Origin of the sequence: Brevibacterium sp. CS2, from assembly GCF_005280295.1 — a bacterium.
In the GTDB taxonomy this organism is placed as follows: Bacteria; Actinomycetota; Actinomycetes; order Actinomycetales; family Brevibacteriaceae; genus Brevibacterium; species Brevibacterium pityocampae.
This window is the reverse complement of sequence record NZ_CP040020.1, coordinates 2,912,548-3,143,233: the sequence shown is the minus strand read 5'-3', so window position 1 is coordinate 3,143,233 and position 230,686 is coordinate 2,912,548. Positions and strand designations below refer to the sequence as shown.

The following is a 230,686-nucleotide window of genomic DNA, read 5'->3' as shown; positions in this document are numbered from 1 at the left end:
CGAATCCCCCAGCCGTGTCCCGCCGACGGCATCGGGCACGTGGTCGAGCATCCGGTCCAGGGCGGCCCCGGCATCCGCCTCGCCGAGCTCAGCGGTGACATGCGTGAGCCGGGTGCCGACGGTGAACACCCGGGCATCCGCCTCGATCCGCCAGCGTCGGGCGAAGCGGATGATCGCGTCGAGCCAGGGGCGCATCGAGGCCGAGACGTCGAGGACGAGGACGACCCGGCGCGGCCGGGGGAGCGGGCGTCGACGCGGCAGCCGGGGGAGGTCGTCGGCGCGCGCCAGAGCGCGCAGCGTGCGCTCGAGATCGACCGGCCCGTGCACCGCGCGGCGGGTGCGCGCACCGATGCGCACGGGCCGCTGCACCGTGAGGCCGTCGATGAGTCGGGCCGCCGCCTCCCGGTCGGCGCCGTCGCCGAGGTCGGTGCGGCGCAGCAGCTCCGTGCGGCTCGCGGCGGCCTCGGGCACCCCGGTCTCCGTGCCCGGGGCCTCGCCGGCACCGGAGCTGTCCGGGGTCCGCACCGGGACGGGGGCAGGGGGCTCGACGCGCGACGGACGCAGCCCGAAATAGCGGGCGAACACCGCATCGTGGACGGCGATCTGCGATTCCTCCCGGCAGCAGATGGCCCGTGAGGCCGCGCGCACCTGCCGGGGGTCGAGCGGGTCGAGCCGCGCCGCGGCCGCGACGAGCAGGTGCATCTCCGGCGGGGTCACGGGGAGCCCGGCCCGCCGCAGGGCGCCGCCCAGACCGAGCAGCACCCCGCTGAGGTCCTGCGTCGTCCCGGCGGCCGGTGTGCGCGGCGTCATGATCCGGGCTCCCGGTCGGCGCCCTCTGTGAGCACTGCGCCGTCGCCGAGTGCTGTGTCGTCGCCGAGCACCGCGGCCGGGTCGAACCCGCGGACGTCCGCGGCGTCCTTGAGCACCGTCGACAGCGTCGCCCGCACCGTCGGCTCGGTGAGCTCGACAACGCCGAGCCGGTCGAGGGCACGCAGCCAGTCGAGGGTCTCCGCGGTGCCGGGCGGCCGCACGAGCGGCAGCTCGCGCAGCCGTGCGGCGGCCGCGACGACGGCGGCGCGGAGATCTGCGGACGCTTCGGGTGCGCGCGCCGCCAGGATGCGCCCCTCGAGGGCCCGGCTCGGCTGCTCGAACCAGTGGTAGAGGCAGCGGCGGCGCAGCGCATCGTGGATCTCGCGCGTGCGGTTCGAGGTGAGGACGACGATCGGGGGCCTGGATGTGCCGATCGTCGATTCGGTGCGCCCGAGCTCGGGCACCGACACCGTCCACTCGGAGAGCACCTCGAGGAGCACCGCCTCGAACTCGTCGTCCGTGCGGTCGAGCTCATCGATGAGGAGCACGGCGGGGGTGTCCGCGCTCGACGCCTCGAGCGCGCGGAGGACCGGCCGGGTGAGCAGGAACCGGCGGGAGTGGAGCGCGTCCTCGACCGAATCCGAGGCGAGCACGGTGCCCGTGGTGCGGGCCTCGGCCTCGAGGGAGCGCAGATGGAGGATCTGACCGGCGAAGTCCCAGTCGTACAGGGCGTGGGCGGCCGTGATCCCCTCGTGGCACTGGAGCCGGAACAGGGGACCGCCGTACACCTCGGCGAGGGCCGCCGCGAGACTCGTCTTGCCCACGCCCGGCACGCCCTCGCACAGGAGCGGGCGCCCGAGCTCGCCTGCGAGCCAGGCCGCGGTCGCGAGGTCGTCCGAGGCGAGATAGCCGGTGCGCGCCAGGGCTGCGGCGAGGGCGGCCGGGGTGCCCGGCGGATCAGGCGGGAGCCGGAGCCCGGCCGCCGCGCAGTCCTCCGGGGTGTCGACGTCGGCTCCGCGATGCGGATCACCGCCGTCGACGAGGGTGAGCGCCCCGCTCGCGGCCGCGTGCTCCAGGAGGTCCCGGGCGCCCGTGTCCCCGGTGGCCGCGGCGCGTGCCGCCGGAACGTGCGCGGCGCCGATGAGCACGGGGTGACCGGGCGCCCCGTCCCACTGCACACGGGCGAGGACGTCGGGACGGGCGTGCTCGAGGAGGCGGGCGCACACCTCGGTCGGGAGCTCGGCGAGATCGACGAGGGAGACGAGCACCGCGGTGAGCCCCGGAGCGTCCGCGGCATCGAGCCCGGCCCGCAGGGAGGCGCCCATGCCGGAGCGCCAGTCGTCGGCGACCACCGCCTCGGCACCGGGCGGAACGAGGTGGCGCGCCCGGTCGGCGGCGCATCCGAGCACGACGATCACCCGGTCGCATCCGGCCGCGCGGAGCCGGTCGACCTGGAGGGCGAGCAGCGGTGCGCCGTCGGAGGTGCGCAGGAGGGCCTTGGGCCCGCCCAGGCGGGTGCCGGCCCCTGCGGCCAGGAGCACGCCGGTGACCTGCACGTCCACTGTTCTCCTCCTCCTCGGAGCCGGCCGGGTCGCTCGTTCCCGCGCGGTCCGGGGGAGCGCGGGGGCGAATCCCGAGTCTACGCGGGACCGGCAGAGGTGACGACGGTGCCCACAGCGCCCTCGGCCGCGGCCCCGAGGGAGGATAGCGCGGTGATCACGCCGCGCCGCCCGCCGCCCTCGACGAAGCGCAGGACCGCTTCGATCTTCGGACCCATGGACCCGGAGCCGAACTCGCCGGACCGGTGCATCTCGCGCAGCTCGGCGACGGACACCGCGCCGATGTCGCATGCCTCCGGGGTGCCGTACCCGGATACCGCATGGGGCACGTCGGTGGCGATGAGGAGGCAGTCGGCACCGACGCTCGCCGCCAGCCGAGCGGCCGTGAGGTCCTTGTCGATCACCGCGGAGACCCCGTTGTGGCCGTGCCCGTCGGGGACCACGGGGATGCCGCCGCCGCCGGCGGCGACGACGATCCAGCCGGCGTCGACGAGGTGGACGATCGTCCGGGTCTCGAGCACCTCGACGGGGTCGGGGCTCGCGACCACCCGGCGCCAGCCCTTCTCCCCGAAATCGCGCCAGACCTGCCCGTGGCGCTCCATCCGAGCGGCGTGCGCGCGCGGGTGGTAGGCCCCGATAGGCTTGACCGGGTGGGTGAAGGCGGGGTCGTCGGGGTCGACCGCCGTGCGCGTGACGAGCGCGACGACCGGCCGGGCGAGGCCCCTGTCGCCGAGCTCCTTCTCGATCCGGTCGACGATCGTGAAGCCGAGGGTGCCCTGGGTCTGCGCCCCGCACCAGTCGAGCGAGACGGGAGGCAGCTCGCCGGCCGCGATCTCGTTCTTCCGCAGGATGTTGCCCACCTGGGGGCCGTTGCCGTGGGTGACGATGACCTCGTGGCCGGCGGCGACGAGGTCGGCCAGATGGACGGCCGCCCCGGCGATCGCTCGGCGCTGATCGTCCGGTGCGGCCGAGCCGTCCGGTGCGGTCATCGCGTTGCCGCCGAGGGCGACGAGGATCCTCACAGCCAGTCCACCTGCGCGGCCCGGGTGCCGTCCCCGGCGAGCCGGGCGTATCCCGGTCCGCGATCGAAGAACGGCTCGTCCCCGTCGCGCGCGGAGCGCAGCCGCTCCCGCTCGGCGTCGGAGGCCGCGGAGTCCACCGCGAGCTCGTCGCCGGATCCGGTGACGACGATCCCGTAGTCCGCGCGGGCGCCCTCGATGCTGACCTTGCCCCAGGAGACGTCGCGGAGGACCTCCTCGGCGGGCCGGTCGAGGGGATCGCCCCAGCCGCCGCCGCCGGTGGTGCGGATGCGCACCACCTCGCCGGCGGCGATCGGCTCGGCATCGGCGAGCGCGTCGATCTCGCGCTCGTTCGGACCGCCCGGATCGATCGTGACCTGGAACGGACGTCCCGCCTTCCCGCCGCGCACGCCCCAGCAGGCGAGGATCGAGCGGTCGGCGATCGACATGAAGTGGCCTTCGCGCAGCATCCTGATGTGCTTCTCGTAGCCGAGCCCGCCGCGGTAGCGGCCGGCCCCACCGGAGTCGACGGCGAGCCCGAGCCGCTCGACCCGGAAGGGGAACCGGGACTCGGTGAACTCCGTGGGGAGGTTGCGGGAGTCGGGGACGACGTGGATCGTGTCCTCGCCGTCGGCGTAGTAGCGCCCGCCCGAGCCGCCGCCGAGCACCTCGCGCATGAGGTAGTCGTTGCCGTCGGTGTCCTTGCCGTAGACGCCGGTGTAGCGGATCGTCTCCTGGTCGGCCGGCATCTGTCCGTCGACCGCCTTCGCGACGACCCCGGCGAGCACTCCGAGCAGACGCAGGATGACGAAGGTGCGGGCGTTCGTCGGGCCGGGGAAGATCGGGGTGAGCAGGGTGCCCTTCTCCGGGAAGCGCATCTCGATGAGCGGGACGATGCCCTCGTTGACGTCGAGCTCGGCCATCCGCTCGGGCCCGTCGGCGAGGTTGCGGAGGATCGGGGCGAGCCACTTCTTGAGGAAGTTGCCGCCGACGTAGTCCCCGCAGTGGTTGATCGGCCCGGCCGCCTGGGCGGCGGTGCCGGTGAAGTCGATGATGAGGCGCGGTCCGCCGTCGCCCGGGCCCGGGCCGCCGGTCGAGGTCTTCGTCAGCGTGATCCGCTGCGTGTGGAGCTGCGGCTCGGCGACCCCGTCGTGCTCGGCGTAGTCCTCCCACACGTACTGCCCGTCGGGGATCTTCGCGAGGATCTCACGGCGGTAGATGTCGGTGGTGTTGTCGAGGATCGTGTCTAAGGCGCCCTCGACGGTCTCGACCCCGTAGCGGGTGAAGAGCTCGGCGAGCCGCCGGGCTCCCATGAGGCAGCCCGAGCACTCGGCGTCGAGGTCGGCGGCGAGCGAGTCGGGCATGCGGGAGTTCCGGGTCATGATGCGCAGCGCGGCTCGGTTCGGCACACCGGCGTCCCACAGCTTGATCGGCGGGATCATGAGGCCCTCCTCGAAGACGCTCGTCGCTCCCGAGGGCATGGAGCCCGGGCAGGCCCCGCCGATGTCGTCGTGGTGGCCGAAGGCCTGGACGAAGCACACGACCTCGCCGTCGGCGAACACCGGGACGGTGACGCACATGTCCGGCAGGTGTCCGATCCCGCCTTCGGAGGCGTAGACGTCGTTGTGGAAGAACACGTCCCCCTCGCGCATCTCCTCGATGGGGAAGTCGCGGACGACCGGGTGGACGAGTGCGGAGTACGAGCGTCCGGTGAGCTTGCGGAGCTGCCGGTCGTGGATGCCGGCCCGGAAGTCGTGGGCGTCGCGGATCATCGGCGAGCGCGAGGTGCGGGCGATCGCCGTCTCGACCTCCATCTCCACGCTCGCCAGCGTCCCCTCGACGATCTCGACGATGATGGGGTCGACGGCGGTGCCGTCCGGGGTGAGCCGGCCTCCGTGGGAGTACGCGGTCGGGAGCCCGGCCGGGTTGATCGGGGAGGCGGCGATGTAGTCCGCGAGCTCCTGTCCGGTGAGCGGCGCGAGGCCGAGCATCGAACCGGAGTCCTGAGGGGGCGTCTGCCGGGTGGGTGTGGAGTCGGTGGTGGTCACTGCGCTGCCTCCGTGGTGGTGCGGGTGATGACGAGGTTGCCGGCGGAATCGACGTCGGCGCGGAATCCGGGATGGACGGGGACGGTGGAGCCGAACTCCTCGATGATCGCCGGACCGGTGATCCGGTCGCCGGAGAGCAGCTCGGGCCGCCAGTAGACACCGGCCTCGACGAACCCGGCGTCGGCGTCGAAGCACACCTCGCGGACGGAGGTGCGGGCGCGCTCGTCGATGTCGGGGGCGCCGGCTGCGGCGGCGATCTGCGGGATCTCCGGACGGGTGATGGGGCCGATGCCCGACACCCGGAGGTTGACCCACTCGACCTGCTGCTCGGCGTCGCCGGCGAAGTCGTAGCCGTAGAGGCTGCGGTGCTCGGCATGGAAGGCGGCGGTGACGGAGTCGGCCCATTCCCGGGTCACCGGACCGGCCGGGGCGGGCACCCGGACCTCGAAGGCCTGACCGAAGTAGCGGAGGTCGACCGAGCGCTGGAACTCGTGGTCGGCGGCCGCGAAGCCCTCGTCCGTGAGTGCGGACGCGGCCTGCGCGGTGAGCGCGTCGAAGATCGAGGTGATCGCCTCGAGATCGAGACCGATGTCCTTCGCGACGTTGGTCTGCACGTAGTCGTTGCGGACGTCGACGGTGAGGAGTCCGAAGGCGGAGACGTTGCCGGGGTTGAGCGGGACGAGCACCCCGGCGAGGTCGAGGATGTCGACGAGCCGGCAGGCGAGCAGCGAGCCCGAGCCGCCGAAGGTCGCGAGCATGAAGTCGCGCACGTCGAGCCCGCGCTTGACCGAGATCTGCCGCAGCGCGTTCGCCTGGTTCCAGGCGCTGATCTCGAGGATGCCGGCCGCGGCGTGCTCCGGGCTCAGACCCAGGCGCTCGGCGAGCGCGGCGATCCCGGTGCGCGCCGCCTCGACGTCGAGGGGGATCTCCCCGCCGAGGAGGTGGGCCGGGATGCGCCCGAGGAACACGTGCGCATCGGTGATCGTGGGTTCGGTGCCGCCCTTCGCGTAGCACAGCGGACCCGGATCCGCTCCTGCCGACTGGGGGCCGACCTTGAGCTGGCCCTCGGGGGTGGTCCACGCGATCGAGCCGCCGCCGGCGCCGACGGTGACGACGTCGATCATCGGGATCTTCGACGGGTAGGCGCCGACGGTTCCCTCGGTGGTGAGCGCCGGCTCTCCGTCGAGGACGACGGTGACATCGGTCGAGGTCCCGCCGCCGTCGCAGGTGAGGACCTTCTCGAAGCCGGCCTCCCGGGCGATGAGTCCGGCCCCCAGGGCGCCGGCGGCGGGGCCGGAGAGGACCGTGGTGATGGGCTGGTGGACGACCTCGTCGGCGGACAGCACTCCGCCGTTGGACTTCATGATGTAGAACGGGATCGAGCCGCGGTCGCCGTGCTCTGCACCGGTGTAGGCGTCGAGGCGCTCGTGGATGTTCGTCACATAGCGCGACACCTTGGGCTTGACGGCCGCGTCGACGAGCGTCGTCATCGACCGCTCGTACTCGCGGTACTCCCGGAGCACCTCGGAGCTCAGGGACACGACGGCGTCCGGGTGCTCCTCGGCGAGGATCGCGCGCATGCGCTGCTCGTGGTCGGGGTTCGCATAGGCGTGGAGGAAGTTGACCCCGAGGGTGTTGACGTCGTGCTCCCGGAACCACCGGGCGGCGGCGCGGGCCCCCTCCTCGTCGAAGGGGCGGACCTCGTTGCCCTCGAAGTCCATCCGGCCGGCGACCGTCTTGACGAGGTCGGCGGGCACGATGCGCCCGGGCTTGACCCAGAAGTAGGAGTTGCCGTAGCCGTCGGGGACGGCCTGGCGGGCGATCTCGAGGATGAACTCGTAGCCCTCCGTGGTGATGAATCCGAGGCGGTCGAGCTTGCCCTCGAGGAGCTGGTTCGTCGCCACCGTCGTGCCGTGGCTCACCGCGGCGATGTCCGCGCCGGTGGCCGAGAGCTCCGCGAGCACCTTGTCGATCCCGGTGATGAACCCGTCGGCGGGGTTCGCCGGGGTCGACGGGGTCTTCGTCGTCGTCAGAGTTCCCGAGTCCTCGTCGAAGGCGACGATGTCGGTGAAGGTTCCGCCGGTGTCGATGCCGATGCGGATGCGCCGCTGCGCTGTCGTCATGGGAGTCCTTCCGGATGCGTTCGCTCGAGTGCTGAGCGGCCGGACCGCCCATGGCACGGAAGGGGTCCGTGCCTGCTCGCGCTCTCATTCTCCCGGGTGATGCACGCCACACCTTCGGCAACTTCTGCCGAATCAGCACCGCTTTCTTGGGAACCGGGGCGGCTGCTCGCCGGCCTCCCGGATCAGTCCCCGGCCTCCCGCCTCAGGCCAGGGAGTCGCGCCAGGCGCGGTGGAGGGCGGCGAACCGCCCGGTGCCCGCGATGAGCGCGGCGGGCTCGCCGTCCTCGATGATCCGGCCCGCCTCCATGACGAGCACCCGGTCGGCGATCTCCACCGTGGACAGGCGGTGGGCGATGATGATCGCGGTGCGGCCGGCGAGCACGGTCTCGAGCGCGGACTGCACGAGCCGTTCGGAGGGGATGTCGAGGTGCGCCGTCGCCTCGTCGAGCACGATGACGTCGGGATCGGCGAGGAACGCCCGGGCGAAGGACACGAGCTGGCGCTGCCCGGAGCTCAGCCGGCCCCCGCGGGAGCGGACGTCGGTGGCGTAGCCGGCGGGCAGGCGGGCGACGTCGGCATCGAGGCCCACGGCCCGACCCGCCGCCTCGACCTCGGCGTCGGTGGCCTCCGGGCGGCCGATCCGGATGTTGTCCGCGATCGTGCCGCTGAGCAGGAACGACTCCTGGGTCACCATGACGATTGACCGGCGCAGCGCGGCGTCGGCGAGATCGCGCAGATCGACGCCGTCGACGGCCACGGTGCCGGCGGACGGATCGTAGAAGCGGGTGACGAGCTTGACGAGCGTGGACTTCCCGGCGCCGGTCGCCCCGACGAGCGCGACGGTCTGGCCGGCCGGGATCCTCAGGTCGAAGGTCGGGAGGATGTCCGGGCCCTCGCCGTAGGAGAACCGGACGGCGGAGAAAGCGAGCTCCCGCCCGGCCGCGTCCGCGCTCCGGCGCGCGGGCAGGGCGACGGGGTGGTCCGGCTCCTCGACCGTGGGCTCGGTGTCGAGGACCGCCGCGATCTTCTCCAGGGCGGCCGATGCCGACTGGTAGAGGTTGAAGGTCTGCACGAGCTCGTCGAGCGGGCCGTAGAACCGGCGCAGGTAGAGGACGAACGCGGCGAGCACACCGATCTGCGTCCAGTCCTCGATGACGAACCACGCGCCGACGGCCATCACCGCGGCCTGCGTGACGTTGCCGATGAGCCGGGTCGAGCCGGCGAACCACGCGACCCCGCGCAGCGCCCGGACGTTGGCGTCGCGGTACTGCTCGTCCTCGCTCTCGAGCCGCTGCCGGCCGTGCGGCTGGCGGCGGAAGGCCTGCACCGCGCGGATCCCGCCCATCGTCTCGACGAAGTGGACGATGACCTTCGCGATCGAGGTGCGGGTCCGGCGGAAGGCCGCCCGCTGGGTGCGCTGGGCGGCGCGGGTGGTGAACACGAGCGGGATGAACCCGGCGAACACGACGAGCGCGAGCCGCCAGTCGAGGGCGACGAGGATGACGGCGATGCACGTCATCTGCCCGAGCGCGGACAGCGCATCCATGAGGGAGTAGCCGAGGAACTGCTGCACCGACTCCATGTCCGAGGTCTGCCGGGACACGAGCCGGCCCGAGGTTGACTTCTCGTGGTAGCCGAGGTCGAGGCGCTGGGTGTGGACGAACAGGCGGGTGCGCAGGTCGAACATGATCTTCTGCGCGAGCACGCCGACGAGCCGGTTCGCCAGCCACATCCCGAGACCGCCGAGCAGGGTGACGCCGACGAATCCGCCGATCGCCCAGCCGAGCGCGGTGACGTCGCCGTCCGCGGCGCGGGGGAGACCCTCGTCGAGCGCGAGCGCGACGAACACCGGATCGAGGACCGAGGCGAGGATCGTCAGGGCGACGACGACCGCGAAGGCGATGATCCCGCCGCGGTAGGGGCGGGCGAGCGAGCCGAGGAGGCGCCGGGCGCGGCGCGCGATGTCCGGCGGCAGCTCCTCGGCCTCGGTGTCCTCGTCGGCGCGGATCGCGGGGGTCACCGGCGCACCTCCTCGGGGGCGGAGGCGCCCATGAGGTCGCGGTAGGTGCGGCTCGTGCGGAGCAGCTCCTCGTGCGTGCCGGTGGCGACGATCCGGCCGTCGTCGAGCACCGCGACCCGGTCGGCGAGCGCGGTCGTCGAGGGCCGGTGGGCGATGATCAGGGTCGTCGAGGCGTGGAGGACCTCGCGCAGGGCGCGCTGCACCCGCTCCTCGGTGTCGACGTCGACGGCGGACAGCGGATCGTCGAGGACGAGGAGCCGGGGCCTGCCGATCACCGCACGGGCGAGCGCGAGGCGCTGGCGCTGCCCGCCGGACAGCGACAGCCCCTGCTCGCCGACCTCGGTGTCGAGGCCCGCGGGCAGGGCGCGCACGAAATCGGCGGCCCGCGCGATCTCCAGGGCCTCCCACACCTCGGCCTCGCCTGCGCCCGGCGAGCCCATGCAGACGTTGTCGGCCACGGTGGCGGAGAACAGGATCGGCTCCTCGAAGCTCACCGAGACGAGGCGGCGGAGCTCGTTGAGGGGGAGCTCGCGGATGTCGGTGCCGTCGATCCGGATCGCTCCCGAGCTCACGTCGTAGAGGCGCGGGACGAGCGAGGCGAGCGCCGTCTTGCCGCTGCCGGTGGCACCGACGAGCGCCAGCGTCTCACCGGGGGCGATCCGCAGGCTCACCCCGCGCAGGGTGAGGAGGTCCGTGTCGGGGAAGCCGAAGGCGACGTCGTCGAACTCGAGGACGCCGGTGAATGCGCGGGACGGGGGAGCGTCATCGATGCCGCCGTCGGCGTCGGTGATGTCGAAGGCGGTGTCCATGACCTCCCAGTAGCGGGCGGCGGCGGTGACGGACATGATCGCGTCGGACAGCAGGAAGCCGAGCATCTCCACCGGGATGCGGAGCACCATGACCAGGGTGACGCCGGCGACGACGGTGCCCACCGTGGTCCAGCCGGCGAGCACGCCCCAGGAGCCCACCGCGATGACCGCGGCCATCGCGAGGCGCGGCAGGGTCATCGTGCCCGCCCACATCCACGAGTCGAGGTAGGCCTTCCGCACCTCGATGGCGCGGAGGTGGGCGGAGATCGCCTCGAACCGCTCGGTCACCCAGGGTGCACGGCCGAACGCCTTGATCACCCGGATGCCCTGGACGGACTCCTCGACCTGGGTGGAGATCACGCCCATGGTGTCCTGGGAGGCGCGGGACTCCCGCTGGTAGCGGGCGTTGAAGACGATGACGCCGGCGAGCATGGGGATCGCCATGAGCACCGCGATGAGCCCGAACGCCGGCTCCATCACCGTGAGGACGATGATGCCGGTGACGATGACGAACGGGGTGGAGACGATGAACGGGGCGCCGAACGCGAAGAACCGGCGCAGCTGGGTCATGTCGTTGATCGCGCGCGACAGCAGCTGCCCGGACTCCCAGGAGCCGTGCACGCCGATCGACAGGTACTGGAGGCGGTCGTAGATCCGGGCCCGCCAGGTGATCTCCCACTGCGAGACGACCTTCGCCGCGATCATCCGCCGTCCCCACAGGGCCACCGCCTCGACGACGCCGATGCCGAGCACCGCCGCGATCGGCAGCCACAGGGCGGACAGGTCCTGCTCCGCGATCGGCCCGTCGACGATCCGCCCCATGAGCGCGGGCACGAGCAGCGAGATCGCGTTCGCCCCGAAGGTCAGCGCGATGATCGTGAGGTAGACATGGAGCTTGCGCCGGATGTCGGGCCAGAAGCGGAGGAGGGAGCGCACGGCAGTCAAGCCTACTCCGCGGGCTCGCCGCTGTCGCCGGGCGGCGGCCGGGTGCGCGGCCTGCGGCGGCGGTGACCGGAGCGGCGGCGAGCGCGGACACGGAATCCACGATGCGAGACGGAGTGGCCGCCATTTGACATGCACCACCGGGGCGCGGGTAAGCTCAGTCACATGCAGAACCTTGTCGTCGTCATTACGCAGCGCGCGGTGAACCCGTAGAGCTGTCGCTTCGACGACGTCCCGCGCGCCCCTCCCGGAAACCGGACAGGGGCGTTTCTCATGCGGGGACCAGTTCAGTACACGATGAAGGAGTCAAGTTGGCAGCCTCAGCATCGTCCGGCGGACCGGGAGGGCCCGTGAAGCCGGGCCCCGCCCCGGCGTCCCGCCGGACAGCCAAGCCGACCGGTCCCGCCTCCGCGGGCGCCCCCGTCCCCACCGCCGCGCCCCCGGCGCACCGCCAGGACCGCTCGACCGCGGAGGTCCTCAGCGGCGCGCAGGCCGTCATCCGCAGCCTCGAGCTGCTCGGCATCGACACCGTCTTCGGGCTCCCCGGCGGCACCATCCTGCCGACCTACGACCCGCTCCTCGACTCCGAGAAGATCACGCACATCCTCGTCCGCCACGAGCAGGGCGCCGGCCACGCCGCTGAGGGCTATGCCGCGGCGACCGGGAAGCTCGGCGTGTGCTTGGCGACCTCCGGCCCGGGCGCGACGAACCTCGTCACCGCGATCGCCGACGCCCACATGGATTCGGTGCCGCTGCTCGCGATCACCGGTCAGCAGTCCTCGAAGCTGCTCGGAACGGATGCCTTCCAGGAGGCCGACATCGTCGGCATGACGATGCCGATCACCAAGCACAGCTTCCTCGTCACCCGCGCCGAGGACATCCCGCAGGCGCTGATGAGCGCCCACCGGATCGCCACCACCGGACGGCCCGGCCCGGTGCTCGTCGACATCACCAAGGACGCGCAGCAGGCCGAGGCGCCCTTCGTCTGGCCCGAGGAGCCCTACCTGCCCGGCTACCGCCCGGTGCTCAAACCGCATGCCAAGCAGATCCGCGAGGCCGCCGCGCTCATCGCGCAGGCCCGCCGACCCGTGCTCTACATCGGCGGCGGCGTCATCCGCTCCGGCGCGGAGGAGGAGCTGCTCGCGCTCGCCGAGGCGACGCACATCCCGGTCGCCACCACCCTCATGGCCCGCGGCGCGTTCCCCGACTCGCACCCGCAGCACCTCGGGATGCCCGGCATGCACGGCACCGTGCCGGCGGTCGCGTCCTTCCAGAAGGCCGACCTCCTCATCGCGGTGGGGGCCCGGTTCGACGACCGCGTGACCGGCGACCTCGACTCCTTCGCCCCGCGGGCGAAGGTCATCCACGCCGACATCGACCCGGCGGAGATCGGGAAGAACCGGACCGCGGACGTGCCGATCGTCGGGGACGCCGCCGAGGTCATGGCCGAGCTCCTCACCGAGCTCCGGACGCGGTACGAGGCCGTGCTCGCCGACGAGCGCACCGCCTGGTGGCGGATGCTCGACGAGTGGAAGGAGACCTTCCCGCTCGGCTACGAGGAGAACGAGGACGGGCTGTGCGACCCGCAGTACGTCATCTCCCGGATCTCCGCCCTGACCGGGCCGGAGGGCGTGTACGCCGCCGGTGTGGGGCAGCACCAGATGTGGGCCGCGCAGTTCGTGAAGTACGAGCGCCCGCGGTCCTGGCTCAACTCCGGCGGGCTCGGCACCATGGGCTACTCGGTGCCGGCGGCGATGGGCGCGAAGGTCGGCGAACCCGACCGCGTCGTGTGGGCCATCGACGGTGACGGCTGCTTCCAGATGACCAATCAGGAGCTCGCCACCTGCGTGATCAACCGGATCCCGATCAAGGTCGCCATCATCAACAACTCCTCCCTGGGCATGGTGCGCCAGTGGCAGACGCTGTTCTACGACGGCCGCTACTCGCACTCCGATCTCAACACCGGGCACAACTCGGTGCGGGTGCCCGACTTCGTCAAGCTCGCCGAGGCCTACGGCTGCGAGGGCATCCGCGTCGAGCGCAACGAGGACGTCGATGCCGCCGTGCAGCGCGCCCTCGAGATCGACGACCGACCCGTCGTCATCGACTTCACCGTGCCGGCCGACGCCATGGTGTGGCCGATGGTCGCCGCCGGTGTGAGCAACGACGAGATCCAGTACGCACGCGACATCCGCCCGGACTTCGGCGGAGAGGAATTGGAGGAGGGCGTCTGATGAGCCGTCACACACTGTCCGTCCTGGTCGAGAACAAGCCCGGCGTGCTCGCCCGCCTCACCGGACTCATCGCGCGCCGCGGCTTCAACATCCACTCGCTCGCGGTGGGCACCACGGAGATCGAGGCGTTCTCGCGGATCACCGTGGTCGTCGACGTCGCCGACGTGCCGCTCGAGCAGGTGACCAAGCAGCTCAACAAGCTCGTCAACGTCATCAAGATCGTCGAGCTCGAACCCGAGGTGTCCGTGCGGCGCGCGCACATGATCTTCAAGGTGCGCGCCGACGCCGCGACCCGGGCGCAGATCGCGGCCGCGGTGGAGATGTTCCGCGGCCACATCATCGACGTCGCCCCCGATGCGGTGTCGATCGAGGCGACCGGCGAGCAGTCGAAGCTCGACGCGCTGCGCCTCGTGCTCGAGCCGTTCGGGATCAAGGAGATCGTGCAGTCGGGCACGGTCGCGATCGCCCGCGGTCCGAAGTCCATCACCGACAAGGCGCCCCGCGCCGGCTGAGCCGCTCCCGGAGCAGGACACGATGCGGACACCGCTGTCGGCGTCCCGCATTCCCTATCTAGTATCGAGACAACCCCAATGAAGGAGAACCCCATGGCAGAGCGCTACTACGACGATGCCGCCGACCTGTCGATCATCCAGGGCAAGAAGGTCGCCGTCATCGGCTTCGGCAGCCAGGGCCACGCCCACGCCCTGAGCCTGCGCGATTCCGGAGTCGACGTCCGGATCGGCCTGGCCGAGGGCTCGAAGAGCCGCGACAAGGCCGAGGCCCAGGGCCTGCAGGTCGGCACCCCCGCAGAGGTCGCCGAGTGGGCCGACCTCATCGTCATCCTCGCCCCCGACCAGGTGCAGGCGGAGATCTACAACGAGCAGATCAAGCAGCACCTCGGCGAGGGCGACACCCTGCTGTTCGCCCACGGCTTCAACATCCGCTTCGACTACATCCAGGCTCCCGAGGGCGTCGACGTCATCATGGTCGCCCCCAAGGGCCCCGGCCACGTCGTGCGCCGCGAGTACGTCGACGGCCGCGGCGTGCCGGTGCTCGTCGCCGTGGAGAAGGACGCCTCGGGCAAGGCCTGGGACACCGTGCTGTCCTACGCGAAGGCGATCGGCGGCCTGCGTGCCGGCGGGATCAGGACGACCTTCACCGAGGAGACGGAGACCGACCTGTTCGGCGAGCAGACCGTGCTCTGCGGCGGCGTGTCCCACCTCGTGCAGTACGGCTTCGAGACGCTGACCGAGGCCGGCTACCAGCCGGAGATCGCGTACTTCGAGGTGCTCCACGAGCTCAAGCTCATCGTCGACCTCATGGTCGAGGGCGGCATCGCCAAGCAGCGCTGGTCGATCTCCGACACCGCGGAGTACGGCGACTACGTCTCCGGCCCGCGCGTCATCGGCCCGGAGGTCAAGGAGCACATGAAGGAGGTGCTCGCCGACATCCAGAACGGGAAGTTCGCGCAGCGCTTCATGGACGACCAGAAGGCCGGCGGCACCGAGTTCAAGGAGCTCCGCGCCAAGGAGGAGACGCACCCCATCGAGGCCACCGGCCGCGAGCTGCGTCAGATGTTCTCCTGGCTCAAGGACACCGACGACGACTACACCGAGGGCACTGCCGCACGGTGACCCCGTGCGCTTGAGCTGAGCCATCGCCTCCGCGGACGCGGGCAAACCGCCGAGGGGCGGGCACCGGGATCCCGGTGCCCGCCCCTCGGCGCGTGCGAGGACACGTGTGACAACACCGGCACAGCGACTGCGTCATGGGCACAGCGACTGCGTGATCGGCACAGGGGCGGGCGCCGAGGAGCCCGCATCGCGATCTACGATCGTGGACATGGCCCATCCTCCGCACCCGCACCCGCAGCGCCTCCTACGCCCGCTCGATGCGACGCCCGACGGTGCACGCTTCGCCGTCCCCGCCCGGATCTTCCCGTGGACGGGCTTCGGCTTCGGTCTCCTCGCGGTCGGTGCTGTGCCGGCGCTCGTCTTCTTGGCCTGGGCGCTCATGCTCGCCGGCGCCGGCAGTCGTGCGGAGGCGGAGTCGACGGCCTGGGCGGCCACCGGGCTGAGCGGGATCCTGCTCCTCTGGCTCGGTGTGCACCTCGGGCGCCTCGGCGCGCTGCGGCACCGGTTGGGGACACTCGATCAGGGGGTCGCCGTGCCCCCGCCCCAGGTCGTCGCGGAGTGCATCCGCCGCGACCGGGAGCTCCACGCCCGGGACGACCGGCTCCCGCCCATCCGCTTCCTCAGCCGGATCCAGATGATCGGCACTGTCATCGGCTCATGGATCCTCGACATCTGGGCCGCACTCACGCCCCCGTTCTCCGGCGGCGGGACAGGGGTGTCGCGCGAGGACATCGATGCTGGCCCTCGGCGCGCCTTCACCACCACGATGCAGCTCGCGAGCTTCTGGTCCGTGATCGGGATCGGACTGATGATCATCGCGGCTGCGGCGGAGAGCGGCCTGGCCGCGGTGCCTGGCGCCCAGTGGTGCGCGCTCGCCGGCTGGATCCTGCTGTTCGCCGCGCTGTGGGTCAAGGCCGGTCTCATGCGCGGACTCGACCGGGGCCTGGCCAACCGCCTCGGGCGGATCAGCCGGCTCGGCGCGCGGCCCGAGGATGCCGAGCGCTGGATGCACGGGCCCGGCGGCGGGCAGCAGGTGCATTACCGCCGCGTGTGAACCGCATCACCCCTGACCTGCTATCGGATAGTGTGGACCCCGTGACTGAGTATCGATTCGAGACATTCTCCCCAGCCCTGACCGACGGCGCCCCCGACCGGCGGACCGATCACTACATGCAGGCGGTGATCGCCGGATTCCACGGGAAGCGCCCCACGGACGAGCGTCTCGTCCACCGGGTCGAGAACGCGATCACCGACGGGCGGAAGCTCACCGCCGTCTACGCCGACCGGGCACCGTCCCACGCGCTGAGCGCGGAGATCCCGGTCGCGACCTTCGCCCACTTCGAGAAGCGGATGAACGTCGGCGGCGGTCGTCTCGTGCCTGCGCACCTCATCACGTGGATCACCGTGCGCCCCACCCACCGGCGGCGCGGCCTGCTCCGCTCGCTCATGACCTCCGACCTCACGCAGGCGAAGGCCGACGGCTACCCGTTCGCCGCCCTCACCGCGACCGAGGGCGGAATCTACACCCGGTTCGGGTTCGGCACCGCGACCTGGTTCACCGAGGTCGAGGTCGACACCTCGCCCGGCTTCGCACTCGCCTCCGAGGCCGACCGCCGGGTGGAGATGTGCCCGGCGTCCGCGCTTGAGGAGCTCGCCCCGGCGATCTACGCCCGTTTCCTCCAGGCCTCGCCCGGCGCGATGGAGCGCCAGCAGCTCTACACCGACGTCGCGGCCGGTTCCGTGGACCCCCGCACCGACGACGAGGACCGCTCCGTGCGCGCTGCGCTCCACTACGACGAGTCCGGCGAGCCCGACGGCTACGTGAGCTACCGGTTCCACGGCGAGACGTACTACACCGGCACCGTCGAGCTGCTCGACTTCGTCGCGGTCTCCGACGCCGCCTACTCCGCGCTGTGGGCGTTCCTCGGCGCTGTCGACCTCGTGAACACCGTGAAGTTCGGATACGCCGCCCAGAACTCCCCGCTGCCGTGGCTGCTGACCGACCCGCGCCGGGCCAAGACCGTCGGCCAGCACGACGGCGTGTGGCTGCGCATGCTCGACGTCGTCGCCGCGCTCGAGGCCCGCCCGTGGGAGGTCCCCGGCGAGCTCGTCATCAAGGTGATCGACCCCATGCACCTGGCCGAGGGCACCTACCGGGTCACCGCCGACGGCACCGATGCCGAGGTCGAGCGCGTGAGCGCCTCGGTCCCCGTCGACCTCGAGCTCGGGGTGTCCGAGCTCGGCTCGATCTACCTCGGCGGCGCGGACCCGGTGATCCTCGCCCGCGCGGGGCGGATCGTCCAGCACACCGAGGGTGCGGCCCTGCGCGCGCGTTCGATGTTCGCCCTCGAGCGCGCCCCGTACTCGCCCAACGACTTCTGAGGAGCGGGGTGCACAGGTCCATGGACGACGGCGGGAGACGCGAACTGCGGCGGCCTCTCCTCGCCATGGCGGTCATCCAATCCGTCAGCTCGATCGGAGCGTTGATCGTCGTCCTGCTCTTCTTCCCGGCTGAACCGGGTTGGCCCGGGGTCGTGCGCTGGGCCTTCGTGGTGGCCTTCGTCATGTTCCTGCTCCACGCCCTGATCTTCCTGCTGCCGAAGGCGCTGCGCGAGCGGCCGCGGGAACCGCGTCCGGGAGACCGGTCCGGGTGACCGGCCCGGTCCCGGCCGCTGCGTCGACGGCGGGCCCGCTGTTCACGATGTGACCCCCTTGTGAAAGGCTTCACAAGGGGTCGATACGATGGTGTCGATCCCGTCATCGGGCGGATGCCCAGCAGCCGCCGCCCCGTGCCGTGTGCCCGTGCCACGGCCCGACATCCACCGTCGCCGCACCCGTGCGCGCATCCGTAGGAGGAACCCGTGAGCAAGCCCGCGGTGCTCATCGCCGAGAACCTGTCGCCCGCCACCATCGAGGCGCTCGGCCCCGACTTCGAGATCCGGAGGTGCAACGGCGCAGACCGTGCCGAGCTGCTCTCCGCGATCGCCGACGTCGACGCGATCCTCATCCGCTCGGCCACGCAGGTCGACGCGGAGGCCATCGCCGCGGCGCCGAACCTCAAGGTCGTCGCCCGCGCCGGCGTCGGCCTCGACAACGTCGACGTGCCGGCGGCGACGAAGGCCGGCGTCATGGTCGTCAACGCGCCGACCTCGAACATCATCTCCGCCGCCGAGCTCACGATGACCCACCTGCTCGCCGCCGCGCGGTACTTCGGCGCCGGCAACTCCTCGCTCAAGGCCGGGGAGTGGAACCGCTCGAAGCTCACCGGTGTCGAGCTCTACGAGAAGACGCTCGGCATCGTCGGCCTCGGTCGGATCGGCGGGCTCGTCGCCGAGCGCGCCAAGTCCTTCGGGATGAAGATCGTCGGCTACGACCCCTACATCTCCCAGTCGCGCGCCGCGCAGATGGGCGTCGAGGTCATGAGCCTCGACGAGCTCCTCGCGGCATCCGACTTCATCACCGTCCACATGCCCAAGACCCCGGAGACCGTCGGGATGATCGGCCGCGAGGCGTTCGCCAAGGTCAAGCCGGGCGTGCGGATCGTCAACGTCGCCCGCGGCGGGATCATCGACGAGGAGGCGCTCGCCGCCGCCGTCGACGCCGGCCAGGTCGGCGGCGCCGGGATCGACGTGTGGAGCCAGGAGCCGCCGGAGCACTCGCGGCTCATGGAGCAGGACGCCGTCAACGTCACCCCGCACCTCGGCGCGTCGACCGACGAGGCCCAGGAGAAGGCCGGCGTCGCCGTCGCGAGGTCCGTGCGCCTGGCGCTGTCCGGGGAGCTCGTGCCCGATGCCGTCAACGTCACCGGCGGTGCGATCCACGCCGACGTGCGCCCGGGCATCCCGCTGGCGGAGAAGCTCGGCCGCGTCGTCGCCGCCCTCGCCGAAGAGCCGATCAGCCACTTCCGGTTCGACGTGCGCGGCGAGATCGCCGACAAGGACGTCTCCGTGCTCCAGCTGTCCGCGCTCAAGGGCCTGTTCCGCGACTACGTGTCCCGGCCGGTGTCCTACGTCAACGCCCCGCTGCTCGCGGAGGAGCGCGGGATGACGCTCGAGCTCACCACCGACCCCTACGTCGAGTCCTTCCGCAACGTCACGACGATCGTCGCGACGACCGCCTCGGGGCGTCAGGTGTCGGTCTCCGGCACCGTCACGGGCCCGAAGCTCGTGCAGAAGCTCACCGGGGTCGACGGCTACGAGCTCGAGATCGCGCTCACCGACCACCTGCTGATCTTCAAGTACGAGGACCGCCCCGGTGTCATCGGGCAGCTCGGGCAGGCGCTCGGCCGGAACGAGGTCAACATCGCCGGCATGCAGGTGTCCCCGGCCGGGGACGGCGGCGAGGCGCTGTCCGTCATGTCCGTCGACTCCGCCGTGACCCCCGAGGTCGTGTCCGCCCTCGCCGGTGCCGTCGGCGCCTCGCAGTTCACCGCGGTGACGCTGACGGAGGACTGAGACCCGTCACCCGGGCAGCCGTCCCGGCCTCGACGGCCGGGGCGCGCCTCAGGCGTTCCAGAGGCCGTAGGAGTCGGCGAGGCGGGCGATCTTCTTCGCACGCGCCAGACGCGGCAGATACGAGCCGTCGGTGATCTTCTCGCCGCCCGCGGCCCTGTCGAGCATCTCCCGCGCCCATCGGCGGTCGTCCTCGCTGGGGGAGAGCTCGGTGTTGAGGATGCCGATCTGCTCGAGGTCGAGCACAAGCTTGCCGGCCATGCCCATCTTCATGGTCCAGCCGCAGTCCTCGACCACCCGGTCGGCAGGTGCACCGGCCGCCGAGGGGCCGTCGATGGCACCCGGCAGCCCGCCCACCCGGGTGGCGACGACGAGCCGCGAGCGGGCGTAGGCCAGCGCCACCGGGTCGTCGGCGACGCCGGTGTCCTTGCGGAAGTCGTTGGTGCCCAGCGCCAGGCGGAAGGTGCCGGGCGCCTCGGCGATGCGGGTGGCGTTCTCGATCCCGCGCGCGGTCTCGATGAGCGCGAGCACCGGCACCCCGGCGCCGGCCCGCATCGAGGTGTAGGTCACCTGCTCCGGGTGCTCGGTGTTCGGCAGCATGATCCCGCGCAGCCCGGGCAGCGACTTGATCGCGTCGAGGTCCGGCTCCCAGTGGTCGGTGGTCGTGCCGTTGACGCGGACCCACGCCGACATCCCGCACTCGAGGGCGTGCACCACGTGCTCGCGCGCCGCGTCCTTGCCGTCCTCGGGCACCGGGGCCTCGAGGTCGAAGATCACCGAGTCCGCGTCGGAGGCCTGCGCGGCCTCGAAGGTCTCCGGCATCGCGGCGTTGACGAGCAGCCACGAGCGGGAGAGCTTCGCCGGCAGGGCGGCGGCGCGGGCGTTGCGCACCGAGTGGGTCTGCGCCTCGGCCGTGCGGGTCGCCCGCTCGGTGGTCTGCTCCGCGGTGCCGTCCGCGGCGGCAGACGGGTCGGCAGGGCGGGAGGAATCGGCAGGGCGTGCGGGGTGTTCGGCGTTCGTCGGCTGCATGGAGATCAGTCTACGGTCGCTCGGCGCCTCGGCGCGGTGCTCTCACGAGCCGGGCACGCACCGCGCAGGGATGCGGGCGGCTGGGAACCACTTCACAGGGCATTCCAGGATCCAAGACGATCCCCCGAATGGTGAGACGACTCGTAGACTGAGCCCATGACCACTTTTAGAATCGCCGTGATGCCCGGCGACGGCATCGGCACCGAAGTCATCCCCGAGGGCCTCAAGGTCCTGCAGCGCGCGATCGACGCGAGCGGGGAGCCCGTCGAGCTCGTCACCACGACCTTCGAGGCCTCTGCGAAGCGCTGGCACGAGACCGGTGAGACGCTCACCGACGCCGAGCTCGCCGACCTCCGCACCCACGATGCGATCTACTTCGGAGCCTGCGGCGACCCGAGCGTGCCCTCGGGCGTGCTCGAGCGCGGCATCATCCTCAAGATGCGATTCGGTCTCGAGCACGCGGTGAACATGCGCCCCTCGAAGTTCTTCACCGGCGCCACCTCGCCGCTGGCGGACCCGGGGGAGATCGACTTCGTCGTCGTCCGCGAGGGCACCGAGGGCTCCTACACGGGCCAGGGCGGCAGCCTGCGCACCGACACCCCGCACGAGGTCGCCACCGAGGTCTCCGTCAACACCTGGTACGGCATCGAGCGCACCGTGCGCTTCGCGTTCGAGAAGGCGCAGGCGCGGCGCCAGAAGCTCACCTACGTCCACAAGCACAACGTCATGGTCCACGCCGGGCACCTGTGGCGCCGCGTCGTCGAGCACGTCGCCCCGGAGTTCCCCGACGTCGCGGTGAACTACGAGCACACGGACGCCTGCACGATCTACATGGTGACCGACCCCGGCCGCTACGACGTCATCGTCACCGACAACCTGTTCGGCGACATCCTCACCGACCTCGCCGCCGCGGTGACCGGCGGGATCGGGCTCGCCGCCTCGGCGAACCTCAACGTCGACGGCACCGCCCCGAGCCTGTTCGAGCCGATCCACGGCTCCGCCCCGGACATCGCCGGGCAGGGGATCGCCGACCCGACCGCGACCATCCTCTCCGCCGCGCTCATGGCCGAATCGCTCGGGCTCGACGTCGTCGCGAAGACCATCCAGACCGCGGTCGAGGCGGATCTCGCCGAGCGCGGGGACGCCGAGCGCTCGACCGCCGAGGTCGGTGACGCGATCGCCGCCCGGATCGGCTGAGCGCCGCCCGGATCGGCTGAGCACCGCCCGGCGGCCGGGTCCGCGGCACCCATTCCGGGGCGCGGTGACGGGGCCCCATACCCCGCCGATGTGACCTCCGCGCGATCTGTCCGTATCGTGGGCAGTGGACCAGCGTGTGGCGCGTGACACATTCCGTGCGTGCACGTGCCGCGCGGCCCCATCCACCTGAACACCTGACTCGTAGAAGAGACCTTTCCCATGACCGAATTCCAGCTCCTCAAGAACGCGCAGCCGACCACGGAGAACGTGCGGGAGGCGATCAAGGCCGACCCCGGCTTCGGCAACCACTTCACCGATCACATGGCGCACGTGCGCTTCACCCGTGAGCAGGGATGGCACGCGCACACCGTCAAACCCTACGGTCCGCTCGTCCTCGACCCGGCCGCGGCGGTCTTCCACTACGGGCAGGAGATCTTCGAGGGTCTCAAGGCCTACCGGCATGCCGACGGCTCGATCTGGACCTTCCGCCCGGAGAAGAACGCCGCCCGGATCAACATCTCCGCCGAGCGCCTCGCCCTGCCGCAGATCGATGAGGACGACTTCGTGGGCTCGCTCAAGGCCCTCGTCGAGCAGGATGCCGCCTGGGTCCCCACGCCGCAGAACGACCTCGACGAGTGCAGCCTCTACCTGCGCCCGTTCATGATCGCCTCGGAGACCTTCCTCGGGGTGCGCTCGAGCCACGAGGTCGACTACTACGTCATCGCCAGCCCTGCCGGCGCCTACTTCCCGGGCGGCGTGAAGCCGGTCTCGATCTGGCTGTCCCCGAACCTCAAGCGCGCCAGCCACGGCGGCACCGGCTTCGCCAAGTGCGGCGGCAACTACGCCGCCTCGCTCGCCGCCGGCGACCAGGCCGCGGCGAACGGCTGTGCGCAGGTGCTCTTCACCGACGCCGCGGAGTCGAAGTACCTCGAGGAGCTCGGCGGCATGAATCTCATGCTCGTGACGAAGGACGGCAGGCTCCTCACCCCGAACCTCGGCGACTCGATCCTCGACGGCGTCACCCGCCGTTCGCTCATCGAGCTCGCCCCGCAGGTCGGCCTCACCCCCGAGGAGCGGCCGATCACCCTCGAGGAGTGGCGCGAGGGTGCGGCGTCCGGCGACATCCTCGAGGCCTTCGCCTGCGGCACCGCCGCCGTCATCACCCCGATCGGGCAGCTCAAGGGCGAGGACTTCACCATCGAGCAGAGCACGGAGCCCGGTGAGAAGTCGATGCAGCTGCGCGAGACGCTCCTCGGCATCCAGTACGGCCGCGTCGAGGACACGAACGGCTGGATGGTCCGCCTCGCCTGATCTGCAGGCACTCCGGACCGCTCCCGATCCGCCTCGCCGATCCCTCGGATCCCGTTCCCGCGGGCCGGGGGATCGGTGCGTCGGGAGGTCGCCGCCAACGGCGCGAGGGCCGCGTCCGCGCCGTCCCGCGCCCACCCATCGGATTATTGCGCGAATCTGCTAAAAAGAAGGTACGCTACCCCCATGCCTCAGACATCTGCCCCCGCGCGCCCGGCCGCGCTGCGCGCCGACGAAGTCGTCGCCGTCCTGCCCTGGAGATGGAACACCCAGGGTGCGATCTTCCTCATCGGCGGCCTCGGCTTCATGTTCGACGCCTGGGACGTCGCCCTCAACGGCTTCCTCATCCCGCTGCTGAGCGACCACTGGGACCTCACGCTCGGCCAGGCCGCCTGGATCGCCACCGCCAATCTCATCGGCATGGCCACCGGCGCCGTGGTGTGGGGCGGGATGTCGGACCGAATCGGCCGCAAGACCGCCTTCACGCTGACCCTCCTCGTGTTCTCCCTGTTCACCGTGCTCGGCGCCTTCGCGCCGAACATCCTGCTCTTCTGCATCTTCCGGTTCTTCGCCGGCTTCGGCCTCGGCGGCTGCATCCCCGTCGACTACGCCCTCGTCGGCGAGTTCACCCCGGCCAAGCACCGCGGCCGCGTGCTCACCGCGATGGACGGCTGGTGGCCGATCGGCGTCACCCTGTGCGCCTTCGTCTCCGCCTGGCTGCTCGACTTCGGCGACTGGCGCCTCATCATGCTCATCATGGTCCTGCCCGCCCTGCTCATCGTGCTCGTGCGGATCTTCATCCCCGAATCGCCGATGTACCTGATCTCCGCCGGGCAGTACGACAAGGCCGACGCGATCCTCCGCCGCCTCGTCGCACGCACCGGCTCCGACATCACCGAATGGCACTACGAGGGGCTCGGCCCCGCGGCTGCCGCCACGGCGAGCAGCACCTCGGCCACGGCCGGGCCGGCCCCGACGACCGACCCGACCCCCGAGGCGGGCATCGGGGTGCAGCGGCGCGGGGTCCTCGGGCGCGTGGCCGCGCTGACCGGGCAGATCGCCGAGCTGTGGCGGTACTCCGCGCGCGTGACCTTCACCGCGTGGCTCCTCTTCGTCGCGGTGCTCGTCCTCTACTACGCCGCGCTCACCTGGCTGCCGAAGATCCTCCGCGAGCAGGGGCTCGGCGACCAGGCGGCATTCATCGTCACCGGGCAGATGACGGCGATCGGGATCGCCGGCGTGGTGCTGTGCGCGCTGCTCGTCGAGCTCACCGGCCGCAAGTGGATGCTCGGCACCACCTCGGTCGTCGCGGCCGTCGCCCTTGTCGGCTTCGCGATCGCCCTCGACTCCTCCGGGGCCGAGCTCAACGGCGCGGCGAAGTTCTCCATCCTCGCCTTCGGGTTCTTCATCCAGATGGCGATCCCGGCGCTCTACACCTATGTCTCCGAGCTCTACCCCACCCGCCTGCGCGGTTCCGGGTTCGGCTGGGCCTCGGCCGCCTCGCGCGTGGCCACCGGAGTCGCCCCGGTGGTGTTCGGCAGCCTCATGTGGCCGGTCCTCGGGCTCACGTGGACCTTCGTCATCACCGGCGCGTTCGTGGTCCTCGCCGCTCTCGTCATGGCGTTCGCGACGCCCGAGACCACCGGCCAGGAACTCGAGTGACGCACCGCACACCCACGACGGCGCGGCGCCGGGTAGCGTGAGGCCATGACAGTCGAGAACCTCCACGCAGAGCACAAGGTCACCGGCGGCAAGCTCGTCGTCGCCGATGTCGAGACCGACGGCACCGCGATCACCGGCGCCACGATCTCCGGGGACTTCTTCCTCGAACCCGAGGAGGCGTTCTTCGACATCGCGCCCGCGCTCGTCGGCGCCTCCGTCCGGGCCGACTCCGCCGAACTCGTCCGCCGCCTCGACGCCGCGCTCGCCGCCCACGGCTCCGGGCTGCAGATGCACGGCTTCACCACCGCCGACATCGCCACCGTGGTGCGCCGGGCGGTGACGAAGGCGGCGAACTTCTCCGACTTCGACTGGGAGGTCATCCACGGCCCGGTGCTGCCGAGCCGCATCAACGTCGCCCTCGACGAGGTGCTGCTGACCGAGGTCGACGCCGGTCGCCGCCGCCCGACCCTGCGGTTCTGGGAGTGGGAGGACCGGGCGACGGTCATCGGCGCGTTCCAGTCCTACGTCAACGAGCTGCGGCCCGAGGGTGTGGAGAAGTACGGCGTCGACGTCATCCGCCGGATCTCCGGGGGCGGGGCGATGTTCATGGAGGGCGGCAACTGCGTCACCTACTCGATGTACGTGCCGGACTCGATCATCGCCGGTCTCGACTACGCGGAGTCCTACGCCTTCCTCGACCGCTGGGTCATCGCCGCGCTCGGCGACCTCGGCGTCAACGCCTGGTACGTGCCGATCAACGACATCACCTCGAGCGACGGCAAGATCGGCGGTGCCGCCCAGCGCCGCCTGACCTCGGGCACGCTGCTCCACCACGCGACCATGAGCTACGACATCGACGCCGACAGGATGGTCGAGGTGCTGCGGATCGGGGAGGCGAAGATCTCCGACAAGGGCGTGCGGAGCGCGAAGAAGCGCGTCGACCCGCTGCGCCGGCAGACCGGGGCGGACCGGCAGGAGATCATCGCGACGATGATCGACACCTTCACCGCCCGCTACGGCGCCGCCCGCGGGGAGGTGAGCGCCGCCGAGCTCGCCCGGGCCGAGGAGCTCGTCGAGTCGAAGTTCGGCACCGAGGCCTGGACCCATCGCGTCCCCTGAGCCCTCAATTCTCGAAGGTTCCTGAGAACGAAACCGCAAGAATTTGCACGGTATCGGCCGGTCCGCCTGGCCCCGCGAACGCCCCTGCCGCGCCTCCTGCGGCCGAGCGGATGACCGACTAGGCTGGGACCGACGGCGTGCACCGCGCGGACCGTCGTAGCGGCGAACCGACCAGCTGTGCGCTCTCCGCCGAGCACCCCACCGAGAAAGAGGACCCTGTGCGCCACGTAGAACCGACCGTCGAACTCCTGGCCCGGCCGTCGATCGACTGGGACGCGATGAAGAAGTACCTCGGCGAGGTCGGCGGCCTGTCCTGGGCCGAGCGCGTCGAAACGGCCGACAGCCCCGACGGCGAGGACCTCCTCGAGTTCGCCGGCCGCATGTGCTACCGCTCCTGGGAGCCGGGCCTCAACCCCAACGTGTCGCGCGTCCGCACGGACTCCGCCTCCTACCTGGGCAACGTCGTCGCCTCGCAGCACGGCTCCGTGCTCGAGCACGCGAACTACACCTTCGTCCTCCACAACGTGTCGCGCGTCCTCACCCACGAACTCATCCGCCACCGCGCCGGCTGCGCCTACTCGCAGGAGTCCCTGCGCTACGTGCGGCTCACCGAGATCCCGTTCTGGTTCCCCGACTGGGCGCGCGAGGACGAGGAGCTCATGGAGCGCAGCCTCGCCGTGCTCGACACCCTCGAGGAGCACCAGAAGTGGATGACCGAGCACTTCGGGCTCGACGACGAGGGGACGAACTTCGCGCACAAGAAGCACATGACCTCCTTCATGCGGCGCTTCGCCCCCGAGGGGCTCGGCACCGGCATCGTCTACACGGCGAACCTGCGCTCCCTGCGCCACGTCGTGGAGATGCGCACCGCGCCGGGTGCGGAGGAGGAGATCCGCCTGGTCTTCGGCAAGGTCGCCGAGATCATGAAGGCCGAGGCGCCGGCGATCTTCGCGGACTACTCCGTGGAGGACGGCGCCTGGCTGCCCGGCACCCGCAAGGCCTGACGCCGCCGCTCGACCGGCGCCGCCGTGCGGGTCAGCCCACCCGGCCCGGGGGAGGACGGCGGGCGCAGCCCGATCCGCAATCGAAAGGCATGACATGGCACACCTGTACGACGCAGAGCTCTCGCCCGGCAAGCTCGAGGCGATCGCCGCCTGGCTGCCCGGCCAGGCGTGGTCCGGAGCGGCCACCGGGGCCGAGGTCGAACGCGTGTCGAGCTACCGGTTCGACGATCCCGCCGGCGAGGTCGCGATCGAGGTCCACCTCGTCCGCGTGCCCGGCACCGAGGAGATCCTCCAGATCCCGGTGACCTACCGCGGAGCACCCCTTGAGAACGCCGAGCCCCACCTCATCACCGAGATGAGCCATTCCGTGCTCGGCACCCGGTGGGTGTACGACGGTGCCGCCGACCCGGTGTTCCTCGGAGAGCTCGAGCGCGCGATCCGCACCGGTGGGACGAACGTGCAGGAGTTCATGTCGACCGACGACGGCGAGGTCGAGCGGACGGACATCGCATCCGTACAGGGCGTCAACGACCGGGACGGATCGCATGGCCTCAGCGCCGAGGCCGCCCACCCGCTGGCCGAGACGCTGAGCTTCGACCCGAACCCGAGCCCGACGACTCTCGCCGGGACGACGATGGTGCGGGCCGGTGACGCCGATCTCGAGATCCTCCGGTTCCCGCGGGCAGCGGACTCGGAAGCGTCGTCCGGCACCGTGCTCGGTCGGCTCCTCGGCACCTGGAAGGTTCAGGACGACCCGGTGCTGCTCGCACGCCTCGTCGCTCACTGACCGCCGCCTGCGGCATGACTGAGGCCCGGGGCGGAGAGCCCCGGGCCTCAGTCATGCCGTGTCGGTCAGTGCTCAGCGGCGGGGGTCGAGCCCGCCATCGCTGCGCGGGTCGATGTAATCCGGGTGGTTCGGATCGAGCGGACGGCCCTGCTGGTCGAAGCCCTGCTGTTGGGGATCGACGGGCTGGCCCTGCTGCTCGTATCCCTGCTGGCCATAGCCCTGCTGCTGGTCGTACCCCTGCTGCTCGTACCCGCGCCGGTCATGACCCTGCTGGTCGGAGCCCTGTCCGCGCGGGTCCACCTGCTGGTCGTGATCGCGCCGGTCATGGCCGTGGCGGTTCGGATCATGCTGGTCGCGCCCGTGCTCGTCGCGACCGAGCTGGTCGTGGCCCTAACGGTGCTCATCGGCTCCGGGTCCGCGCCGGCCGTCGACGAAGTCCTGCTGCTGCGGGCCTCCGGCGTCGAGGCGCGGATCGTTCTCACGGGGCCGGTCGCCGTGTCCGGCGATGCCCGCCCCGGCAGCACCGGCACCGGCAGCGCCCGCGGCGTGGGCGCCTCGGTCGTGGTGATCGTCGCGGACACCGTCGCGGTGACCGTCGTGGTCGCGCACGCCGTCGCGGACCCCGTCGTTCACGCCGTCGCGATCGCGGATCCCGTGGTCGTCGCGGTATCCGTCGTGGTCGCGGATGCCGTCGCCGGTGCGGCCGTCGCGGTCGAGGTCGTGCCGACCGTGGTCGTCGTGGTGGCGGTCGTCATGGTGGCGGTCGTCGCGGTGTCCGTCGCCGGAGTGCGCGGCGGCTGCTCCGGCGCCCGCACCTGCGGCTCCGGCGGCGGCAGCGGTTCCGGCGCCCGGGCCGCGTCCGTCGTGGCGCCCGTCATGATGACCGTCGGTGCGAGTGCCGTCGGTGCTGACATCCGGGTCGAGGCGGTCGGCCTCGGCCTGGCGCCGGCGGACCTGTTCGCGCTCGGCCCGGATCTTCTCCTGCTCGCGAGCGATCTCCTGATCCTTGCGCTCGGCGTCGACGCGGGCGCGCTCGGCCTCGATCTTGCGGTTCTCCGCCTCGAGCTCGCGCTGGCGGACATCGAGGTCGGCCTCCTTGCTCTCCTGGCGCAGCTCTGCGGCCCGCTGACGATTCTCCTCGTCGCGGCGCTGCTGCTCGATGCGCTCGCGCTCCTTCCTCTTCTTCGAGGAATTCACGGCGAACACGATGATGCCGATGATCGCGAGGAGCACGACGATGGCCACGACGATCCAGATGATCGCTTGTGCGTTCATGATCTTTCTCCTTGGGTCCAGGAACCGGTGTGTTCCCTCTCACAAGGAACGTTACCGTCAACCGGGGGTGCGGTGAAGGATTGGAGGGGTCGGATCCTGTCGTCGGTCGCGGCGCAGGCGCCGTGATTCGACTGAGCGGTCATCGCGGAACCCGCCGCGGTGGACTCAGGGTCGGATGATCGTCATCCCCGGGTGCGTCCCGGCATCCATCGCCCGCAGCGCCTCCGGGGTCTCTTCGAGGGTGATCGTGCGGGTGACGAGGTCCTGCGGGCGCAGCGCGCCGCTGCGCACGAGGTCGAGGAGGGCCGGGTAGTCCGCGGCGGCCATCCCGTGGCTGCCGAGGAACGACAGCTCGTGGGAGATGACGCGCCCGATCGCGGCTTCGGGCGGGCCGGCGAACAGCCCGATCTGCACGTGGCGGCCGAGAGGGGCGAGGCAGAGCAGGGCGGCGTTCATCGTGTCCGCCCGGCCGAGCGCCTCGAGGGTGACGGCGGGGGCGGAACCGGCGGCGCGGACGACCTCGGCGGCCACCTCGGCCGGGGTCAGGCCGGTCGAGTCGACGAGCACCTCGGCGCCGTGGCGGGAGGCGAGGGCGAGCGCCTCGGCGCTGATGTCGACGGCCACGACGCGCGCGCCGAGCGCGCGGGCGATCATGATGGCCGACAGTCCGACCCCGCCGCAGCCGAACACGGCCAGCGTCTCCCCGGCGGCCAGGCGGGCGCGGTCGTGGAGTCCGCGGAAGGAGGTCGCGAAGCGGCAGCCGAGGCTGCAGGCGGCCTCGGCGGGGATCTCGTCGTCGACGGCGACGAGGTTGAGGTCGGCGTGGCGGATGACGACCTTCTCCGCCCAGGACCCGAAGTGGGTGAAGCCGGGCTGGGTCTGGTCCGGGCACACCTGGGCGTTGCCGCTCGCGCACCATTCGCACGCTCCGCAGCCGCCGACGAACGGCGTGGTCACGCGCTGTCCGAGCGTCCACTCCCGGACGCCCGCGCCGACCTCGACGATGTGCCCGACGAGTTCGTGACCGGGGACGTGGGGGAGGGCGACGGTGTCGTCGTGGCCGGACCAGGCGTGCCAGTCGCTGCGGCACAGGCCGGTGGCCTCGACGGCGATGACGACGCCGTCGGCGGGAGCAACCGGATCCGGGAGCTCGGCGATGGTCGGGGTGGTGCGGAAGGACTCGAAGCAGACGGCGCGCATGAGGTCATCGTAGGTCCGGCGCACCGGCCCGGTCGGGGCGTCTCAGGGTGCGGCGCCTCAGACGGTGATGCCCGCGGCGGCGAGCTCGGCCAGCAGGGTGCGGCGGATGTCCTGGGCGCGATGGCTGAACGCCTCCTGCCGGCGCATGTACTCCGCCTTGCCGGCGGCCGTCTCGATCCGCACCGGCGTGTACCCCCAGGCGCGGAGGTCGTAGGGGGAGGCCTCCATGTCGAGGCGACGGATCGCGCAGGCGAGGTCGAAGGCTTCGAGCACCGTCTCCGAGGCGACGATCGGCTCGAGCTTCATCGCCCACTTGTAGAGGTCCATGCCGGCGTGGAGGCAGCCGGGCTGCTCGTTCGCCCGCATGCCGGCGCGGGTGGGCTGCAAGGTGTTGCGCGGCACGGCGGCCGGCGTGAAGAACCGGAAGGCATCGAAGTGGCTGCACCGGATGCGGTGGGATTCGACGACGGCGTCGGTGTCGGCCTGCGAGAGCCGCAGCGGGACCTGATCGTGGCGGTGCTCGCCGGGGGACTGGCGGTAGACCATCGCCCATTCGTGGAGCCCGAAGCACCCGAGCGTCGCCTCGCGTCCGAGGGTCGAGTGGAGGAGGCCTGCGATGAATCGCGCCCCGTCGCCGCGCTCGGTGCGCCACGCGGGGAGGTCGACGAACGCCACCGCACCGGCACCGGCGGGGGAGGACCGGGTCGAGGCGCCGGCGGGGGCCTCCTCGATCCGGAACCAGCGCCGGTCGAAGGCCGCCCGGTCCTCATCCGTGGCGATCTCGACCGCGCGCCGCGCGCCGGGCTGCCAGCGGGCGAGCTTGCCGGGCTTGAAGGGGTAGTAGGTGAAGAGGAAGTCCTCGACCGGGTGGGTCTCCCCGCGGGAGCGCCGGGCGAGGTGCGCCGCGGTGCGTTCGCCGACGGTCGCCTCGTGCGCGGCGCGCAGCGCATGCCAGCTCGCTGCGGTGAGCACGGGGACCTCGACGGCGGTCTCCGGGCTGCGGGCCGAGGCGGGAGCGGTGGACGCGGTCATGACCCCCATTGTCCAGCGCGCGCCGGGTCCCGGACAAACGCGGGATCGGTGCGTGACCAGGTCTCCCGGCGCCCCTACCTCCCGCTGCGCTTCGTGCCGCGGGCAGGTGGGGCGTTCCACGGATCCTGAGGCCACGGGTGCTTCGCGTAGCGGTTCCGGTTCTCCGCCCGGACGTGGGCGTAGGCACCGTCCCAGAACGAGGCGAGGTCGCTCGTCACCGCGAGCGGCCGGCCCGCCGGCGACAGCAGGTGGAGGACGACGGGCACACCGCACACCTCCGGGCCGGTCGCCCAGCCGAAGCACTCCTGGAGCTTGACCGCGAGCACCGGCGGCACGATCCCGGACGCGTCGACCACGACTCCGTCGCCCGCGTTCCCGTCGTCATGCGCCTCCGGCTCCGGGTAGTCCAGCCGTACGGCGCGCCCGCTCGGCACCGTGACGCGCTCGGGCACGAGCTCATCGAGCCGGGCCGCCTCGGGCCACGGCAGGATCTCCTGCAGCCAGCCCACCGGCGCGCGCTCGCGCAGCCGCCCGGAGAACCGGCCGAGCAGCGCCTCCCACTGCACATCCGGCCACGGTTCCCCGAGGGCGGCATGGAGGAGGCCGAGGCGCCGGCGCAATGCCGCGAACCCTGCGCTCGGAGCGAGCACTCCGGGTCCCTGCTCAGCCACCGCGGCGGCGAGGGCGAGCTCCTCGGATGCGGACGTCGGCTTCACCGGGGTCGAGGACAGCTCGATCGCGCCGAGGCGCTCGACCCGCCGGGCCCGGATGCGCCCCTCGTGGAAGCGGGCGTCCTCCGCCGTGCGCCGCATGCCGGATGCGGCGAACTCGGCGATCTCCCGGGTGATCGGCACCGCGGCCCGGATGAGCGCACGCTCACCGGCGAGTCCGACCTCGGCGACGGCGAGCCACGCGCTGCCGGTGAGCCGCGAGTCGCGGGGGAGCACCGCCCCCGTGCCCGAGGCGAAGAGGTACTCCCCCGGGGCATCGGACCGCTCCCGGGCGATCCGGTCCGGGCGGGCGAGCGCGGCGACGAGGCCGACGGCCGTGTCCGGGGACAGGATCTCGACGAGCCCGGGCGGAATGTCGACCGCGAACCCGCCGCCGGCCCCCGCAGCCGGGTCTGCACCCGTCGCGTCCTCGGCGCCTCCGGGCGGACCGCGCCGCGCCATCCGCTCGAACCGGTCGACCTCGGTGGACCAGGCGCGGTCGCGATCACGGCGCAGCGATCGGAGCAGAGCCGGCAGGTCACCGCCCGGAGCCCGCAGCTCGAGACCGAGGGCGGCGACGACCTCGGCAGCCCGGCGTGCTCCGACGATCTGCGACCCGGCGAGGAGGCCGCGGGCGAGCCGGGGATCGGCCGGGATCCGAGCGAGCCGGCGCCCCGCCGCGGTCGCTCGCCTGGAGTCGTCGAGCGCACCGAGCCCGATGAGGGTCTCCTCGGCCGCCGCCCGCGCCCGGTCCGGCAGCGGGTCGGGCAGTCGCAGCCCGTCCCCGCCCGGTGCGCCCCAGCAGGCGAGGTCGAGCATGGCGGAGGTGAGATCGGCGGTGCGGACCTCCGGCGGGGTGTCCGCCGGCAGGCCGGCCCACTCGGATTCCGCCATGCACCGGATGACCCGGCCCGGGCCCTCGCGGGCGGCGCGGCCGGCGCGCTGGGTGCCCGCGGCCTTCGACTCCCGCACGGTGACGAGCCCGCTCATCCCGCGCACGGTGTCGAGGCGCGGCTGCCGGGACAGCCCGGCGTCGACGACGGTGCGCACCCCTGGCACGGTGAGGGAGGACTCGGCGACTGCGGTCGCGACGATGACGCGCGGGCCGCGCCCGGTCTCCCCAGACCCGGCCCCACCCGGGGCGCGCTCATTCGAACGGCCCGCTGCGGCGGGGGACAGGATGCGGTCCTGCTCGCCCGGCGGGGTGCCGCCGGACAGCGCGAACACCTCGGCGCCGGCGGGGAGCGCGCTCCTGAGCAGCCCGATGACGCGGTCGATCTCGCGCAGGCCCGGGAGGAACACGAGGACGTCCCCGGAATCGGGTTCGGCGGCAGCCGCGGCGGTCTGCCGGGCGACGTGGGCGAGGAAGTCCGGGTGGATCCCGCGCGCATCGAGCGCTCGCCGGGCCGCCGGGGCCCACCGGACCTCGAGCGGGTGGATGTCCGCGCGGGCGGTGAGGACCGGGGCCGGCGCGGCGGACGCCCCGGCGTCGCCGTCCTCACCGAGCAGCTCGGCCCAGCGTCCGGCCTCGAGCGTGGCGGACATGACGACGAGGGAGAGGTCCTCGCGGAGCTCGACGAGCTCGCGGAGCATCCCGAAGGCGAGGTCGGCGTCGAGGTGCCGCTCGTGGATCTCGTCGAGCACGACCGCGGCGGTGTCGGCGAGCTCGGGATCGCCGAGCAGACGGCGCACGAGGACGCCGTAGGTGACGAACTCCACGCGCGTGCGCCGGGAGACCGATCGGTCCCCACGGACCGTGTGGCCCACCTCCTCGCCGAGGCGTGTGCCGGTGAGCGACGCCAGGCGCCGGGCGGCGGAGCGGGCGGCCACCCGCCGCGGCTGGGCGACGACGACCCGACCGGCACCCCCAGCGGAGGCGGCGGGCGCCTCGGGCCCGGTGCCGGCGGCATCTGCGAGCGCGGTGGCGAGGGCCGGCGGCACGAGCGTCGTCTTGCCGGTGCCCGGCGGGGCCTCGATCACCGCGCGCACCGGACCGGCCGCGGCGAGTTCGGCGAGCCGGGGCAGGACGGCGGCCGCCGGGAGGCCGGCGGACAGGGCATCGAGGTCGAAGAGCGGCACGGAACCATCCTCGCACCCACCGCGGACACGGCCGATCCGCCCCGTGTCCGTCCCCCTGCGTAGACTGACCCCATGCGCATCGCACGATTCATCCATGAGGACGCACCCGCCTACGGAGTCGTCGAGGGCGACCTGCCCGAGGTCGACTCCGACGGAACGCTCGACACCTCGGGCCTGCAGATCGCGGTCCTCGACTCGGACCCCTTCTTCAGCCCCGCCCAGTCGACCGGCACCCGGCTGGCCTACGACGACGTCCGGCTGCTCGCCCCGATCATCCCGCGCTCCAAGGTCATCGGCGTGGGCCGCAACTTCGCCGACCACGCCAAGGAGCTCGGCAACGAGGTGCCGGTGTCGCCGCTGACCTTCTTCAAGCCGAACACCGCCGTGGCGGGCCCCGGCGACCCGATCCGGCTGCCGGCGATCAGCGAGCACGTGTCCTACGAGGCCGAGCTCGCCGTGGTGATCTCCCGTGTCGCCAAGCGGGTCCCGGCGGAGAAGGCCTACGACCACGTGCTCGGCTACACCGCCGGCAACGACGTCACCCTGCGTGACATCCAGAAGACGGACAAGCAGTGGTCCAGGGCCAAGGGCTTCGACACCTCCGCGCCGCTCGGTCCGTGGATCGAGACCGACATGGACCCCGAAGGCGTGCGCATCCGCTCCTGGGTCGACGGCGAGCTCAAACAGGACGGGAACACGAACGACTACATCTTCGACATCCCCACCCTCATCGAGCACCTGAGCGAGACGATCACCCTGCTGCCCGGCGACGTCATCCTCACCGGCACACCTGCCGGCGTCGGGGAGATCGTCGCCGGCAACCGCGTCGACATCGCGATCGACGGCCTCGGCCTGCTCTCCAACCCCGTCATGGACGCCTGAACCCGGCGCCCCGCCCGGCACCCGCACCCACCCGGTGCGCGCCGCCCCCACCGCACCTGTCGATCGAAAAGGAACCCCATTGAGCGTCAGAGTCCGCTTCTGCCCATCGCCCACCGGCACCCCGCACGTCGGGATGGTGCGCACCGCCCTGTTCAACTGGGCCTACGCCCGGCACACCGGCGGCACCTTCGTGTTCCGCATCGAGGACACCGACGCCGCCCGCGATTCCGAGGAGAGCTTCGGCCAGGTTCTCGAGGCGATGCGCTGGCTCGGCCTCGACTGGGACGAGGGCATCGACGTCGGCGGGCCGCACGGCCCCTACCGGCAGTCGCAGCGCGGTGACATCTACGCAGACGTCATCGAGAAGCTCACCGCCGGCGGTCACCTCTACGAGTCCTTCTCCACGAACGAGGAGGTCGAGGCGCGCCATCGGGCCGCCGGGCGCGACTCCAAGCTCGGGTACGACGGCTTCGACCGCGACCTCACCGAGGAGCAGAAGGCCGCCTTCCGTGCCGAGGGCCGCGAGCCGGTGCTCCGCGTGCGGATGCCGGACGAGGACATCACCTGGACCGACCTCGTGCGCGGGGAGATCACCTTCAAGGCCGGCACCGTGCCGGACTTCGTCGTCGTGCGCGCCAACGGGCAGCCGCTCTACACCCTCGTCAACCCCGTGGACGACGCCCTCATGGGCATCACCCACGTGCTCCGCGGCGAGGACCTCCTGTCCTCCACCCCGCGCCAGCTCGTCCTGTTCGAGGCGCTCAAGGCGATCGGCATCGCGGAGCAGACGCCTGAGTACGGCCACCTGCCCTACGTCATGGGCCAGGGCAACAAGAAGCTGTCGAAGCGCGACCCGGAGTCGAACCTCTTCCTCCACCGCGACAACGGATTCATCCGCGAGGGGCTCATCAACTACCTCGCGCTGCTCGGCTGGTCGATCGGCCCGGACCGCGACGTGTTCTCCGTCGAGGAGTTCGTCTCCGCCTTCGACATCCACGACGTCAACCCGAACCCCGCGCGCTTCGACGTCAAGAAGGCCACCGCGATCAACGCCGACCACATCCGGCTCCTCGACGAGGCCGACTTCACCGCGCGCCTCATCCCCTACCTGCAGGACGCCGGCGTGCTCTCCGGCGAGCCGGACGCACGCGAACGCGAGATCCTCGCCGCCGCGGCCCCGCTCGTCCAGACCCGCATGAATCTGCTCGGCGAGGCCCCGGACCTGCTGCGGTTCCTCTTCGTGTCCGACGCCGAGCTCGAACTCACCGAGGACGGGCTCAAAACGCTCAAGGACACCGCGCCGCAGGTGCTCGCCGCGTCCCTCGAGGTGCTCGAGCCGCTCGACGACTGGACGACCGCGGCGATCCAGGACGCGCTCACCGCGAAGCTCGTCGACGAGCTCGGGATCAAGCCCCGGCTGGCGTTCGGGCCGCTGCGCGTCGCCGTGTCCGGTCGCCGCGTGTCCCCGCCGCTGTTCGAGTCGATGGAGATCCTCGGCAAGGACTCCTCGCTCACCCGCCTGCGGGCGCTCGCCGCGCACCTCGCGCAGTGACCCAGGCGGCAGGCGGCGGCGCGCCGGACGGGCATCGGATCCGCACCGCGCGGCTGCCGGGCCTCGAGCTCGAGGAGCACACGGTCAGTGTGCCCCTCGACCACGCCGGTTCCACCCCGGGCACGCTCGAGGTTTTCGCCCGGGTTGTCGGCCGGCCCGGCTCCGCCGAGCCCGGGGCGCAGAAGCCCTATCTCCTCTACCTCCAGGGCGGTCCCGGGGCCGAGGCGTTCCGTCCCACCCGCACCGACCCGGCCTGGCTGCCGCGTGCACTCGAGGACTACCGCGTCGTCCTCCTCGACCAGCGCGGCACCGGGCGCTCGACCCCGGTCGGGATCGTCGACGGGCGGGTCACCGGCGTGCCCGCGGAGCTCGCCGCGCCGCCGCAGACCGACCGCGCGGCCGAGGCGCTCGCCGACCACCTCGCCCACTACCGGGCCGATGCGATCGTCGAGGATGCGGAGATCCTGCGCCGTGCGCTCGGAACCCAGCAGTGGAGCGTGCTCGGCCAGTCCTTCGGCGGGTTCTGCACGCTGCACTACCTGTCCGCCCACCCGGACGGCGTCGCCGAGGCGTTCTTCACCGGCGGACTGCCCGCCGTCGGCGCCCCGGGCGCACCGCAGCCCGCACCGGCGGACGTCTATGCCCGGACCTGGGCGACCATGAGCGCGAGATCCCAGGCCTTCACCCAGCGCTACCCGCACGCCGGCGAACGACTCGCGGCACTCGCCGCCCGCGCCGCAGGCGCCGGCATCAGCCTGCCGGACGGCACGCTCGCCGGGCCTGCCCACGTGCGCTCGCTCGGGCACCTGCTCGGCGCCTCGGGCGGGGTCGAGCGGCTTCTCGCGCTCCTCGACCACGACATCGACACCGCAGCCTTCCGCGCCGACCTGCTCGCCGCGCTCCCGTTCGGCGCTCGCAATCCCCTCTACGCCGTGCTCCACGAGAGCTGCTGGGCCAGCGGCCATCGCACCGACTGGGCAGCGGCCCGGACGATGCCCGCATCAGCCGCCGCGGAGCCCACCCTGCTCTCCGGGGAGCACATCCTGCCGGAGCACTTCACCACCGGGCTGCTGCAGGCGTGGGAGTCCACCGCGCACGCACTCGCCGCCCGGGACTGGCCGGAGCTGTGGGACCCGGCCGCACTCGCCCGCACCTCGGTCCCGGCGGCGGCCGCCGTCTACTTCGACGACGCCTACGTGCCGCGCGAGCTCTCGCTCGCCACCGCAGAGCTCGTGCCCGGGCTGCGCACCTGGGTGACGAACGAGTACGAGCACAACGGGCTGCGCGCCTCGGGCCCGGCGGTGCTCGACCGGCTCATCCGGATGGTCCGCGACGAGGTGTGAGACGCCGTGCGCGGTGGGGATGAGATTGTCACGCCGAGCACATGCGCCGTTCAGTCCCGCGTCGTACGGTGGGAGCAGAACCACTGCACGCGGCGGAGGCTCCGCCGCGGACACCGATCGGGGAGCTCCCGGAGTCGGGAGTCTCCCCAATGAAGGGGAGAATGGAATGAGCACCGGATACCGCGTGGAGAATCCCGCCACCGGCGATGTCGTCGAGACCTTCGACACCGCCACCGACGCCCAGCTCGAGGACGTGCTGAGCGCCGCAGACGCCGCACAGCGGGAATGGGCGCAGCGCCCGATCGCCGAGCGCGCTCAGATCGTCAGCAAGGTCGCCGCACTGTTCGACGAGCGCAAGGACGAGCTCGGCCGGATCATCGGCGAGGAGATGGGCAAGCGCCTCACCGAGGGCGTCGAGGAGGCCGAGTACTGCAACGAGATCTTCCAGTACTTCGCCGACAACGGGGAGAAGTTCTCCCAGGAGACCACCCTCGACGTCGACGGCGCCTCCGCGGTGCTCGAGCGGTTGCCCGTGGGCGTGCTGCTCGGCATCATGCCGTGGAACTTCCCGTACTACCAGGTGGCGCGCTTCGCCGCACCGAACCTCATGCTCGGCAACGCCATCCTCCTCAAGCACGCGGAGATCTGCCCGCGGTCGGCGGCTGCGATCCAGCAGATCATGGACGACGCCGGGGTGCCTGCCGGTGTGTACACGAACATCTACGCCAGCCACGACCAGATCGCCGCGCTCATCGGCGACCGGAGGGTGGCCGGAGTGTCGCTCACCGGGTCCGAGCGGGCAGGCGCGGTCGTCGGTGCGCTCGCGGGCCAGCACCTCAAGAAGGCCGTGCTCGAGCTCGGCGGCTCCGACCCGTACATCGTGCTCGACACCGACGACGTCAAGGCCGCCGCGGAGACCGCGTGGGGTCTGCGGATGTACAACACCGGTCAGGCCTGCGACTCCAACAAGCGGCTGATCGTCATGGACGACATCTACGACGAGTTCGTCGCCGAGCTCGAGAAGCTCGCGCAGGCCGCGAGCCCGGGCGATTTCACCGCCGAGGACGCCACGGTCTACCAGCCGCTGTCGTCCCGCGGGGCCGCTGAGCGCCTCGCCGAGCAGCTGTCCCGGGCCAAGGACTCCGGCGCGCAGATCCGCGTGGGCGGCGAGCTGTCGGACTCCGGCGCCTACGTCTCCCCGGCCGTCGTCACCGACATCCCGCGCGGCTCGGACGTGTACTACGAGGAGTTGTTCGGCCCCGTCGCCACGGTCTACAAGGTGACGAGCGACGAGGAGGCGCTCGAGCTCGCGAACGACTCGCAGTTCGGGCTCGGCGGCACCGTGTTCAGCCGTGATCCCGAGCGGGCCAAGAAGGTCGGCGCCGGCCTCGAGGTCGGTATGGCCAAGGTCAACACGACCGCGGCCGAGGGCGCCAACGTGCCCTTCGGCGGGGTCAAGCGCTCCGGGTTCGGCCGTGAGCTCGGGCCCGTGGGCATGGACGAGTTCGTCAACAAGCGCCTCTACTGGGTCGGCGAGGAGTGAGTCGACCGAGCTGAGGAGCTGCGCACGGCGCGGTCGGGGGCGCCCCGGCCGCGCCGTCGGCGTCCACGGGCGCGGTCATCCACCTCCCGTGCCGCTCAGCGGGCCGCGACCGTCACAGGGCTCGGATCATCCCGCCGTCGACGGGGATGACGCTGCCGGTGACATAGGCGGCGGCGGGGGAGAGGAGGAACGCGGCGACCCGGCCGAACTCCTCGGGCGTGCCCAGGCGGCGCAGCGGGATGTGGTCTGTGGGCACCTCGGCGCTGCCCACCCGCGGGGTGCGGATGATGCCGGGGGCCACACCGACCACCCGGATGTCGCGCGGTCCGAGCTCGTCGGACAGCGTCTTGACCATCATGCCCAGGCCCGGGCGCAGGCCGTTGGAGATCGCGATGTCGGGCACCGGGGTCCACACCGATGACGACAGCACCATGCCGATCGCGGACCCGGGCCCGAGGTGCTCCCCGGCATACCGGGCCAGGCGCAGTGTGCCGAGCAGCACCGAATCGAGAGCAGCGCGCCAGTCGTCCTCCGTGGTCTCGAAGAAGCGGCCCTTCTTCGGGCCGCCGACGGAGATCATGAGTCCGCGCACGGGGGAGTCGGGGAAGGCCTCGGCCGCGGTGCGGAACAGGGTCGCGGGTGCCTCGGGCGAGGCGTTGTCGAGTGCGATTCCGTGACTTCCGTCACCGAGTTCGGCGACCGCGGCGTCGACCTTCTCCTGGTTGCGGGAGGACACGAGGACGCGCGCACCCTCGGAAATCAAGGCCTGGGCGGTCGCCAGGCCCAATCCGGAGGTGCCGCCGGTGACGATGTACGCGGAGTTCGCGAGTGAGAGATCCATGCTCTCAGTTTTGCACGGGGGTGCCGAGGTGTGTAGAGTAATCTCTCGTTGCCGATGAGATCGCAAGGCGGTCGAATCGCAGTGGGATATGGTGTAATTGGCAGCACGAGTGATTCTGGTTCACTTAGTCTAGGTTCGAGTCCTGGTATCCCAGCGCTCCGAACTCGGAGTATCAGGCCCCCGTCGTCTAGTGGCCTAGGACGCCGCCCTCTCAAGGCGGAAACGGCAGTTCGAACCTGCTCGGGGGTACACACGGAAGGCCCGGAGGATCATGAGATCCTCCGGGCCTTCGTCATCCCCGAAACATCAGAATGCGAAGGTTCCTGAGAGCCGATGCGCGATTCTTCGCAAGGTCAGCAGAACTCGGTCAGTAGGCCGTGCTGAACATGCGAAATCGTGCGGATCCGCTCTCAGGAACCTTCGGAAATTGCTCTTTCGTCAGGCGCGGTTGAGGGCGTCGGTGAGGGCCTTCGCGGCCTCGAGCACCGCCTGCGCATGTAGCCGGCCGGGCTGGCGGGTGAGGCGATCGACGGGACCGGAGATCGACACCGCGGCGACGACGAGGTTGCTCGGCCCGCGCACGGGTGCGGACACCGAGGCCACGCCCCGCTCGCGCTCGGCAATGCTCTGCGCCCAGCCGCGGCGGCGCACGCCGGACAGGATCGTCGCGGAGAACCGCGCCCCGCGCAGCCCGGTGTGGAGGCGGTCCGGCTCCTCCCATGCGAGGAGCACCTGGGCGGCGGACCCGGCGCGCATGCTCAGCGTCGCCCCGATCGGCACCGAATCGCGCAGACCGACCGGGCGCTCGGCGGCGGCGACGCACAGGCGCAGGTCGCCCTGGCGGCGGAACAGCTGGGCGCTCTCCCCGGTGCGGTCGCGGAGCTGGTTGAGCACCGGTCCGGCGGCGGCGAGCAGGCGGTCCTCGCCGGCGGCCGAGGACAGCTCCGACAGCCGGGGTCCGAGGGTGAACCGGCCCTGCATGTCACGGCCGACGAAGCGATGGAACTCGAGGGCCACCGCGAGGCGGTGGGCGGTCGGCCGGGCGAGCCCGGTGAGGGTGACGAGCTCGGCCAAGGATGCCGGACCCGCCTCGAGCGCGGAGAGGACGAGCGCGGTCTTGTCGATGACACCCACGCCGCTGCCGTTCTGTGTGGTCATGCGCAGTATTCTGCCGTCTCATAGATCGAGATGCAAGTCCGCCATGCAGAACGCGCGTCTAGGATCCATAGGACTCATTCGAAGGAGGCAGTCATGGGCAGGACTCTGGCCGAGAAGGTCTGGGGCGACCACGTGGTCAAGGCCGGCGCGGACGGCGCACCCGATCTCATCTACATCGATCTGCACCTCGTCCACGAGGTCACGAGCCCGCAGGCCTTCGAGGGCCTCCGGCTGGCCGGGCGCCCGGTGCGGCGTCCCGACCTCACGATCGCCACCGAGGACCACAACACCCCGACGGTCGACATCGACAAGCCGATCGCCGACCTCACCTCCCGCACCCAGATCGAGACCCTGCGGAAGAACGCGGAGGAGTTCGGCATCCGGCTCCACTCGCTCGGCGACGCCGAGCAGGGCATCGTCCACGTCGTGGGACCGCAGCTGGGCCTGACCCAGCCGGGCATGACCGTGGTGTGCGGCGACTCCCACACCTCCACCCACGGCGCGTTCGGTGCGATCGCGATGGGCATCGGCACCTCCGAGGTCGAGCACGTGCTCGCCACCCAGACGCTCAGCCTCAAGCCCTTCAGGACGATGTCGATCACCGTGAACGGGGAGCTCCCGCAAGGGTCGACCTCGAAGGACATCATCCTCGCGATCATCGCGAAGATCGGCACCGGCGGCGGCCAGGGCTACGTGCTCGAGTACCGCGGCGAGGCCATCGAGAAGCTCTCGATGGAGGCCCGCATGACGATCTGCAACATGTCGATCGAGGCGGGTGCCCGCGCCGGCCTGATCGCCCCCGACCAGACGACCTTCGACTACCTCCGGGGCCGCCCCCACGCGCCGCAGGGCGCGGACTGGGACGCCGCCGTCGAGTACTGGAAGACGCTGCGCACCGACGACGACGCGCAGTTCGACGCCGAGGTGGTCCTCGAGGCCGCCGACATCGAGCCCTACGTCACCTGGGGCACCAATCCCGGCCAGGGCCTGCCGCTGAGCGGGTCGGTGCCGGACCCGGAGTCGATCGGCGACGAGAACGAGAAGTCGGCGGCGCAGAACGCGCTCGCCTACATGGGGCTCACCCCCGGGACCCCGCTGCGGGACATCGCGGTCGACACCGTGTTCCTCGGCTCGTGCACGAACAGCCGCATCGAAGACCTCCGCGGCGCGGCCGAGGTGATCCGGGGTCGGCAGAAGAACCCGAACATCCGGATGATGGTCGTCCCCGGCTCCGCGCGGGTCCGCCTCCAGGCCGAGGCCGAGGGGCTCGACCAGGTCTTCAAGGACTTCGGCGCCGAGTGGCGGTTCGCCGGCTGCTCGATGTGCCTGGGCATGAACCCCGACCAGCTGTCGGAGGGGGAGCGCTGCGCCTCGACCTCGAACCGCAACTTCGAGGGCCGCCAGGGCAAGGGCGGACGCACGCACCTCGTCAGCCCGCTCGTCGCCGCCGCGACCGCCGTGCGCGGCACCCTGTCCTCGCCCGCCGACCTCGACTGACGCACCCGCACGATCCGAAAGGGGCCACCCATGGAGAAATTCACCTCCCACACCGGCGTCGGCGTGCCGTTGCGCCGCTCGAACGTCGACACCGACCAGATCATCCCCGCCGTCTACCTCAAGCGCGTCACCCGCACCGGCTTCGAGGACGCCCTGTTCGCCCGCTGGCGCAAGCAGGACGACTTCGTCCTCAACCACGAGCCCTACCGCAACGGCTCGGTGCTCGTCGCGGGCGCGGACTTCGGCACCGGCTCCTCGCGCGAGCACGCGGTCTGGGCGCTCAAGGACTACGGCTTCGCCGCGGTCCTGTCCTCCCGCTTCGCCGACATCTTCCGCGGCAACTCCGGCAAGGGCGGACTCGTCGCCGCCCAGCTCGAGCAGGAGGACATCGAGCTCATCTGGAAGATCCTCGAGAACCAGCCCGGCGCCGAGGTGACCGTCGACCTCGAGGCCCGCACGGTCACCTGCGACACCCTCACCGTGCCGTTCCAGATCGACGACTACACCCGCTGGCGGCTCCTCGAGGGGCTCGACGACATCGGTCTGACCCTCCAGCACGAGGCCGACATCACCGCCTTCGAGGCCGAGCGCCCCGCCTTCAAGCCCGCCACGCTCCCGGCCCGCACCTGAGCCGTGCGGCCCCGCGCGTCGGCTAGCATGCGTAGGGTCACCGCAGCACGCGCGAGGAGGAACATGCTCGAGGTCCACGGAGGCACGCCGCTGGCGGGTCGCGTCCGCGTCCGCGGGGCGAAGAACCTCGTCTCCAAGGCGATGGTCGCCTCGCTGCTCGGCGACACTCCCTCGGTGCTCCGCGGCGTCCCGCGGATCCGCGATGTCGAGGTCGTCACCGGGCTGCTGGACGTCCACGGGGTGAGCGTGAGCGCCGGCCCGGACTCCGGCCTCCCCGACGGCGAGCTCACCTTCGACCCGGCCGGGGCATCCCAGGGCTCGATCGTCGACATCGACGCCCACGCCGGCGCCTCGCGCATCCCGATCCTGTTCTGCGGCCCGCTGCTCCACCGCCTCGGACAGGCCTTCATCCCCGACCTCGGCGGCTGCCGGATCGGCGACCGGCCGATCGACTTCCACCTCGACGTGCTCCGGCAGTTCGGCGCCACCGTCGACAAGACCCCGGGCGGCATCCGCCTCACCGCCGCCCAGCGGCTGCGCGGCACCAAGGTCGAGCTGCCGTACCCGTCCGTCGGCGCGACCGAGCAGGTGCTCCTCACCGCGGTGCGCGCCGAGGGCATCACCGAGCTCAAGAACGCCGCGATCGAACCCGAGATCATGGACCTCGTCGCGGTCCTGCAGAAGATGGGCGCGATCATCTCGGTCGACACCGACCGGGTGGTCCGGATCGAGGGCGTCGAGTCGATGACCGGCTATACCCACCGCGCCCTGCCCGACCGCATCGAGGCGGCGTCCTGGGCATCGGCGGCCCTCGCCACCGGCGGCGACATCGTCGTCGAGGGTGCGCACCAGCAGGACATGATCACCTTCCTCAACGTGTTCCGCAAGATCGGCGGCGCCTTCGAGGTGCTCGAGGACGGCATCCGATTCAGCCACCCCGGCGGACCGCTCAACTCGATCGTCCTCGAGACCGACGTCCACCCCGGCTTCATGACCGACTGGCAGCAGCCGCTCGTCGTCGCCCTCACCCAGGCCACCGGGCTCTCGATCATCCACGAGACCGTGTACGAGAACCGGTTCGGATTCACCGATGCGCTCGGCCGGATGGGCGCGACGATCCAGCTCTACCGCGAGTGCCTGGGCGGCACCCCGTGCCGGTTCGGCCGCCGCAACTTCCGCCACTCCGCCGTGATCTCCGGGCCCACCCCGCTGCGCGGCGCGGACATCGAGGTGCCCGACCTGCGCGGCGGGTTCTCCCACCTCATCGCCGCCCTCGCCGCCGAGGGCACCTCACGGGTGCGCGGCATCGAGCTCATCAACCGCGGCTACGAGGACTTCCTCGACAAGCTCGACGGACTGGGGGCCCGGGTGAGCGCCGGATGAGCGCCCCGGAGAGGACCGACCCTGCGACCCCGGAGCCCCGCGTGCCCAAGACCGCCAAGAAGTTCCACGCCCCGAAGTACCACGTCGAGTTCGACGACCCGGCGCTGCGGAGCCAGTACCGGTCCGCTCCCTTCATCGCCGGCCCCGTGGGCCTCCTCTACCCGCTGTTCGGGCGGATCGAGGTCCTCGGCCTCGACCGGATCCCCGAGGGTCCGGCGATCATCGTGCCCTACCACGCGAGCTACCTCGACCCGATCGCGATCGGGCTGACCCTGTGGCGCAACGGCTACCTGCCGCACTACCTCGCGAAGTCCGGGCTGTTCACCGGCATCGTGGGGGCGGTGCTCAAGCGGATCGGACAGATCCCGGTGCTCCGCGGCTCCGCCCGGGCCGGCGACTCCCTCCAGTACGCGCGCGCCGCGCTCGAGGCCGGGGAGAAGGTCGTCATCTACCCGCAGGGCACCCTGACCAAGGACCCCGAGCTGTGGCCGGAGCCCTCGAAGACCGGGGCGGCCCGGCTCGCCCTGCAGACCCGCGCCCCGGTGATCCCGCTCGCGCACTGGGGCCTGCAGAAGCCGATGCCGGTGGGTTCGAAGATCCCGAAGCCGAGCCCCGGCTCGGTGTGCACGGTGCTGTTCGGCGATCCGATCGCCTATGAGGATCTCGCCTACGACCACGACGGCATCCGCGCGCTCACCGACCGCATCACCTCCCACATCGCCGCCGGCGTGGCCCGGCTGCGCGGGGAGGAGCTGCCCGAGCGGTTCCGCGCCGCGCTCACCGAGGACCCGGAGGCCGGCCGATGAGCCGCATCGCCGTGCTCGGCGCCGGATCCTGGGGCACGACCTTCGCCGGCGTGATCGCCGACGCCGGGAACGACGTCACCCTGTGGGCGCGCCGGCCCGAGGTCGCCGAGGAGATCACCGCCCACCACACCAACCGCGCCTACCTGGGCGAGCTCGTGCTCAACGAGCGGATCACCGCGACCGCGGACCCGGCGGCAGCGCTCACCGGCGCCGAGGTCGTCGTGCTCGCGGTGCCCGCCCAGTCCCTGCGGGAGAACCTCGCCGCCTGGACCCCGCTGCTCGCACCCGATGCGATCCTCGTCAGCCTGATGAAGGGCATCGAGGTCGACACCGGGAAGCGGATGAGCGAGGTCATCGCCGATGTCTCCGGGATGCCGGGGGAGCGGATCGCGATCGTGTCCGGTCCCAACCTCGCCAAGGAGATCGCCGCCCGGCAGCCCACCGCCACCGTCGTCGCCTCGCACAGCGCGCAGACCGCGGAGCGGATCGCCGCGCTCACCGCGAACCCCTACTTCCGGCCCTACACGAACACCGACGTCACCGGCGTCGAGCTCGGCGGGGCGATCAAGAACGTCATCGCGCTCGCCGTGGGGATGTGCGACGGGCAGGGGCTCGGCGACAACTCCAAGGCCTCGGTGATCACCCGCGGTCTCGCGGAGACCTCGCGGCTGGCCCTCGACATGGGTGCCGAGCTCCACACCCTGTCCGGCCTCGCCGGGCTCGGCGACCTCGTCGCGACCTGCGCCTCGCCGCTGTCGCGCAACCGCTCGTTCGGCCGGCTGCTCGGGGAGGGTCTCACCCTCGAGGAGGCCGCTGCCCGCACCCGGCAGACCGCCGAGGGCGTGAAGTCCGCCGCCGCAGTGCTCGAGCTCGGCCGCTCCCGCGGCGTCGAGCTGCCGATCACCCAGGCCGTCGTCGCGGTGCTCGGCGGGCGCCTGCGTGTTGACGAACTCGCCGGATTGCTATTGGCTCGGAAGAGGAAGACCGAAGGACCGACGCACTAGCCGACCGATACCCGAGGAGTCGCCATGACCGAATTCCACAACTCGCCGTTCGCCAACCTCAACGAGGTCCCGCGCTTCGAGCTCACCAGCGAGGACATCACCGAAGGCGGCGAGCTCGCCGCGGCGCAGCGCTCCGGGATCATGGGCGTGCCCGGCGGCGAGGACGTCTCCCCGCAGCTGTCCTGGTCCGGGTTCCCTGCGGAGACCAAGGCCTTCGCGGTGACCTGCTACGACCCCGAGGCGCCCACCGGCTCCGGCTTCTGGCACTGGGTCGTCGCCGACCTCCCCGCCGACGTCACCGCGCTCCCGACGAACGCCGGCGACCCCGACGCCGGGCTCCTGCCCGGATCCGCGGTCACCATGCGCAACGACGCCGGGGAGCCCCGCTTCGTCGGCGCCGCCCCGCCGGAGGGCCACGGCCCGCACCGCTACTTCTTCATCGTCCACGCGCTGTCCGAGCCGCTCGGCCTCGACGACTCGGCGTCCCCGGCCTTCGTCGGCTTCAACCTGTTCTTCAAGTCCATCGGGCGCGCCTGGATCGAAACCACTTTCGAGGCGAAGTAATCTGGGGGGATGACTCCCGCAGACACCCGTCCGCTCGTCGCCGTGCTGTTCGGCGGCCGTTCGCCGGAGCACTCCGTCAGCTGCGTCACGGCTGCCGGGGTGCTCGCGGCGATCGACCCCGCGCAGTACCGGGCGCTGGCGATCGGCATCACCCAGGACGGCACGTGGCGGCTCGTCGAGGACTGGCAGGACATGCACTTCGACGCCGCGGCGATGCCGGAGGTCGCCGACGACGGCACTGCGGTGATCCCGCCGATCGCCGCCACCGGGGCCCCGCTGCTCCACCGGGACGCCGGTGGTGCGATCACCGAGCTCGGCGCGGTCGATGTCTACTTCCCCATGCTCCACGGCCCGTTCGGCGAGGACGGCACGATCCAGGGCTTCCTCGAGCTCTCCGGCACCCCCTACGTGGGTTCGGGCGTCTACGCCTCCGCAGCGAGCATGGACAAGCACTTCATGAAGATCGTGCTCCGCGCCGCCGGCCTCGAGGTGTGCCCGTGGGAGCGGGTGACCGACCGTGAATGGCAGGCCGACCCCGCCGCCGTGACGGAGCGCGTCACCGGGCTCGGCTTCCCCGTCTTCGTCAAGCCCGCGCGCGCCGGCTCGAGCGTCGGCGTGTCCAAGGTCGCCGACGCCCCAGGACTCGCCGCGGCGTTCGCCGAGGCCTTCGCCCACGACCACAAGGTCATCGTCGAGCCCATGGTCACCGGCCGCGAGATCGAGTGCGGGGTGCTCGGCTCGATCCACCGCGAGCCCGCCCGGGCGAGCGAGCTCGGGGAGATCACCGTCGTCGGCGATCACGAGTTCTACGACTTCGAGGCGAAGTACCTCGACGGCGATGCCGTCGTCCTCAGCTGTCCCGCGGACCTCGACAGCGAGGTCGCCGACCGGGTGCGAGCCGCCTCGATCCGGGCCTTCGAAGCCTTCGACTGCACCGGCCTGGCCCGCGTCGACACCTTCGTCACCCCCGCCGGCGAGGTCGTCATCAACGAGATCAACACCCTGCCCGGCATGACGCCGAGCTCGATGTTCCCCCGCATGTGGGAGGCGAGCGGCGTCGACTACCCGAGCGTCGTCGCCGAGCTCATCCGCACCGCGCTCGAGGACGTCCCCGCCGCCGCTCCCGGCATCTCCGCCTGAGCGGCAGCCGCCGGTCGGGCGGACAGCGCTCAGCTCTCGGGCGCCTCGGGCACCTGCTCGGCGTCCTGGGCGCCCACGCACTCACCGGTCTGCTCGAGCACGGTGACCGCGGGGGACACCGTGGACAGCACCGTCGCCCCGGACACCCGGGTCGGGTCGAGGATCACCTCGACGGCGGGCGTGCGCCCGTAGGTGACGAACGTCCACGACTCCTCGGACTCCTCGGTGGAGATCCAGTCCACTCCGTCGACGGTGACGCAGCGGTCCGTCGTGGGCGCCGGCGGCTCCATCCCGCAGCGCGCGATCGCGAGCGCCGGATCCCCCCAGGCCTCGGTGCCCTGCGCCGAGGTGTCGCGGTCCGGGGTCCCGTCGATCTCATCGGGCATCCGCAGCATGACCTCCGCACAGGCCGGGTCGTGCGCCTGCGGGGCCGGCTCGAGGACGAGGGCCGGGGTGCAGGCCGCGAGCACGGGTGCGAGGACGAGGAGCGGGAGGAGGCGACGGAGCATGCCTCCCAGGGTAGTCCGCTTGGCATACTGGGGGACTATGACCCCTCCTGCCGACTCCGTGAACTCCGCCGCGAACCCCACCCTCGAAGCGCTCGGGGAGGACGGGGTGCTCGCCCGGATCCTCGCGCGGCTGCCCGCCCCGGACCCCGCCCGGGTGCCGGTGGGGCCCGGCGACGACGCCGCGGTGTCCCGGATCGAGGGTCGTCTGGTCACCACCGCGGACATGCTCGTCGAGGGGGAGGACTTCCTGCCCGCCTGGTGCGATCCGGTGCGCCTGGGCGTCAAGGCCGCCGCCCAGAATCTCGCCGACGTCCACGCGATGGGCGCCGCCCCGCACGGGCTCGTCATCTCCCTCGGTGCTCCCGGCACCACCCCGGTGGACGTGCTCACCGGGATCATGGACGGGTTCGCGGCCGAGGCGCGGCGCGCCGGGGCGAGCGTGCTCGGCGGCGACCTGTCCGGCGGCCCCTGCCTCATCGTGTCCGTCACCGCGCTCGGCACGCTGACCGGGCCCGCGGTGCTCCGCTCCGGAGCCCGGCCCGGCGATGCGGTCGTGCTCGCCGGCACCCTCGGCCGGGCGGCCGCCGGCCTCGACCTCCTCCTCGCCGGGTGCGCCCCCGAGGGCGCCCCGGCGGACCTCGCCGCTCTCATCGAGGTGCAGCGTGCCCCGCGCCCGGACTACGCCGCGGCCGCAACGATCGCCGGGTCCGCGCACGCCCTCATCGACGCCTCCGACGGACTCGCCGGCGATCTCGGCCGGGTCGCCCGCGCCTCGGGGGTGGCCGCCGCGCTCGACCGCGACGCCCTCACCGCGCTCGCCGCGCCCCTGGTCCCGGCGGCCCGCGCGCTCGGGGACCCCGACCCCGCGGCCCGCGCCCTCCACTGGGTGCTCACCGGGGGAGAGGACCACGGGTTCATCGCCACCGTGGATCCGGGGCGCATTCCGGTAGGCTGGACGCGCATCGGCACGTGCCGGGCGGGCGATTCCGGCGTCTCCCTCGACGGGGAGCCGGTCGCCGACACCGCATTCAGGCATTTCACGGGGGACAGGTGAGCACGGAGGAGGACCCGGTCCGACTCAACGGTCGGCTGGCCGCCCGCTGGGCCCGCCGCACCGTGGAGCGGCTGCGCCGCGAGCGCAACGACATCAACGCGCTCAATGTGTTCCCCGTCCCCGACGGCGACACCGGGTCGAACCTCTACCACACCGTGCGCAGCGCCTACCGCGCGGTGGAGAGCCTGTCCGGCTCTGTCACCCTCCCCGAGGTCATCGGCGCGATGGCCACCGGCGCGCTGCGCGGGGCGCGGGGCAACTCCGGCCTCATCCTGTCCGTCGCGCTGCGCGGCGTCGCCGACGCCCTCGAAGGCGTCACCGTGCTCGACGCGCCCGCCTTCGCCTCGGCCCTCGAGCTCGCCGCCCTCCGCGCCCGGGAGGCCGTCGCCGACCCCGTCGACGGCACCATGCTCACCGTGCTCGAGGCGATGGCCGCCGAAGCCCGCACGCGTGCCGAGGCCGGGGACACCCTCATCGCACAGATCGAGGCGGTCCGCGCCCGCTCCCGCGCCGCCCTGCGGGAGACCACCGGTCAGCTCGACGTGCTGTTCGAGGCGAACATCGTCGACGCCGGGTCCACCGGCATCGTCGAGCTGTTCGACCTCCTCTACCTCACCGTCACCGGGCGCGCCCCGACCTCCGAGCGCGGCATCGCCCACGACGCGTCCGCAGGCGTCGCCCTCCCGGTCCTCACCGGCGGCGGCCACGGCGACGGCGAGGACGCCCTCGAGCTCGTGTTCCACCTCGCGGAGGAGAAGGACCGCACCCGCCCGGTCAAGCGGCTGCTCGCCAAGGCGCGCGGCACCTCCGTCGTCGTGTCGTGGCCGATGGTCCACGTCCATGTCCCCGACGAGGAGCACGCGCTCGCGGTGCTCACCGCCTGCGACGCCTACGGGGTGTCCGACCTGCGTGTCGAGGACCTGTCGGTGACCGGGGGGAGCGACACCCGGACCACGGTGATCGCGTTCGCCAGCGGAGTCGGGCTGCTGTTCGCCTGCGGGCTGCAGGACGCGCTGGTCCTCGACTCCGACCACCCCGCCGTCCACGAGCGCCTCACCGAGCTCATCGCCGACGCCTCCTCCCCGGTCGTCGTCGTGCCCGACAGCGCCGCCGCGCTCAAGCGCGTGCAGGCCGCCCACGGCACGGCCGAGGACGTGAGCATCGTGCGCTCCCGCTCGGTCGCCGCAGTGCTCTCCGCGCTCGCCGTCCACGATGCGGCCGAGGACCCGCGCGTCATCCACGCCGACATGTCCGAGGCCGCCGCAGCCACCCGGGTGGGCGCGGTGGTGCAGGCCCGCACCGGTTCCGCCGGCCCCCTGATGTTCGAGACCGGCGATCTCCTCACCGTCATCGACGGCCGGATCCGCGCCGTCGAGACCGACCCCGTCGAGGCCGTCGTCGCGCTCGCCGAACGACTGCTCGGCGCGGGCGGGGAGCTCCTCACCGTCGTCACCGGCGCCCGGCTGCCGGAAACGGTGGGCGCCGCGCTGTCCGCGCACCTCGCGCACGCCCACCCGGAGATCTCCGTCGAGACCGTCCACAGCCTGCACCCGCGCGGCTACGCGGTGCTCGGCGTCGAATAGGACCGGGCGGACGGGAGGCACCCCATGAGCACCGACACCCCGCTGGCGAAGCTGATCTCCCGCAAGCGCGATCTCACCGACCTCGCGACCGTCGGCATCACCACCCTCGAGGACGCGCTGCGCCACTTCCCCCGCACCTACGTGGTGCCCGGGGAGGTCACCCCGCTCGATGCGCTCGTGCCCGACACCGTCGCCGTGGTGAGCGCCCGCGTGGTGCGCGTGACCGCCAAGCAGCTCGCGAACCGGAAGTCGCTCACCACCGTCGTGCTCTCCGACGGCCTGTCCGACGTCGAAGCGCCGTTCTTCAACCAGCCGTGGATCGCGAACACGCTCACCACCGGCCGGCACGTGGCGCTCACCGGCAAGGTCACCCTGTACCGCGGGACCGTGCAGATCGCCTCGCCGCGCTGGCTCAACCCGACCGGCACGGAATCGCTCGACGACGAGGACCTGTCCGTGCCGATCCCCGTCTACCGGGCGACGAGCACGATCGCGACGACCCGCATCCAGCGGCTCATCCGCGTCCTCCTCGACACCGCCCCGCCCGAGGCCTTCGCCGACCCGATCGCCGACGAGATCCGCGCCGTCAACGGCCTGCCCGACTACCGCACCGCGCTCGAATGGATGCACCGGCCCGTCGACGAGCACCAGCCGCAGCGCGCCCGACGGCGCTGGAAGTTCGAGGAGGCCTATGCGCTGCAGGCCGAGCTGCTGTCCCGCAAGGCGCTCGCCGCCGACGACCGGGCCATCGCCCTGCCCGGTGCCGGTGCCGGTGACGGGGACGAGGACGGGGCACCGCGCTCCGCCGGGCTGCTCGGCACCTTCGACGCGGGCCTGCCCTTCGCCCTCACCGGCTCCCAGCACGCGGTCGGCGACGCGATCGCGACCGACCTCGCCGGGGAGGAGCCGATGAACCGCCTGCTCCACGGCGACGTGGGCTCCGGCAAGACGCTCGTCGCCCTGCGCGCCATGCTCCAGGCCGTCGACTCCGGCGCCCAGGCCGCCCTCCTCGCCCCGACCGAGGTGCTCGCCGCCCAGCACCACCGCTCGCTCCTGCGCTACCTCGGCGGCCTCGCCGAACCCGACGGCCTGTTCGACCCGAGCGGAGCGGCGGGGGACCTCACCACGGTGTGGGCCGGGGCCGGCAGTCCGGGCGCGCGCCGGGTGCGCGTCGGGCTGCTCACCGGATCGCTGTCGACCGCCGAGCGCAAGCGGCTCCTCCTCGACCTCGTGTCCGGGCGGATCGACATCCTCGTCGGCACCCATGCCCTGCTGTCGGACACGACGATGTTCTCCCGCCTCGGCCTCGTCGTCGTCGACGAGCAGCACCGGTTCGGTGTGCGGCAGCGGGAGAGCCTGCGGGCCAAGGGCGGCGACCGGATCCCGCACACCCTCGTCATGACCGCGACCCCGATCCCGCGCACCGTCGCGATGACGGTGTTCGGCGACCTCGACGTGTCCGTGCTCTCCGACATGCCCGGCGGGACCCGGGAGATCACCAGCCACGCGGTGTCGCTCGACGCCCACCCCCGCTGGCTCGGCCGGATCCTCGAGATCGTGGGGGAGAGCGGGGCGCGCGGCGAGCAGACCTTCATCGTCGCCTCCCGGATCGAGACCCAGCCGCCGGAGATCGACGCCGAGGGCGAACCCGTGCCCGAGGTGCTCGGCGTCGACGACCTCGTCGCCCGCGTGCAGGAGCACCCGGCCGTCGCCGGCCTGCGGGTCGCGAGCCTCCACGGGCGGATGGACGCGGCCCACAAGGACACGGTGATGCGGCTGTTCGCCGCCGGGGAGATCGACGTCCTCGTCGCGACCACCGTCATCGAGGTCGGCATCGACGTGCCCAACGCCCGCACCATGGTCGTCTACGACGCCGATCGGTTCGGCGTCGCCCAGCTCCACCAGCTGCGCGGGCGGGTGGGCCGCGACGGCTCGGCCGCCACCTGCTTCCTCGTCACCCGCCGCGCCGCCGGATCCGAGGCGATGGAGCGGCTCGAGACGGTCGCTGCGACACTCGACGGCTTCGCGCTCGCCGAGTACGACGTCGAGCAGCGCCGCGAGGGCGACGTGCTCGGCCGCGCCCAGTCCGGCCGCGGCAGCTCCCTGCGCCACCTGTCGGTGATCCGCGACGTCGAGATCATCGAGCAGGCGCGCGAGGCCGCCCGGCAGGTCGTCGCCGCCGACCCGGGCCTGACCGGGCAGCCGGCCCTGCGGGCGGCCATCGACCGGATCCTCGGGGCGGCGGACGAGGACTGGATCGAGGCCGGCTGATGCGGATCATCGCAGGCACCCACCGCGGCCGGCCGCTGAGCGCGCCGCCCGGCGACGGCACCCGGCCGACCTCCGACCGGGTGCGCGAATCACTGTTCTCCTCCCTCGCCGCGCTGGGCGTGCTCGACGGAGCGCGGGTGCTCGACGTGTTCGCCGGCTCCGGGGCGCTCGGCCTCGAGGCGCTGAGCCGGGGGGCTGCGCGCGCGGTGTTCGTCGAGAAGGCGGCTTCGGTGGCCCGGGTCATCACCGGCAACATCCGCTCCCTCGGGTTCGACGACCGGGCCGAGGTGCTCACCCGGCAGGCGACGACGGCGCTGCGGGAGCGCCCGGCCCGCTCGGCCGATCTCGTGTTCGCCGACCCGCCCTATCCGCTGGGCGAGTCGGACGTCGCCGAGGTGCTCGCGCTCCTCGTGCCCGTCCTCGCCGGGGTGGACTCCCTCGTCGTGCTCGAGCGCTCCTCGCGCTCCCCGGCCCCCGCGCTGCCCGCCGATCTCGAGGTGTACCGCGAGAGGACGACGGGGGAGACCCGACTGTGGCTCCTCCAGCTCACCGAGGACGCCGCCCGGGAGGCCGCAGCGGGTGAGCATTAGGATGGCCGCATGAAGGTAGTCCTGCCCGGGTCCTACGATCCCGTCACCGTCGGCCACATCGACATCGCCGCGCGCGCCTCGGCCCTGTTCGACGAGGTCGTCGTCGCCGTCGTGCACAACCCCTCGAAGACGGGCAACTTCCCGCTGGCCCAGCGCATCGCGCTCATCACCGCCGGGCTCGAGGAGGACGCACGCACCGCGGCGGCTGAGAACATCGTCATCGACGACGTGCCCGGCGGCCTGCTCGTCGACTACTGCCGGGACATCGGGGCGCGCGCGGTGATCAAGGGCCTGCGCTCGGGCACCGACTTCGCCTACGAGCTGCCGATGGCGCTGATGAACCGCCACCTCACCGAGCTCGAGACGATCTTCGTCCCCGGCGACCCGCGCTTCGAGCACGTGTCCTCCTCCCTCATCCGGGAGGTCCACGCACTCGGCGGCGACGTCTCCGGCCTCGTGCCCGCCGCTGTCCTGGAGGCGATGGACGCGAAGCGCGGATGACCGCGAGCGCCGAACGCGCGCACTCCGGGCGGCGCGGACCCGGCTGGTTCACCGCGCTCATCGTCTACACCCTCATCGTCCACGCCGCCTACAACGGGCTGCGCGTGCTCATCTCCTACCGCACCCTCGAGCTCGGCGGCGGGGCGGGGGTGCTCGGCCTCGTCACCGCCACCTACTCGCTCGCCCCGCTGCTCGCCGCGATCCCGATCGGTCGCTGGGTGGACCGCGGCTACGCGATGCCGGTGATGTGGATCGGCACCGTGCTCACGATCCTCCCGGCCGCCGGCGCCGCCTGGTCCCCGGGGGTGGCGGTGCTGCTCGCGGCGAACATGGCGCTCGGCATGGGGCAGGTGCTCACCACCGTGTCCGGGCAGGCACTCATCCCGCAGTCCTTCGCGCAGTCCGACCTCAACCGTCGCTTCGGCACGCTCACCGTCGGGGTCTCCGCCGGGCAGGCGGTCGGCGTGCCGGTGGCCGGCCTCATCGCCGGCACCGGCGGGGCCGACGCCCACGTGCAGCCGGCGATGTGGGCGATGGCCGGGATCGCCGCGCTCGCGGTGCCGGCGATGGTCGGCATCACGCGCCGCCCGGCGGTGCGCCACGTACCCAGGGCGGAGGCGCGCTCGAGCGTCCGCTCGCCGCTCGCCATCCTCGGCACCCGGGGGATGAAGCCGGCGATCTTCGCCTCGATGGCCACGCTCGCCGCCGTCGACATCATGACCGCCTACCTGCCGCTCATCGGCCAGCGCTACGGCCTCGGGGTGCAGGCGGTGGCCGCGCTCCTCACCCTGCGCACGCTCGCCTCGATCGTGTCCCGGCTCTCCATCGGACGGCTCACCCGGCTCGTCCCCTTCACCCGCCTGCTCGCGCTCGCCAGCCTGACCGGGGGGATCGCGCTCCTCCTCATCCCGGTGCAGCCGCGGTTCTGGGTGCTCGCGATCCTCATGGTCGCCGCCGGGTTCGCCTTCGGGCTCACGCAGCCGATGACGATGACCTGGGTGTCGACGCTCGCCGACCCCGCGAACCGGGCCGCGGTGCTCTCGATCCGGCTCGCCGGCAACCGGCTGAGCCAGGTCGTCATCCCCACCGCGGCGGCCGGGGTCGCGGCTTTCGGGCCGACCGGGGCGGTGTTCCTGCTGTCCGGTGCGCTCCTCCTCACTGCCGCCGGATCGACCGCGCTGCGCGGGGCTCCGCCGACTGGAAGTTCACCTCGGGAGCGTCTAGACTAGTGTCTCGCGTGTCATCCGCGGGGTCCGATCCCGGCGTGTGCGGCATCGACGATGGAGGTGAGACATGAGGAACCGATCCGAACTCGTGCTCGACCTCCGCAAGCTGGGTCTCATCGACAGGCCCGGGGAGTGGTCGAGGCTGGACACCACGGTACCGGCTCCCGAGGACCTGCGGATCGAGATGATCGGTGTGCCCGAGGGTTCGCCGATCGAGCTCGCACTGCAGCTCGAGAGCGTCGTCGAGGGGATCTACGTCTCCGGCAGCGTCCGCGCTGCGGCTCAGGGGCAGGATGCCCGGACGCTCGAGGATCTGGAGTTGCCGCTCGATGTGGCGATCACAGAGCTCTTCGTCTACGAGCGCGAGCCCGGGGACGAGGAGTCGTACACGGTCGATCGTGACCGGATCGACCTCGAACCGGCCATCCGGGACGCCGTCGTGATGGCCCTGCCGTTCCGCCCCGTCAAGGACGAGGACGAGGACGGCGAGGCCTTCCGGTACACGCTGGGCGAGGATCTGCCCGAGAGCGTGCCGGAGACGGACCCCCGCTGGTCGGCACTGAAGAACTTGTTGGACGAGAAGAAAGAGAGCTAGACGTGGCTGTTCCGAAGCGCAAGATGTCGCGCAGCAACACCCGCCACCGTCGTTCGCAGTGGAAGGCCCAGGTTCCGACCCTGGTCAAGACTGTGGAGAACGGTCGCGTTGTGTACTCGCGCCCCCACCAGGCCAAGGTCGTCGAGGACTCCGCCGGCACCCCGCTGTTCCTTGAGTACAAGGGACGCAAGGTCGCCGACATCTGATCACGCCCACCGGCTGATCAGTACGCGATCCGTGGAGTCCCACCCGGACCTGCACCATCTCAACGAGCGTCTCGGAGTCGATATCGACCCCGGGACGCTTCGTCTTGCCCTCACGCATCGGAGCTTCGCGTTCGAGAACGGGGGCATCCCGACGAACGAGCGGCTCGAGTTCCTCGGCGACGCGGTGCTCCAGCTCGTCGCCACCGAATCGCTCTTCCGCGACAACCCCGACCTGCCGGAGGGCCGCCTGGCGAAGATGCGCTCGGCCGTGGTCAACACCCGCGCCCTCGCCGCGATCGGCCGCGGGCTGGGGATCGGGGAGTTCATCTTCCTCGGCAAGGGGGAGGAGCTCACCGGCGGCCGCGACAAGGACTCGATCCTCGCCGACACCGTCGAATCGCTCATCGGGGCGACGTACATCGGCTGCGGGCCCGAGGACGCCTTCGCGCTCGTCCACCGGCTCGTCGACGACATGCTCTGCGACGCAGTGCAGCTCGGCGCCGGCATGGACTACAAGACGACGCTCCAGGAGGCCGCCGCGGACCTCGCGCTCGGGCCGGTGAGCTACGCGCTCGACTCCCGCGGGCCCGACCACGCGCGCGTCTTCACCGCCACCGTGCTGCTCGGCGACACCGAATGGGGCAGCGGCGAGGGCACCTCGAAGAAGAACGCCGAGGCGCGCGCCGCCGAGGCCGCCGTGCGCACCATCGCGGTGCAGCACCCCGACTACCGCCGCTGATGCGCTCGCCAGCCCCTGCCGCCCGGTCGCCCCGTGCCTGAGCTGCCCGAGGTCGAGAGCGTCGCGAGCGGCCTGCGGACCTGGGCCGCCGGCCGTCGGGTCACCGGGGTGCGGGTCCTCGATCCGCGGATCCTCGGCACCACCTCGAACCGGACCATCGCCGCCGGTGCGGTCGAGGAGTTCACGGAGCTCCTCACCGGGCGGGAGATCGCCGCGGTGGAGCGCCGGGGCAAGTTCCTCTGGCTGCCGTTGGCGCCCGAGCGGGGTCCGTGGCGCCCGGGCCGGGCCGTCGACCCGAGCGGCCCGCCGCTCGCGCTCTCCGTGCACCTCGGGATGAGCGGTCAGTTCCGCGTCCACACGCCGGCCGACCCGCTCCACCGCCACACCCGGGCGGTCCTCGACCTCGCCGGTCCGGGCCCGGCCGAAGCCGACCCCGCAGCTCCTCCCACCGAGCTCCGGTTCCTCGACCAGCGGATCTTCGGGCACCTCGGCGTCGAGCCCCTCGTTCCCGACCCGCACCGGCCCGGTGCGCAGCCGGACGGCAGCGCGGGACTCGTGCCCGGTTCGGCCGCGCACATCGCGCCCGACCCGCTCGAGCCCGGCTTCGACCTCGAGGCCGTCGCCCGCCGGATCCAGCGGAAGCGCACTGCGCTCAAGATCGCGCTCCTCGACCAGACGACGGTGAGCGGGATCGGCAACATCTACGCCGACGAGGCGCTGTTCGCCGCCGGCGTCCACCCGCTCGCCCCGGCGGACTCCACCCGGATCTCGCGCATCCGTGCCGTGCTCGCCGCGGCGGATGCGGTCATGCGGGCCTCGCTCGAGCAGGGCGGTACGAGCTTCGACGCGCTCTACGTCCACGTCAACGGCGAATCCGGCTATTTTGCCCGCAGCCTGAATGCCTACGGTCTTGCTGGCCAGCCTTGCATGCGCTGCGGGACGTCGATCGTGCGGGAGAAGTTCATGAACCGATCGAGTTTCTTCTGCCCTGTCTGCCAGCGGAAACGCTAGTTCGATCGGTCGCCTGCGACGCGATCACAAACAGGGGATCGGGCTACATCGCCATGGCGTCGCCTCGTTTCCCGATACGTCAATGTAGGACGATCACCGTCGCTCCAGAAGCGCTCCGGTCACGGTATTCTCTCGCACCGCGCGTGGGCGTCGATGCGGACACTGCAGTTCCACGGCACGAACCGGCAGTGGTGAGGACAGGGCGATTTGCCCAGTTCGGGGTGGGCACTGACTTGCAGCGGCGGTCCATGAGACCCGTTCAATCGACGAAGCCGTCGAGGCTGACTGACGGTCTTCCTTTCACAACTTTCGACGTCTGACGAGGACCTACAGGTAGCGACACACCTGATCGGCGCTGCAGGTCTCCGGCTCGGGGTGCGCTGCATCGTCCCGGAGGTCCGTGATGGTGTCGCGCAGTGCGGACAGCTGGGAGATCTGCTGCTCGATGTCGTGCAGGCGCGCGTCGAGCAGGTCGCGCACGTGGTCGCACGGGGCACGTCCGGCGTCGCGGATGTCCATGATCTGGCGGATCTGGGCGAGGGTGAGGCCGGCGGCCTGGCCGCGGTGGACGAAGTCGACACGTGCGATCGCGTCCGGCGGGTAGTCACGGTACCCCGACGACGTCCTGCCGGGCGGCGGTAGCAGCCCCTGCTCCTCGTAGAACCTCAGGGTCTTGGCCGTGGTGCCGGCCGCCTGTGCGAGCTCCCCGATCTTCACGCCGTCCTCCGATCGTGTCGCGGCCGTACTTGACCTTCCCCTGTACTGGAAGGTCCAGCATAGTTGATGACGGAACAGAAGACCAAGGACTGACAGGAGCAGGGATGCCTACGAAGTACGACCTCGCCATCATCGGATCGGGCGGCGGAGCGTTCGCCGCCGCGATCCGTGCGAACACGCTCGGCAAGTCGGTGGTGATGATCGAGCGCGGGACGCTCGGCGGAACCTGCGTGAACACCGGCTGCGTGCCGTCGAAGGCGCTCATCGCCGCCGCCGACGCGCGGCACTCCGCGGCCGACGCCGCCGACCGTTTCCCGGGGATCGAAACGTCGGCGGATCCGGTGGACATGCCGGCGCTGATCGGGAGCAAGCAGGACCTGGTCGAGGGCCTGCGAGGCGAGAAGTACGTCGATGTCGCCGAGGCGTACGGATGGCACGTCCGCAAGGGCGACGCCTCGTTCGCCGGCACCCCCGACGCGCCGGTCCTGGAGGTCGTCGGACCCGACGGGGCCGTCGGGACCATCGAGGCTGACCAGTACCTGGTCGCGACCGGATCCCGGCCATGGGCCCCGCCGATCGAGGGCCTGGAAGAGGCCGGGTACCTGACCTCGACCACGGCGATGGAGCTGACGGCGGTGCCGAAGTCGCTGCTGGTGCTCGGCGGCGGCTACGTGGCGCTGGAGCAGGCCCAGCTGTATGCGCGTCTCGGGGCGAAGGTGACCCTGCTGGTCCGTTCCCGGCTGGCGTCGAAGGAGGAGCTGGAGGTGTCCAATGCCCTGGCCGAGGTCTTCTCCGACGAGGGCATCCGAGTGGTCCGCCGAGTGGTCCCGACCCGCGTCGCCCGCGACGCGGACGGACAGGTCGTCGTCACCGCCGACGTGTCCGGCGGATCGCAGGACTTCCGCGCCGACCAGGTTCTGGTCGCGCTCGGCCGACGGCCGGTCACCGAGGGACTCAACCTCGAGGCGGTGGAGGTGAAGACTGGCGACGCCGGGCAGATCGTCGTCTCTGACCAGCTGCAGTCGTCCAACCCCCGGGTCTGGGCCGCGGGGGACGTCACCGGGCACCCCGAGTTCGTCTATGTCGCCGCCCACCACGGCACCCTCGTGGCTGAGAACGCGTTCACAGATGCCCAAAAGCCGGTGGACTACGCGAGGCTGCCCCGGGTGACGTTCACCTCTCCTGCCATCGGCGCGGTCGGGATGACCGAGAAGCAGGTCCTCGAGGCGGGGATCCGCTGCGACTGCCGCGTCCTGCCCCTGCACTACGTGCCCCGCGCGCTGGTCAATCGCGACACCCGCGGCTTCATCAAGATGGTCGCCGACGCGGACACCGGGGAGATCCTGGGGCTGACCGCGGTCGCCAAGGACGCGGGGGAGCTGGCCGCCGCCGGGGTCCACGTGCTCGGCAAGACCATCGCCGAGGTCGCCGACGCCTGGGCACCCTACCTGACCATGGCCGAGGGCATCCGGATCGTCGCCAAGGCCTTCACCGCCGACGTCGCCAAGCTGTCCTGCTGCGCATGACCCGTCCTGAAGACAGCGAATACCCGAACCCAGAACTGGAGGAATCCGCAATGACCGATCTCAGCACACGACTGCCCGAGCGGCTCAGCCGGACCGAGGAGACCGGCCTCGATCCCGGCCTGCTGATCCCGCTGCTTCGGCTTCTCGCCGACGGCGATCCCGTCACGGTCGAGCAGCTCGCCACGGCCGCGGGCCGCACACCCGAGCAGGTCAGGAGCGGGCTGGCAGCGGTGCCCGACACCGAGTACGACGACCTGGGTCGGATCGTCGGCCAGGGCCTCACCCTGCGGCCCACCCCGCACCGGTTCACCGCGTCAGGAGAAGGGCTCTACACCTGGTGCGCGCTGGACACCCTGGTCTTCCCGGCGCTTCTCGGCCGCCCAGCGCGCGTGGAGTCGGTCTCCCCGGCCAGCGGCGAGATGATCCGCGTCGCCGTCGATCCGGTCGCCGGAGCCATAAGCATCGAGCCCGCCACTGCCGTGGTCTCGCTGATGAATCCGGACCAGATCACCTCGATCCGATCGTCGTTCTGCAACCAGGTGCACTACTTCACCTCTGTTGGCGACGCTGCCGAGTGGCTCGCCGAGCATCCCGGGGCCGAGGCGGTGCCGGTGGCCGAGGCGCATCGGATCGGAGCCGAACTCGCCGCGCGCCTGCTCGACCGGTCCCAGGGTGATGTCTCGGCGGCCGACGACTGCCGCCGCTGCTGCTGACCCAAGGCTTCGAGAGATTCGAGATACAGATGACATCAGAACACTATGACCGGCCAGGTGGCGGAGGCCTGCTCTTCGGGGCAGGTGCAGTGCTGCTCATGGCCGTCTGCTGCGCACTGCCATTGCTCATAGCCGGGGGAGTGCTCGCCGGCGTCGGAGGCCTCCTCGGCAGCCCCTGGGTGATCGGTGCGGGCATCGCGCTCGTCGCGCTCGTCCTGCTGGTCGTCGCCCGCCGCCGAGCCCGCCACGGCCGCACCGGACCCGACTGCTGCCTGCCGACCGACCCCACCCACCCCGCCGACCCGAAGGACGACCAGAACCGATGACGATATCCCTCACCCGCCGCACAACCCTTTCGCTCGCAGGCCTCCTGATCGTGGGTTCTCTGGCCTTGAGTGCCTGTGGTAGCGCCGACGAGGACAGGTCCTCCGCAGACGCCGGCTCGCCCGCACCCGTGACCAGTATCGACGGCCAGCAAATCAGCCTGCCAGCCGCTGGGAAGCCCACCGCCGTGTTCTTCTTCTCCGTCGGCTGCGGCGAATGCGTCGGCGGCGTCCGGTCCCTCGGTGAAGCCGCCGCCAGCGCCGAGGACAACGGCACTGATGCACAGTTCCTCGCCGTCGACATGGATCCGCGCGAGCCCAAGGAGACCATTGAGGGCTTCATGGAGTACGTCGAGGCCGAACACGTCCCCGCCGCCATCGACGAGGGCGCGGTCCTGTCGCAGCGCTTCGACGTCGCCGCGCTGTCCACCCTGATCATCGTCGACGCCGACGGCAAGGTGACATTCCGCGCCACCGACCCCGCCGCCGACACGATCGTCGCCGAGCTCGAGAAGGCCGGGGCCTGAGCCATGGGTGGACTTCTCGCGCTCGCTTTCGCCGCCGGGATGATCGCCCCGGTCAATCCCTGCGGCTTTGCCCTGCTCCCGGCGTGGATCACCCACGCGCTGGGCGACGCCGCATCCTCCCCGGCCCCGGTGCGCCTCCTGCGATCGCTGCGGGCAGGCCTCGCCGTGACGATCGGGTTCGCAGGCACGCTGGCGCTGGCGGGTATCGCTGTGAGCGCCGGAGCGCGGAGCCTGATCCAGGCCGCTCCAGCACTGGGGCTCGCCGTCGGCGTCGTGCTCGTCCTGTTCGGCGCGGCGATGCTGGCCGGTCGCTCGTTCTCGCTCCGGCTGCCCGGCATCCCCAGCCGGGTCACGGCGCGTCCGCCGAGCACCGCACGCATGGTCGTCTTCGGGGTCGGCTACGCCGCGGCGTCGCTGTCGTGCACCTTCGGCGTACTCCTGGCCGTCATCGCGCAGGCCCAGGCCACAGCCAGCTTCGCAGGGCTGCTCCTCGTGTTCGGCGTGTACGCCGCGGGCTCTGCCACCGTCTTGCTGATCGTCGCCGTTGCCGCCGCCGCAGCAGGTTCGGCGCTGTCGCGACGCATCGCATCGCTGGCGCGCTATGGGCCCAGGATTACTGCCTTCGTCCTCGTACTCACCGGTGCCTATCTGGCCTGGTACTGGTACCCGGCCGCCACCGGCGACGCTGCCGCCTCCAGTCGCACCAACGCCGTCGCCGGAGTCGCCACTGCGGTGTCGGGCTGGGTCCAAGGACACGTCGGTGTCGTCACCGGAGTGTCCGTCGCCGCCGTGATCGTCGTGCTGCTGATCGGGACCCTCAGCCGTCGCCGCCGCGCCAGCCTCCGGAAGACTGAGGCAGACTGCTGCGCCCCGGAGCCAGCGCGCTCTGCCGACGACCGGCAGAGCGCAGAAACCGAGTGACCACAACCCTGGCCGATGGCCGTGGACGAATGGCTCGACGTCGCCGCCTCGGCAGAGCGCCACGGCTGCAGCAAGAGCAGCTGGCGGCGCGTCTGGCAGGGCAGGCTCCCCGCCCGGACCGAGAAGGTGGACGGACGCGACGGACGCATGGTCATCAAGACGCTGATCCGGGTCTCCGACCTGGACCCGGGCGTTCGGCCTGACCGCGCACGCCGAGCACGTCCGGAAGATCCGCCAGGCCGCGCCGCCGCTGACGCGGGAGCAGACGACGTTCATCGCCAAGGTCTTCACGGACCACCTGCTCGAACAGGACGCCAAGAGAAGAAGAGAAGGGGAGGCCGGGACTGCGTCGTAGCCGACGCAGTGCCCATCTTCGTTGGCGGAGGCATCCTGTGCCCACGGTCACGGATGCCCGATTCTTCCTTCGGCCGGGCCGTTGACATGTTGAAGTCCTGAGGCCGTACTCTGGTGTGTAGGCAGTGCGCGTCCTTCACGCGTCGTCTCACCGTGAAGTATCCTCTGACCAGCGGAAACGCCACCTTCAGAGGCTCCCAGTTTTTCAATGTATCTATCGTGGGAAGTTGGGTTCTGGACAATATACATTGAACGTCTATGGGCGTTCTGGGCTGCCGTGCAAGCGCTGCGCGACCCCCATCGTGCGGAAGAAATTCACGAACCGCTCGAGCCACTTTTGCCCGTCCTGCCAGCGGAAACGCTGATCGGATGCTCCCTCTGAGCATGGCGGCTAGCTGGCTCCTCGGCAACGGGGCATAGTCTCGACTCGTCACACATGAATGCACAGTGGGAAGAAACTCTCTTCTTACGTTCAGCCACGCACATACAGCGAGTCGAATCGAGTTCTGCTGGCGGCACGTGACCCGATCAAGAGTTCCGGGCGGCGGCTCGCGTGGGAGCGGTCGACCTCGGAAGAAGGGCGCGTGCCGGGCCCAGAGGGTCTGATTGGCCCTCGAGAGCGTGGAGCGAATCGCGCCGACCTCGAAACACCTCAGTAGTGACACGGCGCGCGCACATGGCGGGCCATACGAGCGAGTTGAAGCGGTACTGCGTCGGACCCGGGCGATAAGATTGCCGAGCGTGCGGACAGGCTGAGCCACTGCGGATTCGCAGGCGCGACGAGACCGTGGTCGTTCGCGACGGCAGCAACTCTACGGGCAGGACAGGTGAACAACATGGCGAGGCTCAACCTCAAGGTGATCGAGGGACGCGTTTCCCCGCTGGCGGGTCGGGAGTCGTACGACCGTGAGTTCATCTTCAACCTCCTGCTCGCCTATGGGAAGCCGCAGAGCAGCATCACGCGCCTGCGCAACGGCGACCTCAACGTCGCTGCCGATCCGGTGAGTGAGATCGCGCAGAAGAAGGTCGTCTACTTCAAGGAGACCGACGGCGACGCCCTCGAGATCCTCGAAAGCCTGAAGAAGTCTCCGGACGTGGTGCGGTTCAGCACGCGATTCGTCATCGTCACGGACTACGTTGAGCTGGTCGCGTACGACACCAAGACCGATGAGACCATCGGGTTCCCCATCCGCGAGATCGACCAGCACTTCACGTTTTTCCTCCCGTGGGCCGGGATGGAGAAGGCGCAGTACGTCGCCGAGGCGCACGCCGATGTGAAGGCCGCTGAGCGCATGGGTAAGCTCTTCGACGAGCTCCTGAACGCGAACCCCGACCTCCTCGAACAGCCGCATGGACGCCACGCCCTGAACCTGTTCTTCACGCGCCTGTTGTTCTGCTACTTCGCCGAGGACACCGGCATCTTCGCCGAGAATCAGTTCACGAACGCGGTCGGGTCCCACACTCTCGACGACGGATCGGACACGGCAGAGTTCCTCACCGACCTGTTCACAGCGCTCGACACGGCCCAGGCGACGGACAAACCCAGCCACCTCGCGGCGTTTCCCTACGTCAACGGCCGGCTCTTCACGATGTCGCCGGGCCACGTCGTCCCGAGGTTCACGAAGAAGGCCCGGCAAGAGCTCATCAACGCCGGCAAGCTCATCTGGCGCGAGATCAACCCCGACATCTTCGGCTCGATGTTCCAGGCCATCGTCACGCCCGGCACCCGCAGTGACCTCGGTCAGCACTACACGTCCGTCCCCAACATCCTCAAGACAATCGAGCCACTCTTCCTCGACGCGCTGAAGGACCAGTTCAACGCAGCGCGCGATTCGGTCAAAAAGCTCGAGGCACTCCTCGAACGCATCAGCGCGATCAAGGTCTTCGACCCGGCCTGTGGATCCGGGAACTTCCTCGTCATCGCGTACAAGGAGCTGCGCAAGCTCGAGCACGCCATCCTCGAACGCCTTGCCGAGCTGGATGACAAGCACCGCGTCCTGTTCGCCGAGTCGAAGATCAACATCGAGAACTTCTACGGCATTGAGATCGACGATTTCGCCGTTGAGGTCGCGATCCTGTCGCTGTGGATCGCGAAGCACCAGATGAACGCAGAGTTCAAGGACAAATTCGGAGTCTCGATCCCGCTCATTCCGCTGAAGGAAGCGGGACAGATCAAGCAGGGCAACGCTGCTCGAGTCGACTGGAACAAGATCTGCCCGAACGACGGTTCCGAGATTTACCTAATCGGAAACCCTCCATACAAGGGGGGCAAGTCTCAGGGTAAGGAGATGAAGGCAGACTACCCTTTCGTCTTCGGAAATCGCCCATATTCCAAGGATCTGGATTACATCGCTCTATGGTTTATCAAGGGAGCCGATTACATCGAGGATACGCGCGCGGAATTGGCATTTGTCACGACGAACTCGGTGGCACAAGGAGAGCATGTTGGACTCATGTTTCCGATGATCTTCGCAAAGGGTATTGAGATTGGATATGCCTACACTTCCTTCAAGTGGGAGAACAATGCCAAGCGCAATGCAGGAGTCACGGTCGCGGTCATTAATCTTCGCGCAGAACGGCCCGGACCGAAGTTCATTTTCACAGATGGCCTGCAGATTCAAGCACAGAATATCAATGGATACCTTGCGGACGCACCTAACGTGTGGACCCGACGTCAGATGAAGCCTCGATCACACGAACTACCCACAATGGTGCTTGGTTCCGTACCGAAGGATGACGGTGCACTTATATTTGAGCCGCACGAGTATCAAGAGCTAATCAATAAAGCACCACAAACACGGCGCTTCTTGAAGCGATACGTAGGCTCATCCGAGTTCATCAATGATCGTGAGCGCTATTGTCTTTGGATTGAGGACAAAGATCAGTCCGAAGCGTCAAATGTTCCGGAAATCGCGCGCCGTATGGAGCATGTTCGAAAGTTCAGGGCTGCGAGCACGTCATCGAACACAAGCGCATTGGCAAACGTGCCGCACAGGTTTTGGCATGTCGCCTATAAGAAGACCGAAGCTGTGATCTTGCCGATTGTTTCCTCCTCGAGACGCGAGTACATTCCCCTTGGTTATATGGGGGATGACTCTGTGGTTTCCAGTCTCGCCTATGTAATCTACGACGCTGAGCCGTGGGTTTTTGCCTTACTGACTTCCGCGATGCATATGACCTGGACACGAGCAATTGCCGGGCAGATGAAGACCGACTACCGGTACTCGAACACGATTGTCTACAACAACTTCCCAGTACCGCCCTTGTCTGACGCCATGAAGGAGAAGCTCACTGAAGCTGCGCTCCGTGTGCTAGATGTGCGGGAGTACCACTGCGAGAAGACCCTCGCTGAGCTCTATGACCCGGACAAGATGCCCGATGACCTGCGTGAGGCTCACGCGACTGTGGACGCGCTGGTCGACTCGATCTACTCCAAGAAGCCGTACCAAACCGACGAGCAGCGTCTCTCTGACCTGTTCGCGATGTACGAGCGGATGACCGCCGAGGAAGCTGCGAAGGCTCCGGCAAAGAAGTCTCGAAAGGCAGCCAAGTGAACGCGCATAAGAAGCCCGTCAACATCGTCGACGTCACCTATGCCCAGACGAAGGCGTCGGTAAACACGGACGCACTGGGCATGCGCGAGATGCAGCAGCGAGTGTTCGCCAAGCGCGACGCCCAGCATCTGCTGGTCAAGGCACCGCCGGCGTCCGGTAAGTCGCGTGCGCTCATGTTCGTGGGCCTGGACAAGCTCTACAACCAGGGTCGCGAGAAGGTCATCGTCGCCGTACCGGAGCGCTCGATCGGAGCATCGTTCGCCTCGACGAACCTCACGAAGTTCGGCTTCTTCGCGGACTGGGAGATCAAACCGGAGCACAACCTCTGCGACGCTGGCTCCTCGGCGGGCAAGGTCGATGCGTTCATCAAGTTCCTCGAAGGGCCTGACGCGACACTTGTGTGCACCCACGCCACGCTGCGCTTCGCGTTCGAGAAACTCGCCCCCGACGCCTTCGACGGCACCGTCCTCGCGATCGACGAATTCCACCACGTCTCCGCCGACACGGAGTCCAGCCGCCTCGGGGCACTCCTGCGCGACGTGATGAGTGGATCCGATGTGCACATCGTCGCCATGACGGGCTCGTACTTCCGTGGCGACTCGGTCCCTGTGCTCACTGCCGAGGACGAGGCGAAGTTCACGCCGGTCACCTTCAACTACTACGACCAGCTCAACGGCTACGAGCACCTGCGCTCACTGGGAATCGGGCACCACTTCTACCAAGGGCGGTACACCGATGCGATCGGTGAGGTCCTCGACCTCGACAAGAAGACCATCGTGCACATCCCGAGCGTGAACTCCGGCGAGTCGACGAAGGACAAGCTCGAGGAGGTCGGGCGCATCATCGACGTCATCGGCCACGTCGAATCGACGGACCCGGACACCGGCATCATCAGCGTGCGCCGCCAGGACACCGGGACCATCATGCGCGTGGCGGACCTCGTCGACGACACGGATCAGAAGAAGCGTGGAGACACCCTACATTTCCTGTCCCACACGGCTTCGAAGGACCGCGACGCCGTCGACATCATCATCGCTCTGGGCATGGCCAAGGAAGGCTTCGACTGGCCCTTCGCCGAGCACGCACTGACCGTCGGCTACCGGGCCTCGCTCACCGAGGTCATCCAGATCATCGGACGCGTGACCCGCGACAGCCCCGGGAAGTCCCACGCCCAGTTCACGAACCTCATCGCCGAGCCCGACGCGACCCAGGGCGAGGTGAAGGTTTCCGTGAACAACATGCTCAAGGCGATTACCGCCTCCCTGCTCATGGAGCAGGTCCTCGCGCAGAACTTCACGTTCAAGACGAAGAAGTTCGAGGCGGACGACTCGAAGACTCCCGGCGAGCTCAAGATCAAGGGGTTCAAGGAGCCGTCGACCGATCGCGTGAAGCAGATTGTCGAGACCGACCTGAACGATCTGAAGGCGACGATCCTGCAGGACGACACGTTCGCCAGAGCTGCTGCTGGCTCCGTGGACGCCGAGACAACGAACCAGGTGCTGATTCCGAAGATCATCCGCGAGAAGTACCCGGACCTCTCCGAGGCCCAGGTCGAGGAGGTTCGCCAGCAGGTCGTCGTGGACTCGGTGATCAAGAACGGCGAGGTGCGCGAGGTCGGCGACAAGAGGTTCATCAAGATGGCCGAGAAGTTCGTCAACATCGACGAGCTCCACATCAACCTCATCGACTCGGTGAACCCGTTCCAGCGCGCATTCGAGGTCATGTCCAAGTCGGTCACGCCGTCGGTGCTCCGGATCATCCAGGACTCGATCGCTGCGACACGCATCGAGTTCAGCGAGGAGGAAGCCGTTGCGCTCTGGCCAAAGATTCAGAACTGGGTCAAGGTGAACGGTGGCCGTCGTCCCGATCCGCGTGCTGAAGACCCGACCGAGAAGCGCTACGCCTATGCACTGCTGTTCTTGCAGCGCCTCAAACAGCAACGCATCGCACAGATGAAGGCCGCCGAGGCAGGGGAGAACTGATGGCTGCTAAAGACGACTCATCGCCGCTGTCCTCGGGCAAGTCTGTTGTGGAGGATGCGTTTCTTCGACTGCTTGATTCCGATGTGGATGGGTTGCTTGATGCGCCGCAGAAGCCGAAGAAAGTCACCTCGTCTGACCGGCTGGAGCGAGCCTTCCTGGAAATCGTCGAGTTCCGGCGAGAGCACGAGCGGGTGCCGAGCTCGACGACCCGTGAAATCGCCGAACGTAAGCTCGGCGCACGTCTCGAAGGAATCCTTGCGAACGAAGAGAAGATCGAGGCATTGAAGCACCTTGACGAGTTCGGTCTGCTCGACGCACCAGAGCCTCCGGGATCGTTGGATGATCTGCTCGAGAGCGACGCCATCGACGACCTACTCGGAGATGACGGCGGCATCTTGGACGTCTCCGATCTGCCGGTCATGCGCAAGCCCGAGTCCCCTGATTCGGTCGCGAAGCGTGTTAAGGCCGACGACTTCGAACAGTTCGAGCACCTGTTCAAGGCCAAGCACGCTGAGCTCGCCGAGGGCACGCTCCAGCTCGCCACGTTCACCGGGCTCCACATGATCCGCGAAGGTGCGTTCTTTGTCCTCGGTGGCGTGCTGTGCTTCGTCGCTGAGGTCGGTGAGGACGTCGATCTCGTCGTTGGCGGAAAGCCGAAGCAGAAGCAGCGCCTGCGCGTCGTCTTCGAGAACGGCACCGAGTCGAGGATGTACAAGCAGAGTCTGATGACGCGGCTTTACGAGCAGCACGGACAGGTGCTTGCGCGGACTGGCGTTGACGCGAGCGAGGTGCTCGACGCGGATGTCGAGAGCGGGCACATCTACGTGCTTCAGTCGCTGAGCGACGACCCCGCGATTTCAGGCCTTCCTGACCTGCACAAGATCGGCTTCTCAACGACGACCGTCGAGCAGCGCATCAAGAACGCCGAGTCGTCGCCGACGTACCTGATGGCACCCGTGCGCGTCGTCGCGGACTACCGCCTCTTCAACGTGAAGCCGTCAGCACTCGAGCACCTGCTGCATCGTGTCTTCGCGGCCGTGCGTCTCGACCTGACCCAGATCGACCGTAAGGGTCGGGACTACGACCCCTCGGAGTGGTTCGTCGTGCCTCGTGACGCGATCAATCGGGCAGTCGCCATGATCGTCTCCGGAGAGATCGTGGACTACTTCTACGACCCCGTGAGCCAGCAGCTGGTTCCGCGCTCATGACGGCTCGTGACAACCACCCGAGGGAATGTACTGACTAGCCCAGTCAGTATTCGGTCTTCCAGGAAGTAGCGGCGCGCCGTGTCGCATCCGCGAGGACGTCTCTGATCTCGCGCTGGAGGAGGAGTGGAGCGCCGAGACCGTCAAGGTTCTCGGCTGATAGCCATTCCAGCGCCTCACTTCGTGACCCAGGAAGGGGCGGCTCACACGTATACGCGAGATCGCGCCACTTCGGGGGAGTGCTAGCTAGTTGACCGTCGCGAGGAGCTCCGCGGGGGAGACATCGAGCCCGTGGGCGAGCTTGACGATGATGTCGAGCGTTGGGTTGCGGCGGCCACGCTCCAAGCCGCTTATGTAGGTGCGGTCGAGACTGACGTGGTGGGCGAAGGCCTCTTGAGACGCCCAGCCTCGCTCCTGACGGAGTTCGCGGAGATGCTCGCCGAATGCGATGCGGTGCGCGGACTCCCTCATATCTCAACGGTTTCGCTACGATGACAATGAGTCCACGGACTATGAGTCACATCCGATGGTCCGGGGATGATCGCGTTCGAGTCAGGCTCCGGGCAATGCGAAGGAGCGAGTAGGGCATGGGGTCAGAAGACGAGTGGATCGACATCGCCGCGGCGGCAGAGCGCGAGTCGTGCAGCCCGCAGGCCATTCGCCGGCGGATCAAGGCTGGGGTTCTGACGGCGCGCATAGAAGGGTCGACGGCTCGCGATGGCCGGCACACGGTTAGGGCTTGGGTCCGGGTCTCGGAGCTCGACGAGGTATTCGGTCACGCGGCTCGGGAGGAGCATGTTCGAAGGATCCGAGCCACCGCGCAGCCGCTGACACGCGACCAGAAGATCGCTCTGCGTAAGGTGCTTCTCGATCATCTTGCAGAGAAGGAGGCGAAGCGGACGAGACGTCAGGTCGGCGGGGAGGCCGAGGGGTGCCTACAGGGGGATCTTCGTGAAGTCTCGCCAGGCGGGCTGAGCAGCCGGCACTGCTAGAATCAAAGGCGTACGCCCCGGTGACTATTCGGACCTCCTGGCCCGGACTCCCGGGGCATCAGTCTTGTAGGGGGACGCATATGCCGACCGAGCCGCTGCATCTGGTCGATTCCCACGAGTGGTCTGGGCTGTGGTGGTTGCCCGATGCGCCGGATTACCGTGTCCCGGGCGTTCTGCGATACGTCCGCGACGGCGGTGCGGAGCTGACGTTGATCGGCACCTTCGAGGACCGGGTCATGACGTCTCCCCGACCCGGCGTTACGCATGTGCATGAAGGCACACGGTCGTGGGACGTGATACAGGGCGTCGCTGAGAAGAGGGAGATCACCCTCCTTGGGTGCATCCCGACGAGCACGCACCGAAGCTTCGGCGCGCGGGTGAAGAGCCCCGACAAGCAGGTGGTTTCGGCTCAATCCGCGCTGATCGGCGTCCACGCGGCGAACGCGGAAGCTGCACTATTCGAAGGACTTCAGATCTCCGTCGAGGATCTCGGCCGCTGGGCGGCAGACGGGGTCTTCTCGTCGTCGATCGGCGGCCCAGGCGGGACGCCGTTCGATGGCAGTGGCTCGATCTGCGCGAAGCCGCTGGAGTCGACGTCGGTCCTGGTCGACGGCACCGAGTACTCACTTGAGCATCTTCGCAATCCTCCGTACGTCGACGAGCTTCGCGGGAGGACGACAGCGCGGATCCGTGACACGGTCTTCCTGCAGGTCGCTCCGCCGGACGCGTGCTCCTTCGAGGAAGCGCTCGCGTCCGCGAAGTCTCTGCAGGACCTGATCTCGCTCGCGACCCATCGTGCTGCCGGGGTGATCTGGCTGCGGCTGAAACTGACGGGAGACGGGCCGGGGGCCGAACGGCATCCGATGGAGCGTTATGTCGAGGTGCTCTACTCGCCCGCCGCAGTGGGGGAGCGGGATGCAAAGGCCATCGAGCACCACAGAGTGTTCTTCACCTGCAGTGACATCCCCTTCCAGGAGATCGTCCCGCGATGGTGTGCGGTGCGTGATCGCCTCCGGGCCTCGACGGACCTGATCTTGGCGCTGCGGTACGCGCCAGCGCAGTACGTCCAGAGTCGTCTTCTCATGGCGGTCGGCGCTGCCGAAGCCCTCCATCGGGCGCTGGGAATCGAAGAGCGCCCGATGCCGAATGCTGAGTACAAGAAGATGCGCGAGGCGATGCTTGAGGTCGCTCCGGAGGATCAGCGGGAGTGGCTCAAGTCCGCGATCCGCAACGACATGACTCTCCGCGACCGGCTGGAGGCTCTTGTCAATCGGCCTGACCAGGAGGCGGTGTCGGTGCTCGTTCCTGATGTTGAACGATGGGCCAGCAGGACGGTAAAGGCCCGCAACGACCTGGCTCACGAGGGACGTACCCCCAGGCACGAGTTCGAGGAGCTCGTCGCCGTCGTCGAGGTCACGGCGGGCGTGGTGATCCTGAATGTCCTGCACGAGATCGGGCTGCCCGCGGATCGTCAGCGAGCGATCGTGAGGGAGCATCCGCAACTCCGGATGATTGCGCGTTGGGCGAGGGCAGAGCTCGTGACGCCCGAAGCGTAAGCTTGTCGAAGGCGTGGACCAGTGCCCTCGATCGCTTCACTGACGGTGTGGCCAGCCCACGTTAGGGAGTCGAGTCCCCATCGAATCACCACTGGAATGACGACTCGACTGGCCATTGGTGAGCGTCATAAACGAGTCGAATGGGGGTACTTCGCCCGCAGCCTCCAGGTCTACGGCCGCACCGGTCAGCCCTGCCCGCGCTGCGGCACCCCGATCGCCCGGCTCACCGTCGGCGGGTGCTCCTCCCACGTCTGCCCCGCATGCCAGCGGCCCCCGCGTCGCCGGACACGCTGAACCCGCCGCTCGGGTGTGGCGCACTGACGCGTCCGGTGAGTCGGCCACCAGCAGGGTCGTCCACGCGGTGTCCAGCAGGTGGCGCGCGCAGGGTGCGCCCCTCCTCAGTGACTCGTGCAGTGTCGTCCACCGCTGCCGGCGGCGGCGCGGACATCACGGCCCGCGACTGAAATGACGATGATTCTCGTCATAGCTTCATGGTGTGCGTGCTATTGTCGTCATAGATGGGAGGTGGCCCATGCCCGGATATCGGATCGATCGTGAGCTCGCGGAGTTCGGTGAGCACGTGCGCGGTTGGCGCATGGTGCTGGGGCTCACCGCTCAGCAAGTGGCGGAGCGCGCCGGCATCACCCGCGATACCCTGCGCAGGGTCGAGTCCGGGGACGCAGGCGTGGGCTTCGGCAACGTCGCGCAGGTGCTGCGCGCCCTCGGGGTGCTCGAGAAGGCCGTCGATGCGGTCGACCCGCTCGAGAGCGACATCGGCAGGCTTCGCGCCGGCAGGCTCGCGCAGAAGCGAGCGCGATGACCACCGTCGAGATCTTCGTCGATCGGGCGGGGGAGCCCGTCCTGGTGGGCCAGGCGCACTTCAGCAGACGGCGCGGCCGGATCTCCACCACGTTCCTCTACGACCCGGGCTATCTGGCGGGGGGCGGCAGCAGCATCGACCCGGCCCTGCCGGTGACGGCGGGCGCGCAGCACCAGTCCGGGCTGGTGCGAGCCTTCGCGGACAGTGCTCCCGACCGCTGGGGGCGGAACCTCATCGAGAAGGCGGAGCGCGTCCGGGCCCGTGAGGCACACCGAGCGCCGCGCCGACTCGATGACCTCGACTTCCTCCTGGGTGTCAGCGACGACACGCGCCAGGGAGCCCTGCGGTATCGGCTCGCAGGCGGCACGGAGTTCCTCGGCGAGCCGTCTCACGTGCCGCAGCTGGTCTCGCTCCCGGAGCTGCTGCGCGCCTCCGACGAGCTCACCTCGGACGAGGACCCCGCTGCCGCAGTGAAGCAGCTGCTCGACACGGGGACGACCGGGCTGGGCGGGGCCCGCCCCAAGGCCTCGGTGCGCCTCGAGGACGGCGCGCTGGCGATCGCTAAGTTCCCGCACGGCAGCGACCAGTGGGACGTCATGGCCTGGGAGGCGACGGCCTTGGACCTGCTGGAAGCCGCGGGGATCAGGACACCCGATCGACGGCTCACCCGAGTAGGAGAGCGCAGCGTGCTCCTCCTGAGACGGTTCGACCGCACGTCCCGTGGGCACCGCGTCGGCTACATCAGTGCGATGTCGGCGCTCGGTGCATCCGACGGCGACCACCGCGACTATGGCGAGATCGCGGGAGCCATGAGGGATCTCTCGCGTTCCCTCTCGACAGACCATCACGAGCTCTTCGATCGCGCAGTCGCCGGCGTCGCCCTGGGAAACACCGACGATCACCTGCGCAATCACGGGTTCCTCGCCGACCGAGGATTCTGGACGCTCAGCCCCGCGTTCGACGTCAACCCGAGCCCTGACCCATGGCGAACGCGCGCCACCTCGATCATGGGTGCCGAGGCGCTTCCCGATGAAGCCGAGGCCCTGCTCGCACTGGCGCAGGAGTGCAGCCTGACGGTCGATCAGGCGCGTGAGCGGATCCGTGCCGTCTCCGCGGCACTGGCGGTCTGGAGAGAGGCTGCGCGTTCGAACGGGATCCGGGAACGCGAGATCACCGTGATGGCTGAATCGATCGAGACCCGCTTGGGTGCTGTCGCTGCCGCCGCAGGCACGACATGATGTCAGGAGAGCCGCCGCTGTGCCTGCTGACCGGTGGGAGCGTCCGACCGTCGGCGGCCGGTCGAGCCACATCTGCCCCGCACACCCGCGGCCCCCGCGCCGGGCCCGGATAGGCTGAGGCCACCATGTACCTCAAGTCCCTGTCCCTGCGCGGCTTCAAGTCCTTCGCGTCCGCCACGCGCATCGACCTCGAGCCCGGGATCACCTGCGTCGTCGGCCCGAACGGCTCGGGCAAGTCGAACGTCGTCGACGCGCTCGCCTGGGTGATGGGGGAGCAGGGGGCGAAGAACCTGCGCGGCGGCAAGATGGACGACGTGATCTTCGCCGGGACCTCGCAGCGCCAGGCGCTCGGCCGCGCCGAGGTCAGCCTGACGATCGACAACACCGACGGGGCGATCCCGATCGAGTACACCGAGGTGACGATCTCCCGCACGCTGTTCCGCACCGGCGGCAGCGAGTACGCCGTCAACGGCGCCCCGGCCCGCCTGCTCGACATCCAGGAGCTCCTCAACGACTCCGGGCTCGGCAAGGAGATGCACGTCATCGTCGGGCAGGGGCGCCTCGACCAGATCCTCCACGCCGACCCGCTCGAGCGGCGCGGCTTCATCGAGGAGGCCGCCGGCGTCCTCAAGCACCGCCGCCGCAAGGACAAAGCCCTGCGCAAGCTCACCGGCCTGCAGACCAACCTCGACCGTCTCTCCGACCTCCGCGCCGAGCTCGCCCGCCAGCTTGGACCGCTCGGACGGCAGGCGAAGGCCGCCAAGCGCGCCGCCGTCGTCCAGGCGACCCTGCGCGACACCGCCGCCCGCCTGCTCGCCGACGACATCGTCCAGGCCCAGGCGCGGCTCGCCTCCGCGGCCGGCCCCGAGAGCGCCCCGGAGCGCACCGCCGCCCTCGAGGCCGAGCTCGCCGGGCTGGATGCCCGGATCGCGGAGCTCGAATCGGAGATCACCGGGCACGAATCCGGCACCGAGGAGATCCGTCGTCGGCTCCGCACCGCCGGCACCCTGGCCGCCCGCGCCGCCGCCCTCGCCGAACGGGCCGGCGACCGCGTCCACTACCTCCAGCAGGCCCCGCCGGAGCGCACCGGTGAGACCCCGGCCGCGCTGCGCGAACGCGCCGAGCGCTACGCCGCCGAACTCGACGAGGTGCGCGGCGAGGTCGAGGACCGCACCGGAACGCTGACCACCCTCACCGAGCGCCGCGAGGAGACCCAGGCCCGGCTCACCGAGGCCGAAACCGCCCTCACCGCGCAGCGCGCCCGGATCTCCGCCCAGCTGCGCTCCCGGGCCGACCTGCAGAGCTCCCGCGAGGTCGCCCACAAGACGCTCACCGACGCGCAGACCGGGCTGACCGCCCTCGACACCGCGGAGACCGACCTCACCGAGCGGCTCACCGCCGCCCGCACCCGGCTCACCGCAGCGCAGGCCGCGGCGGAGGCCTCCGAATCCGGGGAGAGCGAGCTCGACGCCGCCCATGAATCCGCGCTCGCCGAACAGACGGCGCTCGAGGAGCGCACCGCGGCCGTGCGCGCCGAGCTCCGTGAGGTCGACACCGAGCTCGGCCAGGCCGAGGCCCGCGCCGAGGCGCTGCGGATCGGCACCCGGCTCGCCGCCGCGACCGCGGACATCCTCGCCGCCGGCATCCCCGGCGTGCGCGCGGCCGTCGGCGAGCTCCTCACCATCGAGGCCGGGTACGAGACCGCGGTCACCGCCGTCCTCGACCACGCGGCCGAGGCGATCCTCGCCGACGACCCGCAGGCCGCCCTCGCCGTGCTCGAACACGTCGGCCCCGACACCCTCGTCGACGTCGTCATCGCCGACCCCTGCCCCGGCCCGCTCCGCGCCCGATGCCTCCGCGCCCGCGGCCTCCCCGGCCGCCGCCTCGGCCGCGGGGTCACGCCCGCTGCGCGGACTCGTCACCACCCCGGACCCCGGCCTCGCCGCCCTCCTCGACACCGCACTCGCCGGTGTCACGACCGCCCCGGACCTCACCGCCGCGGTCGCCGCCCTGGGCGTGGACCCGCAGACCGTGTCCGTCACCCCGGCCGGTGAGGTCGTCAGCGCCTGCGGCATCCGCCGGGCCGGTTCCGCGGAGGCCGCCCGGATCGCCACCCGCGCCGCGCTCGCGGAGACCGAGGAGCTCATGGCCGGGCTGCGGTCCCGCCGGGAGGAGCTCGCCGCCGCGCTCGCCGCCCTCGCCCCGGAGCAGGAGCGGGCCCGGGTCGCCGTCGAGGCCGCGCTCGGCGCCCTCCACGAATCCGATGCCCGCATCGTCACCGCCGGCGAGGAGCTGTCTCGTGCCGCCGCCGCCCTCGACGCGCTCGACACCCGGCTGAGCGAGCTCGCGGCCTCCCGCGAGCGCCTCGGTGCGGAGGCCGAAGCCGCCCGCACCGCGCTCGAGGCCGCCGACGCAGCGCTCGCGGAGAACTCCGAGACCGTCGACGCCGAACCCGACACCGAGGAGCGCGACGCCCTCGCCGCGACCGCCCGCCGGCTCGGCGAGGAGGTCATGGAGGCGCGGATCGCGCTGCGCTCGATCGAGGACCGGGCCGGCTTCCTCACCGACCGGGTCGCCGCGCTGCGCCGCCAGGCCGAGACCGAGGAAGCCGCCCGGGAGCAGGCCGCGCGCGCCGCTGCCCGCCGCCGCGCCCAGGCCGACAGCGCCGGCGAGCTCGCCCGCGTCGCCGCGGCCCTCGCCACCCACCTCAGCGCGCTCGAATCCGGGGCCGAGGAGGAGCTCGCCGCCTCCCGCGCCCACCGCGGCGGGCTCGAATCCGCGCTCGCCGAGGCGCGCACCCGCCGCACGGAGCGGGCCGACGACCTCGCCGCGCTCACCCGGGCCGAGCACGAGGCCCAGCTCACCCGGGAGCGTCACGTCATCCACCTCGACGAGCTCACCCGCCGCGCCCAGGCGGAGATCGGCCTGTCCGCCGACCACCTCGTCGAGCAGTTCGGCCCCCACCTGCCGGTGCCCGGACCGGCGGAGGAGGACGCGCCGGAGCCGTTCGTCCGCGCCGCGGTGGAGAAGGCCCACGCCGCGGCGGAGCGGACGCTCAAGTCGATCGGCGCGGTCAATCCGCTCGCGCTCGAGGAGTACGCCGCGCTCACCGAGCGCCACGACTTCCTCGAGAAGCAGATCAACGACATCGAGACGAGCCGCCGCGACCTCATGGGACTCGTGCGCGAGGTCGACGACCACGTCAAAGAGGTGTTCGCCGCCGCCTTCGCGGACACCCAGCGGGAGTTCGCCGACATCTTCACCCGCCTGTTCCCCGGGGGCGAGGGCTCGCTCACCCTCACCGATCCCGAGGACATGCTCGCCACCGGCGTCGAGGTCCACGCCCGCCCGGCCGGCAAGAAGGTCAAGCGGCTCTCCCTGCTGTCGGGCGGGGAGCGCTCGCTCGTCGCGGTCGCGATGCTCGTCGCGATCTTCAAGGCCCGGCCCAGCCCGTTCTACGTCATGGACGAGGTCGAGGCCGCCCTCGACGACGTCAACCTGTCCCGCCTCCTCACCGTGTTCCGCGAGCTGCGCGAGTCCTCGCAGCTCATCGTCATCACCCACCAGAAGCGGACGATGGAGATCGCCGACGCCCTCTACGGCGTGACGATGTCCGGCGACGGCATCTCCCGTGTGATCTCCCAGCGAATTCACCAGGCGAGCTGACGCGCGCCCGTCCGGCGGCACCGGCACGGGCGGATACACTGGTCGGAGTCCTCGTGGGAGACCGCCCACGACCCGACCCAGCGAAGGAGCGACCGGCCGATGTCCTCACCTACCGCCACGCGGGGCACCCGATGGATGTAGGCGCCGGGATCGTCATCCTCATCGGGCTCGGTGTCTCGTTCGGCATCGGGCTCGTCATCGTCCTCCTCGTCGCCCTGCCCGGCCTGCGCGCCGAGGGTCGGATCAAGCCCTCGGGCCGTCAGCGCTTCCGCCTGCCCTCGGAATGGACCGGCTTCGACGACGACGTCCACGGCTTCTTCGGCCACGACGGCGACACCTCCCACCTCGCGACCCGCGAGCAGGCGGCCGTCACCGCGATGCAGGAGCACTCCTACGCCCTGCGCCCGCAGCCCCGCCGTCACGCCTCGCCGCCCTGGCTGACGTTCCGACCCCGGACCCGGCACTGGAAGGTGCCGGAGACCGGCACCGGCTTCCGCACCGCCATCGTCCTCCTCTTCGGCTGACCCGCCGGCCGGCTGCCGCAGCCCGCCGGCCCGGACCCGTCACCCCACAGCAACCCACTTAGGAGCTGATCGTGGATCCCATCAGTCTCATCGCCCTCCTCGGCGCCCTCGTCCTCGTGTTCGTCGTCTCCGGCATCGCCCTCTACGGTCCGCCGAAGACCCGCCGCCGTCGCGACCTGCCGCCGACGGCTCCGGACCTCACCACCGACCCGCACCGCGGTCCGGGCACCGACACGCTCGAGGCGCCGCTGGCCACCGCCCCCGAGGTCGAGGGCGAGGTCGTCGTCGAGACCGTGCCCGAGGTCCCCGCCCGGGAGCTCGAGACCCCCACCGAGCCGCGCACCCGGCTGGCGAAGCTCCGCGCGCGGCTGGCGAAGTCGAACTCCTCCCTCGGCCGCGGCCTGCTCTCCCTGCTCTCCCGCGACACCCTCGACGAGTCGACCTGGGAGGAGATCGAGGACACGCTCATCATGGCCGACCTCGGCGTCGACCCGGCCAGCGAGCTCGTCGACCGGCTGCGCGAGCGGGTGCGCGTGCTCGGCACGCGCGACCCGCAGACCGTCCGCGACCTCCTGCGCGAGGAGCTCATCGCCGTCGTCGACCCGACGATGGACCGCAGCCTGCAGGTCGAGCGCGCCGACAGCGACCCCGCCGTCGTCCTCGTCGTCGGCGTCAACGGCGCCGGCAAGACGACGACCGTCGGCAAGATCGCCCGCGTGCTCGTCGCCGAGGACCGCTCGGTGCTGCTCGGTGCCGCCGACACCTTCCGCGCCGCCGCCGCCGAACAGCTCGCCACCTGGGGTGAGCGCGTGGGCGTCGAGACCGTGCGCGGTCTCGAGGGCGCCGACCCGGCCTCCGTGGCCTACACCGCGGTCGAGCGCGGGATGCAGGAGGGCACCGACGTCGTCCTCATCGACACCGCCGGGCGCCTGCAGAACAAGAAGGGGCTCATGGACGAGCTCGGCAAGGTCAAGCGCGTTGCCGCCCGTCCCCTGTCGCCGGAGCACGATTCCCTCGACGAGGTGCTCCTCGTCCTCGACGCGACCACCGGGCAGAACGGCATGCAGCAGGCGAAGGTGTTCTCCGAGGCCGTGAACATCACCGGCATCGTGCTCACCAAGCTCGACGGCACCGCGAAGGGCGGCATCGTCGTCGCCGTGCAGCGTGCGCTCGGCGTGCCGGTCAAGCTCATCGGGCTCGGCGAGGGTGCCGACGACCTCGCGCCCTTCGACGCCGCCGGCTTCGTCGACGCCCTGCTCGCCGAGCAGTGACCTGAAACCGGTCGCGATCAGGCGGCCGGCCCCTGCCGCCGGGTCGTGGATGTGACCCGAAACACGGTCGTAACGCCGCCGCCGCACCCGTAACGCAGCCGAAACCTGGGACGTTCCGTCTCGAAACACCGGGATTCGAGAATGTTCACCAGCGGAGCCACAGATCTCCGCGGAACGGGCAGCCCGACCTCGAGGTCGGCCACCCGTCCTGAACATCTCACGGCTGGAACGAAACCATGGAAATCACTGCAGTGGACGTATGGGTGATGGTGAGCGCCGCACTCGTGCTGCTCATGACGCCCGGCGTCGCTTTCCTGTACGGCGGCATGACCCGCGCCAAGTCCGTCCTCAACATGCTCATGATGAGCTTCGCATCGATGGCCGTCGTCGGCGTGGTGTGGGTCCTCTGGGGCTTCTCGATGAGCGGATCGACCGGAGTCGCGCAGCTGTTCGGCAACCCGTTCGAGGCCTTCGGCCTCAGCGGTCTCGTCGGCACCACCGACCTCATCGGCGCCGGCTTCGGCGCGACCTTCGCGATCATCACCGTCGCCCTGATCTCCGGCGGCATCGCCGACCGGACGAAATTCTCCGCCTGGATGGTCTTCGTGCCCGTCTGGGTCACGCTCGTCTACTGCCCGATGGCCTTCATGGTGTGGGGCGGCGGCCTGCTGTCCGCCGACGGCCTCATCGGCAGCACCTTCGGAGAGGCGATCGACTACGCCGGCGGCACCGTCGTCCACATCAACGCCGGCATCGCCGCCCTCGTCCTCGCCCTCATCATCGGCAAGCGCAAGGGCTTCGGCACCGATCCCTCCCATCGCCCGCACAACATCCCGTTCGTCATGCTCGGCGCCACCCTCCTGTGGTTCGGCTGGTTCGGCTTCAACGGCGGCGCGGCGACCGATCCCGCCGAGGCCGGCCTGATCTGGGTCAACACCATGGCCGCCCCGGCCGCGGCGTTCATCGCCTGGATCCTCGTCGAGTGGATGCGCGACGGCAAGCCCACCAGCCTCGGCGGCGCCTCGGGCATCGTCGCCGGCCTCGTGGCGATCACCCCGGCCTGTGCGAACGTGTCCCCGCTCGGCGCGATCGCGATCGGCATCATCGCCGGCATCTGCTCCGCGCTGGCCGTCGGACTCAAGTACCGCCTCGGCTACGACGACTCGCTCGACGTCGTCGGCGTCCACCTCGTGTCCGGTCTCGTCGGCACCCTGGCCCTGGGCCTCTTCGCGCTGCCGGTCGAGGGCGAGGGCGGCGGCCTGTTCTACGGCGGCGGCCTCGGTCAGCTCGTCGCGCAGACGGTGGCGGCGGTCTTCGCGATCCTCTTCACCGCGATCGTCACCTTCATCATCGGTATGGTGATCCACAAGACCATCGGCATGCGGGCCGCCGAGGAGGACGAGGTCACCGGCATCGACCTCACCGAGCACGCGGAGACGGCCTACGAGTACGGCGGTCTGGGCACCGGCGGCGCCTTCCGACCGCACCCCTCGTCGCCGGCCGCGCACCGCAGGACGACCACCCTCGACGAAAGTGTGAACGCATGAAGCTCATCACCGCCATCGCCCGACCCGACAAGCTCGCGGACATCCGCGACGGCCTGGAGGAGTTCGGAGTCCAGGGTCTGACCGTCTCCGAGGCCAGCGGCTACGGACGGCAGAAGGGCCACAAGCAGTTCTACCGAGGTGCCGCGTACACGCAGGACCTCGTCCCCAAGCTGCGGATCGAGGTGCTCGCCTCGGCGGAGGACGCGCCGCGGATCTGCGATGTGCTCCTCGCCCGGGCCACGACCGGACAGCCCGGCGACGGCAAGATCTGGATCACCGCGGTCGACCAGATCATCCGGGTCTCCGACCGGAGCGAGGGAGAGGCTGCCCTGTAGTCCCAGCCGGCTGCATGGCAGAGAAGTCCCGGGGCGGGTGCCGATCACGGCTCCCGCCCCGGGATCATTCATGCACCGGGACTTGGTACCCTGGGAGGTCGAACTGCTCGGCCTCCCTCGACGAAAGCTGCGAAACCTCGTGTTCAACTCCCTCTCCGATCGGCTGACGACGACCTTCAAGAACCTGCGCGGCAAGGGCAGGCTCTCCGAAGCCGACGTCGACGCCACGATCCGGGAAATCCGGCGTGCGCTGCTCGACGCCGACGTCGCGCTGCCGGTGGTGCGCACGTTCACCGGGAAGGTCCGCGAGCGGGCGCTGTCCTCGGAGGTGTCGCAGGCGCTCAACCCCGGCCAGCAGGTCGTCAAGATCGTCAACGACGAGCTCGTCGGGATCCTCGGCGGGCAGACCCGTCGCCTGCAGTTCGCCAAGCGCCCGCCGACCGTGATCATGCTCGCCGGACTCCAGGGCGCGGGCAAGACGACGCTCGCCGGCAAGCTCGCCCACTGGCTCAAGTCCGAGGGCCACCGGCCGATGCTCGTCGCCGCCGACCTCCAGCGGCCCAATGCCGTCAACCAGCTCCAGGTCGTCGGCGAGCGCGCCGGCGCCTTCACCTACGCACCCGAGCCCGGCAACGGCGTCGGCGATCCGGTCAAGGTCGCGACGGACGCGATGGACGTCGCCCGCTCGAAGCTCTACGACGTCGTCATCGTCGACACCGCCGGCCGCCTCGGCATCGACGAGGTGCTCATGCAGCAGGCCGCGGACATTCGCGCCGCCGTGAACCCCGACGAGGTGCTCTTCGTCATCGACGCGATGATCGGCCAGGACGCGGTCACCACCGCCGAGGCCTTCCTCGCCGGCGTCGACTTCACCGGCGTCGTGCTCTCCAAGCTCGACGGCGACTCCCGCGGCGGCGCCGCGCTGTCCGTCGCCCAGGTCACCGGCCGGCCGATCATGTTCGCCTCCACCGGTGAAGGGCTGCGGGACTTCGAGCAGTTCCACCCGGACCGGATGGCCGACCGCATCCTCGACATGGGCGACATCCTCACGCTCATCGAGCAGGCGGAGAAGACCTTCGACCAGAAGGAGACGGAGAAGCTCGCCAAGAAGGTCGAGTCCGGCGAGGACTTCGACCTCGACGACTTCCTCACCCAGATGGCCGCCATCAAGAAGATGGGGTCGCTGAAGAAGATGCTCGGCATGATGCCGGGCATGTCCCAGTACAAGGAGCAGCTCGAGGCGTTCGACGAGCGCGAGATCGACCGCGTCGAGGCGATCGTGCGCTCGATGACCCCGTACGAGCGGGCGAACCCGCGGATCCTCAACGGCTCGCGCCGCCAGCGCATCGCCAAGGGCTCCGGCACCACCGTGACCCAGGTCAATCAGCTCATGGAGCGGTTCGTGCAGGCGCAGAAGATGATGCGCCAGATGCGCAAGGGCGGCGGCGGCCGCGGCGGCCAGATGCCGGGCATGCCCCAGATGCCGGGGATGCCGCAGATGCCCGGCGGTGGTGGACCCGGCGGCGGCTCGCGGAACAAGAAGAAGGGCAAGAAGAAGCCCGCCGGCAAGTCGGGCAACCCGGCCAAGCGCGCCGAGCAGGCGCGTCTCGCCGAGCAGCGGAAGCAGGGTCAGGCGCCCGATCCCGCGGGCTCCGCGTTCGGCGGCATCGACCTCGGCGGCGACGAGGAGCTCGACCTCAGCAAGCTGCCCAAGGGCTTCGGCGGTATGTTCGGCTCAGGTGGCAGCAAGTAGCACTTTCTGGCACAATGGTCCCTTGTACTCGACCGGCCGGGGACCCTCTCAACCTCGGGCCGGTTCAGTCCACGCGATCATGCCCGCACCGTCCTGCCCCACGGACCCGCGAGCGGACCGCGACACCTATCTTCCAAAGGAGACACCACTACAGTGGCAGTCAAGATTCGCCTCACCCGCCTGGGCAAGGTCCATGCACCCTTCTACCGCGTCGTCGTCGCCGACTCGCGGACCCGCCGCGATGGCAAGACCATCGAGGACATCGGCAAGTACCACCCGCTCGAGGAGCCCTCGCTCGTCGAGATCGACTCCGAGCGCGCGCTCTACTGGCTGTCCGTCGGCGCCCAGCCGACCGACCAGGTCCGCGCCCTGCTCAAGCTCACCGGCGACTGGCAGAAGTTCACCGGTGAGGGCGAGGCCGTCAGCACCGTGAAGCCGCAGCAGGAGAAGGCGGCCTTCGAGGCCCCGGCCACCGGCTCGGTCATCAAGGAGGCGACGACGCCCAAGGGCGGCGACAAGGCCGAGGAGCCCGCAGCCGAGGCCCCCGCCGAGGAGCCCGCGGCCGCTGAGTCGACCGACGAGGAGAAGGCGGAAGCCTGATCATGCTCGCCAACGCTCTCGAACACCTGGTCCGCGGCATCGTCGACAACCCCGAGGACGTCTCGGTGCGCAGTCGCAGCGGACACCGCGGCACCTCGCTCGAGGTGCGCGTGCACCCCGACGACCTCGGTCGGGTGATCGGCCGGTCCGGTCGCACCGCGAAGGCGCTGCGGACCGTGATCGGAGCACTCGCCGGGCGCGAGAGCGTCCGCGTCGACCTCGTCGAGGCCTGACGCCCGCCGCGCACCCGGCCCCCCGCGACATTGCGATTTCCCAAGGTTTCTGTGAACAGAACCTTGGGATTTCGCATTCTCGGCACAGTTCCGCCGGATCCCGCGCGCCCGCCCCGGCGGGATCCGGTACCCGCGCACCGCCGCGCGGACCTGCGAGCAGTCCCTCGAACAGCCCCTCGAACCAGGAGTGAAGCGTGAGCACAGTCGTCGCCCGTCTGGGCAAGCCGCACGGCATCCGCGGTGAGTTCACCGTGGAGGTCCGCACCGATGCCCCCGAGGAGCGCTTCGTCCCCGGTGCGGTGTTCTCCACCGAGCCCGATATCGGCGCGCTCACGCTGTCCCGCGCGCGCTGGCACCGCGACCGGCTCCTGCTGACCTTCGAGGAGATCGCCGACCGCACCCGTGCCGAAGAGGTCCGCAACACCCTGATCTCCGTCGCGGAGACCCTCGAGGACGACGACGCCTGGTACATCGACGACCTCGTGGGCGCTCAGGCGTTCGTCGGGGACGTCCGGATCGGCACCGTCTCCGCAGTCACCCCGGGCGCGGCCCAGGACCTCCTCCACATCACGCTGGCCTCCGGCGCCGAGGTGCTCGTCCCCTTCGTCGAACAGATCGTGCCCGAGGTCGACCTCGAGGCCGGTCGCATCGTCCTCGACCCGCCGCCCGGACTCATCGAGGACGCCTGATGCGCCTCGACGTCGTCTCGATCTTCCCCGAGTACCTCGCGCCGCTGCGGCTCTCGCTCATCGGCCGGGCGGTGGAGAAGGGGCTCATCGACCTCGGTGTCCACGACCTGCGCGACTGGACCCACGATCGGCACCGCACCGTCGACGACACCCCGTACGGCGGGGGAGCGGGCATGGTGATGAAGCCCGAGCCCTGGGCCGAGGCGCTCACCGCGCTCCTCGCCGAACCGGCCGCAGCCGGTACCGATGCGACCGGTGCGGAACCGGCCGCACCTGCCGAGCGCCCGGTGCTCATCGTCCCGAGCCCCGCCGGCACCCCCTTCACCCAGGCCGCGGCCGCCGAGCTCGCCGGCCGGGAGCACCTCGTGTTCGCGTGCGGCCGCTACGAGGGCATCGACCAGCGCGTCGTCGACTGGGCCCGTGACCGCGCCGAGGTCCGCCTGTACTCGATCGGCGATTACGTGCTCAACGGCGGCGAGGTCGCAGCTCTCGTCATGACCGAGGCGATCGCCCGCCTCATCCCCGGCATCATCGGGAACCCGGAGTCGCTCACGGAGGAGTCCCACGAGGACGGCCTCCTCGAGTACCCCGTCTACACGAAGCCCGCCGACTGGCGCGGGCACCCGGTGCCGGAGATCCTGCTCAGCGGCAACCACGCCGCGATCGCACGCTGGCGGCGGGACGAGCGCCTGCGCCGCACCGCCGCCGTCCGCCCCGACCTCCTTGCCGGGCTCGACCCGGACACCCTCGACGCCCTCGACTGGGCGGTGCTCGCCGAGGCCACCGATCCCGCGGCACCCGCGCACGACCCCGGGTGACCGCCTCGATCCCCGGATTGGCGCCTCGGCCCCGGTCCGACTAGACTACACTCTTGCGTTTGCTGGCACCGTCCTGCCTCGGGGGGAGCGATGCCGCCAGGAGCGTCCGCGCCGCCGTGACACGGCAGCCGCGCTCCGGCAGACGACCTCATCTCATCTGGCCACCAGCCGGTCCGAGCAATGTCGTGCCGACCCGGGGCGCGCACACAGGAGAATGACGAATCATGCAGAAGCTTGATGCACTCAACGCCCAGTCGTTGAAGCCCGACGTCCCGGAGTTCCGCGCCGGCGACACCCTCAACGTCCACGTCCGCGTGGTCGAGGGCAACCGCACCCGTACCCAGGTCTTCAAGGGCATCGTCATCCGTCGCCACGGCGGCGGCATCGGCGAGACCTTCACCGTCCGCAAGATCAGCTTCGGCGTCGGCGTGGAGCGCACCTTCCCGGTGCACTCCCCGATCATCGAGAAGATCGAGGTCCTCACCCGCGGCGACGTCCGCCGGGCGAAGCTCTACTACCTCCGCAAGCTCCGCGGCAAGGCCGCTCGCATCCGCGAGAAGCGCTGAGCGCAGCCACGTTCCGGACGCCCGCAGGGCACCGGGCCGCCGAGGTGATCGGCGTGCGGCGATGACCGAACAGTCGAGGACAGGCGCGGCCCCGGCAGGGCCGCGCCTTCTTCGTGCCCGCAGGGCGCTGCGCGCCCTCGGCATCGTCCTCGTGTGCGCGCTGCTCGCCGCCGGACTCATCCGCGCCGTCGGCGTCCAGAGCTTCGGCATCCCCTCGGCGTCGATGGAGCCCACCCTGCCCGTCGGCGGGACCGTGACCGTGTGGCGCCCGGACGCGCTGGCCGACTCCGTCGACCGCGGCGACGTCGTCGTGTTCGACGGTCGCGGGTCCTTCATCGCGAGCGCCCCGCCGAGCGGCGCCGAGCAGCTCGGCTCCTGGTTCGGGGTCGGCCCGCGGGACGTCTACTACGTCAAGCGGATCCTCGCCGTCGGCGGCGACACCCTCGAGTGCTGCGACGCCGAAGGCCGCCTGCTCCTCAACGGGGAGCCGCTCGAGGAGCCGTACGTGCCTCACGGGATGCGCGCCTCGGACACCGACTTCGCCATCGAGGTGCCGGCCGGGCGGGTGTGGATGATGGGAGACAACCGCGCGGACTCGACCGACTCCCGCGCGCTGCTCGGCGGCCCCGGCGGCGGGATGATCCCCGTCGACCGGATCCTCGGCACGGTGATCGGCCACGGTTCCGCGGTCGATTCCGTGATCGGCTGAGGATCGTGTCCGGCCCGGTGCCGCCGTCGGCTCGGAGCCCCGAACGGGTTCAGTCGGCGGCTGGGAATCACGGCCGGGGCCGGGGGATAGACTGCCAGGCGTGACCCAGAACAGTGCACCGCCCCGCCGACCGAGTCGGATCCCGGCCCTCCTCAAGGAGGCCGCGATCATCATCATCGTGGCGCTCGTCATCTCCACCGTCGTGCGGACCTGGGTCATGCGCTCCTTCTACATCCCCTCGGCCTCGATGGAGGACACCCTTCAGGTCGACGACCGGATCCTCGTCAACCAGCTGCCCTGGCCCGGCGTCGACCGCGGCACGATCATCGTCTTCGACGATCCCGGCGGCTGGCTCGACACCTCGGTGACCCAGCAGTACACGCCCAACCCCGTCCTCGAGTTCCTCGGCCTCGTACCGGCCGACGCCGGCACCCAGCTCATCAAGCGGGTCATCGGGGTCGGCGGCGACACCGTGGAGTGCTGCGACGACCAGGGCCGGCTCATGGTCAACGGCGAACCGATCGACGAACCGTACCTCGCCGAGGGCGCCACACCCTCCGACATCCCGTTCGAGGTCACCGTGCCGGACGGCCACTACTGGGTGATGGGCGACAACCGCTCGAACTCACTCGATTCCCGCTTCAACACCGATTCCGCCGGTGGACCGTTCGTGCCCGAGGACGCCGTGGTCGGCACGGTGTTCTTCATCAACTGGCCGGCCGACCGGATCCGCCCGATGGGCACCCCGGACGAGGTGTTCGCCGGGGTCCCCGCCCCGTGACCGCCGGCACCGGGCGCGCCACGGCACCGGCCCGCCGGGCGGCGCGGAAGCCGTTCGCCGGGCTCACCGACCTCAGCCTCGAGCGCGAGCTGCTCGCCTCCGGGATGCGCACGCTCATCGGGATGGACGAGGTGGGGCGCGGCTGCCTCGCCGGTCCGGTCGGAGTGGGCGCCGTGCACTTCGACCTCGCCGCCCTCACCGCTGCCGAGGTGCCCGCCGGCATCCACGACTCCAAGCAGCTCTCCATCCCGGCCCGTGCTCGGATCGCCGAGGTGGTCGCCGCCTGGCAGCCGCACCGCGCCGTGGCGTACGCGAGCCCGGCGGAGATCGACGCGCTGGGTCTGAGCTCGGCGCTGTGCCTTGCCGGCCGGCGGGCGCTCGCCGGGCTGCCGGGTGCCGACCTCGTGCTCCTCGACGGGTCCTTCGACTGGCTCTCCCTGCCGCTGACCTTCGACGCGCTCGAGCACTACGGGGATGCGGCCGAGGTCGTCGTGCCGCCGGTGCGCACGGTGGTCAAGGGGGACGGGACGCACGTGACGATCGCGGCGGCGAGCGTGCTCGCGAAGGTCGGCCGCGACGGGCTCATGGCCGAGCTCGCCGAACAGTTCCCCGCCTACGGCTGGGAGCGCAACGCCGGCTACCCCGCTCCGGTGCACAGGGCCGCGATCGCCGAGCACGGAGCGACGGTGCACCACCGCCGGTCCTTCCGCCTGGGGTGAGGGCGGTCTGTTCTAGGATGGGCGCATGAGTGCCGAGGACCTGGAAGACTACGAAGCCGAACTGGAACTCCAGCTCTACCGGGAGTACCGGGACGTGGTGGGACTGTTCACCTACGTGGTGGAGACCGAGCGGCGCTTCTATCTGGCGAACTCCGTCGATCTCAAGGCGCACCACGATTCCGGGGATGTGTACTTCGAGCTCACCCTCCGCGACGCCTGGGTGTGGGACACCTACCGCACCGCCCGCTTCGTCAAGCAGGTGCACGTGCTGTCCTTCAAGGACGTCAACATCGAGGAGATCGCCAAGTCCGATCTCGAACCGCCGTCCTCCCTGCCGCGCTGAGCGGAGACGTGTGACCGCTGACCCGTGATCGCCTGCTCGTGACCACTGGCCGGAGGCCCGTGACCGCCGGACGATGATCGCGCGCCCCTGAGTGCAAGCCCCAGATCGCGGGGGCGCGCACTTCGGGTCACAGGCCCACCCCACCTCTGGTCCACAGATGCATCCGCGGACGCCCACGCATGCGGTCGCCGGCTGTGGAGACGTGCGCCGCCGTCCACAGGGGGAACCGAGCCGCTGACCCCGCCGCCCCAGCCTGGTTCGGTGGGCGCATGGACACGATGACATTGGGCCGCCGCGGCGAAGCGTGCGCGAAGGAATACCTCATCGAGCACGGCTGGGAGATCCTCGCGCTCAACTGGCGCTGCCGGCACGGGGAGATCGACATCGTCGCCCGGGAGGCGGACACCGTCGTCTTCGTCGAGGTCAAGACCCGCGCGAACGCCCGCGCCGGGCACCCGCTCGAGGCGATCACCTATCGCAAGCTCTCCACGCTGCGCGGGCTCGCCCTGCGCTGGCTCGCGGCGCAGGAGGAGTGGATCCCCGCGTTCCGCCTCGACGTCATCGGCATCCTGTGGAACAACGGGCTGCCGGACATCACCCACGTCAGGGCCGCACAATGAGCGCCCCGCCCCCGCCCGTCGATCTCGACACCGCACGATCCCGGAAGCGCGGCCGCAGTACCGCATCCGCGTCCCGGAGCTTCGGGCGCACCACGGCCGTCGCACTGCTCGGCATCTCCGGGACCCCGGTGTCGATCGAGGCGAGCGTCAACGACGGCCTTCCGGGGATCGACATCGTCGGACTGCCGGACACCTCGGTGACCGAATCGCGCAAGCGGATCCGCGCCGCGATCTCCAACCTCGGCATCACCCTGACCTCCCGCCGGGTCACGGTCAACCTCTCGCCCGGCGGGGTGAAGAAGGTCGGCACCGCATTCGACCTCGGCATCGCCGTGGCGATCCTCGAGGCGGAGGGCAAGATCCCCGCCGACCGCGCCCGCGGCATCGTCCACATCGGCGAGCTCGGCCTCGACGGCCGGATCCACCCCGTACGTGGGGTGCTCCCGAGTGTGCTCGCCGGGCTGCGCGCCGGGGCCACCCGGTTCGTCGTCCCGGCGGCGAACGCGGAGGAGGCCGGCCTTGTCGACGGCGCCGAGGTCCGAGGGGCGGCGAACCTCGCCGACGCGGTGACCATGCTCGGCGGGGAGATCGACGACCCCGGTCTCCCGGCGATCGAACTGCCGGAGGCCGCCGCGCTGCCGCCGCCGGACGTCCACGACCTCGCGGAGGTGCAGGGCCAGGACGATGCCCGCTTCGCGCTCGAGGTCGCCGCCGCCGGCGGACACCATCTGCTCATGACCGGGACTCCCGGTGCCGGCAAGACCCTCCTCGCCGGTTGCCTGCCGGGTCTCCTGCCGCCGCTCGACGTCGACGAGGCGTGCGAGGTCGTGGCGCTGCGCTCGCTCGACGGCACCCTCGACCCGGCCGCGGGCCTCGACCGGACACCGCCCTTTGAAGCACCCCACCACCGGACGAGTGCCTCAGCGATGGTGGGCGGTTCCCGGCCCGGCAGCATCGGTGTGTTCTCCCGCGCCCACCGGGGAGTCCTCTTCATGGACGAGGCACCGGAGTTCCGCCGCGACGTGCTCGAAGCGCTGCGGCAGCCGCTCGAGAACGGGCGCTGCGACATCCACCGCGCCTGGGGCTCGGTGGTGCTGCCCTCGCGGTTCCAACTCGTGCTGGCCTCGAACCCCTGCCCGTGCGGGGCCGGGGTCGGCGGCTCCACCCGCTGCCGGTGCACCCCGCTCGACCGGCGCCGCTACCGGGGCCGGCTGTCCGGACCGCTGCTCGACCGGATCGACATCCAGCTCGAGATGCTCCCGCTCGTCGCCGCCGACCTCCACGCCACGTCCCCGCGCGAGGACACCGCGACAGTCGCCGCACGGGTGGCCCGCGCCCGTGAGATCCAGGCGCACCGCTACGCCGGACTGCCGTGGTCGCTCAACGCCCAGGCACCGGGCGCGTGGCTGCGGGAGACTTTCGACTTCCGGCGCACGGAGACCGCGCCGCTCGACACCGCGCTCGAACGCGGCGGGATCACCATGCGCGGCTACGACCGGGTGGTGCGCATCGCGACGACACTGGCCGACCTCGCCGGGCGCACCCGTCCGCAGGGCGACGACCTGCTCTCCGCTCTCGTCCTGCGCATCCGGGAGACCTCGTGAGCATCGAGCCGGCCCCCGTGGAGCACACGGACATCGCGGACCCCGTCGCAGCGGCCGACATCCTGCGGATCTCCGAACCGGGGGACCGTCTGCTCCGCGCGGCCGTGCTCCATACCGGGGCGGAAGCGCTGCGCGGCCTCCTCGACGGCCCCCGGACGGAGCTCCACCGCACGCTGCGCGAGGCCGCGGCCAAGGCCGGGCTCACGGCGCGGGACGACGACATCGGGAAAGCCATCGACCGGTGGATGCTCCGGGTGCCCCACCTCGACGGCGCCCGCGATCTGCGGATCATGCGCACGCTCGACGCCCGCCTCGTCCAGGCCGGCGACCCCGAGTGGCCGTCCGGGCTCCGGGAGCTCGGGCTCGACGAACCGGTGGGCCTGTGGGTGCGCGGGAGCGGTGACCTGGCCGCGCTGTGCGCCGGATCGATCGCACTCGTCGGATCGCGCGCCGCGGATTCCTACGGCCTCCACCTCGCCCGGTCCCTCGCCTACGACCTCGTCGCGGCCGGGCACAGCGTGATCTCCGGCGGCGCCTACGGCATCGACGCCGCCGCGCACGACGGCGCACTCCGCGCGATCGACGGCCCCGGTGCCGCCACCGTCGCATTCATGGCCGGGGGAGTGGATCGCTACTATCCCCGCGGCAACGCCGAACTCCTGGGAGCGGTCGCACGGGCGGGCGCCGTGGTCTCCGAGGCCGCGCCCGGCAGCACCGCGATGCGCCACCGCTTCCTCATGCGCAATCGCCTCATCGCCGCGACCGCGGCTGCCACCGTCGTCGTGCAGGCGGGCTGGCGCTCCGGTGCGCTCAACACCGCGAATCGGGCGGCCGAACTCCTGCGACCTGTGGGGGCGGTGCCGGGTCCGGTCACCGCCCACGACTCCGCCGGCTGCCACCGATTGATCCGAGAGGGAGCCGCAGTGCTCGTCACCTCCTCAGAGGAGGTGCGCGAACTCGTCGAGCCGCTGAGCAGCGCTGCGAATCCGGCCGTTGCTGCGGCAGGGGACGATCGGGGCGGGCGAGGCGAGACCTCCCCGGAGCAGGGACGGCTGCAGATCACCGATGCGCTCAGCGAGGAGCAGGCTCGGGTCTACAGTGCGCTGCCCCAGCGCAGGGGCGCGGAGGCCGCGGCGCTCGCCGCCCGCACCGGCCTCGACACGGCATCGGCGATGGCCGCGCTCGCCGCGCTCGAGCTCGCCGGCCTCGCCGAGCGCCGCGACCACGGGTGGGTGAAGCTGCGGCACCCGTGATCCGCCCCGCCACACTCGTGACCCGGACTTCAACTCGCAGACCCCGGGCGCTCACCCGGACATCAGCGCATCGGACCCGGACCCCGGGGAGTCGTACGGCGACCCCGGGGAGACGCACGGAGCTCCGGAGTGACACGGAGCTTCGGAGTCACATGGCGCTCCGGAGTCGGGTGCTCGGCTCCCGGGAGCTGTGCTCGTGGTGATCTACAGTGAAAGCATGTCGGCTTCCCACCCGCACGCCCCTCCGTTGACAGCGGACCAGCTGTCGCCGGAGTACGCGGATGCGCTCGAGGCGTTCGTCGAGGACCTCCGCATCCAGCGCAACGCCTCCGTGCACACGGTGCGCAACTACTCCGCCGACGTGCGCTCCCTCATGACCTTCCTCACCGAGGCCGACGGTCACGCACTCGCACTCACCGACATCGAGCTCGGGAACCTGCGACAGTGGCTCATGGACCAGTCGCGTCGCGGCGCGGAACCGGGGACCATCGCCCGGCGGATCGCCGCCATCCGCTCGTTCTGCGCCTTCTGCACCCGCACCGGGCGCATGGAGCGCAACCCGGCGGCCCGCCTGGCCAGCCCCCGCAAGGGATCCCGGCTGCCGGCCGTGCTCCAGCAGTCGCAGACCGCCGCCGTCATGGATCGCGCGGCCCGAGCTAGGCGCCGACACCGATCCCACCCGCCCCGATCCCGACCCAGCCGACGCCACCGCCCCGCCCTCACTTCGGGACCGCGCGATCGCTCTCCGCGACGCGACGATCCTCGAGGTCCTCTACGCCACCGGGGTGCGGGTGTCCGAGCTCGCCGCGATGGACGTCTCCGACCTCGACCCGGAGCGCCGCCTCATCACCGTGCTCGGCAAGGGGGGCAAGGAGCGCCGCGTGCCCTACGGCCTGCCGGCGGCGCAGGCTCTCGAGGCCTGGATCGCCAGCGGGCGGCCCGAACTCTCTGCCCCCGCCCCCGCCTCCGCCTCCAAAGGCTCGGCTGATCGCCGCAGCCAGGCCCTTTTCCTCGGGGTCCGTGGCGGGCGGATCAACGTGCGCCAAGTGCGCGAGATCGTCCACCGGGCGACCGCCGCCGTCGACGGGGTCGCCGAGCTCTCCCCGCACGGCCTGCGCCATTCCGCCGCGACGCACATGGTGGAGAACGGTGCCGACCTCCGCCAGGTGCAGGAGTACCTCGGTCACTCGACCCTGAGCTCGACCCAGATCTACACCCACGTCTCCCTCGGCCGGCTCTCCGAGAGCTACTACCGGGCACACCCCCGCGCCTGAGGCGCCCGCTCACCCGGACCGGAACTCCCAGTGCCAGGCCTCGGGCAGCGAACCGCCGCTGCGCGCCCACGCCGGGTGGATCCACCCGAACCGGGGACCGTTCGACCGCATCCACTCGTGCTGCACCGTGCCGAAGGAGTTGATGCCGCCGCCGAGGTCCACGGCGAGCCCCCAGCCGTGGTTCGACCTCCCGGGGGTCGCGGCCATCCGGCCCTTGCGGCGCTTGAGGACGACCTGCGTCTCGTAGTCCCGGTAGGAATCCGTCACCGAGATCCCGCGACCGAACTCCTCACGGTAGGCCGCATCGAGCGCATCGAAGGCCTTCGCCGCATCGCAGCGCAGCCGGTGACCGGGTGCGGAGGCGAGCGGACACATCGCGACCGCCGGGATCCGGCCGTTCTCGTGACCGCCCCACTGGCCGGCCCCGCTCGCCCCGTCGTCACCGGCCGGCACCGCGGGGAGCTCGGAGGGGGCTTCGGCCTCGGGCAGGAGGACCGTCGAATCCGCGGCGAAGAACGACGCCGGATTGAGGTAGTCCTTCTCCGCATCCGCCCGCCACACGCCCACGTGGACGCATCCGGTCTCGCAGTGCGCAGGCTCCGCCACCGTGCCCACCGGCTGACCGGCGAACACCTCGTCCCCGGCCGAGAGCTCCGAGCCCACGGGCTCGAAGGACACGACGTAGCCCGCGACCTCGAGGCTGAGCACCGGCCGGCCCGCGACCGTCCCGGCGAACCGCACGGTCCCGGCATCCGGCGCTCGGATCGCCTCGCCGGGCAGCGCACCGACATCGATCCCGCGGTGCCCGGACTCCCAGTTCTGCGCCGGCTTGTCGAACGGCCGGGTGACGGTGTAGCCGGGCACCGGGGTGAACCAGTCCGAGGGGTGATCCGCCGCCCGGGCGTCGAGGGGGAGCGCGGTGACGAGCAGCAGCGCGACGAGCGCCGCGCCCAGCGAGCGGAGGGCACGGTTCCGGTGGAGCATGCGAGCCGGGCGCACGATGCCGGCCGGGCGGAGAATGCGAGCGGGGTCGAGGGGAGGGGAGACGAGCGGATCGGCCATGGCCCCACCCTCGGCGCCCACTGCGGCTCCCGCCAGAGCGCCGCCACACCTGTGGACGAGACGGCGTCCGTCCCCAGCGGGCACCCGCACCCGATGGCGCACCGTCCACAGCCGCTTCCCGCAGCACCCGCCCCAGACCCTCCACCCGCGGGTTTGGCGCCTTTCGCCGCCCGACGTAGAATGGCGCCAGCGGGAGTGTGACCACTTCCGACTACGCGTATCCGATGAACCGACGAGTGCCACCGGTGCGAATCCACAGCCGCGAGCAGCGCAGAAGCGCTCGCGCGGTGCCGTGCGATTCGTGGGCACTCGGCCGCGGATACCAGGAATCAACCGAATCGTCGCAGCCGGCAGTGCCGCGCGCTGGGAACAGCGTCGGACACCGCCGGGGGACCGCGACCTGAAGCGTGCCGGCCCGATGGCCTGCACCATGAAAGGAGGGCGTCGGCATGGCCGTCGTCACCATTCGCCAGCTGCTCGACAGCGGCGTCCACTTCGGACACCAGACCCGCCGTTGGAACCCGAAGATGAAGCGCTTCATCTTCACCGAGCGCAACGGCATCTACATCATCGACCTCCAGCAGACCCTGGGCTACATCGACTCGGCCTTCGAGTTCGTCAAGGAGACCGTGGCCCACGGCGGCTCGATCCTCTTCGTCGGCACCAAGAAGCAGGCGCAGGAGGCCATCCAGGAGCAGTCCAAGCGCGTCGGACAGCCCTTCGTCAACCAGCGCTGGCTGGGCGGCATGCTCACGAACTTCCAGACGATCTCCGGGCGGCTGCGTCGCCTCAAGGAGCTCGAGGAGATCGACTTCGACGATGTCGCCGGCTCCGGCCACACGAAGAAGGAGCTCCTCATCCTCCGTCGTGAGAAGGACAAGCTCGAGCGCACCCTCGGCGGTATCCGCGACATGTCGCGCACCCCGTCCGCCGTGTGGATCGTCGACACCAAGAAGGAGCACCTCGCCGTCGACGAGGCGAAGAAGCTCGGGATCCCGATCATCGGCATCCTCGACACCAACTGCGACCCCGACGAGGTCGACTTCCCGATCCCGGGCAACGACGACTCGATCCGCTCGGTCGGACTCCTCACCCGCGTCATCGCCGATGCCGTGGCCGAGGGCCTGATCAAGCGCCACTCGTCCGGTGACGAGGGCGGCGAGAAGAACGTCTCCGCCGTCGAGGTCGAGCCGATGCCGGAGTGGGAGCGCGAGCTCCTCGAGGGCAAGGGCACCGACGAGGCCGCAGCCGAGGCACCCGCCGCCTCGACCACCGAGGCCTGATCCGTACCCCTCCCGGCCCCCCCCCCCGTGCGGGCCGGGGACACCACACGTCGCGTGACGTAAAGGAGATCCCATGGCAAACTACACCGCTGCTGACATCAAGGCGCTGCGTGAGAAGACCGGCGCCGGCATGATGGACGTCAAGAAGGCTCTCGAGGAGGCACAGGGCGACCAGGCCAAGGCCATCGAGATCCTGCGCGTCAAGGGCCTCAAGGGCGCCACCAAGCGCGAGGGCCGCTCGACCTCCGACGGACTCGTCGCCACCCGCGTCGAGGACGGCGTCGGCACCATGATCGAGTTCAACTCGGAGACCGACTTCGTCGCCAAGTCCGACAAGTTCGTCCAGCTCGCCGACGAGGTCCTCGACCTCGCGGTGAAGAACGGCGCCGAGTCCGCCGAGGCGCTGCTCGCCGCCGAGGTCGACGGCAAGTCCGTCGAGCAGTTCATCACCGAGGGCGGAGCCGCGCTCGGCGAGAAGGTGGCCCTGCGCCGCGTCGGCCGCATCACCGGCGCGCACGTCGAGTCCTACCTCCACCGCACGAACAAGGACCTGCCCCCGCAGGTCGGCGTGCTCCTCGCCTACGAGGGCGACAACGCCGAGGTCGCGCACGACGTCGCCGTGCACATCGCCGCGATGTCGCCGAAGTACTTCTCCCGCGAGGACGTCCCGGCGGAGCTCGTGGAGAAGGAGCGCGAGATCGCGCTCGAGACCGCGAAGAACGAGGGCAAGCCCGAGCAGGCGCTGCCGAAGATCGTCGAGGGTCGCGTGGGCGGCTTCTTCAAGGAGAACTGCCTCCTCGACCAGGGCTTCGCCAAGGAGCCCAAGAAGTCGGTGGCCTCGGTGCTCGAGGAGGCCGGCGTCGCGGCGACCGGTTTCCTGCGCTTCCGCGTGGGCAGCTGACACACCGCACCACCGAAACACCGCACCACCGCGGACCGTCGCAGCACACGCTGAGCGCCGATCCGCCGCCGCAGGGCGGGGCCTCGTGCCCCGCCCTGCGCGCGTCTGCGGGTGCCCCGGTTGCCGCCCGTTGCGAACCGGTGGGTAGCGCTAGACTGGTCCACGGCTCCCATGCCCACCCGCGCGCCGGCACCCCGGCGGGCGGCAGACGTTCCGCTCAGCAGGAAGGCAGCCATGTCGGACTCCCACGTGCACACCTCGTCCCGCCAGGACAACCCCACCCGGACCCACCGCCGGCGGGTGCTCCTCAAGCTCTCCGGCGAGGTGTTCGGCGGCGGTGAGGTGGGCGTCAACCCCGACGTGGTGTCGGCCGTGGCGCGGGAGATCGCCGGAGCCGTGCCCGAGGTCGAGGTGAGCATCGTCGTCGGCGGCGGCAACTTCTTCCGCGGCGCGGAGCTCTCGCAGCGCGGCATGGACCGCACCCGCGCCGACTACATGGGCATGCTCGGCACCATGATGAACTGCCTGGCGCTCCAGGACTTCCTCGAGCAGGCCGGGGTCGACACGCGCGTGCAGTCGGCGATCCCGATGACCCAGGTCGCGGAGACCTACATCCCGCGCCGCGCGATGCGCCACATGGAGAAGGACCGGGTCGTGATCTTCGGTGCCGGTGCCGGGCTGCCGTTCTTCTCCACCGACACGGTCGCCGCCCAGCGTGCGCTCGAGATCCGCGCCGACGCGGTGCTCATCGCCAAGAACGGCGTCGACGGCGTCTACACCGCCGACCCCAAGGTCGACCCGACGGCGGAGAAGATCGATCGCATCACCTACCAGGACGCGCTCACCCGCGGGCTCAAGGTCGTCGACGCGACCGCGTTCTCCCTGTGCATGGACAACAGGCTCCCGATGGTGGTGTTCGGCATGGAGGGCGACCACAACCTGCGCCGCGCGATCGCCGGTGAGCGGATCGGCACGATCGTCACCGGCGACTGAGCGTCCCCGGCCCCTCGCCGCCCGCACGCGCACCCGACCCGGCCCGCACCTCGGCCCGGCGCTGTGCGCCGTGTCCGTGCGGCGCGCCTAGAATGGCACTACGAGACCAGCACCATCCCCCGACCCACCGAAAGGGCACGCAGTGATCAAGGAAACCCTGACCGAAGCCCGGCAGAAGATGGACAAGGCCATCGAGGTCACCAAGGACGACTTCGGCAATGTGCGCACCGGCCGGGCGAACCCCGCGCTGTTCGCGAGCATCCTCGTCGACTACTACGGTTCCCCGACGCCTCTCCAGCAGCTCGCCTCCTTCCAGGTGCCCGAGGCGCGCACCCTGCTCATCACCCCTTACGACCGCGGGGCGCTCGGTGATATCGAGACCGCGCTGCGCAAGTCGGACATCGGCGCGAACCCGGCCAACGACGGCAACATCATCCGCGTCGTCCTCCCGGAGCTCACCGAGGAGCGCCGGCGCGAGTACGTCAAGGTCGTCAAGGGCGATGCGGAGGACGGCAAGGTGTCCATCCGCAACATCCGCCGCAAGGCGAAGGAGACCCTGGAGAAGATCCAGAAGGACGGCGAGGCGGGCGAGGACGAGGTGCGCAGCGCCATCCAGGAGCTCGAGGACCTGACGAAGAAGAAGGTCGAGGAGATCGACTCGCTCCTCGCCGCCAAGGAGGCCGAGCTCCTCGAGGTCTGATCGTCCGGTGAGACGCACGACCAGGGCGGAGCGCCCGTCATGACCGAGGACCAGCAGGGCACCGCGGGCCAGCAGGGCCGAGCACCGGCAGGGGAGGCATCCCCTGCCGGTTCCGGCACGCCCGCCGCGGGTGCCGCTCCCGCCGCGAGCCCGGACCCGGCGCCGGTCCCCCGGCGCCGCGACCTGCGCCTCGGCCGCGCGGCGCCCCCCGCACCGACCGGGCCCACGCCGACCGCCGAGGAGGCGCCCGGAAGCACCGCCCACCCCGTTCCGGGGGTGCAGACCGTTCCCGAGGCGCCCGCCGCCGGGGCCTCGGCTCGCACCGACTCGCCGCGTCGGCAGGCCGCGGAGCGCCGCCGGGTGGAGGCCGAGGCCGAGCGCGTGTCCGGCCCGATCCCGATCGTCACCCCCGCGATGGTCGGGGCAGGCGCCGCCGCGCGCGGGGAGACCGCCTCGGGAGCGGCCGGGGTGCCTGCCGTCCGCACCGGGTCCACGGCCCACCCGCCCGGCGCCGATTCATCGGATGCAGCGTCCACCGGCCCCGGGTCCACCGATCCGGATCCTGGCGCACCGGCCGCCGACCTCCCCGAATCCGCCTACGGGCACGGCTTCGTCACCCCCATCGCCGCGCCCGAGGCACCGCCGGCCGGCAAGGACTACGGCCGGGCCGGGCGCAACCTGCCGGCCGCGATCGGCGTCGGCGTGCTGCTCGGCGGCGGTGTGTTCGCCTCCCTGCTGTTCTACCCGCCCTCCTTCCTCATCATCGCCCTCGCCGGCATCCTCGCCGCGATGTGGGAGCTCGCCAACGCGCTCTCCCGCTCGGGCTCCGTGGTGGCACGGGTGCCCACGATCACCGCTGCCAGCTGCATGCTGCTCGCGACCTACCTCGGAGGCCGGGAGGCGCTCTGGGTGACCTTCACCGTGGGCGCCGGCGCGATCCTCCTCTTCACCCTGTTCGAACGTCGCCCCAACCCGGTCAAGGACGTGTGCCTCAGCCTCTTCGCGCTGACCTACGTCGGGCTCATGGCGGCGTTCGTCGTCCACATGCTCACCTTCGAGCAGGGCAATCTCCTCGTCATCTGCTTCCTCTCCCTCGTCGTCGCCTCCGACGTCGGGGGGTATGCCTTCGGCGTGCTCTGGGGCAAGCACCCGATCGCCCCGCGGATCTCGCCCAAGAAGTCGTGGGAGGGCTATGCGGGCTCGGCGATCATCGCGACAGCCGTCGGCATGTGCATGGCCGGGTTCGTGTTCGATGCCCCGCTGTGGACCGGCGCGGTGCTCGGCTTCGTCATCCCCGCCTTCGCCACCCTCGGCGACTTCTCCGAGTCGATGATCAAGCGCGACCTCGACCTCAAGGACATGGGCACCCTGCTGCCCGGCCACGGCGGCGTCATGGACCGGCTCGACTCGATCCTGCCCACCGCGCCCATCGCGCTCATCCTGTTCAGCTTCCTGCCCGGCTACATCACCTGAAAAGAGCACCGTTCGTGTCCCTCATCGATTCGCTGTCCCGCGCCGTCCCGGACGACATCATCATCACCGACCCCGATGTCATGGACCGGTACCTCCACGACGACGCCGAATGGGCGCCCTACGAGCAGGCGGTCGCCGTGATCCGCCCGCGGGACACCGCACAGGTCGCCGCAGCGGTGAACTGGTGCATCGAGAACCGGGTGGCCGTGGTGCCGCGCGGCTCGGGCACCGGCCTGTCCGGGGGAGCGAACGCGCTCGCCGGCTGCCTGGTGATCTCGCTCGACGCGATGGACCGCGTGCTCGCGGTCGACCCGGTCGAGCGCACCGCGCGGGTGCAGCCCGGCGTCATCAACAACGACCTGCGCGCCCGGGTCGCGGAGGACGGCCTGTGGTATCCGCCGGACCCGGCCTCGGCCCCGTGGTCGTCGATCGGCGGCAACGTCGCGACGAACGCCGGCGGCCTGTGCTGTGTGAAGTACGGGGTGACGAGCGAGTACGTGCTCAGCCTCGAGGTCGTCACCGGCACCGGGAAGATCGTGCGGGTGGGCAAGCGGACCGCCAAGGACGTCGCAGGCTACGACCTGCGCGCGCTCCTCGCCGGCTCCGAGGGCACGCTCGGCATCATCACCGAGGTCACCGTCAGGCTCCTCCCGCTGCCGCCGGCGGCCACTGCGATCGTCGGCTACTTCGACAGCCTCGTCGAAGCCGGGCAGGGCGTCGCCAACGTCACTGCCGCCGGCGTCATCCCGTCGGCCCTCGAACTCGTCGACTCCTACTGCCTCAAGGCCGTCGACGACTGGAAGAACATGGGCCTGTCCGCCGAGGCCGAGGTCATCCTCCTCGCATCGACCGATGTGCCGGGGGCGGCCGGGGAGGCCGAGGCCGCCGCGATCGTCGCCGCCTTCGAATCCGCCGGGGCGACCTTCGCCGCGGTGAGCGAGAACGCTGAGGAGGCCGAGGCGTTCTTCGCCGCCCGCCGTCTGGCCTACCCGGCGCTCGAACGGCTGGGCCCGGTGCTCACCGAGGACATCTGCGTGGCCCGCTCGAAGGTGCCCGAGGTGCTCCGCCGGATCCAGGAGATCGGGGAGGCCCACGACACCGTGCTCGCGCAGATCGCCCACGCCGGCGACGGCAACCTCCACCCGCTCCTCGTCACCCCGGTCGGGGACGAGGACGCCAAGCGGCGCGCGCAGGCGGCGTTCGAGGACATCATCGCGGTCGCCCTCGAGGCCGGCGGCACGGTGAGCGGCGAGCACGGGATCGGGCTGCTCAAGGCCGACGGGCTCGCCTCCCAGCTCTCCGCCGAGGTCATCGACATGCACGTCGCCGTCAAGCGCGCCCTCGACCCGCACGGCATCATGAACCCCGGGAAGGTGTTCGCCGTCCCGGGTGAGGAGTGAGGCTCGTGCGATACTGGAGGGCACATGACTGAGAACCCGCCCCGCAGACAGGTCCGCCCCGTCGTCGAGAACCCCGACGGGACGACCTCGCGCACGCCCACCCGCGACGGCCGGCCGCTGCTGAACTTCCGGTCCCCGCGCGTCACCCAGCCCCCGCAGCACCTCGCGGACATGACGATGGACGAGCGGATCACCGTGGTCAAGGAGATGGGACTGCCCGGCTTCCGCGCCAAGCAGCTCTCCACCCACTACTTCGTCCACCACACCACGGACCCCGAGGCGATGACCGACCTGCCCAAGGACCGCCGGGCCGAGCTCGTCGAGCGCTTCTTCCCGCCGCTGCTCACCGAGGTCCACCGGCTGCGGACGAAGAACGGCGACACGATCAAGTTCCTGTGGCGGCTGTTCGACGGCGCGCTCGTCGAGTCCGTGCTCATGCGCTACCGCAACCGGATCACCCTGTGCGTGTCCTCGCAGTGCGGCTGCGGCATGAACTGCCCGTTCTGCGCCACCGGCCAGCAGGGGCTGACCCGTAACATGTCGAGCGCGGAGATCGTCGAACAGGTCATCCGCGCCAACCAGGTCATCGCCGCCGGCGAGCTCGCCGACACCTCCGGCGAGGACTCCGACATGCTCGGCAACCCGGCCGCCGCCGTCGGCTCCGAGGCCGACGAGGAGCAGGGTCGGGAGCCGACGTGCGCCTCGGGCGCGGAGAACGGGCCCGGCAGGGCGGAGCGGGTGACGAACATCGTCTTCATGGGGATGGGCGAGCCGCTCGCCAACTACAAGCGCGTCATGGGTGCGGTGCGCCGGTTCGTCGAGCCCGCCCCGGCCGGCCTGGGGATGGGTGCCAGGCGCATCACGATCTCCACGGTGGGACTCGTGCCGGGCATCAACAAACTCGCCGCGGAGGAGATCCCGGTGACCTTCGCGCTCAGCCTCCACGCTCCGGACGACGGACTGCGCGACGAGATGATCCCGGTGAACACCCGGTGGAAGGCCGACGAGGCGATCGACGCGGCCTACAACTACTACCGCACCACCGGGCGTCGGGTGAGCATCGAGTACGCGCTCATCAAGGACATGAACGACCACGCCTGGCGGGCCGAGCTGCTGGCGAAGAAGCTCAACGCGCGCGGACGGGGCTGGGTGCACGTCAACCCGATCCCGCTCAACCCGACCCCCGGCTCGGTGTGGACGGCCTCGGAGCCGGCCGTCGCCGCCGAGTTCGTACGACGCCTGCAGGACGCCGGCGTGCCGACGACCATCCGGGACACGCGCGGCAAGGACATCGACGGGGCGTGCGGGCAGCTGGCCGCAGCGCAGTGAGCATGGACTGAGGAGAGGACCACGGTGGACACGAACTTCCCCAGGATGTCGGGGTGGAAGAACGGCTACGACCCGGTGCAGGTCGACAGCTTCTTCAAGCGCGCCCGCGAATCCTTCGAACGCGAATCGCCGCAGCCCGGCGATCTCGATGCGCGTGCGGTGCGCACCGTGGGATTCGACCTCACCCGCAAGGGCTACCACGTGGGCGTCGTCGACGCCGCCCTCGATCGGCTCGAGGACGCCTTCGCCAAGCGGGCGCGCGACCGGCTGGTCGAGCGCTCCGGCCAGGACTCCTGGGTGCAGGAGCTCACCCGCGCCGCCGCCTCCCTGCGCGGCCGCCTCACCCGCCCGGCAGGGGAGCGCTTCAATCACCCGGAGAAGGGCATCATCGGCTACGACATCGCCGAGGTCGACGAGCTCTGCGACCGCATCAACGGCTACTTCACGCAGGGGCAGGCGATGAGCGTGGACGAGGTGCGGCGCGTGCTGTTCCGGGTGCGCAAGGGCGAGCGGGCCTACGACGAGGACCAGGTCGACGCGTTCATCGACCGTGTCGTCGAGGTCATGTCCAGTGTCGACTGAGATCCACTGGTTCCGCCGGCCCGGCGCGATCGCGCCCGATCACCCGGGCACCCTCAACCCGGTCTACGAACTGCTCGACCACCCCATCGTGCTCGGCCGCGCCGACGACCCCTTCCTCGCCCCCGAGCACGACGCGGAGGGGTTCTTCACCCATGAGGTGGCCCTCGACCGGGTCGCCAAGCTCGCCGGGATCCTGCGCCTGCTCGGCGTCGGACCGGATGCGCCCGTGCGGATCGCCGCCGAGGTGCCCGAGCCGGCCGCCGTGCTCGCCCGCCTCGCCGTGATCCGGGTGGGTGGGCGACTCACCGAGGACGCCTCCGCACCGGTCGACGTCGAGCTCCGCGCCGGCCGGAGCGCACCGGTGCGCGACGTCCACCGGGCCTTCGACAAGCCGGTCCGCCGGCTGCCGAGCGGCTTCGAGGGAGTCGCCGTCGCCGCTCGCGGTGAGGACGGCGCGCTCGCCGCGCCCGTCGACCTCGACCCGGTGATGCGCGATGCCCGGATCGAACCGGCGGCGGCCGCCGAACTCCCGGCCGACCTCGTCGTCATCGCCCGTGAGGACGGGGCTCAGGTGCCGGCGCTTGCCGTCGCGGAGTCCCCGGCCTCTGTGCTCACTGTGCCGATCGCGAACTGATATTCCGGCGCCGTGCCGTTGACGGTGTGGTCCCCGACGAGGCGGGCCTTGTAGACCCACGGGTTGTGGGAGCCGACCGTGCGCGCATTGCGCCAGTGGCGGTCGAGCCCAGCCGCCTCCCGCACCGCGGAGGACCCGAGCGCGTCGAACACCCTGCCGGCCGCCTCCGGCACCAGCCGGGTGAGGGCGACCTGGGCCTGGGAGACGGCGAGTGTCGCCGCGTGGTTCGCCGCGGTGTCCGCGTCGGAGCTCTGCTCGGTGTCGGTTTCCGAGGCTGTCTCGGGGACTCCGGAGAGGGCGGTGTCGTGTGCGCGCTGGACGGCTTCGGCCGCGCTCGCGACCACCGCGCGGGCGGTGAAGGCTGCGGCCTCGGCCTCGCCGATGATCTGGAGGATCTGCGGGTCGTCGCGCACCCGGTCAGCATTCCCGTGGCTGTAGGAGCGCTCGCGCGCGGCGACGGCGCAGGCGGCATCTCGGGCGACCGCCGTCGCGATCCCGGACTGGGTGGCGAGGAGCACGAGCTGGTAGAGCGCGGACTGGTAGCGGAAGCGGTCGGAGAAGGGGATGACATCGCGCGGATCGAGGCGGGCTGCAGTGAAGCGGGTGGTGCCGGTGCCGGTGAGACGCTGGCCGAACCCGTCCCAGTCGTCGCTCACCTCGACCCCGGGCTGGTCGAGCGGGATGAGCGCGACGTGGCGCACACCGGCGTCATCGGCGACGGTGGTGTCCGCGTAGTCGGCGTAGATCGAGCCAGTGGAGTAGAACTTCTCCCCGGTGACCTCGGCGACCTCATCGCGGGTGCGGATGCGGGTGCGCAGGGTGCCGCGCTCGACGTCCCCGATCTCCGTCCACGCGTTGCCGATCACCGCACCCGCAGTGATCCGGGGGAGCCAGCGGTCGCGGAACCCGGTGTGCGGGGTGACGAGCAGGTCCTCGACGAAGGCGATGTGCCCGCGCCAGATCTGGGCGCAGTTCGAATCCGCGGTGGCGAGGTCGACGAGCAGCGCGGCGAGCTGCGGGATCGAGGCGCCGAAGCCGCCGACATCGTGCGGCAGCCGGAGCCGGCCGAACCCCGCCTCGGCGAGCGCGCGGATCTCCGCGCGCGGCAGCGTGCGCGTCCGCTCGCGCTCGAGCGCACCGGCGGCGATCTGCTCGAACACCGGGGCGAAGCGTGCGCGCAGCTCTGTGGTCGTCGCTGTGGGAGGAACGGCCTGGGGACCGTCGCTCACCGGGGAACGGTCAGCAGTCGGGGAGCCGGTGGTAGGGATACCAGGGGCATGCGGGGCAGTGGAGCGTGATTCGGGGGAGCGGACTGTGGTGGTCGAGGCGGTCATGATGACGGGATCCTTTCGCAGCGGTTGCCGCCACGTTAGGATCCCGTGCGCCCGGACCGCCGGCCCGCCGTCATCCGCCGACCCGGGCCGACGCGCCCATTCACATCACGTCATCCGCTGACACGCGTCATCGGGGCCAGATGATCCCTTATTCGAAGAAGTCCTCGTCGACCTCGACCACGTGGTAGGTCTGAGTGGTCTGCACTCCCACCCGATACGCGACCATGAGCGAGACCAGCCGTGTCCCATCGATGAGCACGATCCGAGTGGGAATCTGCTCCGCATAATCCAATGCCTGACGTGTGAAAGTGCTCGTGGTGAGGAAGATCCCGCGATTCGCACCCAGACCATGCAGTGCCCCGATGAATGCCTGGATCGCTTCGCGCCCGACCGAGTTGTGCTCCGCATAGCGCTTCGCTTGGACATAGATCCGTTCCAGGCCCAGCGCATCCTGATCGATGACGCCGTCGACCCCGCCGTCGCCTGTTCCGCCGATGCGTTTCCCCCGCTGCTCGGCGCCGCAGTAACCCATCGCGAGGAGCAGCCGGACGACGGCGTCCTCGAAGAAGGAGGGATCACTGTCCCGAAGGCGCGTCAACAGATCGTCGGCGACCTCCTCCGTGATGCGTGCTATCCCCGACTCGATCTGTTCGATCGGCGAGATCTCGGATTCGGTGGCTGCGTCTGCAATGATGCCGGCAGATTCGCCGTGCTGCGGCTGAGTGTGAGGCCAGTACTCCTTGAAGAGCCGGTTCGCATCTCCGAAATCCGGTTCGGCGTCGGGGTTCTCGCGCAACCACTTCAGTCCGTCGGGAGTGATGCGGTACTTCGCCCGTTCCGGGCGTTCGACCCATCCCGCTTTGCAGAGGTTGGTCAGAGCCCAGCCGACACGGTTGTCTGCGCGACCATCACCGACTGCGATGCGTTCTGCCCGAGCACTTTCGGAGAGTTCTGCGGAGTCGAGAACACGTGCGACGAGATCGCGTCGACGAACGATCGACCCGTCGGACAGGACCTGCAAGACGTGCGGGATGAACCTCGGCCAGATCGGGACCTCGGACTGTTCGGGCAGCTCGGTCATTGTTCTCCTGTCGGCCTTCCAGCTCGATCGTGCGGTGACTTCATCACGGCCGTTCGGCGTCCCAGCCGAGGGCACCGCGGATGAAGGCCGCCTGGCCGGTGTGCTGGGCGGCGTCGTCGATGATCGACACGATGCGCACTCCGCGGGTGACCGGCGGATCGTAGGAGTCGTCGATGACCTCGGCGAGGTCGTCCGCCGTGAGCGTGCGGAGGTAGGCGACGGCCGCTTCGCGCACGGCATCGAGGTAGCCGAGCAGCTCCTCCGGTCCGTCGACGCGGAACGCCGCCACCTGCTCCGGGGAGTCCCCGAAGCCGAAGTCCTCGGCCCCACGATCGAACCGCTCCGCCCAGCCGTCTGCGGTCCACACCTGCTCGCGGCCGGCGAGGTGGGCGATCTGCAGGTCCTGCTCGCGCGCGATGTGCCACACGAGCCATGCGATCGAGTTGCTGTTCTCGGTGAGTCGGGCATGCAGGGTGTCGGTGTCGATCCCCTCGAGGATCCCCCGACACCCGGTGACGGCGCGGTCATAGGCGTCGATGAGCAGTGCGCTGATGTCCACAGTGATCTCCTTCGTGGAACGGGTGGTGGGAATCGGGCCGGGGCGCCGACCCGGAGGTCGACGCCCCGGTCGGGTGCGGTGCGAGTGCTGGTCCGCAGGTGCGGATCAGCGCTGGCGCTGGGCGGGTGCGCGCGGTGCGAGCCGCGGATCAGTTCGCGAAGGCGTTGATCCCGGTCATCGCGCGACCCAGCGTGAGCTGGTGGACCTCGTGGGTGCCCTCGTAGGTGAGGACGGTCTCGAGGTTGATCGCGTGGCGCAGCGGCGGGTACTCGCTCGTGATGCCCGAGCCGCCGAACAGCGCGCGGAGGTCGCGGCAGATGTTCATCGCGGTGTCCACGGTGACCATCTTGCCGAGGCTGATCTGCTCCGGGCGCACGCCGACGGTGTCCTTGAGCTCGCCGATGTGCTTGGCGAGCAGCGTGATCTGCGAGTACTGGCCGAGCGCCTTCGCGAGCTTCTGCTGGGTGATCTGGAACGAGGACAGCGGGCGCTCGAACTGGATGCGGGTGCCGGTGTACTCGATCGCGGACTGGAGGGCGTCGCGGGCGGCGCCGGTGACGCCGAACACGATCCCGAACCGCGCCTCGGACAGGCAGGACAGCGGACCGCGCAGGCCCTTGGCCTTCGGCAGCATCGCGGATTCCGGCAGGCGCACGTTGTCGAGCACGATCTCACCGGTGATCGAGGCGCGCAGCGAGAGCTTGCGCTGGATCTTGGGCACCTCGACGCCGGGGGTGTTCGTCGGGATGACGAACCCGCGGACGATGTTCTTGCCCTTGTCGTCGAGCTCCTCGGTCTTCGCCCACACGACCATGACGTCGGACACCGGGGAGTTGGTGATCCACATCTTGGCGCCGTTGAGCACCCAGTCGCTGCCGTCCTTCTTCGCCGTGGTCTTCATGCCGGCCGGATCGGAGCCGACGTCGGGCTCGGTGAGGCCGAAGCAGCCGATCGCCTTGCCGGCGGCCATCTGCGGCAGCCACTCGTTCTTCTGGTCCTCGGAGCCCCAGTGGTGGATGGCGAACATCGCGAGCGAGCCCTGCACGCTCACGAGCGAGCGCAGACCGGAGTCGATCGCCTCGAGCTCGCGGCACGCCAGCCCGTACTGGGTGGCGGTGGTGCCGGCGCAGCCGTAGCCCTCGAGGTGCATGCCGAGCACACCGAGCTCGCCCAGGCCCTCGGCGAGCTCGCGGGCCGGGATGGTCCCCTCGAGGTAGTAGTCGCCGATCTTGTCGCGCACGTTCTCGTCGAGCCACTTGCGGAGGACACCGGCGAACTCGCGATCCTCCTTGGAGAAGACGGAATCGATGCCGAGGATCTGATCGGGGGTCTGCACTGTGCTCATCACGGGGTCCTTCTGTTCGACGATCGGGGCGGAACACGCTCGGCGCACGACATGCATGACGCAGGGACTTCACTGTCCTCTAAGGATTCAGTGACATCATCGGTCAGCGTGAGCGTTCGTACGATCAGTGTAATCGGGACCACAGGGTCCGTGGGCACCCAGGCCATCGACGTCGTCACCGCGAACCCGGACCGGTTCGCGGTGAGCTCGCTGGCCGCCGGGTCGAACCGCGCGCTCCTCGTCGAGCAGGCGGTGCGCCTCGGCGCGCGCCGGATCGGACTCGCCGACCCCGGGGACGCCGGCGAGGCGACGATCCGGGACATGCTCGCCCACGAGGCCGCCCGCCAGGGCCTGCCCGACCGGGTCGAAGCGATCGAGCTCGGGCCCGAGGCGAGCGAGCGGATCGCCGCCGCGGACGCCGACGTCGTGCTCAACGCCGTCACCGGTGCCGTGGGTCTGCGCAGCACGCTCGCCGCGCTCGAGGCCGGCACGGACGTCGCGCTTGCGAACAAGGAGTCGCTCATCGTCGGCGGCCCGGTCGTGCTCGACGCCGCCGCACGCTCCGGGGCCCGGCTCATCCCGGTCGACAGCGAGCACTCCGCGATCGCCCAGGCCCTGCGCGCCGGCCGGGCCGGCGAGGTCGAGCGCCTCGTCATCACCGCTTCGGGCGGGCCCTTCCGCGGTATGAGCCCCACCGAGCTCGAATCCGTCACCCCCGCTCAGGCGCTCGTCCACCCGACGTGGAACATGGGCACCGTCATCACCACGAACTCCGCGACGCTCGTCAACAAGGGCCTCGAGGTCATCGAGGCCCACCTGCTGTTCGGCATCGACTACGACCGGATCGACGTCGTCGTCCACCCGCAGTCCCAGATCCACTCGATGGTCGAGTACATCGACGGCTCGACGCTCGCCCAGGTGTCGCCGCCGGACATGCGCCTGCCCATCGCCTACGCGCTCGGCACCGGCACCGACGGCACGACCCGCCGCGTCCCGGGCGCGACCGCGCCCAGCGACTGGACGACGCCCACCTCCTGGACCTTCGAACCCGTCGACTCCGCCGCGTTCCCGGCCCTCGACCTCGCTTACCGCGCCGGCCGCCTCGGGCACACCGCCCCGGCGGTGTACAACGCCGCGAACGAGGTGCTCGTCGAGGCCTTCCACGCCGGCCGGGTGACGTTCCCGCAGATCTCGGCCGGGATCGCCGCCGCGCTCGACGCGCTCTCCGGGGACGCACCCGCGGCCGCCGACGTGCTCACCGTGGACTCCGTGCTCGCCGCCGACTCCCGCGCCCGGGACCACACCCGGGACTGGATCGCCCAGGCCGGGGCCGAGCAGATGCGCACCGTCCGATGACGCCGCTGCTCTACGCCCTCGGTGTCGTCCTCTTCATCGTCGGGATCAGCCTCTCGATCGCGCTCCACGAGCTCGGCCACCTCATCCCCGCCAAGCGGTTCGGGGTCAAGGTCACCCACTACATGGTCGGCTTCGGCCCCACCCTGTTCTCGCGCCGGCGCGGGGAGACCGAGTACGGGATCAAGGCGTTCCCGCTCGGCGGCTTCATCGCGATGCCCGGCATGTACCCGCCGCTCGAGGCGACGAGCGCCCGCGCCGAGCAGCTGGGCGCGGCCGACGACGCCGAGGAGATCGTCACCGCCGACGCCCGCCTCAGGGCGAGCGCCGAGGGCTCCGCGGAGACCGGGGCAGACGCCTCAGCGCATCCCGGCTCCGTGCTCACCGCGGAGGACCCGCCGCGCCGGGAGCGCCGGCGCCGCGGTCGGCTGTTCGAGCGGAGCATGGCCGACGCCCGCGACTTCTCCAACCAGGAGATCGGACCCGGCGAGGAGCGCCGCACCTTCTACGCGCTGTCCGTCCCCAAGCGCCTCGTCGTGATGTTCGGCGGCCCGGCGGTCAACCTCGTCCTCGGCATCCTCATCATGGCGGTCGTGATGCTGGGGTTCGGCGTCGTCCAGCCGACGACCACGGTGGCGACCGTCGTCGAGTGCGCTGTGCCCGCCTCGGAGGCGGCGAAGCGCCCCGCCGAGGAGCGCAGCACCTGCCGCGAGGGCGATCCGCTCACCCCGGCCTGGGAGGTCGGCATCGAGCCCGGCGACGTGATCGTCGCGATCGACGGGGAGGCCACGCAGTCGTGGGAGGAGCTGTCCGCGGCGGTCCGCGCCTCCGCAGGGGACACCGTGCCGGTCCGCGTCATGCGCGACGGCCACCAGTCCGACATCGAGGTGCCGATCATCGCCACCGAGCGCCCCGTCGTCGACGAATCCGGCGCCCCGGGTCGTCGACGAGGCCGGTACCCCGGCCACGGAGACCACCGGCTTCCTCGGCGTGAGCCCCACGCAGGAGCGCCGCCCGATGGCGCTCGCCGAGTTCCCCGGTGAGATGGCCGGCATGATCGGCCAGACCTTCACCGCGCTCTTCACCCTGCCGGAGAAGCTCGTCGAGATCGGCGGGGTCGCCTTCAGCGATGCCGAGCGCGACCCGGAGGGGCCGATCGGCATGGTCGGGGTGGGCCGCGTGGCCGGTGAGATCGTGAGCACCGAGCAGCTCGAGGTCGTCGAGAAGGCGCAGGTCGGGCTGTCGCTCCTGGGCTCCCTCAACCTCTTCCTCTTCGCGTTCAACATGGTGCCGCTGCTCCCGCTCGACGGCGGGCACATCGCCGTCGCGCTCTACGAGGGCGCGCGGCGTCGGATCAACCTTGCACGCGGACGGGGGATCATCGGCCCCTTCGACACCGCCCGCCTGCTGCCGCTGACCTATGTCGTCGTCGGGGTGCTCCTGTGCATGACCGCGCTGCTCCTCTACGTCGACATCGTCAAACCGGTCATCCTGTTCGGCTAGCTGCTCCTCCGCGGCCTCCTCGGGTGCGGTCGGGAGCGGGCGCCGCCTCCTGCCCTGTGATCTGCGCGACCTCCGCCGTTCAGGTTCCCTGCAATCGCGGGGGCTACGATGGAAGCAGTGTCATGCGCCCAGGTTCGGGCGCACTGCAGCCGTCGAAGGGAAACTCGTGACCTCGGTCAACCTCGGAATGCCCGCCGCTCCGCCCCCGGTGCTCGCTCCTCGCCGGCAGACCCGCCAGATCAAGGTCGGCTCGGTGGGTGTGGGGTCCGAATCCCCGGTGAGCGTCCAGTCGATGACGACGACGAAGACCACCGACATCAACGCCACCCTCCAGCAGATCGCGGAGCTCACCGCGGCCGGCTGCGACATCGTGCGCGTCGCCTGCCCGAGCGCGGACGACGCCGAGGCTCTGCCGGCGATCGCGGCGAAGAGCCAGATCCCGGTCATCGCCGACATCCACTTCCAGCCCAAGTACGTGTACGCCGCGATCGACGCCGGCTGCGCGGCGGTCCGCGTCAACCCGGGCAACATCCGCAAGTTCGACGATCAGGTCAAGGAGATCTCCCGGGCCGCCTCGGATGCGGGCGTGTCGATCCGGATCGGCGTCAACGCCGGCTCCCTCGACAAGCGGATCATGGAGAAGTACGGCAAGGCCACGCCGGAGGCGCTCGTCGAGTCGGCGGTGTGGGAGGCCTCCCTGTTCGAGGAGCACGACTTCCACGACTTCAAGATCTCCGTGAAGCACAACGACCCGGTCGTCATGGTGCGCGCCTACGAGCTGCTCGCCGAGGCCGGCGACTGGCCGCTGCACCTCGGCGTGACCGAGGCCGGGCCTGCGTTCCAGGGCACGATCAAGTCCGCCACCGCGTTCGGCGCGCTGCTGAGCCAGGGGATCGGCGACACCATCCGCGTCTCCCTGTCCGCCCCGCCCGTCGAAGAGATCAAGGTCGGCAACCAGATCCTCGAATCCCTCAACCTGCGCCCGCGGAAGCTCGAGATCGTGTCGTGCCCCTCGTGCGGCCGCGCCCAGGTCGACGTCTACACGCTCGCCGACAAGGTCACCGCCGGCCTCGAGGGCATGGAGGTGCCGCTCCGGGTGGCAGTCATGGGTTGCGTGGTCAACGGGCCCGGTGAGGCGCGCGAAGCCGACCTCGGCGTGGCCAGCGGCAACGGCAAGGGCCAGATCTTCGTCAAGGGCGAGGTCATCAAGACCGTGCCGGAGTCCGAGATCGTCGAGACCCTCATCGAAGAGGCCATGCGCATCGCCGAGGAGATGGAGGCTCCGTCGGGTCCGGCCGAGGTGGTCGTCGGCTGATGCGGCTGGCCCGGCTCGGCCACGAGCACACCGACTGGTTGAGCAGGCTCACCGAGGCCGACCCCGCCCAGCACGTGTTCCTCGCCAGTCTGCTCGAGCTCACCCGCAGCGCGCAGGTGTCGTCCCCGTCCGGGACCCTGTACGGGGTGTTCGACGGGGACGAGCCGGTCGCCGCCTACTGGATCGGCGGCAGCATCATCTCGCTCGGCGCGACCCCGCGCACCAACGCGCTCGTCGCCGACATGCTCAATTCGCGCGGTCGCTTCGCCTGTTCGATCATCGGCGACCACCGGCCGGTCATCGACCTCCACCGGCGGCTGCGCTGGGGCCCGGCTCGCAGCGTGCGCGCCGACCAGCCGTTCATGGTCGCCGACCGGCAGCCCCGCGTGGCGCCCGCCGCCGAGGTGCGGGTCGGGGACCTCGAGGACGTCAGCGAGGCCTACGCGGCGGCCGTCGAGATGTTCACCGAGGAGGTCGGGTTCTCCCCGGTGGAGAACGGCTCCGCGGGGTACCTGAGCAAGGTCCGCTCGAACCTCGCCAGCGGCTCCACCCTGCTCTACACCGCCGAGCGCGGGCCGGACGGCGAGCCGCTGCCCCGCTGGCCGGCGCAGAACTCCGCGCTGCAGGTCGTGTTCAAGGCCGACATCGGCATCCGTTCGGACACCGCGGTGCAGATCCAGGGGGTGTGGGTGCACCCGGTGTTCCGCGGCCGCGGGCTCGCCGCGCCCGGCATGGTCGCCGTCACCGACCACGTCCGGCGCACCGTGGCGCCCGTCGTCAGCCTCTACGTCAACGCCTTCAACGCCCCGGCGCTGCGCACCTACGCCGCCGCCGGCTACTCCCAGCGCGGCCGGTTCGCCACGATCATCTACTGACTCCCGGAGTGCAATTCTCGAAGGTTCCTGGGAACGATTCCGCGAACCATCGCAATCTCACGCGACAGCAGCGTCAGTCGTCCTCCCGCGGGTCGAAGCGGAACTCACCGGGCGCCTCGGCGCCGGACCGGTCCCGTCCGCGCAGGGCCTCGAGCGCGCGCCGGTCCTTCTTCGTCGGCCGCCCGGTGCCCTTGTCGCGTCGCGGCACCCATCCGCGCAGGGTCGGATCCGGCGGGGGCGTGAGGTCCTCGTAGCACTGCTGGGCGATCGGCGCACCGCCGCGCGTGTCGAGGAGGGCGGTGATGCGGAGGATCTTCTCGAATCCGGTTCGACGCACCCGGACCTCCTGACCGATCCGCACCTTCTGCGAGGCCTTGACCCGCTGGCCGTCGAGCTGCACGTGCCCGCCCCGGCACGCCGTGGTCGCCGCCGACCGGGTCCGGAACATCCGCACGGCCCACAGCCAGACGTCGATGCGCTGGGATTCGCTGGAGTCGAAACGGGGTTCGGGCATGGGTCGAGTCTACGGTTCTCCGCAGAGCCGAGGACAGCTCGGAGCGGCATGGGGCGGCCCGGCCGGCCGTCCCCGCGCCGGCAGTGATGCGGATGCCTGGCAGCCCACCGGCTGCCCGCGGCAGACTCGGAAGGGGCGGATGCGTCCGCGGAGTTGAGAGACTGGGTGCATGACTCCACCACCGGTGAGCCTCACCGCACCCGCCCTCATCGACTGGACACCGCCGCGAGGCCTGCGCGCCCACGAGTCCACCTCGGTCATCGGGCGCGGCCAGGCGATGTGGGACCGTGCGAGCACCGAGGTCCTCCGCTGGACCGTGAAGACGCGCAGCGGGTTCCGGGTGGCGCCCGCCGCCGAGGCGGTCGTCGGCGCACGCCCGACGGTCACCGCCGGCCTGCTCGGGATCACGGTCGTCGAACCGGTCGAGGTGGTCGAGGTCGTCCGCGCGGCGGATCGGGTGGGCTTCGCCTACCGCACCCGCCCCGGCCATCCGCTCGACGGCGAGGAGGCGTTCATCGTCCACCGGGCCGGACCCGAGGTGCGGCTGACGATCCGCTCCCTCACCCGGCCCGCCCCGGCCGGGTTCTGGCGGCCGCTGTACCCGGCACTGCTCGTCGCCCAGCAGGTGGTGCGCCGCCGCTACCGCGCCGCCCTGCGCCGGCCGGGCTGACCGGGACGATCCGGCTCGCGGGGGGCGCGGCCCCGCTCAGCCGGTGAACTCGACGCCGGGCCGGGGTCGGGTGTCGACGGTGAGTTCGAAGACGTCGGGCCGGGAGTAGTGCCCGACCGGGTCGAAGTCGTAGGTGGTGCGGGAGCGGGCGGTGACGTCGACCTCGGCGGTGAGGATCGTCTCCTCGTCGTAGACGGGGCCGGCGAGCAGTTCGCCGGTGGGGCCGTAGATCGCCGAGCCGCCGCGGATCAGCCAGCCGGCCTCGTTCGGCTCGAGCACGCTCGCGTAGTCGTCCCCGAAGTCCTCCGCGCGGATCGCCTGGCACGCGGAGAGGACGAAGCAGCGGCCCTCCATCGCGATGTGGGCCATGGTGTGCTGCCAGGTGTCGCGATCGTCGACCGTCGGAGCGCAGTAGATCTCGACGCCCTGGGCGTACATCGCCTGCCGGAGCAGCGGCATGTAGTTCTCCCAGCAGATCACCGCGCCGGTCCTGCCGGCGGGGGAGTCGACGACCGGCAGGGTCGACCCGTCGCCGAATCCCCAGATCAGGCGCTCGGACCCGGTGGGCATGAGCTTGCGGTGGTGGCCGCCGATGCCGTGCTCGGCGTCGATGTGGACGGCGGTGCAGTAGAGCGTCTGGCCGAGGCGCTCGATGATCCCCAGCACCGTGAACACTCCCGTGCGGCGGGCGGCCTCCGCGATCTCCTCGAGCTCGGGGCCGTCGAGGGCGACGGCGTTGTCGAAGTACCGCTGGTACTCGTCCCGGCCGGCATCGGTGCGCCGGCCCACCGGGGCGCCGAAGGTCAGACCCTTCGGATAGGTCCCGAGGGTGGCTTCCGGGAACACCGCGAGCTCCGCCCCGGCCCGTGCCGCGTCGTCGATCAGACTGCAGATCTTCGCCGTGGTGGCGGCGCTGTCGAAGGGGATGGAACCGGTCTGGACGACGGCGACTCGGGTCATGGTGACTCCTCGGATGGTGTGGTGTCGAGTGCGGTGGGTGACCGGCGGGTGCCGGTGTCCTCCTGCCATCGTGCCATCACCGGTGCAGTCACCGGCACCCGGACGTGCGGGGAAGGGCCGAGGTGCACCTCGGGTTCGTCCACAATCGATGGAACACAGGAAAGAATATTCAACTTATTTTCGAACGGGTTGTGGATAACGTGACTCTGCGACTCATTTGAGCCGTTCCGTGTCCGTGCCTCCCGATAGCGTGGAATCACAGAAGCACCACCCGCTGGACCCCGATCACGGGATATCGAGTTCGACCGGACCGGTCGGAGAGGGTGGAGCAGACGACACCGGTTCGCAGCTGCAGGACCGCTGGGCGAGGACCGGTGCGGCCGAGGCACGGAGAGAGGAGGCGAGCAGCCCGATGACCGCGACGACGACCCACCCCGCAGGTGCGCGAGTGCCCGACGGTGCCCCGGCGCTGCTGCGTCTGCAGGACTCGCTGCCCGCCTACGATCGGCTCATGCTCGCGCGGATGCGCCTCATCGCGGACACCGTCGTCGAGGAGTGCCTCGACCTCGAGCCCGAACCGGCGCCCCAACCCGCAGCGGAGCTCGTGTCCACGTCGCTCGTGTCCACGTCGAAATGGGTCCTCGAGCGGATGACGGGGGAGCACCTCACCTGCCTCGCCGCCGTGCTCGACTCCACGATCACCCGCGCCTACTCGACCGCCCGAGACGCACTCATCGCCTGTTTCAGCCTTCATCGCACGCGCGCGCTCGTGCAGGCCGGGCGGATGCGCTTCGACCGTCTGCAGTACGCGGCGCGGCGCGCGCATCGCCTGGGGGATGCCGCGCTCGCCGAGCTCGACGCCGGGATCGCGGAGCTGCGACTCGATCTGGCGTGGGAGTCGTACTGCCGAGCGGTCAACGATCTCATCCGCCTGCTCACCGACAATGACGACCGGGCCGAGGACGTCCACACCCGCCGGCGCGTCGAGTTCTGGCGCAGCGATCCCTCCGAGGGGAAGCTCCTGCTGACCGGCCCGCTCGAACCGCTCTACGCCCTGCACCGGCGGCTCGAGGCCACCGCCCGGGCGATCGCGCGGGCGCAGACCGGCACCTTCGGCGAGCAGCTCCCGCCGGGAGCGGTGATCGTCGACGACCGCACGGTGCCGCAGCTGATGTTCGACCTCTTGAGCACGATCGCGCCCGGCACCGAGGTCGAAGTCCTCAACCCCGTCGACTTCGGCCGCGGCGACCCCGCCACTGGAACCGACGCCGGTGAGCTCGTCGATGCACTCGTCCGAACCGCAGGCGGTGTGGCTGATGCGTGCGACGCTGCACCACCGGTCGATGCGGATCCGGCCCCGGGATCGGGCAGCCCGCCCGCTGACCCGAGCCGTGTCGTCATCACCTGCCCGACGAACCAGGAATGGCTGCGCCGACAGGCGACCGTCGTCGTCACGGTCCCATTCCTCAGCCTCACCGGACACGCCGAGCTGCCCGGCCACTGGTCGGACGGCGGGCCTGTTCCGGTGGAGATGGCCCAGCGGTTCGCGTCCCGAAGCTCGACGTTCTACCGGATCCTCACCGACCCCGTCTCCGGCGCCGTCTGCGACGATGCCGCTCGCTCCTACGCGATCCCCAAAGGCATCCGGATGACGATGAACGAGAAATGGATCTGGTGCACCGCGCCCGGATGCACCCGGCGGGCCGAGACCTGCGACGCCGACCACGCGATCCCGTTCGATCATGCGGATCCGGCGGCCGGCGGCCGCACCGACCTGGAGAATCTCCACCCCCTGTGCAGGGCGCACCACCTGATGAAGACCAAGCGGACGCTCACGCTCCGCACCGGTCCGGGAGGGATGAAACGGTGGGAGTTCCCCCACGGCATCATTGCCGAGGTCCGCTCGGCCGAGCGCATCATCGACCAGGCAGCGGCCCGCGAGATGCTCCGCGTCCTCGGACTGCCGGACCCGAGCGGCCGCGCCGGACCGGTGAGCCCTGACGACCGCGCGGGACCGATGGATCCCGATGACCGCGCCGGACCGGGTGATCGCCGATTCTGCTCCGAACCTGATCGCTCGCCCGACCCTCCTGCTGATCGCGGCCGTCCGCGGCCCGCTGGGCCGCCCGATCCGTGGACCTGTCGCAGCGGCGCTGACGATGCGCTGTGGACCCATGCGGACGACGACCCGCCGCCGTTCTGAGAACCGCGATCAGTCGCCGGGGCGCGGATGGAGGCGGTGCCAGCGGCCACCAGTTCGAGCAACTGCAGCCGGTTTGAAGCCGTCGACCCTGAGGCACGGTGGCCGGTCAGTCTCGATCCGTCACCGATTGCCGGTCACGCGCGCGGTCACGGAATGCCGGTCGACAGACGATCGAGATCAGCCGGTCACGCTCGACGGATCAGGTCCCGCTGATCACCCACGGGAAGGCATGCGCGGTCGAGCGGGCGCCCTGTGCCGCCTTCGAGGCGTTGCGCTCGCCGAGGCGTGCGGTGAGGTCCTCACCGAGCTCGACGATCCGGGCGAACCGCTCCGTGGTGAGCCAGTCGGGCTTCGTCGCGAACAGGATGTCCTCGCTCGAGGTGTTCCCCGAGGCCCCCGGCGCGAACGGGCACCCGCCCAGACCGCCGAGCGCACCGTCGACCGAGGTCGCGCCCGCCGTGATCGCCGCCAGCGTGTTCGCCACGCCCAGCCCCCAGGTGTCGTGGCCGTGGAAGACGACGCCGGCATGCGGCCGCAGCCGTGCGGCCCCCGCCACGAGAAGCGCCACCTGAGCCGGATCGGCCTGCCCCAGGGTGTCGGCGATGACGGTCTCGCTGCACCGGGCCGCGCGCGGATCAGCCACGAGCGCGAGTGTGCGCCGCGGATCGACCGGCCCGTCGAAGGGGCAGGTGAACGACGTCGCCAGGCACAGCTGGAGCTCCGCACCCGCCTCGGCGGCGATGTCGAGAGCGCGGGGGAGCGCGGCCATCGAGTCCTCGGTCGAGCGTCCGATGTTCGCCCGGTTGTGCGCATCGGACACCGACAGGCAGTACTGCAGGCGGGTCACGCCGGCCGCGACCGCGCGCTCGACGTGGCGCGGTGTCGCCACCCACAGCCAGCAGCTGCGCAGCTCCTCCGACGTGAGCGCGGCGACGACCTCGAGCGTGTTCGCCATCGGCGGGACGAGGTCCGGCCGGGCGAGCGACCCGATCTCGAGCTCCGGCACGCCGAGCGCGAGCAGCTCCCGGATGAGGTCGACCTTGACCTCGGTCTCGAGGAGCCCACCGGTGAGCTGCAGGCCGTCGCGCAGCGTGACATCGCGCAGCCGCGCGGTCGGGTGCGCACCGGGACCGGTGCTGGTGGTGTCCTCGGTCATGGTCGTCCTCCCTCTGCTCCTGACGTTCTCCGTGCTCCATCGTTCTCACTGCCGGCCGCACTGTCGGCCCCACCGCCGCCGAGGACCTCCGCGATCGTCCCGGAATCGACCCCGGCGGCCTCGAGCACCTCGCGTGTGTGCTCCCCGAGGTCGGGCCCGAGGTGGTCGATCTCCACCGAGGTCCCGCCGATCACCGGGGTGATCCCGGGGAACGCCACATCGGGCAGCACCCCGTCGCCGATGTCGACGTCGAAGCGCTGGATCATGTTCCGCGCCCGGTACTGCTCGTCGGCGAGGATGTCCTCGGCGGTGTAGATCGGCCCGGCCGGCACGCCGGCGGCATCGAGTGCGGCGAGCGCGTCGTCCACGGTGCGCTCCGCCGTCCAGGCTCCGATCGCAGCGTCGAGCTCGTCCCGGCGCGCCCACCGCTGCGCGTTCGAGGCCAAGCCCGGGTCGGCGGCGAGGTCGGGCCGGCCGATGACCTCCATGTAGCGGCGGAAGATCCCGTTGCCGTTGCCGGCGATGACGATCGACTTCCCCTCCGCGCACACATAGGCGTTCGACGGCGCGATCCCCTCGGTGCGCCCGCCGGTGCGGGTGCGCAGCCGTCCGAACGCGGAGTAGTCGGGCACGAGCGATTCCATGACGGAGAACATCGCCTCGTTGAGGGCGACGTCGACCGTGCGCGGTGCATCCGGCTCATCGGACTTCGCGTTCGCCTGTGCCCGCCGGCGCTCGCGGTCGAACAGCATCATGCACGCGCCGAACGCCGCCTGCATGCCGGCGATCGAATCCCCGATCGACACCCCGACCCGCGTCGGCGGCCGGTCGGGATCGCCCACGAGCTCGCGGAAGCCGCCGTACGCCTCGGCGACGGCGGCGAACCCGGGCCGGGCGGACAGCGGGCCGGTCTGACCGAACGCGGAGATCCGCACGAGCACGAGCTCGTCGTTGAGCTCGTCGAGCACCTCGGGACCCAGACCCCACTTCTCGAGGGTGCCCGGCCGGAAGTTCTCGAGCAGGATGTCGGATTCCGCGACGAGCGCCTTGACCGCGGCGAGCCCGGCGGGGGAGCGGAGGTCGAGCGCGACCGACTTCTTGTTGCGATTGATCGTGCGATAGAGCAGCGAGGTCGTGCCCTGCTGGAGACGCCAGTTGCGCAGCTCGTCGCCGGTGCCCGGCCGCTCGACCTTGACGACCTCGGCGCCGAAGTCGGCGAGCATCCGCCCGGCTGTGGGAGCGGCGATGTAGTTCCCCAGCTCGAGCACCCGCACTCCGGCGAGCGGCAGACGTGGATGATCGGTCATGGATCCTCCCGGGACCAGCAGTGCCGACGCCTCTTCCTCGAGGAGCGCCGACGATGACGATGAGACGGTACCGGCAGTGTGGCACAGGCGCCGTCGCGGCACCGGGGCGTCTCAATCAGCGAGGCACCCGCACGAGCCCGACCCCGTGCTCCGCAGGCCCCGACCCGGTGCTCCTCAGACCCTGGGCCGGTGCTCCGCAGGCCCCGACCCGGTGCTTCACACGCCCCGACCCGGTGCCGCGCGGGCCCAGGTCCCGCGCCCGCGCCGGCCCGGCCCGAGGACTCCGTTGCAGGCCCTGCCGCACGCGCCCGCGGTGGTACAGTCCCAGGAGATCGTCGAAGCCGGTCACCCCTGCCGAACCGGTCGCCCCTGACCTAGAGGAGAGTCCTTCATGCCCCTGCGGATGTCATCGCTGTTCGTACGCACCCTCAAGGAGGACCCGGTCGACGCCGAGGTCGCCAGCCACAAGCTGCTGCACCGCGCCGGGTACATCCGCCGCGCCGCCCCGGGCATCTACACCTGGCTGCCGCTCGGCCTCACCGTGCTGCGCCGGGTCGAGGAGATCGTCCGCGAGGAGATGAACGCCGCCGGCTCCCAGGAGGTCCACTTCCCCGCGCTGCTGCCTGCCGAGCCCTACAAGACGACCGGGCGCTGGGTGGACTACGGCGACGACATGTTCCGCCTCCAGGACCGGCGCCAGAACGACTACATCCTCGCCCCCACCCACGAAGAGGTCTTCACCCTCCTCGTCAAGGACCTGTACTCCTCGTACAAGGACCTGCCGCTGTCGATCTACCAGATCCAGACGAAGTACCGCGACGAGGCGCGCCCGCGGGCCGGAGTGCTGCGCGGCCGCGAGTTCATCATGAAGGACGCCTACTCCTTCGACATCGACGACGCCGGGCTGGCCGCCTCCTACGAGAACATGCGGCAGGCCTACATCCGGATCTTCGACCGGCTGGGGCTCGAGTACATCACCGTCAAGGCGACCGCCGGGGCGATGGGCGGGTCCGAGACCGAGGAGTTCCTCCACCCGTCCGAGGTCGGTGAGGACACTTTCGTCCGCTCGCCCGGCGGCTACACCGCCAACGTCGAGGCCGTCACCACCCCCACGCCCGAGCCCCTCGACTGCGCGCACGTGCCCGCCGCGCACGTCGAGGACACCCCCGACACCCCGACGATCGCCACCCTCGTCGCCGCCGCGAACGAGCACCACCCGCGCGAGGACCGCGAGTGGACCGCCGCGGACACCCTGAAGAACGTCGTCGTCGCGATCACCCACCCCGACGGCGAGCGCGAGATCGTCGTCATCGGGCTGCCCGGCGACCGCGAGGTCGACCTCGACCGCGCCGCCGGCTCCGGAGCGCTCGGTGCCGGAGAGATCGCCGTCGAGCCCGCCACCGAGGCCGACCTCGCCGCCCACCCGGGCCTCGTGCGCGGGTACATCGGCCCCGGCACCAGCATCGACGCGCCCGTGCTCGGACTCGAGGGGTCGACCGGCATCAAGTACCTGCTCGACCCGCGGGTGGCGCAGGGCTCGCGCTGGATCACCGGCTCCAACGAGCACGGCCGCCACGTCTTCGACCTCGTCCACGGCCGCGACTTCACCGCCGACGGCACCGTCGAGGCCGCCGAGGTGCGCGCCGGCGACCCGGCCCCCGACGGCTCCGGCCCCCTCGAGCTCGCCCGCGGCGTGGAGATCGGGCAGATCTTCCAGCTCGGCCGCCGCTACGCCGAGGCGCTCGACCTCACGGTGCTCGACGAGAACGGCAAGCGCACCGTCGTCACCATGGGCTCCTACGGCATCGGCGTGACCCGGGTGATGGCGTGCATCGCCGAGGGCAACCACGACGAGCGCGGACTCATCTGGCCCCAGCACCTCGCCCCCGCCGACGTCCACATCGTCGCCACCGGCAAGGGCGAGGAGATCCTCGCGAAGGCCGAGGAGATCACCGCCGCACTCGAGGCCGAGGGCGTGCGCGTGCTCATCGACGACCGGCCCAAGACCTCGCCGGGTGTGAAGTTCGGCGACGCCGAGCTGCTCGGCGTGCCCACCGTGCTCGTCGTCGGCCGCGGTCTGGCCGACGGCACCGTCGAGCTGCGCGACCGCCGCACCGGCGACAGCCGGGACCTGGCCGTCGCCGAGGCGGTCACGGAGATCGTGCGCTTCATCGACGAGCAGTACGCGGCCGTGGGCGCGCACCGGACGGGGCGGTGACCGAAGCCGCCGTCTCCCTCCCCGTCATCCTGCTGGCGCTGTTCGCCGCGGGTCTCCTGGCGGGGTGGGTCGACGCGGTGGTCGGCGGCGGCGGGCTGATCCAGCTGCCCGTCCTCCTGCTCGTCCCCGGTGTCTCCCCGCTCGCCGCGGTCGGGACGAACAAGGTCGGCTCGATCGCCGGCACCGCGGTGTCGGCCGCGACCTACATGCGGCGCATCCCGCCGGACCTGTCCGCGGTCGTGCCCGCCGCACTGTGCGCGTTCCTCGGTGCGGTGGGCGGGGCGATGCTCGCCGCCTCGGTCCCGGAGGACCTGTTCACCCCGATCATCCTCGCAGCCCTCGTGCTCGTGGCGATCTTCACCCTCCTCAAGCCGAGCCTCGGTGCGGAGGCCGTGCTCCGGTACTCCGACCGCAGTCGCCGGTACCACGCCTACTCGTGGCTCATCGGCGGCATCGTCGGCGTCTACGACGGGATGCTCGGCCCCGGCACCGGCTCGTTCCTCGTCATCGCCTTCGTCTCGATCATCGGTCTGAGCTTCCTCCGCGCCTCGGCCCAGGCGAAGGTCATCAACTTCGCGACGAACGTCGGCGCGCTCGCCTTCTTCATCCCGCAGGGCCACGTCGTCTGGGAGTACGGACTGGCGCTCGCACTCGGCAACATCATCGGCGGCCGGCTCGGCTCCCGCACCGCGCTCGACCGGGGCAGCGGCTTCGTCCGGATCGTGTTCCTCGTCGTGGTCGGAGCGCTCATCCTCAAGCTCGGGTTCGACTTCCTCACCGGCCCCTGAGCCGGGGTCCTCAGCCGAGGCGCTTGAGGGTGTGGGCGTCGATCCCCTGCACCGGCAGACCGCACAGCGCCCGACACACCCACAGCGAGCGCGCGGCGTCGCCGAACGCCTTCCGGTTCCCACCGTAGGCGGAGCGGAGGTACCAGAACATGTTCTCGACCTCGCGCGCCACCGCCGCACCGATCCCGTACGCCGGGTCGATCTCCGCATGGGTGCACAGCCGGCCGGCGAAGGCGTGGAGCCAGCGCGCCTGATCCTCCGGCGTCGCCCCGGGGAGTTCGAACAGCCGGTTCCACAGCACCGGGGCGACCATGTACGCCGTCGGCCCGCTCAGCGGCTGCGGGTCGATCGCCTTCCACGTTGCCACCCCGTGCTGATCGGGGTTGCCGGCGAGGATGTTGTAGTAGTGGAGGTCGGCGTGGATGAGCCAGGCCTCCTCCGACCGGGCGAGCGTCTCGATCCACGCGCGGGCGGAGTCGAGGACGTAGCGGTCCTGCGGCGTGAACGCGGGGAACTCCGTGACGAGGCCGACGTCGGCGGGGAACTTCTCGAGCCAGCCCGCCGCGATGTCCTGGACGCGCACGAACCCGGGCTGCGCGGGAACCGTGAGGGAGCGGGCGAGCTGCCCCCAGATCGGCGCCACCGACTCCAGCGGCTCCGCGGACAGGTTGACCGTGGTGCGCAGCCGCTCCTGCAGGGTCGCCCGGAAGGAGGAGTCCTCGCTGATCACCCGCACCGCCCCGTGGCCGCCCCAGGCCTGCAGGGCGCGCAGCACCTGCGCGTGCACGAGCGGGTTGTCGGTGTTCGGCCACGCGAAGCGCAGCACCGCCTGGTACCGCTCCTTCGTGAGGACGGGGATGACCAGGCTCTCCGCTCCCGCCCACGGTGCGGTGGGCAGCGGGTCGGGGGTGAGCTTCCAGCGGTCGAGGAGCTCGAACACCATGTGATCGAGCGCGTCGGCCCAGGCCTGGGCCCGCGGCACGCCGATGATCTCCGCGGCGGAGTTGAACAGCACCTCGGGGATCTTCATCACGCGCCCCCGCCTGCCGCCGGCGAGGCCGTGGACGCATCGGTGATCCGGTAGCGCAGGAGCTGCCGCTGCCCGGCCCGGGCACGGGCGTCGGCGGACATCCACAGCTGCGCGGTGCCGAGGTACTCCGCACCCGGGGTCTCGAACAGCCCGAGCGCGGCCGCGGCCACGAGGTCCTCCACGGCGGTGGCCGTGCGCAGCGCCGACTCGGCGTCCACGGGGGCGGGATCGAGCTGCCAGGCGGGCTCGTTGCCGACGGCGGCGAGCCCGGCGGTCTCACGCAGCTCGTTGCCCTGGATCGCGGCATCGTCGAGCCGGGTGATCCGGGCGCGGGCGAACTCCCCGTAGGCGTCCTCGGCATCGTGGAACACCGCGAGGCGCTCGTACCCGTAGGCGGCCTGATAGCAGGCGCGGACGAAGCCCTCGAGCCCGGGCGCCGCCGGCGTGGCGCTCGGATCGCCGTCCGGCTCGGGTCCCCCGTCGTCCGGCTCCGGATCCTCCGCGTCCGCGGAGCCGCTGGGAGCAACGGCCCCGGCTCCGGGGCCGGCGGGGTCGGGGGCGTTCTCCGGCAGTGCGGCCAGGCGCCGGCCGAGCGCCGCGGCACGCTCGGAATCTGCGGGCGCGAGCGCGAGCACGGCTCCGACGGCGATGTCGACGAGGGCGGCGAGGCCGCGCCCGCCGGCGGACTCGGCCTGTCCGGCCGGGCCGCCGATCACCTCGGGCAGGCGGTCGAGGACGAGTTCGGTGACCGAGTTCAGACCGTCGGCGAACCTGTAGGACTCCGGGGTGGGGGAGGAGGTGGGGGTGACGAGCTCGCTCGGCGGGGCCCACTCGGGCCCGGCCGCGGCCCGCAGGGCATCGAGGTCGGCGGGATCCCCGCCGCCGGTGGGCGCCTCGGTCGCGGCGAGCATCCGGGCCACGTCGTTGCGCAGGGCGTCGAGGGCGGCGGGGGTCGGTACGTCCGGCGGCACATCGAGTCGCAGGGAGCAGGCGGTGAGGCCGCCGAGTGCGCCGAGGAACCCCAGACCCAGCACGGCACGACGGCTGCGCGGGAGTCCGGGGAGGAGGTGCATGGGCCCAATCGTAGCGTGAACTACCCTGGGGGTTGACGTGCAGCACTGCAGATGAGGAGGCCGGACATGGCGCAGGACCAGCAGACCGTCATCGATCGCATCACCGCCCCGCTCGCGGCCGCCGGACTCGTCGTCGAGGAGGTCAAGGCGGTCGCCGCCGGCCGGCACCGCACCCTGACCGTGATGATCGACCTGCCCGAGGACACCGCGGACCCGGTGTCGCTCGAGCACATCGCGCTCGCCACCCGGATCGTGTCCGAGGAGATCGACGAGCTGCCCCTCTTCAACGACCATCCCTACGACCTCCAGGTCACCTCCCCGGGCGCCTCCCGCCCGCTCAGCGAGGTCCGCCACTTCCGCCGTGTGCGCGGTCGGACCATCGATGTGCGGACGGCCGCCCGCACCCTGCGCGGCGAGCTCGCCGAGGTCGACGACGCCGCCGTCACCGTGCACGAGGAGAAGACGGGGGAGCCCGTCGTCCTCGGGCTCGACGAGATCGAGCACGCCGAGGTCGTCCTCCGCTTCCGCTGAGAGGCCGTCGAGCCGGCTCGACGGCGGTTCAGCCGCTGCGGCCGTTCGACTATGGTGGGGTCTCACACCTGCATACTCGACAAGTGAACAGCCGGGCAGAACCGATGCTGTCGGATCGGAGGACATCATCATGGACATTGACCTCAGCGCCCTGCGACTGATCGAGCGCGAGAAGGAGATCCCCTTCGACACGCTCGTCGAACTCATCGAGCGGGCCCTGCTCAACGCCTACCTCAAGACCGAGGGCTCCTACCCCGATGCCCGCGCCGAGCTCGACACGAAGACCGGCAAGGTCGTCATCTGGGCCGTCGAGTTCGACAACGACGACACCCCGGTGGGGGAGTTCGACGACACCCCCGACGGCTTCGGCCGGATCGCGGCGATGGCCGCCCGGAACATCATCCACCAGCAGCTGCGCGATGTGGAGGACGAGTCCGTGCTCGGCTCCTTCCGCGACCGCGAGGGAGAGATCGTCTCCGGTGTCATCCAGCAGGGCCGCGACGAGCGGATGATCCAGATCGACCTCGGCGAGGTCGAGGCGGTGCTGCCCCCGCACGAGCAGGTGCCGGGCGAGCAGTACTCCCACGGCAACCGCATCCGGGTCTACGTCACCGACGTCCACAAGGGGCTCAAGGGCCCCTCGATCACCGTGTCCCGCTCGCACCCGAACCTCGTGCGCAAGCTGTTCGCCCACGAATCCCCGGAGATCGCCGACGGCACCGTGGAGATCGTGGCGCTGGCCCGCGAGGCCGGCCACCGCACCAAGATGGCGGTGCGGGCCACGGTGCCCGGCGTCAACGCCAAGGGCTCGTGCATCGGCGAGCTCGGATCCCGGGTGCGCTCGGTGATGGCCGAGCTCGGCCAGGAGAAGATCGACATCGTCGACCACAGCGAGGACCCGGCGAAGTTCGTCGCCAACGCGCTGTCGCCGGCCCGGGCCTCCTCGGTCGAGGTGCTCGACCGCGCGCTCAAGGTGGCGCGCGCCACCGTTCCAGCCGACCAGCTCTCGCTCGCGATCGGCAAGGAGGGGCAGAACGCCCGTCTCGCCGCCAAGCTCACCGGCTGGAAGATCGACATCGTCGCCGCCGAGTGACCCGGGAGCGGCTGCAACCGGGCGTCGTGCGGCCCGGCACCGGCGGTGATGTAGACTGGTCGGCGTGCCTCACGCAGTCGATCCCACCCGGATGTGCATTGCGTGCAGACGACGCGGACCGCAGTCCGCCCTCCTGCGCCTCACCGTGCAGCGGGGCGATCCGCCGCAGGCCGTCGTCGACGTCCGTCGCAGGCTCCCCGGACGGGGAGCCTGGATCCACCCCACGGTGAAGTGCTGGCAGGCGGCACGGAAGAAGAATGCATTCGCGCGGGCCTTCCGTGTGGCTCGCATCGAGCCCCCGGAGATCCCGCGCTGGATCCACCATTCGACAGAAGAGCGGGTACACCAGATGGAAACCAACCAGTGAGTGCTCAGAAATGACACCCCACACTGACGGTCGTGAGCAGTGAGATGACTGCTACCCGGTAATGAGGTTCCTCCCTGTCCGGGAAGGAACCCGGACAGGAGAAAAGTGGCAAAGCCCCGTGTCCATGAGCTCGCCAAGGAGCTCGGCACAACAAGCAAGGACGTCCTGGAGAAGCTGCAGAACATGGGCGAATTCGTCCGTTCCGCATCCTCCACCGTCGAAGCACCGGTCGTCCGCAAGCTCAAGGAGACCTACGGCGACCAGGCCGGCCGCGCCTCTGCGGAGAAGAAGACCGCAGAGCAGAAGCCGGCCGGCCAGAAGTCCGCGGCGCAGAAGCCCGGCGCCCAGAAGCCGGGAGCGAAGTCCGGCCCGAAGCCCGGAGCCCCGGGCGCCAAGCCCGCACCCGCCGCTCCCGCGGCCGAGGCGAAGCCGGCCGAGTCGAAGCCTGCACCGGCGGCGACCCCCGGCCCCGCCGCCCCGGCCCCGAGCCCGGCGGCGCAGGCCGCGCCGAAGCCCGGCGCACCCGCTCCGAAGCCGGCGGCCAAGGGAGACCCCGAAGCCCGGTGGTCCGGCCCCCAAGCCCCGCGGCGGCGCCCGTCCCGGCAACAATCCCTTCGCGCCCTCGCAGGGGATGCCCAAACCCGGCGGCAAGCGCGGCGGCGCCCGCCCCGGCAACAATCCCTTCGCGCCCTCGCAGGGGATGCCCAAGCCTGGTGCCAAGCCCGGCCCCAAGCCCTCGGTCGAGGGTGCGCCCCGTCCGGGCGGCCCGAAGCCCGGTGCCAAGCCCGGCCCGCGTCCGGGTGCTCCGCGCCCCAACCCGGGCCTGCTGAAGAACTCCGCCCTCGCCAAGCCCGCCCCGTCGCGCGGCGGCGGTCGGGGCGGACCCGGCGGACCCGGCGGCGGACCCGGTGGTCCTCCGCGCGCCGGCGGCCGTCCCGGCGGCCCGCGCGGCTCCGGCCGGGGTCGCGGCGGCACGCAGGGTGCGTTCGGCCGCGGCGGCGGTCGCGCTCGCGGACGGAAGTCCAAGCGCGCCAAGCGCCAGGAGCTCGAGCAGATGCAGGCTCCGTCGGTCGGCGGCGTCTCGGTCCCGCGCGGCGACGGCACCACCCCGCTGCGCCTGCGTCGCGGCTCCTCGCTCGCCGATTTCGCGGAGAAGATCAACACCGATCCCACGAATCTCGTGACGGTGCTGTTCCACCTCGGTGAGATGGCGACGATCACCCAGTCCCTCGACGAGGACACCTTCCAGGTGCTCGGCGAGGAGCTCGGCTACAAGGTGCAGATCGTGTCCCCGGAGGACGAGGACCGCGAGCTGCTCGAGAGCTTCGACATCGACCTCGAGGCCGAGGAGGAGGCCGAGGACGCCGAGGACAAGCAGCCGCGTCCGCCGGTCGTCACCGTCATGGGTCACGTCGACCACGGCAAGACCAAGCTGCTCGACGCGATCCGGTCGGCCAACGTCGCCTCGAAGGAGGCCGGTGGCATCACCCAGCACATCGGCGCCTACCAGGTGGCCGTGGAGCACGACGACGAGGAGCGTCGCATCACCTTCCTCGACACCCCGGGCCACGAGGCGTTCACCGCCATGCGTGCCCGCGGTGCGAAGGCCACCGACGTCGCGATCCTCGTGGTCGCGGCCGACGACGGCGTGATGCCGCAGACCATCGAGGCCCTCAACCACGCCCAGGCGGCCGACGTGCCGATCGTGGTCGCGGTGAACAAGGTCGACAAGGACGGGGCGAATCCGGCCAAGGTCATGCAGCAGCTCACCGAGTACAACCTCGTCTCGGAGGAGTACGGCGGCGACACGATGTTCGTCCCGATCTCGGCGCTCAAGGGCACCGGCATCGAGGACCTGCTCGAGGCCGTCCTGCTCACCACCGACGCCGCCCTCGATCTCAAGGCCAACCCGGACAAGTCCGCGCGCGGCATCGCGATCGAGGCGAAGCTCGACAAGGGCCGCGGTGCGGTCGCGAGCGTGCTCATCGAGTCCGGCACCCTGCGTCAGGGCGATGCGATCGTCTGCGGCACGGCCTTCGGCCGCGTCCGCGCGATGTTCGACGAGAACGGCGAGCAGCTCGACGAGGCGGGCCCGTCCCGTCCCGTGCAGGTGCTCGGCCTCTCCAGCGTGCCGCGCGCCGGTGACACCTTCCTGTCCACCGACGACGACCGCACGGCCCGGCAGATCGCGGAGAAGCGCGATGCCATCGAGCGCAACGCCGCTCAGGCCCGCGGCCGCAAGCGGATCAGCCTCGAGGACTTCGCCAAGGCGCTCGAAGAGGGCAAGGTCGACATGCTCAACCTCATCCTCAAGGGCGACGTGTCCGGTGCCGTCGAGGCGCTCGAGGACTCGCTGCTCAAGATCGACGTCGGCGACGAGGTCGACCTCCGGATCATCCACCGCGGCGTCGGTGCGATCACGGAGAACGACATCAACCTCGCCACCGTCGACAACGCGATCGTCATCGGCTTCAACGTGCGTCCCGAGGCCAAGGCCCGCGACGCCGCCGAGCGCGAGGGCGTCGACGTCCGCTACTACTCGGTGATCTACGACGCGATCGACGACATCGAGAACTCGCTCAAGGGCATGCTCAAGCCCACGTTCGAGGAGGTGCACACCGGTTCGGCGGAGATCCGCGAGATCTTCCGCTCGTCGAAGTTCGGCAATATCGCCGGCTGCATCGTGCGCGACGGCATCATCAAGCGCAACGCCACCGCCCGGGTCACCCGGGACGGCGTGGTCGTCGGGGACAACCTGTCCATCGAGTCGCTGCGGCGGTTCAAGGACGATGCGACCGAGGTCCGCGAGGGCTACGAGTGCGGTATCGGCCTGGGCAAGTTCAACGACATCCGCGACGGAGATCTCATCGAGACCTTCGAGATGCAGGAGAAGCCGCGCGACTGACCTCGCGCCCGCTCCGACCGATCCGCGCACGGGCTGCACCGCAGCCCGTGCGCGGCTCCGATGAAAGGACCATCATGGCCGATCCCACACGCGCCAGGAAGATCGCCGACCGGATCCAGGTGATCGTCGCCCGCACGCTCGAGAAGCGGGTCAAGGACCCGCGCCTCGGGTTCGTCACCGTCACCGATGTGCGGGTGACCGGTGACCTGCAGCACGCGACGGTGTTCTACACCGTCTACGGCGACGACGAGCAGCTGGCGTCGACGCAGGCGGCGCTGAACTCCGCGAAGGGGCTGCTCCGGTCCGAGGTCGGCAAGGGTCTGCAGATCCGGCTCACCCCGACGCTGGAGTTCGTCGCCGACCAGGTGCCGGCTGCGGCCGCGGAGCTCGACGAGCTGCTCGCCAAGGCCGCCGCGCACGACGCCGAGGTGGCCCGGCTCGCCGCACAGGCGAAGCCTGCCGGTGACGCCGACCCGTACCGCAGGCCCAAGGCCGAGGACGACGAGGGCGAGCAGACCGCAGGGTCCTGATCACAGGCCGCGGCCGGCTCCGCACGCCGCTCCGGTCCCGTCCCCCGATCCCGCACCGGATCGGGGGACGCGTGCGTTCCGCCTCGTCAGCCGGGGTGCGATCGATGTCACGGAAACGAGGTGTCGTTATCGTTTTGTCATCACCGGAATCCCGGCTACACTCGGTTGAGATCACGGAACGATTACAACTTTGTTAAGGGACAGTCGAATTGGGTAAGCACTCTGATCCGAAGCCCTCCTGGGGCGCGAACGCACGGACTCTCGTCCGTGACATCTCCGCCATGGGACGCAAGTCTTCGGGGCGTCACAGCGCCGAACCGAACACCGCGACCGGAGTTCTCAAGACGGTCAAGCGTCGGCCGATGGTCGCCGCGATCGCGCTGCCGGCCGCCGCGACCACCGCGATCGTCGCCTCCTCCTTCGCCTTCGCGCCGGACGAGAACGCCGGCGTCGTCAAGGCCGAGAACCAGGCCACCGCCCCGCCCGCCGAGGCGCCCGAGGAGACCCCCGCGGTCGACGAGGCCGCCGAGCAGGAGCACTGGGACAAGGCCGCCGAGGAGTACTTCGAGTCCCTCAAGGACGACCCGAACTACACGTCGGAAGCGAAGACCGAGGCGAAGCTCCCCACCCCGGAGCCCGAGCCGACCCCCTCGGAGTCGAAGTCGAAGTCGAAGGAGCGCACGGAGTCGAGCTCGCGCTCGAGCGACCGCTCCGGTGAGACCGCCTCGGGCTCCTCGAAGGAGTCCTCCGACGAGTCGTCGTCCGGCTCCTCGAAGGAGTCCTCCGACGAGTCGTCGTCCGGCTCCTCGTCCGAGGGCGTGTCGAACTCGCCGTGCTCGGTGTCGTCCTCGATCGAGTCCGGCCTCACCGCCAATGCGAAGAAGGGCTACCGTGCGGTCTGCGCGGCCTTCCCGGAGGTCAAGTCCTACGGCGGCCGCCGCAACGACCCGGGCTCGGACCACCACTCCGGCAACGCCGTCGACGTGATGATCACCGGCTCGACCGGCGACCGCATCACCGAGTACCTCATCGCGAACAAGTCCGAGCTCAACATCGAGTACGTGATCCGGGAGCAGAAGATCTTTGCCTCCTACACCGGCTGGAAGGGGCGCCCGATGTCGGATCGCGGCTCCGTCACGGCCAATCACTACGACCACGTGCACATCTCCTTCCAGTGATGTCCTCCGGCCCCCACCCGGGCCGGACCCGCACGGCGGCGGAACCGCTGCGCTGATACCCTCGGCGCAGCGGTTCTCCCATTCACGGCGGGCGCGATCTCCCCAGCGACAGGACGGTCATGGACCCGAACACCGGCATGCTCATCATCGACAAGCCCCAGGGCATCACCAGCCACGGGGTGGTCTCGCGGGTGCGCAAGTGGTTCGGCACGCGCAAGGTCGGGCACGCCGGCACGCTCGACCCCATGGCCACTGGGGTGCTCGTGCTCGGGCTCGGGCGCGGGACCAAGCTGCTGACGTACATCGTCGGGGCGGACAAGACCTACACCGCGACGATACGGCTCGGATCCTCGACGCCGACCGACGACGCCGACTCCGCCCCGGACGTCTTCGCCGACCCCGCGGACCTCGCCCGGGTGACCGAGGAGCGGATCCGCGCCGGGGCGGCCGCGCTCACCGGGGACATCGAGCAGGTGCCGAGCGCGGTGTCCGCGATCAAGGTCGACGGCGTGCGCTCCTACGCCCGGGTGCGCGCCGGCGAGCAGGTCGAGCTGCGGGCGCGCCCGGTCACGGTGTCCGCGTTCGCCGTCGGCGCGATCCGTCCGGGGGAGGACGAAGCGGGCCGCGGGCACGTCGACGTCGACGTCGAGGTGACCTGCTCCTCGGGCACGTACATCCGGGCGCTCGCCCGTGACCTCGGGCGCGACCTCGGCGTCCACGGCCACCTCGTCGCACTGCGCCGCACCCGGGTGGGTGCGTTCGACCTGTCCGGGGCGGTCGAGCTGCCTCAGGACCCCGCGTCGGCTCCGTCGCCCGCCCTCATGCCGCTCGCCGAGGCGGCCGCGCGCGTGCTGCCGGTGATCGACCTGGACCGGGAGACGGCGACCGCGCTCATGCAGGGGAAGTTCGTCGACCTCGACACGGCACCCGCGGCATCGGGCGGGCACTGGGCCGGGATCGCCGGTGGTGAGCTCATCGCGGTCCTCGAGCGGCGCGAGGGTCGCTTCAAGTCCGCCACCGGCATCACGGTGCCGGGTCGCGCCGACGGCTGAGACCCGGGCCGCGGCCGGCCGCGCATGAATGAGCCCGATGTCGCATGAGGTCGGATTCGGATCGTTGCTCAGCACGACGAGCGTCTGTCGAGTCTGCATCGGGTCGTTCGCCTGGCTCCTCATCGCCTCGGGTAGCGGCATCCTGGAGCTAGCGCTGCGGTGGTGATGCGGTAACCTGAACCGGGTATTCGCGCTGGGAAGGACGGACGTGGAAGTTTTCTGGGAGCTCGACCGCATCCCCGCGGGGTTCGGTCCCACGGCAGTGACCCTGGGGAACTTCGACGGGGTGCACCGCGGTCACCGGGCCGTCCTCGGCGATCTCGGCGATCTCGCCCGCCGGCGCTCGCTCAAGTCGATCGCCGTGACTTTCGACCCCCATCCGCAGACCGTGCACCGGCCGGACACCCCGGCTGAGCTCATCGGCGCGCTCACCGACCGTCTCGCCCGGATGTCGGAGACCGGCATCGACGCCGTGCTCGTCCAGCGCTACTCCCTCGACTTCGCCGCCCAGACCCCGGAGGAGTTCGTCCGCGACTACCTCGTCGAGGGGCTCGGCGCGCGCCTCGTCGCCGTCGGACAGGACGTCCGGTTCGGCCGCGACAACGCCGGCAGCATCGACACCCTGCGCACTCTGGCACGCACCTACGGCTTCGAGGTCGTCACCATCGACGATGTCGGCGAGCACGGTCGCTTCTCCTCGACCGAGGTCCGCCGCCTGCTCCGCGAGGGCGACGTCCGGGCGGCCGCGGAGATGCTCGGCAGCCCGCACACCGTGAACGGCACCGTCGTGCACGGCGACGCCCGCGGCCGCGAGATGGGATTCCCCACCGCCAACCTGTCCCCGGACTCCGCCGGGCTCGTCCCGGCCGACGGCGTCTACGCCGGCTGGGCCTTCTTCGACGCGGACCCCGAGCGCTACCCGGCGGCGATCTCGATCGGCACCAACCCGACCTTCGACGGTGCCGAACGGCGGGTCGAGGCCCACATCGTCGACGTCGCGTTCCCCGACCTCGACGTCTACGGATCCGGGATGACGCTCGAGTTCATCGAGCGCATCCGCGGCCAGGTCACCTTTGACGGGATGGACGCCCTCATCGCCCAGATGCACCGGGACATCGACGACGTCCGCGCTGTGCTAGGCTCGTAGACGCCGTTTTTTCACAGCCGGCCGCGGTTCCACAGTGCTCACGACACGAGGTCGGGGCGCCGCGCAACGACCCGGAGGAGACATCCATGGCTCTTGATCCCAAGATCAAGCAGGAGATCATCAAGGAATACGCAATCCACGAAGGCGACACCGGATCCCCCGAGGTCCAGGTCGCCGTGCTCACCCGTCGCATCAAGGATCTGACCGAGCACTTCAAGGAGCACAAGCACGACCACCACTCGCGCCGGGGCCTGCTGCTGCTCGTCGGCCACCGTCGCCGTCTGCTCGGCTACCTGCAGAAGGTCGACATCGAGCGCTACCGCGCGCTCATCGCGCGCCTCGGCCTGCGCCGCTGATCGCATGATCGCAGCGGTCCATCCGGACCGCGCCGAAGCCACAGGACCCGCTGAGATCTCAGCGGGTCCTGTGTCATTCATCCGGGTCCTGCGTGCCCGCTGTCGGGTGCCGGCACAGGCCGGTCGGCTCCGGCGGCCTCACTTGATAGACTGGCACGGTCAGAGCCCGCCGGATCGGCGTCGCCGGTGATCGGTAGTGGCCTCCGCAGCACAGAGAATGCGTGGGCCTCGATCGATGACCGGGCCGAATCACCGGGTGCGCAATCCGTGCGCACCGACCGCGGCGGTCCACCCCACGCGCACCGCCGGATCCGGCGTGCGCACGTAGAACGGAGCTCACTTGGGCCTCAATCCCGAATCAGCAGTCGCACACATCGACAACGGGCGCTTCGGCTCCCACACCGTCCGGTTCGAGACCGGACGCCTCGCGCAGCAGGCCGCCGGCACCGCCGTCGCCTACCTCGACGACGAGACCATGCTCATGTCGGCCACCACCGCCGGCAAGTCCCCGAAGGAGCACTTCGACTTCTTCCCCCTCACCGTGGACGTCGAGGAGCGGATGTACGCCGCCGGCCGCATCCCCGGCTCCTTCTTCCGCCGCGAGGGCCGTCCCTCGACGGACGCGATCCTCACCTGCCGCCTCATCGACCGCCCGCTGCGCCCGTCCTTCGTCAAGGGCCTGCGCAACGAGGTGCAGGTCGTCGTCACGGTGATGTCGATCCACCCCGACCACATCTACGACACCCTGGCGATCAACGCCGCCTCGCTGTCGACGCAGCTCTCCGGCCTGCCCTTCTCCGGCCCGATCGGCGGTGTGCGCGTCGCGCTCATCGAGGACCAGTGGGTCGCGTTCCCCAACTACTCGCAGCTGCAGGACGCCACCTTCGACATGGCGATCGCCGGCCGCGTCGTCGGTGACGACGTCGCGATCATGATGGTCGAGGCCGAGGCCACGGAGCAGTCCTGGGATCTCGTCCAGGGCGGCGCCACCGCGCCGACCGAGGAGATCGTCGCCGACGGCATCGAGGCCGCCAAGCCCTTCATCCGCGAACTCGTCCGCGCCCAGCAGGAGCTCGCCGACAAGGCCGCGAAGCCGACCGTCGAGTTCCCGGTCTTCCGTGAGTACCAGGACGACGTCTACGCCGACGTCGAGAAGCTCGCCTTCGAGCAGCAGACGAAGAACTTCCAGATCGCGGACAAGCAGGAGCGCGAAGCCGCCGGCGACGCCCTCCTCGACACCCTCTTCAGCGAGCTCGGCGAGAAGTACGCCGGCCGCGAGAAGGAGATCGCGGGCGCCCTCAACGCGCTGACCAAGAAGGTCGTGCGGCAGCGGATCCTCACCGAGCAGGTGCGCATCGACGGCCGCGGCCTCAAGGACATCCGGCCGCTCACCGCCGAGGTCGGCGTGCTCCCGCGCGTCCACGGCTCGGCCCTGTTCGAGCGCGGCGAGACCCAGATCCTCGGCGTCACCACGCTCAACATGCTCAAGCTCGAGCAGCAGATCGACTCGCTGTCGCCGGTGACGCGCAAGCGCTACCTCCACCACTACAACTTCCCGCCGTACTCCACCGGCGAGACCGGTCGCGTCGGCAGCCCCAAGCGCCGCGAGATCGGCCACGGCGCGCTCGCCGAGCGCGCCCTCGTCCCGGTGCTGCCCACGCGTGAGGAGTTCCCCTACGCGATCCGCCAGGTGTCCGAGGCGCTCGGCTCCAACGGCTCGACCTCAATGGGCTCCGTCTGCGCCTCGACCCTGTCGATGTTCAACGCCGGTGTGCCGCTGCGGGCCCCCGTGGCCGGCATCGCGATGGGCCTCGTGTCCGACGTCGTCCAGACCGACAGCGGCCCGCAGACGGCCTACGCCGCGCTCACCGACATCCTCGGCGCCGAGGACGCCTTCGGCGACATGGACTTCAAGGTCGCCGGCACCTCGGAGTACATCACCGCGATCCAGCTCGACACCAAGCTCGACGGACTCCCGGCGGCCGTGCTCACCGCTGCGCTCAAGCAGGCGAAGGAGGCCCGCGACGTCATCCTCGAGGTCATCGCCGCGGCGATCGACGGGCCGGCGGAGATGGCGCCGACCGCGCCGCGCATCATCTCGGTGCGCATCCCGGTCGACAAGATCGGCGAGGTCATCGGCCCCAAGGGCAAGATGATCAACCAGATCCAGGAGGACACCGGAGCGGAGATCAGCATCGAGGACGACGGCACCGTGCTCATCGGGGCGACCGACGGTCCGGCCGCCGACGCCGCGCGCTCGGCGATCAACGCGATCGCCAACCCGCAGGTCCCCGAGGTCGGCGAGCGCTACCTCGGCACCGTGGTCAAGTGCATGTCCTTCGGCGCCTTCGTGTCGCTGAGCCCCGGCAAGGACGGCCTGCTCCACATCTCCGAGCTGCGCAAGCTCAACGACGGCAAGCGCGTCGAGGATGTCGAGGACGTCGTGTCCGTGGGTCAGAAGATCCAGGTCGAGATCACCAAGGTCGACGACCGCGGCAAGCTCTCGCTCGTCCCCGTCACCGATGAGGACGACGCCGAGAGCGGCCAGGACGCCGCCGGGGCCGAGGAGTAAGCCGCCGGTTTGATCACCGAACAGCTCCTGGGGGAGGGCAGCAGCGTCTACCGCTCTGTCCTCCCCAGTGGTATCCGCGTCATCTCCGAGACCATGCCGGGTCTCGAGTCCGAGACCGTCGGCATCTGGGTGGACTCCGGCTCCCGCGACGAGGCACCGACCGCCGCCGGGTCGACCCACTTCCTCGAGCACATGCTCTTCAAGGGCACGCCGCAGCGCTCCGCCCGCCGGATCGCCGAGGAGTTCGACCGCACCGGCGGGGAGAGCAACGCGGTGACGGCGAAGGAGTACACCTGCTACTTCTCCCGCTGCCTCGTCGATGACGTCGACCACATCACCGCCCTGCTGTGGGACATGGTGCTCCACTCGACGCTCGACGCCCGCGAGTTCGAGCGCGAGCGCGGGGTCATCCTCGAAGAGCTCGCGATGAGTGCCGACGACCCCGGCGAGGTGCTCTACGACGCCTTCGACGAGTTCGTCTACGCCGGGCACCCGCTCGGCCGGCCGGTCGGGGCGCGCAAGGAGCAGATCCGCGCACTCGACCACCGGACGCTCCTCGACCACTACGCGCACGACTACGTCGGACCGCGGCTCGTGTTCGCCGCGGCCGGCGGCGCCGAGCACTCCGCGGTGGTGGAGATGGTCGCCCGCGCGACGGCCGACCTGCCCGAGCTGTCCTCCGCTCCGGGCGCCGGCCTCCGCCCGGTGCGCACACCTCCGGAGTTCCACGGCGGGGTGCACACCGTCGTCAAGGATACCGAGCAGCAGGGCATCATCCTCGGCATGCCCGGCCTCCCCGAGGCCGACGACGAGCGGTTCACCATGACGGTGCTCTACTCGCTGCTCGGCGGCGGCATGTCCTCGCGCCTGTTCCAGGAGATCCGGGAGGAGCGCGGGCTCGCCTACAGCGTCCACTGCATCGCGAGCACCCACGCCGACTCCGGGCAGTTCGGGATCTACGCGGGCACCTCGCCGGCCTCCGCCCAGCAGGTCATCGACCTGTGCGCGGCGGAGCTCGACCGGCTGGCAACGACTGTGCCCGGCCGCGACGAGGTCGAGGCGATCGTGTCCCAGGTCGCCGGGTCCACCGTGCTCGGCCTCGAGAGCTCGGCGGCCCGGATGAACCGCCTGGCGCGCGCCGAGCTCTACGGCCGGCCGCTGCAGACCCCGTCCGAGCTCATCGACCGGGTGCGGGCGGTGACGCCGGAGCAGGTGACCGCGCTCGCCGAGCGCCTCGCCGCCGGTCCGCGCGCGCTCGTCACCTGCGGGCCGGGCGCCGGCTTCGAGCTGCCGGGCTGAGTGCCGCCGGACCGGTTCCGCAGATCCCCGCGGCGACCGGGATGCCGGGCAGCCCGCCGGAGCCGTTCGGAATACTGCCAGGTGGGAACGCGTTGTGAGGCATAGGACCCTTCGATAGGGTCGAAGTGCATGGCGGCACACTGCCGCGCCGGGACGACCACGTCGATGACCACGTCGCCCCGGACACGTCCGAATGAGGAGGAAACACATGGTTGAGCAGTACACGCTCCCGGAGCTGCCCTACGACTACGCCGCTCTCGAGCCGCACATCTCGGCGAAGATCATGGAGCTCCATCACGACAAGCACCATGCCACCTACGTCAAGGGCGCGAACACCGCCCTCGAGCAGATGGCGGAGGCCCGCGAGAAGGGTGATTTCGGGACCATCGGCAAGCTGTCGAAGGACCTGTCGTTCAACCTCGGCGGCCACGTCAACCACTCGATCTTCTGGAACAACATGTCCCCGGACGGCGGCGACAAGCCCACCGGTGAGCTCGCCGCGGCGATCGACGACCAGCTCGGCGGATTCGACGCCTTCCAGGGCCAGTTCACCGGTGTCGCGACCTCGATCCAGGGCTCCGGCTGGGCCATCCTCGGCTGGGACACCCTGGGCCAGCGCCTCACCATCGAGCAGCTCTACGATCAGCAGGGCAACGTCCAGGTGGGCTACATCCCGCTGCTCCAGCTCGACATGTGGGAGCACGCGTTCTACCTCGACTACCAGAACGTCAAGCCCGACTACGTCAAGGCGTGGTGGAACATCGTCAACTGGGAGGACGTGCAGGCCCGCTTCGAGCGCGCACGCACCCAGACCCCGGGGCTGCTGCTCGGCAAGTGATGAGCACCCCGCACCGCACCTGAACCCTGCGGTCCGCCTGCGGACCCGGTCCTCGACGGGGTCCGCAGTCGCCTGCAGGGGCATCGGAGGAACGCCATGCCCTGGCACATCGTCCACAGCTCGAAGCACGGGACCGCCCGATCCTATGCGGAGATCCTCGCCGCGGACCTCGGGACCGGGGCGCACCCGCTCGCGGACCCTGCCCCCGCCGGAGCGCCGGTGATCCTGGTCGCGCCGATCTACGCCGGCCGCATCCCCGGCCTCGCGGAGCTGCGTCGGCGCTCCGGGGAGCCGGCGGCAGCGGTGCTCGTCGGGCTCATGCCCATCGACTCCTCCCGGCGGGCCGAGGTGGCCCGCGCCCACCTCGGCGACACTCCCGTGTTCCAGGTCCCCGGCCGCATCCGGTGGGCCGAGCTCGGCCTGCGGGAACGGGTGATGATGCACACGCTCGGGGCGATCACCCGCCTGCGGCGCCGACGCACCGCGACCGACGAGCAGTTCCTCGCCCTCCTCGGCACCGACTCCGGGGCCGTCGACCCGGCGGCGCTCGACCCGGTGCGGGCATGGGCGGAGCGGGCGCGGCGGTAGGATGGGTCGCCGGGAGGATCAACATATGAGTGAGATCAGGGTCGCCGTCATCGGCGCACAGGGACGCATGGGTTCGCATGCGGTGGCAGCGATCGAGGAGGCCGAGGGGCTTGCCCTCGTCGCCGCGCTCGGCAGCGCTGACAGCCTCGATGCCGTGCTCGACGCGCAGGCCGACGTCGCCGTCGAGCTCACCGTGCCGCGAGCCACCGAGGACAACGTGCGCTTCCTCGTCGAGCACGGCATCGACACCGTCGTCGGCACCACCGGCTGGGACGCCGAGCGCCTCTCCCGGCTCGAATCGCTTCTCGCCGAGCACCCCGGCACCGCGGTGCTCATCGCCCCGAACTTCTCGATCGGCGCGGTGCTCGCGATGCACTTCGCCGAGCTCGCCGCGAAGTACTTCGACTCCGCCGAGGTCGTCGAGATCCACCACCCGCGCAAGCTCGACGCGCCGTCGGGCACCGCGGTGCACACTGCGCAGCGGATCGCCGCGGCGCGCAGCGCGGCCGGTCTCCCGGCGGTGCCCGATGCCACCGAATCCGACCCCCACGGGGCGCGCGGCGCCGTCATCGACGGCATCCACGTCCACGCGGTCCGCCAGCTGGGGATGAACGCGAGCGAGGAGATCCACTTCGGCGCGGACGGCGAGGCGCTCACCCTCCGCACCGACACCTTCTCGACCTCGGCCTTCATGCCCGGCATCATCACCGCGATCCGCGAGATCGGCGGCCGCGAAGGGCTCGCCGTCGGGCTCGAGAACTACCTCACCCTCTGATGTCGAAGGCCAAGATCGGCGCCCTCGTCGTCGCCGCGCTGCTCGCGGTCTACCTCGTCTTCACCGTGCAGCGCGGCTGGATCATGCTCACCGAGGACGACCCGATCGCGAAGATCCTCGGGATCGCACTGTTCGCGCTGCCGGTGGTCGGGGCCTGGGCCCTCATCGCCGAGCTCCTGTTCGGCTCGCGCATGCAGCGCCTCGGCTCGATCCTCGAGGACGAGGGCGGCCTGCCCGAGGACACCCTGCCGCGCACCCCGGGCGGCCGGATCGTCCGCGAGGCCGCCGACGCCGAGTTCGCCAAGTACCGGGACGAGGTCGAGGCCGCCCCGGAGGAATGGCGGCGCTGGTTCCGCCTGTCGTGCGCCTACGACGCGGCCGGGGACCGGCGACGCGCCCGCAGCACCATGCGTCGGGCGATCGCGCTCGAGCGCGGCCGCTGAGCGCCGCTCACTGCACCCGATCGCGGAGCACGGTCTTCTGGATCTTCCCGATCCCGGAGCGGGGGAAGGTGTCGAGGATGCGGATGTCCTTGGGGTGTTTGTAGCTGGCGAGGCGGTCGGTGAGGTAGTCGCGGACGGATGCGAGTGTGGGTGGGTCGTCGGGGTTCTTGGGGACGATGCAGGCGATGGGGACTTCTCCCCATGTCTCGTCGGGTCTGCCGACGATGCTGATCTCGGAGATCTGGGGGTGCCAGGTGAGTGCGTTCTCGATCTCGGCGCAGTAGATGTTCTCGCCGCCGGAGATGATCATGTCCTTGAGGCGGTCGACGACGTAGATGAATCCGTCGGCGTCGCGGCGGACGAGGTCGCCGGAGTGGAACCAGCCGCCGTGGAAGGCTTCGGCGGTGGCTGTCTCGTTGTTCCAGTAGCGGTCCATGACGCAGGGTCCGCGGTAGACGATCTCGCCGACCTCGTCGACGCCGACGTCGTTCATCTGAGGGTCGACCACCCGGATCGCAGTGTCGTCGGTGGGCTTGCCCACGGACCCGATCCGGACGAGCGAATCCTCGAACTCGAGACCCACCCCGTAGCCCGTCGTCTCGGTCTGGCCGAAGGCGGCCTTGACCTCGGCGCCGGGCAGGGCGCCCTTCATCCGCTCGAGGAGCTTCTCGCTCGCCGGGGCCCCGCCCCAGTTCGCGTGCGTGAGCGCCAGCCCCTCGCCGCCGCTGCGCTCGATCTCCTCGCACAGGAGCTGCCACTGCTGCGGGACCATGAACGTCGCGGTGACCGCGAACCGCTTCATCGTCGCCAGCGTCTCCGCCGGGTCGAACCCGGCGCTCGGGATGACGAGAGCGGTCCCGCCGCCGGCGAGCGCACCGTGGCAGCCGAGGAAGGCACCGATGTGGAACAGGGGAGGGGCGAGCATGACGACCCCTTGCCCGCTCTTGATGCCCCAGCGGTTCGCGACCTGGGCGGAGCAGGCGAAGATGTTCCCGTGGGAGAGCACGGCGCCCTTCGGATTGCCCGTGGTGCCCGAGGTGTGCATGATCGCGAAGTCGTCGCCGGACGCGGGAGAGACGAGCTCCGCATCGGCGAGCTCGACCCGCTCGGCGGTCTCGAGCAGGTCGACCGCATCGCAGTCGATGACCTCCGGGCTCGCCGTGGCCGCGGCGACGGCGCCGGCGGCGAGCTCCGCGAGCGACTCCTCGGTGAACAGGAGGTCCGGGGTGACGTTGTCGAGGATGAACGCGACCTCGCCGGAGGACAGGCGGAAGTTGATCGGCACGATGATCGCGCCGATCGCCGAGGCGGCCTGCACGAGGACGAGGAACTCCGGTCGGTTCGTCAGGAGGACCGCGACCCGGTCGCCGCGACCCACGCCGCGTTCGCGCAGGTCCTGGGCGGTGCGGCGGATCTGCGAGGCGAACACCGCCCAGCTCGTGTCCCGGCCGCGGAAGCTCACCGCGATCTCATCGGGCACCTCGTGGGCGTGGCGGAGGATCTTCGCGACCACCGATGCGGAACGGCTGAAGGACAGGGCGGCCAGGTCTGCAGATGTCATCGTCGACGTCTCCTCATTCAGGATGACCGAGCGTTCGGTCGGTGCTCCTGAATCTAGTGGACGGCGATGTCCCTGTCATCCGTGCGCGCCGGAACGGGGCCGAGGATCGCACGCTGCACGGCCCGCACCGCGCTCGACAGCGGCCACTCGAGGGGCCCGCGCGGTGATGCGAGTCCGCGCCAGGCGAGGGCGAACAGCATCGCGATCCCCACATGGACGAACAGCTCGGTCAGGCCGCCCATCGGTGCGAGCCGGCTGATCTCGAGGAACACGATGTGGCCGGTGTAGACCGTCAACGGCATCGAGCCGGGGGCGCTGAGCGGGGCGAGCAGCCAGGAGCGCTGCCCCAGTGCGATCGCGGCGAGCGCGCACAGGCCGAGCACCGCGACGGCGACCCCGGAGGTGTGGAACAGGTCGAAGGGGGTGGCCGAGTGAGGGCCGGCGATCGCCAGCCACCACCAGGTGTCGGTGGGCGTCACCCCGTAGGAGCCGGCCTGCAGAGCGTACTCGAGGGAGCCCGGCTCGGGGTCCGGGACCGGGCCGACGGACGCCTCGAGCACGGCCCGTCCGCCGGCGGTGAGGAGGAGGGAGGAGACGGCCTTCGCGAGCAGCGCGGTGCCGAGCCCGATGATCACGGCGGTGCCCGCAGTGCGCACCGAGCGCCAGTCGAGCCGGGCGAGGAACATCCCGAGCAGCAGGTAGCCCATCCACGGCAGCACCGGGTAGTAGCCGGTGAGGAGCAGATCGGTGAAGAGGTACTGCGGGGTGAGGAGGTCCCCGGGAGTCGGCACGATGGAGGAGGTCTCGAGCTCGAGGCCGCGGCGCAGCGCCATGCTCAGCACGGGTGCGAGCGCCATCCACAGCGGTGCGAGCAGGCCGAGCGCGAGCGCGGGCAGACGGAGGAAGAGCGGGGCGAGGGCGAACATCACACCGTAGAACACGAGGATGACGGCGATGCTCGAGGTCACCATGCCGAGCAGCAGGCCGACGATCGAGATGAGGAGCCCGCGCAGCATGAGGCCGGCCGCGGCGGCGGCCCACGGGCGGGCACCCGGCCGGGCGAGGACGCGCTGCGTGCTCAGCACCACGGAGAATCCGGCCAGGACGGCGAACAGCGCCGAGGACCGGCCGGCGAACCACACCGCGGGGGTGAATGCGCCCTCGGCGGACACGAAGGTGAGGACGTGGGTGACCATCATGCCGAACAGCGCCAGCCCGCGGGCGGTGTCGATGCCGAGGTTCCGTCCGGCCGGTGCCAGGCGGCGGGCCACTGTCGAGGCGTCGGGCACACGGGCTCCTGCGGGTGAGACGGAGGTGCGGATGGTGATGATTGTGCCACAGCGCGCACCGGCCGCAGCCCTGCCGTGCGGTGCGGATGCGGGAACCCGCGAGGCGCTCGGCAGGGTGGTGTCGGACGGGGGACTCAGCCCCCGGCGACGGTGTCGCGGAGCACGGTCTTCTGGATCTTGCCCATCCCGGAGCGGGGGAAGGCGTCGAGGATGCGGATGTCCTTGGGGTGTTTGTAGCTGGCGAGGCGGTCGGTGAGGTAGTCGCGGACGGATGCGAGTGTGGGTGGGTCGTCGGGGTTCTTGGGGACGATGCAGGCGATGGGGACTTCTCCCCATGTCTCGTCGGGTCTGCCGACGATGCTGATCTCGGAGATCTGGGGGTGCCAGGTGAGTGCGTTCTCGATCTCGGCGCAGTAGATGTTCTCGCCGCCGGAGATGATCATGTCCTTGAGGCGGTCGACGACGTAGATGAATCCGTCGGCGTCGCGGCGGACGAGGTCGCCGGAGTGGAACCAGCCGCCGTGGAAGGCTTCGGCGGTGGCTGTCTCGTTGTTCCAGTAGCGGTCCATGACGCAGGGTCCGCGGTAGACGATCTCGCCGACCTCGTCGACGCCGACGTCGTTCATCTGAGGGTCGACCACCCGGATCGCGGTGTCGTCGGTGGGCTTGCCCACGGACCCGATCCGGACGAGCGAATCCTCGAACTCGAGACCCACCCCGTAGCCCGTCGTCTCGGTCTGGCCGAAGGCGGCCTTGACCTCGGCGCCGGGCAGGGCGCCCTTCATCCGCTCGAGGAGCTTCTCGCTCGCCGGGGCCCCGCCCCAGTTCGCGTGCGTGATCGCCAGTCCCTCGCCGCCGCTGCGCTCGATCTCCTCGCACAGGAGCTGCCACTGCTGGGGCACCATGAAGGCCGCGCTCACCGCGGTGCGCTTCATGGTCGTGAGCGTGGCTGCGGGGTCGAAGCCCGCGCTCGGGATGACGAGGGCCGTCGCGCCGCCGGCGAGTGCGCTGAGGAAGGACATGAAGGAGCCGATGTGGAACAGGGGAGGGGCGAGCATGATGGCCCCGCCACCCGGCTCCACTCCCCAGCGCGCGGAATTCTGGATCGCGGAGGAGAACACCGTGAGGCAGGTGAGGACGGCCCCCTTGGGTTTCCCGGTGGTGCCCGAGGTGTGAAGGATGACGAAGTCGTCCGTGCCGGCGGGCACGAACACGTCCTCGACCGGGAGCCGGTCCGTGCTCGCGGCCGCAGCGTGGAACTCCTCGGATCCGGATTCGAGCACCACCGGTGCGGAGTCGGTGGCGGCGAGGGCATCGCGGGCCTGCTCCGCGGTCGCCGGCTCGGTGACGAGGAGCTCTGGGTCGGTGCTGTCGACGATGTAGGCGATCTCCCCGGCGCTGAGTCGGAAGTTGATCGGCACGATGATCGCGCCGAGCGCCGCCGCGGCCGCCGCGGCGAGGAGGAACTCGGGGCGGTTCGTCGTGAGGACCGCCACCCGGTCGCCGGTGCCGATGCCGCGCCGACGGAAGTCGGCGGCGAGCGCGAGTACCGAGTCCGCGCACTCCCGCCAGCTCGTCGCCTCGTCGCGGTAGCGGATGGCGACGGCATCGGGGATCTCGTGCGAATGGCGCAGCAGCTTGCCGACCAGCGACGGCGATCGGCTGAGTGCGAGCGCCGCTGCCGCGGCGGTGTCGGTGGTCACGGGGATGCTCCTCGGGTCGGCGTCGTTTGAACACGACTGAACGTTCGTAAGGCTGAATGCAGCCGAGGTTGTGAGCGATGTCACGGGGCCCGCCACCGCGGCCGCGTCCGCCGCCCGACCGCGGACCGCAGCCGCTAGACTGGGCGCATGGCATTGATCAGTGATTCCGACGCGGCCGTGGCGCGCGAGGCGTTCGGTGCCGTCGGCACCGCGATGCTCACCCCCTTCGACGCCGCCGGCGGCATCGACTACGCCGCCGTGGAAGCCACCGCGGAGCACCTCGTGGACCTCGGCAACGACCAGCTCGTCGTATCCGGCACCACCGGGGAGTCCCCGACCACGACGGACGAGGAGAAGAGACGCCTCCTCGAGACCGTGGTCGGCGCCGTCGGCGATCGCGCCCGGATCCTCGCCGGCGTCGGCACCAACATCACCGCGCACTCCGTCGAGCTCGCCCAGCAGGCGGCCGCCGCCGGCGCACACGGGCTGCTCGTCGTCACCCCCTACTACTCGAAGCCGCCGCAGGCCGCGATCGCTGAGCACATGCGCACCGTCGCCGACGCCACCGAGCTGCCGGTCATGCTCTACGACATCCCGGGCCGCTCCGGGGTGCCGATCGACACCGAGACCCTGCTCCGGCTCGCCGAGCACCCGCGGATCCTCGCGGTCAAGGACGCCAAGGGCGACCTCGTCGCCTCGCAGCGCGTGATGACCGAGAGCTCCCTCGTCTACTACTCCGGCGAGGACGCGCTCAACCTCCCCCTCATGGCGTTCGGCGCCGTGGGCATCGTCTCCGTGGTCGGCCACGTCAGCGCCGACAAGTTCGCTTCCATGGTGGCCGCCGTCGGGGACAACGACCTCGACTCCGCCCGCCGCATCGCCGGGGAGCTCGCGCCCCTCGTCGACGCCATCATGAATCACCTCCCCGGAGTGGTGGCCGTCAAGGCCGCCCTCGAGCTCCAGGGAGTGATTCCCACCCGCGCCACTCGCATGCCGCTGCTCCCCGCAGCAGACGAGCAGGTCGAGTCCCTGCGCGCTCAACTGATAAGGAGCGGTTACCTCCAGTGACCCCATTTCTCGCAGAGCCCGGTGAACCGCCCGTCGTCGATCCGGAGGCGCTGCGCATAGTCGCTCTCGGCGGCCTCGGCGAGGTCGGCCGCAACATGACCGTGTTCGAGTACCGCGGCAAGATCCTCATCGTCGACTGCGGCGTCCTCTTCCCCGAGGAGGAGCAGCCCGGCATCGACCTCATCCTGCCGGACTTCAGCTACCTCGACGGCCGGATGGACGACATCGTCGGCCTCGTCCTCACCCACGGCCACGAGGACCACATCGGTGCCGTGCCCTACCTCCTCAAGCGCCGCGCCGACATCCCGATCCTCGGCTCCGTGCTCACGCTCGCACTCATCGAGGCGAAGCTCAAGGAGCACCGGATCAAGGCGACCACCCGCGTGGTCAAGGAGGACGACACCGACCAGCTCGGCCCGTTCGACCTCGAGTTCGTCGCCGTCAACCACTCGATCCCCGACGCGCTCGCCGTGTGCATCCGGACCGGCGCCGGAACCGTGCTCCACACCGGCGACTTCAAGATGGACCAGCTGCCGCTCGACCGCCGGATCACCGATCTGCGCGCCTTCGCCCGACTGGGCGAGGAGGGCATCGACCTGTTCCTCACCGATTCGACGAACGCGGACGTGCCCGGCTTCACCTCGTCGGAGAAGAACATCGGCCCGGTCCTCGAGACCCTGTTCGGCACCGCGGAGCGGCGCATCATCGTCGCCTCCTTCGCCTCGCACGTCCACCGCGTCCAGCAGGTGCTCGAGGCGGCGAACGCCCACGGCCGCAAGGTCGCTCTCGTCGGCCGCTCGATGGTCCGCAACATGAAGATCGCCCAGGACCTCGGCTACCTCCACGTGCCCCACGGCGTGCTCATCGACCTCAAGGACGTCGACAAGCTGCCCGACGACCAGGTCGTGCTCATGTGCACCGGCTCGCAGGGCGAGCCGATGGCCGCCCTGTCCCGGATGGCCGCCGGCAGCCACCGGATCGAGGTGGGGGAGGGCGATACCGTCATCCTCGCCTCCTCGCTCATCCCGGGCAACGAGAACGCCGTGTTCCGCGTCATCAACGGGCTCATGAAGCTCGGGGCGAACGTCATCCACAAGGGCAACGCCAAGGTCCACGTGTCCGGACACGCCTCGGCCGGCGAGCTCCTCTACTGCTACAACATCGTCAAGCCGCGCGGCGTCATGCCGGTCCACGGCGAATGGCGCCACATGCTCGCCAACGCGCAGCTCGCGATGGACACCGGGGTGCCCGAGGATCACGTCGTGCTCGCCGACGACGGCTGGGTCGTCGACCTCAAGGACGGGCGCGCCGAGGTCGTCGGCGCCGTGGACTGCGAGTACGTGTTCGTCGACGGCTCCTCGGTGGGCGAGGTGACCGAGGCGGACCTCCGCGATCGGCGCACGCTCGCCGACGAGGGCTTCGTGTCCGTATTCATGACCGTCGACTCCAAGCGCGGGGAGATCCTCGCCGGCCCGATCGTGCACACGCGCGGCGTCGCGGAGAGCGACGCGGTGTTCGATTCGATCCGCCCGAAGATCGAATCCGCGGTCAAGGACGCTCTCGCGAGCGGGACCAAGGACGAGCACCGGCTGCAGCAGGTCATCCGCCGCACGCTCGGCCGCTGGATCTCCTCGAAGCTGCGCCGCAAGCCGATGATCGTCCCGATGGTCGTCATCGTCTGAGCCGACTGCCCGCCACGGAGCTCGCCGCCCGAGTGTGTGAAGAGCCTACCCACCCCGCGGGGTGGGTAGCTCTTCACATCCGTGCGGGTTCAGCCCCGGTCGTAGGCGTGCCAGCGCTCGGCGAGCCCGGCGGCGGTCGCGCTGAGGGCGCGGGCGACCTCGGCGAAGGTCTGGGGGGTGAGCCGGGAGGACGGCCCGGACACCGACAGCCCGGCCGGTGCCGGTCCGCCGGGGACGGCGACCGCGAGGCAGCGCACCCCGACCTCCTGCTCTTCGTCGTCGACGGCGTAGCCCACCTCGCGGGCGCGTGCGATCTCGCCGAGCAGCGCCTCGACATCGGGGGCCGGGCCGCCGTCCACCGGCGGGAGGGCGAGCAGTCCGCGGGCCTCCTCGACCGGCAGCGCGGCGAGCACCGCTTTGCCGACCCCGGTGTTGTGCAGCGGCACGCGGCGGCCGACCTCGGTGAACATCCGCATCGAGCGCGGCGAGGCGGCCTGGGCCACGTAGGTCATGGAGTCGCGGGTGAAGAATGCGAGGTTGACGGTCTCCCCGAGCGACTCCGCGAGCTCCGCGAGGAGCGGCTGGGCCTCCGCGCCCGTCTGGTGCGCGGCGACGGCGCCGAGGCGCACCAGCCGGGGCCCGAGCGAATAGCTCCGGTCGGCGAGCTGGAGCACGATCCCGCGCGCGGCGAGCGTGCCGAGGATCCGGTGCACCGTGGGCACCGGGAGCCGGATCGCCGTGGCGAGATCCTTGCTCCGCGCCGCACCCCCGGCGTCCGCGAGGGCTTCGAGGACGTCGAGGGTGCGGTCGACCGATTGGACGCGCTGGGGCGAGGACACGGTTCAGCGGCGGCCGGCGGGCCCGGTGCCGCCGGGGCGGTCGGCCCCATCGGTGGCGCGGTCGCCCGTACGATCGGCGTGCGGATCCGCGGCGAGGGAGCCGGCCGGGACCTCGGCGGCCGCGCGCTCCTGCTCCTCGTCGACCGGGAGCAGCTCGTCGTTGTCCCGGCCGCTGGAGCGGGAGAGCAGGACGAACGTCACCGCGAGGCCGATGAGGATGAGCGCGAACATGATCGTGCCGATGTTGAGGCCGGGCCCGAATACCATCATGTAGGCGATCGATCCCGCCGTGAGGCAGTAGACGGCCATCGGGATGATCGTCTTGCGGATGATGTCGCCCTCGCGACCGAGCAGGCCGACGGTCGCGGCGGCGGCGACGACGTTGTGGACCGCGACCATGTTGCCGGCCGCACCGCCCACCGCCTGCGCAGCGACGACGGTCTCCGGCGAGGACGCACCGATATTCACGCCGGTGGTGAACTGGAACTGCGAGAACATGAGGTTGGACACGGTGTTCGACCCCGCGACGAACGCGCCGAGCGCCCCGACGAAGGGTGCGGCGAGCGGCCAGTTGTGACCGAGCGTCTCTGCCGCCGCCGACGCGAGCGTCACCGGCATCGAATCCATGCCCGCAGCGTTGTAGTCCGGGCCCGAGTTGATGAACACCCGGACCATCGGGACCGAGCACAGGAGTGCGACGGCCGCACCCGCGATCTGCCCGCCGGCGAGCTTCCACGCGGCGGCGACCTGGCGGCCGCTCATGCGGTGGAGCGCGATGGTGATGAGCGAGGCGAGGACGAAGAGCGCACCCGGCGAGTAGATCAGGTCCATGTTCTGGTTGATCGGGGTGCCGAAGATGCCCTCGACCTTGATGACGGCGGGGCCGGTGAGGAATGCCTTGACCGCCGGGATGTTGCGGGTGATGAGGAGGAGGACGACGACGATGAGGTACGGCGCCCAGGCCTGCACGAGCGGCATCCGCTTCTTGAGGTGCGAGGCCTCCGCGGCCGGGCTGACCGTTCCCATCCAGCGCTCGGGCCAGCGGTAGCGCGGCGCGAACTCCCAGGTGTCCTTGGGGGTGAGGAAACCGGCGCGGGCGGCGGGCACGACGATGAGGAGGCCGACGAGGCCGCCGATCATCGAGGGGAACTCCGGGCCGAGGAAGGTGGCGACGAGGAGGTAGGGGACGATCATCGCGAAGGCGGCGAAGATCGCGAAGGGTGCGACGGCGAGCCCGTCGGCGAACCGGCGGCGGCTGCCGAAGAAGCCTGTCATGAAGCAGCACAGGGTGAGCGGGATCAGGATGCCGCAGATCGCGTGGATGAGCGCGACCTGGCCGGCGGTGTGCGCGACGAAGCCGAGCTGATCGAGGCCGAGCACGCCGGCGCGCTCGGCGACATCGGCCGACATCGCGCCGGTCTCATCGGCCAGGCCGTTGCCGATGCCGGTGAGCATGGGGGTGCCGACCGCGCCGAAGCTCACCGGGGTCGACTGGATGATGAGGCCGAACAGCACCGCGGCGATCGCGGGGAAGCCGAGGGCGAGCATGAGCGGAGCGACGACCGCGGCGGGTGCGCCGAATCCGGCCGCGCCCTCGATGAAGCTGCCGAACAGCCAGGCGACGATGATGACCTGGACGCGACGGTCGGCGGACACGGAGATGAACCCGGCGCGGATCGTGTCGATCGCCCCGGACTTCGTCACGGTGGCGAGCATGACGAGCGCACCGAACACGATCCACAGCAGGCCGATGGCGACGAGGATGCCCTGCACGATCGAGGCGCCGATGGTCACGAGGTCGATCTGCCAGGCGAAGAACGCGACCGCGGCCGCGACGACGAGGCTGATGGGCATGGCGATCGCTGCGGGCATCCGGAAGCCGAGCAGCAGCACGCCGGCCACGATGATCGGGAGGAGCGCGAGCAGCGCCGCGACGAAGAGGTTGTCCATGTCATTCCTGTCTGCGGGGGAGCCGCATGAAGTGTCGGGTCGGCACGTCCCCGCGAGGCGGCGGTGCCCGAGCGGGGTGTGACTCCAATCACGGTGACAGTAGAGCATGCCGCAGCACTGTGCAAGCGTTCGATGAGTGCTTCCCGGGGAACCGGATGTGAGCGATCCCCGGCGATTCGGGAGGCCGGACTTCCGCAGGGCGGAAGAACGTTCTCGAAATGAGACCGGGCTTTGTAGTCTGATTTCGCATTGTGGAATCGCGATTTCATTCTCAAGGGAGTAGATTGCGAGTGACGAAGGTGTCGCACCTCATACTCGGCCGCGCGGCCCGCGGCCCGGGAAGGACGGAAGCCATGACCACCGTGGACGCCACGACCACTGCACAGACGCTCGAGGAGCTCGCCGCCCAGCTGCCCGACGGGGCGGTCATCACTGACCCCGTGAAGATGGAGGCCTATCGCTGGGACCGCGCCAACGACCCCGACGCGGGCATGCCGCTCGCGGTCGTCCGCGCCACCTGCACCGAGGACGTCCAGGCCGCCGTGCGCTTCGCGGCCGCGACGAACACCCCGGTGGTGCCGCGCGGAGCCGGTTCGGGGCTGTCCGGCGGATCCACCGCGCAGAACGGTGCGATCGTGCTCTCCGTCGAGCGGATGCGGGAGATCCGGATCGACCCGCTCACCCTCACCGCCGTCGCCCAGCCCGGCGCCATCAACGCCGAGGTCAAGGACGCGGCCGCGGAGCAGGGTCTGTGGTACCCGCCGGACCCGGCCTCCTTCGAGTTCTGCTCGATCGGCGGGAACATCGCGACGAACGCCGGCGGCCTGTGCTGCGTGAAGTACGGCGTGACCACCGACTACGTGCTCGGGATGAAGGTCGTGCTCTCCGACGGCCGCCTCGTCACGCTCGGCGGGCCGCGCCTCAAGGACGTCGCCGGGCTGTCCCTGACGAAGCTGTTCGTCGGCAGCGAGGGCACGCTCGGTATCATCACCGAGGTGACCCTGCGCCTCATCCACATCAAGCGCAATCCGAGCACCCTCGTCGCGACCTTCCGGACCCTCGACGACGCCACTCGTGCGGTGCTCGGCATCACCCAGCAGATGCGCCCCTCGATGCTCGAGTTCATGGACCGCCCGACGATCAACGCGGTCGAGGACGAGACCCGGATGGGCCTCGACCGGGAGGCCGCCGCGATGCTCATCGTGCAGTCCGACGAGCCGGCCGGCTACGCCCAGCACGAGATCGAGACCATCGCCGAGGTGTGCGAGGCGAACAACGCCACCGAGTGCTATCACACGGACGACCCCGACGAGGGCCAGGCATTCATCGCCGCCCGGCGCATCGCGATCCCCGCGGTGGAGAAGAAGGGCACGATCCTCCTCGAGGACTGCGGCGTGCCGCTGCCCGAGCTCGGGCGCCTCGTCTCCGGCATCGAGGAGATCAGCCGCAGGCGCGAGGTGCTCGTCGCCGTCATGGCCCACGCCGGGGACGGCAACACCCACCCGCTCGTCGTGTTCGACCCCACCGACGACGCGCAGCGCGAGCGCGCGCACGTGGCCTATGGCGAGATCATCGACCTCGCGGTCTCGCTCGGCGGCACGATCACCGGCGAGCACGGGGTGGGTCGCCTCAAGCGGCCGTGGCTCGGCGACTACCTGGGTCCGGACGTCCTCGAGCTCAACCACCGCATCAAGAACGCCCTCGACCCGCAGGGCATCCTCAATCCGGGCACCGTCTTCGAAGCCCAGGAAGGACGCTGAATGACCCCCGATACGACCGCCCCGGTCTACACCACCGTTCCCGTCATCACCCACGACACCGCCGCCCGTGCCGTCGCGCTGACGATCGAGGAGGGGGAGAGGGTCGGTGTGCGCGCCTGCGCGACGATCGTCGACCCCGCCCTCGGGCTCGTCGCCTACGGCCGCGCCGACGGCATGACGCCGCACAGCGTCGAGACGAGCCGGCGCAAGGCGAACACCGCCGCCTCCACCCGCCGGCCCAGCGCGCTCATGAACCCCGAGCTCGCGCAGAAGCTCGAGCACGGCACCGGCGGCCTGCTCACGAGCATCGCCGGCGGGGTGCCGCTCGTGTTCGACGGCACCCTCGTCGGCGGCCTCGGCGTCGCCGGCGGCAAGCCCGACGAGGATGCGGTGATCGCCGCGGCCGTGCTCGAACGGCTCGGGGCCGAACCTCCGGCGACGGCCTGACCCGGCCCACCGCACCGCACCGGGCCATCCGTCCGCCACAGTCCATCGCGCCACCCGCACCAGACCGCACCCGCACCCGACACTGAGGAGTCCCTCATGACCACGACCCCGATCGACCTGCCCGACGGCCTCGAGATCACCGGCGAGATCAAGCCGGAGCACCTGTCCGTCCTCACCCCCGACGCCCTGCAGCTCATCGTCTCGCTGCACCGCGCCTTCGCCGGCACCCGCCAGGAGCGCCTCGCCGCCCGCAAGGACCGCCAGGCCCGCCTCGACGCCGGCGAGGAGCTCGACTTCCTCGAGGAGACGAAGGCGATCCGCGAAGACGACTCGTGGAAGGTGGCACCGCCCGCCCCCGGCCTCGAGGACCGCCGCGTCGAGGTCACCGGCCCGACCTACCGCAAGATGACGATCAACGCGCTCAACTCCGGGGCCAAGGTGTGGCTCGCCGACCAGGAGGACGCGAACACCCCGGCCTGGGACTCCGTGCTCGGCGGCCAGGTCAACCTGCTCGACTCCCTCAACCGGGAGATCGACTTCGTGTCCGAGCAGGGCAAGGAGTACACGCTGCGCCCGGACGAGGAGCTGCCGACCATCGTGGTCCGCCCCCGCGGCTGGCACCTCGAGGAGAAGCACATGCGGATCGACGGCGAGATCGCCTCGGGATCGCTCGTCGACTTCGCCCTCTACCTCGCGACCGCCGGCAAGGTGCAGATCGAGAAGGGCCGCGGCCCCTACTTCTACCTGCCCAAGATGGAGTCGCACCTCGAAGCGCGCCTGTGGAACGACGTGTTCATCCACGCGCAGGAGGCGCTCGGGATCCCGCGCGGCACCATCCGCGCCACCTGCCTCATCGAGACCTACCCGGCGGCGTTCGAGATGGAGGAGATCCTCTACGAGCTCCGCGAGCACTCCGCCGGCCTCAACGCCGGCCGCTGGGACTACATCTTCTCCGTCATCAAGACCCACCGTGCCAAGGGCGAGGACTGGATCCTCCCCGACCGCGCCCAGGTCACCATGACCGTGCCGTTCATGCGCGCCTACACCGAGCTCCTCGTGCGCACCTGCCACAAGCGCGGTGCCCACGCGATCGGCGGCATGAGCGCGTTCATCCCCTCCAAGGACGAGGCCGCCAACACCAAGGCCTTCGACCAGGTGGAGAAGGACAAGTCGCGCGAGGCGAACGACGGCTTCGACGGCTCGTGGGTCGCCCATCCCGGAATGGTCGAGGCCTGCCGCGCCGAGTTCACCAAGGTGCTCGGCGACAGCCCCAACCAGATCGACAAGACCCGCGAGGACGTCGCCGTCACCGCCGCCGACCTCCTGTCGGTCAAGGACACCCCCGGTGAGATCACCGAGGCCGGTCTGCGCGCGAACATCTCCGTGGGCATCCAGTACGTCGGGGCGTGGCTCAGCGGCAACGGCGCGGCCGCGATCAACGGGCTCATGGAGGACGCCGCGACCGCGGAGATCTCCCGCTCGCAGGTGTGGCAGTGGCTCCACTTCGGCGTCACCCTCACCGACACCGGGGAGGCCGTGACCAAGGAGCTCGTCGACCGGCTGATCGACGAGGAGGTCGACTCGCTGCCCGGCGGTGCCGCGCAGTGGGGCACCTCGAAGGACCTCTTCGCCCGCATGGCGACGGCCGAGGAGTACCACGACTTCCTCACCATCCCGGCCTACGAGCTGCTCGACTGATCCGAGTCGCACCGGCCGAGGCCGGTCCTGCCGCCCGGGCAGGCGACGCGGGGGCATCCACCGATCGGTGGGTGCCCCCGCGGCGTTCGCGGTGAGGACACAGGGTGCGCGAATCCCGGTTCCCGGACCCGCTTCCCCGTACCATGGGGATCATGGCGACCAGTACGACTTCCCCCGCTGCTGGTACCGGCACCAGGCGTCGACGCAGCGCGTCGACCGCACCCACCGGACGTGCGGGGGCACACGAGACCGACCCGAACGTGGTGACAGGTGCATGGATGGGAGTGGCCCGCATGGCAGGCAACAGGACCCGCAAGGTGCTCACCGAGACCCCCGATGAGCAGAGCCCGACCCGACGCGACGGCACCGCCTTCTTCCTCGTCGGGCTCGCGATCGTCGTCGCCGCCTTCGAGTGGTGGAACATCCCCGGCGCATTCGGCAACGGCGTGCGCGCCGTCATCGAGGGCTCCCTGGGGCGCGTCGCGCTCTCCCTGCCCGTGCTGCTCCTCGGCTACGCCGTGCGCCTGTTCCTGCGCGGCGAGGACACCCGCGGCAACAACCGGATCCTCATCGGTCTCATCGCCTTCGTGCTCGCCGCCGCCGGGCTCGCCCACATCGCGGCGGGCAGCCCCGGCTTCGCGAACTCGCGCGAGGCGATGATCAACGGGGGAGGGGCGCTCGGCTTCATCGTGTCCTCCCCGCTCGTCGCCGCGACCACGGTGTACGTCGCCGTCCCGCTCCTCGTGCTCCTCGGACTGTTCTCGCTCCTCGTCATCACGGCCACCCCGGTCAACACGATCCCGCAGCGTCTCCACGGCCTCTACACCCTGCTCGTCGGCGGGGAGGCCGCGCCCCGCGAGGCCGCCGGAGCCGAGGACACCGACCTCGTGCGCGACAACCGCACGACGAGCACGCTCAGGCCGGTGATGGGCGCCAAGCGCCGCTCCCGGAAGAAGAAGGACGACTCCGCTCCGCAGTATGAGAAGGAGGAGGAGAAGGCCTACGACAAGGCCTACATCCACGACGCGGAGGTCGACCCCGACGCTCCCGCCGCCCCGGCCCCGGAGCCGGAGCTCTACGACGTCGACGCCGAACCGCGGGTCCGCCCCGGTCAGCGCCGCCCCACCCGGGCGGAGAAGGAAACGGCCAAGCTCAAAGTCGACCTCGGGATGGAGGACGAGGCGACTCGCGTCATCGACCGCGAGCCCGACCCCGAGGCCACCGTCCCCGCCGTGTCCACCCCGGCTCCGCAGGCCACCGGCGAGCTCCCGCAGCGCGTCGAGCAGCTCACGCTGGCCGGTGACATCACCTACACCCTCCCGAGCTCCGATCATCTGCTCGCCGGCCCTCCGGCGAAGGAGCGCTCCGAGGCCAACGACCGGGTCGTCGAGGCGCTGCGCGACGTGCTCGAGCAGTTCAACATCGACGCCGAGGTCACCGGGTTCTCCCGCGGCCCGACGGTCACCCGCTACGAGGTCGAGCTCGGCGCCGGCACCAAGGTGGAGAAGGTCACTGCGCTGAGCAAGAACATCGCGTACGCGGTTGCGAGCGCCGACGTGCGCATCCTGTCCCCGATCCCGGGCAAGAAGGCGATCGGCATCGAGATCCCCAACGCGGACCGCGAGACCGTCGCGCTCGGCGACGTGCTGCGCTCGCAGGCCGCGCGGAAGACCGACCACCCGATGGTCGTCGGCGTCGGCAAGGACGTCGAGGGCGGCTTCGTCGTCGCCGACCTGTCGAAGATGCCCCACCTGCTCGTCGCCGGCGCGACCGGCTCCGGCAAGTCGAGCTTCATCAACTCGATGATCACCTCGATCATGATGCGCGCGACCCCGGACGAGGTGCGCCTCATCCTCGTCGACCCCAAGCGCGTCGAGCTCACGATCTACGAGGGCATCCCGCATCTCATCACCCCGATCATCACCAACCCCAAGAAGGCCGCAGAGGCGCTCGAATGGGTCGTCCGCGAGATGGACGCACGCTACGACGACCTCGCGCAGTTCGGGTTCAAGCACGTCAAGGAGTTCAACAAGGCCGTCCGCGAGGGCCGTGTGCAGGTGCCGCCCGGCTCCCAGCGGGTGCTCCAGCCGTACCCGTACCTCCTCGTCGTCGTCGACGAGCTCGCCGACCTCATGATGGTCGCCCCGCGCGACGTCGAGGCCTCGATCCAGCGGATCACGCAGCTCGCCCGTGCCGCCGGCATCCACCTCGTCCTCGCCACCCAGCGCCCGAGCGTCGACGTCGTCACCGGCCTCATCAAGGCCAACGTGCCCTCGCGGCTCGCCTTCGCCACCTCCTCGCTCGCGGACTCCCGCGTCGTGCTCGACCAGCCGGGCGCGGAGAAGCTCATCGGCCAGGGCGACGCCCTGTTCCTCCCGATGGGCGCGGCGAAGCCGATGCGCGTGCAGGGTGCGTGGATCAACGAGAGCGAGATCGAGAAGGTCGTCTCCCACGTCAAGGGCCAGCTCACGCCGGTCTACCGCGAGGACGTCGCGGTGGAGAAGCCGGCGAAGCAGATCGACGAGGAGATCGGCGACGACCTCGACCTCCTGCTCCAGGCCACCGAGCTCGTCGTCACCACCCAGTTCGGCTCCACCTCGATGCTCCAGCGCAAGCTCCGGGTGGGCTTCGCCAAAGCCGGGCGCCTCATGGACCTCATGGAGTCCCGCGGCATCGTCGGCCCCTCGGAGGGGTCGAAGGCCCGCGACGTCCTCGTCACCCCCGAGGACCTGCCGGGCACGCTCGCGGTGATCCGCGGCGAGGAGCCGCCGGCGGGAGCGGCCGCGCCCACCGGTGCGGGTGCGGCCGGTGCCGCAGGTGCGGGAGCCGGTGCCGCCGAAGCGGCGGGCGCGGCGTACGGCGCCGACCCCGACGCCGAGCCCACCGACGTCGTGCCGACCGTCGGGGACATCGATCCGGACACCGGGCTCGAGGTCGTCGAGGCCGGCGGCGAGGACGCCTGGGATCTCACCGGCAGGTAGGCTGGAGCGGTGATGACCGAGAAGCCGCAGCCGAGTCCGTGGAACCTGCCGAATGCGCTCACCGTGCTGCGCATCCTGCTCGTCCCGCTGTTCCTGTTCCTGCTGCTCGGCCATGACGGCCTCGACCCGATGTGGCGCCTCGGCGCGTTCGTCGTGTTCGGTCTGGCGATGCTCACCGACAAGATCGACGGGGACCTCGCCCGGCGCTACGACCTCATCACCGACTTCGGCAAGATCGCGGATCCGATCGCCGACAAGTCCCTCATGGCCGCGGCCCTCATCGGCCTCGCCCTCATCGGTGCGCTGCCGTGGTGGATCCCGATCGTCATCCTCGTCCGCGAATTCGGGATCACCGTGCTCCGGCTGCTCATCGTGCGCAGAGTGGTGCTGCCGGCCTCGAAGGGCGGCAAGCTCAAGACGCTCCTGCAGACGATCGCGATCGGCCTCTTCATCGTGCTCCTGCCGCTGGCCGCGGTCGTCCCCGACGGCGTGACGATCGCCGTCATCGTCATCGCCTGGGTCGTCATGACCGCCGCCGTCATCGTCACCCTCGTCACCGGGATCGACTACTGCATCCAGATCGCCCGGCTGCTGCGGGAGCCGCGCGAGCCCCGCGCCCGCGCATGAGCGGCCCACCGGACCCGGACCCCGCCGTCGCCGAGGTCGTGACCGGTCTCGTCGAGCACGGACTCACCCTCGCGACCGCGGAGTCCCTCACCGCCGGCCTCATCGCCGCGACCCTCGTCACGGTGCCCGGCGCCTCGGCCGCGGTGCGGGGCGGTCTCATCACCTACGCCACCGACCTCAAGGCGCGTCTCGCCGGGGTCGACCCCGCGCTGCTCGACCGGGTCGGTCCGGTCGACGCCGAGGTCGCGAAGCAGATGGCGCAGGGCGCGGCCCGGGTGTGCGGCGCCGACCTCGGACTCGCGTGCACCGGAGTGGCCGGCCCGGACCCGCAGGACGGGAAGCCGGTGGGCCTCGTCCACCTCGCACTCGCCCATGCCGACGGCACCGAGCACGCGGCGCACCGCTTCTCCGGCGACCGGGCGGCGATCCGCGCCGCGACGACGGCCGCGGGGATCGCGCTCCTCGCGGAGCACCTGCGCAGCCGCGGTGCACCAGGTCCCGGGACCGGGCGTGGCCCGGTTCGGCAGTAGCCCTGCGGCAGCGTCACAGTTCGCTGTCAATCGCCCGCGCAGGCCGGAGCGGGATGGAGCAGCCGGGTGCGGTGCGGGTAGGCTACAGGGAACAAATCGGTGGCGTCGGCGGTTGCATCCTTCACATGGATAGAGTTCTGAACCGTGACCGCACCCACCGTCCGCTGCTACCGGGAGGATCGTCATGACGCTGCTGCGCACCGAGATCGGCGACTCCCTGCGTGCCGCCCGCCGGCGCCAGAACCGCACTCTGCGCGACGTCTCCACCGGCGCGAGCGTGTCGCTCGGCTACCTCAGCGAGATCGAGCGCGGCCAGAAGGAGGCCTCCTCGGAGCTCCTGTCCGCGATCTGCGAGGCCCTCGATCTGCCCGTGTCCTCCCTGCTCCGCGAGGTCAGCGACCGGTTCGCGATCAGTGAGGGCGTGGAGATCCCGGACACCGTCCCGGTGGAGATGTCCCGGCGCGTGCTCCAGGGCGAGCCGGCCGATGCCCTGGCCGGGCCCGCCTGAATGCGTCACACGCTCTACTGGACGTTGATGAACGAGGAGTTCGGACAGGTCCGTGCGGAATCCCTCCACACCGACCTCGCCCTGTCCACGCTGGGCTCACGCACCGCGGCCGAGGCCTTCGACGCCGGCATCGAGCCGCGCGACATCTGGACCGCGATCTGCGAGGCCACCGGCGTGCCGCCGGAGCGGCGGCTCGGCCGCGACACCCCGCGCGCAGCACCCTTCTGAGGAGGCGTGCGCCCGTTGCCGGTGCCGGGTGCTGGGGACAGGCGACGACGGCCCGCCGTCCGCGGGTCACAGCATCGCCACGACACGCCCGCACATATCGAACAGGTGTTCCCATTCCGGGTTAGGATGGGTCCCATGACGGGTTCGGCTGTGACCCGGGGACGTGCGCACCGCCGTCTCCATCCACAGCCGGACCGCTGATCCGGACCCGTGTCCGTGCCGCGTTCTAGAGTGCTGGCAGACGGACCCACCCAAGGAGGAACCCATGGCAGCACGCACCCCCCGCTCACCGCAGGCCGGCTCGGCGGACAACAAGTCCAAGGCGCTCGAGGCCGCGCTCGGCCAGATCGACCGCCAGTACGGCAAGGGCGCCGTGATGCGCCTGGGCGACGAGACCCGCGCCCCGATCGAGTACATCCCGACCGGCTCGATCGCCCTCGACATCGCGCTCGGCATCGGCGGGCTCCCGCGCGGCCGCGTCGTCGAGATCTACGGCCCGGAGTCCTCGGGCAAGACGACCGTGGCGCTCCACGCCGTGGCGAGCGCCCAGCGCGCCGGCGGCATCGCCGGCTTCATCGACGCCGAGCACGCGCTCGACCCGGAGTACGCGAAGAAGCTCGGCGTCGACACCGACCAGCTGCTCGTCTCGCAGCCGGACACCGGTGAGCAGGCGCTGGAGATCGCGGACATGCTCATCCGCTCCGGAGCGCTCGACGTCATCGTCATCGACTCCGTCGCCGCGCTCGTCCCCAAGGCGGAGATCGAGGGCGAGATGGGCGACTCCCACGTCGGCCTCCAGGCCCGCCTCATGTCCCAGGCGCTGCGCAAGATCACCGGTGCGCTCGCCCACTCGAAGACCACCGCGATCTTCATCAACCAGCTCCGCGAGAAGGTCGGCGTGTTCTTCGGCTCCCCGGAGACCACCTCCGGTGGCAAGGCGCTGAAGTTCTACGCCTCGGTGCGCCTCGACGTGCGCCGCATCGAGACGCTCAAGGAGGCCGGCGAGGCCGTCGGCAACCGCACCCGCGTCAAGGTCGTGAAGAACAAGATCGCCCCGCCCTTCAAGCAGGCGGAGTTCGACATCATCTACGGCCAGGGGATCTCCCGCGAGGGCAGCCTTATCGACATGGGCGTGGACAACGGCATCGTCCGCAAGTCCGGCTCCTGGTTCACCTACGACGGGGACCAGCTGGGGCAGGGCAAGGAGAACGTCCGGAACTTCCTCCGCGACAACCCGGGCCTGGCCGAGGAGATCGAGCTCAAGATCAAGCACAAGCTCGGCCTCATCGCCGAACTCCCGGACGCGCCCGCCGAGGATGCCGCAGCACCGGCACCGGCACCGGCCGACGACCCGGCGGCCGCGCCGGAGAAGAGCAATGTCGACTTCTGACGCGCACCGCCGCGAGGACCGTTCCGCGGAGGCGGTCCTCGCGGCGGCCCGGCAGGCCATCGACGAGGTCATGGCCCGCTCGAGCAGCGGGGCCACCGGCGATTCCGGTGCCGCCGGGTCACCTGACGGTGGCGCACCGCTGCCCGGCGGGCTCGCCGGGGTGTGGCGGGGTGCCGAGCGCGCCCCGGTGCCTGCTGAACCTGCAGCACCTGCGGCATCCGATGCCGAGGACGAATCCGCGGCACTCGCCGGCGGGGTGAGCGCGGACGACCCGGAGTACAAACGCGCGAAGAAGCGGGCGCTCAACATGCTCGCCGCCCGTGACCATGCGACCGAGGAGCTCCGGTCGAAGCTCCTGCGCAAGGAGCACCCCGAGGACGTCGTCGACACCCTGCTCGACCGGCTCACCGCCTCCGGGCTGCTCGACGACGAGCAGTTCGCCGCCGGCTTCGTGCGCGCCCGCCGGGAATCCCGCGCGCTCTCCGTACGGGCCCTCCGCCAGGAGCTCACGAAGAAGGGGATCCCCGAATCCGTCAGCGAGCACGCGCTCGAGGACATCGACGACGAGTTCGACCTCGCCTACGAGGTCGCGCTGAAGAAGGCGCGGAGCACCGCGAACCTGCCCCACGACACACGCCTGCGCCGCACGCTCGGCATGCTCGCCCGGCGCGGCTTCCCCCAATCCGTGTGCATGGCCGCAGCCCGCCGTGCCCTCGAGGACGCCTGAGCATTCCGAGGGCGCGTTCGATTCCCGCGACGCACCCTGGCTCGCGACGTTCCCCTGTCCGTGACGTCCCCCTGTCTTCGACTCTCCCGACCCGGCGTTCCCGGAGTCGACGGCCATGGAGCCTTCGGGGCAGCACGGGAGGCCTCGGTACACTGGAGCCCTGATGACTGACACCACCGCACCCCCGCTGCCGCTGACGGAGGCCCCCGCAGATGCCCGCACCTACGCGGTGACGACCTACGGGTGCCAGATGAACGTCCACGACTCCGAACGGCTCTCGGGCCTCCTCGACGACGCAGGCTACCGGCCGGCCCCCGTCGGCGAGACCGCCGACATCGTCGTGTTCAACACCTGCGCCGTCCGTGAGAACGCGGACAACCGCCTCTACGGCAACCTCGGACGCCTCGCCCAGGTCAAGAAGGAGCGCCCGGGCATGCAGATCGCCGTCGGCGGCTGCATGGCCCAGAAGGACCGCGCCGCGATCGTCGAGCGGGCCCCGTGGGTCGACGTCGTGTTCGGCACCCACAACATGGGCTCGCTGCCTGCGCTCCTCGACCGCGCCCGCCACAACGAGGAGGCGCAGGTCGAGATCCTCGAGAGCCTCGACGTGTTCCCCTCGACCCTGCCCACTCGGCGGGAGTCGCACCATTCCGGCTGGGTGTCGATCTCCGTCGGCTGCAACAACACGTGCACCTTCTGCATCGTGCCCGCGCTGCGCGGCAAGGAGAAGGACCGCCGGCCCGGCGACATCCTCGCCGAGGTCCAGGCACTCGCCGCCGACGGCGTCATCGAGGTCACCCTGCTCGGCCAGAACGTCAACTCCTACGGGGCGGAGTTCCGCGACCGCGGCGCCTTCGCCAAGCTGCTCCGCGCCGTCGGCGCGGTCGAGGGGATCGAGCGGGTGCGCTTCACCAGCCCCCACCCGGCGGCGTTCTCCGACGACGTCATCGACGCGATGGCGGAGACTCCCACGGTGATGCCGCAGCTCCACATGCCGCTCCAGTCCGGCTCGGACCGGATCCTCAAGGCGATGCGCCGCTCCTACCGCACCTCGCGGTTCCTCGGCATCCTCGAGAAGGTGCGCGAGCGCATCCCGCACGCCGCGATCACCACCGACATCATCGTCGGCTTCCCGGGGGAGACCGAGGAGGACTTCCAGGGCACCCTCGACATCGTCCGCCGGTCCCGCTTCGCCCAGGCCTTCACCTTCCAGTACTCCAAGCGTCCCGGCACGCCGGCGGCGGACATGCCCGACCAGCTCCCCAAGGAGGTCGTGCAGGAGCGCTTCGAGCGACTCGTCGCCCTCCAGGACGAGATCTCCTGGGAGGAGAACCGCGCCCAGGTGGGCCGCCGGGTCGAGGTGCTCGTCACCTCCCTTCCCGACAGCGAGCACCACCGGTACACCGGCCGTGCCGCCGACAACCGGCTCGTCCACGTCGGCCCCACCGGCCCGCTGCCCACCGTGCGTCCCGGCGACGTCCTCAGCGCCGAGGTGAGCGAGGCCCGGCCGTTCTTCCTCATCGCCGACGGTCCGGCCCTCGTGCGGCCCACCGCCTCCGGCGACGCCTGGGACCGCGCACAGGCCGACTCCTGCGGCACCGGCGGCGGCGCACCCGGCGGGCCCACCGTGCTCGGCATGCCCACCCTGCGCCCCCGGAGCTGATCCGTGCCGGCCCGCGCCGCACACCCCGACGGCCCCGGAGCATCTCACGGCCCCGAAGACCCGGTCGATCCCGCGCACCCGGACGGGCCCGACCGCCCGGACGCCTCCGACCATCCCGTGATCAACGTCGTCGGCGCGACCGCGACCGGCAAGTCCGAGCTCGCGATCGCCCTCGCCCAGCGCCTCGGCGGGGAGATCATCAACGCCGATGCGATGCAGTTCTACCGCGGCATGGACATCGGCACCGCGAAGCTCGCGCCCGGCGAGCGCGGCGGCATCGCCCACCACCTCCTCGACATCCTCGACGTCGACGAGGACGCCTCCGTCGCGACCTTCCAGCACGAGGCGCGCGCCCTCATCACCGCGATCCGCGGCCGCGGGCACGTGCCGATCCTCGTCGGCGGCTCCGGCCTCTACGTGCGCGCCGCGACCGACCGGATGGCGTTCCCCGGCACCGACCCGCAGGTCCGGGCCCGGCTCGAGGCCGAGGCGCACGACCACGGCAGCACGGTCCTCCACCGGCGGCTCGCCGGGCTCGACCCGGAGGCGGCGCGGACCATCGCCCCGGCCGACACCCGGCGAGTGGTGCGCGCCCTCGAAGTGCTTGAGATCACCGGCGAGCCCTTCAGCGCCCAGCTGCCGCGTTACGAGTACGCCCTGCCCACCGTGCAGGTGGGGCTCGCCCTCGACCGGGCGACCCTGCACGAGCGGATCGCAGCCCGCGTCGAGCGCATGTGGGAGGCCGGCTGGGTCGACGAGGTGCGCGCCCTGCTGCCGCGCGGCCTGCTCACCGGCACCACCGCCCGGCAGGCGATCGGTTACGCCCAGATCGTCGACCTGCTCGCCGGCCGCGTCGCCGAGCTCGCCGCCCGCGAATCGACGATCGTGCGCACCCGCCAGTTCGCCAAGCGGCAGGACACGTGGTTCCGGCGCGACCCCCGGATCCGCTGGCTGCCCGCGGGCGCCTCGGCCGTCGATCGCGCTCTCGAGGTCCTCAGGGCGGACGGCGGCGCGCAGCGGCAGCGGTAGATCGGGGCGGCAGCAGAGCGGAGCAGTAGACTGGCCGGGTGACTACGTACGCACTCACCCGGGGCCACGGCACCGCCAACGACTTCGTCCTCCTCGCCGATCTCGACGGCGCCGCCGACCTCTCTCCCGAAGCGGTCGCCCTGCTGTGCGATCGTCGGCGCGGCGTGGGCGGCGACGGTCTCATCCGGGTGGTCCGTTCGGCAGCGGCAGGGATCCCCGAAGCCGTGGACGCCCACACGGTCGGTGCCGAATGGTTCATGGACTACCGCAACGCCGATGGCTCGATCGCGGAGATGTGCGGCAACGGCGTGCGCGTCTTCGCCCACTGCCTCGTCGAGCACGGCCTCGCCGACCTCGCCGCCGGACCGCTCGCCGTGGGCACCCGGGCCGGCGTCAAGCACGTCACCCGGGTCCCGGACCCCACCGGCGCGCAGGAGGCCTGGTACCGCGTCGACATGGGCCGCTGGGAGTTCCCGCGCTCGATCACCGAGGGTGCCGACTCACTCGTCGACACCGCCGGCATCGACGTCCCCCGTCCGGCGATCAGCGTCGACATGGGCAACCCCCATACCGTCGTCGCGCTCGCCGGGGCCGAGGAGCTCGCCGCCGCCGACCTCACCCGGCTCCCGGCCGTCGACCCGCTGCCCGCGCACGGCACCAACGTCGAGTACATCGTCATCGAGCCCGACCACGACGGCGATCCGTCGACCGGCCGGCTCGCGATGCGCGTCCACGAGCGCGGGGTGGGGGAGACGCAGTCGTGCGGCACCGGGGCCTGCGCCGCCGCGCTCGCCGCCCGCTTCTGGGCCGGGGAGCACGGCCCGACGACGTGGACGATCACCCTGCCCGGCGGCACCGTCGAGGTCGAGATCAGCGAGAGCTCGGTCGCCCTGTCCGGTCCTGCCGTGCTCATCGGCGACGTGGTGCCGACCGCGGAGTTCGCCGCAGCCCTCGCCGCGCGCTGACAGGCCGCGCAGCTCCCGGATCCTCGCCCTATCAGCCTGTGTGTGCGCGGGACCGTGTGCCGGCGAGCGGAGATCAACGGTTCCGGAAGGTATGATCCCCGGCTCTCAGTCGGCTGAGCGCGTCACGACGAGGACGCGGAAGCCCTTCGCCGAGGAGTGCTTGGCCACCGTGTAGCCCGCGCCGAGCATGTCGGCGATCCACACCCGGAGCGAATCGGCGCCGAGGTTCTTCGACACGACGAGCCACGCCTGCCCGCCCGGGGCGAGCCTCGGCAGCCAGGTCTCCAGCAGCCCGTGGAGGACCTCCTTGCCCACCCGGATCGGGGGGTTTGACCAGATCGCGTCGAACGCGATGTAGGCGGGCACCTCGGCGGCGGTGACGGTCCGGATCGCATCCAACCCGAGGTCGCGGGCGTTGCGGGCGGTGAGCTCGAGGGCCCGCTCGTTGACGTCGAGCGCCCAGATCCGCACCGCGGTCCCCGCTTGACGCGCCTCGAGACCGGCCTGCAGGGAGATCGGCCCCCAGCCGCACCCGAGGTCGAGCAGCTCCCCGGCCGGCGGCTCCGGCAGCGCCTTGAGCAGCACCTGCGTGCCGAGGTCGAGTCGGCCGGGGGAGAACACGCCACCGGCCGTCGTCACCGCGACCTCCCGGCCCGCGAGCCGGGCGGTGATCGTCCGGAGCGGCCCGGGCGCGGAAGGATTCGCGGAGAAATAGTGTTCAGTCATCACGCCCATGGTAATCCGCGCACCGGCCGCCGCCCGGCGCGCCTGTGGGAGAATGGAAGACCGACCACTACCGAGAGAAGTCGATGCCCGTGACCGGATCCACCCCGGATTCCCCCGTCGATCGTCCGACGACCGACCAGCCGTCGAACGGCACCCCGCACGACGACCCGAGCACCGCCCCGACCAGCGAGGACCGGCGGCGCGCGATGATCGACCGCGTCCTCTCCCGCGCCGGCACCGCGCTCACCGACGAGCAGCTCACGCACGAGGACGAGACCCAGCTCGACGTGCTCGAGCGGCGCGCCCTGCGCCGCGTCGACGGACTGTCGACCGAGCTCGAGGACGTCACCGAGGTCGAGTACCGGCAGCTGCGCCTCGAGAAGGTCGTGCTCGCCGGGCTCTACACCTCCGGCACCGCGCTCGAGGCGGAGACCTCCCTGCGGGAGCTCGCCGCGCTCGCCGAGACCGCCGGCTCGACCGTGCTCGACGGCCTGCTCCAGCGTCGTGACACCCCGGACCCGGGGACGTTCTTCGGGCGCGGCAAGGCCCAGGAGCTCGCGGAGATCGTCGCCGCCGTCGGCGCGGACACCGTCGTCGTCGACTCCGAGCTCGCCCCCGGCCAGCGGCGCGGGCTCGAGGACGTCGTCAAGGTCAAGGTCATCGACCGGGTGGCGCTCATCCTCGACATCTTCGCCCAGCACGCCAAGAGCCGCGAGGGCAAGGCCCAGGTCGAGCTCGCCCAGCTCGAGTACCTGCTGCCGCGGCTGCGCGGCTGGGGCGAGTCGATGTCCCGGCAGGCCGGCGGCCGGGTGGCCGGCGGTGAGGGCATCGGCTCGCGTGGTCCGGGTGAGACGAAGATCGAGCTCGACCGGCGCCGCATCCGCACCCGGATGGCCAAGCTCCGCAAGCAGATCAAGGCGATGGAGCCCTCGCGGGAGACCAAGCGCGCCAACCGGACGCGCAACCACGTGCCGAGCGCGGCGATCGTCGGCTACACCAACGCCGGCAAGTCCTCCCTCCTCAACCGGCTCACCGCCGCCGGCGTCATGGTGCAGAACGTCCTGTTCGCCACCCTCGACCCGACGGTGCGGCAGGCGCAGACGGCCGACGGCCGCGACTTCACCTACACCGACACCGTGGGCTTCGTCCGCAACCTGCCCCACCAGCTCGTCGAGGCGTTCCGCTCGACCCTCGAGGAGGCCGCCTACGCCGACCTCCTCGTCCACGTGGTCGACGCCTCCCACCCGGACCCGACGAGCCAGATCCAGGCGGTGCGCGATGTCCTCGCCGACGTCGACACCGCCGACATCGGCGAACTCATCGTCTTCAACAAGGCCGACATCGCCGACCCGGTCGCCCTCTCCGCGCTGCTCCGCGCGCACCCGGGTGCGCTCGCGGTGTCCGCCGCGACCGGGGCGGGGATCGCCGAGCTCGAGGCGCGCATTGCCGAGCTCCTGCCCGAGCCCGAGCACGAGCTCACCGTCCTCCTGCCCTACGACCGCGGCGACCTCGTGTCCCGCATCCACGACGAGGGCACCGTGCTCGAGGAGAAGCACCTGGCGGAGGGCACCGCAGTGCAGGCGCGCGTCGACTCCGACCTCCTCAGCGAGCTCGAAGAGTACCGCAAGCCGGACATGTTCTCCGGGCCGGCTGCGTGACCGCGACCGCCGACCTCCTCGCGAGTGCCGTCGCCGCGCTCGGCGGCAGCCCGCGGGAGGGACAGCAGACCATGGCCGAGGCCGTCGCCGGCGCGCTCGGCTCGGAGACCCACCTCCTCGTCCAGGCCGGCACCGGGACCGGGAAGTCGCTGGCCTACCTCGTGCCCGCGCTCGAGCACGCCGTGCGCACCGGCGAGCGGGTCGTGGTGTCGACGGCGACCCTGGCGCTGCAGAACCAGATCGTCAACCGCGACGTGCCCCGCCTGCTCAAGGCGCTCGGCGGAGACCTCGAGCGCAAGCCGCGCGCCGCGGTCCTCAAGGGCCGCCGCAACTACGTGTGCAAGCACAAGCTCGACGGCGGCTACCCCGATGACGCGCTCGGCATGCTGTTCGACCTCGGGGCCGACGACGCCGCTGGGCGCGGCTCCGCCTCGGGGTCCGCGTCCGCGCTCGGCGAGGAGATCCAGCGGGTGCGCAGCTGGGAGCGGATCACCGAGTCCGGGGACCGCGACGACCTCGTCCCCGGTGTCTCCGACCGGGCCTGGGCCCAGGTGTCGGTCAACGCCTTCGACTGCCTCGGCTCGAAGTGCCCGGTGTTCGAGGAGTGCTACGCGGAGCGGGCGAAGATCGCCGCGGCCGCAGCCGACCTCGTCGTCACCAACCATGCGCTGCTCGCGATCGACGCCTTCGGGGACCACGCGGTGCTGCCCGAGCACGACGCCGTCGTCATCGACGAGGCCCACGAGCTGCGCGACCGGGTGACGAACGCGCTCTCCGGTTCGCTCACCGTCGCCATGCTCCACGCCGCCGCGCAGGCCGCGCGGAAGAACACCGCCGTGCAGGACGGGGTGATCGGGCTCCTCGAGACCGCCGCCTCCGCCTTCGACAAGGCGCTCCAGGCGACCACCGAGGGGCTGCTCCAGGTCTGGCCCGAAGCGCTCACCACCGCCGTCATCGCCGTCCGCGACGCCGCCCGGCAGATCATCGCCGAGGCCGGTCGCGGCACCGAGTCCAAGGAGGCCGACGCCGGCCTGCAGATGGCCCGGGCCCGCCTCCAGGAGGTGTTCGAGCTCGCCGAGCGGATGAGCGAGCTCGCCGACAACGACGTCACCTGGGTCACCCGCTCGACCTTCCGGGAGACGGAGACCGTCTCCCTCGTCGTCGCTCCGCTCAGCGTCGCCGGCACCATGCGCAACGGGATCTTCGCCGAGTCCACCGTCGTCGCCACCTCGGCGACCCTGGCACTCGGCGGCCGGTTCGAGCCCGTGGCCGCCTCGCTCGGCCTCGCCGGTCCCGAGGCGCCCCGGTACGACGCGATCGACGTCGGCTCCCCGTTCGACTATCCCAAGCAGGCGATCCTCTACGTCGCCTCCGGGCTGCCCCGACCGGCGCGCAGCGGGCTCAACGAGGAGATGATCGCCGAGCTGCGCGAGCTCGTCACCGCCTCACGCGGCGGTGCGCTCGGACTGTTCTCCTCCCGCTTCGCCGCCGAGCAGGCCGCGACGGCCCTGCGCGAGACGCTCGACACCCCGATGCTGCTCCAGGGGGAGGAGTCGCTCGCCGCGCTCGTCGCCCGGTTCTCCGCGGAGGACGACACCTCGCTGTTCGGCACGATGTCGCTGTGGCAGGGGGTCGACGTGCCGGGCCGCACGTGCCGGCTCGTCGTCATCGACCGGATCCCGTTCCCGCGCCCCGACGACCCCCTCACCCGTGCGCGCACGCAGGCCGCCGAGCGGAACCGCGCCAACGGCTTCATGACGGTCAGCGCCACCCACGCCGCGCTCCGGCTCGCGCAGGGGGTCGGCCGGCTCATCCGCACCACCGACGACCGCGGCGTGGTCGCCGTGCTCGATTCCCGGCTGCGCACCGCGCGTTACGGAGGCTTCCTCGCCGATTCGCTGCCCCCGATGTGGCGCACCGAGGACGGCGCGGCCGTGCGCTCCGCCCTCTCCCGCCTCGCCGAGCAGGACTGAGGCCGACCGCCGGGGTACGACGAGGGCGGAGCACCGATCGGTGCTCCGCCCTCGTGACGCTGCGGACGCGCTGTGCGGTCGTGTCCAGTAGGCCTCAGACCCGCCGGATGACCGCGGTGACGATGCCCATGATCGTGGCGTGGTCGCCGTCGATCGGGTCGTAGATCGGGTTCTGCGGCAGCAGCCACTGCTTGCCGCCGCTGCGCTTGAGCGTCTTGACCGTGGCCTCGTCGTCGAGGAGTGCCGCGACGATCTCGCCGTTCTCCGCCGACTGCTGGCGCCGCACGACCACCCAGTCGCCGTCGCAGATCGCGGCGTCGATCATCGAGTCGCCGGCGACCTGGAGGAGGAAGAGGTCACCGGAGCCGACGACCTGGGTGGGCAGGGCGAAGACGTCCTCGACCGCCTGCTCCGCGGTGATCGGGCCGCCGGCGGCGATCCGCCCGAGCACCGGCACCATCGCCGTGTTCGCCGAACCGGGTTCGGCGGCCGGCGGGGCCTCCTCGGCCGGGTTGACGATCTCGATCGCACGGGGGCGCTTGGGATCGCGGCGCAGGTAGCCGAGGCGCTCGAGCTGGGAGAGCTGGTGGGCGACGCTCGACAGGGACGCCAGACCGGCGGCCTTGCCGATCTCGCGCATGCTCGGCGGGTAGCCGTTGGTGTACACGGCCGACTCGATCGTCTCGAGGACGAGCCGCTGGCGCGGGGTGAGGCGCTGGTCCCCGGCGGCGGCCGAGCCCTCGGGGAGCTCGACGATATCGGCCTGGGTGGCGCGGAAGTCCTCGATCTCGTCGACGACGGCGTCATTGCGCGGGCGTCCTCTGGGGCGTCGTGATTGGGGGCTCATTCCTCTTCCCTTCCCGTTCCTCTCACCGTGCTGCACGACCGGAGCGTCGTGGGCTCCGGTCCCGACCGCGAGGCCGTGTCCGTGCCCGGTGCAACACTTCGAACATAGCCGATCGCGACGTCGTTCGAATCCATTTTCACACACGTGTTCGAGAAATAGTGGACATCCGTTCGATTGTTGTGTTCAATAGTACATGAGTTCGAATCCCCGGACCGCAGTCGCCGCGCATCATCAGTTCGGCGCACCGGCCGGCCTCGGGATCGATGAAGAGGAGGACACCCCATGTCTGCAAACACCGCACCCGCACCCGCACCCGCGGCCGCCACCGTGCTCACCCCGCGCGGTCGCCGCGCCCTGCGCCTGGCCCGCACCCTCGGTCTGGCCCTGTGCGCGCTCGTCATCGGGATCGTCATCACGCTGAGCTCCGGGGCCCAGGCCTCCGCCGGGTCCGCCGCCGGCGCCCCGGCCGGTGCGGGCTTCGACACCGTCGTCGTCGAGGAGGGCGACTCGCTGTGGTCGATCGCACAATCGGTCTCCGGCGGCCAGGACACCCGTGACGTCGTCCTCGACATCGTCGAGGTCAACGGACTCGACCGTCAGGTGGTCCACCCCGGGCAGGAGCTCGCCGTCCCCGGACGATAGACTTCTGCGGTGACGACTCTCGATGATCTCCCGCTCCGGGCCGACCTGCGCGGCCGGTCCCCGTACGGCGCCCCGCAGCTCGACGTCCCCGTCCGGCTCAACGTCAACGAGAATTCCCATCCCGTCCCCGCGGAGGTCGTGAGCGCGCTCGAGCACGAGCTCTCCGCGGTGCTCCACGACCTCAACCGCTACCCCGACCGCGAGTTCGACCGCCTGCGCTCCGCGCTCGCCCACTACCTCGACGGGGTGCTCGAGCGTCAGGGAGGCCCCGCCGCCGGAACCGCCGCGCCCGAGCGCACCGACTCCGAGCGCAGTGCCACCGAGAACACCGGCACCGGGCGCATCGACCCGGCGCAGATCTGGGCGGCGAACGGATCGAACGAGGTCCTCGCCCACATCCTCCAGGCCTTCGGCGGTCCGGGCCGCACCGCGCTCGGCTTCACCCCGAGCTACTCGATGCATCCGCTCATCACCGCGTCGACCGGCGCCGCGTGGATCGCCGTCGACCGCGAGGCGGACTTCGGGATCAGCGTCGAGTCCGCGGTGGCCGCCGTGCGCGAGCACCGGCCCGACGTCGTGTTCCTCTGCACCCCGAACAACCCCACTGGCAACGGTCTCGACCTCGCCGTCGTCGAAGCCGTGCTCGCCGCGAGCACCGGCATCGTCATCGTCGACGAGGCCTATGCCGAATTCGCGCGACCCGGATTCCGCACCGCGCTCACGCTCCTCCCGGACCACCCCCGGCTCATCGTGTCGCGCACGATGAGCAAGGCCTTCGCCTTCGCGGGCGTGCGCCTCGGGTACGCCGTCGCACACCCGGCCGTGATCGACGCGCTGCGCCTCGTGCGGCTGCCCTACCACCTGTCCGCGCTGACCCAGGCCGCCGCCTGCGCCGCGCTCGCCCACGCCCCCGCACTGCTCGCCACCGTCGACGCGCTCGTCGAGCAGCGCGAGCGCATGGCCGCCGCCCTGCTCGACGCCGGCTTCACCGTGGTGCCGAGCGACTCGAACTTCCTCCTGTTCGGCGGCATCGCCGAGCCCCACGCCCTGTGGCAGGACCTCCTCGACGCCGGCGTCCTCGTCCGCGACACCGGGATCCCCGGTCACCTGCGCGTCAACGCCGGCACCGCCGAGGAGACCGACGCCTTCATCGATGCCGTGCACCGGGTGCTCGAGAGCACCCCGGAGCACCTCGCCGCCCCCACCCAGATCCCCCGCCTACCGCCCGCCGCATGCCGCCCCCCGGACAGCAAAGGACCAGGACCCCGCATGACCGAACGCCAGGCCTCGGCACACCGTGCGACGAGCGAATCCGACGTCACCGTGCGCGTCGACCTCGACGGCACCGGTGCCTCGGACATCTCCACGGGAGTGCCGTTCTACGACCACATGCTCACCGCCCTGTCGAAGCACTCGCTCATCGACCTCACGGTGAAGGCCGAGGGCGATGTCCACATCGACGTCCACCACACCGTCGAGGACACCGCGATCGTCATCGGCCAGGTCCTGCGCGAAGCGCTCGGCGACAAGGCCGGGATCCGCCGCTACGGCGACGCGCTCGTACCGCTGGACGAATCGCTCGCGCGGTGCGTCGTCGACGTCTCCGGCCGCCCGTACTTCGTGCACAGCGGCGAGCCCGAGGGCCAGCAGTACCACCTCATCGGCGGTCACTTCACCGGCTCGATGGTCGCCCACGCGCTCGAGTCGCTGGCCTTCAACGCCGGCTTCACCGTCCACCTCTCGCTGCTCGCCGGTCGCGACCCCCACCACATCGCCGAGGCCCAGTTCAAGGCCTTCGCCCGGGCGCTGCGCGCCGCGGTCGAGCCCGACCCGCGCGTCACCGGGATCCCGAGCACCAAGGGAGCACTGTGAGCCGCACCGTCATCGTCACCCCCTTCGGCCGGCCGGATCAGCTCGCCGCGGCGTGCGTGCTCTCCGACATCCCCGGCGAGGTCGTGCCGATCGGAGACTTCTCCGCGCTCGTTCTCTCCGGCACCGACATCGCCGAGGGCAACGCCGCGGCCGCACAGCTCTCGAAGCTCACCGGACAGCACGAGGTGCTCCTCCTCGTCCGCAACGACGAGCAGATCGACGCTGCGCATTACCGGCGCGGCACCCGGGAGGCCGACGTCCCCGCCGGGCTCGCCCTCACCAACCTGCCCTCCGAGCTCGAACAGCTCCTCCTCGAGACCCTCGCCCCGCAGGACATCGACGGCTGGATCGACACCGGTTCGATGACGAAGCTCCAGGCGAGCGCGGCGACCATGACCCCGGCCCGTGCGGCACTCGCCCGCACCGCGATCCTGTGGGGCGTCGTCGCGCTCCTCGCCGTGATCGCGATCGTCGTCGGCGTCATCGCCGCGCTGAGCGGGATGACCGCGGCCTGGGTCGCCGCCGGACTCGGCCTCGTCGTGCTCGTCCTCGCCGCCCTCCGCCTCCGCTCCCTGCTCGCCGGACGCACCGCATGAGCGCCCCGGTCGCGGTCCTCGACTACGGCTCGGGGAACATCCGTTCGGCCGTGCGGGCGCTCGAGCGCACCGGTGCGCGCGTCGAGCTCACCTCCGACCCGCAGCGCGCCGCCGCTGCCGCCGGCCTCGTCGTACCCGGGGTCGGGGCGTTCGCCTCGGTCATGGACGGCCTGCGTGCCGGCGGTGCCGTCGACGTCATCCGCGAGCGGCACGCCGCCGGCCGACCGCTCCTCGGGATCTGCGTCGGCCTCCAGGTGCTGTTCGCCTCCGGCTCCGAGCACGGGGTCACCAGCGACGGCATCGGCCTGTGGGCCGGCGAGGTGACCCTCCTCCACGCCCCGGTGATCCCGCACATGGGCTGGGACACCGTCGCCCCGCCGGCCGACAGCGCGATGTTCGCCGGGATCGGCGACGAGCGCTTCTACTTCGTGCACTCCTACGCCGCGCACACCGCGCCGGCAGGAGCGCGCACCACCACGACCGTCCACGGCGAGCCGTTCGTCGCAGCCGTGGAGGACGGGTCCACCTGGGCCACGCAGTTCCACCCCGAGAAGTCCGGGGACGCCGGCGCGCAGCTGCTCGCCAACTGGGTGAAGGCCCTCGACTGAGAACCGATGAAGGAAGAGACGATGACTGAACTCGTGACAGAACCCGCGCTCACCCTGCTGCCGGCCGTCGACGTGGCCGACGGCAAGGCCGTGCGGCTGGTCCAGGGCGAGGCGGGCTCCGAGACCGACTACGGCTCGCCCGTCGAGGCCGCGCAGCAGTTCGAGGACGCCGGGGCGGAATGGATCCACCTCGTCGACCTCGATGCCGCGTTCGGCCGCGGCTCGAACTACGCACTGCTCACCCAGGTCACCAAGGCGTTGTCGATCAAGGTCGAGATCTCCGGCGGCATCCGCGACACGGAGAGCCTCGAGCGCGCCCTCGACACCGGTGCGGAGCGGGTGAACATCGGCACCGCGGCGCTGGAGAACCCGGCCTGGACCGCCGAGGTCATCCGCGACTACGGCGACCGGATCGCGATCGGCCTCGACGTCCGCGGCACCACCCTCGCCGCCCGCGGCTGGACCGAGGACGGCGGGGACCTCTACGACGTCCTCGCCGAGCTCGAGGCCGCCGGCTGCGCCCGCTACGTCGTCACCGATGTGCGCAAGGACGGCACCCTGCAGGGCCCCAACCTCGACCTGCTGCGCACCCTGTGCGCGCGGACCGACCGCCCGATCGTCGCCTCCGGGGGAGTGTCGAGCCTCGACGACATCGCCGCTCTGCGCACTCTCGTGCCCGAGGGCGTCGAGGCCGCGATCGTCGGCAAGGCGCTCTACGCCGGCCGGTTCACGCTCTCCGAGGCGCTCGACGTCGCCGGCCGCTGAGGCCATCGCACCGATGACCGAGGACACTCCCGGGGCCCCGGAGAGCCGGGACCTGCCCGCCCACCTCACCGGCATGACCGCCGGGAACACTGCTGACTCGGCCGGGGTGCCGTGGGAGGGCAGGGACCTCAAGCCCAATCCCTTCTCCGGGGACACCGGGCTGGCCGAGCCGCAGCTCACCGCCGCGCTCGATGCGGTGACCGCCGCCCCCTTCGACCCGGCCGCCCACCGCGGTGTGCTCACGGCCCTGCGCGGTGCCCGGGTGTACGCCCCGGTCCTGCCCACCGCCGTCGAGCACACCACCGATGAGCGCGGCCTCGTCCACGACAACTCCTCGGAGATGGCGATGGTGCGCCTCGCTGCCGACGACGGCCGGGAGTGCACCCCGTGCTTCTCCGACATCCCCGCGCTCACCGCCTGGGGCACCGCGGCCAGGCCGGTGCCCATCGAGGCCGAGCGCCTGTGCGTCGCCGCGATCGAGGAGGGCGCGCAGCTCGTCGTCATCGACCCCGGGTCGGCCCACCCGTTCCTGCTCCGTCGCACCGCGCTGTGGGCCTTCGTCCAGGACCAGCCGTGGACGCCGGCGTGGGCCGACGGCGAGGTCGCCCGGGCCGCCGGCCGGATCGCCGGGCAGTTCGACTGGATCGCCCGGGTGGGACTCGCCCCGGCCGGCCGGTCCGTGCATCTCGCAGGTCCCGAGCTCGCCCTCGTCCTCGGCGTCGACCGGCTCCCGGAGCCGGGTGAGACGGCCGCCCTGCGTCAGGCGCTGAGCGCGGACGCGGAGTTCGTCGAGCGCGTCGATTCGATGGTGATCTCCATCGACCCCGCCCTCGGCTGAGACCCGCCCGCGGCCCGGCCGCAGTGGCTGTCACCCGCCCGCAGTCGTGCCACGACCGGGGCCGCCTGCGATGGGGGAGGCGCGAGACCCGGACACGTCAACGGGCCCCGGACCAGAGGTCCGGGGCCCGTCGCGTGCAGTTCGGCTCGCAGGCACAGGGCCGGGAGCTCAGCTGCGCAGTGCGCTCAGCTGATCCGTGAGATCAGCTCGGCTTGTTCTCCGTCGCGGCGGTGCCGGCGCCCTCCTTCTGGGCGCCGCGCACGACGTTCTCCACGCGTGCGCCGAGGTCCGCATCGACGTTCTTCCAGTAGTCGAACGCCTTGACGAGGATCGGCTCGGACACCCCGTTGAGCAGGTGCCCTGCGATGTTGCCGACCAGGCGGTCGCGGCCGGCGTCGTCGAGGACCTTGCGCACGAGATCGCCGGCCTGGTTGAAGTCGCCGTCGTCCTTGCGCAGGGTCGGGGCCGAGCGCAGGACATCGCCCTCGACGGACACGAGGTTGTTCTCGGTGGTCCGCGAGGCATCGGCGTGCGGGCCGCCGTAGCTGTTCGGCGCGTAGGTCGGCTGGTCCTTCGGGTAGTTCTCGAAGGACATCGGACCGGCCTGCGAGTAGCTGTTCTTCACCGCGTTCTTCGGGCGGTTGACCGGCAGCTGCGCGTAGTTCGGGCCGATCCGGTAGCGGTGGGTGTCGGCGTAGGAGAAGATCCGGCCCATGAGCATCTTGTCCGGGGACAGGCCGGTGCCGGGCACGAGGTTCGACGGGGCGAAGGCCGCCTGCTCGATCTCGGAGTGGAAGTCCTCCGGGTTCCGGTTGAGCTCCATCACGCCGACCTCGTGCAGCGGGTAGTCCGCGTGCGGCCAGATCTTCGTCACGTCGAAGGGGTTGATCCGGTAGTCCTTGGCGTCCTCGTAGGGCATGATCTGCACCTTGAGGGTCCAGGACGGGAAGTTGCCCGCCTCGATCGCGTCGAACAGGTCACGGCGGTGGAAATCCGCGTCGATGCCGGCCATCTGGTCGGCCTCCTCGGCGGAGAAGCCCTCGTGACCGTGCTTCTCGATGAACTCCTGCTTCTGGTTGGAGATCCAGTGGTACTTGACCCAGAATCGCTCGCCGGCGGCGTTGACCCACTGGAAGGTGTGCGAGCCGTAGCCGTTCTGCTCGCGCCACGACCGCGGGATGCCGCGGTCGCCCATGAGGTAGGTGACCTGGTGGGCCGAAGCCGGCACCTGCGTCCAGAAGTCCCACTGCATGTTGTGGTCGCGCAGGCCGGAGTCGCTGCGGCGCTTCTGCGAGTGGATGAAGTCCTGGAACTGGATGGTGTCGCGGACGAAGAACACCGGGGTGTTGTTGCCCACGATGTCGAGGTTGCCCTCGGTGGTGTACATCTTCACCGCGAAGCCGCGCGGATCGCGCCAGGTGTCGGGGGAGCCCTGCTCTCCGGCGACGGTGGAGAACCGGGTGAGGGTCTCGGTCTTCGTCTTCGGCTGGAACACCGCAGCGCGGGTGTACTTCGAGACGTCCTGGGTCACCGTGAAGGTGCCGAACGCGCCGCCGCCCTTGGCGTGCACCACGCGCTCGGGCACGCGCTCGCGGTTGAAGTGGGCCATCTTCTCGATGAGGTAGTGGTCCTGGAGCAGGATCGGGCCGTTGGGGCCGACGGTGAGCGAGTGCTCATCGCTGCCGACGGGGATTCCGAAATCGTTGGTCGTGTAGTTCTCGGCCATTGTTCCTCCTTAAAGGGAGACCGTTGCGGATCGTGATGGATCCTCCTGGGCGTCGCGACACCGGGCGCACTGCCCCCAGTACACGACCTCCGCGAGCTCCACGGCGAAGCCGTGGGACTCCGGGGGGTGCATGCACGGCACATCGTCCCCGCTGCACGGCACATCGACGATCTCCCGGCAGGACCGGCAGACCAGATGATGGTGGTTGTCGTGCCGCTGGAACTCGTACCGGGCCGCGGCGGAGCCGGTGGGGTCGATGCACCGGACCAGGTCGGCGCGCTCGAAGGCTGCGAGCACGTCGTAGACGGTCTGATGCGAGACCCTGCCGATCCGCGTGCGGGCGGCGGCGGTGATCTCCTCCACGTCGGGATGACCGGAGGAGGTGCGGAGCACCTCGAGCACGGCCTGGCGGGGCGCGGTCACCCGCAGCCCGGCAGCCCGGATCAGCTCGGAGGCACTCGATGTCGTCACGTCCACCACTCTATGCCCTTTTCTGGAACTGCTCAAGAAAACGACTGTGGAGTCGCTCACCCGGCCGATAGGGTGGCGAGCATGAGTGATCGAGCCGAGCCCACCCGTCCGAGCACGCTCTACCTCGATGCGATGCGGGCCGAGACCGAGGCGCGGGCCCGGGCGGCGGGTCCGCCGCACTCGGTGCACACCGGGGCGCCGGTCTCCCTCCTCCACCGCCTCCGCGCCGCGCTCGAGGGTCGGCGGGAGCGCCTCGTCGCGCTCTCCCATGCTGTCCACCGCACCGCCGAGGTGGCCTTCGAGGAGCATCGCTCGGTGCGCCTCCTCGAGGGCGTCCTCGCCGGTGCCGGGGTGAGTGCGGAGATCGGGGTGCACGGCCTCGACACCGCGCTCGAGGCGGGCTGGGGGAGCGCGGACACCGGTCGGACCGTCGCCCTGCTCGCCGAGTACGATGCGCTGCCCGGCATCGGCCATGCCTGCGGCCACAACGTCATCGCCGCCTCGGCCGTGGGCGCCTTCCTCGCCGTCGTCGACGTCATGCGCGGCACCGACCCGGCCACGCCGCTGCCCGGACGGGTCGTGCTCCTCGGCACGCCGGCGGAGGAGGGGCGCACCGGCAAGGAGATCATGGCCCGCCACGGGGCCTTCGCCGGCATCGACGCCGCGCTCATGCTCCATCCCTCGGGCACCGATGCCGCGGAGCAGACCTGGCTCGGACGGCGCACGCTCGACGTCACGTTCCGCGGGATCGCCGCGCATGCCTCGGCGCAGCCGTTCATGGGGCGCAACGCGCTCGACGCGGCCGCGCTCATGTACCAGGGGATCGGACTGCTGCGCCAGCAGATGCTCCCCGTCGACCGCGTCCACGCCTCGATCCCGGACGGCGGGGACCGGCCGTCGATCATCACCGAGTCGGCACGGGTGAGCGTGTACGTCCGCTCCGCGTACCCGCAGACCCTGCGCGAGCTCTCCGCCCGGGTCGAGGACATCGCCCGCGGCGCGGCGCTCATGACGGGCTGCGGGGTCGAGGTCGGCTGGGACGCCAATCCGCCGAGCCTGCCGGTGCGGGCCAGCAGCGAGCTCGCCGCGCGCTGGGCCGTCCACGAGCAGGCGCGCGGACGGCAGCCCGTGCCGGCCGGGATCGTGCCGGACACGCTCGCGGCCTCGACGGACTTCGGGAACGTGAGCTGGCGGATGCCGGGGATCCACCCGACGATCGCGATCGCGGACGCCGACGTCGCCTGGCACACCCGCGCCTTCGCCGATGCCGCCGCGTCCCCGCGGGCCGATGCCGCGGTGGTCGACGGGGCCTACGGGCTGGCCGCCACCGCCCTCGACTACCTGTGCGACGACGCGCTCGCCGCGGCCGTCGAGCGGGACTTCACGGCCGGCGGCGGCGCGATCGACGTCCCGCGCTACTTCGACTGAGCGGGGCACAGCCGCGAACTGCGCGGTATCCGAAACCGAGCGCGCAATTGCGCGACCGGATCCGGATACCGCGCAGTTCTGCGGGGAGGGATCGGTGAGCGGGGCCCGGGCGGGTCAGCGGACGGGGCCGGTGAACTTCTCTCCGGGCCCCTGGCCGGGGGCGTCGGGGATCGACGAGGCCTCGCGGAACGCGAGCTGCAGGCTGCGCAGCCCGTCGCGCAGCGGCCGGGCGTGGTGGTCGCCGATCTCCGTGGCGCCGGCGGTGACGAGTCCGGCGAGGGCGGTGATGAGCTTGCGCGCCTCGTCGAGGTCGGTGAGCTCGGCGGCGCTCTGCGCGTCGGTGTCCTCGGCGAGACCGCACTTGACGGCGGCGGCGCTCATGAGGTGGACGGCGGCCGCGGAGATGATCTCGACGGCCGGGACCTCGGCGATGTCCCGGACGGCCTGGGCGTCCGCGTCCGAGGTGGGATCGAGTGGAGGATTCGTGTGCGGTTCGGTCATCCCCCAGCATCCCATATCCCGCCCCCTGCTCCGGCACGGCGGAGCCCCCGCACCGGGCGCGGTCCGCTGTCCGCCCGCACGCGAGGCGGGGTCGACTCGGCAGCGCGGTCCCGGGGGCGGGTGGGGGCTCCCCGACACCCGCGGCGGGGCTCGATTGTGCAGTCCGGCACCGGTCGTAGTACGATGAACGGGTGCAAAGAGGAGCCTGGCTCCCACCTGGATCGCCTCAGGCGATCGGGTTCTCGAACACGGTCCTGCTCCACACGGACCGATCGGACGTGGTCTCCGCGTGCGTGTGCTTCGAACCGGGCTCCCTTCGCATGTGCCGAAGGGGGCCTTTTCTCTTTCGGTTCACCTCATCGTCGAAGAAGGAGCGAGCACATCAGCGAGCCGCGCATCAATGATCGGATTCGGGTACCGGAAGTCCGCCTGGTCGGCCCCAACGGGGAGCAGGTGGGGATCGTCGCCATCCGCAAGGCACTCGACCTCGCCCGCGAGGCAGACCTCGACCTCGTCGAGGTGGCACCGCAGGCCAAGCCGCCCGTGGCCAAGCTCATGGACTACGGCAAGTTCAAGTACGAATCCGCTCAGAAGGCACGCGAGTCCCGGAAGAATCAGGCCAACATGGCGCTGAAGGAGATCCGGTTCCGGCTGAAGATCGACGAGCACGACTACGAGACCAAGAAGGGCCACGTCTCCCGGTTCCTCGCCGGCGGCGACAAGGTCAAGGTCATGATCATGTTCCGCGGTCGCGAGCAGTCGCGCCCCGAGATGGGCATCAAGCTGCTCAACCGGCTGGCCGAGGACGTGTCCGAGCTCGGCTCCGTCGAGTCCTCGCCGCGTGTGGACGGCCGGAACATGGTGATGGTCGTGGCACCCTTCCGCAACAAGGCGGACGCCAAGGCGGAATCCCGCAAGGCGAGCCGCGACGCCAAGGGCGCGAGCGCCGAGGTCAAGTCCCGGCGCGAACGGGCGGCCCAGGCCAAGGCGGGCACCGCTCCCGCCGACGACGACGAGTCATAAGTTCTTCGTGCTCGCACCCGGCCCGCACCGCGGGTGGGCGCAAGCACGCGACACGCACACCGATCGTCGATCGCACCGGTTCCCACCGACGCGTCGACATGAGAAGGAGAACGGCACCATGCCGAAGCAGAAGACCCACAGCGGCGCCAAGAAGCGCCTGCGCCTCACCGGCAGCGGCAAGGTCATGCGCGAGCGCGTGAACAATCGCCACCTCGCCGAGCACAAGTCCTCGCGCCGCAAGCGTCGGCTGTCGATGGACCAGACGCTGACCAAGGGTGACGCCGCCAAGGCCCTCAAGCTGCTGGGCAAGCGCTGATCACCGGTTCCCGAGGCCGTGCAGGCCTGCGCCGCCGCAGTGCGGCACCCGATTCGTTCTAAGGAGTACACGTGGCACGTGTGAAAAGGGCGCTCAACGCCAAGAAGAAGCGCCGGGTCATCCTCGACCGCGCGAGCGGCTACCGCGGACAGCGGTCCCGTCTCTACCGCAAGGCCAAAGAGCAGGTCATCCACTCCCTGGTCTACAGCTACCGCGACCGTCGCGCCCGGAAGGGCGACTTCCGTCGCCTCTGGATCCAGCGGATCAACGCCGGGGCGCGCGCCAACGGCATGACCTACAACCGTTTCATCCAGGGTCTCAAGGGCGCCGGTGTCGAGGTCGACCGCCGCATGCTCGCCGAGCTCGCCGTCAACGACGCCGCGACCTTCGCCGCGCTCGTCAAGATCGCCAAGGAAGCCCTGCCGGCCGACGTCAACGCCGCCAAGACCTCCGCAGCCTGATCGCGCTCCGCCCACGGCGGATCCGCCGGTCGCCGATCCCGGGGAATCGACACCGATTCCCCGGGATCGCACTATTCACCGGCCCGACGCACCACTAGGCTGGAGGGCATGAGCCGCACCCCGACGCCCGCCGACGACCGCATCACCTCGCCGAAGTCCGCCCGCATCCGCGCCGCCGCCAAGCTGGCGAACCGCTCGTGGCGGACCAAGGAGGGCCGGTTCCTCGCCGAGGGGCCCCAAGCGGTCCGCGAGGCCGTGGCCGCCGCCGGGGATCGGGGCGCACCCGTGCCGGTCCAGGTGATCGAGGTCTTCGTCACCGAGGAGACCGCCGCCCGTCACACCGACATCCTCGGAACCGCCGCGGCGGCCCGGATCCCGGTCCGCGCGATCGCCGACGCGCTCCTCGGCGAGATCTCCGACACCGTCGCCTCGCAGGGGATCGTCGCCGTCTGCTCGACCCTCGACGTGCCGCTCACCGAGATCGTGACCGAGCGCGCGCGCCTCGTCGTCGTGCTGTCCCAGGTGCGCGACCCCGGCAATGCCGGGACCGTCCTGCGGGTCGCCGACGCCGCCGGCGCCGACGCGGTGATCATCACCTCCTCGAGCGTCGACGTCTACAACCCGAAGACCGTCCGCTCGACCGCCGGCTCCCTCTTCCACGTCCCCGTGGTCACCGGGGTGGGCCTGCCCGAGGTGGCCGAGCTCGCCCGGGCCCGCGGGCTCCAGGTGCTCGCCGCCGACGCCCACCCGCCGGCCCACGACCTCCACCAGCCGTGGGAGACCGGACTCGATCTCGCCCGGCCCACCCTGTGGGTGTTCGGCAACGAGGCATGGGGGCTGCCGGAGAAGGACCGCGCCGAGTGCGACGGTGCGGTGGCGATCCCGATCTACGGGCGCGCGGAGAGCCTCAACCTCGGCACCGCCGCCGCGATCTGCATCTACGAGAGCGCCCGCGCCGCCCAGGCGTAACCACCCGCACCGCGGCGAGAGGCGTGGTCTCGCGGGCTGCCGCAGGGGTGTCCCCGCACGGCCGCGGGGCGTAGCCTGGGAAGCGGACGGGCCCGCACTTCTCCGGCCGCACACCGGTGTGCGACCGGGTCCGCAGGCGCCCCACCGCCCAGCGACCAAGGAGCAGAAGATGACCGACATCCGAGAACTCGTCCTCACCGCGGACCGGGAGCTCTTCACCGAGCACGACCTCTCCACGCTCGACCGGAACTTCTCCGCCGACTACGTCGAGCACTCCCCGCTCGTCGCCGACGGCAAGGACGGCCTGCGCGCCCTCGTCAGCGGGGCCGGCGACGGCCTGCGGCACGACGTCGCCCGCGTCCTCGTCGACGAGGAGAAGGGCCTCGTCGCCCTCCACGGCGCCTACCCCGGGCTCGACCCGGACACCGTCTACGTGGGCTTCGACATCTACCGGGTGGCCGACGGGAAGATCGTCGAGCACTGGGACGGCCTCGTCGAGCAGACGCCGCCCAACGCCTCCGGACGGACCCAGCTCGACGGGCCCACCGAGGTCGACCCGACCGCCGACTCCGAGGCGAGCCGCGCCTTCGTCGAGACGGCGTGGACGCGATTCCTCCAGGGACAGGACTACGCCTCGGCCGGCGAGTTCATCCGCGCCGACGACCGGTTCGCGCAGCACTCCGGGGACATCGCCGACGGTGTGCAGAACATGGTCGACTTCCTCGAGCAGCTCAAGGCCGACGGCTCGGCGCTGACCTACGACACGATGCACCGGTCCGTCGCGGACGGGGACTTCGTCCTCACCTACTCCGAGGGGTCGATCGCGGGGGAGCGGCACTTCTTCTGCGAGCTGTGGCGGATCGAGGACGGGGCCTGGGTGGAGCTGTGGGACGCGATCGGCCCGGTCGCCCCCGACGACCAGCTCGCCCACCCGCACGGCGCCTTCGCCTCGACCGCGGACTGAGGGCGCCGGGGTCCACCCGCCGGGGCCGGTGCGACGGGGTCAGGTGCGGGGGACCGTCGCCTCGAGGAGTGAGAACAGCTCGAGGGCGCACGGGTCGGCGAACGGCAGCATCTGCGTGAACAGCGCTCCGCAGTCCCGGTTCTCCCAGTCGACCCAGAAGTAGGAGTTGCACAGACCGGCCCACATGAGCCCGCCCGGAGCGCGGCCATGGGGGCCGGTCCGTGTATTCGTCATTCCGAGCAGCGACCAGTTGTCGCCCTGCTCCGGGATGAAGTCCCAGTCCTCCGTGCTCGTCGGCAGCGCCGAGCGGCGTGGGGAGACCCAGCCGGCGGGCAACTGGGCCCGGCGCGCCTCGGCGGAGAGCACCGGGCTCAGCAGCGGCGCACCGGTGATGCCGGGGGAGCCGAGTGCAGGGGAGCCCGAGTCGGCCGAGTGAGGTGCGGGGGAGCCCGGTGCATTGGAGCGCTGCGGGGCGGAATCGGCGAGCAGCGCGCGGAGCAGCCGGAGGAAGTCCCGCGGTGTGCCGTAGAGCCCGCCCCCGCCGGCGGCCTGCTCCGGATCGTCGGGGTAGCGCAGGTCGAGCGGGGCGAGCCGCGCGCTCCCGTCCTCGTACCGCGTGCGCGAGTGCATCGGCGCCGCCGGGCCGTGAGGGCCGAAGCGCACCGAATCGAGGCCCAGCGGATCGAGCACCCAGGTGCGCAGAATGCGCTCCAAGGTCTCCCCGCACCGGGCCTCGAGCACGACCCCGAGCAGGTCGATGCCGATCCCGTAGTTCCACTGCGTACCCGGTTCCGCGATGAGCGGCAGCTCGAGGCTGGCGGCGCGGCTGCTCACCCGGGAGGGCACCGCGTGCTCGCGGGCGTAGCGGCCGAGGCGCGACTCGAGGAAGTCGTAGCCGAACCCGGCGGTATGGGTCAGCAGCATCCGCGCGGTGATCGGTGTCCGCGGCACGGCATACCGGGCGCCGGACGCGTCGTACCCGGTGAGGATCCGGACCTCTCGGAGGTGGGTGACATCGGTGATCGGGGCGTCGAGGTCGAGCAGGCCTGCGTCGACGAGGCGGAGGGCGGCGAGCGCGGTGAACGTCTTCGACAGCGAGGCGTACCACACCACCGTGTCCTCGCTCAGGGACTCCCCGCCGGGCGGGGTCGCGGAGAAGGAGTAGGTCTCTCGGCCTGCGGTGAGGGCGAGGAGCGCGGGCAGGCGTCGGGATTCCACGGCGGACCGGGCGGCGGATTCGAACCGCGCGAGTGCCTCCGTGCTGGACGCAGCGGACGACTCACGACTCTCACTCGGGGCCCCACTCATGCCCCCAGTCTCTCCGCGGCCGGGTGCCCGGGCAACATCGGGATGCGGTTCGGTAACGGAAACGCCTCGTGATCGGCCCGGTCACCGGCCGGCGCGCGGTGGGCGGGATGCGAGCACGAGCAGGATGCCGAGCCCGGTGACGACGATCATCGCGACGACGAGGGACATCCAGCCCGCCGGGGAGATCGCATCCCCGACGATGACCGCCATGATCACCATCGCGACGACCGCCCCCAGATAGCGTGCGAGCTGGAACAGCCCGGCCGCCACCCCGGCCGCGCCGACCCGGGCGGCGGTGAACATCGCCTGATTGAGCCCGAGCGGGATGAGGCCGTAGGGGACGCCGAGGAGCACGAGGGCGAGTGCGCTGAGCCACCACGCGGACCCGGTGCCGATCGGCAGGAGCACGACGACCCCGAGGAGCAGGATCGCCGACCCGAGGACGAGGAACCGCCGCAGCCCCCACCGGCCGAGGAGCCGGGTGGCCGGGGCGACCATCGACGCCGACACCACCGCGAGCGCGGCCATGCACAGTCCCACCTGCGCCACCGGCATCCCGACGACCGCCTCGAGGAACGGCGGGAACCCGAACAGCACCAGGTAGAACACGACGTTGAACAGGCCGAACTGGAGCAGCACCATGAGCAGCGCGGGGTTCGCCCGGAGCGCGCGCAGATCGAGCACCGGCACCGGGGCGCGGAGCTCCCACAGCACGAACAGCACCCCGGCGCCCACCGCGAGCACGGCCAGCGGTGCACGCATCCCGGGGACCGAGTCGAGCAGCGCGAGGATGAGCGCCGACATCGCCAGCGAGAACCCGAGCACCCCGGGGACATCGGCGGTGAAGAAGACCGCGAGCAGCCCGCGCCGTGGACCACGGCCTCCCCGGTCCGTGCCGTCCCTGGTGCCGCCGGGGGCCGAGGTGTCCGCACCGGGCGCGTCCGCGGGCGCCTCGGCGGCGGATCCCGTGCTCGCCGCGGAGTATCCACGGGCGGAGTCCCGGGGCGCGGCGAGGGCGACGATGATGCCGGCGCCGAGCGCGAGCGGGATGTTGAGCCAGAACTGCGCCGACCAGTCGAACAGCGCGAGTGCGAGACCGCCGAGCGCCGGCCCGAGCGCCATCCCGAGGAAGTTCACCACCTGGATCCCGCCGAGCGCCCGCACCGAATCGGGCCCCGGCCGCACCCACCGCCCCAGCAGGTTGACTGCGGACGGGTACGCGCATGCGGTGCCGAGGGCCAGCAGGCCGCGGGCCGCGCTGAGCCCCACGATGTCGCGCGCGAGCGAGCCCCATACCGCGGCGATGAGGACGACGAGCATCCCGGACACGAAGATCCGCTGCGGGCCGTAGCGGTCGGCGAACCGGCCGAGCACCGGCTGCGCGGTGCATGACACGAGGTAGAACACGGTGACGACCCAACTCACCTCGACGAACGTCGCCCCGAGGTCGCGGGCGATCGCGATGAGCGCGACGGTGATCATCGTCGAGTTCAGCGGATTGAGCATGGTGCCCAGCGACAACCCGGCGAGAACCAGGCGGGAGTGCGGCAGGGCGGGCATGACCCCCAGCATAGCGACGCCGGAGCGGGGCCAACCTTCGTTAGACTGATGGACGGTCGGTTCACCACGAGAGAAAGAAGGCCGATGACAGAGCACCTCGATCCGCGGGACGAGACCGCGGTCGCCGCCGCAGTGGACGCCGCGGCCGCCGCATTCGCCGCCGCCGACACCCTCGACGCGCTCAAGGCCGCCAAGATCGATCACATGGGCGACCGCTCCCCGCTGGCACTGGCCAACCGCGGCATCGGGCAGCTCGACAAGGCGGAGAAGGCCCAGGCCGGCAAGCTCGTCGGGCAGTCCCGCGGCGCGGTCAAGCGTGCCCACGACGCCCGGCTGGCCGAGCTCGAGGAGCAGCGCGAGGCCGAGGTGCTCGTCGCGGAGACCATCGACGTCACCCTCCCCACCGCCCGCCGCTCCACCGGCGCCCGCCACCCGCTGCAGCTGCTCCAGGAGCGCGTGGCCGACCACTTCATCGCCCACGGCTGGGAGGTCGCCGAGGGCCCCGAGGTCGAGGCCGAATGGCTCAACTTCGACTCCCTCAACTTCGGCCCCGACCACCCCGCCCGGCAGATGCAGGACACGTTCTTCCTCGACCCGGAGGCCGCCGCCCTCGTGCTGCGCACCCACACCTCCCCGGTGCAGTCGCGCTCGCTGCTCGAGCGCGGCGTGCCGCTCTACGTCGTGTGCCCGGGCAAGGTCTTCCGCACCGACGAGCTCGACGCCACCCACACCCCGGTGTTCCACCAGATCGAGGGCATCGCGATCGACCGCGGCCTCACCATGGCGCACCTCAAGGGCACGCTCGACGACTTCGCCCGCGCGATGTTCGGACCCGAGTCCCACACCCGGCTGCGCCCGAGCTTCTTCCCCTTCACCGAGCCGAGCGCGGAGATGGACTTCTGGTTCCCGAACAAGGTCGGCGGCCCCGGCTGGATCGAGTGGGGCGGCTGCGGCATGGTGCACCCCAACGTGCTCCGCGCCGCCGGGATCGACCCCGAGGAGTACCAGGGCTTCGCATTCGGCATGGGCATCGAGCGCACGCTCATGCTCCAGGAAGGGATCAACGACATGCACGACATGGTCGAGGGCGACCTCCGCTTCTCCGCCCGGTTCGGGGTGAACGCCTGATGCGAGTCCCACTCGAATGGCTCTCCGAGCACGTCGACCTGACCGTCGTCGACGACCCGCACCAGCTCGCCGCCGACCTCGCCGGCATCGGCCTCGAGGAGGAGGACTTCTTCGGCCCCGAGGTGTCCGGCCCGCTCGTCGTCGGCCGCGTCCTCGCGCTCGAGCCGGAGGAGCACTCCAACGGCAAGACGATCAACTGGTGCCAGGTGGACGTCGGGGAGGACGAGCCGCGCGGCATCGTGTGCGGCGCCCACAACTTCGCCGCAGGCGACCTCGTCGTCGCCGCGCTCCCCGGTGCCGTGCTGCCCGGCGACTTCCGGATCGCGGCGCGCACAACCTACGGCCACGTGTCCGACGGCATGATCTGCTCGCTGCGCGAGCTCGGTCTCGGCGAGGACCACGACGGCATCATCGTGCTCACCGCGCTCGGCCTCACCGGCGAGCCCGGCGACGACGCCGCGGCACTCCTCGGCCTCGACCGCACCACCCTCGACGTCAACGTCACCCCCGACCGCGGCTACCAGCTCTCGATCCGCGGCATCGCGCGCGAGTACGCGATGCTCAAGGGCCAGGCGTTCCGCGATCCGGCGGACCGCCCGGTCGCAGAGCCCACCGCCGACGGCTTCCCGGTCGACCTCGCCGACGACGCCCCGATCCACGGGGTGCCCGGCTGCTCGCGCTTCACCGCGCTCATCGTCCGCGACATCGACCCGGGCGCGCGCACCCCGTTCTGGATGCAGCGCCGGCTCCTCGAGGCCGGGATGCGCCCCATCAGCCTCGCTGTCGACGTGACGAACTACGTCATGCTCGAGCTCGGCCAGCCGCTCCACGCCTACGACCTCGACCTGCTCGGGGAGCGCATCGTCGTGCGGCGCGCGCGTGCCGGGGAGACGCTCACCACGCTCGACGACGTCGCCCGCACGCTCGATCCCGAGGATCTCCTCATCACCGACGAGTCCGACGGCGACTCCCGCATCATCGGGCTCGCCGGCGTCATGGGCGGCGCCGCGCTCGAGGTGTCCGCGACCACCCGGAACATCCTCCTCGAGGCCGCGCACTTCGACGAGGTCTCGATCGCCCGCACCGCCCGCCGGCACCGGCTGCCCTCGGAGGCCTCGCGCCGCTTCGAGCGCGGCGTCGACCCGGCACTCGGCCCGGTGGCCGCCCAGCGTGCCGCGGAGCTCCTCGTCGAGCTCGGCGGCGGCACCCTCGACCCGGCGACCACCGTCGCAGGCGAGGCGCCCGCCGCCCGCACCATCGCCCTGCCGCTCGATCTGGCCGCCCGGAAGGTCGGGGTCGACTACTCGCCGGCCGAGGTCACCGGGCTGCTCGAGGCGATCGGCGCGCACGTCGAGGTCAGCGGCGACACCGCGCAGGTCACCGTGCCGACATGGCGCTCCGACCTCACCGATCCGATCGACCTCGTCGAGGAGATCGCCCGGGCAGGCGGCTACGACCGCATCCCCTCGGTGCTGCCCCAGGCCCCGGGCGGCCGCGGCCTCACCGCCGCGCAGCGGGCCCGCCGGCGCCTGTCGAACCTGCTCGCCGGGCTCGGCTACACCGAGGTGCTCACCTACCCCTTCACCTCGGACAAGCGCAGCGATGAGCTGCTCCTGCCCGCCGACGACGCCCGCCGCCGGGCCGTCCGACTCGCCAACCCGATGGCCGACGACCAGCCGCTCATGCGCACCCACCTGCTCGCCACGCTCGTCGACGCCATCGCACGCAACACCGGTCGCGGCTTCAAGGACGTCGCGGTGTTCGAGGCCGGCATGGTGACCCTGCCCGAGCGCGCGCCCGAACCCGGGCTGCGGTTCGAGCCCGGCTACCACCCGAGCGCCGACGAGCTCGCGGCGATCCGCGACTCCGTCCCGCCCCAGCCCTTCCACTACGCCGGAGTCATCGCCGGCCGCGCGGAGCTGCCCGGCACCTGGGGTGCCGGACGGGCCGCCGAGGCCGCCGACGTCATCGACACAGTGCGCCGGATGGTCGCGGCGTGCGGTCTCGGTGCCGAGGTGCGCGCAGCCCGCCGGGCGCCGTTCCACCCGGGGCGGTGCGCGGAGTTCGTGCTCGCCGACGGCACCGTGCTCGGCCACGCCGGGGAGCTCCACCCCAAGGTGCTCGAGAACCTCGGCCTGCCGAAGCGCAGCGTCGCCTTCGAGATCGACCTCGACGCGCTGCTCGGCCAGGAGGACTCCCGTGATTGGGCCGGCGTCCTGTCCTCCTACCCGGTGTCCCGCCAGGACGTCGCGCTCGTCGTCGCCGCCGACACCCCGGCCGCCGAGGTCGCACGGGCCCTGCGGGACGGGGCGGGTGCGGAGCTCGAGACCCTCGAGGTGTTCGACGTCTACACCGGTGACCAGGTGCCCGAGGGACGGAAGTCCCTGGCGTTCCGGATGACCTTCCGTGCCGCGGACCGCACGCTCACCGCCGACGAGGCCTCCGCGCTGCGCGAGGCCGCCACCGCCGTCGCCGCGCAGCGGTTCGGCGCCGAGGTGAGGAGCTGAGCCGATGAATGACTCCACGCTCGTCCTCGTCACCGGTGGCAGCCGGGGGATCGGCCGCCACCTCGCGGCCGGTTTCGCCGCCGCCGGGCATCCGGTGCTCCTCACCGCCACGTCCGCCGCCGGTGCCGAGCGCGCGGCCGCGGAGATCGCGCAGCAGACCGGGGCCACGGTGCTCGGAGTGCGGCTGGACGTCGCGGACCCTGAGAGCGTCGCGGCACTGCTGGACACGGTGACCGGTCTCGAGGCCGAGCGCGGCATCCGGCTCGGCGTGCTCGTCAACAACGCCGGGGTCATCGAATCGACCGAGGGCCCGGTCTGGGAGGCCGATCCGGCCGACCTCGTCCGCGTCATCAGGACGAACACCATCGGCCCGTTCCTCGTCGTCCACCGGTTCGTCCCCCATCTCCTCGATGTCGCCGCCGCGACCGGGGAACCGGTGCGGATCATCGACCTCAACTCCGGCTCCGGCGCCACCGGCACCCCGCAGTACGCGGCCTATTCCGCGTCGAAGGCGGCCCTGTTCCGACTCGCCGACTCCGTGCACCACTTCGGCTGGGAGCGCGGGCTGCGGATCTTCGAGATGTCCCCGGGCGTCATCGAATCCGACATGACCCGCTCGATGCCGATCCACGACCGGCGCACCGGAGACGACTGGACCTCCCCGGCCGCCCTCGTCGACCTCGCGCTCGCGCTCGCCGGCGGCTGGCTCGACGCCTGGTCCGGGCGCTATGTGCGCGCCGGGGTCGACACCCCGGAGTCCCTCGCCGCGGCCGCCGACGGCCTCGCGGAGAACACCCGCCGCCTCCGCCTCGATCCCCGGGAGGGCTGATCCGGACCGGTAGGCTGGGTCCGACCCGACCCGCCCCGACACGACAGGTGGTCCTGTGAATATCCTCTGGTCGATCCTGCTCGGGCTCCTCAACGCCGTCGTCGTCGGCGTGCTCGTCCGCCGCACGATCACCGTGGGCACCGGCGCGCTGCGCAACACGATCGTCTCCCTCGTCATCGGCATGTCGCTGTGGCCGATCACCCTCCAGGCCTTCGAGATGTTCGGGATCTCCCAGGACGGAGACATCCCGTGGATCGAGATGAGCTTCCCCGCCGTCATGGTGTTCCTCCTCGTGTTCGCCTGGCTCATCGTCGTCCAGATGGCGATCCTCCTCGCGATCGAGCTCGTCCTCCCCAGCGGCTCTTTCACCCACCTCCTCCGCTCCGCCACGCGCGTCCCGGTCTGGTACCGCCGGGTGAGCCGGCTCTCCCAGATCCAGCGGATCCTCCTCCGGCACGGGCTCGCACGGTACATGCGTCCGCGGATCCCGACGCTGCGCGTGTCCACCCGCGAGATCGCGAAGACCACCGCGGAGGCGTTCGCCGCCGCCGGGGTGACCTTCGTCAAGCTCGGGCAGTTCGTCGCCACCCGCGCCGACATGGTGCCGCCGGAGTTCGTCGAGGAGTTCTCGAAGCTCCAGTCCGACGTCCCCGCCGTGCCCTTCGAGGACATCCGCGCCGAGCTCGAATCCGCGTGGGGGCGCCCCGTCCACGAGGTGTTCGCCGAGTTCGACACCGTGCCGCTCGCCGCCGCCTCGGTCGCCCAGGTTTACCGCGCGGTCGCCTTCGACGGCACCGAGGTCGTCGTCAAAGTCCAGCGCCCCAAGCTGCGCCGGCAGGTGCGAGCGGACTCCGACATCGTCATGACGCTCGCCGAACGGCTCGAGCGCACCGCCGGCTGGGCGCGCTCGATCGGGGTCACCGCGATCGCCCGCGGCTTCCTCGAGACCCTGGCCGAGGAGCTCGACTACCGCGGGGAGGTGCGGCACACGATCGCGCTCCGCGAGGCCACCGCGCACCTCGAGGACTCGGTGGTGCGGATCCCGCAGGTCTATCCCGAGCTCAGCGGTGAGCGGGTCATCGTCCTCGAACGGATCCGCGGGGTCCCGCTGGCCAAGGCCGGCCCCGTGCTCGAGGGCCTGTCGGACATCGCGCGGGCAGACATCGCCCGCGACCTCTTCCTCATGGTCGCCCGCCAGGTGCTCATCAAGGGGATCTTCCACGCCGACCTGCACGCCGGCAACATCATGATCGACACCTCCGGCCGGGCCGGGCTCATCGACTTCGGCAGCGTCGGCCGGATCGATCGCCGCGACCGGCGCGACATCACCCTGCTCCTCCTCGCCTTCGAGCACCAGAACTCCGAGGCCGCGATGAACGCCGTGCTGGACATCTTCGGCACTCCCGTGGGCATCGACCTGCGGTCGATGCAGCGCGACATCGGCCAGATCATGCTCCAGTTCGAGGGCGGCATGCCCGCCGGCTCCTCGGCGCTGTTCGGGGAGCTCCTCGAGTTCGTCATGGCGCAGGGCTTCGAGATGCCGTCCGCCGTCGCGAACGCCTTCCGCGCCATCAGCACCCTCGAGGGCAGCCTGCGGATCCTCGACCCGTCCATCGATCTCCTCGACATGGTCCGCGAGCACGCGGACGAGCTCATGCGCGAATCCCGCGACCTCGCGGAGTCGGCGGAGAACCTCACCCTCTACGTCGGGTCGACGCTGCCGGTGCTCGCCAGCCTGCCGGTCGAGCTCAGCCGGGTGGTCAAGCACCTCCAGGACGGCACGCTCGACATCGGCACGAGCGGTCTCAACATCGACCTCATCAAGAACCTCGTGCGCTCGACGGTCGACCAGTTCATCCAGGTCATCATCGCCACCGCCTTCATCCTCGGCGGCGTGATGATGATGACGGCGGACTTCGGGCCGCCGCTCGCCCCGGACCTGCGCCTGTTCACGTACTTCGGCGCGTGGGTGCTCCTCGTCGGATTCGTGCTCTCCGCGGTCGTCCTCGCCCCGGCGCTGCGCGAGCGCAGATTCAGATAGCCGTCCCCTGCGGGCCCCGGGCGGCGAGGTCCTCCGCGTAGGCCCGGGCGACCCGGCCGATCTCCCGGCGGAGGAATACGACGTGGGGCAGGGCCGACATCGTCTGGCGGACGTGGAGAGCGATCCGGCGCACGGGTGTGGGATCGAGGAGCGGGCGCACGACGAGCCCGGCGGGCAGGTCGAGCGTGGCGAGCAGCGGCAGCACGGTGACCCCCATTCCCGCCGCGACCATCGCGAGCACTCCGTGGTGGTCGTCGGCGCCGGCCGCGTAGCGGAGGTCGAGCCCGGCCGCGCGGGCCGCCTCGTCGATGACCTCGCCGGACGGACTGCCCTGCACATGGAGGTCGACGAGCGCGTGCTCGGCGAGCTCGGCCATCCGCACCTCCGGGGCCTGCGCGAGCGGGTGGTCGGCCTCGGTGACGACGACGTACGCGTCGTCGAGGAGCTCGTCGCGATCGTGGCCGCGCATCCGCACCGGATCTGCGAGACCGGACTCCGCGCGCACCTCGATGTCGGCGAAGGCGCGCTCGCCGGGCGGTGCGGGCTCGTTGGCGAGGATCTCCATGTGGAGACCGGGGAAGCGGAGCTGGGCGGCGCGGAGGACATCGGGCAGCCACACCGTCGTCGCCGAGGAGAAGCTGCCGAGGGTGAGCCGCGTCGCCGGCCCCGCCGCGAGCCGGTCGACGAACGTCTGCAGGTCGGCCGCCTCGGCGAGGAGGGCCTCGGAGCGGGCGGCGAGCGCGTGCCCCGCCTCGGTGACGGCGATGCCGCGGCCGTCCCGGCGGTAGAGGGGGGCTGCGACCTCGCGCTGGAGCGCGATGATGTGCTGGCTCACCGTCGCGGGGGAGTTCCCGAGATTGCGCGCGGCCTGCTGCACGGAGCCGCTCGCGACGACCGCGCGCCACACCCGGAGGCGGTGGAGATTCTGCATGGAACGATCATAAGTCAGAACCGAATGATCATCAGGAACAGTCGGGTGGACGCGAATGGTCGCGGCGGTGCATCCTGGACCGGGCGCCCGCCGGACCGTGCGGGCGCTCTCCCATGACGAAAGGGCCCACAGCCATGCACGCAGGACGCACGGACGCATGACCGGCGCGGAGTTCATCGCCTTCCTCGGAGCGGCGCTCATCCTCGCGGTGACGCCGGGGCCCGACACCTTTCTCACCATCCGCTACGGCGCGCAGTCGTTCCGCCGGGGGATCGTCTACGCCTCCGCGGCCGCGTGCGGCATCACCGTGTGGGCGATCCTCGCGCTGTCCGGGATCGCCGCCCTGCTCCAGAGCCATCCGACGGCGCGCACCGTCCTCGCGGTGTGCGGCGGCATCTACCTGACGTTCCTCGGCGTGCGCACCCTGTGGGGCGTCTGGACCGCGGAGCGCGCCCTCCGCTCCCGCACCGCCTCCGTCCGCGCGGTGCTCGTCGCAGCGGGCGGCGCCGGTGCCCAGGAGACCGCGGCGGCCCCGGGCGCCCCCGCTTCCGCTCCGGCCCTCGTGCCCGTGACGACGAGCGGTGAGGTCCATGCCGGGATCGCCGCTCCCGACGGCGAGGTCATCCTCGACCCCACCGACCCGTCCGTCGAGACCGCGACGAGCGGCCGCGGCGTCGACCGCCGCCGCTCGCCGTTCCCGGTCGGACTGCTCAGCAGCCTGACGAACCCGAAGACCGGGATGTTCTTCCTCGCGCTGTTCCCCGCGTTCCTCCCGAGCGAGCAGGGGATCGGTCTCATCGCCGTCCTCGTCCTCACCATCGTCGCGGTGTTCGCGCTCTACTCCCTCCTCCTCGTCGCCACCGCCGCCGGGCTCGGCCGCCGGCTCGAGGGCAGGCGCGGCGCGCTCGCCATGGACCTCGTGTCCGGCGGGGTGCTCGTCCTTCTCGGACTCTCGATCCCGTTCCTCTGACGCGCCCGCGCGCGGAACGCGGAGAGGCCGGCCGGTGCACCTGCACCGACCGGCCTCTCATCGCGTCCGCTCCCGGACCCCGGTGGATTCGGGACTGGCTCAGGGCAGGAGGACGACCTTGCCGGTGGTCCGCCGCCCCTCGAGCGCGCGGTGGGCCTCGGCGGCCTCGGCGAGCGGGAAGGTCGACCCGACCCGGAAGTCGAGCCAGCCGTTCTCCAGGCCGTCGAAGAGCATCGCCGAGCGCTCGGCGAGCTCCTCGGGGTTGGTGACGAACCACTGGAGCGACGGCCGGGACAGGAAGATCCCGCCGGAGGAGTTGAGCCGCTGGATGTCGAAGGGCGGCACGGCACCGGAGGCCGCACCGAACAGCACCATCGAGCCGCGCACTGTCAGCGAGGCGAGCGAGGCGTCGAAGGTGTCCTTCCCGACCCCGTCGTAGGCGACGTCGACGCCGGCACCGTCGGTGAGCTCGCGCACCTTCGCGGCGATGTCGACGCCCTCGCCGTAGAGGAACACCTCGTCGGCCCCGGCGCCCCGGGCGAGCTTCGCCTTCTCCTCGGTGCCCACCGTGCCGATGACCCGGCCGCCGAGCTGCTTGATGATCTGGGTGAGCAGCAGGCCCACTCCGCCGGCGGCGGCGTGGACGAGCGCGGTCTGGCCCGGTTCGATCCGGTGCGAGCCGGTCGCGAGGTACTGCGCGGTGAGCCCCTGCAGCGGGATCGCGGCTGCGGCCTCGGCGGACACGCCGTGCGGCACCCGCATGACCATGTCCGCGCGCACGGCGACCTTCTCCGCGTAGGAGCCGTGCGCATCGTGCCAGGCCACCCGGTCGCCAGGCGTGAACCCGGTGACGCCCTCGCCGACGGCCTCGACCACTCCGGCGCCCTCGACGCCGACGATGTGCGGGAAGTCCATCGGGTACATGCCCGAGCGGCGGTAGGTGTCGATGAAGTTGATGCCGGCGGCCTCGACGGCGACGAACAGCTCGCCGGGACCTGCGCTCGGGTCCGGCACCTCGACGTACTCGAGGACCTCGGGTCCGCCCTTGCGGGTGGCGTGGACAGCGTGCATGGGAGTGCCTCCTCTACTGCGGCCGTCGGCCGCGGACACCGGCATGAATAATTACCGTGTGTGATGTATCGTTATACATATGTCAGGTTTCACTGTCGCCGTCTCAGGGGCCACCGGGTACGCCGGGGGCGAGGTCCTGCGCCTCCTGAGCGGGCATCCAGACCTTCACGTTACAACCGTGTGCGGCCATTCGACCCTAGGGAGCAGGCTCGGGGAGCACCAGCCCCACCTCGTCGCCTACGCGGACATGACCGTGCAGGAGTCGACCGCCGCGGTCCTCGCCGGACACGACGTCGTCGTCCTCGCGCTGCCGCACGGCGCCTCCGGCCGGATCGCCGCCGAGCTCGCCGAGTCCTCCCCGGACACCGTCATCGTCGACCTCGCCGCCGACCACCGCCTGCAGTCCGCGCGCGCCTGGGAGGCCTTCTACGGCTCGGAGCACCCCGGCACCTGGACCTACGGCCTGCCCGAGCTCCTGCTCGCCGATGGCACCCGGCAGCGCGAAAGGCTCCGCGCCACGCGGCGCATCGCGGTCCCCGGCTGCAACGTCACCGCCGTCACGCTCGGCCTGCAGCCGCTGCTCGCCGCCGGGCTCGTCGACCCGACCCGGCTCACCGCGGTGCTCGCCAACGGCGTGTCCGGGGCCGGCAAGGCGCTCAAGCCCCACCTGCTCGCCGCCGAGGTGCTCGGCGACGCGAGCCCCTACGGCACCGCCGGCACCCACCGGCACGTCCCGGAGATCGAGCAGAACCTCGCCGGCGTGCTCGGCCGCCCCGTCGACGACCCGGGCGTGCGGATCTCCTTCACCCCGACCCTCGTGCCGATGTCCCGCGGCATCCTCGCCACGCTGTCCGCCCCGCTCACCGCGGAGGCGAGCGATGAGGACGTCCGGTCCGTGTTCGAGCGCACCTACTCCGCGGAGCGCTTCGTCCGCCTGCTGCCGGCCGGGCAGTGGCCCCACACCGCGGCGACGACGGGGGCGAACACCGCGCACCTCCAGTGCGCCGTCGACGCCCGCGCCGGCACCGTGCTCGTCTCCGTCGCCCTCGACAACCTCGTGCGCGGCACCGCCGGCCAGGCACTCCAGTCCGCCCACCTCGCCCTCGGGCTCCCGGAGTCCACCGCCCTGCCCACCGAAGGAGTCGCCCCATGAGCGTGACCTACCCCCGCGGCTTCGCCGCTGCCGCGACGACCGCGGGCCTCAAGCCCAGCGGCACCCCGGACCTCGCCCTCGTCCACAACACCGGGGAATCCGATGCCGTCGCCGCCGTCTACACCTCCAACCGGTGCAGGGCCAACCCGGTGCTGTGGTCCCAGCAGGCCTCGGCCGACGGCCGCGCCCGCGCCGTCGTCCTCAACTCCGGGGGAGCGAACTGCTACACCGGCTCCTTCGGCTTCGAGACCACCCACGCCACCGCAGAGCGCACCGCAGAGCTCCTCGACATCGACGCGCTCGACGTGCTCGTGTGCTCGACCGGGCTCATCGGCGTCGGCGGGCAGGACTTCCGCGACCGGATCCTCGCCGGCCTCCCCGCGCTCGCCGAGACCGCGCAGGCCGCACCGGCCGGCGGTGAGGCCGCCGCGCGGGCGATCATGACGACCGACACCGTGCCCAAGACGGTCGAGCGCGAGGGCACCGCCTACCGGATCGGCGGGATGGCGAAGGGAGCCGGCATGCTCGCCCCGGGGCTCGCCACGATGCTCGTCGTCCTCACCACCGATGCGGTCCTCGACGCCTCCGAGCTCGACGCCGCCCTGCGCACCGCGACCGCACGGAGCTTCGACCGGCTCGACACCGACGGCTGCATGTCGACGAACGACACGGTGATCCTCATGAGCTCCGGGGCCTCGGGCCACCGGGCCGACACCGGCGAATTCACCGCGCTGCTCACCGAGGCCTGCGATGACCTCACCCACCAGCTCCACATCGACGCCGAGGGTGCCGGCCACGACATCGTCATCACCACCCGCGGCGCCTTCTCCGAGGAGCAGGCCCTCGAGGTGTCCCGCGCGGTCGGCCGGTCCAACCTGTTCAAGGCCGCCGTGTTCGGCGAGGACCCCAACTGGGGCCGCGTCGTCGCGCAGGTGGGCATCACCTCGGCACAGTTCGAGCCCGACGCGATCGACGTGACCTTCAACGGCGTGCCGGTGTGCGTCGCCTCGAGCCCGGGGGCGGATCCCTCCGAGGTGCTCTTCGACCGCCGCGTCGTCGTCGAGATCGACCTCCACGCCGGAACCGCCGAGGGCACGATCCTCACCTCGGACCTCACCCATGACTACGTCGAAGAGAACAGCGCGTACTCGACATGACCGCACGCCAGCACCCCACCCCAGCAGAGCGCCTTGTGCGCGCCCAGGCCAAGGCCGAGACCCTGACCGAGGCGCTGCCGTGGATCAAGACCTTCGCCGGCGCCACGATCGTCATCAAGTACGGCGGCAACGCGATGGTCTCCCACGAGCTCCAGCAGGCCTTCGCCGACGACATCGCGTTCCTCCGCTTCGCCGGGCTGCGCCCGATCGTCGTCCACGGCGGCGGCCCGCAGATCTCCCGCATGCTCGAACGTCTCCAGATCCCCAGCGAGTTCCGCGGCGGCCAGCGCGTGACCTCCCCGGAGGCCGCCGAGGTCATCCGGATGGTGCTCGCCGGGCAGGTCAACCGGGAGATCGTGTCGCGCATCAACATGAACGGCGACGCCGCGATCGGGCTCTCCGGCGAGGACGCCGACCTCCTCCTCGCCGTGCCGACGACCACCGTGGTCGACGGCGAGACCGTCGACCTCGGCCGGGTCGGCGAGATCCGGCGGGTCAACACGCAGGTGCTCGAGGAGCTGCTCGACGCCGGCCGCGTGCCGGTGATCTGCTCGATCGCCGCCGAGCTCGGCGGCGCGGCCGACACCCCGCTCAACATCAACGCCGACCTCGCCGCCGCCGCGATCGCCCGGGAGATGCAGGCCGACAAGCTCATCATGCTCACCGACGTCCCCGGCCTCTACCGCGACTGGCCGGACAAGGACAGCCTGATCTCGCAGATCACCCCCGAGGAGCTGCGCGCGCTGCTGCCGCGCCTCGACTCCGGGATGATCCCCAAGATGACCGCCGCGCTCGACGCCGTCGACAGCGGGGTGCGCCAGGCGCACATCGTCGACGGCCGGATGGCGCACTCGATCCTGCTCGAGATCTTCACCACGCAGGGCATCGGCACCATGGTCCACGAGGCCGCCGACACCCCGCAGGCGACCATGCACGACGGCCACGACAGCACCGACGACCGCGGCGCCACCGGCGGCCACGGCAGCGCTGACGGCCCCGACGGCACCGAGGAGACCCCATGACGCAGTCCGCCGACTGGCGCACCCACCACTCCGGCTCGATCCTGCCCGCACTCGGCCGCCCGCAGCGCCTGCTCGTGCGCGGACAGGGTGCGCGGGTGTGGGACGAGACCGGCAAGGAGTACCTCGACCTGCTCGCCGGGATCGCGGTCAACGCCCTCGGCCATGCCCACCCTGCGCTCGTCGAGGCGGTGTCGGATCAGGTCGCCACGCTCGGCCAGGTGTCGAACTACTTCGCCTCGCAGCCGCAGATCGCGCTCGCCGAGAAGCTCCTCGAGGTCGCCGCAGCGCCGCAGGGCTCCGCCGTGTACTTCTGCAACTCCGGGGCCGAGGCGAACGAGGCCGCACTCAAGATGTCCCGCCGGGTCGCCGGCGGCGGCCGGTCGAAGGTCGTCGCCGTCGCCGGCGGCTTCCACGGCCGCACCATGGGTGCCCTGGCGATGACGAGCAAGGAGGCGTTCCGCGCCCCGTTCGCCCCCGGCGTGCCCGGGGTCGTCCACGTGCCCCACGGCGACATCGAGGCGCTGCGCCGCGAGGTCGACGACACCTGCGCGGCCGTGATCATCGAGCCGATCCAGGGCGAGGCCGGCGTGCGCCGCCACCCGGCCGGCTATCTGCGTGCCGCCCGCGAGGCGACCCGCTCCGCCGGCGCCCTGCTCATCCTCGACGAGGTGCAGACCGGGATCGGTCGCTGCGGGTCCTGGTTCGCATTCCAGGACCCGGACCTCGGCGAGGGGATCGTGCCGGACATCGTCACCTGTGCCAAGGGCCTCGGCGGCGGGCTGCCGCTCGGAGCCACCTTGACCTTCGGGGACGCGGTCACCGGGCTGCTTGTCCCCGGCCAGCACGGCTCCACCTACAGCGGCAACCCGGTGACCACCGCCGCGGGGCTCGCGGTGCTCACCACGATCGAGCGCGCGGGCCTGCTGCCGGCGGTGCGCGGTCTCGGACAGGAGTTCGCCGGCCGGCTGCGGCTCATCGACGGTGTGGCCGCGGTGTCCGGGGCCGGGCTGCTCATCGCACTCGAGCTCACCGCCGGCAACGCCAAGGCCGTCGCCGAGGCCGCGCTCGACGCCGGTTTCATCGTCAACCCGGTGACCGACACCCGGCTGCGCATCGCGCCGCCGCTCACCATCACGGAAGGGGAGCTCGGGGAATTCCTCGACGCCCTGCCCGCCATCCTCGACACCGCAGGAGGGACCGCCGCATGACCCGCCATTTCCTCAAGGACACCGACCTCGCCCCCGCAGAGCTCACCGAGGTCCTCGACCTCGCCGCGGAGCTCAAGGCCGCACCGTACTCCGCCCGGCCGCTCGCTGGACCGCAGACGGTCGCGGTGATCTTCGACAAGACCTCCACTCGCACCCGGGTGTCCTTCGCCACCGGCATCGCCGCGCTCGGCGGCAGCCCGCTCATCATCAACCCGGGGGAGTCCCAGCTCGGGCACAAGGAGTCGGTCGCCGACACCGCGCGCGTCCTCGAGCGCATGGTCGCGGCGATCGTGTGGCGGACCTTCGCCCAGTCCGGGCTCGAGGAGATGGCCGCCCACTCCTCGGCCCCGGTGATCAACGCACTGTCCGACGACTACCACCCGTGCCAGCTCCTCGCCGACCTCCTCACGATCCGCGAGCACCGGCACACCGGGACGGGCAACGGACTGTCCGGGCTCACGCTCGCGTACTTCGGGGACGGGGCGAACAACATGGCCCACTCCTACGCGCTCGCCGGCGTCAACGCCGGGATGCACGTGCGGATCGCCGCTCCGGCCGGCTCCCACCCGGACCCGGGAGTGCTCGCCGAGGCGCAGGAGCTCGCCGCGGTCACCGGCGGCTCTGTGCTCGTCACCGAGGACCCGCGGGAGGCCGCGACCGGTGCCGACGTCCTCGTCACCGACACCTGGGTGTCGATGGGCCAGGACGACGAGGGCCGCTCCGGGGAGGAGTCGCCGTTCGCCGCCTACCGCCTCGACGCGGCGCTCCACGCGCTGTCGAACGAGGCGCTCGTCATGCACTGCCTGCCGGCCTACCGCGGGCAGGAGATCACTGCCGAGCTCATCGACGGACCCCACTCGGTGGTGTTCGACGAGGCGGAGAACCGGCTGCACGCGCAGAAGGCGCTGTTGACCTGGCTGCTGGAGCACTGAGATGGCCGCCGCCGCACAGTTCGACGAGGGCCACGCCGTGTCCCCGGCGACGAAGACCGCCCGCCAGCAGCTCATCGTCGACATCATCCGCCGCGAGTCGATCACCTCGCAGACCCAGCTCATGCAGCTGCTCGCCGCGCGCGGGGTGAGCGTCACGCAGGCGACGCTGTCGCGGGACATGGCCGAGCTCGGCGCGGTCAAGGTCCGTACGAGCACCGGATCGGCCTACGCGGTGCCCGGCGAGGGCGGCGACCGCAGCCTGCAGCGCGCAGGCGAGGGCGAGGTGCTCGATGCGAAGCTCCAGCGCCTCCTCGAGGAGCTGCTCGTCACCGTCACCAGCTCGGAGAACCTCGTCGTGCTGCGCACCCCTCCCGGCGCGGCGCAGTACCTCGCCTCCGCGCTCGACCGCTCCGTGATCCCCGGCGTCCTCGGTACCATCGCAGGAGACGACACGGTGCTCGTCATCGCCGGCGACGGCCGCCGGGGGGAGCAGCTCGCCGAGCTCCTCCTCACGCTCGCCGCCGACGGCCCCTGATCCGGCCGCCGGACCGGCTCCGGCGGTCCGGCCCACGGCACGGGCGCCGACACCCAGACATCAGACCCACCACGAACGAACAAGGAGAACCCCATGACAGAACGCATCGTGCTCGCCTACTCCGGCGGACTCGACACCTCGGTCGCGATCGGCTGGATCCAGGAGGCCACCGGCGCCGAGGTCGTGGCGATGGCCGTCGACGTCGGTCAGGGCGGCGAGGACCTCGAGACGATCCGCCAGCGCGCAATCGACTGCGGGGCCGTCGAGGCCTATGTCGCCGACGCCCGCGACGAGTTCGCCGAGGAGTACTGCATGCCCGGCCTCAAGGCCAACACGCTGTACATGGACGCCTACCCCAACGTCTCCGCGCTGTCCCGCCCGGTGATCGTCAAGCACCTCGTCACCGCCGCCCGGAAGTTCGGCGCCACCACCGTGGCCCACGGCTGCACCGGCAAGGGCAACGACCAGGTGCGCTTCGAGGTCGGCATCACCTCGCTCGCCCCGGACATGACCTGCATCGCCCCCGTCCGCGACCTCGCGCTCACCCGTGAGAAGGCCATCGAGTACGCCGAGCGGAACAACCTGCCGATCGTCACGACGAAGAACAACCCGTTCTCCATCGACCAGAACGTGTGGGGTCGCGCGGTGGAGACCGGCTTCCTCGAGGACATCTGGAACGGCCCGACGAAGGACGTCTACGACTACACCGACGACCCGGCCTTCCCGCCGCCGGTCGACGAGGTCACCATCACCTTCGAGAAGGGCATCCCGGTGAAGATCGACGGCCAGGTCGTCACCCCGCTCGAGGCGATCGAGCAGCTCAACCAGCGCGCCGGCGCCCAGGGGATCGGCCGGATCGACATCGTCGAGGACCGGCTCGTGGGCATCAAGAGCCGCGAGGTCTACGAGGCGCCGGGCGCGATGACGCTCATCGCCGCGCACCGCGAGCTCGAGAACATCACCCTCGAGCGCGAGCAGGCCCGGTTCAAGAAGCTCGTCGACCAGCGCTGGACCGAGGTCGTCTACGACGGCCAGTGGTTCTCGCCGCTCAAGGGCTCCCTCGACGCGTTCATCGACCAGACGCAGGAGTATGTGTCCGGCGACATCCGGATGGAGCTCCACGGCGGGCGCGCCACCGTGACCGGTCGCCGCTCGGAGACCTCGCTCTACGACTTCAACCTCGCGACCTACGACGAGGGCGACAGCTTCGACCAGTCCTCGGCCCGCGGCTTCATCGACATCTACGGGCTGTCCTCGAAGCAGGCCGCTGCACGCGACCACCGCTTCGACAAGGGCGTCCGCCTCTGACCCGAAGTGCGATTTCCGAAGGTTCCTGAGAGCGGAACCGCCGGAAATCGCACTCTCGCCCGCAGGGCGCGGCACCGCACCACCGGCCGCGCCCTGCGGGGCACCGCCCGTACCCTGGAACCTGCCCGCACTCCGACCATCCGCCCGCACTCCGACAGCAAGGGAACCTCGTGTCCGAACGCATCAGCCTGTGGGGCGGCCGTTTCGCCGACGGCCCCGCCGAGGCGCTCGCCGCCCTGAGCAAGTCCACCGACTTCGACTGGCGCCTCGCCGCCTACGACATCGCCGGATCGCGCGCCCATGCCCGCGTGCTCCACCGGGCCGGCCTGCTCGACGACGCCGAGCTCGACGGCATGATCGCCGCCCTCGACACCCTCGAGGAGAAGGTCCTCGCCCACGAGTTCACCGCCGCCGAATCGGACGAGGACGTCCACTCCGCGCTCGAGCGGGGCCTCCTCGAGATCGCCGGGCCCGACCTCGGCGGCAAGCTCCGCGCCGGGCGCTCCCGCAACGACCAGATCGCCACCCTCGGGCGGATGTACCTGCGCGACAACGCCCGGCTCATCTCCGGCGCGGTCCTCGACACCGTCGACGCCCTCGTCGCGCAGGCCGAGGCCCACCGCGAGGTGCCCATGCCCGGGCGCACCCACCTCCAGCACGCCCAGCCGGTGCTGCTCGCCCACCACCTGCTCGCCCACGCCTGGCCGCTCCTGCGCGACGTCGAGCGGTTCGTCGACTTCGACCGTCGCGCCGCGGTCTCCCCGTACGGCTCCGGCGCGCTCGCCGGGTCCTCGCTCGGCCTCGACCCGCAGGCCGTCGCCGCGGAGCTCGGCTTCGCCGACTCGGTGGAGAACTCGATCGACGGCACCGCCTCGCGCGACGTGTTCGCCGAGTTCGCCTTCGTCTCCGCGATGATCGGCATCGACCTGTCGCGCCTGAGCGAGGAGATCATCCTGTGGGCGACGAAGGAGTTCTCCTTCGTCACCCTCGACGACGCGTTCTCCACCGGCTCGTCGATCATGCCGCAGAAGAAGAACCCCGACGTCGCCGAGCTCACCCGCGGCAAGTCCGGCCGCCTCATCGGCGACCTCACCGGGCTGCTCGCGACCCTCAAGGCGATGCCGCTCGCCTACAACCGGGATCTGCAGGAGGACAAGGAGCCGGTGTTCGATGCCGCCGACACCCTCAACCTCCTCCTGCCGGCTTTCACCGGGATGGTCGCCACGCTGACCTTCAACACGGAGAAGATGGAGCACCTGGCGCCGCGCGGCTTCGCGCTCGCCACCGACATCGCCGAGTGGCTCGTCCGCCAGGGGGTGCCGTTCCGGGTCGCCCACGAGCTCTCCGGTGCCGCGGTCAAGCTCGCCGAGTCCCGCGACGTCGAGCTCTGGGACCTCAGCGACGAGGACTACGCCGGCATCTCCGAGCACCTCACGCCGGCCATGCGCGAGGTTCTCACCACCCACGGCTCGATCGACTCCCGCAGCTCCAAGGGCGGCACCGCCCGCAGCGCGGTCGCCGAACAGCTCGAGCGCGCGCAGGCGGAATCGGCACGGCTGCGCGCTTTCGCCGACTCCACGACCCGCTGACCCGGGCCCTGCAGGAACGGCGCGTCGACCCCGTGGTCGGCGCGCCGTTCTCATGCCGTGCCGAGGCCATGCCGTGCCCGAGGCCATGCGGTGCCGCCATGCGGTGCCCGAGGCGCCCGCCCCTAGCGACCCGCGACGAACCGGTGCGCCACTGGGGTCGCCGGGTCCCGTGCGATGTCCTCCCAGGTGCCCGTCTGCACCACCCGGCCCGCGTCGAGGACGACGGCCCGGTCGGTCAGCGCGTGCGCCTCGACCGGGTCATGGGTGATGAGGAGCGCGGTGCGCCCGATGAGCAGCTGTGCGCACAGCCCGCTGATCTCCGCCGCGGATCCGCCGTCCAGCTGGGCGAACGGCTCGTCGAGGAGGAGCAGCGCGGGATCGGTGACGAGGGCGCGGGCGATCGCGACCCGCTGCGCCTGCCCGCCGGACAGCCGGCCCGGCCGCCGCTCGGCGAGCTCTCCGGCTCCCACCCGCGCGAGCATGTCCCGGGCCGCAGCCCGGGACGCAGCCGCCGGGGTGCCCGCCGCCTGCAGGCCGAAGGCCGCGTTGTCGGCCACGGACATCGTCGGGAAGAGCAGAGGGTGCTGCATGAGCTGGACGACCCCGCGCGCGTGCGGCGCACGCCAGCGCCGGGCGGCGGAATCGCTGAGCGTCGTGTCGCCGAGCACCACGCGCGAGCGTGCCGGGCGGAGCAGCCCGGACAGCACGGCGAAGGTGCTCGACTTGCCGGCGCCGTTGCCGCCGATGAGTGCCGTAGTCGACCCGGCCGGCACCGTGAACGCGATGTCGAGCCCGCGCTCGGGCACCGAGAACGCGAGCTCGAGCGCGGGAGCCGCCGCCCGGCGCTCCGCCCGCGTCATGCCTGCCGCCCCGGCCGGTACAGCAGCCCGACGACGACGGCGGCGACGAGCACGAGGACGAGGGAGAGCGCGACCGCACCGTCCGGATCCGTCTCCCGCAGCAGGTACACCTCGAGCGGCACGGTGCGCGTGCTGCCCTGGAGGGAGCCGGCGAAGGTGATCGTCGCCCCGAACTCGCCGAGCGCCCGGGCCCAGCACAGGACCGTGCCGGACACGAGCGCCGGGGTCAGCAGCGGCAGCGTCACCCGGCGCAGCGTGTACCCCGGCGAGGCACCGAGCCCGGCGGCGACCTCCTCGTACCGGGAGTCGTGCGAGCGCAGCGCGCCCTCGAGCGTGAGCACCATGAACGGCAGCGACACGAAGGTCTGTGCGAGCACGACCGCGACCCAGGTGTAGGCGATCCGCATGCCTCCGGCCTCGAGCGCGGCGCCGAGCAGCCCCATCCGCCCGAACGTCGAGAGCAGCGCGATGCCGCCGACCACCGGCGGGAGGACGATCGGCAGGAGGACGACGGTGCGCACGATCCGCCGCCCGGGGAACGCGGCACGGGCGAGGACGAGTGCGAGCGGCACCCCGAGGAGCACGCACAGCACGGTCGCAGCGAGCGAGGTCAGCAGCGACAGCCGCAGCGCCTCGCGGGAGGCGGGGGAGCCGAGGAGCGCGGCGAGGCCGCCGAGGTCGACGCAGGAGAGGAGACCGATGAGCGGCAGCCCGACGAGCCCGGCGCCGAGCACCGCCGGGACGGCGAGCCAGGCCGGCAGCCGGATCCCGCTGCGCGTCACCGGGGTCATGGGGCGCCGAACCCCGCTGCGGTGAGCACCGCGCTGCCGGCCGGGGAGGTCACGTGCTCGACGAAGGCGCGGGCCGCCTCGGACCCGGCCGACCCAGCGGTGACGGCGATCGGGTACCGGTTGACGGCCTCGGTGCTCTCCGGGAACGCGACGGCCTCGACCTCGCCGGCGGCGCTCAGCGCATCGGTGACGTAGACGAGGCCGGCATCGGCCTGGCCCGTCCGCACGGCGGTGAGCACACCGGTCACCGCGGTCTCCTCGCTCACCGGGGACACGGAGGCGCCGGCGGCATCGAGCACGGTCCGCGTCGCGGCGCCGCACGGCACCTGGGGTGCGCAGACGACGAGGGCGAGCTCCTCGCGGGCGAGGTCGGACAGGCCGGAGATGCCGTGCGGGTTGCCCGGGGCGGTGACGATCGTCAGCGTGTTCCTCGCGAAGATCTCCGGATCCGCAGCGAGCAGCTCCTCGGCGACCAGCCGGTCCATCGTCGGCTCGTCGGCGGTCGCGACGACATCGGCGGGTGCGCCCTGGCCCAGCTGCGCGACGATGTCGGCCGAACCGGCGAAGCTCAGCTCGACCGCGGACCCCGGGCGATCGGCCTCGAAGTCCTCGGCGATCCGGGTGAAGGGTTCGGTGAGCGAGGCGGCGGCGACCACGGTGAGCGGGCCGGCGGACCCTGCGGATCCGGACGGTGCGCCGGTGGCGCACCCGGCGAGCAGGAGGAGAGCGAGGAGTGCGCCCGCTGCATGTCGCGCCATGTCCTCAGCTCCCCGGGTCCGTGCCGCGGTTCCGGCGCCGCGGCCATGACCGCATCATACGGGGAAGATCATCATCTGCGGATCGAATCGAGCAAGAAGTCGGCATCTGCGGATCCGTTCAGGCGCGAGTCTCTGCTCAGCGGGGCACCTCGACGACGACCTGCGTGGCCTTGACGCTGGCGGTGGCGACGTCCCCGGGCTCGAGGCCGAGCTCCTCGACGGATTCGCGCGACATGAGCGAGACCACGCGGTGCGGGCCGGCCTGGATGTCGACCTGGGCCATGACGCCGTCGACGACGACCCGGGTGACGAGGCCGACGAATCGGTTCCGGGCCGAGGAGCCGTAGGACTCGGGCTGCGGCGGGAGCACCGCCTCGGCGCGGGCGAGCTCGGCGAGCTCGGTGCCGGACACGACGGCCCGTCCGGTCTCGTCGGTCCGTGCGGTGAGCCGGCCGGCCGTGATCCAGCGGCGCACCGTGTCGTCGCTCACGCCGAGGAACGTCGCCGCCTGGGAGACGCGCAGCAGTGCCACCGCATCCACCTGCTCTCTGTTCGGGTCGCTGTGCCCGTGCCGCTGTGCCCGGGGCTCTGCTCCCGGAGCCGCCGACCGGACGGCCGGGGCACCTCCCAGGGTAGCCGCGAGCTGCTGCCTGCGGATCGGATCTCCCGCTGCTCCCGCTCCTGCTCCCGCAGTCGAACCCGGCACTGCACCCGCTCGTGCACCCGAACCTGCTCACACACCCGAACCCGGACCCGCACCCGAGCGGCGGGATACAGTGGATCGACCCGCCGCCGCACCGCCGGCGGCCGTCCCCGAGGAGCGAGGAGGCACGATGCGCCCCGACCCCACCCGGCCCCACAGCACCGAGCCGGACTGCCCCGGCCAGGGGCCCCGATGCCGCCGCCGGTCAGGGTCCCGGGCGGCCACACCGACGCCCGCACCGCCGGCCGGCTCACCCATGTCCGCGCCGACGGCTCGGCGCACATGGTCGACGTCGGGGACAAGGCGGTGACCAAGCGGGAGGCCACCGCGGAGGCGATCCTCCTCACCCGGCCCGAGGTCGTCGCCCAGATCGTCGAGGGCGGGCTGCCCAAGGGAGACGCGCTCGCCGTCGCCCGGGTCGCCGGCATCATGGCTGCGAAGCGCACTCCCGAGCTCGTCCCGCTGTGCCATCCGCTGCCGATCAGCGGTGTCACCGTCGACTTCGAGCCGCTGCCGGGGTCCGCCGCGGACGCCGCCGGGAAGCACGCCGCCTGCGAACCCGGCGCAGAGGCGCACACCGCGGGCGTCCGGATCACCGCGAGCGTCCGCACCACCGGGGTCACCGGGGTGGAGATGGAGGCGCTCACCGCGGCCTCGGTCGCCGCTCTCACCGTCTACGACATGATCAAGGCGCTCGACCGCGCCGCGGAGATCACCAGGGTCCGCGTGCTCGCGAAATCCGGCGGCGCCTCGGGGGAGTGGGTGCGCCGATGAGCGCGCGGGTGACCGTGCGCACCCGGGTGCACCGCTTCGACGCCACCGGCGAGGTGTCCGCCCGGGCGGACAGGCTCGCCGGCGAGGAGCCCCTCGAGATCCGCCTCGACGGCGAGGAGTTCACCGTCGCCATGCGCACCCCCGGGCACGACGTCGAGCTCGTCCACGGGCTCCTGCTCGCCGAGGCGATCATCACCCGGCGCGCCGACGTCCGCGAGATCGACTTCGCCTCCGGGCTCGGCCCCGACGGCAGCCGGAACTACAACGTCGCCCGGGTCCGGCTCGACCCCGGGGTGCACGAACGGCGCCCGCCCACCCGCCGCCAGGTCTACACCTCCTCGGCGTGCGGGATCTGCGGCACCGCCTCGATCGAAGCGGTGGAGAAGCAGTCCGCCCACCCCGTCGAACCGCCTGCGCCCGGCCGTCCGCTCATCGACCCGGCCGCGCTCCTGCGCCTGCCCGAGCGGCTCGGGGCCGAGCAGTCGGTGTTCGACGCCACCGGCGGCGTCCACGCCGCCGCCCTGTTCCGGGTGCCGGGGGACGGCCGTCCAGCGGAGGACCCCGCTGCTGGGAGGACCACCGCGGCGGGCACCTGCCCGGCGGGCCCGGCCGAGCCCGAGCTCCTCGTCGTGCGCGAGGACGTCGGCCGCCACAACGCGGTGGACAAGGTCATCGGCTGGGCGCTCGCCGCCGACCTGCTGCCGCTGCACCGGACCATCCTCCAGGTGTCCGGCCGCGCCTCCTTCGAGCTCGTGCAGAAGGCCGCGATGGCAGGGATCCCCGTGCTGTCCGCAGTGAGCGCGCCCTCGGCGCTCGCCGTCGACCTCGCCCGCGACACCGGTCTCACGGTCGTCGGCTTCAACCGGGGCCGGACGTTCAACGCCTACAGCTGCACCGAGCGGATCGGCCCGGCGGCGCCACCTCGGTGATCATCTGGCCCACCGGGTGAGCAGCCGGCTCACCCGGTGAACAGCTGCACCGCGCGGGTGAGCGTCTGGAACAGACCGTAGGCCAGGCCGAGGACGACGACGTCGGCGAGCGCGAGCGCCACCACCCGGTGGACCGGACCGGAGCCGTGACCCGACCCCGCCCGCGCGCTCGACCGGGCGGCACCGGAGCCGGTGAGCCGCTCGACCTCCTCGGGACTCGCATGGTGCTTCTCCGCCACCGGGCGGACGAACAGGTTGGCGAGGAAGCCGAGGCCGAGCACGCCGACCATGATGAACAGCGACACGGTGTAGAGCCCCGGGCCCTCCTGCCCGGCTGCGGCCTGCGATTCGATGACGGTGTTGACGATGAGCGGGCCGGCGATCCCGGCGGCCGCCCACGCGGTGAGGAGCCGACCGTGGATCGCCCCGACCTGCATGACCCCGAACAGGTCGCGCAGATACGCCGGGATCGTCGCGAAGCCGCCGCCGTAGAACGACAGGATGACGAGCGTGGCGAGGACGAACACGACGATCGACCCGCCGGCGAGCGCGATGAGCAGGTAGAGGAGCAGGCCCAGGCCGAGGTAGAGCGTGTAGATGTTCTTCCGGCCCACGTAGTCCGACACGCTCGACCACACGAACCGTCCGGCCATGTTCGTCAGCGACAGCATGCCGACGAAGCCGGCGGCCGCAGCCGCGGTGATCTCGGGGAAGTAGTCCTGGATCATCGGCGCGGCGTTCTCGAGGATGCCGATCCCGGCGGTGACGTTGGTGAACAGGACGATCCACAGGAGCCAGAACTGCGGTGTGCGCATCGCCCGACCGACCGCGACGTGCTGGTCGGTCTGCATCGGCCTCGCAGTCGACTCGGCCGGATCCCAGCCGCGCGGGCGCCAGTCCGTGTGCGGGACGCGCACGACGAACGCGCCGGCGGTGATGAGCACGGCGTAGATCACCGCGAGGGTGACGAAGGTCGGGACCAGGCCGGCGACGAGGTCCTCCGGCTCGGAGCCGCCCCCCGTAGAAGGACATGAGGGCGTTCGACAGCGGGCTCGCGATGAGCGCACCACCGCCGAACCCCATGATCGCCAGCCCGGTGGCCAGGCCCGGCCGGTCGGGGAACCACTTCATCAGCGTCGACACCGGGGAGATGTACCCGATGCCCAGGCCGATGCCGCCGATCAGTCCGTAGCCGACGTAGACGAGCCACAGCTGCCCGGCGCTGATCCCGAGCACCGAGACGAAGAACCCGAGCACCCAGCAGGCGCCGGCGAGCAGCATCGAGGCGCGCGGCCCGGACTTCTCCACCCAGGTGCCGCCGAAGGCCGCGGACAGGCCGAGGACGGCGATCGCCAGCGAGAAGATCCAGCCGACGGCCACCTCGCCGACCTCGTAGTGCGCCATGAGCGGGAGCTTGAAGACGCTGAAGGCGTAGACCTGGCCGTTGCACAGGTGGATCGCGAGCGCCGCCGCCGGGACGAGCCAGCGGTTGAACTCCGGGGACGCGACGATCGCGTCCTTGCCGAAGCGGGAGCGGTGTGCGGGTGCGGTGGACGTGCGCGATGAGTCCACGGGAGTGTCCTTCCCCGAGATCGCCGTCGATCTCGTATCCGGGTCGAGGCCGGGTCCCCGCGTCGTCGGGGGACGCCCGGGAAATGTGACCCATGTTACAGTAGCCGCATGTCGCGCTCGAGCTTCCTGGGGTGGCCGGTCATCCGGCAGTTCCGGTCCGGCGACGTCACCGGCCGGGGCCGGTCCGTGACGTCCGAGCGCACCCGGGCGATCACCTCGCGCACGGAGGAGGCGGACACCGTCGCGCAGAGCGTGTGCCCGTATTGCGCAGTGGGCTGCGGTCAGCTCGTCTACGCCAAGGACAACAGGGTCATCCAGATCGAGGGTGACCCCGATTCGCCCGTGTCCCGCGGCCGCCTGTGCCCCAAGGGCGCGGCGAGCGAGCAGCTCGTCAACCAGTCCGGCCGCCTCACCCGCGTCCTCTACCGCGCCCCGAAGGGCACCGAGTGGCAGTCCCTCGACCTCGAGACCGCGATGGACATGATCGCCGAGCGCTTCCTCGAATCGCGCCGTCGGCACTGGGAGGACCGTGACGCCGACGGCCGCCCGCTGCGCCGCACCATGGGCATCGCCTCGCTCGGCGGGGCGACGCTCGACAACGAGGAGAACTACCTCATCAAGAAGCTCTTCACCGCGGCGGGAGCGATCCAGATCGAGAACCAGGCCCGCATTTGACACTCCGCCACGGTTCCCAGTCTGGGAGCCTCGTTCGGACGAGGGGGCGCCACGCAGTCCCTGCAGGACATGGCCAACGCCGACTGCATCGTCATCCAGGGCTCGAACATGGCCGAATGCCATCCCGTCGGGTTCCAGTGGGTCGCTGAGGCCAAGGCGCGCGGCGCGAAGGTCATCCACGTCGACCCCCGCTTCACCCGCACCACCGCGGTCGCGGACAAGCACGTCCCGATCCGGGCGGGCTCGGACATCGTGCTGCTCGGCGCGCTCATCAACCACGTGCTGAGCAAGGGCCTCCACTTCGAGGAGTACATCCGGGCCTTCACCAATGCCGGGACGATCATCAACGACGAGTACGGCGAGCCCGAGGACCTCGGAGGACTGTTCTCCGGCTTCGACCCGGAGACCGGCGCCTACGACCTCGCCTCCTGGTCGTACGCCTCCGCCGACGGCTCCGGTCGCCCGGTGCCGCCCGGCGCCCCGGCCGCCGTCGACCCGACGCTCACGCACCCGCGGTGCGTGTTCCAGATCCTCAAGCGCCACTTCCAGCGCTACACCCCGGAGCTCGTCGCCGACGCCTGCGGCATCTCCGGCGAGGACTTCGCCTACCTCGCGAACGCGATCACCGAGAACTCCGGGCGCGAGCGCACCACGTGCTTCGCCTACGCGGTCGGCTGGACCCAGCACACCCAGGGCGCCCAGTACATCCGCACCGCCGCGATCCTCCAGCTCCTGCTCGGCAACGTCGGCCGCCCCGGCAGCGGCATCATGGCACTGCGCGGGCACGCCACGATCCAGGGCTCGACCGACATCCCGACCCTGTTCAACCTGCTGCCCGGGTACCTGCCGATGCCCAAGGCCGGCACCCACGACACCCTCACCGACTACCTCGACGCGGTGGGCACCAAGGAGCAGAAGAGCTTCTGGGCGAACACCGACGCCTACCTCGTCAGCCTGCTCAAGGCCTGGTGGGGCGACGCGGCGACGGCGGAGAACGACTACGCCTACGACTACCTGCCCCGGCTCACCGGCCCGCACGGCACGTACCAGACGCTGATGAGCATGCTCGAGGACCAGGTCGAGGGCTACTTCATCCTCGGGCAGAACCCGGCGGTCGGCTCGGCCAACGGCCGCCTGCAGCGCCTCGGGATGTCCCACCTCAAGTGGCTCGTCGTCCGCGACTTCTCCCTCATCGAGTCCGCCACCTGGTGGAAGGACGGGCCCGAGATCGAATCCGGGGAGCTGCGGACCGAGGACATCGACACCGAGGTGTTCGTGCTGCCGGCGGCCAACCACACGGAGAAGTCCGGCAGCTTCACCCAGACCCAGCGCATGGTGCAGTGGCGCCACCAGGCGGTCACCCCGCCCGGCGACTGCCGGAGCGAGCTCCAGTTCTTCCACGAGCTCGGCCGCCGCCTCCGTGCCCGGCTCGCCGGCTCCACCGACCCGCGGGACCGGCCGCTGCTCGACCTCACCTGGGACTACCCGACCGACGAGCACGGCGAGCCCGACGCCGAATCCGTCCTCGCGGAGATCAACGGCTCCCACCTGAGCGGGGAGCAGGCCGGGCAGCCGCTGAGCGCCTTCACCGAGATGCGCGCCGACGGGACCACCTCCGGCGGCTGCTGGATCTACACCGGGGTCTACGCCGGCGGGGAGAACATGGCCGCCCGCCGGGTGCCCGGACAGGACCAGGACGAGATCGCCTCGGAATGGGCGTGGGCGTGGCCGGCGAACCGCCGCATCCTCTACAACCGGGCGTCGGCCGACGCCGAGGGCCGCCCCTGGTCCGAGCGCAAGAAGCTCATGTGGTGGGACGCCGAGGCCGGCCGCTGGCAGGGCCCGGACGTCGCCGATTTCTCCGTCGACCGGGACCCGCGCGCGGAGTCCGCTGCGGGAGCCTCCGGCCCGGCCGCGCTCGGCGGCACGGACGCATTCATCATGCAGCCCGACGGGCGGGCATGGCTGTTCGCCCCCACCGGCATGATCGACGGTCCGCTGCCCACCCACTACGAGGCGCAGGAGTCGCCGGTCGCCAACCCGGTCTACCCGCAGCAGCAGAGCCCCGCACGGATCATGTTCCCGCGCGCGGGCAACATGTTCGCCCCGAGCGCCGGGGCGCCCGGGGCCGAGGTGTACCCCTGCGTGTTCACCACCTACCGCCTCACCGAGCACCACACCGCCGGCGGCATGAGCCGCTGGCTGCCGTACCTGTCCGAGCTCCAGCCGGAGATGTTCTGCGAGGTCTCGCCCGAGCTCGCCGCCGAGCGCGGGCTGACCCCCTACGGCTGGGCGACGGTGATCTCCCCGCGCGCGGCGATCGAGGTGCGCGTGCTCGTCACCCGCCGGATGACCCCGCTCACCATCGGCGGGCGCACCGTCCACCAGATCGGCCTGCCCTACCACTGGGGCGTCGGCGGCGACGCCGTGGTCTCCGGGGACTCCGCCAACGACCTCATCGGCATCACCCTCGACCCGAACGTGCAGATCCAGGACTCGAAGACCGGCTCCTGCGACATCATCCCGGGCCGCCGTCCGCGCGGCACGCAGCGCGAGGCCCTCGTCCAGGAGTACCTCGCGCGCGCCGGGGTGACGACGGCCACCGACAGCACCGTCATCACCGCCCCGGACGTCACCGCCGGCACCGAGACCCCGGTGGACGCCGGCGCCCCGCAGAAGGGCGACCCGGCGGAGAGCGGCGAATCGCACGCACTCCGCGCCGAGGAGGACGCCGGGGAGCACGAGCCCGGCGGCACCGCCTCCGTCGACCGCTTCCCCGCCGGCGGGAGCGAGCCGGGTGAGCCGGGACCGGAGGCGGCCGCAGGCAAAACGATCGATGCCGACACCCCCGAGGCCGGAGGCCCGGACCACGACGGCCCCGGCCCCGCGGGTGCGGGCGCAGGCCCCGAGGAGGACCGATGACCACCCGACCGGTATGGACCGATCCCGCCGCCGAGGTGCACTGGCCGCCGGAGCACGCGCGCAAGGGCTTCTTCACCGACACCTCGATCTGCATCGGCTGCAAGGCCTGCGAGGTCGCGTGCAAGGAGTGGAACCGCAACCCGACCGACGGCGACTTCGAGATCCTCGGCTCCTCCTACGACAACACCGGCGGGCTCGGCGCGAACACCTGGCGCCACGTCGCCTTCATCGAGCAGGACCGGGAGCGGATCGAGCAGGCCCGCGAATCCGGCCGCCGGCTCGTGTCCCTCGGGATGCCGCAGGTGGGTCCGCCCGAGGCGCGCACCGGCCCGGGTGCCGCGCCGGGTGCCGATGCCGGGCCGGGAGCTGCCGCCGCCTCGGCCCCGGTCGACGTGCTCGGTGGGCTCGCCGACGGCACGGTGTCGACCGCCGATCCGACCGGGCCGGGCGCCGGGATGGGAGTCCCTGGGACCGGAGTCCCCGGAGCCGCCGGGGTCGACACCGCCCCGCCGGACACCCCCGAGTTCCGCTGGCTCATGTCCTCCGATGTGTGCAAGCACTGCACGCACGCCGGCTGCCTCGACGTGTGCCCGACCGGCGCCCTGTTCCGCACCGAGTTCGGCACGGTCGTCGTCCAGGCCGACATCTGCAACGGCTGCGGCACCTGCGTGGCCGGCTGCCCGTTCGGGGTGATCGAGCGCCGCGACGACGGCACCGTGAGCCCGAAGACCGACCGCGACGGCCGCGCCCGCCGCGAGCAGGACGTGCCGCATGCCGGCACGGCGAACAAGTGCACGCTGTGCTACGACCGGCTCGTCGACGGCCTCACCCCGGCGTGCGCCAAGACCTGCCCGACGACCTCGATCAAGTTCGGCGACCACTCGGACATGGTCGACTCCGCCGAGGACCGGGTGCGCAACCTCCACGCGCAGGGCATGACCGAGGCGCGCCTCTACGGCGCGAACCCGGCCGACGGGGTGGGCGGCACCGGCTCGGTGTTCCTCCTCCTCGACGAGCCCGAGGTCTACGGCCTGCCGCCGGACCCGCGCGTGCCGACGAAGGACCTGCCGCAGATGTTCGCGACCGCCGGCATCGCCGCGGCCGGGATGATCGCCGCCACCGCCCTCGCCTTCCTGTCAGGACGCTCATGACGCTCTCCGAGTTCGACAGCTACCGCCCGCCGGAGACCCGCCGGCGGCGCCGCTCCGTGCTCCGCGCCCCCCAGGACGGGTTCGCCCGCAGACGCCGCCGCCCGGGAGCGGGGACGAACGACGGCTCGCGGGAGATGCCGATCGTCGAGGACGTCGAGTTCACCTCCTACTACGGCCGGCCGATCGTCAAGCCGCCGCCCTGGGGGCACGAGATCGCCGCCTACCTGTTCCTCGGCGGGCTCGCCGGCGGCTCCGCGCTGCTCGGGCTCGGCGCGCAGCTCACCGGCCGCGGCGCCCTGCGTCGGAGCACCCGGCTCACCGCGCTCGGTGCGGCGGGAGCCGGCGCGGTGTTCCTCATCTCCGACCTCGGCCGGCCCGAGCGCTTCCTCCACATGATGCGCACCGTGAAGATCACCTCGCCGATGAGCCTCGGCTCCTGGCTGCTCGGCGCCTTCAGCTCCGCCGCCGGCGTCGCGGCCGCCGCCGAGGTCGACCGCCTGCTCGGGTCCCGCCTGCCGCTCGGCCCGCTGCGCGGCCTGCTCCGCGGGGCCGCCGGTCCCGCCGGGGCCTGCGCCGGGCTGCTCGGCGCACCGCTCGCCGTCTACACCGCCGTGCTCCTGTCCGACACCGCGAACCCGACGTGGAACGCCGCGCGCCGGGAGCTGCCCTTCGTGTTCGTGAGCTCGGCGAGCCTCGCCTCCGGCGGGATGGCGATGCTCACCACAGCCCCCTCCCAGACCGTGCCGGCCCGGGTCCTCGCGGTGCTCGGCGTCGGCGGGGACCTCGCGGCGATGGCGCTCATGCAGCGGCGCATGCACCCGGCCGAGGCCGAACCGTTGCACACGGGTGCTGCGGGCACGAAGCTCCGCTGGGCCGAGCGGCTGGCGATCGCCGGGGGCATCGGCACGATCGTCGGCGGCGGGAACCGGATGGCAGCGGGTGCGGCGGGTCTGGCCCTGCTCACCGCCTCCGCGCTCACCCGGTTCGGGGTGCTCGAGGCGGGCATCGAGTCGACCAGGGACCCCCGCCACGTCATCGAGCCGCAGAAGGCCCGCCTCGCCGCGCGTCGCGCCGCGGGCATCACCCACGACTCGATCACGACGACCGGGTGAGCCGTGCCGGCGGGCACGGCGGGTCCGGGGCGGCTCGGTGCCGACCGGACACCGCCTCGGCGCCGGCGGTCGCTCAGCGGATGCTGATCCCCGGCCCTGCCGTCGTCTCACCGATCACCGGGTAGCCCGGCACCTCACCGACGACGAGCAGCCCACCGGAGGTCTGCGCGTCGGCAAGGAGCAGGAGCGCGTCCTCACCGATCCCGGGCCCGGGATCGAGGTGGTCGCGTACCCAGTCGAGGTTGCGGCGGGTGCCGCCGGACACGAACCCGTCGGCCAGCGATTCCCGCGCCCCGTCGAGCACCGGCACCGCGGCGGCATCGATGACCGCACCCACTGCGGAGGCGCGGACCATCTTGAACAGGTGGCCGAGCAGGCCGAAGCCGGTGACATCGGTCGCTGCCCGGGCGCCGGAACCGAGCGCGGTCTGCGCGGCGTCGCGGTTGAGTGCGGTCATCGTCGCGATCGCCTGGTCGAACACCTCGCCGGTGGCCTTGTGGCGGTTGTTGAGGATGCCGAGGCCGATCGGCTTGGTCAGCGTGAGCGGGAGCCCCGGGGCCGCGGCGTCGTTGCGGAGCAGGCGCGCCGGATCGGCCGTCCCGGTCACCGCCATCCCGTACTTGGGCTCCGGATCGCCCACCGAGTGCCCGCCGATCACCGGCACGCCGGCCTCCTGACCGACCGCCAGACCGCCGGCGAGCACCTGGCTCAGCAGCTCCATCGGCAGCACGTCGCGCGGCCAGCCGACGAGGTTGATCGCGACGACCGGGGTACCGCCCATCGCGTAGATGTCCGAGAGCGCATTCGCCGCGGCGATCCGCCCCCAGTCGTAGGCGTCGTCGACGACGGGGGTGAAGAAGTCCGCGGTGGAGAGCACCGCGAGGTCCTCGCGCACCCGCACGGCGGCTGCGTCGTCGCCGTCGTCGAGGCCGACGATGACGTTCTCGGAGCGCTGGCCGGCGAGTGCGGCGATCGCGTCCTCGAGCTCGCCCGGCGGGATCTTGCACGCGCAGCCGCCGCCGTGGGCCATGCCGGTGAGCCGGATGCCGGGTGCGACCGCGGGGGCGGGCGCCGGGACGTCCCCGGCGGCCTGCGCGTCCGTCGAGGTCCCGATGCTCCGATCGCCGGGGGATGATGATGTCTGCGTCATGGTGCCAGTCTCGCCCGGCACCTCGGCGGCGTCCACCCCCTGCGGCAGGAACCGGCCGCCCGCAGGGTGGCCGCGCGTTCGGGCCCGCTGCACCCGGCTCGGGCCCGCTGCACCCGCTCGGCGGTTCCGCTGCACCCGCTCGGCGGTTCCGCAACCGCGATCCGCGCCGGTGATAGGTTGCACACGGAGGCGTCCGGGTCCTGGTGGGCCCCCCGGTCTTCAAAACCGGTGAGACCGAGCATCTCGGTCTGGCGGGTTCGATTCCCGTCCGCCTCCGCCACGATCCGCGCGCGGCCCGCCGCGCACATCCGCCGGAGGAGGGGGGAGCGATGGAGGACCCGCGCCGTCGGATCCCGCGCACCGACCACCTGCTCGCGCTGCCCGCCGTCCGCGCCGCCGCAGAATCGCTGAGCCTGCCCGTGGTGCGCGGGCTCGTGCGCGGGATCCAGGACCGGGCCCGCCGCGGGGAGATCGCGCCGGCCGCAGTCGAATCCGAGGTCATCGCCGCCGTCTCCGCGCGCCGCGCCTCCTCCCTCAGCCCCGTGCTCAACGCCACCGGGGTCGTCGTCCACACGAACCTCGGCCGCGCACCCCTGTCCGATGCCGCCCGGCAGGCGCTCGCACAGGCCGCCGGCTACGTCGACGTCGAGCTCGACCTCGCCACCGGCACGCGCTCGGGCCGGGGTGCGGCCGCGCGCGCCGCCCTGCTCGCCGCCTGCCCGGCGGCCGAGGATGCGCTCGTCGTCAACAACGGTGCCGCCGCCCTCGTCCTCGCCACCACCGCGCTCGCCGCCGGCGCCGAGGTCGTCGTCGGCCGCGGGGAACTCATCGAGATCGGAGCGGGTTTCCGACTGCCGGACCTCATCGCCTCGACCGGCGCCCGCCTCCACGAGGTCGGCACCACCAACCGCACCTACCCGGCCGACTACGCCGCCGCGCTCGGCGCGGTCACCGGCTGCGTCCTCAAGGTCCACCCGAGCAACTTCCGCGTCTCCGGGTTCACCGCCGAGGCCACGATCACCGAGCTCAGCGGCCTGTGCCGGGAGCACGGAGTGCCGCTCGTCGCCGACCTCGGCAGCGGACTCCTCGCCCCCGACCCCGTGCTGCCGGAGGAGCCCGACGCCGCCGGTGCGCTCGCCGCCGGCGCCGACCTCGTCATCGCGAGCGGCGACAAGCTGCTCGGCGGCCCCCAGGCCGGGCTCCTCCTCGGCCGGGCCGAGCTCATCGCCCGCCTCGCCCGCCACCCGCTCGCCCGCGCGGTCCGCGCCGACAAGCTCACCCTCGCCGCGCTCGAGGCCACCCTCACCGGTGGCGAACCCCCCGTCGCCCGCGCCCTCCACGCCGACCCTGCCGAACTGCGTCGCCGCGCCGAGGCGCTCGCCGCGGCCCTGCGCGAGACCCTCCCCGACGGCCCCGCCGGGAACCGACCCGGTGAGATCGGGTCCTCCGCGATCGAGGTCGTCGCCCACGACGGCCGGGTGGGCGGAGGCGGCGGTGCCGGGGTGCCGCTGCCCGGGTGGGCGGTCGCGCTGCCGGTGGCCGCTGCCGGCCCGCTGCGCACCGGGACCCCGGCCGTGCTGCCCCGGGTCCACGAGGGGCGCTGCCTGCTCGACCTCCGTTGCATCCCCGATTCCGACGACGCCCGGGTCCTCGCCGCGGCCCTCTCCGCGCTCGCGGGTCTCGGGGCTCCCGGGACGAACGGTGCTCCCGGAACGGATGGTGCGGGGGAGCCGGCATGAGCTCCTTCGTCGTTGCCACCGCGGGCCACGTCGACCACGGCAAGTCCGCGCTCGTGCGCGCCCTCACCGGGATCGAGCCCGACCGCTGGGACGAGGAGAAGCGCCGCGGCCTCACCATCGACCTCGGCTTCGCCTGGACGACCCTCCCCTCCGGCCGCGAGGTCTCCTTCGTCGACGTGCCCGGTCACGAGCGCTTCCTCGGGAACATGCTCGCCGGCCTCGGCCCCGCTCCGATCGTGTGCTTCGTCGTCGCCGCCGACGAGGGCTGGATGCCCCAGTCGAGCGACCACCGCGATGCGCTCGCCGCCCTCGGGATCGAGCGCGGGCTCATTCTCGTCACTCGCGCCGACCTCGCCCCGGACCGGGTGCCCGCCGTCATCGCGCAGGCCCGCCGCGCGCTCGCCGGAACCGGACTCGCCTCCGCACCGGCGCTCGGGGTCTCCGCGCTCACCGGCGCCGGTCTCGACGAGCTGCGCACCGCCCTCGACGCCGTGCTCGCCGAGGCCCCGCAGGGATCGCCCGAGGACCGGGTCCGGCTGTGGATCGACCGCGCATTCACCATCGGCGGGGCCGGCACCGTGGTGACCGGGACGCTCACCGCCGGCTCCGTGGCCGCCGGGGATCGCCTCGCGCTGTGCGGGAGGGACCTGTCCGGGACGGTCGACGTGCGCGGGGTCCACAGCCGCAGCACCCCGATCGAGCGGGCCGAGCCGACCGCCCGCGTCGCGGTCAACCTCCGCGGTGCCCAGGCGGGGTCGGTGCACCGGGGCGACGCTCTCCTCACCCCGGACGCATGGTGGGAGACCGACGTCGTCGATGTCCGCGGCACTTCGACCGGCAGCGGTGCCGGGACCGGCCCCGGGACGGTCGACCTCACCGGGCTCGCCGAGCACCTCACCGTCCACCTCGGCACGGCCGCCGTGCGGGCGCGCCTGCGGCCCTTCGACGCCCGCCACGGCCGGCTCCACCTCGAGCACGCCCTGCCGCTGGCGGTCGGGGACCGGGCGGTGCTCCGCAACCCGGGATCGGAGGCGCCGCTGGCCGGAGCGGAGCTCCTCGACGTCGATCCGCCGCAGCTCGGACGGCGCGGCGCCGGCGCCCGGCGGGCCTCCGCCCTGGCCCGAATGACCGCGGACGGGGACCTCCTCACCGAGGTCCGCCGCAGGGACGCGATGGCCGACGCGCACGTCCGGCGCCTCGGCATCACCGTGCCGGACCCCCTGCCGTCCGAGGTGCGGGAGGTCGGTGACCTGTTCGTCGCCGACGAGGCGCTCGCGCGGTGGGCCGCCGAGCTCGGGCGTGCCGTCGCCGCCGATTCCGCCCGGGACCCGCTGTCGGCGGGACTGCCGCTCGGCGCCGCGCAGGACCTCCTCGCTCTGCCCGACCCGCGGCTGCTCGCCGTCGTCGCCGACCGCGCCGGGCTGACCCGGGACGTCGGGCGGCTGCGCGCCCCCGGACAGGCGGACGGCCTCGGCCCGGCGGAGGCCGGCATCGCCGCGCTCGAGCGGCGGCTGCGCCGGGACCCCTTCGCGGCACCGGAGGCCGACGACCTCACCGGCTGGCGCCTCGGTGCCCGGGAGCTCGCCGCCGCAGCGCGCCTCGGCCGGGTGCTGCGGCTGCCCGACGGGGTGGTGCTCCTGCCCGACGCCCCGGCACGGGCCATGCGCGTGCTCGCCGGCCTCGACCAGCCCTTCACCGCGAGCACGGCCCGGCAGGCGCTCGGCACCACCCGCCGCGTCGCGATCCCGCTGCTCGAGCACCTCGACTCCCGGGGCTGGACGCGGCGCGTCGACTCCGGCCGGCGCGAGGTCGTGCGCTGAGGAGCGCGTCCGCTGAGCCCGCGCAGGCGGGGCGAGGGTAGGATGACCTCGGCATCCGAGAACCGAGAAAGGCGAGTCGTGACCGATATCCTCAGTGAGTTGAAGGCCCGCGATCTGGTGGCGCTGTCCACCGACGAGGAGGCGCTGTCCCAGGCGCTCGACGCCGGGCCGCTCAACTTCTACATCGGCTTCGACCCGACCGCGCCGAGCCTCCACATGGGCAACCTCGTCCAGCTGCTCTTCGCCCGCCGCCTCCAGCAGGCCGGGCACAACCCCTTCGCCCTCGTCGGCGGTGCCACCGGCCTCATCGGCGACCCGCGGATGTCGGGGGAGCGCACCCTCAACGAGCGCGAGGTCGTCGAGGGCTGGGTGGAGCGCATCCGCAGCCAGATCGAGCGGTTCCTCGACTTCGACGGGCCGCACGCCGCGCAGGTCGTCAACAACCTCGACTGGACCGGCGATCTCAGCGCGATCGACTTCCTCCGCGACATCGGCAAGCACTTCTCCGTCAACCGGATGCTCGCCAAGGAGACCGTGTCCGCGCGCCTCAACAGCGAGCACGGGATCTCCTTCACCGAGTTCTCCTACCAGATCCTCCAGGCGCACGACTTCCTCCAGCTGCACCGCCGCCACGGCGTCGTCCTCCAGCACGGCGGATCCGACCAGTGGGGCAACCTCACCGCCGGCACCGACCTCGTGCGCCGGGTCGAGCGGGTCTCCGCCCATGCGGTCGCCACGCCGCTCATGACCAAGGCCGACGGCACGAAGTTCGGCAAGACCGAGTCCGGCACCGTGTGGCTCGATCCGGAGCTCACCAGCCCCTACGCCTTCTCCCAGTTCTGGCTCAACGCCGACGACCGCGACGTCGTCAAGTACCTCAAGGTGTTCTCCCTGCGACCGCTGGCAGAGATCGAGCAGATCGCGGCGGACTTCGCCGAGGCACCCCACAAGCGGCTCGCTCAGCGGGTGCTCGCGGAGGACGCGACCACGCTCGTCCACGGCGAGCAGCAGACCCGGCAGGCCTTCGCCGCCGCCGAGGCGCTGTTCGGCTCGGGCACGCTGGCCGAGCTCCAACCGGCCACCCTCGACGCCGCGACCCGCGAGCTGCCGACGGCGGAGGTCCCCGCGTCCGAGGTGTCCGCCGGGTTCCCCGTGGTCGACGCCTTCGCCGCCGCCGGGATCGTCAAGTCGAAGAGCGAGGCGCGGCGCGCGGCCAAGGACGGCGGCGCCTACGTCAACAACGTCAAGGTCGCAGGCGAGGACCAGGTGCTCACCACCGCCGACGTCCTCGACGCCGGGGAGGCCGGGGTCGTCCTGCTGCGCCGGGGCAAGAAGACGCTCGGCGCGGTCCGCGTCACCGGGTGAGGACGGTGCGGGTGGCGAGTGCGGTGAGCCGGAGCGGCCGGCGATGACGGTGCCGCAGCACGATGATCCGCGTGCTCCGCTGTCCCCTGCCGGCAGTCCGCCGGCACCGCGCTCGGGTCCTCCCGCCGGGGTGACGAGCCGTTCGCCGGTCCCGGTTCGCGCGGCACCGCCGGCGGAGTCCGGATCGCCGCGCGGGGTCGCGGTGTTCGCCGTCATCGCACTCGCCCTGCCCTGGCTGCTGTGCCTGCCGCTGTGGATCACTGCAGTGGATCTGGCTCCCGGAACCACGCTGGGTGCCGCGGCCGCCGCGCCGAGCGGCCCTGGCGACACCGATCCCGGAGCCGTGCTCGCGATGCTCCTGCCCCAGATGCTCGTCGGCCTCATGATGTTCGCTCCGAGCATCGCCGTCCTCGTCGCCGGGCGCTGGGTCGACGGGATGCCGTGGCGCCGTCTCCTCGTCGCAGTCGGGCTCGGCCCCGTCCGCACCCAGCCCGGCTTCCCGCCGGCACGACGTGGTGCGGCGCGCCTCATCGGCGTCCTCGCCCTCGCCCTGCTCGGCACCTGGGCGATCGCCGGTGCCGCGCTCGTCACGGCGTTCCTCGTGTCCGACGCCCGGCCGCAGCTCGCGGGTTCGGTCTTCGAAGCGCTCACCCGGGGTGAACCCCTCACCGTTGTCGTCGTGGCACAGCTCGTCGGGGTGGTACTCGGATCGTTCGTCAACACGGTGCCCGCCGCGGGCGAGGAGATCGGCTGGCGCGGGTATCTGCAGCCCGCCCTCACCGCGCGCCTCGGCCTCGTGCCGGGGCTGGTGCTCGGGGGAGTGCTGTGGGGAGCGTGGCACGCACCGGTCCTCCTGCTCGGCTACAACTTCGGGCTCTACGACCTCCGGGGCGTCGGGCTCATGTGCATCGCCTGCGTGCTCCTCGGGGTGTGGCTCGGCTGGCTGCGTGGGGTCTCCGGTTCGGTGTGGCCGGCCGCGCTCGCCCACGGTGCCTTCAACGCCGCGGCCGGGCTGCCGCTCCTCTTCCTGCCGGCGGCCGGGGAGTTCGATGTCATCCGCGCCGGGCCACTCGGGCTCGCCGGGTGGATCGTGATGGCGCCGCTCGCCCTCGGGCTGGTCGTCGTGACGCGCCGGGCCGTGCGGAGAGCGCAGCGCCAGGCGGCGGATGCCGCGCTCCTGGGCGGAATCACGCGCGCCGACGAACACGGGTGAACCCCGGTTGAACAGTGCGTGACGGAGGTCACGGGATCTCGAGTTGCGCGGGGCGCGGGGAGTCAGTAGGTTAGTACCTGTTGCTCGACGGAAACACCGAAGCGAGCGGGCCGGATCGGTCGGATACGAACCGATCACAGAGCCCCGCTTCCACTGGAACGACAGAAGAGCAGCACCCGATGAAGTCTCTCGGCGGACATCCGCCGGCTGATGGAATGTGGCTCAGGTCACAGCAGATACGACTTGCGCAGCAGGTCGGCTCGGGTCTAGAGTAGGAACTCGGCCGCGCTGCGGAGAGCACAACGGAAACGTTGGGTGAACTGCGGACAGCGTCTGTTCTTTGAGAACTCAATAGCGTGTTTGTTTGTTTTTGTGATGCCAGTTTTTTTGTTGTAACTGGTTGATTGAAAATTTGGTGGAGAAATCATTTTCTCTGTCTTTTTCTTTTGGCTGGGATTGTATTTTTCTTATGGAGAGTTTGATCCTGGCTCAGGACGAACGCTGGCGGCGTGCTTAACACATGCAAGTCGAACGCTGAAGCCTGCAGCTTGCTGTGGGTGGATGAGTGGCGAACGGGTGAGTAACACGTGAGTAACCTGCCCCTGACTCTGGGATAAGCCCGGGAAACTGGGTCTAATACCGGATATGACCATTCTCCGCATGGAGTGGTGGTGGAAAGTTTTTCGGTTGGGGATGGGCTCGCGGCCTATCAGCTTGTTGGTGGGGTGATGGCCTACCAAGGCGACGACGGGTAGCCGGCCTGAGAGGGCGACCGGCCACACTGGGACTGAGACACGGCCCAGACTCCTACGGGAGGCAGCAGTGGGGAATATTGCACAATGGGGGAAACCCTGATGCAGCGACGCCGCGTGGGGGATGACGGCCTTCGGGTTGTAAACCTCTTTCAGTAGGGAAGAAGCCTTCGGGTGACGGTACCTGCAGAAGAAGTACCGGCTAACTACGTGCCAGCAGCCGCGGTAATACGTAGGGTACAAGCGTTGTCCGGAATTATTGGGCGTAAAGAGCTCGTAGGTGGTCTGTCACGTCTGCTGTGGAAACGCAAGGCTCAACCTTGCGCGTGCAGTGGGTACGGGCGGACTAGAGTGCAGTAGGGGAGTCTGGAATTCCTGGTGTAGCGGTGAAATGCGCAGATATCAGGAGGAACACCGGTGGCGAAGGCGGGACTCTGGGCTGTAACTGACGCTGAGGAGCGAAAGCATGGGGAGCGAACAGGATTAGATACCCTGGTAGTCCATGCCGTAAACGTTGGGCACTAGGTGTGGGGTCCATTCCACGGATTCCGCGCCGTAGCTAACGCATTAAGTGCCCCGCCTGGGGAGTACGGCCGCAAGGCTAAAAACTCAAAGGAATTGACGGGGGCCCGCACAAGCGGCGGAGCATGCGGATTAATTCGATGCAACGCGAAGAACCTTACCAAGGCTTGACATACACCGGAATGTGCCAGAGATGGTTCAGCCCTTTGGGCTGGTGTACAGGTGGTGCATGGTTGTCGTCAGCTCGTGTCGTGAGATGTTGGGTTAAGTCCCGCAACGAGCGCAACCCTCGTTCTATGTTGCCAGCACGTGATGGTGGGAACTCATAGGAGACTGCCGGGGTCAACTCGGAGGAAGGTGGGGATGACGTCAAATCATCATGCCCTTTATGTCTTGGGCTTCACGCATGCTACAATGGTCGGTACAGAGGGTTGCGAAGCCGTGAGGCGGAGCGAATCCCAGAAAGCCGGTCTCAGTTCGGATCGTAGTCTGCAACTCGACTACGTGAAGTCGGAGTCGCTAGTAATCGCAGATCAGCAACGCTGCGGTGAATACGTTCCCGGGCCTTGTACACACCGCCCGTCAAGTCACGAAAGTCGGTAACACCCGAAGCCGGTGGCCTAACCCTTGTGGGGGGGGGAGCCGTCGAAGGTGGGACTGGTGATTGGGACTAAGTCGTAACAAGGTAGCCGTACCGGAAGGTGCGGCTGGATCACCTCCTTTCTAAGGAGCTAACACATTACGTGTTGCCACGCTCGGGCCGTTCGTGTCCGTGGTGGTTGCTCATGGGTGGAACATCACAAGAACTGCTCTCACTGGGGTCTTCGGATCCGGGTGGGGTGCTTGCCGGCGGGTCGCACAGGGTGCGGTCCGGTTGGTGGGGGATGGGCACGCTGTTGGGTCCTGGGAGAACAGGCCCCCACGTTTGTGGGTGGGTGTTTTTCTGTGGATGGCGGTCCTGCTGCCGGCATCAACCGTTCGGGTTGGTGTGTGGGGTGGGGTCTGCTGGTTGTTTGAGAATCGTATAGTGGACGCGAGCATCTGGACATCGCATACATGCCGTGGGTGTGTGTGGGGTGTTCTGTGTGATTTTGTTGTTGTGTTTCTTGTGTTATCCGACTCGGATGCTCCTGGTCATGCTGCGTGTCAGTGTGTGGGGGTGTGTGAGTGTTCAAGAGCGCATGGTGGATGCCTTGGCATCAGGAGCCGATGAAGGACGTTGTAACCTGCGATAAGCCTCGGGGAGTTGGTAAACGAACGGTGATCCGAGGGTGTCCGAATGGGGGAACCCCGCGACATGTCATGTGTCGTGACCCGCATCTGAATATATAGGGTGTGTGGGGGGAACGTGGGGAAGTGAAACATCTCAGTACCCACAGGAAGAGAAAAATAAGAATGATTCCGTGAGTAGTGGCGAGCGAAAGCGGAAGAGCCTAAACCGTGTGTGTGTCAAGCGTGCAGGTGTTGCATGTGCGGTGTTGTGGGGCTATCCGTCTGAGGGCTGCATTCCTTGGGCATGGCTGTTGTGTGCGTAGTCGAACAGGTTGGGAAGCCTGACCGGAGTGGGTGAGAGTCCCGTAGACGAAACGTGTGCTGGTTGTGTGTGATGGTTCCCGAGTAGGACGGGACTCGTGTAATCCCGTGTGAATCTGCCAGGACCACCTGGTAAGGCTAAATACTCCCTGATGACCGATAGCGGATAGTACCGTGAGGGAATGGTGAAAAGTACCCCGGGAGGGGAGTGAAATAGTACCTGAAACCATGTGCTTACAAGCCGTCAGAGCCTTTCGGGGTGATGGCGTGCCTTTTGAAGAATGAGCCTGCGAGTTAGCGGTGCGTGGCGAGGTTAACCCTGGTGGGGTAGCCGTAGCGAAAGCGAGTCCGAAGAGGGCGTCCCAGTCGCGTGTCCTAGACCCGAAGCGGAGTGATCTAGCCATGGGCAGGGTGAAGCACGTGTAAGAGCGTGTGGAGGCCCGCACCCACTTCAGTTGAAAATGGAGGGGATGACCTGTGGTTAGGGGTGAAAGGCCAATCAAACTCTGTGATAGCTGGTTCTCCCCGAAATGCATTTAGGTGCAGCGTTGCGTGTTGCTTGCCGGAGGTAGAGCTACTGGATGGCTGATGGGCCCCACCGGGTTACTGACGTCAACCAAACTCCGAATGCCGGTAAGTGTAAGCGTGGCAGTGAGACTGCGGGGGATAAGCTTCGTAGTCGAGAGGGAAACAGCCCAGACCACCAACTAAGGCCCCTAAGCGTGTGCTCAGTGGGAAAGGATGTGGAGTTGCGAAGACAACCAGGAGGTTGGCTTAGAAGCAGCCACCCTTGAAAGAGTGCGTAATAGCTCACTGGTCAAGTGATTCCGCGCCGATAATGTAGCGGGGCTTAAGTACACCGCCGAAGTTGTGGCAATACCACGTGTGATGAGCCGCCGGCATGTCCGGTTGGTTGAGTTGTGGTATTGGGTAGGGGAGCGTCGTATGGCCGGTGAAGCTGCGGAGTGATCCAGTGGTGGAGGCTATACGAGTGAGAATGCAGGCATGAGTAGCGAAAGACGGGTGAGAAACCCGTCCGCCGGATGACCAAGGGTTCCAGGGCTAGGCTAATCCGCCCTGGGTAAGTCGGGACCTAAGGCGAGGCCGACAGGCGTAGTCGATGGACAACGGGTTGATATTCCCGTACCGGCGAAGAACCGCCAATACCGAGGCATGTGATACTAACCAGCCGAGACTGTCTCCTGTCCTTCGGGACGGGTGTGCGGTCGAGGGTGGGACCTGAGTGTGTAGTAGGTAAGCGTATTAACAGGTGTGACGCAGGAAGGTAGCCGGGCCGCGCGATGGTTGTCGTGGTCTAAGGTCGTAGGACGACAGGTAGGTAAATCCGTCTGTCGTGTGTCTGAGAGCTGATGGGCACCCACATCTGGTGGGTGATCCGGTGATCCTATGCTGCCGAGAAAAGCATCGACGTGAGGTTCTAGCCGCCCGTACCCTATTACCGACTCAGGTGGTCAGGTAGAGAATACTAAGGCGATCGAGATAATCGTGGTTAAGGAACTCGGCAAAATGCCCCCGTAACTTCGGGAGAAGGGGGGCCATCCTGGTGAGGAAGATTTTCTCTTCTGAGCTGGTGGTGGCCGCAGAGACCAGGGAGAAGCGACTGTTTACTAAAAACACAGGTCCGTGCGAAGTTGTAAGACGATGTATACGGACTGACGCCTGCCCGGTGCTGGAAGGTTAAGAGGACCTGTTAGAACTTCGGTTCGAAGCGGAGAATTTAAGCCCCAGTAAACGGCGGTGGTAACTATAACCATCCTAAGGTAGCGAAATTCCTTGTCGGGTAAGTTCCGACCTGCACGAATGGCGTAACGACTTCTCCACTGTCTCAACCACGAACTCGGCGAAATTGCACTACGAGTAAAGATGCTCGTTACGCGCAGCAGGACGGAAAGACCCCGAGACCTTCACTACAGTTTGGTATTGGTGTTCGGTGTGGCTTGTGTAGGATAGGTGGGAGACTGTGAAGCATGCACGCCAGTGTGTGTGGAGTCATCGTTGAAATACCACTCTGGCCATAGTGGATTCCTTAACTTCGGACCCTGATCGGGTTCAGGGACAGTGCCTGATGGGTAGTTTAACTGGGGCGGTTGCCTCCCAAAGAGTAACGGAGGCGCCCAAAGGTTCCCTCAGCCTGGTTGGCAATCAGGTGTCGAGTGTAAGTGCACAAGGGAGCTTGACTGTGAGACGGACGTGTCGAGCAGGAGCGAAAGCTGGGACTAGTGACCCGGCCGTGGATTGTGGAATCGCGGTCGCTCAACGGATAAAAGGTACCTCGGGGATAACAGGCTGATCTTGCCCAAGAGTCCATATCGACGGCAT

195 protein-coding genes, 3 tRNA genes, 2 rRNA genes and 7 pseudogenes (2 of these 207 running past the window's edge) are annotated in these 230,686 nt (G+C 71.0%); 159 read left to right on the top strand and 48 right to left on the bottom strand.

Annotated elements, in window-relative coordinates; translation table 11 throughout:
- The 7 genes from FDF13_RS14120 to FDF13_RS14090 form a co-directional block, all read right to left on the bottom strand.
- A protein-coding gene (locus tag FDF13_RS14120) for a VWA domain-containing protein (RefSeq protein WP_137320203.1) crosses the window boundary here: on the bottom strand, positions 1 to 810 show its 5' portion. 315 nt of this gene lie to the left of the window's left edge; only the first 810 of its 1,125 coding nucleotides appear in the window; it begins with the start codon at positions 808 to 810; the stop codon falls past the left edge of the window.
- The gene (locus FDF13_RS14115) at positions 807 to 2,372 is read right to left on the bottom strand and encodes an NTP transferase domain-containing protein (RefSeq protein ID WP_254668826.1); all 1,566 of its coding nucleotides are present in this window, start codon (positions 2,370 to 2,372) and stop codon (positions 807 to 809) included. The genes FDF13_RS14120 and FDF13_RS14115 overlap by 4 nt, the downstream gene beginning before the upstream one ends.
- 77 nt (positions 2,373 to 2,449) lie before the next feature.
- Positions 2,450 to 3,391 (bottom strand): carbamate kinase, encoded by a 942-nt coding sequence (locus FDF13_RS14110; protein ID WP_137320201.1) that lies wholly within the window; start codon positions 3,389 to 3,391, stop codon positions 2,450 to 2,452.
- Positions 3,388 to 5,436, bottom strand: coding sequence for a hydantoinase B/oxoprolinase family protein (locus FDF13_RS14105; RefSeq protein ID WP_254668825.1), 2,049 nt, complete (start codon positions 5,434 to 5,436; stop codon positions 3,388 to 3,390). The genes FDF13_RS14110 and FDF13_RS14105 overlap by 4 nt, the downstream gene beginning before the upstream one ends.
- The gene (locus FDF13_RS14100; RefSeq protein WP_137320200.1) at positions 5,433 to 7,559 is read right to left on the bottom strand and encodes a hydantoinase/oxoprolinase family protein; all 2,127 of its coding nucleotides are present in this window, start codon (positions 7,557 to 7,559) and stop codon (positions 5,433 to 5,435) included. Before FDF13_RS14100 ends, FDF13_RS14105 begins: the two co-directional genes overlap by 4 nt.
- Before the next feature lie 202 nt (positions 7,560 to 7,761).
- Positions 7,762 to 9,579 carry an ABC transporter ATP-binding protein gene (locus tag FDF13_RS14095; protein ID WP_175406992.1) on the bottom strand — a complete coding sequence of 606 codons (1,818 nt, stop codon included), beginning with the start codon at positions 9,577 to 9,579 and terminating at the stop codon, positions 7,762 to 7,764.
- Positions 9,576 to 11,324, bottom strand: a complete 1,749-nt coding sequence (locus tag FDF13_RS14090; protein ID WP_137320199.1) for an ABC transporter ATP-binding protein — start codon at positions 11,322 to 11,324, stop codon at positions 9,576 to 9,578. The genes FDF13_RS14095 and FDF13_RS14090 overlap by 4 nt, the downstream gene beginning before the upstream one ends.
- A 356-nt stretch (positions 11,325 to 11,680) precedes the next feature.
- Between FDF13_RS14090 and FDF13_RS14085 the strand changes: the two genes are divergently transcribed.
- From FDF13_RS14085 to serA, 7 genes are all read left to right on the top strand, one after another.
- Entirely contained in the window at positions 11,681 to 13,564 is a 1,884-nt protein-coding gene (locus tag FDF13_RS14085; protein ID WP_137320198.1) for an acetolactate synthase large subunit, read from the top strand.
- Entirely contained in the window at positions 13,564 to 14,076 is a 513-nt protein-coding gene (gene ilvN / locus FDF13_RS14080; protein WP_137320197.1) for an acetolactate synthase small subunit, read from the top strand. The genes FDF13_RS14085 and ilvN overlap by 1 nt, the downstream gene beginning before the upstream one ends.
- 93 nt (positions 14,077 to 14,169) lie before the next feature.
- Entirely contained in the window at positions 14,170 to 15,198 is a 1,029-nt protein-coding gene (gene ilvC / locus FDF13_RS14075; protein WP_137320196.1) for a ketol-acid reductoisomerase, read from the top strand.
- A gap of 208 nt (positions 15,199 to 15,406) precedes the next feature.
- Complete coding sequence (locus FDF13_RS14070; protein WP_137320195.1) at positions 15,407 to 16,252, top strand: hypothetical protein; 846 nt, start codon at positions 15,407 to 15,409, stop codon at positions 16,250 to 16,252.
- 41 nt (positions 16,253 to 16,293) lie between these two features.
- Positions 16,294 to 17,580, top strand: coding sequence for a GNAT family N-acetyltransferase (locus FDF13_RS14065; RefSeq protein WP_137320194.1), 1,287 nt, complete (start codon positions 16,294 to 16,296; stop codon positions 17,578 to 17,580).
- 20 nt (positions 17,581 to 17,600) lie between these two features.
- Entirely contained in the window at positions 17,601 to 17,852 is a 252-nt protein-coding gene (locus FDF13_RS14060; RefSeq protein ID WP_137320193.1) for a hypothetical protein, read from the top strand.
- A gap of 207 nt (positions 17,853 to 18,059) precedes the next feature.
- Positions 18,060 to 19,652, top strand: a complete 1,593-nt coding sequence (gene serA, locus FDF13_RS14055) for a phosphoglycerate dehydrogenase (RefSeq protein ID WP_137320192.1) — start codon at positions 18,060 to 18,062, stop codon at positions 19,650 to 19,652.
- 48 nt (positions 19,653 to 19,700) lie between these two features.
- Here serA and FDF13_RS14050 read toward each other — a convergent pair whose 3' ends face one another.
- Entirely contained in the window at positions 19,701 to 20,678 is a 978-nt protein-coding gene (locus FDF13_RS14050) for a CoA ester lyase (protein WP_137320191.1), read from the bottom strand.
- Positions 20,679 to 20,834: 156 nt separating this feature from the next.
- Between FDF13_RS14050 and FDF13_RS14045 the strand changes: the two genes are divergently transcribed.
- The 7 genes from FDF13_RS14045 (at position 20,835) to FDF13_RS14010 (ending at position 29,156) form a co-directional block, all read left to right on the top strand.
- Complete coding sequence (locus FDF13_RS14045) at positions 20,835 to 21,875, top strand: 3-isopropylmalate dehydrogenase (RefSeq protein WP_137320190.1); 1,041 nt, start codon at positions 20,835 to 20,837, stop codon at positions 21,873 to 21,875.
- Positions 21,876 to 22,094: 219 nt separating this feature from the next.
- Positions 22,095 to 23,186 carry a branched-chain amino acid aminotransferase gene (locus tag FDF13_RS14040; protein ID WP_137320189.1) on the top strand — a complete coding sequence of 364 codons (1,092 nt, stop codon included), beginning with the start codon at positions 22,095 to 22,097 and terminating at the stop codon, positions 23,184 to 23,186.
- Between the two features lie 183 nt (positions 23,187 to 23,369).
- Positions 23,370 to 24,845, top strand: a complete 1,476-nt coding sequence (locus FDF13_RS14035) for an MFS transporter (protein WP_137320188.1) — start codon at positions 23,370 to 23,372, stop codon at positions 24,843 to 24,845.
- A gap of 45 nt (positions 24,846 to 24,890) precedes the next feature.
- Positions 24,891 to 25,964, top strand: coding sequence for a biotin/lipoate A/B protein ligase family protein (locus tag FDF13_RS14030; protein ID WP_137320187.1), 1,074 nt, complete (start codon positions 24,891 to 24,893; stop codon positions 25,962 to 25,964).
- A 218-nt stretch (positions 25,965 to 26,182) separates the two neighbouring features.
- Positions 26,183 to 26,968, top strand: a complete 786-nt coding sequence (thyX, locus tag FDF13_RS14025; protein WP_137320186.1) for an FAD-dependent thymidylate synthase — start codon at positions 26,183 to 26,185, stop codon at positions 26,966 to 26,968.
- A 94-nt stretch (positions 26,969 to 27,062) separates the two neighbouring features.
- Positions 27,063 to 27,755, top strand: coding sequence for a hypothetical protein (locus FDF13_RS14020; protein WP_137320185.1), 693 nt, complete (start codon positions 27,063 to 27,065; stop codon positions 27,753 to 27,755).
- 123 nt (positions 27,756 to 27,878) lie between these two features.
- Complete coding sequence (locus FDF13_RS14010; protein ID WP_175406990.1) at positions 27,879 to 29,156, top strand: hypothetical protein; 1,278 nt, start codon at positions 27,879 to 27,881, stop codon at positions 29,154 to 29,156.
- Between the two features lie 39 nt (positions 29,157 to 29,195).
- Here the strand turns inward: FDF13_RS14010 and FDF13_RS14005 are convergent, their stop codons facing one another.
- The 3 genes from FDF13_RS14005 to FDF13_RS13995 all read right to left on the bottom strand — a co-directional run bounded on the left by FDF13_RS14005 (position 29,196) and on the right by FDF13_RS13995 (position 34,051).
- The gene (locus FDF13_RS14005) at positions 29,196 to 30,230 is read right to left on the bottom strand and encodes an alcohol dehydrogenase catalytic domain-containing protein (RefSeq protein ID WP_137320183.1); all 1,035 of its coding nucleotides are present in this window, start codon (positions 30,228 to 30,230) and stop codon (positions 29,196 to 29,198) included.
- Positions 30,231 to 30,287: 57 nt separating this feature from the next.
- Positions 30,288 to 31,262 carry a 3-methyladenine DNA glycosylase gene (locus FDF13_RS14000; RefSeq protein WP_247423875.1) on the bottom strand — a complete coding sequence of 325 codons (975 nt, stop codon included), beginning with the start codon at positions 31,260 to 31,262 and terminating at the stop codon, positions 30,288 to 30,290.
- 74 nt (positions 31,263 to 31,336) lie between these two features.
- Complete coding sequence (locus FDF13_RS13995) at positions 31,337 to 34,051, bottom strand: ATP-dependent RNA helicase (RefSeq protein WP_254668824.1); 2,715 nt, start codon at positions 34,049 to 34,051, stop codon at positions 31,337 to 31,339.
- A gap of 72 nt (positions 34,052 to 34,123) precedes the next feature.
- Here FDF13_RS13995 and FDF13_RS13990 point away from each other — a divergent pair, with 72 nt between their 5' ends.
- The 4 genes from FDF13_RS13990 to FDF13_RS13975 all read left to right on the top strand — a co-directional run bounded on the left by FDF13_RS13990 (position 34,124) and on the right by FDF13_RS13975 (position 39,371).
- On the top strand, positions 34,124 to 34,933 hold the full coding sequence (locus FDF13_RS13990; RefSeq protein ID WP_137320181.1) for a fumarylacetoacetate hydrolase family protein: 810 nt from the start codon (positions 34,124 to 34,126) through the stop codon (positions 34,931 to 34,933).
- Between the two features lie 133 nt (positions 34,934 to 35,066).
- On the top strand, positions 35,067 to 36,485 hold the full coding sequence (gltX, locus tag FDF13_RS13985; RefSeq protein ID WP_247423992.1) for a glutamate--tRNA ligase: 1,419 nt from the start codon (positions 35,067 to 35,069) through the stop codon (positions 36,483 to 36,485).
- Positions 36,482 to 37,828 (top strand): alpha/beta fold hydrolase, encoded by a 1,347-nt coding sequence (locus tag FDF13_RS13980; RefSeq protein ID WP_254668823.1) that lies wholly within the window; start codon positions 36,482 to 36,484, stop codon positions 37,826 to 37,828. The genes gltX and FDF13_RS13980 overlap by 4 nt, the downstream gene beginning before the upstream one ends.
- A 166-nt stretch (positions 37,829 to 37,994) precedes the next feature.
- Positions 37,995 to 39,371, top strand: coding sequence for an NAD-dependent succinate-semialdehyde dehydrogenase (locus FDF13_RS13975; protein WP_137320179.1), 1,377 nt, complete (start codon positions 37,995 to 37,997; stop codon positions 39,369 to 39,371).
- Between the two features lie 112 nt (positions 39,372 to 39,483).
- On the opposite strand, the gene FDF13_RS13970 is transcribed toward FDF13_RS13975, so the two are convergent.
- A complete protein-coding gene (locus FDF13_RS13970) occupies positions 39,484 to 40,212 on the bottom strand; it encodes an SDR family NAD(P)-dependent oxidoreductase (protein ID WP_137320178.1) in 729 nt (242 codons plus the stop codon).
- A gap of 82 nt (positions 40,213 to 40,294) precedes the next feature.
- Between FDF13_RS13970 and FDF13_RS13965 the strand changes: the two genes are divergently transcribed.
- Positions 40,295 to 40,366: transfer RNA gene (locus FDF13_RS13965), tRNA-Gln, on the top strand.
- 22 nt (positions 40,367 to 40,388) lie between these two features.
- Positions 40,389 to 40,461 (top strand) — tRNA-Glu (locus FDF13_RS13960).
- A 189-nt stretch (positions 40,462 to 40,650) separates the two neighbouring features.
- Here the strand turns inward: FDF13_RS13960 and FDF13_RS13955 are convergent.
- Positions 40,651 to 41,370, bottom strand: a complete 720-nt coding sequence (locus FDF13_RS13955) for an IclR family transcriptional regulator (protein WP_137320177.1) — start codon at positions 41,368 to 41,370, stop codon at positions 40,651 to 40,653.
- Between the two features lie 93 nt (positions 41,371 to 41,463).
- Here FDF13_RS13955 and leuC point away from each other — a divergent pair, with 93 nt between their 5' ends.
- From leuC to FDF13_RS13920, 7 genes are all read left to right on the top strand, one after another.
- Entirely contained in the window at positions 41,464 to 42,867 is a 1,404-nt protein-coding gene (leuC, locus tag FDF13_RS13950) for a 3-isopropylmalate dehydratase large subunit (RefSeq protein ID WP_137320176.1), read from the top strand.
- Between the two features lie 30 nt (positions 42,868 to 42,897).
- Positions 42,898 to 43,497 carry a 3-isopropylmalate dehydratase small subunit gene (leuD, locus tag FDF13_RS13945; RefSeq protein WP_137320175.1) on the top strand — a complete coding sequence of 200 codons (600 nt, stop codon included), beginning with the start codon at positions 42,898 to 42,900 and terminating at the stop codon, positions 43,495 to 43,497.
- A gap of 63 nt (positions 43,498 to 43,560) precedes the next feature.
- The gene (gene murA, locus FDF13_RS13940; RefSeq protein WP_137320174.1) at positions 43,561 to 44,880 is read left to right on the top strand and encodes a UDP-N-acetylglucosamine 1-carboxyvinyltransferase; all 1,320 of its coding nucleotides are present in this window, start codon (positions 43,561 to 43,563) and stop codon (positions 44,878 to 44,880) included.
- On the top strand, positions 44,877 to 45,686 hold the full coding sequence (locus tag FDF13_RS13935) for a 1-acyl-sn-glycerol-3-phosphate acyltransferase (protein ID WP_137320173.1): 810 nt from the start codon (positions 44,877 to 44,879) through the stop codon (positions 45,684 to 45,686). The genes murA and FDF13_RS13935 overlap by 4 nt, the downstream gene beginning before the upstream one ends.
- Positions 45,683 to 46,690 carry an NAD(P)H-dependent glycerol-3-phosphate dehydrogenase gene (locus FDF13_RS13930; RefSeq protein ID WP_137320172.1) on the top strand — a complete coding sequence of 336 codons (1,008 nt, stop codon included), beginning with the start codon at positions 45,683 to 45,685 and terminating at the stop codon, positions 46,688 to 46,690. Before FDF13_RS13935 ends, FDF13_RS13930 begins: the two co-directional genes overlap by 4 nt.
- A 24-nt stretch (positions 46,691 to 46,714) precedes the next feature.
- On the top strand, positions 46,715 to 47,254 hold the full coding sequence (locus tag FDF13_RS13925; protein WP_137320171.1) for a YbhB/YbcL family Raf kinase inhibitor-like protein: 540 nt from the start codon (positions 46,715 to 46,717) through the stop codon (positions 47,252 to 47,254).
- A gap of 9 nt (positions 47,255 to 47,263) precedes the next feature.
- Positions 47,264 to 48,394 carry a D-alanine--D-alanine ligase family protein gene (locus FDF13_RS13920; RefSeq protein ID WP_137320170.1) on the top strand — a complete coding sequence of 377 codons (1,131 nt, stop codon included), beginning with the start codon at positions 47,264 to 47,266 and terminating at the stop codon, positions 48,392 to 48,394.
- Positions 48,395 to 48,423: 29 nt separating this feature from the next.
- Here FDF13_RS13920 and FDF13_RS13915 read toward each other — a convergent pair whose 3' ends face one another.
- Positions 48,424 to 48,903, bottom strand: a complete 480-nt coding sequence (locus FDF13_RS13915; RefSeq protein ID WP_137320169.1) for a DUF3515 family protein — start codon at positions 48,901 to 48,903, stop codon at positions 48,424 to 48,426.
- A gap of 37 nt (positions 48,904 to 48,940) precedes the next feature.
- Between FDF13_RS13915 and thiL the strand changes: the two genes are divergently transcribed.
- From thiL to mutM, 10 genes are all read left to right on the top strand, one after another.
- On the top strand, positions 48,941 to 49,957 hold the full coding sequence (gene thiL, locus FDF13_RS13910; protein WP_137320168.1) for a thiamine-phosphate kinase: 1,017 nt from the start codon (positions 48,941 to 48,943) through the stop codon (positions 49,955 to 49,957).
- Complete coding sequence (locus tag FDF13_RS13905) at positions 49,954 to 51,540, top strand: DAK2 domain-containing protein (protein ID WP_175406989.1); 1,587 nt, start codon at positions 49,954 to 49,956, stop codon at positions 51,538 to 51,540. Before thiL ends, FDF13_RS13905 begins: the two co-directional genes overlap by 4 nt.
- A gap of 24 nt (positions 51,541 to 51,564) precedes the next feature.
- Entirely contained in the window at positions 51,565 to 53,811 is a 2,247-nt protein-coding gene (locus FDF13_RS13900; RefSeq protein ID WP_137320166.1) for an ATP-dependent DNA helicase RecG, read from the top strand.
- The gene (rsmD, locus tag FDF13_RS13895; protein WP_137320165.1) at positions 53,811 to 54,401 is read left to right on the top strand and encodes a 16S rRNA (guanine(966)-N(2))-methyltransferase RsmD; all 591 of its coding nucleotides are present in this window, start codon (positions 53,811 to 53,813) and stop codon (positions 54,399 to 54,401) included. The genes FDF13_RS13900 and rsmD overlap by 1 nt, the downstream gene beginning before the upstream one ends.
- Positions 54,402 to 54,410: 9 nt before the next feature.
- On the top strand, positions 54,411 to 54,902 hold the full coding sequence (gene coaD, locus FDF13_RS13890) for a pantetheine-phosphate adenylyltransferase (RefSeq protein ID WP_137320164.1): 492 nt from the start codon (positions 54,411 to 54,413) through the stop codon (positions 54,900 to 54,902).
- Positions 54,899 to 56,131, top strand: coding sequence for an MFS transporter (locus tag FDF13_RS13885; protein WP_137320163.1), 1,233 nt, complete (start codon positions 54,899 to 54,901; stop codon positions 56,129 to 56,131). The genes coaD and FDF13_RS13885 overlap by 4 nt, the downstream gene beginning before the upstream one ends.
- Positions 56,132 to 56,195: 64 nt before the next feature.
- On the top strand, positions 56,196 to 56,723 hold the full coding sequence (locus FDF13_RS13880) for a DUF177 domain-containing protein (protein ID WP_137320162.1): 528 nt from the start codon (positions 56,196 to 56,198) through the stop codon (positions 56,721 to 56,723).
- Positions 56,724 to 56,725: 2 nt separating this feature from the next.
- The gene (rpmF, locus tag FDF13_RS13875; protein ID WP_101651830.1) at positions 56,726 to 56,929 is read left to right on the top strand and encodes a 50S ribosomal protein L32; all 204 of its coding nucleotides are present in this window, start codon (positions 56,726 to 56,728) and stop codon (positions 56,927 to 56,929) included.
- 31 nt (positions 56,930 to 56,960) lie between these two features.
- Entirely contained in the window at positions 56,961 to 57,668 is a 708-nt protein-coding gene (rnc, locus tag FDF13_RS13870; RefSeq protein ID WP_247423851.1) for a ribonuclease III, read from the top strand.
- 33 nt (positions 57,669 to 57,701) lie between these two features.
- The gene (mutM, locus tag FDF13_RS13865; RefSeq protein ID WP_137320161.1) at positions 57,702 to 58,679 is read left to right on the top strand and encodes a bifunctional DNA-formamidopyrimidine glycosylase/DNA-(apurinic or apyrimidinic site) lyase; all 978 of its coding nucleotides are present in this window, start codon (positions 57,702 to 57,704) and stop codon (positions 58,677 to 58,679) included.
- A gap of 327 nt (positions 58,680 to 59,006) precedes the next feature.
- Here the strand turns inward: mutM and FDF13_RS13860 are convergent, their stop codons facing one another.
- Complete coding sequence (locus tag FDF13_RS13860; protein ID WP_070436137.1) at positions 59,007 to 59,396, bottom strand: heavy metal-responsive transcriptional regulator; 390 nt, start codon at positions 59,394 to 59,396, stop codon at positions 59,007 to 59,009.
- Positions 59,397 to 59,500: 104 nt separating this feature from the next.
- On the opposite strand from FDF13_RS13860, the gene merA reads away from it, so the two are divergent.
- The 9 genes and pseudogenes from merA (at position 59,501) to FDF13_RS13815 (ending at position 70,504) form a co-directional block, all read left to right on the top strand.
- Positions 59,501 to 60,922: a mercury(II) reductase gene (merA, locus tag FDF13_RS13855; RefSeq protein ID WP_137320160.1), complete on the top strand. Its 1,422-nt coding sequence runs from the start codon at positions 59,501 to 59,503 to the stop codon at positions 60,920 to 60,922.
- 50 nt (positions 60,923 to 60,972) lie between these two features.
- Positions 60,973 to 61,635: an organomercurial lyase MerB gene (merB, locus tag FDF13_RS13850; RefSeq protein WP_137320159.1), complete on the top strand. Its 663-nt coding sequence runs from the start codon at positions 60,973 to 60,975 to the stop codon at positions 61,633 to 61,635.
- Positions 61,636 to 61,664: 29 nt separating this feature from the next.
- Complete coding sequence (locus tag FDF13_RS13845; RefSeq protein ID WP_137320158.1) at positions 61,665 to 61,961, top strand: hypothetical protein; 297 nt, start codon at positions 61,665 to 61,667, stop codon at positions 61,959 to 61,961.
- Positions 61,962 to 62,089: 128 nt separating this feature from the next.
- Positions 62,090 to 62,485, top strand: coding sequence for a TlpA disulfide reductase family protein (locus tag FDF13_RS13840; protein ID WP_247423849.1), 396 nt, complete (start codon positions 62,090 to 62,092; stop codon positions 62,483 to 62,485).
- 39 nt (positions 62,486 to 62,524) lie between these two features.
- Positions 62,525 to 63,406, top strand: coding sequence for a cytochrome c biogenesis CcdA family protein (locus FDF13_RS13835; protein WP_254668822.1), 882 nt, complete (start codon positions 62,525 to 62,527; stop codon positions 63,404 to 63,406).
- A 596-nt stretch (positions 63,407 to 64,002) separates the two neighbouring features.
- Positions 64,003 to 64,125: pseudogene (locus tag FDF13_RS15410) on the top strand (zinc finger domain-containing protein); the annotation flags it as partial.
- Positions 64,126 to 64,596: 471 nt separating this feature from the next.
- Positions 64,597 to 67,314: a DNA methyltransferase gene (locus tag FDF13_RS13825; protein ID WP_137320523.1), complete on the top strand. Its 2,718-nt coding sequence runs from the start codon at positions 64,597 to 64,599 to the stop codon at positions 67,312 to 67,314.
- Positions 67,311 to 69,296 carry a DEAD/DEAH box helicase gene (locus FDF13_RS13820; RefSeq protein ID WP_137320154.1) on the top strand — a complete coding sequence of 662 codons (1,986 nt, stop codon included), beginning with the start codon at positions 67,311 to 67,313 and terminating at the stop codon, positions 69,294 to 69,296. The genes FDF13_RS13825 and FDF13_RS13820 overlap by 4 nt, the downstream gene beginning before the upstream one ends.
- Positions 69,296 to 70,504: a GIY-YIG nuclease family protein gene (locus FDF13_RS13815; RefSeq protein ID WP_137320153.1), complete on the top strand. Its 1,209-nt coding sequence runs from the start codon at positions 69,296 to 69,298 to the stop codon at positions 70,502 to 70,504. Before FDF13_RS13820 ends, FDF13_RS13815 begins: the two co-directional genes overlap by 1 nt.
- A gap of 243 nt (positions 70,505 to 70,747) precedes the next feature.
- On the opposite strand, the gene FDF13_RS13810 is transcribed toward FDF13_RS13815, so the two are convergent.
- Complete coding sequence (locus FDF13_RS13810) at positions 70,748 to 70,972, bottom strand: helix-turn-helix domain-containing protein (protein ID WP_137320152.1); 225 nt, start codon at positions 70,970 to 70,972, stop codon at positions 70,748 to 70,750.
- A 122-nt stretch (positions 70,973 to 71,094) separates the two neighbouring features.
- Positions 71,095 to 71,376, bottom strand: coding sequence for a hypothetical protein (locus tag FDF13_RS13805; RefSeq protein ID WP_137320151.1), 282 nt, complete (start codon positions 71,374 to 71,376; stop codon positions 71,095 to 71,097).
- 197 nt (positions 71,377 to 71,573) lie between these two features.
- On the opposite strand from FDF13_RS13805, the gene FDF13_RS13800 reads away from it, so the two are divergent.
- From FDF13_RS13800 to FDF13_RS15670, 25 genes and pseudogenes are all read left to right on the top strand, one after another.
- Entirely contained in the window at positions 71,574 to 73,049 is a 1,476-nt protein-coding gene (locus tag FDF13_RS13800; protein WP_137320150.1) for a HEPN domain-containing protein, read from the top strand.
- A 138-nt stretch (positions 73,050 to 73,187) separates the two neighbouring features.
- Positions 73,188 to 73,343 (top strand): annotated as a pseudogene (locus FDF13_RS13795) (zinc finger domain-containing protein); the annotation flags it as partial.
- A 238-nt stretch (positions 73,344 to 73,581) separates the two neighbouring features.
- Positions 73,582 to 73,869: a helix-turn-helix domain-containing protein gene (locus tag FDF13_RS13790; RefSeq protein ID WP_137320148.1), complete on the top strand. Its 288-nt coding sequence runs from the start codon at positions 73,582 to 73,584 to the stop codon at positions 73,867 to 73,869.
- The gene (locus FDF13_RS13785; protein ID WP_137320147.1) at positions 73,866 to 75,107 is read left to right on the top strand and encodes a type II toxin-antitoxin system HipA family toxin; all 1,242 of its coding nucleotides are present in this window, start codon (positions 73,866 to 73,868) and stop codon (positions 75,105 to 75,107) included. The genes FDF13_RS13790 and FDF13_RS13785 overlap by 4 nt, the downstream gene beginning before the upstream one ends.
- 125 nt (positions 75,108 to 75,232) lie before the next feature.
- Positions 75,233 to 77,161 (top strand): chromosome segregation SMC family protein, encoded by a 1,929-nt coding sequence (locus tag FDF13_RS15405; RefSeq protein WP_302630560.1) that lies wholly within the window; start codon positions 75,233 to 75,235, stop codon positions 77,159 to 77,161.
- Entirely contained in the window at positions 77,124 to 78,773 is a 1,650-nt protein-coding gene (locus FDF13_RS15400; protein ID WP_254668821.1) for an AAA family ATPase, read from the top strand. Before FDF13_RS15405 ends, FDF13_RS15400 begins: the two co-directional genes overlap by 38 nt.
- A gap of 131 nt (positions 78,774 to 78,904) precedes the next feature.
- Entirely contained in the window at positions 78,905 to 79,297 is a 393-nt protein-coding gene (locus FDF13_RS13775) for a hypothetical protein (protein WP_137320146.1), read from the top strand.
- A 71-nt stretch (positions 79,298 to 79,368) separates the two neighbouring features.
- A complete protein-coding gene (gene ftsY, locus FDF13_RS13770) occupies positions 79,369 to 80,568 on the top strand; it encodes a signal recognition particle-docking protein FtsY (RefSeq protein WP_137320145.1) in 1,200 nt (399 codons plus the stop codon).
- Between the two features lie 236 nt (positions 80,569 to 80,804).
- Positions 80,805 to 82,115 (top strand): ammonium transporter, encoded by a 1,311-nt coding sequence (locus FDF13_RS13765; RefSeq protein WP_137320144.1) that lies wholly within the window; start codon positions 80,805 to 80,807, stop codon positions 82,113 to 82,115.
- Positions 82,112 to 82,450 carry a P-II family nitrogen regulator gene (locus FDF13_RS13760; protein ID WP_137320143.1) on the top strand — a complete coding sequence of 113 codons (339 nt, stop codon included), beginning with the start codon at positions 82,112 to 82,114 and terminating at the stop codon, positions 82,448 to 82,450. The genes FDF13_RS13765 and FDF13_RS13760 overlap by 4 nt, the downstream gene beginning before the upstream one ends.
- 139 nt (positions 82,451 to 82,589) lie before the next feature.
- Positions 82,590 to 84,203 carry a signal recognition particle protein gene (gene ffh / locus FDF13_RS13755; protein ID WP_137320142.1) on the top strand — a complete coding sequence of 538 codons (1,614 nt, stop codon included), beginning with the start codon at positions 82,590 to 82,592 and terminating at the stop codon, positions 84,201 to 84,203.
- Positions 84,204 to 84,356: 153 nt separating this feature from the next.
- Entirely contained in the window at positions 84,357 to 84,803 is a 447-nt protein-coding gene (gene rpsP, locus FDF13_RS13750) for a 30S ribosomal protein S16 (protein ID WP_137320141.1), read from the top strand.
- A gap of 2 nt (positions 84,804 to 84,805) precedes the next feature.
- Complete coding sequence (locus tag FDF13_RS13745; protein WP_137320140.1) at positions 84,806 to 85,036, top strand: RNA-binding protein; 231 nt, start codon at positions 84,806 to 84,808, stop codon at positions 85,034 to 85,036.
- A gap of 194 nt (positions 85,037 to 85,230) precedes the next feature.
- Positions 85,231 to 85,725, top strand: coding sequence for a ribosome maturation factor RimM (gene rimM, locus FDF13_RS13740; protein ID WP_137320139.1), 495 nt, complete (start codon positions 85,231 to 85,233; stop codon positions 85,723 to 85,725).
- Entirely contained in the window at positions 85,725 to 86,543 is an 819-nt protein-coding gene (trmD, locus tag FDF13_RS13735) for a tRNA (guanosine(37)-N1)-methyltransferase TrmD (RefSeq protein ID WP_137320138.1), read from the top strand. Before rimM ends, trmD begins: the two co-directional genes overlap by 1 nt.
- 224 nt (positions 86,544 to 86,767) lie before the next feature.
- Positions 86,768 to 87,109: a 50S ribosomal protein L19 gene (gene rplS / locus FDF13_RS13730; protein WP_137320137.1), complete on the top strand. Its 342-nt coding sequence runs from the start codon at positions 86,768 to 86,770 to the stop codon at positions 87,107 to 87,109.
- Positions 87,110 to 87,170: 61 nt separating this feature from the next.
- Positions 87,171 to 87,818, top strand: coding sequence for a signal peptidase I (lepB, locus tag FDF13_RS13725; protein WP_137320136.1), 648 nt, complete (start codon positions 87,171 to 87,173; stop codon positions 87,816 to 87,818).
- A gap of 100 nt (positions 87,819 to 87,918) precedes the next feature.
- Positions 87,919 to 88,599, top strand: a complete 681-nt coding sequence (gene lepB, locus FDF13_RS13720) for a signal peptidase I (RefSeq protein WP_254668820.1) — start codon at positions 87,919 to 87,921, stop codon at positions 88,597 to 88,599.
- The gene (locus tag FDF13_RS13715) at positions 88,596 to 89,318 is read left to right on the top strand and encodes a ribonuclease HII (RefSeq protein ID WP_247423825.1); all 723 of its coding nucleotides are present in this window, start codon (positions 88,596 to 88,598) and stop codon (positions 89,316 to 89,318) included. The genes lepB (FDF13_RS13720) and FDF13_RS13715 overlap by 4 nt, the downstream gene beginning before the upstream one ends.
- A gap of 25 nt (positions 89,319 to 89,343) precedes the next feature.
- Positions 89,344 to 89,661: a DUF2469 domain-containing protein gene (locus FDF13_RS13710; RefSeq protein WP_137320135.1), complete on the top strand. Its 318-nt coding sequence runs from the start codon at positions 89,344 to 89,346 to the stop codon at positions 89,659 to 89,661.
- A 269-nt stretch (positions 89,662 to 89,930) separates the two neighbouring features.
- Complete coding sequence (locus FDF13_RS13705) at positions 89,931 to 90,281, top strand: YraN family protein (RefSeq protein ID WP_137320134.1); 351 nt, start codon at positions 89,931 to 89,933, stop codon at positions 90,279 to 90,281.
- Positions 90,278 to 91,885, top strand: a complete 1,608-nt coding sequence (locus tag FDF13_RS13700; RefSeq protein WP_137320133.1) for a YifB family Mg chelatase-like AAA ATPase — start codon at positions 90,278 to 90,280, stop codon at positions 91,883 to 91,885. The genes FDF13_RS13705 and FDF13_RS13700 overlap by 4 nt, the downstream gene beginning before the upstream one ends.
- Positions 91,882 to 93,138 carry a DNA-processing protein DprA gene (locus FDF13_RS13695; RefSeq protein ID WP_137320132.1) on the top strand — a complete coding sequence of 419 codons (1,257 nt, stop codon included), beginning with the start codon at positions 91,882 to 91,884 and terminating at the stop codon, positions 93,136 to 93,138. The genes FDF13_RS13700 and FDF13_RS13695 overlap by 4 nt, the downstream gene beginning before the upstream one ends.
- A gap of 217 nt (positions 93,139 to 93,355) precedes the next feature.
- Positions 93,356 to 93,619: pseudogene (locus FDF13_RS15675) on the top strand (site-specific integrase); the annotation flags it as partial.
- Positions 93,620 to 93,929: 310 nt separating this feature from the next.
- Entirely contained in the window at positions 93,930 to 94,412 is a 483-nt protein-coding gene (locus FDF13_RS15670; protein ID WP_254668819.1) for a tyrosine-type recombinase/integrase, read from the top strand.
- 9 nt (positions 94,413 to 94,421) lie between these two features.
- Here FDF13_RS15670 and FDF13_RS13685 read toward each other — a convergent pair whose 3' ends face one another.
- Complete coding sequence (locus FDF13_RS13685) at positions 94,422 to 95,474, bottom strand: D-alanyl-D-alanine carboxypeptidase family protein (RefSeq protein ID WP_254668818.1); 1,053 nt, start codon at positions 95,472 to 95,474, stop codon at positions 94,422 to 94,424.
- Positions 95,475 to 95,923: 449 nt separating this feature from the next.
- On the opposite strand from FDF13_RS13685, the gene rpsB reads away from it, so the two are divergent.
- From rpsB to FDF13_RS13640, 9 genes are all read left to right on the top strand, one after another.
- The gene (rpsB, locus tag FDF13_RS13680) at positions 95,924 to 96,757 is read left to right on the top strand and encodes a 30S ribosomal protein S2 (RefSeq protein ID WP_137320131.1); all 834 of its coding nucleotides are present in this window, start codon (positions 95,924 to 95,926) and stop codon (positions 96,755 to 96,757) included.
- 73 nt (positions 96,758 to 96,830) lie between these two features.
- Complete coding sequence (gene tsf, locus FDF13_RS13675) at positions 96,831 to 97,658, top strand: translation elongation factor Ts (RefSeq protein ID WP_137320130.1); 828 nt, start codon at positions 96,831 to 96,833, stop codon at positions 97,656 to 97,658.
- A gap of 234 nt (positions 97,659 to 97,892) precedes the next feature.
- Complete coding sequence (gene pyrH / locus FDF13_RS13670) at positions 97,893 to 98,651, top strand: UMP kinase (protein WP_137320129.1); 759 nt, start codon at positions 97,893 to 97,895, stop codon at positions 98,649 to 98,651.
- A gap of 142 nt (positions 98,652 to 98,793) precedes the next feature.
- A complete protein-coding gene (gene frr, locus FDF13_RS13665; RefSeq protein ID WP_137320128.1) occupies positions 98,794 to 99,351 on the top strand; it encodes a ribosome recycling factor in 558 nt (185 codons plus the stop codon).
- Positions 99,352 to 99,390: 39 nt separating this feature from the next.
- Positions 99,391 to 100,824 carry a phosphatidate cytidylyltransferase gene (locus tag FDF13_RS13660; protein ID WP_254668817.1) on the top strand — a complete coding sequence of 478 codons (1,434 nt, stop codon included), beginning with the start codon at positions 99,391 to 99,393 and terminating at the stop codon, positions 100,822 to 100,824.
- A 14-nt stretch (positions 100,825 to 100,838) separates the two neighbouring features.
- The gene (locus tag FDF13_RS13655) at positions 100,839 to 102,224 is read left to right on the top strand and encodes an FAD-binding oxidoreductase (protein WP_254668816.1); all 1,386 of its coding nucleotides are present in this window, start codon (positions 100,839 to 100,841) and stop codon (positions 102,222 to 102,224) included.
- 24 nt (positions 102,225 to 102,248) lie between these two features.
- Positions 102,249 to 103,553 (top strand): 23S rRNA (adenine(2503)-C(2))-methyltransferase RlmN, encoded by a 1,305-nt coding sequence (gene rlmN, locus FDF13_RS13650; protein ID WP_137320127.1) that lies wholly within the window; start codon positions 102,249 to 102,251, stop codon positions 103,551 to 103,553.
- A gap of 24 nt (positions 103,554 to 103,577) precedes the next feature.
- Positions 103,578 to 104,135: a DivIVA domain-containing protein gene (locus FDF13_RS13645; RefSeq protein WP_137320126.1), complete on the top strand. Its 558-nt coding sequence runs from the start codon at positions 103,578 to 103,580 to the stop codon at positions 104,133 to 104,135.
- Positions 104,125 to 104,769 (top strand): hypothetical protein, encoded by a 645-nt coding sequence (locus tag FDF13_RS13640; RefSeq protein WP_137320125.1) that lies wholly within the window; start codon positions 104,125 to 104,127, stop codon positions 104,767 to 104,769. Before FDF13_RS13645 ends, FDF13_RS13640 begins: the two co-directional genes overlap by 11 nt.
- On the opposite strand, the gene FDF13_RS13635 is transcribed toward FDF13_RS13640, so the two are convergent.
- The 4 genes from FDF13_RS13635 to FDF13_RS13620 form a co-directional block, all read right to left on the bottom strand.
- On the bottom strand, positions 104,703 to 105,998 hold the full coding sequence (locus tag FDF13_RS13635; RefSeq protein ID WP_254668815.1) for an acyl-CoA dehydrogenase family protein: 1,296 nt from the start codon (positions 105,996 to 105,998) through the stop codon (positions 104,703 to 104,705). The genes FDF13_RS13640 and FDF13_RS13635 overlap by 67 nt on opposite strands.
- A gap of 253 nt (positions 105,999 to 106,251) precedes the next feature.
- A complete protein-coding gene (locus FDF13_RS13630; RefSeq protein ID WP_137320123.1) occupies positions 106,252 to 107,184 on the bottom strand; it encodes a restriction endonuclease in 933 nt (310 codons plus the stop codon).
- 43 nt (positions 107,185 to 107,227) lie between these two features.
- Positions 107,228 to 107,743 (bottom strand): DinB family protein, encoded by a 516-nt coding sequence (locus FDF13_RS13625; protein ID WP_137320122.1) that lies wholly within the window; start codon positions 107,741 to 107,743, stop codon positions 107,228 to 107,230.
- A gap of 148 nt (positions 107,744 to 107,891) precedes the next feature.
- The gene (locus FDF13_RS13620) at positions 107,892 to 109,088 is read right to left on the bottom strand and encodes an acyl-CoA dehydrogenase family protein (RefSeq protein ID WP_137320121.1); all 1,197 of its coding nucleotides are present in this window, start codon (positions 109,086 to 109,088) and stop codon (positions 107,892 to 107,894) included.
- 108 nt (positions 109,089 to 109,196) lie between these two features.
- Between FDF13_RS13620 and dxr the strand changes: the two genes are divergently transcribed.
- The 5 genes from dxr (at position 109,197) to FDF13_RS13595 (ending at position 114,134) form a co-directional block, all read left to right on the top strand.
- Entirely contained in the window at positions 109,197 to 110,444 is a 1,248-nt protein-coding gene (gene dxr / locus FDF13_RS13615; RefSeq protein WP_137320120.1) for a 1-deoxy-D-xylulose-5-phosphate reductoisomerase, read from the top strand.
- Entirely contained in the window at positions 110,441 to 111,484 is a 1,044-nt protein-coding gene (locus tag FDF13_RS13610; protein WP_137320119.1) for an RIP metalloprotease, read from the top strand. Before dxr ends, FDF13_RS13610 begins: the two co-directional genes overlap by 4 nt.
- On the top strand, positions 111,432 to 111,944 hold the full coding sequence (locus FDF13_RS13605) for a site-2 protease family protein (protein WP_137320118.1): 513 nt from the start codon (positions 111,432 to 111,434) through the stop codon (positions 111,942 to 111,944). Before FDF13_RS13610 ends, FDF13_RS13605 begins: the two co-directional genes overlap by 53 nt.
- Before the next feature lie 166 nt (positions 111,945 to 112,110).
- Entirely contained in the window at positions 112,111 to 113,259 is a 1,149-nt protein-coding gene (ispG, locus tag FDF13_RS13600) for a flavodoxin-dependent (E)-4-hydroxy-3-methylbut-2-enyl-diphosphate synthase (RefSeq protein WP_137320117.1), read from the top strand.
- Entirely contained in the window at positions 113,259 to 114,134 is an 876-nt protein-coding gene (locus FDF13_RS13595; protein WP_137320116.1) for a DUF4081 domain-containing GNAT family N-acetyltransferase, read from the top strand. Before ispG ends, FDF13_RS13595 begins: the two co-directional genes overlap by 1 nt.
- A 73-nt stretch (positions 114,135 to 114,207) precedes the next feature.
- On the opposite strand, the gene FDF13_RS13590 is transcribed toward FDF13_RS13595, so the two are convergent.
- On the bottom strand, positions 114,208 to 114,648 hold the full coding sequence (locus tag FDF13_RS13590; RefSeq protein WP_137320115.1) for an RNA-binding S4 domain-containing protein: 441 nt from the start codon (positions 114,646 to 114,648) through the stop codon (positions 114,208 to 114,210).
- A 169-nt stretch (positions 114,649 to 114,817) separates the two neighbouring features.
- Here FDF13_RS13590 and FDF13_RS13585 point away from each other — a divergent pair, with 169 nt between their 5' ends.
- Complete coding sequence (locus FDF13_RS13585) at positions 114,818 to 115,318, top strand: DUF1990 family protein (RefSeq protein WP_137320114.1); 501 nt, start codon at positions 114,818 to 114,820, stop codon at positions 115,316 to 115,318.
- A 36-nt stretch (positions 115,319 to 115,354) separates the two neighbouring features.
- On the opposite strand, the gene FDF13_RS13580 is transcribed toward FDF13_RS13585, so the two are convergent.
- Entirely contained in the window at positions 115,355 to 116,278 is a 924-nt protein-coding gene (locus FDF13_RS13580; RefSeq protein WP_137320113.1) for a carbon-nitrogen hydrolase family protein, read from the bottom strand.
- Between the two features lie 412 nt (positions 116,279 to 116,690).
- Here FDF13_RS13580 and FDF13_RS14880 point away from each other — a divergent pair, with 412 nt between their 5' ends.
- Complete coding sequence (locus FDF13_RS14880) at positions 116,691 to 118,481, top strand: HNH endonuclease signature motif containing protein (RefSeq protein ID WP_175406988.1); 1,791 nt, start codon at positions 116,691 to 116,693, stop codon at positions 118,479 to 118,481.
- Positions 118,482 to 118,680: 199 nt separating this feature from the next.
- Here FDF13_RS14880 and FDF13_RS13570 read toward each other — a convergent pair whose 3' ends face one another.
- Both FDF13_RS13570 and FDF13_RS13565 read right to left on the bottom strand, forming a co-directional pair.
- Complete coding sequence (locus FDF13_RS13570; protein WP_137320112.1) at positions 118,681 to 119,637, bottom strand: hydroxymethylglutaryl-CoA lyase; 957 nt, start codon at positions 119,635 to 119,637, stop codon at positions 118,681 to 118,683.
- Complete coding sequence (locus FDF13_RS13565; RefSeq protein ID WP_137320111.1) at positions 119,634 to 120,944, bottom strand: CaiB/BaiF CoA-transferase family protein; 1,311 nt, start codon at positions 120,942 to 120,944, stop codon at positions 119,634 to 119,636. Before FDF13_RS13565 ends, FDF13_RS13570 begins: the two co-directional genes overlap by 4 nt.
- A 391-nt stretch (positions 120,945 to 121,335) precedes the next feature.
- Between FDF13_RS13565 and FDF13_RS13560 the strand changes: the two genes are divergently transcribed.
- Together FDF13_RS13560 and FDF13_RS13555 are read left to right on the top strand one after the other, a co-directional pair.
- Complete coding sequence (locus FDF13_RS13560; RefSeq protein ID WP_137320110.1) at positions 121,336 to 123,162, top strand: proline--tRNA ligase; 1,827 nt, start codon at positions 121,336 to 121,338, stop codon at positions 123,160 to 123,162.
- Positions 123,159 to 123,950 carry a TSUP family transporter gene (locus FDF13_RS13555; RefSeq protein WP_137320109.1) on the top strand — a complete coding sequence of 264 codons (792 nt, stop codon included), beginning with the start codon at positions 123,159 to 123,161 and terminating at the stop codon, positions 123,948 to 123,950. The genes FDF13_RS13560 and FDF13_RS13555 overlap by 4 nt, the downstream gene beginning before the upstream one ends.
- Positions 123,951 to 123,960: 10 nt before the next feature.
- On the opposite strand, the gene FDF13_RS13550 is transcribed toward FDF13_RS13555, so the two are convergent.
- Together FDF13_RS13550 and FDF13_RS13545 are read right to left on the bottom strand one after the other, a co-directional pair.
- On the bottom strand, positions 123,961 to 124,980 hold the full coding sequence (locus FDF13_RS13550; RefSeq protein WP_137320516.1) for an aminoglycoside phosphotransferase family protein: 1,020 nt from the start codon (positions 124,978 to 124,980) through the stop codon (positions 123,961 to 123,963).
- The gene (locus FDF13_RS13545) at positions 124,980 to 126,053 is read right to left on the bottom strand and encodes a hypothetical protein (RefSeq protein ID WP_137320108.1); all 1,074 of its coding nucleotides are present in this window, start codon (positions 126,051 to 126,053) and stop codon (positions 124,980 to 124,982) included. The genes FDF13_RS13550 and FDF13_RS13545 overlap by 1 nt, the downstream gene beginning before the upstream one ends.
- 66 nt (positions 126,054 to 126,119) lie before the next feature.
- Here FDF13_RS13545 and rimP point away from each other — a divergent pair, with 66 nt between their 5' ends.
- The 15 genes and pseudogenes from rimP (at position 126,120) to FDF13_RS13470 (ending at position 141,727) form a co-directional block, all read left to right on the top strand.
- Complete coding sequence (gene rimP, locus FDF13_RS13540) at positions 126,120 to 126,584, top strand: ribosome maturation factor RimP (protein ID WP_175406987.1); 465 nt, start codon at positions 126,120 to 126,122, stop codon at positions 126,582 to 126,584.
- A 130-nt stretch (positions 126,585 to 126,714) separates the two neighbouring features.
- Positions 126,715 to 127,677 carry a transcription termination factor NusA gene (gene nusA, locus FDF13_RS13535; protein WP_137320106.1) on the top strand — a complete coding sequence of 321 codons (963 nt, stop codon included), beginning with the start codon at positions 126,715 to 126,717 and terminating at the stop codon, positions 127,675 to 127,677.
- Positions 127,678 to 127,741: 64 nt separating this feature from the next.
- Complete coding sequence (locus FDF13_RS13530; protein ID WP_137320105.1) at positions 127,742 to 128,044, top strand: YlxR family protein; 303 nt, start codon at positions 127,742 to 127,744, stop codon at positions 128,042 to 128,044.
- A gap of 105 nt (positions 128,045 to 128,149) precedes the next feature.
- A pseudogene (infB, locus tag FDF13_RS13525) lies at positions 128,150 to 130,949 on the top strand (translation initiation factor IF-2).
- 74 nt (positions 130,950 to 131,023) lie between these two features.
- Positions 131,024 to 131,479 (top strand): 30S ribosome-binding factor RbfA, encoded by a 456-nt coding sequence (rbfA, locus tag FDF13_RS13520; protein WP_137320104.1) that lies wholly within the window; start codon positions 131,024 to 131,026, stop codon positions 131,477 to 131,479.
- Positions 131,480 to 131,760: 281 nt separating this feature from the next.
- Entirely contained in the window at positions 131,761 to 132,657 is an 897-nt protein-coding gene (locus tag FDF13_RS13515) for a ligand-binding protein SH3 (protein WP_254668814.1), read from the top strand.
- 119 nt (positions 132,658 to 132,776) lie between these two features.
- The gene (truB, locus tag FDF13_RS13510; protein ID WP_137320102.1) at positions 132,777 to 133,709 is read left to right on the top strand and encodes a tRNA pseudouridine(55) synthase TruB; all 933 of its coding nucleotides are present in this window, start codon (positions 132,777 to 132,779) and stop codon (positions 133,707 to 133,709) included.
- A gap of 208 nt (positions 133,710 to 133,917) precedes the next feature.
- Entirely contained in the window at positions 133,918 to 134,856 is a 939-nt protein-coding gene (locus tag FDF13_RS13505; RefSeq protein WP_137320101.1) for a bifunctional riboflavin kinase/FAD synthetase, read from the top strand.
- An 86-nt stretch (positions 134,857 to 134,942) separates the two neighbouring features.
- On the top strand, positions 134,943 to 135,212 hold the full coding sequence (gene rpsO / locus FDF13_RS13500) for a 30S ribosomal protein S15 (protein WP_137320100.1): 270 nt from the start codon (positions 134,943 to 134,945) through the stop codon (positions 135,210 to 135,212).
- Positions 135,213 to 135,552: 340 nt separating this feature from the next.
- Positions 135,553 to 137,784, top strand: a complete 2,232-nt coding sequence (locus FDF13_RS13495) for a polyribonucleotide nucleotidyltransferase (protein ID WP_137320099.1) — start codon at positions 135,553 to 135,555, stop codon at positions 137,782 to 137,784.
- 9 nt (positions 137,785 to 137,793) lie between these two features.
- Positions 137,794 to 139,083, top strand: coding sequence for a pitrilysin family protein (locus FDF13_RS13490; RefSeq protein ID WP_137320098.1), 1,290 nt, complete (start codon positions 137,794 to 137,796; stop codon positions 139,081 to 139,083).
- A gap of 208 nt (positions 139,084 to 139,291) precedes the next feature.
- On the top strand, positions 139,292 to 139,921 hold the full coding sequence (locus tag FDF13_RS13485) for a superoxide dismutase (RefSeq protein ID WP_137320097.1): 630 nt from the start codon (positions 139,292 to 139,294) through the stop codon (positions 139,919 to 139,921).
- Positions 139,922 to 140,017: 96 nt separating this feature from the next.
- Complete coding sequence (locus FDF13_RS13480; protein ID WP_137320096.1) at positions 140,018 to 140,509, top strand: flavodoxin domain-containing protein; 492 nt, start codon at positions 140,018 to 140,020, stop codon at positions 140,507 to 140,509.
- Between the two features lie 25 nt (positions 140,510 to 140,534).
- The gene (gene dapB, locus FDF13_RS13475; protein WP_137320095.1) at positions 140,535 to 141,284 is read left to right on the top strand and encodes a 4-hydroxy-tetrahydrodipicolinate reductase; all 750 of its coding nucleotides are present in this window, start codon (positions 140,535 to 140,537) and stop codon (positions 141,282 to 141,284) included.
- Positions 141,284 to 141,727 carry a hypothetical protein gene (locus FDF13_RS13470; RefSeq protein WP_137320094.1) on the top strand — a complete coding sequence of 148 codons (444 nt, stop codon included), beginning with the start codon at positions 141,284 to 141,286 and terminating at the stop codon, positions 141,725 to 141,727. Before dapB ends, FDF13_RS13470 begins: the two co-directional genes overlap by 1 nt.
- Positions 141,728 to 141,734: 7 nt before the next feature.
- Here FDF13_RS13470 and FDF13_RS13465 read toward each other — a convergent pair whose 3' ends face one another.
- The 3 genes from FDF13_RS13465 to FDF13_RS13455 all read right to left on the bottom strand — a co-directional run bounded on the left by FDF13_RS13465 (position 141,735) and on the right by FDF13_RS13455 (position 146,280).
- Positions 141,735 to 143,288, bottom strand: a complete 1,554-nt coding sequence (locus FDF13_RS13465; RefSeq protein ID WP_137320093.1) for an AMP-binding protein — start codon at positions 143,286 to 143,288, stop codon at positions 141,735 to 141,737.
- Between the two features lie 53 nt (positions 143,289 to 143,341).
- Entirely contained in the window at positions 143,342 to 144,577 is a 1,236-nt protein-coding gene (locus tag FDF13_RS13460; RefSeq protein ID WP_254668813.1) for a heparan-alpha-glucosaminide N-acetyltransferase domain-containing protein, read from the bottom strand.
- A 134-nt stretch (positions 144,578 to 144,711) separates the two neighbouring features.
- A complete protein-coding gene (locus FDF13_RS13455; protein WP_175406986.1) occupies positions 144,712 to 146,280 on the bottom strand; it encodes an AMP-binding protein in 1,569 nt (522 codons plus the stop codon).
- A 147-nt stretch (positions 146,281 to 146,427) separates the two neighbouring features.
- Between FDF13_RS13455 and dapA the strand changes: the two genes are divergently transcribed.
- Together dapA and FDF13_RS13445 are read left to right on the top strand one after the other, a co-directional pair.
- Positions 146,428 to 147,348 (top strand): 4-hydroxy-tetrahydrodipicolinate synthase, encoded by a 921-nt coding sequence (dapA, locus tag FDF13_RS13450; protein ID WP_137320091.1) that lies wholly within the window; start codon positions 146,428 to 146,430, stop codon positions 147,346 to 147,348.
- A gap of 95 nt (positions 147,349 to 147,443) precedes the next feature.
- Positions 147,444 to 149,030, top strand: coding sequence for a ribonuclease J (locus tag FDF13_RS13445; RefSeq protein ID WP_254668983.1), 1,587 nt, complete (start codon positions 147,444 to 147,446; stop codon positions 149,028 to 149,030).
- A gap of 89 nt (positions 149,031 to 149,119) precedes the next feature.
- On the opposite strand, the gene FDF13_RS13440 is transcribed toward FDF13_RS13445, so the two are convergent.
- Positions 149,120 to 149,869: an IclR family transcriptional regulator gene (locus FDF13_RS13440; protein ID WP_137320089.1), complete on the bottom strand. Its 750-nt coding sequence runs from the start codon at positions 149,867 to 149,869 to the stop codon at positions 149,120 to 149,122.
- A 3-nt stretch (positions 149,870 to 149,872) separates the two neighbouring features.
- Positions 149,873 to 151,819, bottom strand: a complete 1,947-nt coding sequence (locus FDF13_RS13435) for an L-lactate permease (RefSeq protein ID WP_137320088.1) — start codon at positions 151,817 to 151,819, stop codon at positions 149,873 to 149,875.
- 353 nt (positions 151,820 to 152,172) lie between these two features.
- On the opposite strand from FDF13_RS13435, the gene FDF13_RS13430 reads away from it, so the two are divergent.
- From FDF13_RS13430 to dapF, 13 genes are all read left to right on the top strand, one after another.
- Positions 152,173 to 153,579, top strand: coding sequence for an FAD-binding oxidoreductase (locus FDF13_RS13430; protein WP_137320087.1), 1,407 nt, complete (start codon positions 152,173 to 152,175; stop codon positions 153,577 to 153,579).
- Complete coding sequence (locus tag FDF13_RS13425; protein ID WP_137320086.1) at positions 153,580 to 154,026, top strand: heme-binding protein; 447 nt, start codon at positions 153,580 to 153,582, stop codon at positions 154,024 to 154,026.
- Between the two features lie 96 nt (positions 154,027 to 154,122).
- Positions 154,123 to 155,724, top strand: coding sequence for a malate synthase A (gene aceB / locus FDF13_RS13420; RefSeq protein WP_137320085.1), 1,602 nt, complete (start codon positions 154,123 to 154,125; stop codon positions 155,722 to 155,724).
- 293 nt (positions 155,725 to 156,017) lie between these two features.
- Positions 156,018 to 158,705, top strand: a complete 2,688-nt coding sequence (locus tag FDF13_RS13415) for a DNA translocase FtsK (protein WP_137320084.1) — start codon at positions 156,018 to 156,020, stop codon at positions 158,703 to 158,705.
- A 12-nt stretch (positions 158,706 to 158,717) separates the two neighbouring features.
- Positions 158,718 to 159,332, top strand: coding sequence for a CDP-diacylglycerol--glycerol-3-phosphate 3-phosphatidyltransferase (pgsA, locus tag FDF13_RS13410; RefSeq protein ID WP_137320083.1), 615 nt, complete (start codon positions 158,718 to 158,720; stop codon positions 159,330 to 159,332).
- The gene (locus FDF13_RS13405; protein ID WP_137320082.1) at positions 159,329 to 159,862 is read left to right on the top strand and encodes a CinA family protein; all 534 of its coding nucleotides are present in this window, start codon (positions 159,329 to 159,331) and stop codon (positions 159,860 to 159,862) included. The genes pgsA and FDF13_RS13405 overlap by 4 nt, the downstream gene beginning before the upstream one ends.
- Positions 159,863 to 160,046: 184 nt before the next feature.
- Positions 160,047 to 160,370 (top strand): helix-turn-helix domain-containing protein, encoded by a 324-nt coding sequence (locus FDF13_RS13400; protein WP_137320081.1) that lies wholly within the window; start codon positions 160,047 to 160,049, stop codon positions 160,368 to 160,370.
- Entirely contained in the window at positions 160,371 to 160,598 is a 228-nt protein-coding gene (locus tag FDF13_RS13395) for a DUF3046 domain-containing protein (protein ID WP_137320080.1), read from the top strand.
- Between the two features lie 265 nt (positions 160,599 to 160,863).
- Positions 160,864 to 161,988: a recombinase RecA gene (gene recA, locus FDF13_RS13390; protein WP_137320079.1), complete on the top strand. Its 1,125-nt coding sequence runs from the start codon at positions 160,864 to 160,866 to the stop codon at positions 161,986 to 161,988.
- Positions 161,975 to 162,715 carry a regulatory protein RecX gene (locus FDF13_RS13385; protein WP_254668812.1) on the top strand — a complete coding sequence of 247 codons (741 nt, stop codon included), beginning with the start codon at positions 161,975 to 161,977 and terminating at the stop codon, positions 162,713 to 162,715. The genes recA and FDF13_RS13385 overlap by 14 nt, the downstream gene beginning before the upstream one ends.
- A 163-nt stretch (positions 162,716 to 162,878) precedes the next feature.
- Positions 162,879 to 164,378 (top strand): tRNA (N6-isopentenyl adenosine(37)-C2)-methylthiotransferase MiaB, encoded by a 1,500-nt coding sequence (miaB, locus tag FDF13_RS13380; protein WP_137320078.1) that lies wholly within the window; start codon positions 162,879 to 162,881, stop codon positions 164,376 to 164,378.
- Between the two features lie 117 nt (positions 164,379 to 164,495).
- Positions 164,496 to 165,407, top strand: coding sequence for a tRNA (adenosine(37)-N6)-dimethylallyltransferase MiaA (gene miaA, locus FDF13_RS13375; protein WP_137320077.1), 912 nt, complete (start codon positions 164,496 to 164,498; stop codon positions 165,405 to 165,407).
- Between the two features lie 38 nt (positions 165,408 to 165,445).
- Positions 165,446 to 166,372, top strand: coding sequence for a diaminopimelate epimerase (gene dapF / locus FDF13_RS13370; protein ID WP_137320076.1), 927 nt, complete (start codon positions 165,446 to 165,448; stop codon positions 166,370 to 166,372).
- Positions 166,373 to 166,477: 105 nt separating this feature from the next.
- On the opposite strand, the gene FDF13_RS13365 is transcribed toward dapF, so the two are convergent.
- Positions 166,478 to 167,098: a class I SAM-dependent methyltransferase gene (locus FDF13_RS13365; RefSeq protein ID WP_175406985.1), complete on the bottom strand. Its 621-nt coding sequence runs from the start codon at positions 167,096 to 167,098 to the stop codon at positions 166,478 to 166,480.
- Positions 167,099 to 167,304: 206 nt separating this feature from the next.
- Here FDF13_RS13365 and hflX point away from each other — a divergent pair, with 206 nt between their 5' ends.
- Both hflX and FDF13_RS13355 read left to right on the top strand, forming a co-directional pair.
- Positions 167,305 to 168,756 carry a GTPase HflX gene (gene hflX, locus FDF13_RS13360; RefSeq protein WP_137320513.1) on the top strand — a complete coding sequence of 484 codons (1,452 nt, stop codon included), beginning with the start codon at positions 167,305 to 167,307 and terminating at the stop codon, positions 168,754 to 168,756.
- The gene (locus tag FDF13_RS13355; protein ID WP_137320074.1) at positions 168,753 to 170,729 is read left to right on the top strand and encodes an ATP-dependent DNA helicase; all 1,977 of its coding nucleotides are present in this window, start codon (positions 168,753 to 168,755) and stop codon (positions 170,727 to 170,729) included. Before hflX ends, FDF13_RS13355 begins: the two co-directional genes overlap by 4 nt.
- A gap of 94 nt (positions 170,730 to 170,823) precedes the next feature.
- Here FDF13_RS13355 and lexA read toward each other — a convergent pair whose 3' ends face one another.
- Entirely contained in the window at positions 170,824 to 171,576 is a 753-nt protein-coding gene (gene lexA / locus FDF13_RS13350; protein ID WP_137320073.1) for a transcriptional repressor LexA, read from the bottom strand.
- A gap of 282 nt (positions 171,577 to 171,858) precedes the next feature.
- On the opposite strand from lexA, the gene FDF13_RS13345 reads away from it, so the two are divergent.
- From FDF13_RS13345 to FDF13_RS13320, 7 genes and pseudogenes are all read left to right on the top strand, one after another.
- Complete coding sequence (locus FDF13_RS13345) at positions 171,859 to 172,218, top strand: LysM peptidoglycan-binding domain-containing protein (protein ID WP_137320072.1); 360 nt, start codon at positions 171,859 to 171,861, stop codon at positions 172,216 to 172,218.
- A gap of 9 nt (positions 172,219 to 172,227) precedes the next feature.
- A pseudogene (locus FDF13_RS15390) lies at positions 172,228 to 173,379 on the top strand (histidinol-phosphate transaminase); the annotation flags it as partial.
- A gap of 108 nt (positions 173,380 to 173,487) precedes the next feature.
- Entirely contained in the window at positions 173,488 to 174,090 is a 603-nt protein-coding gene (hisB, locus tag FDF13_RS15385) for an imidazoleglycerol-phosphate dehydratase HisB (protein WP_175407049.1), read from the top strand.
- Complete coding sequence (locus tag FDF13_RS13335; RefSeq protein WP_137320070.1) at positions 174,087 to 174,686, top strand: hypothetical protein; 600 nt, start codon at positions 174,087 to 174,089, stop codon at positions 174,684 to 174,686. The genes hisB and FDF13_RS13335 overlap by 4 nt, the downstream gene beginning before the upstream one ends.
- Positions 174,683 to 175,294: an imidazole glycerol phosphate synthase subunit HisH gene (gene hisH, locus FDF13_RS13330; RefSeq protein WP_137320069.1), complete on the top strand. Its 612-nt coding sequence runs from the start codon at positions 174,683 to 174,685 to the stop codon at positions 175,292 to 175,294. Before FDF13_RS13335 ends, hisH begins: the two co-directional genes overlap by 4 nt.
- A gap of 21 nt (positions 175,295 to 175,315) precedes the next feature.
- Entirely contained in the window at positions 175,316 to 176,059 is a 744-nt protein-coding gene (gene priA, locus FDF13_RS13325; RefSeq protein WP_137320068.1) for a bifunctional 1-(5-phosphoribosyl)-5-((5-phosphoribosylamino)methylideneamino)imidazole-4-carboxamide isomerase/phosphoribosylanthranilate isomerase PriA, read from the top strand.
- Positions 176,060 to 176,072: 13 nt separating this feature from the next.
- Positions 176,073 to 176,897, top strand: a complete 825-nt coding sequence (locus FDF13_RS13320) for an SseB family protein (RefSeq protein WP_137320067.1) — start codon at positions 176,073 to 176,075, stop codon at positions 176,895 to 176,897.
- Positions 176,898 to 177,099: 202 nt separating this feature from the next.
- On the opposite strand, the gene FDF13_RS13315 is transcribed toward FDF13_RS13320, so the two are convergent.
- Positions 177,100 to 178,623, bottom strand: coding sequence for a catalase (locus FDF13_RS13315; protein WP_137320066.1), 1,524 nt, complete (start codon positions 178,621 to 178,623; stop codon positions 177,100 to 177,102).
- Positions 178,624 to 178,632: 9 nt separating this feature from the next.
- Positions 178,633 to 179,094 (bottom strand): Fur family transcriptional regulator, encoded by a 462-nt coding sequence (locus FDF13_RS13310; protein ID WP_137320065.1) that lies wholly within the window; start codon positions 179,092 to 179,094, stop codon positions 178,633 to 178,635.
- Between the two features lie 81 nt (positions 179,095 to 179,175).
- Between FDF13_RS13310 and FDF13_RS13305 the strand changes: the two genes are divergently transcribed.
- Complete coding sequence (locus FDF13_RS13305; protein ID WP_137320064.1) at positions 179,176 to 180,522, top strand: M20 family metallopeptidase; 1,347 nt, start codon at positions 179,176 to 179,178, stop codon at positions 180,520 to 180,522.
- Between the two features lie 114 nt (positions 180,523 to 180,636).
- Here FDF13_RS13305 and FDF13_RS13300 read toward each other — a convergent pair whose 3' ends face one another.
- Positions 180,637 to 181,023, bottom strand: a complete 387-nt coding sequence (locus tag FDF13_RS13300; RefSeq protein ID WP_137320063.1) for a DUF1844 domain-containing protein — start codon at positions 181,021 to 181,023, stop codon at positions 180,637 to 180,639.
- Between the two features lie 381 nt (positions 181,024 to 181,404).
- Here FDF13_RS13300 and infC point away from each other — a divergent pair, with 381 nt between their 5' ends.
- The 5 genes from infC to FDF13_RS13275 all read left to right on the top strand — a co-directional run bounded on the left by infC (position 181,405) and on the right by FDF13_RS13275 (position 184,756).
- Positions 181,405 to 182,046 carry a translation initiation factor IF-3 gene (infC, locus tag FDF13_RS13295; RefSeq protein WP_137320512.1) on the top strand — a complete coding sequence of 214 codons (642 nt, stop codon included), beginning with the start codon at positions 181,405 to 181,407 and terminating at the stop codon, positions 182,044 to 182,046.
- 118 nt (positions 182,047 to 182,164) lie between these two features.
- Entirely contained in the window at positions 182,165 to 182,362 is a 198-nt protein-coding gene (rpmI, locus tag FDF13_RS13290) for a 50S ribosomal protein L35 (RefSeq protein ID WP_137320062.1), read from the top strand.
- A gap of 71 nt (positions 182,363 to 182,433) precedes the next feature.
- Positions 182,434 to 182,823: a 50S ribosomal protein L20 gene (gene rplT / locus FDF13_RS13285; RefSeq protein ID WP_137320061.1), complete on the top strand. Its 390-nt coding sequence runs from the start codon at positions 182,434 to 182,436 to the stop codon at positions 182,821 to 182,823.
- 108 nt (positions 182,824 to 182,931) lie between these two features.
- Entirely contained in the window at positions 182,932 to 183,792 is an 861-nt protein-coding gene (locus tag FDF13_RS13280) for an RNA methyltransferase (RefSeq protein WP_137320060.1), read from the top strand.
- A gap of 169 nt (positions 183,793 to 183,961) precedes the next feature.
- Entirely contained in the window at positions 183,962 to 184,756 is a 795-nt protein-coding gene (locus FDF13_RS13275) for a nuclear transport factor 2 family protein (RefSeq protein ID WP_137320059.1), read from the top strand.
- A gap of 39 nt (positions 184,757 to 184,795) precedes the next feature.
- Here the strand turns inward: FDF13_RS13275 and FDF13_RS13270 are convergent, their stop codons facing one another.
- Positions 184,796 to 185,974: a serine hydrolase gene (locus tag FDF13_RS13270; protein ID WP_175406984.1), complete on the bottom strand. Its 1,179-nt coding sequence runs from the start codon at positions 185,972 to 185,974 to the stop codon at positions 184,796 to 184,798.
- Positions 185,975 to 186,145: 171 nt separating this feature from the next.
- Positions 186,146 to 187,624: an MFS transporter gene (locus FDF13_RS13265; RefSeq protein ID WP_175406983.1), complete on the bottom strand. Its 1,479-nt coding sequence runs from the start codon at positions 187,622 to 187,624 to the stop codon at positions 186,146 to 186,148.
- A gap of 84 nt (positions 187,625 to 187,708) precedes the next feature.
- On the opposite strand from FDF13_RS13265, the gene pheS reads away from it, so the two are divergent.
- Genes pheS through FDF13_RS13245 form a run of 4 tightly spaced genes read left to right on the top strand, consistent with a single transcriptional unit; the run spans position 187,709 to position 194,129 of the window.
- The gene (gene pheS / locus FDF13_RS13260; RefSeq protein ID WP_137320056.1) at positions 187,709 to 188,752 is read left to right on the top strand and encodes a phenylalanine--tRNA ligase subunit alpha; all 1,044 of its coding nucleotides are present in this window, start codon (positions 187,709 to 187,711) and stop codon (positions 188,750 to 188,752) included.
- Positions 188,752 to 191,259 carry a phenylalanine--tRNA ligase subunit beta gene (gene pheT / locus FDF13_RS13255; protein ID WP_137320055.1) on the top strand — a complete coding sequence of 836 codons (2,508 nt, stop codon included), beginning with the start codon at positions 188,752 to 188,754 and terminating at the stop codon, positions 191,257 to 191,259. The genes pheS and pheT overlap by 1 nt, the downstream gene beginning before the upstream one ends.
- Before the next feature lie 4 nt (positions 191,260 to 191,263).
- A complete protein-coding gene (locus tag FDF13_RS13250; protein WP_137320054.1) occupies positions 191,264 to 192,088 on the top strand; it encodes an SDR family oxidoreductase in 825 nt (274 codons plus the stop codon).
- A 55-nt stretch (positions 192,089 to 192,143) separates the two neighbouring features.
- Positions 192,144 to 194,129 carry an AarF/ABC1/UbiB kinase family protein gene (locus FDF13_RS13245; RefSeq protein WP_137320053.1) on the top strand — a complete coding sequence of 662 codons (1,986 nt, stop codon included), beginning with the start codon at positions 192,144 to 192,146 and terminating at the stop codon, positions 194,127 to 194,129.
- Here the strand turns inward: FDF13_RS13245 and FDF13_RS13240 are convergent.
- Positions 194,122 to 195,060 (bottom strand): LysR family transcriptional regulator, encoded by a 939-nt coding sequence (locus tag FDF13_RS13240; RefSeq protein WP_175406982.1) that lies wholly within the window; start codon positions 195,058 to 195,060, stop codon positions 194,122 to 194,124. The genes FDF13_RS13245 and FDF13_RS13240 overlap by 8 nt on opposite strands.
- 157 nt (positions 195,061 to 195,217) lie before the next feature.
- On the opposite strand from FDF13_RS13240, the gene FDF13_RS13235 reads away from it, so the two are divergent.
- Positions 195,218 to 196,030: a LysE family translocator gene (locus FDF13_RS13235; RefSeq protein ID WP_175406981.1), complete on the top strand. Its 813-nt coding sequence runs from the start codon at positions 195,218 to 195,220 to the stop codon at positions 196,028 to 196,030.
- A 99-nt stretch (positions 196,031 to 196,129) separates the two neighbouring features.
- On the opposite strand, the gene FDF13_RS13230 is transcribed toward FDF13_RS13235, so the two are convergent.
- A complete protein-coding gene (locus FDF13_RS13230; RefSeq protein ID WP_137320050.1) occupies positions 196,130 to 197,101 on the bottom strand; it encodes a quinone oxidoreductase in 972 nt (323 codons plus the stop codon).
- Positions 197,102 to 197,180: 79 nt separating this feature from the next.
- Between FDF13_RS13230 and argC the strand changes: the two genes are divergently transcribed.
- The 8 genes from argC to argH all read left to right on the top strand — a co-directional run bounded on the left by argC (position 197,181) and on the right by argH (position 206,005).
- Positions 197,181 to 198,254 (top strand): N-acetyl-gamma-glutamyl-phosphate reductase, encoded by a 1,074-nt coding sequence (gene argC, locus FDF13_RS13225; RefSeq protein ID WP_137320049.1) that lies wholly within the window; start codon positions 197,181 to 197,183, stop codon positions 198,252 to 198,254.
- Positions 198,251 to 199,411, top strand: a complete 1,161-nt coding sequence (gene argJ, locus FDF13_RS13220; protein ID WP_137320048.1) for a bifunctional glutamate N-acetyltransferase/amino-acid acetyltransferase ArgJ — start codon at positions 198,251 to 198,253, stop codon at positions 199,409 to 199,411. Before argC ends, argJ begins: the two co-directional genes overlap by 4 nt.
- Positions 199,408 to 200,433, top strand: coding sequence for an acetylglutamate kinase (gene argB / locus FDF13_RS13215; RefSeq protein WP_137320047.1), 1,026 nt, complete (start codon positions 199,408 to 199,410; stop codon positions 200,431 to 200,433). Before argJ ends, argB begins: the two co-directional genes overlap by 4 nt.
- Positions 200,430 to 201,641, top strand: coding sequence for an acetylornithine transaminase (locus FDF13_RS13210; protein ID WP_137320046.1), 1,212 nt, complete (start codon positions 200,430 to 200,432; stop codon positions 201,639 to 201,641). The genes argB and FDF13_RS13210 overlap by 4 nt, the downstream gene beginning before the upstream one ends.
- The gene (gene argF / locus FDF13_RS13205; RefSeq protein ID WP_137320045.1) at positions 201,638 to 202,573 is read left to right on the top strand and encodes an ornithine carbamoyltransferase; all 936 of its coding nucleotides are present in this window, start codon (positions 201,638 to 201,640) and stop codon (positions 202,571 to 202,573) included. The genes FDF13_RS13210 and argF overlap by 4 nt, the downstream gene beginning before the upstream one ends.
- Position 202,574: 1 nt before the next feature.
- On the top strand, positions 202,575 to 203,108 hold the full coding sequence (locus tag FDF13_RS13200; RefSeq protein WP_137320044.1) for an arginine repressor: 534 nt from the start codon (positions 202,575 to 202,577) through the stop codon (positions 203,106 to 203,108).
- A gap of 93 nt (positions 203,109 to 203,201) precedes the next feature.
- Positions 203,202 to 204,416 (top strand): argininosuccinate synthase, encoded by a 1,215-nt coding sequence (locus FDF13_RS13195; RefSeq protein WP_137320043.1) that lies wholly within the window; start codon positions 203,202 to 203,204, stop codon positions 204,414 to 204,416.
- Between the two features lie 170 nt (positions 204,417 to 204,586).
- Positions 204,587 to 206,005 carry an argininosuccinate lyase gene (argH, locus tag FDF13_RS13190; RefSeq protein ID WP_137320042.1) on the top strand — a complete coding sequence of 473 codons (1,419 nt, stop codon included), beginning with the start codon at positions 204,587 to 204,589 and terminating at the stop codon, positions 206,003 to 206,005.
- Positions 206,006 to 206,127: 122 nt separating this feature from the next.
- Here the strand turns inward: argH and FDF13_RS13185 are convergent, their stop codons facing one another.
- From FDF13_RS13185 to FDF13_RS13170, 4 genes are all read right to left on the bottom strand, one after another.
- A complete protein-coding gene (locus FDF13_RS13185) occupies positions 206,128 to 206,865 on the bottom strand; it encodes an ATP-binding cassette domain-containing protein (protein ID WP_137320041.1) in 738 nt (245 codons plus the stop codon).
- Positions 206,862 to 207,656 (bottom strand): ABC transporter permease, encoded by a 795-nt coding sequence (locus FDF13_RS13180; RefSeq protein ID WP_137320040.1) that lies wholly within the window; start codon positions 207,654 to 207,656, stop codon positions 206,862 to 206,864. The genes FDF13_RS13185 and FDF13_RS13180 overlap by 4 nt, the downstream gene beginning before the upstream one ends.
- Positions 207,653 to 208,414, bottom strand: coding sequence for a molybdate ABC transporter substrate-binding protein (gene modA, locus FDF13_RS13175; RefSeq protein ID WP_137320039.1), 762 nt, complete (start codon positions 208,412 to 208,414; stop codon positions 207,653 to 207,655). The genes FDF13_RS13180 and modA overlap by 4 nt, the downstream gene beginning before the upstream one ends.
- Before the next feature lie 136 nt (positions 208,415 to 208,550).
- The gene (locus FDF13_RS13170) at positions 208,551 to 208,946 is read right to left on the bottom strand and encodes a molybdopterin-binding protein (protein WP_137320038.1); all 396 of its coding nucleotides are present in this window, start codon (positions 208,944 to 208,946) and stop codon (positions 208,551 to 208,553) included.
- A gap of 363 nt (positions 208,947 to 209,309) precedes the next feature.
- Between FDF13_RS13170 and moaC the strand changes: the two genes are divergently transcribed.
- Both moaC and FDF13_RS13160 read left to right on the top strand, forming a co-directional pair.
- Positions 209,310 to 209,891, top strand: a complete 582-nt coding sequence (gene moaC / locus FDF13_RS13165; RefSeq protein ID WP_137320037.1) for a cyclic pyranopterin monophosphate synthase MoaC — start codon at positions 209,310 to 209,312, stop codon at positions 209,889 to 209,891.
- On the top strand, positions 209,888 to 210,820 hold the full coding sequence (locus FDF13_RS13160; RefSeq protein ID WP_137320036.1) for a formate dehydrogenase accessory sulfurtransferase FdhD: 933 nt from the start codon (positions 209,888 to 209,890) through the stop codon (positions 210,818 to 210,820). The genes moaC and FDF13_RS13160 overlap by 4 nt, the downstream gene beginning before the upstream one ends.
- A gap of 29 nt (positions 210,821 to 210,849) precedes the next feature.
- On the opposite strand, the pseudogene FDF13_RS13155 reads toward FDF13_RS13160, so the two are convergent.
- Positions 210,850 to 212,332 (bottom strand): annotated as a pseudogene (locus tag FDF13_RS13155) (OFA family MFS transporter).
- A 168-nt stretch (positions 212,333 to 212,500) separates the two neighbouring features.
- On the opposite strand from FDF13_RS13155, the pseudogene fdnG reads away from it, so the two are divergent.
- The 3 genes and pseudogenes from fdnG to nrfD all read left to right on the top strand — a co-directional run.
- Positions 212,501 to 215,689, top strand: a pseudogene (fdnG, locus tag FDF13_RS13145) (formate dehydrogenase-N subunit alpha); the annotation flags it as partial.
- A 296-nt stretch (positions 215,690 to 215,985) separates the two neighbouring features.
- Positions 215,986 to 217,140 carry a 4Fe-4S dicluster domain-containing protein gene (locus FDF13_RS13140; RefSeq protein ID WP_137320033.1) on the top strand — a complete coding sequence of 385 codons (1,155 nt, stop codon included), beginning with the start codon at positions 215,986 to 215,988 and terminating at the stop codon, positions 217,138 to 217,140.
- The gene (gene nrfD / locus FDF13_RS13135; protein WP_137320032.1) at positions 217,137 to 218,252 is read left to right on the top strand and encodes an NrfD/PsrC family molybdoenzyme membrane anchor subunit; all 1,116 of its coding nucleotides are present in this window, start codon (positions 217,137 to 217,139) and stop codon (positions 218,250 to 218,252) included. Before FDF13_RS13140 ends, nrfD begins: the two co-directional genes overlap by 4 nt.
- A gap of 73 nt (positions 218,253 to 218,325) precedes the next feature.
- On the opposite strand, the gene selD is transcribed toward nrfD, so the two are convergent.
- Complete coding sequence (selD, locus tag FDF13_RS13130; protein WP_254668982.1) at positions 218,326 to 219,282, bottom strand: selenide, water dikinase SelD; 957 nt, start codon at positions 219,280 to 219,282, stop codon at positions 218,326 to 218,328.
- Between the two features lie 305 nt (positions 219,283 to 219,587).
- Between selD and FDF13_RS13125 the strand changes: the two genes are divergently transcribed.
- From FDF13_RS13125 to FDF13_RS13095, 7 genes are all read left to right on the top strand, one after another.
- Positions 219,588 to 219,682 (top strand) — tRNA-Sec (locus FDF13_RS13125).
- A 49-nt stretch (positions 219,683 to 219,731) separates the two neighbouring features.
- Positions 219,732 to 221,141, top strand: coding sequence for an L-seryl-tRNA(Sec) selenium transferase (gene selA, locus FDF13_RS13120; protein WP_137320030.1), 1,410 nt, complete (start codon positions 219,732 to 219,734; stop codon positions 221,139 to 221,141).
- Complete coding sequence (locus tag FDF13_RS13115; protein WP_137320029.1) at positions 221,138 to 222,961, top strand: SelB C-terminal domain-containing protein; 1,824 nt, start codon at positions 221,138 to 221,140, stop codon at positions 222,959 to 222,961. The genes selA and FDF13_RS13115 overlap by 4 nt, the downstream gene beginning before the upstream one ends.
- A gap of 78 nt (positions 222,962 to 223,039) precedes the next feature.
- Positions 223,040 to 224,326: a tyrosine--tRNA ligase gene (gene tyrS / locus FDF13_RS13110; RefSeq protein ID WP_137320028.1), complete on the top strand. Its 1,287-nt coding sequence runs from the start codon at positions 223,040 to 223,042 to the stop codon at positions 224,324 to 224,326.
- A 43-nt stretch (positions 224,327 to 224,369) separates the two neighbouring features.
- The gene (locus FDF13_RS13105) at positions 224,370 to 225,539 is read left to right on the top strand and encodes a CPBP family intramembrane glutamic endopeptidase (RefSeq protein ID WP_137320027.1); all 1,170 of its coding nucleotides are present in this window, start codon (positions 224,370 to 224,372) and stop codon (positions 225,537 to 225,539) included.
- Positions 225,540 to 226,005: 466 nt separating this feature from the next.
- Positions 226,006 to 227,536, top strand: a 16S ribosomal RNA gene (locus tag FDF13_RS13100).
- A 438-nt stretch (positions 227,537 to 227,974) separates the two neighbouring features.
- A 23S ribosomal RNA gene (locus FDF13_RS13095) occupies positions 227,975 to 230,686 on the top strand; it runs 398 nt beyond the window's last position.
- The 16S and 23S rRNA genes sit together here, the layout of an rRNA operon.

Bases quoted from the DNA above. Each gene is read 5' to 3' on its own strand.
- FDF13_RS14100 (WP_137320200.1), bottom strand. From the start codon at position 7,559: ATGACGACAGCGCAGCGGCGCATCCGCATCGGCATCGACACCGGCGGA.
- ilvN (WP_137320197.1), top strand. From the start codon at position 13,564: ATGAGCCGTCACACACTGTCCGTCCTGGTCGAGAACAAGCCCGGCGTG.
- ilvC (WP_137320196.1), top strand. From the start codon at position 14,170: ATGGCAGAGCGCTACTACGACGATGCCGCCGACCTGTCGATCATCCAG.
- FDF13_RS14070 (WP_137320195.1), top strand. From the start codon at position 15,407: ATGGCCCATCCTCCGCACCCGCACCCGCAGCGCCTCCTACGCCCGCTC.
- FDF13_RS14060 (WP_137320193.1), top strand. From the start codon at position 17,601: ATGGACGACGGCGGGAGACGCGAACTGCGGCGGCCTCTCCTCGCCATG.
- FDF13_RS14050 (WP_137320191.1), bottom strand. From the start codon at position 20,678: ATGCAGCCGACGAACGCCGAACACCCCGCACGCCCTGCCGATTCCTCC.
- FDF13_RS14045 (WP_137320190.1), top strand. From the start codon at position 20,835: ATGACCACTTTTAGAATCGCCGTGATGCCCGGCGACGGCATCGGCACC.
- FDF13_RS14040 (WP_137320189.1), top strand. From the start codon at position 22,095: ATGACCGAATTCCAGCTCCTCAAGAACGCGCAGCCGACCACGGAGAAC.
- FDF13_RS14035 (WP_137320188.1), top strand. From the start codon at position 23,370: ATGCCTCAGACATCTGCCCCCGCGCGCCCGGCCGCGCTGCGCGCCGAC.
- FDF13_RS14030 (WP_137320187.1), top strand. From the start codon at position 24,891: ATGACAGTCGAGAACCTCCACGCAGAGCACAAGGTCACCGGCGGCAAG.
- FDF13_RS14020 (WP_137320185.1), top strand. From the start codon at position 27,063: ATGGCACACCTGTACGACGCAGAGCTCTCGCCCGGCAAGCTCGAGGCG.
- FDF13_RS14005 (WP_137320183.1), bottom strand. From the start codon at position 30,230: ATGCGCGCCGTCTGCTTCGAGTCCTTCCGCACCACCCCGACCATCGCC.
- FDF13_RS14000 (WP_247423875.1), bottom strand. From the start codon at position 31,262: ATGACCGCGTCCACCGCTCCCGCCTCGGCCCGCAGCCCGGAGACCGCC.
- FDF13_RS13990 (WP_137320181.1), top strand. From the start codon at position 34,124: ATGCGCATCGCACGATTCATCCATGAGGACGCACCCGCCTACGGAGTC.
- gltX (WP_247423992.1), top strand. From the start codon at position 35,067: ATGGTGCGCACCGCCCTGTTCAACTGGGCCTACGCCCGGCACACCGGC.
- FDF13_RS13975 (WP_137320179.1), top strand. From the start codon at position 37,995: ATGAGCACCGGATACCGCGTGGAGAATCCCGCCACCGGCGATGTCGTC.
- FDF13_RS13970 (WP_137320178.1), bottom strand. From the start codon at position 40,212: ATGGATCTCTCACTCGCGAACTCCGCGTACATCGTCACCGGCGGCACC.
- FDF13_RS13955 (WP_137320177.1), bottom strand. From the start codon at position 41,370: ATGACCACACAGAACGGCAGCGGCGTGGGTGTCATCGACAAGACCGCG.
- leuC (WP_137320176.1), top strand. From the start codon at position 41,464: ATGGGCAGGACTCTGGCCGAGAAGGTCTGGGGCGACCACGTGGTCAAG.
- leuD (WP_137320175.1), top strand. From the start codon at position 42,898: ATGGAGAAATTCACCTCCCACACCGGCGTCGGCGTGCCGTTGCGCCGC.
- murA (WP_137320174.1), top strand. From the start codon at position 43,561: ATGCTCGAGGTCCACGGAGGCACGCCGCTGGCGGGTCGCGTCCGCGTC.
- FDF13_RS13935 (WP_137320173.1), top strand. From the start codon at position 44,877: ATGAGCGCCCCGGAGAGGACCGACCCTGCGACCCCGGAGCCCCGCGTG.
- FDF13_RS13930 (WP_137320172.1), top strand. From the start codon at position 45,683: ATGAGCCGCATCGCCGTGCTCGGCGCCGGATCCTGGGGCACGACCTTC.
- FDF13_RS13925 (WP_137320171.1), top strand. From the start codon at position 46,715: ATGACCGAATTCCACAACTCGCCGTTCGCCAACCTCAACGAGGTCCCG.
- FDF13_RS13920 (WP_137320170.1), top strand. From the start codon at position 47,264: ATGACTCCCGCAGACACCCGTCCGCTCGTCGCCGTGCTGTTCGGCGGC.
- FDF13_RS13915 (WP_137320169.1), bottom strand. From the start codon at position 48,903: ATGCTCCGTCGCCTCCTCCCGCTCCTCGTCCTCGCACCCGTGCTCGCG.
- thiL (WP_137320168.1), top strand. From the start codon at position 48,941: ATGACCCCTCCTGCCGACTCCGTGAACTCCGCCGCGAACCCCACCCTC.
- FDF13_RS13900 (WP_137320166.1), top strand. From the start codon at position 51,565: ATGAGCACCGACACCCCGCTGGCGAAGCTGATCTCCCGCAAGCGCGAT.
- rsmD (WP_137320165.1), top strand. From the start codon at position 53,811: ATGCGGATCATCGCAGGCACCCACCGCGGCCGGCCGCTGAGCGCGCCG.
- coaD (WP_137320164.1), top strand. From the start codon at position 54,411: ATGAAGGTAGTCCTGCCCGGGTCCTACGATCCCGTCACCGTCGGCCAC.
- FDF13_RS13885 (WP_137320163.1), top strand. From the start codon at position 54,899: ATGACCGCGAGCGCCGAACGCGCGCACTCCGGGCGGCGCGGACCCGGC.
- FDF13_RS13880 (WP_137320162.1), top strand. From the start codon at position 56,196: ATGAGGAACCGATCCGAACTCGTGCTCGACCTCCGCAAGCTGGGTCTC.
- merA (WP_137320160.1), top strand. From the start codon at position 59,501: ATGCCTACGAAGTACGACCTCGCCATCATCGGATCGGGCGGCGGAGCG.
- merB (WP_137320159.1), top strand. From the start codon at position 60,973: ATGACCGATCTCAGCACACGACTGCCCGAGCGGCTCAGCCGGACCGAG.
- FDF13_RS13845 (WP_137320158.1), top strand. From the start codon at position 61,665: ATGACATCAGAACACTATGACCGGCCAGGTGGCGGAGGCCTGCTCTTC.
- FDF13_RS13835 (WP_254668822.1), top strand. From the start codon at position 62,525: ATGATCGCCCCGGTCAATCCCTGCGGCTTTGCCCTGCTCCCGGCGTGG.
- FDF13_RS13825 (WP_137320523.1), top strand. From the start codon at position 64,597: ATGGCGAGGCTCAACCTCAAGGTGATCGAGGGACGCGTTTCCCCGCTG.
- FDF13_RS13815 (WP_137320153.1), top strand. From the start codon at position 69,296: ATGGCTGCTAAAGACGACTCATCGCCGCTGTCCTCGGGCAAGTCTGTT.
- FDF13_RS13810 (WP_137320152.1), bottom strand. From the start codon at position 70,972: ATGAGGGAGTCCGCGCACCGCATCGCATTCGGCGAGCATCTCCGCGAA.
- FDF13_RS13805 (WP_137320151.1), bottom strand. From the start codon at position 71,376: ATGATCGAGAAGCACCTTACGCAGAGCGATCTTCTGGTCGCGTGTCAG.
- FDF13_RS13800 (WP_137320150.1), top strand. From the start codon at position 71,574: ATGCCGACCGAGCCGCTGCATCTGGTCGATTCCCACGAGTGGTCTGGG.
- FDF13_RS13790 (WP_137320148.1), top strand. From the start codon at position 73,582: ATGCCCGGATATCGGATCGATCGTGAGCTCGCGGAGTTCGGTGAGCAC.
- FDF13_RS13785 (WP_137320147.1), top strand. From the start codon at position 73,866: ATGACCACCGTCGAGATCTTCGTCGATCGGGCGGGGGAGCCCGTCCTG.
- FDF13_RS15405 (WP_302630560.1), top strand. From the start codon at position 75,233: ATGTACCTCAAGTCCCTGTCCCTGCGCGGCTTCAAGTCCTTCGCGTCC.
- FDF13_RS13775 (WP_137320146.1), top strand. From the start codon at position 78,905: ATGGATGTAGGCGCCGGGATCGTCATCCTCATCGGGCTCGGTGTCTCG.
- FDF13_RS13765 (WP_137320144.1), top strand. From the start codon at position 80,805: ATGGAAATCACTGCAGTGGACGTATGGGTGATGGTGAGCGCCGCACTC.
- FDF13_RS13760 (WP_137320143.1), top strand. From the start codon at position 82,112: ATGAAGCTCATCACCGCCATCGCCCGACCCGACAAGCTCGCGGACATC.
- FDF13_RS13745 (WP_137320140.1), top strand. From the start codon at position 84,806: ATGCTCGCCAACGCTCTCGAACACCTGGTCCGCGGCATCGTCGACAAC.
- trmD (WP_137320138.1), top strand. From the start codon at position 85,725: ATGCGCCTCGACGTCGTCTCGATCTTCCCCGAGTACCTCGCGCCGCTG.
- rplS (WP_137320137.1), top strand. From the start codon at position 86,768: ATGCAGAAGCTTGATGCACTCAACGCCCAGTCGTTGAAGCCCGACGTC.
- lepB (WP_137320136.1), top strand. From the start codon at position 87,171: ATGACCGAACAGTCGAGGACAGGCGCGGCCCCGGCAGGGCCGCGCCTT.
- FDF13_RS13710 (WP_137320135.1), top strand. From the start codon at position 89,344: ATGAGTGCCGAGGACCTGGAAGACTACGAAGCCGAACTGGAACTCCAG.
- FDF13_RS13705 (WP_137320134.1), top strand. From the start codon at position 89,931: ATGGACACGATGACATTGGGCCGCCGCGGCGAAGCGTGCGCGAAGGAA.
- FDF13_RS13700 (WP_137320133.1), top strand. From the start codon at position 90,278: ATGAGCGCCCCGCCCCCGCCCGTCGATCTCGACACCGCACGATCCCGG.
- FDF13_RS13685 (WP_254668818.1), bottom strand. From the start codon at position 95,474: ATGGCCGATCCGCTCGTCTCCCCTCCCCTCGACCCCGCTCGCATTCTC.
- rpsB (WP_137320131.1), top strand. From the start codon at position 95,924: ATGGCCGTCGTCACCATTCGCCAGCTGCTCGACAGCGGCGTCCACTTC.
- tsf (WP_137320130.1), top strand. From the start codon at position 96,831: ATGGCAAACTACACCGCTGCTGACATCAAGGCGCTGCGTGAGAAGACC.
- pyrH (WP_137320129.1), top strand. From the start codon at position 97,893: ATGTCGGACTCCCACGTGCACACCTCGTCCCGCCAGGACAACCCCACC.
- FDF13_RS13660 (WP_254668817.1), top strand. From the start codon at position 99,391: ATGACCGAGGACCAGCAGGGCACCGCGGGCCAGCAGGGCCGAGCACCG.
- rlmN (WP_137320127.1), top strand. From the start codon at position 102,249: ATGACTGAGAACCCGCCCCGCAGACAGGTCCGCCCCGTCGTCGAGAAC.
- FDF13_RS13630 (WP_137320123.1), bottom strand. From the start codon at position 107,184: ATGACCGAGCTGCCCGAACAGTCCGAGGTCCCGATCTGGCCGAGGTTC.
- FDF13_RS13620 (WP_137320121.1), bottom strand. From the start codon at position 109,088: ATGAGCACAGTGCAGACCCCCGATCAGATCCTCGGCATCGATTCCGTC.
- FDF13_RS13610 (WP_137320119.1), top strand. From the start codon at position 110,441: ATGACGCCGCTGCTCTACGCCCTCGGTGTCGTCCTCTTCATCGTCGGG.
- FDF13_RS13595 (WP_137320116.1), top strand. From the start codon at position 113,259: ATGCGGCTGGCCCGGCTCGGCCACGAGCACACCGACTGGTTGAGCAGG.
- FDF13_RS13590 (WP_137320115.1), bottom strand. From the start codon at position 114,648: ATGCCCGAACCCCGTTTCGACTCCAGCGAATCCCAGCGCATCGACGTC.
- FDF13_RS13585 (WP_137320114.1), top strand. From the start codon at position 114,818: ATGACTCCACCACCGGTGAGCCTCACCGCACCCGCCCTCATCGACTGG.
- FDF13_RS13580 (WP_137320113.1), bottom strand. From the start codon at position 116,278: ATGACCCGAGTCGCCGTCGTCCAGACCGGTTCCATCCCCTTCGACAGC.
- FDF13_RS14880 (WP_175406988.1), top strand. From the start codon at position 116,691: ATGACCGCGACGACGACCCACCCCGCAGGTGCGCGAGTGCCCGACGGT.
- FDF13_RS13570 (WP_137320112.1), bottom strand. From the start codon at position 119,637: ATGACCGAGGACACCACCAGCACCGGTCCCGGTGCGCACCCGACCGCG.
- FDF13_RS13565 (WP_137320111.1), bottom strand. From the start codon at position 120,944: ATGACCGATCATCCACGTCTGCCGCTCGCCGGAGTGCGGGTGCTCGAG.
- FDF13_RS13560 (WP_137320110.1), top strand. From the start codon at position 121,336: ATGCCCCTGCGGATGTCATCGCTGTTCGTACGCACCCTCAAGGAGGAC.
- FDF13_RS13550 (WP_137320516.1), bottom strand. From the start codon at position 124,980: ATGAAGATCCCCGAGGTGCTGTTCAACTCCGCCGCGGAGATCATCGGC.
- FDF13_RS13545 (WP_137320108.1), bottom strand. From the start codon at position 126,053: ATGCACCTCCTCCCCGGACTCCCGCGCAGCCGTCGTGCCGTGCTGGGT.
- rimP (WP_175406987.1), top strand. From the start codon at position 126,120: ATGGCGCAGGACCAGCAGACCGTCATCGATCGCATCACCGCCCCGCTC.
- nusA (WP_137320106.1), top strand. From the start codon at position 126,715: ATGGACATTGACCTCAGCGCCCTGCGACTGATCGAGCGCGAGAAGGAG.
- rbfA (WP_137320104.1), top strand. From the start codon at position 131,024: ATGGCCGATCCCACACGCGCCAGGAAGATCGCCGACCGGATCCAGGTG.
- FDF13_RS13515 (WP_254668814.1), top strand. From the start codon at position 131,761: ATGGGACGCAAGTCTTCGGGGCGTCACAGCGCCGAACCGAACACCGCG.
- truB (WP_137320102.1), top strand. From the start codon at position 132,777: ATGGACCCGAACACCGGCATGCTCATCATCGACAAGCCCCAGGGCATC.
- rpsO (WP_137320100.1), top strand. From the start codon at position 134,943: ATGGCTCTTGATCCCAAGATCAAGCAGGAGATCATCAAGGAATACGCA.
- FDF13_RS13485 (WP_137320097.1), top strand. From the start codon at position 139,292: ATGGTTGAGCAGTACACGCTCCCGGAGCTGCCCTACGACTACGCCGCT.
- FDF13_RS13480 (WP_137320096.1), top strand. From the start codon at position 140,018: ATGCCCTGGCACATCGTCCACAGCTCGAAGCACGGGACCGCCCGATCC.
- dapB (WP_137320095.1), top strand. From the start codon at position 140,535: ATGAGTGAGATCAGGGTCGCCGTCATCGGCGCACAGGGACGCATGGGT.
- FDF13_RS13470 (WP_137320094.1), top strand. From the start codon at position 141,284: ATGTCGAAGGCCAAGATCGGCGCCCTCGTCGTCGCCGCGCTGCTCGCG.
- FDF13_RS13465 (WP_137320093.1), bottom strand. From the start codon at position 143,288: ATGACATCTGCAGACCTGGCCGCCCTGTCCTTCAGCCGTTCCGCATCG.
- dapA (WP_137320091.1), top strand. From the start codon at position 146,428: ATGGCATTGATCAGTGATTCCGACGCGGCCGTGGCGCGCGAGGCGTTC.
- FDF13_RS13445 (WP_254668983.1), top strand. From the start codon at position 147,444: ATGACCGTGTTCGAGTACCGCGGCAAGATCCTCATCGTCGACTGCGGC.
- FDF13_RS13435 (WP_137320088.1), bottom strand. From the start codon at position 151,819: ATGGACAACCTCTTCGTCGCGGCGCTGCTCGCGCTCCTCCCGATCATC.
- FDF13_RS13430 (WP_137320087.1), top strand. From the start codon at position 152,173: ATGACCACCGTGGACGCCACGACCACTGCACAGACGCTCGAGGAGCTC.
- FDF13_RS13425 (WP_137320086.1), top strand. From the start codon at position 153,580: ATGACCCCCGATACGACCGCCCCGGTCTACACCACCGTTCCCGTCATC.
- aceB (WP_137320085.1), top strand. From the start codon at position 154,123: ATGACCACGACCCCGATCGACCTGCCCGACGGCCTCGAGATCACCGGC.
- FDF13_RS13415 (WP_137320084.1), top strand. From the start codon at position 156,018: ATGGCAGGCAACAGGACCCGCAAGGTGCTCACCGAGACCCCCGATGAG.
- pgsA (WP_137320083.1), top strand. From the start codon at position 158,718: ATGACCGAGAAGCCGCAGCCGAGTCCGTGGAACCTGCCGAATGCGCTC.
- FDF13_RS13405 (WP_137320082.1), top strand. From the start codon at position 159,329: ATGAGCGGCCCACCGGACCCGGACCCCGCCGTCGCCGAGGTCGTGACC.
- FDF13_RS13400 (WP_137320081.1), top strand. From the start codon at position 160,047: ATGACGCTGCTGCGCACCGAGATCGGCGACTCCCTGCGTGCCGCCCGC.
- FDF13_RS13395 (WP_137320080.1), top strand. From the start codon at position 160,371: ATGCGTCACACGCTCTACTGGACGTTGATGAACGAGGAGTTCGGACAG.
- recA (WP_137320079.1), top strand. From the start codon at position 160,864: ATGGCAGCACGCACCCCCCGCTCACCGCAGGCCGGCTCGGCGGACAAC.
- FDF13_RS13385 (WP_254668812.1), top strand. From the start codon at position 161,975: ATGTCGACTTCTGACGCGCACCGCCGCGAGGACCGTTCCGCGGAGGCG.
- miaB (WP_137320078.1), top strand. From the start codon at position 162,879: ATGACTGACACCACCGCACCCCCGCTGCCGCTGACGGAGGCCCCCGCA.
- FDF13_RS13365 (WP_175406985.1), bottom strand. From the start codon at position 167,098: ATGACTGAACACTATTTCTCCGCGAATCCTTCCGCGCCCGGGCCGCTC.
- hflX (WP_137320513.1), top strand. From the start codon at position 167,305: ATGATCGACCGCGTCCTCTCCCGCGCCGGCACCGCGCTCACCGACGAG.
- lexA (WP_137320073.1), bottom strand. From the start codon at position 171,576: ATGAGCCCCCAATCACGACGCCCCAGAGGACGCCCGCGCAATGACGCC.
- FDF13_RS13345 (WP_137320072.1), top strand. From the start codon at position 171,859: ATGTCTGCAAACACCGCACCCGCACCCGCACCCGCGGCCGCCACCGTG.
- hisB (WP_175407049.1), top strand. From the start codon at position 173,488: ATGACCGAACGCCAGGCCTCGGCACACCGTGCGACGAGCGAATCCGAC.
- hisH (WP_137320069.1), top strand. From the start codon at position 174,683: ATGAGCGCCCCGGTCGCGGTCCTCGACTACGGCTCGGGGAACATCCGT.
- priA (WP_137320068.1), top strand. From the start codon at position 175,316: ATGACTGAACTCGTGACAGAACCCGCGCTCACCCTGCTGCCGGCCGTC.
- FDF13_RS13320 (WP_137320067.1), top strand. From the start codon at position 176,073: ATGACCGAGGACACTCCCGGGGCCCCGGAGAGCCGGGACCTGCCCGCC.
- FDF13_RS13315 (WP_137320066.1), bottom strand. From the start codon at position 178,623: ATGGCCGAGAACTACACGACCAACGATTTCGGAATCCCCGTCGGCAGC.
- FDF13_RS13305 (WP_137320064.1), top strand. From the start codon at position 179,176: ATGAGTGATCGAGCCGAGCCCACCCGTCCGAGCACGCTCTACCTCGAT.
- FDF13_RS13300 (WP_137320063.1), bottom strand. From the start codon at position 181,023: ATGACCGAACCGCACACGAATCCTCCACTCGATCCCACCTCGGACGCG.
- rpmI (WP_137320062.1), top strand. From the start codon at position 182,165: ATGCCGAAGCAGAAGACCCACAGCGGCGCCAAGAAGCGCCTGCGCCTC.
- FDF13_RS13280 (WP_137320060.1), top strand. From the start codon at position 182,932: ATGAGCCGCACCCCGACGCCCGCCGACGACCGCATCACCTCGCCGAAG.
- FDF13_RS13275 (WP_137320059.1), top strand. From the start codon at position 183,962: ATGACCGACATCCGAGAACTCGTCCTCACCGCGGACCGGGAGCTCTTC.
- FDF13_RS13265 (WP_175406983.1), bottom strand. From the start codon at position 187,624: ATGCCCGCCCTGCCGCACTCCCGCCTGGTTCTCGCCGGGTTGTCGCTG.
- pheS (WP_137320056.1), top strand. From the start codon at position 187,709: ATGACAGAGCACCTCGATCCGCGGGACGAGACCGCGGTCGCCGCCGCA.
- pheT (WP_137320055.1), top strand. From the start codon at position 188,752: ATGCGAGTCCCACTCGAATGGCTCTCCGAGCACGTCGACCTGACCGTC.
- FDF13_RS13250 (WP_137320054.1), top strand. From the start codon at position 191,264: ATGAATGACTCCACGCTCGTCCTCGTCACCGGTGGCAGCCGGGGGATC.
- FDF13_RS13240 (WP_175406982.1), bottom strand. From the start codon at position 195,060: ATGCAGAATCTCCACCGCCTCCGGGTGTGGCGCGCGGTCGTCGCGAGC.
- FDF13_RS13235 (WP_175406981.1), top strand. From the start codon at position 195,218: ATGACCGGCGCGGAGTTCATCGCCTTCCTCGGAGCGGCGCTCATCCTC.
- FDF13_RS13230 (WP_137320050.1), bottom strand. From the start codon at position 197,101: ATGCACGCTGTCCACGCCACCCGCAAGGGCGGACCCGAGGTCCTCGAG.
- argC (WP_137320049.1), top strand. From the start codon at position 197,181: ATGTCAGGTTTCACTGTCGCCGTCTCAGGGGCCACCGGGTACGCCGGG.
- argJ (WP_137320048.1), top strand. From the start codon at position 198,251: ATGAGCGTGACCTACCCCCGCGGCTTCGCCGCTGCCGCGACGACCGCG.
- argB (WP_137320047.1), top strand. From the start codon at position 199,408: ATGACCGCACGCCAGCACCCCACCCCAGCAGAGCGCCTTGTGCGCGCC.
- FDF13_RS13210 (WP_137320046.1), top strand. From the start codon at position 200,430: ATGACGCAGTCCGCCGACTGGCGCACCCACCACTCCGGCTCGATCCTG.
- argF (WP_137320045.1), top strand. From the start codon at position 201,638: ATGACCCGCCATTTCCTCAAGGACACCGACCTCGCCCCCGCAGAGCTC.
- FDF13_RS13200 (WP_137320044.1), top strand. From the start codon at position 202,575: ATGGCCGCCGCCGCACAGTTCGACGAGGGCCACGCCGTGTCCCCGGCG.
- FDF13_RS13195 (WP_137320043.1), top strand. From the start codon at position 203,202: ATGACAGAACGCATCGTGCTCGCCTACTCCGGCGGACTCGACACCTCG.
- FDF13_RS13185 (WP_137320041.1), bottom strand. From the start codon at position 206,865: ATGACGCGGGCGGAGCGCCGGGCGGCGGCTCCCGCGCTCGAGCTCGCG.
- FDF13_RS13180 (WP_137320040.1), bottom strand. From the start codon at position 207,656: ATGACCCCGGTGACGCGCAGCGGGATCCGGCTGCCGGCCTGGCTCGCC.
- modA (WP_137320039.1), bottom strand. From the start codon at position 208,414: ATGGCGCGACATGCAGCGGGCGCACTCCTCGCTCTCCTCCTGCTCGCC.
- moaC (WP_137320037.1), top strand. From the start codon at position 209,310: ATGCCGCCGCCGGTCAGGGTCCCGGGCGGCCACACCGACGCCCGCACC.
- FDF13_RS13160 (WP_137320036.1), top strand. From the start codon at position 209,888: ATGAGCGCGCGGGTGACCGTGCGCACCCGGGTGCACCGCTTCGACGCC.
- FDF13_RS13140 (WP_137320033.1), top strand. From the start codon at position 215,986: ATGACCACCCGACCGGTATGGACCGATCCCGCCGCCGAGGTGCACTGG.
- nrfD (WP_137320032.1), top strand. From the start codon at position 217,137: ATGACGCTCTCCGAGTTCGACAGCTACCGCCCGCCGGAGACCCGCCGG.
- selD (WP_254668982.1), bottom strand. From the start codon at position 219,282: ATGGCCCACGGCGGCGGCTGCGCGTGCAAGATCCCGCCGGGCGAGCTC.
- selA (WP_137320030.1), top strand. From the start codon at position 219,732: ATGGAGGACCCGCGCCGTCGGATCCCGCGCACCGACCACCTGCTCGCG.
- FDF13_RS13115 (WP_137320029.1), top strand. From the start codon at position 221,138: ATGAGCTCCTTCGTCGTTGCCACCGCGGGCCACGTCGACCACGGCAAG.
- FDF13_RS13105 (WP_137320027.1), top strand. From the start codon at position 224,370: ATGACGGTGCCGCAGCACGATGATCCGCGTGCTCCGCTGTCCCCTGCC.